A 188,322-nucleotide genomic window follows, 5' to 3' on the forward strand; every position below is an offset into this window, starting at 1 on the left:
CCCTCCACGACATGTCCGAACGCGGCATAGCCGACCGAGCCGCCGGGACGCGCATCGAGATAGCGCGCCGGACCGACGGTTATGAAAAAGTCGCCCATCGCCGTGCCCGGCGCGTTGCGCGCCATCGAAACGGTCCCGTCGACATGGCGGAGGCCCGTACGGTCGGTCGGCTCATGCTCGATCGGCACCAGCGCGCGGACGGCTCGATGGTTGATGCCGCCCTGGACGAGGCCGAGCTCGGGCGCCTCTCGCTTCCGCGCGGCGCGGTAGAAGCTTGTGCCGTCGAACCGCTTCTCGTCGACATAGCGGAGGAAGTTGGCGGCGGTGATGGGCGCGCGCTTCGTCTCCAGCGCGATCACGATCGGACCTTCGCTCGTCTGGAGCCGGACGCGCACCAGGCCGGGAGCAGCGCCGGCCGCGCCGCGCGCGCCCGGCTTTGCCGCGCCGACCGGCGGGATGGCGAGCATCGTGGCGAGCATGAGCAGGGCGGCGGAGGCAGGAAGGCGAATCATTGCCTCCGATTAGCGAAACGGCGCGGTGAACGCGAAGCGCCGATTTGGGCCGGATGCCCAGCCCTGCGACATTTTCTCAGCCCTGCGACAATGTCTCGGACAGACGCTGCCGCGCGCGGCGGATACGCGTTTCCACCGCCTTCGGGCTGATCCCGAGCACGGCGGCCGCCTCCGCCTGCGACAACCCTTCCACCGTCTGCAGGACGAGCGGTTCCTTGAGATTGGCGGGAAGCGCCGACACCGCCTTCCAGAGCGCGTCCAGCTCGGCCCGGCCCGCGGCGACCGCATCGGGCATCGGCGCCTCGTCCGCCACCGCCGTCGCCGCGGGATCGGTCAGCGGCAGCGCGAAGGCGAAGAAACGCCGCACCGCACGGCGGCGTCCCCAGTCCCGGCATTTGTTGAGCGCGATGCGCGACAGCCATGCGCGCAGCGGCCGTTCGGGATCGTAGCGGCCGAGCGCGAGGAAGGCGGCGGCGAAACAGTCCTGCGTCACGTCCAGCGCCTCGTCCGCATCGCCGACATGGCCGCGCACCAGCCGATAGACGGGATCGCGATGGCGACGCATGATCTCGGCGAAGGCGGCATCGCGCCCGGCGAGCGTCAGCGCGGCGAGCTCGCCGTCGGAGCAATCGGCAAGGTTCAGGCTCACCGCCCGTCGTCGGTCAGCGCGCGGACCACGGCCCGGTCGAAGATCGCGGCCTGATCGGGGAGCAATATCTGGCGCATCGCGAAGACATGCGCGAGCGTCTCCTTCTGGAGCTGGCCCATTGCGAGGTGCGAGCGATCGACCGCCGCGCGCACGCGCGGCCCATAGCCATGTTCCGCCTCGATCGCATCCGCCAGCGCCGCGTTGCTCGTCCTGAGCTCCAGCTCGAGCACGCGCTTGCGCACCGCGAAGCGCCGCTCGATCATGTCCAGCCGCGCATGCTGGGCGGGATTGAGATCGAGCTTCTCATGCAGCAGATCATGCAGTTCGACGCCCGGCGAAGGCCGGTCCTGCAACAGGCCGCGCCCGACCAGCACGCCCGCGAACGCGGCCAGGAAGGCAGCGGCGATCATCAGCCATGTCCGCGCCATTGCGCTCATTCGCCGCCACCCAGCAGGTCGCTCGGCGCGAGCGGCATGGCATGGCCGAAGGGCCATAGATCGGCCTGCGCCTGCGCCGGGGATTGCGGCAATATGCCCCCGGCCAGGCCGAGGCAGAGCGCCATCGCCGCGGCAATGGCGACGGACCGCGTCATGTTCGTGCCGGATGCATCGCCGCGCGATGCCGCGATCCGCGCGAGCAACGCCTCCTCGCCCGCCGCGAGGCCGGGATGGACGGGTTCGGCGGCAAGCGCGCCCAGCGCGACATCGATATCCTGCTGCATCATGGTCTCCATGCGCATCCTTACGCACCATAATCGCTTTACCCTCACGGCAAGGCGGATGCGATGGGCATGGCGAGCCTGGCCGGGTGCGGCGCCGGGCCATAGCCACAGGACATGCTTCCCAGGAAAATTAGCCTAAGAATAAATTGGGATTTACTTCTGCAGATTTCAATTTTTGTTTAACATTCCGAGTCCGGCGTCGCTTTATGCTCGGTAAATTTCAAGATCTCGGCCAATCCAGCGGAACATGGCCCCGCACGCAACGTTTTTCCCACCGCGTAAAAATAACGCACAGGGACCTGCTCCCTTACCAACCCCATAGAGAAATACGGTTAACGACACGCGAGCCGTGGCGAGAATTGCTCGTGGCTTCTCGCTACTTCTCCGGGGCCGCTAACTATAAACTGCCAAGGAGAGCGATGAGATGCCTAGGCCCAGGAAGCCCGCCAAGGATTGGTCGGCAAATTCGACGAACTCGCTGATCCCCGACGATTTCATAACAGCCACGAACGATCCGATCCTTCCCGCCCAGATTAGCACCAGCAGCTATCAGGCCGAATCGGCGATGCTGAGGGGCGACGCCAAGATCGAGGAGGAGGTCGAGGGCGCCGAGGGCGGCCGCTATGTCCGCTTCCCCGGCGTGCCGGGGCTCGAATTCATCTTCGACGAGCCCGATGGGGAGGCGTCCTCGGTGCAGTTCACGGTCGATGTTCCGGAGAAGGCCTGGTATACGCTGGACTTCCGCTATGCCAACGGCTCCAACGATGATGCCCATCGCAACATGCTGGTGGATGGTGAGGACATTCCCGGCATCCTGACCTTCCCCAATCTCTTCTCGGGCGAAAGCTGGGGCAGCTCGCTCGATCGGCTCGAGCTCACCGCCGGCAGGCATAGGATCACGCTCACCAACGATCTGGGCGACGAGGCGGCCGGCGCCACCGAAAATGATCCCGAAATCCTGCTCGATCAGCTTCAGGTGACGCGCGGCACCACCCCGTCCGACAACACGAACGCGCGCTCGCTGCTGATGAACAATAGCGACAATATGGTCGCGATCACCGAGGCCGCGCTGCTCTTCGCCATGGATATAGAGGCTTTCGGCCCCTCGCTCGCCCAGTTGCGCCATGCGTCGAACTGGAACGTGGACCAGATCGACTATGGCACCATGTGGTTCCGCGACGTTACGGAAGGCGCCGAGCCCAAAACGTTCGCGCCCTATTTCGACAGCACCCATTATTATGACGAACATGGCATAGTGCATGTCGATTATGGGGATTATCTGCCCACGGGCGAGGCGCTGCCCATCTCCATCTCCCGCGAATATGCGATGGTGCCGAACCAGCCGCTGCTGGTCGAACGATGGACGCTGCAGAACCAGAATGACGTCGGCAGCCCGCTGATCGAATGGGATGTGATGAATGCGCTCCGTCTGAACCCCCAGATGACGGAAGAGGCGGTATGGGACGAGCGGCGCGAAAGCTGGATCGCCAGGCTCGATCAGGGCGAGGGGCTCGATCCGCTCTATCTGGCCTTCGGCTCCTATCAGGAAACCACCAGGCAGGGTGCGGGCCCCGACGGTGAGGATGTGCGCGGCGACGGCCTGCTGCCCTTCGACGGCGATCCGGGCGAAGGCGGCGGCCAGGGCGTCGTCGGCGGCTTCGAGGGCAATGGCGATGTCGGCGGCGATGCGCGGCGCGGCACGGGCCAGGGGCTCACGCTCGCCATGGAGACGGAATCGGTCAATCTCGAAGCGCAGCGGCCGATCGAGCTCTTCTATTATTACACGCTGGCCGACAGCCTGGAGCAGCTCGACGCGAACATCGCCTCCGCGCTCAATCCGCAGGGCACCACTACGCCCGGATCGCCGACCTTCTGGTTCAGTCGGACCGAGGCGCTGTGGGACGCCCGGCTGAGCGCGGCGCTCGACATTCCCGGCGTCGAGCCGGAGGAAACGGTGGAAGGCCGGCAGGCGGTTGCGCTGCCCGGAGAAATGCTGCGCGAGATCGACGATCCGGCGCTGGAGACGGGCTATCTGCGCAGCCTCGTCTCGATCCTGCAATCGCAGCAGCCGGAATTCGGCTCCTTCGTCGCGGCGACGAACCCGGCCTATGAGTTCAAGGTCTGGCCGCGCGATTCGGCGGCCACCGCCATCGCGCTCGACGGTGCCGGCCTCCATGACGATGCGGAGCGCTATTGGAAGTGGATGGCGTCCGTCGAGGAGGATGGTGACGACCCGCAATTCCCCAACGGTTCGTTCGCCACCAACTACAGCTTCTGGGAACCGAACCAGCTCATTCCCTTCGTCCAGCCCGAATGGGATGCGCAGGGCCTGTTCCTGATCGGCGTCTATCGCCATCATCAGGTACTGATTGCGGCGGGCAAGACCGAGCAGGCGGAGGCCTTCGTCAACGATCCCACGATCCGCGAGGCCGTCGTCGACAGTGCCCAGTTCATCGCGACGCGGATCGAGGATAGCGGCTTCGGCCCGCATGATTTCTCGATCTGGGAAGAAATCGATCTCTACAATCCCTTCACCCAGGTCACCTATGCGCAGGGGCTCAATGCCGCCAGCCTGCTCGCCGGCGAGATCGGCCGCCCCGACCTTGCCGATAGCTGGGCCGAAGGCGCGCGGACGATCCGCGAGGCCATATTGCGCCCGATCACCGCGGAGGAGCCCGGCCTCTGGAATGAGGAAGAGGGCTATCTGATCCGGGGCATCACGCCGGACGGCCAGCTCAACCTGACGCTGGACAATTCCGCCAATCTCGCAATCGTCACCGGGCTGCTCGATGCCGACGATCCGCGCGCGCGCGCGATGATCGAGAATACGCTCGCGACGTCGCCGACGGACGATTATGGCATCCCGCGCTATATCGGCGATACTTTCTACAACGCTTCGCCCTTCAGCCCGGGCGGCGCCTATGAAAGCCGCGTGGAGAGCCCCGTCTGGCCACAGATGACGAGCTATGTCGGCCTTGCCAAGGAGTTCACCGACGAGACCGACTGGACCCAGGGCAGCCTCGGCTGGACCATCGGCATGTATGGCGATGGCTTCACCGCGCCGGGCGAAGGCGTGGACTGGTCGACGCGCGAACCGCTCCCCAGCACGATGGTCGAGCCGGTGACGGCGGGCTGGTACGTCCAGAATCTGCTCAACTATACGAACCAGTTCGACCCGCGCATGCCCTCGGACGTCTTCACGGCCGCGGAGGTGGTGGTGTGACGGGCCGGCCCGGTTAATAAAGAGCGATGGCGATCACCCCCTCCGAACGATCGCCATTCTCCCGACTGGCGGAACAGCCGCCTCTCGGCAATAAGATGCGGTCATGGCCAGAGCATATTCCGCATATCCTTCGTCGCGCCGTCCGAAACGGATCGGCGCGACGTTCCTTCTCCTCCTCGCATCCGTCGCGTCTGGTCCGGTTCCGGCCCAGTCCCCGGCGCGCCAGCCCGCCTCCGCGCCGGCCGCGACCTATGCCTCGCCGGCGGACATTTATGGCGATCTGTTCGCGGCGGTGCAGATGCGCCGGATCTTCGCGGACGGAAAGACGTTCGCCGACGCCGTGCCGCGCCGCGCGCCCGCGGCGATCCTGCGCGATTACCGCGCCGGCGATTTCGCGAACGACGCTGCGCTCAAGCGCTTCGTGCTCGACAATTTCATCGTTCCGGCCGAAGCGGCGCCCGCGCCGTCCGCAGGCGGGGAACAGGCGCGCCCGCCGCTCACCACGCATATAGCGATGCTCTGGCCGGAGCTTACGCGCCAGCCGGTCCGCCCGGAGCCGGGCTCCTCCGCGCTCGCCGTGCCCGCGCCCTATGTCGTGCCCGGCGGGCGTTTCCGCGAAATCTATTATTGGGACAGCTATTTCACCATGCTGGGGCTTACCCGGGATGGTCGCGACGATCTGGTCGAATCGATGATCGACGATTTCGTGGCGCTGGTCGAGCGCCATGGCCATATCCCCAATGGAACGCGATCCTATTATCTCAGCCGCTCGCAGCCGCCCGTCCTCTATCTGATGATCGGCCTGTCGAAGACGCGCAATCCCGCCGTCCAGCGACGTCGCCTCGCCGCGCTCCGCCGCGAACATGCCTATTGGATGCGCGGCGCCGACACGCTTCGTCCGGGCGGCAGCGCCTATCATGTCGTGGCGATGCCGGACGGGTCGCTGCTCAACCGCTATTGGGACGACAGGGATAGCCCGCGCGACGAATCCTGGCGCGAGGATGTGCTCGTCGCGCGCGAGGCGGGCCGCCCGTCCGGCGAAATCTTCCGGGATCTGCGCGCGGGCGCCGAAAGCGGATGGGATTTCACCTCGCGCTGGCTGGGCGACGGACGCTCGCTCGCGACGATCCGCACCAGCCGGATCGTGCCGGTCGATCTGAACAGCCTGCTCCATGGCCTCGAACGCGCGATCGCGGAGGATTGCGCGCGCCTGGCGGATCGCGCCTGCGCCCGGGATTTCGCCGCCCGCGCGGACAAGCGCAAGGCCGCCATCACCCGCTATTTGTGGGACGCGGCCAAGGGATATTTCGCCGATTACGATATCGATCATAAGCGGACGAAGGGCGCGGTGACCGCCGCCGCCCTCTATCCGCTCTTCACCGGCGTGGCGACGCAGGCGCAGGCATCCGCCATCGCCGGCGCGACGCACCGCTGGCTGCTCGCGCCCGGCGGCCTGCGCACCACGACCGTCACGACCGGCCAGCAATGGGACAGCCCGAACGGCTGGGCCCCGCTGCAATGGATCGGGGCGGAGGGGCTTCGCCGCACCGGCCATGCCGCGCTCGCCCGCGATATCGCCCAGCGCTGGCTGCGGACCGTAGCGCGCGAATATCGCGCGAGCGGGCGGATGCTCGAAAAATATGATGTGGAGGATATCCGGCCGGGCGGCGGCGGCGAATATCCGCTCCAGGACGGCTTCGGCTGGACCAACGGCGTGACCCGCGCCTTCATCGCCGCCTATCCCGATCTGCAATATTGATCGCGGGCCCGCTCCCCCGCGCGGAGCGTGGCGGGCCCGGACGATCGATCAGCGCAGCGCGCCGTCCCGGTTCAGCCGGGCGATCTCGGCATCGATCACGGCGAGCGCCTCGTTGCGCTGACGGGCGGCCAGATCCTTTTCCCGTGCAAGGTCCATGCGCGCATCGCGCAGCGCCTCCAGCATATCGGCGCGGATCGCCTTTGTGTCGCCACAGGCCGAAGCCATGTCGCCGATCGCCCGGGCATCGTCCCCCGTCACGACCTTCGCCCCCGGCCGGCCGGCGCATGCCGCCTCGAGGCCGGCCCGCGCCGCCGCGAGCGAACTGCGCACCATCCCGGCAATATCCATATTGGCAACTGCCGCCTCCGCCGCCTGTCGCGCCTGCTTCGCGGCCGCCTCCGCCTGCAACCTGGCGGCCCGCGCACGCTCCTCGGCCTCCATGGCCGCGCGCATCGCTTCGTCCAGGCTCGGCGGGGATGGCGGGGACGGCGGAACGGGCGCGGCAGGCGGCTCGGGAGCAGCAGGCGCGGCAGGCGGCGCAGCCATAGGCACCGGCGGCACGGGCGGGACCGGTGGCATCGGGGCGACCGCGGCGACATGCCGCTCGACCTTGCGCGCCGTCTCGGCGGCGAACCCGCCCGACGCGGTCAGCAACAGTCCGCCCGCCACGATCGCGACCCCGATCGCCGCGCCGGCCCGGCGCCGCGCGGCACTTTTATGAACCTGCGCCATCATCTTCAGTCTCCTCTTGAGTTGATCGGCGGGATGGAGCGCGCAGGCTGCGGCGGGCAGGCGCGCGCAGGCGGATTTGACCACCGCCAGCCCATAGGCATGCCGTTCCCCCGCCGGCGCTTCGGCGAGCACGGTGGCATCGCAGGCAAGCTCCTGATCGTTACGGAAAGCGCGATAGGCGAGATGCGCGATCGGGTTGAACCAGTGGAGCGACAGCAGCAGCAATGCCGCGCCATTCGCGATCAGATCGCCGCGAATATGATGCGCCACCTCATGCGCGAGCGCCAGCCGCTGCTCGCGCCGGTCGTAGCGCGTCGTGAAATCGGCGGGCAGCAATATGTAGCGGCGGACAATGCCCGCCGCGAGCGGCCCCTGCCCGCCCTTCCCGATCCTGACGGAAATGCCGCAGTCCCGGCTGAGCAGGACGGATCGCTCCAGCGCCCGGCGCAGGAAGCGGCGATAGGCGACGACATGCCACCCGAAATGGATGAGCGCGCCCAGCAGCCACAGCATGAGCAGCGCCGCCATCCAGTCGAAGCGCGCGACCGGAACGGGCGCCGCCTCCCCAGCGCGCGCCGCCGCCTGCACCCCGATCGCCGAAATGGCCGAAAGGTCGATCCGCACCGGCAGATGCGCGACGGGCTGCGCCACGGCCAGTTCCGGCAGCGGCGGAAGCACCATCCGGAGCGCGGGCAGCAGCCAGAGCAGATAGGCGATGCGCGCCCCGAACAGCGCCTGCGCCCGCCCCCGCAGCGCGAGCACGAGCAGCATCAGCAGCGTCGAGGCGAACAGCGTCTCCACCATCCATGAGACGGGCAGGCCGCTCATGACTTGAGCGCCTTCAGCAGCGCCTCGATCTCGGCGATATCCTCGTCCGACAGGTCGCCCCGCTCGGCAAGCTGCGCCACCAGCGGCGCCGCCCGCCCGCCGAACAGCCGATCGACCAGCCGGCGCGATTCCTGCCCCACATAATCCTCGCGCGCGACCGCCGGTCGATAGAGATAGCGGCGGCCATCCTCCTCATGCGTGAGCGCCCCCTTGCCCAGCAGGCGCGACAGCATCGTCTTGACCGTCCGGTCGCTCCAGCCCCGTGCCGGGTCGATCCGCTCGCTGATCTCGGCGGCGGTGAGCGGCGCCTCCGCCCACAGCACCTCCATCACCACAGCCTCGCCGTCGCTGATCCGCTCCGCCATGCCGCACCTTTCCGATTACGGATGTAGTCATACAAGATTACATCCGTAATCGTCAAGCCGGCGTACGCCTCGGCGACGGGACCTTTGCGCAGCCCATCGTCATGCCGAACTTGTTTCGGCATCCACACCGCATCCGCACCGTCGCGCGGGTTTCACGGTGGACCCTGAAACAAGTTCAGGGTGACGATGGACTTATGCAAAGATCTGCGGCGACAGGGCAGATCAGCCTGGATCGGACACCTGCGGCCCCGCATGGTTGCGCCCGTCGAACGGCACGATCCGCACGTCGAGCCCATGCCCTTCGTCCAGGCAGCGCAGGTTGACGCTGATCGAATTGGGATGGGACAAGGGCTTGTAGAAGCTCTTTATCCCGCATTGCGTGCAGAATATGTGCCGCGCCCGGCCGCTGCCGAAGCGATAGGTGGTCGTATCCCGCTTGCCTTCGAGCAGCCGGAATCGCGTCTCGGGCACGATCAGGTGCAGATAGCCCGTCATGCTGCAGATCGAGCAGTCGCAGTCGAATATCTCGACCGGCCCGTCCGGCAACGAGGCCTCGAACCGCACCAGCCCGCAATGGCATCCACCCTCGACGATCAAAACAGCCTCCCGCCGTCCGGCACCGTCCGGTCCGGCGCGAACAGCACCACCTCGCCCTCCGCATCGGGAAAGCCGAGCGTCAGCACTTCGGACATGAACTTGCCGATCTGTCGCGGCGGGAAATTCACCACCGCCGCCACCTGCCGCCCGACAAGCTCCTCGGCGTCATAATGGCGCGTGATCTGTGCGCTCGATTTCTTCCGGCCGATCGCCGGCCCGAAATCGATCAGCAGCTTCCAGGCCGGCTTGCGCGCCTCGGGAAATGGCTCCACGGAGACGATCGTGCCGATGCGGATGTCCACCGCCAAAAATTGGTCGAAGCCGATCGGCGGCGCGGCCGGCGCCGCAGGGTCGTGAAGCATGTGCATGGCAGGCTTCCTGCCTTCCGTCCGCGCCCGAAGCAAGCGGCCGGGGTGAAGCGCGGCCGGTTATGCCCTATATCGCGTGGAACCATGCCCGATCTCTTCGCCGCTCCCGAAATCGCCGCGCCCGCCGAAGCCGCGCCGCTCGCCGATCGCCTGCGCCCCACAAGGCTGGAAGATGTGATCGGCCAGGATCATCTGACCGGCCCGCAGGGCGCGATCGGCCGGATGGTCGCGGCCGGGCGCCTCTCCTCGATGATCCTGTGGGGGCCGCCGGGCACGGGCAAGACCAGCATCGCGCGGCTGCTCGCCGATGCGGTGGGGCTGCGCTTCGCCGCCATATCGGCGGTCTTCTCCGGCGTCGCGGATCTCAAGAAGGTCTTTGCCGAGGCACGCGATCATGCCCGGCTCGGCACGCGCACCCTGCTCTTCGTGGACGAGATCCACCGCTTCAACCGCGCCCAGCAGGATGGCTTCCTGCCCTATGTCGAGGACGGCACGGTGATCCTGGTCGGCGCCACGACCGAAAATCCCTCCTTCGAACTGAATGCAGCGCTCCTCTCCCGCGCGCAGGTGCTGATCCTCAGCCGGCTCGATGCCGCGGCGCTGGAGACGCTCCTCGCGCGCGCCGAGCAGGCGGAAGGCCGGCCGCTCCCGCTCACGCCCGAGGCCCGCGCCGCGCTGGTCGCCAGCGCCGATGGCGACGGCCGTTTCCTGCTCAACCAGGTCGAGACGCTTTTCTTGGTGAATCTCGCCGAGCCGCTCGATCCGGCCGGCCTCGCCAGCCTGCTCCACCGCCGCGTCCCGGTCTATGACAAGGATCGGGAGGGGCATTACAATCTCATCTCCGCGCTTCACAAATCGCTGCGCGGATCGGATCCGCAGGCCGCGCTCTATTATCTCGCGCGCATGCTGGTGGCGGGCGAAGAGCCGCTCTATGTGCTGCGCCGCCTCGTCCGCTTCGCATCGGAAGATGTCGGCCTCGCCGATCCGCAGGCGCTAGTGCAATGCCTCGCCGCCAAGGACGCCTATGATTTCCTCGGCTCTCCCGAAGGCGAGCTGGCGATCGTCCAGGCCTGCCTCTATCTCGCCACCGCGCCCAAATCGAACGCGGCCTACAAGGCGCACAAGGCCGCCTGGAGCTCGGCGAAGCAGACCGGCTCGCTCATGCCGCCCAGGACGATCCTCAACGCGCCGACGCGGCTGATGAAGGATATCGGCTACGGCAAGAACTATGCCTATGACCATGATCAGCCCGATGCCTTTTCGGGCGACGATTATTGGCCGGAGGAGATGCAGCCGCAGAATTTCTACGCCCCCTCCCCGCGCGGCTTCGAGGCCAAGATCGCCGAGCGGCTGGCCTATTGGGACAATCTGCGCAAGGAGCGGCGCGGCGGCTGATGCGCCGCTTCCGCCAATTCGCCTGCATCGACTGGTCCGGCGCCGCGGGCGAATATCAGAAGGGCATAGCGCTCGGCCTCTGCCGCGAGGGAGAGGAGGCGCCCGAGCTGCTGTCGCCGCCCGGCGGCTGGTCGCGCGCGGCGATCCTCCAATGGCTGCTCGATCGGGCCGCTGACGGCAGCGACATTCTGGTCGGCATCGATTTCTCCGCCTCGCTTCCCTTCGTCGATCGCGGCGGTTTTTTCCCCGAATGGCAGGAGAGCCCGACCGACGCGCCTGCGCTCTGGGCGCTGCTCGACAGGCTTTGCGCGACCGACGCGCATCTCGCCGCGGGCAGCATCCCTTTCCATGCGCAGATGGGGCGTCATTTCCGGCACAGGCGGGCGGCGGAGACGATCACGGGCGACCTGTTCGAGCAGCGGATGGGCCGCTTCCGCCGCACGGAACTGGCCTGCCGCGCGGGCGGCTTCGGCCATTGCGTCTCCAGCTTCAACCTGATCGGCGCCGCGCAGGTCGGCAAGTCCGCGCTTACCGGCATGCGCCTGCTCCACCGGCTGGCGGGCCGCGTCCCCATCTGGCCCTTCGATCCCCTGCCCCCGGCCGGCCCGGCGATCGTCGAAATCTACACCTCGATCGCCGCCCGGGCCGCAGGCGGGACGCGGGGACGCAGCAAGATCCGGGACGGTGGCGCACTCGATCGCGCGCTGGCCGCGCTCGACGCCCGCGCGCACAGGCCGCTCGATCGCTATGACGATCACAAGACGGACGCGCTCGTCACCGCCGCCTGGCTCCGCCGCGCCGCCGCCGATCCCATCCTCTGGTCGCCCTCTGCGCTCAGCCCGTTGATTCGACGCACGGAAGGCTGGACCTTCGGCGTCCGCTGACGCATGAGGGGGCGTGGCCGGGTTAGCTCAGCTGGTAGAGCAACCGCCTTGTAAGCGGTAGGTCGTCGGTTCGAGTCCGACACTCGGCACCAGCATTAACATACAACCGCCTTTCTGCGCGGTTCCGGTGGCCAGTGCGATGATGCTCCGCAGGCGGCCGCTCACCCGCCGGATCTGCACGGCACTTCTCGGTGCGCCTTCCTCGCCGCCCGATCCAAGGCTACGAGTCCGTCAGGGTGGAGTGATGGGGGAAGAATGCTCAATGACCAGATGCTGCCGGCGACGCCGCAGCCACTCCCCCGCTGCCTTGGCTTCTTCGGGATTCTGTTCCTGACGCTGTCGGTCGCGACGCCGGCATCCTCGCTGTTCGTGATCGTGCCCGGCATGCTCCAGGTCGCGGGCACGGGCGCGCTGTGGGCGCTGCTGCTGGCGGGGATCGTCTGCGTCGCCACCGCCTTCATCTATGCCGAGCTTTCGTCGGCCTGGCCGGTCGCGGGCGGGGAATATGTGATGGTGGCGCAGACGCTCGGGCCGCTCGCCGGCTTCGTCATGCTCGGCATCAATGTCTTCAACAATCTGCTCTTCCCGCCGGTCGCCGCGCTTGGCGTGAGCGCCATCCTGGCGACAGTGCTGCCGGGGCTGCCGCAGGTTCCGGTGGCCGTGGCCGTGATGCTGCTGTCCACCGTCATCGGCCTCCTCAACATTCGCATCAACGCGCTCATCACCGGCATCTTCCTGGGATTGGAGGTGCTGGCGCTCGCTATCGTCGCGCTGCTCGGGCTCGCCGATGCCGCGCGGCCGCTGCCCGAGCTGCTGCTTCACCCGATGATGCCGGTGGAGGCAGCGCTGGCGCCCGCATCGGCCGCATCCATCGGCCTTGCCACCACCATCGCGATCTTCGCGCTCAACGGCTATGGCGCCGCGGTCTATTTCGGCGAGGAAATGCATGAGGCACCCCGCCTGATCGCGCGCGCCATCCTCGCCGCCCTGGGCCTCACGCTCCTGTTCGAAGGGTTGCCGATATTGGCCGGGCTGATCGGCGCGCCCGACCTGCAGGGCTTTCTGACGGCGGACGACCCGTTCGGCCTGCTCGTGCGGGATCGAGGCGGCGGCGCGCTCGCCGGCTGGGTCTCGATTGGCGTGGCGGTGGCGATCGTCAATGCGATCATCGCCTGCATCCTCGCCTGCGCGCGCTTCTTCTATGGAACGGCGCGCGATTGCGCATGGGGCCGGCCGCTCGATGCATGGCTGGTGGCGGTCCATCCCCGCTTCGGCTCGCCCTGGATCGGGACATTGCTGATCGGCGCCGTCGGCACCGTCGCCTGCTTCCTGCCGCCCCAATTTCTGCTGGTGCTGAGCGGCGCGGGGCTGGTCGCGATCTATGCCGGCATCTGCCTCGCCGTCATGGTCGGCCGCCGGACCGGCGCCACGGCCCATGCGCATTATCATATGCCGCTCTATCCGCTGGCGCCGCTCGTCACATTGGCAGCGCTCGGCTATGTCGTGTGGACCAGCTGGCTCGATCCCGAGGAAGGCCGGCCGGGGCTGATCGTCACGGCGGCCCAGATAGCGCTTTCGGCCCTCTATTATGCCCTGGTGCTGCGCCGTCGCGGTCTATGGCAGGTCCATATTCCTGCGCCCGCATCAGCCCTATGAAATGACCGAGCGCGGAGCCGGACATATCGGGATCAAGTCACGCGTCCCGGTACGGCCGATTCCCGTCCTTCACGAATATAAGACGGATCGAAGGAAGCGGAACTTCCAGCAGTTGACGCAAGTCGCTTTCAGAGGCGAAACATCCCTGCTGTCATAGGGGGGATATCGGGCATCTTGATCGATCTTGTCGGCGAAGTTCCGCGCGGCGGAACGGATCGGGCCAATGATATGGCCCGCCGGTCATTTCCCCAATGACTGAAGCCGCCTCCCCGGCCGGCCGGCGGCAGCCCTGGACGGGCGGGCGCGGCTGGTTCGCCATCGCGCTCTGGAAGCGCGTGCTGGGCGCGCTGCTGTGCGGCGTCGCGGTCGGCATTTTGTGGCCGTCGGCGGCGCCCCATGTCAGCTTCCTCGGCGACATCTTCGTGCGCCTCATCCGCATGCTGGTCGCACCGATCGTGCTCGTCACGATCGCGGCGGGGGTGGTGTCGCTCGCCGATCCGAAGCGCCTCGGATCGCTCGGGCTCCGCACGCTCCTGCTGTTCGCGTCGACGACGCTGGTCGCGGTCGCGATCGGCATGATGGTCGCATTGCTCATGCGCCCGGGCATGGGCGCCGATCTCGGCGCGGCCACGCCCGAACCGCTCGGCCCCGCCCGGCCCGTCGCCGAGCAGCTGATCGCCATCGTGCCGCTCAACATCGTCGAGGCGCTGGCCAAGGGCGACATGCTCGCGCTGATCTTCGTGGCGATCCTGCTCGGCGCCGGCACGATCGCGGCCGGCGAGGCGGGCCAGCCCTTCGCGCGCCTGCTCCAGTCCGCATCGACGGTGCTGCTGCACATCGTCCGCATCGTGATGGAGGCGACGCCCTTCGGCGTGTTCGCCTTGATCGCCAATGCGGTCGCGGCGAATGGCGTCGCCATTTTCGCCACGGTCGGGTGGCTGGCGCTCTGCGTCCTGATCGGCTCGGCGATCCAGGCGGGGATCGTCCACAGCCTGCTGATCCGGATCGGCGCGCGGCTGCCGGTCGCGCCCTTTTTCCGCGGCATCGTCGATGCGCTCGCGGTCGCATTCGCCACCGCGTCGAGCTCCGCAACGCTGCCGGTGGCGATGCGCGTCGCGGCGGACAATCTCGGCATCGCCCGGCCGCTGCTCTCGACCGTGCTGCCGATCGGCGCCAGCATCGGCAAGGACGGCACGGCAATGTATGTCGGCCTGCTCAGCCTGTTCAGCCTGCAGGCGCTCGGCCATTCGCTGCACGGCGCCGACTATGCGATCATATTGCTCACCGCGACGCTGGCCGCGTTCGGCACCGCGCCGGTGCCTTCCGCATCGCTGTTCATGCTCGCCGCCGTGCTGGCGGCGGTCGGCGTGGACGCAGCACAGACCGCGCTCATCGTCGGCCTGGTGCTGCCGTTCGACCGGCTGCTCGACATGACGCGGACGGTTCCCAGCGCCACCGCCAATCTCGGCGTCGCCACGACGATCGCACGCTGGGAAGGCGCGATCGACGTCGAACGCTATCTGTCGAGGCCCGAAGCATGAGGCGTCATATCGGCCGGCATCTCCTGCCGGCACTGCTGCTGATCCCGATCGCATCGCTTCCAGCGGGTTGCGCGCCCACGCCGAGGCCGGAAACAAGCGCGCCCGCCCCCGCCCTTCCGCCGCTCGCCGATCGGGTCCGGACGCTGCTTGCCGATCCCGCGCTCGAAGGAACGCGCTGGGGCCTCGTCGTCGCCACGCCCGAGGGCGAGGAGTTGCTCGCCATCGCGCCGGACGAACGCTTCCTGCCTGCATCGAACACCAAGCTGTTCACCACCGCGGCCGCCTTCGCCACGCTTGCCGGCCTGGAAGCGGCCGATCCCGCCGGCGGCACAGCCGTCCGTCTGGAACGGCGGCCCGGGCGCCGCACGCCTGACATCGCGCTTGTCGGAAGCGGCGATGGGACATTGGCCGATCGGCCGGATTGCATCATCGACTGCCTGTCCATGCTCGCCGATGCCGTCCTGCGGAGCGGCGTGAAGGCCGTGCATGACGTGATCGGGGACGATCGCCTCTATCCCGACGAACGGTGGGGCCCCGGCTGGAGCTGGAACAATCTCCAGACGCGATCCGGCACCGCCGTCTCGGCGCTCACCATCAACGACAATGTCGTCGCCCTTCGCGTCCTGCCGGCCCGCGCGGCGGGCGAACCGCCCGAAACGCGCTGGGATCAGGGCGACGAAGATTATTTCACGCTCCGCAACGATGCGGCCACGATCGCGCAGGGCGAGATCGATCTCCGGACCGAGCGCCTGCCGGGCAGCCGGATCCTGCGCCTCTATGGCTCGATCCCGCTCGGCGCGGAGCCGGAGACGATCATGCTCGGCGTCGAGGATCCCGCCCAATTCGCCGCGATGCGCTTCCGCCGGCTGCTGGAGGCACGGGGCATCCGCGTGACGGGGGCGACAACGGCCCGCCACCGGATGCTCGCGCTGGCCGACGACCCGAAGTCCCGCATCGCCGCACCACCGCCCTTTCCGGCACCGCTTCCGGCGCCCCTCCCGGAGCCGGCCGGACCTGCGCTGGCACGACTGGAAATGCCGCCGCTTGCCGAGGATCTGCGGCTGATCAACAAAGTCAGCCAGAATCTTCATGCCGAGCTGATGCTGCGGCGGCTGGCGCGCACTCGGGGCGGCAGCGGATCGACCGAGGAGGGTCTGGCAGTCGTGCGGGCGATGCTGGCGACGGCGGATATCCCCGGCAGCGCCTTCGATTTCTCCGACGAGTCGGGCATGTCCACCTATAATCGCGTGACGCCGCGCATGGTGGCGCGCTTCCTGCGGTGGACGATGGGTCAGCCCTGGGGCGCGGCCTGGCGCGCGACCTTTCCGGTCGGCGGCGTGGACGGCACGCTGACAAGGCGCTTCGCCGGCACGCCGCTCGCGGGCCGCCTGTTCGCCAAGACGGGCACGCTCAACGGCACCAACGCGCTGTCCGGCTTCCTCACCGCGGCGAGCGGCCGCACGCTCATCTTCTCAATCTATGCGAACGACATTCCCTCGAAGGCGGAGTCCGCCACCGCCGCGATGGACGCCGCGCTGCAGCTGATCGCCGATCAGAATTAAAGCATCTCCCGATCCTGCACGATCGGGAGATGCTCCAATCCAGTCTACATGCCGTCGATGGCAGCCCTGCCCAGCGCGGGATCGTCGGTGAAGATGCCGTCTATCCCGGTCGCGAGATAGCGCTGCATCTCCGCGATCGAGCCCGCCGCGTTGCGCGCGCCCTCGCCCGCGGCATCGCGGAAGTCGGCCGCGATGAAATGGTTTTCCGGCCGGAAGGTCCAGATATGGACCTGCAGCCCGGCGGCATGCGCATCGGCAACTAGGGTGCGCGGCTGGCCCAGCCGGCCGTCGGGGCCGAGCGGGATCACGCTGCGGACGGGCGGCGCCACGACATCGGCATAGCGCGCCATCTCGCGCAGGCCCGCCGGCGTCACCATCTCGCCGAAGGTCAGCGATCCGCCCGCCGCCGCGACATCGGCCGGCCTGATCGGCCCCTCGGCCACCAGCTGCGCCAGCCGGATATTGGCGGGCCGGCCGAGCTTGCGGCGGAGATAGCGCAGGTTCGCCACCTCGAACGACTGGACCTCGACCGGATTGCGCCGCGTATAATCATGCGCCGCCAGCGTCGCGAGGAACCTGTCCTCGAGCGGCAGGCCGATCCCCGCGAAATAGGTGGAATGTTTGAGCTCGGGCACGATGCCGATCGTCCGTCCACGCGCGGCGGCTTCCGCGGCGACGAAGTCGATGACCTCCTCGAAGGACAATAGCTGGAACTGCCCGTCATAGCCGCGGCTTTCCGAACGCACCTGCCCCAGCCGCTCGACCGCGCGCAGCGTCTTGAGCTCGGCAAGCGTGAAATCCTCGACGAACCAGCCGGTCTCCACCTTGCCGTCCACCGTCTTGCTCGTCCGCCGCCCTGCAAATTCGGGACGGCGGGCCACGTCGGTCGTCTCGACGATATTATTTTCGTGCCGGACGACCAGCACTCCGTCCTTGGTCACGACAAGGTCGGGCTCGATATGGTCGGCGCCGTCCGCAATCCCCTTGGCATAGGCGGCGAGCGTATGTTCGGGCCGCAATGCAGAGGCGCCGCGATGGGCGATGACGATCGGGCGCGGACGCGGCGCGGCCGGTGCCGCCGGTCCGCGCCCTTCCACTCCGGCCGCGATCATCATCCCCGCCATCCCCTGAAGGGCGAGGCGGCGCGAGAAGGACGGCGCCATCGCCTCAGAAGCCCAGCGACAGCGTTGCGAACCACTGGCGCGGCGGGATCGGGAAAGTGTTGTAGGTGTTCGATGCCGAGCCCACGCCGACCGTCGAGGTCCCGCGCTCCTGCGTCACATTGGTCACGTTCACGCTAATCTCCGCCTTCTTGATCGGCAGGCTTTGCGCCAGCGGAATAGTATAGCCCGCGCGCAGGCTCATCAGGAAATAATGCGGCACCGACTGGTCGTTGGTATAGGTGGCATAGCGTTTGCCGACATAGTCGCCGATCGCCTGCACATCCAGGCCGCCGATCGTCAGCGTCGCCACCGTCTTGTTGAGCCATTCGGGGCTGCCGGGAACCTTCTTGCCCGCCGTCCCGACAGTCGTCGTCCCGGTCTGATAATCATCCTGATAGACGGAGCGATTGTAGGAAAGCGCGTTGTAGAGCGAGAAAGTGCGGCCGAAGCGCAGCGTGATCGCCGCATCGACACCGTCCGTCTTCACATTGCCGACATTCTGGATGATCTGGGCCCCGCCAGCGATCGAGCCGCCCGGAACGGCATTCACGCCGAGCAGCCGGTCCTTGAAGTCGACATGATAATAGTTGATCTGGCCTTCGATCGCGGTCAGCGGGCCGGCATCGACGCTGCGGCGCGTGCGCAGGCCCACCTCATAGGTCCAGGCCGTTTCCGGCTCCACGCTGCGCTTGAACAGATCGAACGTCGCCTGGCTGCCGAGGCTCCAGGGCGAGATGCCGCCCGCGCCATAGGTCATGAACTGGCGCATGTTGCGCTGGACGTTGACGAAGATCTGCTCCTCGGGCGTCACGTCCCACAGCGCGCCCAATTGCGGCAGGAACCATTTCTTGGTGTTGATGCGGCCTTCCGGAAGACCGATCGAGCCCGGCAGCGAGCCGACGATCGGCTGCACGGGAACCGTGCCGCTGCCATATTGCAGGCTCGACTTGAAGCCCGCCTGCAGCGCCAGGGTCGGGATCACGCGCCACTGGTCCTGCAGGTGGAACTGATAGACGTCGTTGCGGATCTCGCTGCCATATTGGGTAAAGAGCGGGTTTTTCGGCCGCTGATAGGGCGTGCTGGGATTGTTGACGTCGAGCGCGTACCAGCGCCGATAGGCGGACGAGCTGTTATTCTCGTACCAGCCGCCAAGCTCGATCTGATGATCGCCAAGCTCGATGTCGAGCGCGGTGATGAAGCCCGCGCGATCGATGCGATATTCGGTCGTGCGCGTGGCATAGCCCGAATTGCCCGTGCGCTCCTTCAGATTCTGGCCGGGGAAATAAAGCGCGAAGAGCTGCGGCAGGCTCGCCACGGTGATCGGCCCGGCGACGACGCCGGCGCCGTCATTATTGTGATAATAGCCCTGGTTGGACCAGCTGATATTGTCGGCGATATGCCAGTCATATTTGGCGTAGGTCAGATAATCGGTGCGCTGCGCGTCGCTATAATAGTTGCGGTAATTGACGCCCTCGGCGGCAGGCGTCGCGCCAGTGGCGGAGAGATAGGCGAGCGCGGCCTGGAAATCCGGATAGAGGAAAGGCCGGGTATAGGGCTGATAGGCCTGGGTCGGGCTGCGGACCGTGCTGTCCTCGTTCGGCTCGGTCTTGTCCGAATAGGCGAAATAGAGGGTGAGCTTGCCGCTGCTGTCGTCATGGACGAACTTGGCATTGGCCTGATAGCCGCCCTGCCGCCCACGAAAGTCCCAGGCATAGGCGCGCTGGCGCACGCCCGAGACATAGAGGGCGTTGCCGTTGCCGAAAGTGCCGCTGTCGATCCGCGCATAGGTGCGCGACGTGCTGTGGCTGCCCACCGTCTGGCTCAGGAGCAGGCCCGCATCGCTCAGCGGATCGCTCGTGAACGTCTCGATCGCGCCGCCGAGATTGCTCGTCGAAGCGGTGGCGAGATCGGCCGCGCCGGTCGACAGGAGGACGTTGCCGACATTTTCGGAGATCACCGCGCGCTGCGGCGACAGGCCGTTATAATTGCCATAATTCTGATCGCCCAGCGGAACGCCGTCCAGCGTGTAGCCGAGCTGCTGCGCATTGAAGCCATGGATGAAGAGCGAGGTGTTCTGCTCATTATTGCCCCAGGGATCGGCCGTGTTGAACGTCACGCCGGGCAAGGTCTGGATCGCCTTGAGCGGATTGATGCCGGGCAGGATCTTCTGGATTTCGGTGCCCGCGAGCTGCGTCACCGAACGGGTCGTCCGGCCGGTCACGACGATGGCGTCACCCTCGCCCGCCGACGAGCCGGATTCGGCCTCGCCCGCCGAAGACGCTTCCGCTTCGGCTGCGGGCGCCGCCGCCTGCGCGGCGGGCGCCGCGGTCAGGCCGATCGCTGCCACGCCGGCGAGCAGAAACATGAACTTTCCATCGAAACAGGAACGCATCGAAACCCCCAAAGCCGAATGTCATGCGCCACTTGGGCGCCGCTGGCCGGCGGCTAGGGTGGTTTCGAGACAGAAAGGCTACGGCTCTACGTAAGTTTCGTTACGTATCTTCAATGGCCTGCTCAGTGATGCGCAACGGTCACAGCCGACCGGCAGGTCATAGCGGATCGTGTCGCCCCGATATGTTGAGGACAATGAGATAGCGGCCGTCGGCGCCGGAGCGGGTAGCTGCCCGGCGATTCGTGCCGCCGGACATGCTGATTCAGAATATGATGCGGCCGATCCCGCTCGGCATGGGACCGTCGATCGGCCGCCTGACGGCATTCATTCTCCCGGAAACGATTGCGCCTTCCTCCCTCCCGGTCAAGTCGAAGGCATCGAAACGCTGTTGGCGTCGAGTGAAGGCGCGCTACTCGCCAGGCGCCGAACAAGCGGGAAAACTGCCCGCTCCCCTCGTCCGGTCCGCGATCGGAGCGATAGGCCGCGCCAGATGCGGGCCAGTCCGCGCCCATGCACTGACACATGTGGCGAAAAACCGCCCAATTGTCTCTATCATGACCGAAGGTGGATCTCGGGGGAGAGCCAGCCGTAAGAATCCGGACCGGTTCGGGCCGGCATCGTCGATGATATAATGACGCTAAGTTCAGGAAAGGAAACATTCCCGAGGCGCCGGATCATCTACCGGAGCTGAAACGATGGACGAGATCAACACTATCGCCCGCGCTTATATGGATGGACGGCTGGGCGCGCTGCATGCGGCAGCCGCGCTCCGATATTTCAGCGCCACCGAGGACTGGCCGGACGATCTCATCAAGGCGCTGGTGAACATCCACATGGTTGCCGGCGAGGCGGACGATCAAAGCCTTCTCGTCGAGGATGCGGAGCCGCAGCAGCCCGCCCCCGACGAGAATATACGGATCGCCCATAGCCAGACGGAGGAATGGGCACGCCCCGTAATGGCCGAGGCATGCCAGATCATTCTCGAAGGCGGCGAGACCGACTGACGACATCGGCCAAGCGGAAGGAAAGCCGGCCGCACGCGCGCCCTGCCCATCCCGTCGATCCCCGATCGCCACCCGGCGATGCAGGCGCCTCCCTCGATCGTCCTCAGAAAGTGAATGTCAGGTCGAGATAGGCGTAGCGCGTATCGTCCCCGTCCGGCGCGTTCGGCGCATCCTTCAGGAAACGCCCCTTCGCCAGATAGGCGATGCCGCCGTCGAGGCGGGCGAGCTTCGGGATCAGCCAGTAACGCGCCCGCGCTTCGATCTGGTGGCCGGCGAACTTGCCGGACGTCCCGCGCCGATCCCGCACGCCGGTGCCCGAGAAGCTGTCGGTGGCATCTTCCAGCCAGAGCGGCCGATAGGCGACGAAGCCGTCCCAGCTTTTGTCCGGCACCATTTCGAGACGCACCGCGGGCGCGCTGAAGTTCGCGCGGGCGATCGCGCCATAGAGGCTGGTCGGGCCATATTCGGAGCGCCGGGCGCCGAACAGCGTGTCGAAGCGATTATAGCTGGCGGAGTTCGGGCCATCGCCGCTCGCCCGGTCATATTGCAGCACCAGGCGCGGCGACCAGCCACCCGCGAAGCTGCGCCCTATCTCTACATGGATGAAATAGGCCGAGACGTCGAGGTCGGTCCGGTCGGCCGCGCCGGTCGTCGCGCGCGCCTGGCCGGTCTGATAGATGCCCTCGAAATCATAATCGAAGCGATCCGGCCTGGGCGCGCGCGCAAAGCGGATACCGGGCGTGAACAGCCGCCGGTTGCGGGTCGGATAGGAGGGCGCATCCCTCTCGTGCAGGCCATAGCCATAAAGTTCGACCGTGCCGCCGAACATGCCCGCCTTGGTGAAGGACGCGCCATAAAATTGGAGGTCGCTGCTCTCCCGATCCCATTCGACCTGATTGTGGCGGATTTCCTCGGCTTCGGTCGGGAGCCGGTTGTGCGGCATCGTCCAGAACAGGCGGAGCTCATCCTTCGCGGCATCCTGCCAGTCGAAGCGGATGCCGGTGAAGGCGTTGATCGTGTTGCGGAACTGGTTGCGCGCGACGAGACGGCGCGACCCGATATCCTGCGTGAAGCGTCCGACCATGATCGCACTGCTGCTGCCGTCGCCAAGGCGATCGTCGAGATCGAAGCCCAGATAGGCCTGCCCCAGCTCGAGCGCATTCACCTCCGTCGTGCCGGCGGAGGAATTCTTCTTCTGCAAATAGCCCCTGCTGTCGAAAAGCTCGGCGCCGATCCGCACCGGGCCGCCATCATATTCGGCGAACAGCGTGGTGCGGAACGAAAGCAGGAAATCGTCCCCGGCGACGGCCGGGCGAAACTGCCCGTCGATCGCCTCCAGCCGCGTGCGGAAACTGCCGCTGACCTTCCAATTTTCCGGCGCGCCGAGCGTCTGGTGCAAGGGATTGGCCGCCCTGTCGGCGGCATGCGCCGAAACGCTCATGATCAAGGCCGAAGTCGCCGCCAGCGCGCGCGCGAATGCTTTCACCGAAATGATCCCCCTTCATGCCGGATGCGCGCCGCTACTGGCAGATTTCGAGGACGTTGTATACGGGCGAATACAGCGTCAAGGCATAGTTACCCGGTGCAGGCGGGAAAGGCTCGGTCAGCTCCGCGCGCGCGCCTCGGCGATCGCCTTCTTGAGCGCGTCATGGCCCACCGCTCCGGTCAGGAGTTGGTTGCCGATCACGAAGGCGGGCGTGCCGCTTAGGCCCAGGCGGGTGGCGAGCGCGATATTCGTCTCTATCTCGCGGCCGATCGCGGGCGAGGCGCCAGCCGCCTTGAGCTTCGCCGCGTCCAGCCCCGCCGCCGCGCCCGCACGGGCGAGCTTCGCCTCATTGGGCACGCCGCCGGCGAAGATGCGGCGGTGGAAATCGAGATAGCGGCCCTGCCCCGCCGCCGCGAGCGCGGCGCGCGCCGCCTCCTCGCTCTGCGGACCCAATATCGGCAGCTCGCGCCACACGACGCGGAGCCTGGGATCCTCCGCGAGCAGCCGGTCCACATCCGCCACGCTCGCGCGGCAATAGCCGCAGCTATAGTCGGTGAACATGACGAGCGTCACGTCCGGCTTCGCGGCCCCCGCCCAGGCGCCGGGGAAGGGCGTTTCGAGCGCCTGCCGGTCCGCTTCCAGCCGCTTCGACACTTCGCGCGCCTGCAGCCGCTCCATCGCCTCGGGAAGGATCTCGGGATGGTTCAATATATAGTCGCGGACGATCGCCTCGATCGCGGCACGGTCCGGCTGGCCGGATTGCGCCATCGCCCCGTCCCCGCCGATCGCCAGCGCCGTCGCCGCACCGCCGAGCAGCAGCCCGGCCATGCCGGCGAGCCACGGCGCGCGGCGGCCGTCCCGCCCTTTTTCCCTGTTCATCTCCGCCTCTTCGAATCTTCCGCCGCCGCGCGCGATGCCATCACTATATCCTGCGCGCGCAGATAATCGGGCGTTCCCTGCGGAATGCCGCGCATCGCCGCCTCCGCGCTCGCCAAAGCGAGGCGCTGCTGGCCTATCAGGCTGTAGCGTTCCGCCGTCGCCAGCGCGGCGCGCGGCTGGTCCCCCTCCCGCGCATAGACGATGCCGAGCTGATACCAGGCGAAGGGATTGTCATTGTCGCGCGCGACCGAAACCTTCAGCACGCGCCGCGCCTCGTCGAAATTGGCGGGATCCTCGCTGGCGATCAGCGCATGGCCGAGCAGCGCTGAGATCAGCGGCGCATTGCCCGAACGCTGAACGGCCTCGCGCAGCGGCGCGAGCGCCGCCTTGGGCTTGCCCGATTCGAGCAGCACCTGCCCCTTGAGCTCGAGCAGATAGGGATCGTGCGGCGCGAGCCCGATCAGCCCGTCAATCTCCGCCTCCGCCTTGTCGGGATAGGCCGCCTTATGCCAGGCATAGGCACGGGCATAGCGCGCGGGCAGGCTCTTGTCAGTTTCGGGATAGACGCGCAGCGTCGTCTGCGGATCGCCGACGAAGCCGGCCAGCTTCGCCTTCACCCGCTGGAAACGCGCCTCCAGCGCCGGATCGGTCGGCTTATCCCAATAAGGCGATGATTTGAGGTCCTGCTCCAGCGCCGCCGCGCGATCGGCGGGCCGGGGGTGCGTCTGCATATAGGGATCGACCGGCGCATAGCTGGAGGAATAGCGATATTCCAGCGCGCGATACTTGTCCCAGAACTGCATCATGCCCTTGCCGGAAATGCCGGCGCCCCGCAGATAGCGCGCGCCCGCACTGTCGGTGCTGGCCTCGACGGTGCGGCTGAAGGCCAGGAATTTGCCCATCGCCGCCTGCTGGCCGGCCATTATCGCGCCCATGCCGGCCTCGGTGCCGCCCGCCGCCATGGCGGCCGCGCCCAACAGCAGCGAAAGGATGGTGATGCCGGTCGCGGGCTTCATCCCCTCGCCCATGCGGACGATATGGCCGCCGGTGATATGGCCCAGTTCGTGGGCGACGACGCCCTCCACCTGGTTGATATTGTCCGCCGCCGCGATCAGGCCGCTATGGATATAGACGGTCTGCCCGCCGGCGACGAAGGCGTTGACCTCCTTGTCCTGCAGCAGCACGAGCTGGACATTGTTCGGCTGGAGCCCCGCCGCGATGATGAGCGGGCGCGCCATATCGTTGAGCAGCGCCTCGGTCTCGGCATCGCGCAGCACGGACTGGGCGGTCGCCGGGCGCACCGCGACGGCAAGCGACAGGATGACGAACAGCGCCATCCGCAGGAGCCCCGAAAGGCGGTTCAGGGGAACGGCGAAAAGCGAGCGCATCGTCACCATGCTGCGGCTGTCCAACTGAACATGGGATGAAAGGGGGCGGACCCGCCCGCCCCCTTTCCGCCGGGCAGACCGAACAGCCTGCCCGCCATCCTCAAGCCCCGAAGGTCCGCTGCCACCAGCCACGGCGCGGCGCCGCTTCGCCCGTGGCCTCGGGTTCCGGCTCGGCCGGAACGGACGCGACGCCGGTCTCCGCCTCGGCGGCGACTTCGGCGGCAGCCTCGACGGGCGCCTCGACGGGCGCCGGCTCAGGCGCGGGAGCCGCCTTGGGCTTGCGCGTCCGCTTGGGCTTGGCCGGGGCCTGCTCGGCCACCGCCTCGGGCGCTTCCGCGGCGGGGGCCGCGGCCTTGGCCCTGGGCTTGCGCGTCCGCTTGGGCTTGGCGGGAGCCTCCTCGGCCGCCGCCTCGGGCGCGGCGACCGGCTCGGCAGCCACAGGCTCCGCGACCACAGGCGCTTCGGCCTCGACAGCGGCCTCCTTCACCGTCTCTGCCTTGCGGGCGCGCGGACGACGGCGGGCACGCGGCGCCTTGGCCACTTCCTCGACCAGTTCTGCAACCGGCTCGACGGGTGCCGCTACCACCTCTTCCACCTCGGTGAGCGCGGCAGGCTCGGGCTCGACCAGGACCGGCTCGGCTTCCGGAACCAGCGCCTCGACCGGAACTTCCTCCTCGCCCGCCACCGCGGCGCCTTCGCCATTGCGGCGACGCCCGCCGCGCCGACCCCGGCGACCGCGACGGCGGCGAACCTCGCCTTCCTCCTCGGCATCCGCGACAGGTTCGGCCTCGACGGCCTCCTCCGCCACGAGATCTTCGGCCGGGGCTTCTTCTTCCAGCTCGCCAGGCTCGGGCGCCTCGGCCGCCTCGACCGCGGCCTCGCCCTGCTCCTCCTCGCGGCGACCGCCACGACGGCGACGGCGGCGGCGACGACGGTTGCGACCCTCTTCCTGCTCCTCCTCGCGGCCGCCGCGCGGCGCACGCTCTTCGGGCAGATCGGCGGCCTCGGCCTCGATCAGCTCCTCCTCTTCCTCCTCCTCTTCTTCGAAGAACTCCTCGTCTTCCTCGAATTCGAGCTGGATCGGCTGCGGCAGGCGCGGCGGATGCGCCGGCGGCGGGCCGCCGCTTTCCACCGTCATCCGCGCGCCTTCGAGCGAGCCGTCGGAGACCACTTCGATCATCACGCCGTAGCGATCCTCGATCTCGGCCAGCTCGGCGCGCTTGCGGTTGAGGATATAGAGCGCCGCCTCCTGGCTGGCGCGCAGCTGCAGCCGGCTGCCCCGGCCGCGCGCGGCCTCCTCCTCCAGCATGCGCAGCGCCGACAGGCCGGCCGACGAGGCGGTGCGGACGAGGCCGGTGCCCTCGCAATGCGGGCAGCTCCGGGTCGAAGCTTCGAGCACGCCGGTGCGGATGCGCTGGCGGCTCATCTCGAACAGGCCGAAGCTGGAGATGCGGCCCACCTGGATGCGGGCGCGATCATTCTTCAGCGCCTCCTTCATCGCCTTCTCGACCTTGCGGATGTTGGAGCTGTTCTCCATGTCGATGAAGTCGATGACGATCAGCCCGGCCATGTCGCGCAGGCGGAGCTGGCGGGCGATCTCGGCGGCCGCTTCCAAATTGGTCGCGGTCGCGGTCTGCTCGATATTATGCTCGCGCGTGGAGCGGCCCGAATTGATGTCGATCGAGACGAGCGCCTCGGTCGGATTGATCACCAGATAGCCGCCGGACTTGAGCTGCACGAGCGGCTGGTACATCGCCGCGAGCTGATCCTCCACGCCGAAGCGCTGGAACAGCGGCACGGCATCGGCATAATGGGCGATCTTCCGGCCGTGGCTCGGCATCAGGAGCCGCATGAAGCTGCGCGCCGCGCGATAGCCTTCCTCGCCCTCGACGATCACCTCGTCAATGTCGCGATTATAGATGTCGCGGATCGCGCGCTTGACCAGATCGCTGTCGGCATAGATTTCGGCAGGTGCCGACAGCGAAAGCGTCTTTTCGCGGATTTCGTCCCACAGCCTCGCAAGATAGTCGAAGTCGCGCTTGATCTCGGTCTTGGTGCGCTGAAGGCCGGCGGTACGGACGATGCAGCCCATCGTCTTGGGCAGGTTCAGCTCCGCCATGATCGACTTCAGCCGCTTGCGATCGCTGGCATTGCTGATCTTGCGGCTGATCCCGCCGCCATGGCTGGTGTTCGGCATCAGCACGCAATAGCGGCCGGCGAGCGACAAATAGGTGGTGAGCGCGGCGCCCTTGTTGCCGCGCTCCTCCTTCACGACCTGGACGAGCAGCACCTGGCGGCGGCGGATGACGTCCTGGATCTTGTAGCGGCGGCGCAGCGCCATGCGCTTCTGGCGCAGGCCCTCGACGGCGTTATCCTCGCCATGGTTCGCGGCGACCGGCCGGCGGCGCGGCCGATCCTCCTCGCCTTCCTCGCCGGCTTCACGGTCGAGATCCTCCTCGACGACATCCTCGTCGTCGAGATCCTCCTCCTCATCCTCCTCGTCGGCCTCGCTCGCGCGCAGCGCCTCTTCCTCGGCGGCATGCTCGGCCTCCTCGCGGAGCAGCGCCTCGCGATCCTCCTTGGGGATCTGATAATAATCGGGATGGATTTCCGAGAAAGCGAGGAAGCCGTGGCGATTGCCGCCATAATCGACGAACGCCGCCTGCAGCGACGGTTCGACGCGTGTCACCTTCGCCAGATAGATATTGCCCTTGAGCTGCTTGCGCTCGGCGGACTCGAAATCAAATTCCTCGATGCGATTCCCTTTGACGACGGCCACGCGGGTTTCTTCCGGGTGGCGCGCGTCGATCAACATACGCGTGGTCATTTACTGGTCTCCGGGCGCGCGATCCCGCGGATAAGCGGAAGGGGCGCGCGCGATAAAGATCGGACATGGCCGCCGCGCTCCAGGCGCTGCCGGCGATCGTCCGGGTTGGGATGATGGATTCCGCGTCTGCTACATGGCCATCCCCGGCGCGATGCGCCGAAGCGAAGCCCCGTTCCCATGCGTCGCACCCTTTCAGGATGCGTCGGGAATTCGGGGAAAAATGGCTCATGCAGCTTCAACTCTAGATGCCCGGCCGCGAACAACGCGCCGGTGCTCGGAACGGACGGATAAGCGGAAGCAGGGTGCCTCCAGCCGGCCGGACAGGGTTTGCTAGCATCTGCCCCGCGGCCCGGCAACCAAAAGCTAGGCCTCCGCCCTGTTCGCAAGTAGATGGCGCCGCACGGGGACTTGCGCAAGGCTGCCTGCCTCGCGCATTTTCGGAGGACCGACGGGCTCGCCCGGCGGTGGGGGGAACGATGCTACTGCTTCTTCTGGTCGTAATTCTGCAATGGTTCGGCGGTGTTCCGGCCGAGATGGCGATGGGCAGCGAGCCTGTCCAGGCCGTGTCGCAGCCCCGGATGCTTCTCGCCGCCGCGCGCCCCGCGCGGCGCGCGGCGCTTCCGCCGATCCAGGGGCCGCGCGGCTCCGGCCGGCCGCTGGTGGTGATCGATGCGGGTCATGGCGGCCATGATCCCGGCTCGCTTTCGGCAGACGGCGCGCGGCGGGAAAAGGATGCAGCCCTCGCCATCGCCCGGGCGATACGCGACGCGCTGCTCGAATCCGGGCGCGTCCGCGTCGCGCTCACGCGCGACGACGACCGCTTCCTGATCCTGGGCGAACGGCGCGAGATTGCGCGCAGGCTCAATGCCGACCTGTTCATCTCGGTCCATGCCGACAGCGCGCCCAACGCCTCCGCGCGCGGCGCCACCATCTACACCCTGTCCGACGTCGCATCCGACCGGGTTGCCGCACAGCTCGCCGCGAAGGAGAATAAGGCCGATATCCTGAACGGCGTCGATCTGGGCCAGGAGAATAATGACGTCTCCTCGATCCTGATCGACCTCGCCCAGCGCGAGACGATGAACGTCAGCTCCATCTTCGCATCGCTGCTCCAGCGCGAAATGTCGCCGATGATCGCCTTTCGCACGACATTCCACAAATTCGCCGGGCTGATCGTGCTGAAGGCGCCCGACGTGCCGTCGGTACTTCTCGAAACCGGCTACATGTCCAACGACGACGATCTGAAGCTGCTCTTTTCGAAGGATTATCAGAAGAAGATCGCGACCGGCGTGCGGCGTGCGGTGGAGGCGCATTTCGCCCGCCGCCTCGCCAATCTCTGACGGGCCGGCTGGCAAAGCGCGCACAAGCTGCTAGAGGCTTGCCCCGATGGTGGAGTCCTCCCCGAGCCTTGACAGCCCTTCGCTCAGGCAGCGCCTGATCGCCTTGCGCGAGGCCGTCCGCAAGATTTTCGCCCGGCGCTGGGTGCGCTGGCTGGCGGCGTTCGCCGGGCTTCTCCTGTTCGGCTGGCTGATCCTCTGGCTGCTCTTCGCACGCGACCTGCCATCGACGGACAGGCTGCTCGCCTATGAACCGCCCTTGCCGACCAATTTGCGCGCGATCGACGGCACGCCCATCTACAGCTTCGCGCGCGAGCGGCGCGTCGAGCTCGCCTATGACGAATTTCCGCCGCAGCTCATCCACGCCTTCCTCTCGGCGGAGGACAAGACCTTCTTCACCCATGGCGGCATCGACTATCCCGCCTTCGCCAATGGCGTGTTCGAATATTTCACCAAGATGGGATCGGGCGAGCGCGCGCGCGGCGGATCGACCATCACCCAGCAGATCGCCAAGAATCTGCTGCTCGGCGACGAATATTCGCCCACGCGCAAGATCAAGGAGGCCTTCCTCGCCTTCCGCATCGAAAATGCGCTGACCAAGCAGCAGATATTGGAGCTCTACCTCAACCAGATCTTCCTCGGCCGCAACGCCTATGGCGTGCAATCCGCCGCCCGCGCCTATTTCGGCAAGGATGTCGGCGATCTGACGCTGCCGGAAATCGCCTATCTCGCGACGCTGCCCAAGGCGCCGTCCAATTACAGCCCGGAACGCCATGCCGATCGCGCGCTCACCCGGCGCGCCTATGTGCTGCGCGAGATGCAGAATAACGGCTATATCAGCGCCGCGCAGCGCGCCGAGGCCGAGGCCGCGCCCTTGGGCACCATCCGCCGCAGCGACACGCGCCGCGATGCCGAGCGCCGATATGACGGCTATTTCATGGAGGAGGTCCGCCGCGAGCTGATCGGCCGCTATGGCGAAACCGATGCGAGCGGACCGCACAGCGTCTATTCGGGCGGCCTGTGGGTGCGCACCTCGCTCGATCCCGCCGTCCAGAAGGCGACCGAGGATGCGCTGCGCGACGGGCTCGTCCGCTATGAGGCGGGGCGCGGCTGGAGCGGCGCTGCAGCACGAATCGACACGCGTGGCGACTGGGCCCAGCGGCTCGCCACCGTCAATCTGGGCGTCGGCTATGACGACTGGCGCGCCGCCGTGGTCCTCGCCAAGCAGGGCGAGCGCGCGGAGGTCGGCTTTGCCGACGGATCGACCGGCGCGCTGCCGAGCTGGGGCGCGGCCATGCCCCGCCGCGGCATCGGCGACACCGCCTTCCAATATCTGAAGGTGGGCGACGTGATCGCCGTGAAGAAACAGGGCGCGGACTGGGTGCTGCGCACCATCCCCAATGTTTCGGGCGGCATGGTCGTGGAAAATCCGCACACCGGCCAGATCCTCGCCATGCAGGGCGGCTTCGACGCGCGCGGCGCCTCGTTCAACCGGGCGACGCAGGCGATGCGCCAGCCGGGATCGAGCTTCAAGCCCTTCGTCTATGCCGCGGCCCTCGACAATGGCATGACGCCCGCCTCGATCATCGTCGACGGGCCCTTCTGCGTCTATCAGTCGGCGCTGCTCGGCCGGAAATGCTTCCGCAACTTCTCCGGCGGCAATGCCGGGTCGCAGACGCTGCGCTGGGGCGTCGAGCAGTCGCGCAACCTGATGACGGTGCGCGCCGCCAGCCAGACGGGCATGAAGAAGGTGGTCGCCACCGCCAAGGCGATGGGGATCGGCGATTATCCCCCGCTGCTCGCTTATTCGCTCGGCGCGGGCGAGACGACCGTGCTCAAGCTCACCAACGCCTATGCCATGCTCGCGAACAATGGCCGCGAGCTGAAGCCGACGATGATCGACTATGTCCAGGACCGGCATGGCAAGGTGATCTTCCGCGCCGACACGCGCCCCTGCGAAGGCTGCAATGCGCGCGACTGGAACGGCCGGCCCATGCCGCGCCCCCGCATGCGCGCGCGCCAGGCGATGGATCCGATGACCGCCTATCAGGTCGTCCACATTCTCGAAGGCGTCGTCCAGCGCGGCACGGCCACCATCCTGCGCGATCTCGGCCGGCCGCTGTTCGGCAAGACGGGCACGTCGACCGGGCCCACCAATGTCTGGTTCGTCGGCGGATCGGCCGATCTCGTGGCGGGCGTCTATCTGGGCTATGATCAGCCGCGCTCGCTCGGCGGCTATGCGCAGGGCGGCACCGTCGCCGCGCCGATCTTCAAGCAGTTCGCGCAGGTCGCGATGAAGGATATGGAGGTCGTGCCCTTCCGCGCGCCGCCGGGCATCCGCATGGTCCGCATCGATCGTCGCTCGGGCCGCCGCGTATTCGGCGCCTGGCCGACGAGCGACCCCAAGGCGGCCGTGATCTGGGAGGCGTTCAAGCCCGAGTCCGAGCCGCGCCGCACCATCCGCAAGGACGAGATCGTCAGACGCGCCGAAAGGGAGCCCACCGGCCCCGCCCGCTCCCGCGCCGCCAGAGACAGCGACAGCGATTTCTTGCAGTCCCAGGGCGGTATCTACTAACAGCGCGCGCATTATATCACCGTCATGCCGGCAAGGGCCGGCATCCCTTCGGAGTCGCGGGTTGCGGCGAACATGGAGGGAACCGGCCCTTTGCCGGGGAAACGGAAGAATTTTTTCTGGAGAAAGAGAAATGCGCGCCGAAGCGCAAGCCCATGTCGATCAGATCAACCAGGCGATGGCGCTCGTCCGCCGCTTCCTGGACTGGGATCGTGCCCTGCGCCGGCTCGATGAGCTCAATGCGCGGGTCGAGGACCCGAGGCTGTGGGACGATCCCAAGGCCGCGCAGGAGGTGATGCGCGAGCGTCGCCGGCTCGACGAGGCCGTCTCCGCCGTCCGCCGCATCGAGGGCGAGCGCGACGATACGGTCGAGCTCATGGAGATGGCCGAGGCGGAAGGCGACGAGGGTCTCGTCAACGACGGCGTCGCCAGCCTCGCCGTGCTCGCCGACCGTGCGGAAAATGACAAGATCCAGGCGCTGCTCGCGGGCGAGGCGGACGGCAATAACAGCTATATCGAGGTCAATGCCGGCGCGGGCGGCACCGAGAGCCAGGACTGGGCGGGCATGCTCCAGCGCATGTACACGCGCTGGGCCGAGCGGCGCGGGCTGAAGGTCGAGCTGATCGATCATCATGCCGGCGAGCAGGCGGGCATCAAGTCCGCCACGCTGCTGCTCAAAGGCGAGAATGCCTATGGCTATGCCAAGACGGAAAGCGGCGTCCACCGCCTCGTGCGCATCAGCCCCTATGATTCGGCCGCGCGCCGCCACACCAGCTTCGCCTCCGTCTGGGTCTATCCGGAAGTGGATGACGACATCGACATCGTCGTCAACGAGAGCGATCTGCGCATCGACACCTATCGCGCATCGGGTGCGGGCGGTCAGCATATCAACACGACCGATTCCGCCGTGCGCATCACGCACATCCCCACCAATATCGTCGTTCAGTGCCAGAACCAGCGTTCGCAGCACAAGAACAAGGCCGAGGCGATGAAGCAGCTCAAGGCGCGGCTGTACGAGGCGGAACTGCAGAAGCGGGAGGCGGAAGCGAACGCGACCGCCGCCACCAAGACCGATATCGGCTGGGGCCACCAGATCCGCTCCTATGTGCTCCAGCCCTATCAGCTGGTGAAGGATCTGCGCACCGGCATCACCTCGACCGCGCCCGACGACGTGCTCGACGGCGATCTCGATCGCTTCATGGCCGCCGCCCTGTCGCAGCGCGTGACCGGCGAGAAGGTGGACGTCGAGGACGTCGAGTGATCCGCACGGCAGCGGCTTTCGTGCTGCTGCTGCTGGCGGGATGCGGCACGGCCGGCTCCGAAAGCGAGGGAACACGCACCGCGAACGGCTTTCCCAGGGCCCATCGCCCCGTCGCGCCCACCGTCTCCGGCGGCTATTCGACCGAGGCGACGCGCGATCGGCTGCGCGAGGCGCAGGAGGTGATGCGCCTCGCCGAAATCGAGCCGGGCATGACGGTCGCCGATATCGGCGCGGGCGAAGGCTATTACACCATCCGCCTCGCCCAGCGCGTCGGCAAGCAGGGCCGCGTGCTCGCGCAGGACATCGTCCCCGCCTATCGCGACCGGCTGGCCGAGCGCGTCGCGCGCGAGCGGCTCGACAATGTCAGCGTGAAGCTGGGCGATCCGGCCGATCCCAAGCTGCCCGATCGCAGCTTCGACCGTATCTTCCTCGTCCATATGTATCATGAGATCGGGGAGCCCTATGAGTTCCTCTGGCGGATGCGGCCGGCGCTGCGCCCCCATGGCATCGTCGTGGTGGTCGATGCGGACCGGCCGACCGGCGATCGCGGCACCCCGCCCGCTTTGCTCGACTGCGAGATGAACGCCGTCGGCTATACGCGCATCCTCCGCGAGAAGATGCCCGAGCCCGGCACCTATCTCGCAACCTATGTCGCCTCGGGCCCTCGGCCCGCGCCGGAAGAGATAAAGGGTTGCGTCCCGGCCGCGTCCTGAATCGCCGCCGGACCTGCGGAACGTCTACTTCTTTGGTGTAAGCTTCAGCAGCCGCCCGTCCGGCCCGTCCTCGAGCAGCCAGATCGCGCCGTCCGGGCCCTGCTCCACCTCGCGGATGCGCGCGCCCATGTCGTAGCGCGCCGCCTCGCGCGCTTCGATGCCGTTGAACTCGATCCGCACCAGAGACATGGACGAAAGCCCGCCGACGAACGCATTGCCCTTCCACTCGGGGAAGAGCGAACCCGAATAGATGATCAGCCCCGCGGGCGAGATCACCGGGTTCCAGCTCACCTTCGGCGCCTCGAACTCCGGCCGGGTGGGATGATCGGGAATCACCCGCCCATCATAATGATCGCCGTTGGAGACGATCGGATAGCCATAGTTGCGGCCAGGCAGGATGAGGTTCAGCTCGTCCCCGCCCATTGGCCCCATCTCCTGCTCCCACAATCGCCCCTCCGCATCGAAGGCGATGCCCAGCAGGTTGCGATGGCCATAGGACCAGATCGCCGGATCGAAGCCTTTGGCCGCCAGCGGATTGCCCGGCGCGGGCGTGCCGTCCTCCTTCAGGCGCAGCACCTTGCCGAGCGTCGCCTTCGGATCCTGCGCAGGATTGAATTTCACCCGCTCGCCCGCGGTGAAGAAGAGGAAGCCGTCGGGCGAGAAGGCGATGCGCCCCGAATAATGGCCGTCCCCCTCCACCTTGGGCGCGGCGCGGAAGATCACCCGCATGCCCTCCAGCCGCGCCCCGCTGCCGTCCGCGACCAGCCGCCCACGCGCGAGCGCGACGCCCGCGCCGCCCGGCCCCGGCTCCGAAAAGCTGAAATAGACGAGGCCGTTGCTTGCGAAGCCGGGGTGCGGCACGACATCCAGCAATCCGCCTTGTCCCTCGCTATCGATGGCCGCCGGAATGCCCGACACGGCCCTGCGCTGCTGCCCATCGGCCGAGACCAGAAGCATCCGCCCCGCTTTCTCCGTCACCAGCATCCGCCCGTCGGGCAGGAAGCTCATCGCCCAGGGCCGGTCGAAAGTGGCGACCGGGATTTCATCGAACGGCTTGGGCGAAGGATCGCGCTCACCCGTGATCGGCGCCTGGACGGAATTCTGGACGACCGCCGGTCCTTCCGACGCGCTGCCGCAGGCGGCGAGCAGGGCCAGGACAGAAGCGGAGGTGACAATCAGGCGAGGCATCGGAACCTATCCTTTCGATCCAGACGGGTGGTGCCGCAGAAATGTCTTGGTCATCGGTGGATCATCCCTCCATCCTCGCCCGATTTCCTGCAATGTTCCAGTCTTGCCGCGCCATGCGGATTGGCCTATATAGCGGACCGTCCTCTCGACATTGGAAACATTGCCGAGGTCGGATCCCCTCCGGGTCCGACGCTGCGGGCGCTTGAATGTTTCACGAAGGATTTCATGATCGATATCGCCGCGTTGACGAAGCTGATCGAGCCGGAAGCGGAAGCGCTGGGTCTGGCGCTCGTCCGCGTCGCCTTTTTCGGCGGCAAGAGCGATCCGACCTTGCAGGTGATGGCCGAACGGCCGGACACGCGCCAGCTCGATCTGTCCGATTGCGAGGCGCTGTCGCGCCGCATCTCGGACAAGTTCGACGCGCTCGATCCGATCGAGGACGCCTATCGGCTGGAAGTGAGCTCGCCCGGCATCGACCGGCCGCTCACCCGCCGGCAGGATTATGAGGATTGGAAGGGCTTCGATGCGCGCATCAAGCTCGGCACGCCGCTCGACGGCCGCAAGCAGTTCGACGCGCATCTGCTCGGCCTGGATGGTGACAATGTGAGGATCTATGCCGAGCGCGTCGGCGAGATCGAGATCCCGCTGGATTATATCGCCAGCGCCAAGCTGCTTCTGACGGATGCGTTGATCAAGGCCACCGCGCCCCTTTCCATCGAGGGCGCGGACCGGATTTCACAGGAAGGATAAGGACAAGATGGCCACCGCCATTTCCGCCAACAAGGCCGAGCTGCTCGCCATCGCCGACGCCGTCGCGCGCGAGAAGCTGATCGATCGCGAAATCGTGATCGAGGCGATGGAAGATGCGATCCAGCGCGCCGCGCGCGCGCGCTATGGCGCCGAGAATGACATTCGCGCCAAGATCGATCCCAAGCAGGGCGACATGCGCCTGTGGCGCGTCGTCGAGGTGGTCGATCAGGTCGAGGATTATTTCAAGCAGGTCTCGGTCGTCGACGCGCAGAAGCTGCAGAAGGGCGCCGTCGTCGGCGACTTCATCGTCGATCCGCTGCCCAATATCGAATTCGGCCGCATCGCCGCCCAGGCCGCCAAGCAGGTGATCTTCCAGAAGGTCCGCGACGCGGAGCGCGAGCGGCAATATGAGGAGTTCAAGGACCGCGCGGGCGAGATCATCACGGGCGTCGTCAAGCGCGTCGAATTCGGCCATATCGTCGTCGATCTCGGCCGGGCCGAAGGCGTCATCCGCCGCGATCAGCAGATCCCGCGCGAAGTCGTCCGCGTCGGCGATCGCATCCGCTCGCTGATCCTGTCGGTGCGCCGCGAGAATCGGGGCCCGCAGATCTTCCTCAGCCGCGCGCATCCCGACTTCATGAAGAAGCTGTTCGCGCAGGAAGTGCCCGAAATCTATGACGGCGTGATCGAGATCAAGGCCGCCGCGCGCGATCCGGGCAGCCGCGCCAAGATCGGCGTCATCAGCCGCGACAGCTCGATCGATCCGGTCGGCGCCTGCGTCGGCATGAAGGGCAGCCGCGTCCAGGCGGTCGTGCAGGAGATGCAGGGCGAGAAGATCGACATCATCCCCTGGTCGCCCGATCTCGCCACCTTCGTGGTGAACGCGCTCCAGCCCGCGCAGGTCGCCCGCGTCGTGATCGACGAGGAGGATGGCCGCATCGAGGTGGTCGTCCCCGACGATCAGCTCAGCCTCGCCATCGGCCGCCGCGGCCAGAATGTCCGCCTCGCCAGCCAGCTCACCGGCTCGGCGATCGACATCCTCACCGAAGCGGATGCTTCCGAGAAGCGCCAGAAGGAGTTTGTCGAGCGCTCCGAGATGTTCCAGAACGAGCTGGACGTGGACGAGACGCTCGCCCAGCTGCTCGTCGCCGAAGGCTTCGGCGCGCTGGAAGAGGTCGCCTATGTCGATGCCGACGAGCTTTCGACGATCGAGGGCTTCGACGAGGAACTCGCCGCCGAGCTGCAGAACCGCGCGCAGGAAGCGCTCGATCGTCGCGAAGCCGCGAACCGCGAGCAGCGCCGGGCGCTGGGCGTCGAAGATGCGCTGGCCGAGCTGCCCTATCTCACCGAGGCGATGCTGGTGACGCTGGGCAAGGCGGGCATCAAGACGCTCGACGATCTGGCCGATCTCGCCACCGACGAGCTGATCCAGAAGAAGCGCGCAGAGCCGCGCCGCCGCAAGGAGGGCGCCGCCGCGCCGAAGGAGGACAAGGGCGGCGTGCTCGCCGAATACAGCCTCTCCGAAGAGCAGGGCAACGAGATCATCATGGCCGCGCGCGCGCATTGGTTCGCCGACGAAACGCAGGGGGACGCTTCTGCGGATGGCGAGCAATGAGCCCCTTGACGGCGTAACGCCCTCCCCCGTCCGCGCGGACGCGCACGACCCCGAACGCCGCTGCATCCTCGGCGGCGAGCGGGGTCCGCGCGCCGGCCTGATCCGCCTTGCGCTCGGTCCCGACGGCACCGTCGCGCCCGATGTCCGCGCAAAGGCGGGCGGGCGCGGCGCCTGGATCGGCGTGGACAGGCCCACGCTCGAAGCGGCCCTCGCCAAGGGCAGGCTGAAGGGTGCGCTCGCACGCGCCTTCAAGACGGCCGGCTTCCGCGTTCCCGACGACCTGCCGCAGCAGATCGAGGTCGCGCTGCAACGCGCGGCGCTCGACCGGCTGGGACTGGAGGCGCGCGCGGGCACGCTGCTCACCGGCGCGGACAAGATCGGCGATGCCGCACGCAAGGGAACGGTGGAACTGCTCCTCCACGCCCGCGATGCGGCGGCGGACGGCACGCGCAAGCTCGATCAGGCGCTGCGTGTCGGCCTCGGCATGGAAGGCACGGACATGCGGGGGCTCGTAATCCCCGCAAGCCGCGCCATATTGTCCATGGCGCTGGGGCGCGAGAATGTGGTACATATTGCACTGATCGCGCCGGCAGCCGCCGTGCGCGTCTCCGATGCGCTCGGCCGCTGGCGCACATATATTGGACGGGACGATGAGCCTTGAGTCCTGCGAGGTGATTTCGCAGGGCCGTTCGGCGCACCGGGAAAGAATTTGAAGGATTCGGGTAGTAGATGAGCGATAACGACAAGCCGAAACTGGGGATGCGGGCTCCGCTGGGTCTTAAGCGCACGGTCGAGACCGGCAAGGTGAAGCAGAGCTTCAGCCATGGCCGCTCGAACACCGTCGTGGTCGAGGTCAAGCGCCGCCGTATCCTCGGCAAGCCCGGCGAGACCGAAGCGCTGGTTCAGGACGAGGCGCCCGCCACCGCCCCGACGCCCGCGCCGAAGCCCGCTGCTGCTGCCCCGACGCCCGCGCCCGCAGCCCTCGCCCCCCGGCCGGCTGCCGCGGCGCCGCGCCCCGCGCCCACGCCGCCGCCGCCGGTGCGCCGCCCCCCGACCGACCTTCTCTCGCGCCAGGAGCTTCAGGCGAAGCTGCTCCGCGAGGCGGAAGAGGCACGCATGCAGGCGCTCGAGGAAGCGCGCCGCCGCGAGGAGCGCGCCAAGGCCGAGGCGAGCGAGGAAGAGCGCCGCCGCGCCGAAGAAAATCGCCGTGCCGAGGAGGAAGCGCAGCGCGCTGCCGCCGAAGCCGCCGCGCGTGAAGCCGCCGAAGCGGAAGCTGCTGCTGCGGCCGCTGCGGCCCAGCCCGCGCCGGAGCCGGAAGTCGCGGCCTCTGCCCCCGCCGAAGCCGCGGCACCCGCCGGCGAGGCCGCCCGTCCGGCCGCGCCGCCGCCGCCGCGCCGCTTCACGCCCGTGACGCCGGCCAAGCGTCCGGAGCCGGCGAAGCCGGCGCGCGACCGCAAGGGCGACGATCGTCGCCAGTCGGGCAAGCTCACCGTCACGAGGGCGCTCGACGATGGCGAGGGCGGCGCGCGTGCGCGTTCGCTTGCAGCGCTCAAGCGCGCCCGGGAGAAGGACAAGCGCGCCCATCAGGGCGGCGGCGTGCAGGCCAAGCAGGTCCGCGACGTCAACGTGCCCGAGACGATCACGGTCGGCGAGCTCGCCAACCGCATGGCCGAACGGGGCGCGGATCTCGTCAAGGCGCTGTTCAAGATGGGCATGCCCGTCACGGTCAATCAGTCGATCGACCAGGATACGGCCGAGCTGCTGGTCACGGAATTCGGCCACAATATCAAGCGCGTGTCGGATTCGGACGTCGATCTCACGACCGCCGAGGATATCGATGCGCCCGCGACGCTGAAGCAGCGTCCGCCGGTCGTCACGATCATGGGCCATGTCGATCACGGCAAGACCTCGCTGCTCGATGCCCTGCGCGGCACCGACGTGGCGTCGGGCGAGGCCGGCGGCATCACCCAGCATATCGGCGCCTATCAGGTGCAGGTGAAGTCGGGCGACCGCATCACCTTCCTCGATACGCCGGGCCATGAGGCGTTCAGCGAGATGCGCGCGCGCGGCGCCAACATCACCGATATCGTGGTGATCGTGGTCGCCGGCGACGATGGCCTGCGCCCGCAGACGATCGAGGCGATCAACCATACCAAGGCGGCCAATGTGCCGATGATCGTCGCGATCAACAAGATGGACAAGCCGGGCAGCAATGCCCAGAAGGTCCGCGAGGCGCTGCTCCAGCATGACGTCCAGGTCGAAAGCATGGGCGGCGACGTGCAGGAGGTCGAGGTCTCCGCGCTCAAGAAGACCGGCCTCGACGAGCTGATCGAGAAGATCCAGCTCCAGGCCGAGCTGCTCGAACTCGCCGCCAATCCCGATCGCGATGCCGAAGGCACCGTCGTCGAGGCCAAGCTCGACAAGGGCCGCGGCCCCGTCGCCACGATCCTCGTCGGTCGCGGCACGCTCAAGGTGGGCGACATCTTCGTCGTCGGCCAGGAGAGCGGCAAGGTGCGCGCGCTGGTCAACGACAAGGGCCAGCAGGTGAAGACGGCCGGTCCGTCCACGCCGGTGGAGGTGCTCGGCCTGTCCGGCGTGCCGGCGGCGGGCGACCAGCTCTCGGTCGTCGAGAATGACGCCCGCGCCCGCGAGGTGGCGGAATATCGCCGCTCGGTCGCGACGCGCAAGCGCACCACCGCGGCGCCCGCGAACCTCGAATCGATGTTCTCGGCGCTGCGCGAGAAGCAGGCGATCGAATATCCGCTGGTGGTGAAGGCCGATGCGCAGGGCTCGGTCGAGGCGATCGTCGGCTCGCTGAACAAGATCAGCACCGACGATATCCGCGTCCGCATCCTCCATTCGGGCGTGGGCGGCATCACCGAAAGCGACGTGACGCTGGCGGCGGCCTCCAAGGCACCGATCATCGGCTTCAATGTCCGCGCCAATGCCAAGGCCCGCGAATTCGCCCAGCGCGATGGCGTCGCCCTCAAATATTATGACGTGATCTACGATCTGCTGGACGAGATCCGCGCCGCCATGGCCGGCACGCTCGGGCCGGAATATCTGGAGCATGTCGTGGGCCGCGCCGAAATCCGCGAGGTCTTCTCGGCGGGCAAGCATGGCAAGGCCGCGGGTCTGCTGGTGCTCGAAGGCTATATCCGCCAGAAGCTCCGCGCCCGCATCATGCGCGACGACGTCATCATCTACAATGGCTCGATCGCGTCGCTGCGCCGCTTCAAGGATGATGTGCCCGAGGTCCGTGCGGGCCTCGAATGCGGCATCACGCTCGAAGCCACGACCGACATCAAGCCGGGCGACATCGTCGAGACCTTCGAGGTCGAGGAACGCGCGCGGACCCTTTAAACCCGTCATGCCAGCGAAGGCTGGCATCCATGTCTCTCTCCACCGAAGCTCAACTTTGAGGAGAGAGACATGGACCCCAGCCTTCGCTGGGGTGACGCATCCTTTATGAAAGGCTGCGTCATGCGCCGTAACGAAACCCCCGAAGGCCGCTCCGTCCGCCTGCTCCGCGTCGGCGAGCAGGTGCGCCATGCGCTGAGCGACATACTCATGCGCGGCGACGTGCATGACGAGACGCTCGCCAGCCACATGATCTCCGTCACCGAGGTCCGCATGTCGCCGGATCTGCGCCATGCCACCGCCTTCGTGAAGGCGCTCGGCGGCAAGGAGGAGGAAGCGGTGCTCAAGGCGCTGCGCACCAATACCGCCTATCTCCAGAGCGAGGTCGCCCGCCGCGTGAACGTCAAATATGCGGCGAAGCTCAAATTCCTTCCCGACGAGAGCTTCGACGAGGGCGGCAAGATCGATGCCCTGCTGCGTACGCCGGGCGTCGCGCGCGATCTCGACAATGATGGCTGAGGCCGATCTGTTCGCCCCGATGGGCGACGGCACCGTCCATCTCGAACAGGTCGACCAGTCCCATCGCGAGGCGATGCGTGTCGCCTGCGCGGCCGACGAGGCGATATGGGACATCTATCCCATGTCGCTCATCGGCGAACATTTCGATCCCGGCTTCGATGCGATCCTCGCAAATCCGCAGCGCAGGCCCTTCGCGCTGTTCGCGCATGGCGGGCTGATCGGCATGTCGGGCTATCTCAACATCGACCGGCCCAATCGCGTGCTGGAGATAGGCGGCACCTATATTGAGCCCGCCGCGCGCGGCACCGGCCTCAATGGGCGCATCAAGCGATTGCTGATCGACCGGGCGATTGCCTGCGGCTTCCAGCGGATCGAATTCCGCATCGACATCCGCAACGGCCGCTCGATGGCGGCGGTGGAGAAGCTCGGCGCGGTGCGCGAAGGCGTGATGCGCCGGCAGCGGATCACCTGGACCGGCCATGTCCGCGATACCGCCCTCTATTCGATCCTCGCCGAGGAATGGACGGGCGCAAGCCGGGGCTGATCCATTCCCTTCCGCGCCGATTATCCTTAAGGGCGCGCGATGCACGGCTGGATCATCATCGACAAACCCCTCGGCCCCGGCTCGACCCAGATCGTATCGGCGGTCAAGCGCGCGCTCCGGACGGGGGAATATCCCAAGGCCAAGGTCGGCCATGGCGGCACGCTCGATCCGCTCGCCTCGGGCGTGCTGCCGGTGGCGCTGGGCGAGGCGACCAAGCTTTCGGGCCGGATGCTCGATGCGGACAAGGGCTATGACTTCACCATCGCCTTCGGTGCGCAGACCGACACGCTCGACCGCGAAGGCCCCGTCATCGCCAGCTCGGACGTGCGGCCGACGCGCGCGGAGGTGATGGCCGTCCTGCCCCGCTTCACCGGGCCGATCGAGCAGGTGCCGCCAATCTATTCGGCGCTGAAGGTGGATGGAAAGCGCGCCTACGACCTCGCCCGCGCCGGGGCCGAGGTGGAGATGAAGCGGCGCGCCGTCACCATCCACGCGCTCGACATCCATCCTTCCGACGAGGCGGGAGACGAAGGCGCGAGGCTGGAACAGGTCACGCTCTCCGCCCGTGTCTCCAAGGGCACCTATATACGCAGCCTCGCGCGGGACATTGCGCTCGCGCTCGGCACGGTGGGACATGTCGCCATGCTGCGGCGCACCAAAGCGGGGCCGTTCACGCTCGATCCGGCGATTTCGCTGGACAAGCTGGCCGATCTCGCTATGGCCCGCACGCTTGAAGACGCTCTCTTGCCGCTGGCGGCGGGGCTGGACGACATCCCGGCCCTACCCGTCACCCCCGATCAGGCAAGGGCGCTCCGCGAGGGGCGTAAGTTGATCGGGATCGCTGCTGCACAAGGCCTTCATCTGGCGACCGACGCGTCTGTTCCGGTCGCGCTGGTGGAGGTTTCCGGGCCCGAGACGCGGGTGGTGCGCGGCTTCAACCTCTGACGTGAAAGGATAGACGATGTCGATCACTGCCGAGCGCAAGGAAGCGCTGATCAAGGACAATGCCCGGGCCGAGGGCGACACCGGCTCGCCGGAAGTGCAGATCGCGATCCTCAGCGAGCGCATCGCCAACCTCACCGAGCATTTCAAGACGCACGCCAAGGACAATCACTCGCGTCGCGGCCTCCTGATGCTCGTCAACAAGCGCCGCAGCCTTCTCGACTATCTCAAGAAGAAGGATGCGGAGCGCTACAACGCGCTTATCGCGAAGCTCGGCCTTCGCAAGTAACCGGGACGGCCCCCCTCGCGGGGCCGTTTCCATATCCGGGACAGCGCGGGTTGCGCGTCCCGGAAACCCGGCTCCCGGCATCCGGCCGCGAGTCCGATTTCGGGCGGAAAGCCCGATCATGGGCGCGGCGAAGGCTGCTCGCCACGCCCCCTCATAGGCCGCCGGCCGCATAGGGCGACCGGCAGGAAGGAACGAGAATGTTCGATATCAAGAAGCAGGAAATCCAGTGGGGCGGCAAGACGCTGACCCTCGAGACGGGCCGCGTGGCGCGTCAGGCCGATGGCGCGGTGCTCGCGACGCTCGGCGAGACGGTCGTGCTCTGCGCCGTCACCGCCGCCCGCAGCGTCAAGGACGGCCAGGACTTCTTCCCGCTCACCGTCCATTATCAGGAGAAGTATAGCGCCGCGGGTCGCATCCCGGGCGGCTTCTTCAAGCGCGAGCGCGGCGCGACCGAGAAGGAGACGCTCGTCTCCCGCCTCATCGACCGCCCGATCCGCCCCCTCTTCCCCGAGGGCTTCTACAATGAGATCAACGTCATCGCCCAGGTGCTGAGCTATGATGGCGAGAATGAGCCCGACATTCTGGCGATGGTCGCCGCGTCGGCCGCGCTCACCATCTCGGGCGTGCCCTTCATGGGCCCGGTCGGCGCCGCGCGCGTCGGCTACAAGGATGGCGAATATATCCTCAACCCGACGCTCGATCAGGTGAAGGAAGGCGAGCTCGATCTCGTCGTCGCCGGTACGCATGACGCGGTGCTGATGGTCGAATCCGAAGCCAAGGAGCTTTCGGAGGAAGTGATGCTGGGTGCGGTGATGTTTGCGCACCGCGAGAGCCAGAAGGTGATCGAGGCGATCATCCGCCTCGCCGAGGAATCCGCCAAGGAGCCGTGGGAGCTGCCCGCGCTCGATAATGAGGGCGAGCTCAAGGCGAAGGTCAAGGAACTGGTCGGCGACAAGCTCGCCGAAGCCTATAAGCTTACGAAGAAGGCCGAGCGCCAGGCGGCGATCGCCGCCGCCAAGCAGCCGATCCAGCAGCATTTCGCCGACGCCGATGCGGAAACCCGCCTGAAGGCCGGCAAGATCGCGAAGAAGCTGGAGGCGGAAGTCGTCCGCACCGCGATCCTCAAGGAAGGCCGCCGCATCGACGGCCGCGACACCAAGACGGTCCGCCCGATCGATGCGCAGGTCCATTTCCTGCCGCGCACCCATGGCTCGGCGCTGTTCACCCGCGGCGAGACGCAGTCGATCGTCTCCACCACGCTCGGCACGGCCGATGCGGAGCAGATGGTCGACGGGCTGAACGGCGTCTCCTACGAGCGCTTCATGCTCCATTATAACTTCCCGCCTTATTCGGTCGGCGAAGTGGGCCGCTTCGGCGCGCCGGGCCGTCGCGAAGTCGGCCATGGCAAGCTGGCGTGGCGCGCGCTGAACCCCGTCCTCCCCTCCAAGGAGGAATTCCCCTACACGATCCGCGTCCTCTCCGACATCACCGAGTCCAACGGCTCCTCGTCGATGGCCACGGTGTGCGGCGGCAGCCTCTCGCTGATGGATGCGGGCGTGCCGCTCAAGCGTCCGGTCTCGGGCATCGCCATGGGGCTGATCCTCGAGGGCAAGGAATTCGCGGTCATCTCCGACATCCTCGGCGACGAGGATCATCTGGGCGACATGGACTTCAAGGTGGCGGGCACGTCGGAAGGCATCACCAGCCTTCAGATGGACATCAAGATCGCCGGCATCACCGAGGAGATCATGGAGGTCGCGCTCAGCCAGGCCAAGGAAGGCCGCGCGCATATCCTGGGCGAGATGGCCAAGGCGCTCGATCACACCCGCACCGAGCTTTCCTCCCATGCCCCGCGCATCGAGACGATGACGGTGCCCAAGGACAAAATCCGCGATGTGATCGGCACGGGCGGCAAGGTGATCCGCGAGATCGTCGCCACCACCGGCGCCAAGGTCGACATCGAGGATGACGGCACGGTCAAGATCAGCTCGTCCGATCCGGAGAAGATCGCGGCCGCGCGCAAGTGGATCGAAGGCATCACGCAGGAAGCGGAAGTCGGCAAGATCTATGACGGCAAGGTCGTCAACCTCGTCGATTTCGGCGCCTTCGTGAACTTCATGGGCGGCAAGGACGGCCTCGTCCACGTCTCCGAGATCAAGAATGAGCGCGTCGCCAAGGTCTCCGACGTCCTGTCCGAAGGCCAGGCGGTGAAGGTCAAGGTGCTGGAGATCGATCCGCGCGGCAAGGTGCGCCTGTCGATGCGCGTCGTCGACCAGGAAACCGGCGCGGAGCTGGAAGATACGCGTCCGCCGCGCGAGCCGCGCGAGGGCGGCGATCGTCCGCGTGGCGAGCGCGAGGGCCGTGGCCCGCGCCGCGACGGGGATCGTGGTCCCCGCCGGGATCGCGGCGATCGCGGCCCGCGCCGCGAGCGTGGCGAAAATGGCAAGGACGAAGGTCCCGAGCCCGAGTTCGCGCCCGCCTTCCTCAAGCGCGATGATGATTGACATCGGTCCGCTTGATCCGAGACAATAGGAAAAGGGGCTTTCGGGCCCCTTTTCTTTACGTTTCTAACCGATTTATTAACTATTTGTCGGCTAGCATGGCTGCCTATCCATGATAAATCCTGCCCACTGCCGGGGGGCTCAATGAACGGGCTAGATCAGGGGTTTCTGGAACGGCTGCCATTTGCCGCGAACAGGCGCCCGCTTGCCTATGCGGTGGCCGTGGCGATCTCGATCCTGTGCCTCGCGCTGCGCTATGCGATCGATGGGCTGATCCCGCCCGGCTATCCCTATCTCACCTTCTTTCCCGCGGTCATCCTCACCGCCTTCCTCTTCGGGCGCGGCCCCGGTTTCGTCGCCGCGCTGACCTGCGGCTTCGGCGCCTGGCTCTTCTTCATACCGCCGGTCGGAACGCTCAACCTCGATCTGGGAACAGCTCTGCCGCTGATCTTCTATGTGCTTGTCGTGGCGATCGACATCCTGCTGGTTCACTGGATGCAGCGCGCCTATCTCCGCCTTCTCGACGAACGTCGGCATAGCGCGCGGCTCGCCGAGCGCACCTCGCTGCTCTTCCGCGAGCTCCAGCATCGCGTGTCGAACAATCTTCAGGTGGTGGCGGCGCTGCTCTCGCTCCAGAAGCGCGACGTGGCCGATCCGCAGGCGCGGGCCGCGCTGGAGGAGGCGGCGCGGCGCCTGGCGCTGATCGGCAAGATCCATCGCCAGCTCCATGATCCCAACGGCAGCCAGATCGGCATCGGCCCCTTCCTGCGCCAGCTCGGCGCCGATCTGATCGACGCCAGCGGCAAGCCCGGCATCATCTGTTCGGTCGAGGCGGAGGAGGCGATCGCGCTCGATCCCGATGCCGCCGTTCCGGTGGCGCTGATCGTCGCCGAATCGATGGCCAATGCGATCGAGCATGGCTTCGCCGATCGCGAGGACGGCCATATCGCGGTCCGCCTGCAACGGCACCAGTCGCAGGTCGAGCTCGTCATTTCGGATAATGGGGCGGGCCTGCCCGAGAATTTCGACATTGCCGGCAACAACAGCCTGGGCCTGCGCATCGCGACCATGCTGGCGCGGCAGCTTGGCGGCCGGTTCGAGCTGTTCGACGATCGTGGCGCGGTCGCCCGCCTCGTCCTGCCGGTCTGATCCGCGCACGGCCATATCGGCTCCCGAAACGGAGCGAGCCCAGATGAAATCGCAGGGAAAGTGGGGAGCTTCTGTTGCTCGGTGCTCCCCGTACCGCCGGAATCCGCTTCTGTTGCCCGGTGCGGCCCGAACCGCGCTAATGACTACATAACCTTGTCCGTGAGGACTCAGTTACGCGGCAAGAGCGAGCGCCTCGTTGTCGTTGGCACTTGTAGGTTCGAACGGTTTTACGGCGCATTCAGGCCGGGCGAAAACATCGTCTTTGAACACACGTCGATCCTGGTTCGGCCCCGTCAGGACCGGCCCGAAGGCCGATCATGGTGGAGCCGCCGGGTACTGCCCCCGGGTCCGCTGCATCTATTCCACGACATCATTTATCGCCATAGCCGGGCGAACCCGGCAGGAATCGATATAGGCGCTCCCGCCGGGAATGGAAGAGGCCAGGAATGGAAGAGGGACCTCAAAGCCCCTCGAGCGGCAGCTTCGACGCGGCGGGGTTGGTGCCATCATCGTTCCGCTTGCGCAGCTCGTCGCGTATCTCGCGCAGCAGCACCACGTCCGCCGGCTCGGCAGGCGCAGCCTCGGCGACCGCCACCCTCTGCCGCTCGACCAGCCGATTGATCGCCCGTACCAAGAGGAAGATGATGAAGGCGATGATCAGGAAATTGACCGCGACCGTGACGAACTGGCCATAGCCGAGCAGCGGCACGCCGGCCTTCTTGAGATCGGCATAGCTGTTCGGCGATCCCGCATAGCCCGCCGGAATGTTGCCCAGCAGCAGGAAATAGTTGGAAAAATCCAGGCCGCCCGTGATCCTGCCGACCACCGGCATGATCATGTCGTCGGTCAGCGAGGTGACGATCCGGCCGAAAGCGGCGCCCACGATCACCGCCACTGCGAGATCGAGCACATTGCCCCGCGCGATGAACGCCCTGAACTCCTTGAACATCATTTTCTCCCGTCGAGCCCCGGCCCCCTGTTTCCCGCGATTGGCCGTTCCGATCAAGCGCCGTGCCGCCTCCGCCATTGCGGCGGCTGTCATAGCGAACTAGAACACGCGCGCTTATATTTGTCGCGAAGGGACATTTTCGATGCGTATCGCCCGTCCGCTATCCCCCGCTTTGCTCGCCCCGCTCGCGGCGCTGGCGCTCGGCGCCTGCGGGCTGAACAGCGTGCCGACCGCCGAGGAGGCCGCCAAGGCGCGCTGGGCCGACGTGCAGAATGAATATCAGCGCCGCGCCGACCTCATCCCCAATCTCGTCTCCACCGTGAAGGGCTATGCCGCGCAGGAGAGCAAGGTGCTGACCGACGTCACCAATGCCCGCGCACGCGCGACCGCGGTCAACGTCTCGGCCGAGGATCTGAGCGATCCCGCCAAGCTGCGCCAGTTCGAGGAGGCGCAGGGCGCGCTCGGCCAGTCGCTCGGCCGGCTGCTCGTCGTCAGCGAAAATTATCCGGAGCTGAAGTCCAACCAGAATTTCCTGGCGCTCCAGTCGCAGCTCGAGGGGACGGAGAACCGCATCTCGATCGCGCGGCGCGACTATAATGAGGCGGTGCAGGCCTATAATACCCGCATCCGCACCTTCCCGGACGTGATCGGCGCCAAGGTCTTCTACGGCGCCAAGCCGATGGCGACCTTCCAGGCGACCACGCCCAATGCCCAGACCGCGCCGACGGTGAATTTCTGAGGACAGAAGCCGGCCGATGAACGCCCGTCCTTCTTCGCCACCGCCCCGGCGGGAGCCGGGTGCTCGGGGAATGCCGCGCAGGGTGGATATCCTCCTGCGCGGCCTCGTGGCGTCGCTTCTGCTCCTGCTCGCCCTCATCGCCTCTCCTGCCCAGGCGCAGACCTTCCCCAAATTCACGGGGCTCGTCGTCGACGCGGCCAATGTCATCCCGGCCGATCAGGAAGCCGCGCTCACCGCGAAGCTCCAGTCGTTCCAGCAGGATACGAAGCGCCAGCTCGTCGTCGCCACCATTCCCGATCTGCAGGGCTATGCGATCGAGGATTATGGCTATCGCCTCGGCCGCACTTGGGGCGTCGGGCTCAAGGATGTGAACAATGGCGCGATCCTGATCGTCGCGCCGAAGGACCGGAAGGTACGCGTCGAGGTCGGCTATGGCCTCACGCCTGTGCTCACCGATGCGCTGTCGAGCGTCATCATCCACGAGCGCATCCTGCCTGCCTTCCGCGAGGGCGATCTGCCGCGCGGCATCACCTCCGGCACGGACGCGCTGATCCAGCAGCTTCGCCTGCCGGACGATCTCGCCAAAAAGCGGGTCGATGCCGCGGCCGCCGAATTCGACAAGCGGCAGAAGGGCGGCGGCCGCTTCCCCTTCGCGCTCCTCTTCTGGGGCGTCGTGCTGTTCTTCGTGCTGGCCTCGATGATCGGCAATCGCGTAGGTGGCAGGCGCTATCGGCGCGGCGGCCATCTGCCGGTCATCATCTGGGGTCCGGGCTGGGGCGGAAGCAGCGGTTGGGGCGGCGGCGGCGGCGGCTGGGGCGGCGGCTCCGGCGGCGACAGTGGAGGTGGCTGGGGCGGCGGCGGCTTCTCCGGCGGTGGCGGCGGCTCCTTCGGGGGCGGTGGCGCCTCGGGGAGCTGGTGATGCGTCTTACCGAACGGGATCATGCCGAGGTCAATGCCGCCGTCATGGCCGCCGAGGCCAGGACGGATGGCGAGATCGTCACCATCGTCGCGCCCAGTTCCGACAGCTATCATGATGTCGTGCTCCATTGGGCGATGCTGCTGGTGTTCCTCGTCCTCGCGCTGGTGGCGCTCCGGCCGGACATATTGCTGTCGCTTCGGGCCATGCTCGACGGCGGCTGGCGGCACGAATATCCGCAGGGCGAGCTGCTGACCGCGCTCCTGTTGCTGCTCGCCGTCAAATTCCTCGCCGCGCGGCTGGCCTTCGCCTGGATGCCGCTGCGCATGCTGCTCACGCCGCGCGCCACCAAGGCCCGCCGCGTCCGCCGCCGGGCGCTGTCCTATTTCAAGGTCGGCACCGAGCATCGCACCGCATCGCGCACGGGCGTGCTCCTCTATCTCTCGCTCGCCGAACATCAGGCCGAGATCGTTGCGGATGCCGCGATCCATGCGAAGGTTGCGCCCGAAACATGGGGCGATGCGATGGCGGCGCTGATCGAGGCGGTGCGCGACGGACGTCCGGGCGACGGAATGGCGGCGGCGGTGGAGCAGATCGGCGCCGTCCTTGCCGAACATTTCCCCCGCACGGACACCGACCCGAACGAACTGCCCGACCGGCTGATCGCGCTCTGAGCCAGTCTATCGTTCGGGCAATGCGCAGGCGGGACCTCTGCATAACCCCTATCGTCATGCCGAACTTGTATCGGCATCCACGCCTCATCCCCACCGTCGCGCGGGTTTCACGGTGGACCCTGAACAAGTTCGGGTGACGGCGGACTTATGCAAAGGTCGGACGGAAGCAGGATCCATGCCTCTCGCCACATGGGCTGTCATTTGTGGATAGAGACATAAGCCCCTGCCTCCACAGGGAGCGACGATTAGCGGATTATTGTGAACTCCAGCGCTCGCCCCGACGTCGATCCCCTCGACATCGGCAGGATGCATGAATTAGCTGCGGTGGCAGGCTGAACGGGTGGGCGCATGAGCGAAGTTGCAGAAGAACAGGTCGAGATCGTCTGGCAGGGACGCTTCATCACGGTGAAGCGCGAGGGGACGTGGGAATATGTCGGCCGGGCGCGCAACATCCATGCCGCGGTGATCCTCGCCGTCGATCGCGCCGCCGATGGCGATCATGTCCTGCTCGTCGAGCAATATCGCATGCCGCTGCACGGCCGCTGCCTCGAGCTGCCGGCCGGTCTTGTCGGGGACGACACGGAAGGCGAAGCGATCGAGATCGCCGCCGCGCGCGAGCTGGAGGAGGAAACCGGCTATCGCCCCACGCAGATCGAGACGATCGCCGATTTCTCTTCATCGCCCGGCATGGTCTCGGAAACCTTCACGCTGGTCCGCGCGACCGGGCTGGTGAAGACGGGCGATGGCGGCGGCGTTCCGGGCGAGGATATCACCGTCCATCGCGTGCCCCTGAAGAATGTCGCCGGCTTCATCGAAGCGAAGCGCGCCGAGGGGCTGTTCCTCGATGTGAAGCTGCTGCTGCTGCTCGGCGCCGGGCTGCTCGCGGCCTGACCCGCCCTCTCCCCCTGGGGGAGAGGGAAAGCCCTCAGTTCAGGTCGATGCCCTTGAAATTATCGGCATAGGCCTGGAGCTTGATCGCGCGCTCGGCCGCCGGCACGACATGGACGGTCAGGCCGTGCCGCTCGGCATAAGCGCGCGCCGCATCGAGCGTCGGGAAGCCGAGCCGGATCTGCTCGCGCGTGTCGCCCGATCCGGCCCAGCCGGTCAGCGGATCCGGCCGCTTGGGCTCGGCCGGCTGATATTCGAGCATCCAGCTTCCGGCCCCGGCGCGGCCCGATTGCATGCTGCTCTTCGCCTTCTGATAGATGCGCGCGTGCGCCATCGTTCCTGCATCCCATGATATTGCCGTTTCTGGCCTGCCGCAGCGCGCCCCGCCCCGTCAAGACTTTCGGTTTTTCACCCGCCCGCCTTCTTCGTCCTGAGCGTCGGATTGGCGCCCGCCGGATCCTCCGGCCAGGGATGACGCGGATATCGGCCGCGCATCTCCTTCGCCACCGCCGCCCAGCTTCCTGCCCAGAATCCCGGCAGGTCGCGCGTCGTCTGGATCGGGCGACCGGCGGGCGAGGTCAGCCGCAACAGCAAAGGCACCTTCCCGCCCGCAATCGTCGGATGGGTGGAAAGCCCGAACAGCGCCTGCACCCGCAGCTCGACCGCCGGCCCGCCTTCCGCCGCATAGTCGATCGCATGGCTGCTCCCGGCGGGCGAGGTGAAGGATGCCGGCGCGAGCGCGTCGATCCGCCTGCGCCCATCCCATCCGAGCAGCCCGTCCAGCGCGCCCGCGAGCGCACCCGGAGCGATATCTCCCAGCCGGCGCTTGCCCGCGAGCAACGGGGGCAGCCATTCGTCCAGCGCCTCCATCAGCGCGGCATCGGAAAGATCGGGCACGTCCGCCCCATGCGCCGCCGCGAAGGCCGCACGCTGGCGGAGCGCCTCCGCGCCCCCGGACCATGGCAGCAGCGCGAGCCCCCCTGCCCGCACGCCTTCCAGCAGCGCATCGGCCAGCCGGGCGGGATCGGCCTCGCTGTCCGGGCCGGCGGCAAGCCGGATCGCGCCCAGCCGCCGCTCACGCGTCGCGGTCACGCCGCCCGTCGCCGGATCGAAGGCGAGGTTGCGCATGACGGCGATCTCGCGCGCGAAGAGCGACTCGACCCCGGCGAGGCTGAGCGGCGCCGCCGACAGGATGCGCGCGCCCGATGCCGCGCCCTGCGTCTCGGCTACCGCCAGCCATTCATTGCGTGCCAACGGCGAGGCCGGATCGAGCCGGAAACCCCGTCCTCCGGCGGAAATCCAGTCCGCCCCGTCCCCACCACGCCGCCGCGCGACCCGATCGGGGAAAGCGAGCGCGACGCAGAGGCCCACCGCCTCCTCGCCCGGCTCTTCCTCCGCAGCCGGCACGAGCCGCGCCCATCGCTCGGCGAGCTTGCGGGCGGAAGCCGCCCGCCCGCCCCTTTCGCCCTGCCAGCGCCGGCGACGCGTCTCCAGATCGGGATCATTGCCGCCAATGCCCCGTTCGGAGAGCAGCACCGCCACCTCCGCCGCGATGCGCGCCAGCCCGCGCTCGCCCGCCGCCACCAGCATATGGCCCAGCCTCGGATCCAGCGGCAGCGCCGCCACCGCCCGGCCATGCGCGGTCGGCCGCCCGTCCGTATCGATCATCCCGAACCGCGCGAGCCGTGCGCGCGCCTCCGCGATCGCGGCAGGCGGCGGCGCATCGAGCCAGCGCAGCGTCGTCGGGTCGCTCACGCCCCACAGCGCGCAGGCGAGCAGCAGGCCGGAAAGATCCGCCTCCATGATCTCGGGCGGATCGAAACGCGGCAGCCCCGCGGTCGCCGCGGCTTCCCACAGGCGATAGACGGTGCCGGGCCCCTGCCGCCCCGCGCGGCCCGCGCGCTGCGTCGCCGCCGCCTGGCTGACACGCTCGGTCACGAGCCGCGTCATCCCCGCCGCCCGATCGTAGCGCGGCCGCCGCGCCAGCCCCGAATCGACCACCACCGAAACGCCGTCGAGCGTCAGGCTGGTCTCGGCGATGGAGGTGGCCAGCACCAGCTTGCGCGCGCCATCCCGCTCCGGCGCGATCGCGGCGCGCTGCTCCGCCGGATCGAGCGTGCCATGCAGCCGATGCAAGCTGATCGATCCGGGCAGTCCCGCCAGCCGCTCCGCCGTCCGCTCTATCTCCGCGACGCCGGGCAGGAAGGCGAGGATGCCGCCCTCCGTCTCGGCGACCGCGCGGCGGATCGTCGCCGCCATATCCTCCTCGATGCGCCGCTCGGCGCTGCGCCCGACATGGCGCAGATCGATCGGAAAGCTGCGGCCCTCGCTCTCGATCACCGGCGCGCCATCCATCAGCGCCGCGAACCGGCCGCCGTCGAGCGTCGCCGACATCGCCAGCAGCCGCAGGTCCGGCCGGAGCGCGCCCTGCGCATCGAGTGCCAGCGCCAGCCCGAAATCGCCGTCCAGACTGCGCTCATGCACTTCGTCGAACAGCACGGCGGAAATGCCGGAAAGCTCGGGATCCTCCTGCACCATCGCGACGAATATGCCCTGCGTCACGACCAGCAGCCGCGTCGCCGCCGACTGTTTCGCATCGAGCCGCGTCGCATAGCCAATCCGCCCGCCGACCGGCTCACCCGCCAGCGCCGCGATTCGCTCCGCCGCCGCCCGCGCCGCCAGCCTGCGCGGGGAAAGCAGCAGCACGCGCCCGGTGCACCATGGCCGGTCGAGCAGTGCGGGGGCCACCGCCGTCGTCTTGCCCGCGCCCGGCGGGGCGACGAGCACGGCATTGGGCGCCGCATCCAGCGCGGCGAGCAGATGGGGCAGGACGGAATGGATGGGAAGCGGCACGGTCACGGCCGCTTCCATAGTCGATTCGTGTCCGCGGGTAAGCTCAGTAAGCCCGGGCGATGGCGAACTCGACCGCCTCGATCAGCGCAGCGCGCGCGGTGCCCCCGCCGATGCCGCTCAGCGAATCGATCGCGAGCTGCCCATAATGGCGCGCGCGGGCCAGCGTATCGTCGATCGCGCCCGTTTCGCGGAGCAGGCGGTTGGCGAGCGCCAGATCCTCGTCGGAAGTCCGCCGTCCCTCGATCGCATCGCGCCAGAAGCGGCGATCCTCCTCATTGCCGCGCGCATAAGCGAGGATCACCGGCAGCGTCACCTTGCCGTCTCGGAAATCGTCGCCCGCATCCTTGCCCATGGTCGCGCCATCGGACGCATAGTCGATCGCATCGTCGACCAACTGGAAGGCGATACCGAGATTGCGGCCATAGGCATCGAGCGCCTGCTCGACCGCCTCGTCCCGCTCCGCGACCACCGCCGCGATTCGGCAGGCGGCGGCGAACAGCGCCGCGGTCTTGGCGCCGATGATGTCGAGATAGCGCGCCTCGCCCGTCTCGATGCGCCGCTGCGCGCTGAGCTGGTTCACCTCGCCCTCGGCGATCACCGCCGAGGCGCCGGACAGGATGCGCAGCACGCGCAGCGATCCATCTTCCACCATCAGCTCGAACGCACGGCTGAACAGGAAATCACCGACCAGCACGCTCGCCGGATTGCCCCAGATGATATTGGCGGTCCGCCGGCCGCGGCGCAGGCCCGATCCGTCCACCACATCGTCATGAAGCAGCGTCGCGGTATGGATGAACTCCACCGAGGCGGCGAGCTTGTGGTGGCGGGTGCCCTGATAATCGAGCAGCCGCGCGCAGGCGAGCGTCAGCATCGGCCGCATGCGCTTGCCGCCGCCGGCGATCAGATGCCCGGCAAGTTCGGGAATCAGCGGCACGTCGCTTTGCATGCGCGCCAGGATCACGCCGTTCACCTGGTGCATGTCTGCCGCGACGAGCGCCATCATCGGGTCAAGCGACGGCGCCTTGGCGCGGCGGATGGGAGTGATGGTTGCGGACATTGGACGGGCTGTGACGCTCCTTGGCGCCAAAGGCAAGTCGCGGGGTTGCGTCCGCGCGCCCATATCCACAAAAGGCGCCAGCACACCCGCCCTTATCCCGGCGGGTGCCGGATATAAGAGGACAGCATGACCGACGCGATACTCGCCAGCTATCGGGAAAGCATCGACAATATCGATGCCGCGCTCGTTTTCATGCTCGCAGAGCGATTCAAGGTGACGCAGGCGGTCGGCCGCTACAAGGCGAGCACGGGCCTGCCCCCGGCCGATCCGGACCGCGAGGCGCGGCAAATCGAACGGCTCCGCTCGCTCGCCCGCTCCGCCAATCTCGATCCCGATTTCTCCGAAAAATTCCTGCGATTCGTGATCGACGAAGTGATCCGGCATCATGAAAAGGTGCGCGATACGGCTGCGGCCGGAGGGGACGCCGCCTAGCCGGGCGACATGTGCGCGACTGGCGAAGGCACCTCCGGCCGGTCTAGGATTGGCGCTCGAATCGCGCGATCGCCGCCGTCATGACAGGATCCGACCCGTTGAAAGCCGCCGTTAAGCCCGTCTCCGCCGGGCACGCTTCGCATCCGGAGCAGCAATATCTGGACCTTCTGGCCCGCGTGTGGCGCGAGGGATCGGAACGGCGCGACCGCACGGGCGTGGGCACGCGCGCGCTGTTCGGCGCGACGATGCGCTTCGATCTTTCCGACGGGACGGTGCCGCTGCTCACCACCAAGCGCGTCTTCTGGAAATCGGCGGCAAAGGAGCTGCTCTGGTTCCTCTCGGGCAACACCAATATCCGGCCGCTCGTCGAACAGGGCGTGCATATCTGGACCGATTGGCCGCTCGACCGCTACCGCCGCGAAACCGGGGACGAGATCGGCCGCGACGCTTTCGAGGCGCGCATCGTCGCCGACGATGATTTTGCGGAGCAATGGGGCGATCTCGGCCCCGTCTATGGCGCCCAGTGGGTCGGATGGCCCAGCTATGAGCCCGTCGGCGGCGACGGCCCCGACCGGCTCTACCGCGAGGGCAAGCCGATCAACCAGATCGCCGAGCTGGTGGAGGGGCTGAAGCGCAACCCCGCCTCCCGGCGCCATATCTTCACGGGCTGGAACGTGGCGAAGCTCGGGACGATGGCGCTGCCGCCCTGCCACATGACCTATCAATATTTCGTCGAGCCGATCGAAGGCGGCGGCGGCAGGCTTTCGGGCATACTCTATCAGCGGTCATGCGATCTGGGCCTGGGCTTCGGCTTCAACATCTTCGAGCATGCGCTGCTGATCCGCATGCTGGCCGATCAGTGCGGCTATGTGCCGGGCGAGGCGATCTGGATGGGCGCAGACTGCCATGTCTATCTCAACCATGAGCATCTGGTGGCCGAGCAGATCGCGCGCGCGCCGCGTGCCTTCCCGACGCTCGTGATGAAGCGCACCGCGCCGTCCATCTTCGACTATCAGCTCTCCGACTTCGATCTGATCGGCTACGATCCCCATCCCCATATCGCAGCCCCCGTCGCGGTCTGATTCAGAAGATCGCCTTCAGCCCGATATGGCCAAGCGTCCTTTGATATTCGAACATGGTCTCGCCTTCCGAACGAGCCTTATAATGCAGGTGCCGGCACCGGCCGAATAGCGAAAGCGACCCGGCCAGCCGAATGGTGAGTTCGGCGCCGACCTCGAACTCGCGGTCGCTCACCGCCGCGCCGATCTCCCTGCCGCGGCTATAGCTGGCGTCCAGCGCGAGGTACCAAAGCGTCGTTGGCGCGGCCTTGAGCTCGAGCTCGAAATTTTTCGCATCACGAACACGCGCATCATCATATCCGGGTTCCTCGAAGGCCCGCTCGACACTGCCCGTAAGTTCGAATTTGTCGGAAGGCTGATAGCTGATGCCGGCTTCCACGAAGCGCTTCTCGACCGAGGAAAAGGCTCCGGACCGGAACGTCCGATGGTTCCAGCGCCCGCCAAGCGTGAGTTCGAGCTCCTCGACGGGTTGCAGCACCACGCCCGCTATCACCACATAATCCCGCGCATTGCGGCTCGGCACATCAGGCAGCGGATCGGGGAATGTCACCTTGGCCGCACGGACATTGACGAATGGCGCGATGGCGCTGTCGGTCATCAGGTCGAGCCGGGCCTCAGCCGTTATCCTGCGATAGTTGAGCGAGGCAAGCAGTGCCGGATCGTCAATCTCCTGAATCCGATCGCCCGTCGGACTTCCCCCTATATCTTCTTCGTCTTCATCTTCATCCTCATCCTCTTCTTCTCCGTCCTCTCCGTCTTCTTCCTCCTCGCTGCCATCGCTCATGTTACGCAGCTTGTAGCGCAACTGCTCGAAACCGCCGTGCAACGCGAAGCCGATCGTCTCGGTCTCGAGTTCCAGGCCGGCCGATGCCTGATCATAGATGCTGGTGGGGTCGCCGAGCGCATCATATTCGCGCTCACCGTCCAGAACGACACTCAGCCCGTCCAGAGGCGAATAGGATGTTTCGAGCTGGACATCGTAGAGATAGCGATTGGGTTCCTTTATCTTCGTCGTATCCAGCAGGGCGCCGGTCGCCCGGCCATTTATCGAGACGCTGTCGCCATCGTGGCGCAGCAGCAGGCTGGTATCGGCACGGATTACCGACGTGCCGGTCCGATCCTCGATTTCATCCGGATTATTGTCATATCCCCCCGCCACGGAGGCTATCAGGCCGAAGGGTTCTTCCCCGATCTCCTCATCCTCCAGGCGCTCCACAAGGCTCGACAGTTGATCGCGCTGTCTTTCCTGTATCTCGTCGAGCCTGCGTTTCGGCCTGATGGCCGGACCGCTCGCCGCGCCGGACGGTGGCAGGCCCGGCAGGGTCCTCGTCTCGACCGTCGGCGCATTGGGGTCGATATTCTGATCTTCGGGCGGCGTGTCCGCCTCGGCCTGCGGCACGGTCTGGGCCCCGGCACGTGCCGGCATGATGACCAGCAATCCCAGGGCCAGAAGCATCGCGGCAAGCCGGCACGCCGCCTTCGTTCGAAAAGGAAGCCCCCCCGGCAGGATGCGCTCGTCATCCCGCCCCCGGGGCACTGATGGTCGCCCGCTCATGATCGACCGATCAGCAGATCGAGACGGTCGCCTTGCCCGCAAGAACCGGGATGATTCCAGCGGACGGGACATGATCGACGACCACACGGACGGAGGCTTCGAGCATGTCGAGCCCCTCCTCCAGCTCATCATCCGAAATGGTGAGCGGCATCAGGCATTTGAGAACCTCGTCGCGAGGCCCCGCACGCTCGATGATCAGGCCCCTTGCAAAGGCCGCCGTCGCGATCTCGGCCGCTTCCTGCGGATCGGCGCAACGCACGCCCTGCATCATGCCCCGCCCGCGCACATCGCTCAGATGCTCGGGAAAGGTGTCGACAAGCTGCCCCAGACGTTTGGCAAGATAGGCGCTCTTGCGCCGGATGGCCTGCGTGAATGCATCGTCCGCCCAGAAATGCTCGATCGCGGCGGCGGCGGTGACGAAGGCCAGATTATTGCCCCTGAACGTGCCATTATGCTCGCCGGGTTTCCACATATCCAGATCGCGACGGATAAGGACGATCGCGAGCGGCAGGCCGAATGCGGACAGCGATTTGGATAGCGTCACGATATCCGGATCGATCCCGGCTTCCTCGAAGCTGAAGAAACTGCCCGTCCGGCCGCAGCCGCACTGGATATCGTCAAGGATCAGGATGATGCCATGCGTCCGGCAGACCCGTTCGAGACGGCGGAGCCATTGGGCGCTGGCGGCGTTGAGCCCGCCTTCGCCCTGCAGCGCCTCCACGATCACGGCTGCGGGATCGTCCACCCCGCTCGACGGATCGTCGAGCACGCGCTCCAGATAATCGATCGTATCGAAATGATCGCCGAAATAGCCGTCATAGGGCAAGACGGTCGAAAGGCTGAGCGGGATCCCGGCGGCGCTGCGGATATATTTATTGCCCGTCACCGACAGAGAGCCGGTCGAAACACCATGGAAACCATTGGTGAAGCAGAAGATATTGGTCCGGCCCGTAATTTTCCGGGCCAGTTTCATGGCCGCTTCGACGGCATTCGTACCCGTCGGCCCGGTAAATTGCACGACTCGGTCCAGGCCTCGCGGTTTGAGGATGATCTGATCGAGGACATTCAGGAATTTCGCCTTGGCCACCGTGTGAAGGTCCAGGCTGTGCGTGATCGAATTGCTCTCAATATATTCGATCAGCACCTTCTTCAGAACCGGGTTGTTATGCCCATAATTCAACGCCCCCGCCCCGGCAAAGAAGTCCAGATATCTTCTGCCTTCCACGTCGAATATCTGGCTTCCCAAGGCGCGGTCGAACGTTGCGGGAAACTGGCGTGCATAGGATTGCACGCCGGACTCCAATATTTCGAATATGGATTTCATGAGGACTTACTCCACAAGGAGTCGGGTGTCTCATTTTACCACTCCGTCAACGTCTGGTCGCATCCGTACTTTTAACACAACCCTTTGATACATAGTATATTTTCTTATCCCACCCCATACATTAATGAGCGCCGGCTCAAAGTCACTCTTAGTCATGAAGATCTATTTCGTAGGATCTTCAACGCTCTTGGTATGTTTTACGCAGAGCTAGTTGAGTCATGCTCAGAAATAATGACTATGACAATGCGCCTCGCTGGAATATCGGCGAGAAATTATATGATCTGTTCGCGAGACGCGTTCGTGAACTGGAAGCCGAAGGCCATGGCGATCATGCCGCGATCGATGCCGACGGATTCGTGCTGACCTATTGCGAGTTGGAGGCTGCCGCCGCGCGGCTCGCCTCCAGCCTTGCCGAAGGCGGGACGGGCGCGGGAAGCCGCATCGGATTGTTGTTCGACAAGACGCCCGAAACCTATGTCGCGCTTCTTGCCGTCCTCAAGACGGGGGCGACCTTCATTCCGCTCGACGCAAGCTTCCCGCAGGATCGCATCCGCTACATTGCCGAGGATGCCGGCATCTCGCTCATCCTCACGATGCGCTGCTTCTCGGATCGCTTCGAGGGGCTTGCCCTGCCGATCCGCTTTCTGGACGCGGATGTGAGCGCGGGAGCAAAGCCCGATCCCCTCAAGACCCATCATCCGAGACCCGACGAAACGACCGACGGAACCGCCTATATCATCTATACGTCGGGAACCACCGGACGCCCCAAGGGGGTTTCGGTCGCCCATTCGAGCATCTGCAACTTCGTGCGCGTCGCGGCCGAGGTCTATGGCTATCGGCCCGACGATCGCGTCTATCAGGGGCTCACGATCGCCTTTGATTTTTCCTTCGAGGAGATATTCGTTCCGCTGATGGCGGGTGCGACGCTCGTGCCGGGACGGCCGGGCACGAACCTCGTCGGCAGGGATCTGCAGGAATATCTTGTCGAGCATCGGGTGACCGCGCTCTGCTGCGTGCCCACCCTGCTCGCGACGATCGAGGATGATCTGCCCGCGCTTCGCCTGCTGCTGCTTTCGGGCGAGGCCTGTCCCCAGGATCTGGTGCATCGCTGGCACAGGCCCGATCGCATCATCCTGAACGCCTATGGGCCGACCGAAACCACGGTCACGGCAAGCCTTGCGCGGCTCACCCCCGGTCACAAGGTCACGATCGGCGTTCCCCTGCCCGCCTACAGCATCCTGATCCTCGACGAGAAGGACGCGGTCGAGAAACCGGATGGCGAGGTCGGCGAGATCGCGATCGCCGGCATCTGCGTCGCCCAGGGCTATCTCAACCGGCCCGAGCTTACCGCCGAGAAATTCATCGCCGACACGCTCGGCATTCCCGACAATCCTTCGAACCGCATCTATCGCAGCGGCGATCTGGGACGGATCACGCCCGAGGGCGAGATCGAATATCTCGGGCGGATCGACACGCAGGTCAAGATCCGCGGCTATCGCATCGAACTGGGCGAAATCGAGTCCGCCCTGATGGAATGCCCGCAAATAGCTCAGGCGGTCGTCAACGGCTGGTCGCCCGAGCCGGGCGTGACCGAGCTGGTCGCCTATTTCACCCGGCGCGAGGATGCGGGGCCCGTCGATCCGTCGCTGCTGGTTTCCCGGCTTGCCGAGCGCCTGCCGCGCTACATGATGCCGAGCTATTTCGAGGAGCTGGACGCGATCCCACTGCTGCCCAGCCAGAAAGCCGATCGCAAGGCGCTGCCCGTGCCATCCGGCAAGCGCGTCGCCGGCACCGACCGGCCATTCGTTCCGCCCGCGACGGAGATGGAGCAATTGCTTGCCGACCGCCTCGAAAAGACGCTGAAGAGCGGCCCCGTCTCGGCCGACGCCCATTTCTTCGACGAACTTGGCGGACATTCGCTGCTGATGGCGCGATTCTGCGCGTTGCTGCGCCAGGATCATCCCGATCGCGCGCCCTCGATGCGCGACGTCTATCTGCATCCCACCGTCCGGGAGCTTGCCGCAGCGCTCGATCATCAGCAGGCAAGCGAGCAACCCACGGTCCGCCAGCCGCGCGTCCACATCCCGAAAGTCGCGAATTACTGGATATGTGGATCGTTGCAGCTTCTCTATTATCTCACTGCCGCATCAGTGAGCTTCATTCTCGCAATCGAGGCCCTCCTCTGGCTGGTGCAGGCCGATAACGCCCAAACTTACTATATCCGCGCGATGATCTTGAGCGTGGGCAGTTTCCTGCTGTTCATATTCGTGCCGATCGGGCTGAAATGGCTTCTGATCGGAAGGTTCCGCAGCGAGGAGATCGAGATCTGGTCGCTGCGCTACTTCCGCTTCTGGATCGTCAAGAACCTGATCCAGAGAAATCCCGCCGTGGCATTCCGGGGAACGCCAATTTTCAACCTCTATCTGGCCGCGCTCGGCGCCAAGGTCAGCTTCCGGGCAAATATCGATACCCAGTTCGTTCCCGTCGCGACCGATCTCATCAGCATAGGTGCCGATAGCGTGGTGAACTACGACGTCCTGTGCATGGGTTACAAGGCCGAGGGCAATGTCATCCGCACTGGGCCCGTCACGATCGGCCGGGACGTCCATGTCGGCGTCGCCAGTGTGCTCGATATCGATACGGCCATAGAGGATGGCGCGCAGCTCGCGCCGGCATCCAGCCTGCGCGAGGGACAACGCCTCGCAGCAGGGCGGCTCTATCATGGCACGCCCGCCATCGAGACGCAGACAAGCTATGCCTTTGCCGAAAGCATGCCCTGCTCCAACCTGCGGCGCGTGCTGTTTTCGCTGGGGCAGCTTGCCTGGCTGTTCCTCGTGATGATCCCGCTGGCGGCGTTCGTCCTACGCCTGATCATCCTGGAAGTGGAGATTCTGGCAATCTATTTCAAATTCAACTGGGCGGCGATCGAGGCCAATCCTCTTGGCTATTTCACGCCTCTGATCATCGGATCGGTCGTCGTGTTCCTGACGGCGCTCATCGGCGGGCTTATCTTCGTCATACTGCTGCCCCGGCTTTACGTGCTCTTCCTACGCACCGGACGGACATATACACTTTACGGCCTCGCCTATCTGTTCGTGCGGGCAGCACAGAGCAGCAGCAACTCGGCCTTCTATAATCTGCTGTTCGGCGACAGTTCGTTCATCGTCTATTATCTCCGCGCGATCGGTTATCGGCTGAACCGGATCGAGCAGACCGGATCCAATTTCGGCGTCGTCCATCGCCAGGATGCGCCCACGCTGTGCGACATCGGCAGCGGCACGATGGTCGCGGACGGGCTCTACATGATCAACCTCGAAATGTCGGGCAGCGCCTTTCGACTGAACAAGACCGTGATCGGAGAACGCAATTTCTTCGGCAACAATATCGTCTATCAGCCGATGGCGCGAACCGGATCCAATTGCTTCTTCGCCACCAAGGTGCTGATCCCCGTAACCGGAGAGCGACGCGAGAATATCGGCCTGCTGGGTTCGCCGAGCTTCGAGATCCCGCGCGCCGTCAGCCGCGACACCGCGATAGCGGAAGCGCTCAGCGCGGACGACAAGAAAAGGGGATTGGCGCGCAAGACCCGCAGCAACTCCGCGACCATCGTCTGGCTGCTCTTCACCCAATGGATCTATTTCACGCTCTCTCTGTGCGTCCTCTATTTCTTCTACCATCTGCACAGCCTGTCCGGCGCACTGGCGGGGATCAGCGTGATAATGGGCTTCATGCTCTTCACCTTCGCCTATTTCCTGCTGATCGAGCGGGCGAGCCTGGGCTTCGGTCGATTGCATCCCGCGCTCTGCTCCATTTACGATCCGATCTTCTGGCGGATCGAACGCTATTGGAAGCTCAGCACATCGCCGCTGATCGACGCCTTCAAGGGCACGCCCTTCCGCAACCTGATCTCGCGCGCGCGTGGCGCGAAGGTCGGGCGGATGGTCTTCGACGACGGCTGCACGATGACGGAAATGACGCTGATGAAGGTCGGCGACTATTGCACGCTGAACCAAGGCACGACGATCCAGGGCCATTCGCTCGAGGAAGGCGTGTTCAAGGCCGATCATGTCGTCATCGGCAATGGCTGCACCGTCGCGCCCGGCGCCTTCGTCCATTATGGCGTGCGGATGGCGGACAGGTCGGTGGTCGATTCCGGCGCCTTCCTGATGAAGGGCGAGACGCCCGGGGAAGCCTCCCTATGGTATGGCAATCCCGCCCGTCCGCTATGACCCCGTCGCCCCCTCCCCGCCTCACGGCCCGGATCAGGGGTACGGTAGCGTTCATATGCGGAGCCCGGCTGCTGCTGCGCCGCGTTCCGGCCTGGCCCATCGAAAGGCTGAGCGCGCTTCTCGGACGGTCTGAACGGGAGCGGATGGAGCGATATGCCCGCGAAGCCGATCGCATCCATTATGCCAATGCGCATGGCATTCTCCGCAATGTGCTCGGCAAGGCGCTGAACGAGGATGGCGCCGCGCTCGCGATCGGCGAGGAGGCGCAGGGACGGCCTCGGCTGACCGGCCGGACCGACCTCAGCTTCAGCATCGCCCATAGCCGCGACCGGCTCGCCATCGCGCTGGCGGATCGGCCTTGCGGCGTCGATGTCGAATATAGCGAAGCCGGCGAGAGCGACGAGATCGTCGCGATCCATTGCTTCCATCCGGACGAATGCGCCGCAATCGCCGCCTGCCCGAAAGCGCAACGCACCCAATGCTTCTACGCGGTATGGACGCGCAAGGAGGCGGTGCTGAAGGCGCTCGGCCTGGGCCTGACGATCGACCCGGCGGGCTTTTCGGTCGGGGCGGATGGCGAGGCCGCGCGGTTCGACGAAAACCCCCACGCCCCGCGCATCTTCAGCTGGGCGCTCGATCCGATCGACGGCTTTCAGATGGCGCTGGCGCTTGCCTCGCCCGTTCAGGATTGCGGGCGAGACTCACCGCGCGAAGGGGGAACCCATCATTAGGGCCTCTTTTTGCCCAAGCCATTCAACTCGTCGCCCCTGCGTAGGCAGGGGCCTATTTCTCTCTCCTCAAACGATGGCCTTCGTGGAGAAAGACATGGGCCCCTGCCTACGCAGGGGCGACGATTCAGGTCGACAGGATCAGGCCGCCTTCAGCCCCTCGGCCCTCACGCGTTCCGCAATGCCCGCCACGGCGCGGTGGGCGGAGAGGATCGCGCCTTCCTGCCAGCCGACGATGCGGCTGAGCCAGTCGCCCGCGAACCAGACCTGCCCGTCCGCCTTGTTGAGCTGGGTATAATAGCCCAGCATCTCCGGCAGCGTGGTCATCGCGGTCGCGCCCTGGATATAGGGCACGCGCGCCCAGGATATGTAGATCGGCTTGGTGAGGTCCTTGCCATGGCCGGGGTGCAGCTTCTCGACCGCCATGCGCGACGCCGCGATCCGGGCCTCGGTGGACGCCAGCGCGCCGAATTCGGTCGGCTGGCCGTTCGGCAGATATTCCAGATTGAAGCCCGCGATGACGATACCGCTCTTCGAGAAGAGCCGGTCGCTGGGATACCAGACGAGATCGACCGGCTGCTTCAGGAAGGAGATGCCGCCATAGATGTTGCTCTCCTTCTCCCAGAAGCGCGGCGCCTGCCAGCCGACCTTGTAGAGGCTCGTCATCGGGATCGCGGTCGCCGCGGCCTTGGTGGCCGGCGCGAAATTGGATTTCACGTCCTTCAGGATGCTCGCGGGCATGGCGCAGACGCAGAAATCCGCGTCGATCGTCCTGGTCGCGCCATTCTCGCCATAGCTTACCCGCACGCCCTTCGACGTGTTGCGGATCTCCGTCACCGGCGCGCCATATTTGACGATCTCGCCGAGCGACTTGGCGAAGGCGTAGGGAATCCGGTCCATGCCGCCGACCGGCTGGAACATGGTCGCCTGCCAGTCGATATGCTCCTCGTAAAATTCGCCCTTGGAAAGATCCGCGGCGAGCAGCTCCGAAAGGCTGAGCGGCTTGTGATACTTTTCCTGCACGGGCCCGGCGCCGCGCGCGACGGCGAAGCCGCCCCGTTCCGTGCCGGTATAGATATTGCCCTCGCTGAGATCGCCGAAGCCCTTGAGGAAGGCGCGCAGCCGCTCGCGATCCTGCGCGGTCAGCACATCGTCCAGCGTGTGCCGGTCGATCGCCTTGGACAGCAGTTCGGCGATATAGCCGCGCGTATCGTGGATCACGCGGCGCTGCTCCACGGGCTTGCCGCCGTTCAGCACATCGGCCTGCATGAAGGTCGAGCGCGAGGTGTTGATCTCCACCTCGAGCGCCACGCCCAGCTCCTCGCAATAGCCGAGCAGGTTGCGGTGGATCGACGGGATGCGCGCGGGGCCCATATTCATATAATGGCCCTCGTCCCAGCTGCAGTCCTGGACGATGCCGTCGGTGAATTCGACGCGGGTGCCGTTGCGCGCGCTCCAGTTGCGGCCGCCCGGGCGCTTGGCTGCTTCGAGGACGATCGGCGCGAAGCCCGCCTTGCGCAGCTCATAGGCGGTCACCAGCCCGGCAATGCCGCCGCCCACGACGACGACCTTGCGCCCCTTGCCGAAATCGGCGGGCAGGTCCGGCAGGGTGGATGCCTCGGCGGCGGGCGCCAGCCCAAGCGCCTGCATGGCGGAAAACATGGCCGCGGCGCCGCCGGCACGCGCGACGCGATGGAGAAACGCACGACGAGTGATACTCATGACGAAAAAGCCCCCCTTTGATCAGCGCCAGATTGCCCTGCGCAACGTCAGACAGCGTTGTCCCGGATTTTCCGGATCCATTCGCGCGCTGCGCCAAGACTGCGTTCCCCGGACGGGATGCTAGAAAATGAAATGATCGCGGGTCAAGCACCCGCTTGGCGGCATGGCTTCGTCCCGTCATAAGCGGCGAATGTCCGATGCCCGTCCCGAAATCATCTTCGTCCTCGCCCGCGCCGATAATGGCGTGATCGGGCGCGAAGGCGGCCTGCCCTGGCATCTTCCGGCCGACCTCAAGCATTTCAAGCGCCATACGCTCGGCACGCCGATGGTGATGGGACGCAAGACGTTCGAGAGCCTGCCCGGCCTGCTGCCCGGCCGCCGCCATATCGTGCTGACGCGCGATCCGGACTGGCGGGCGCCCGGCGCGGAGGTGGTGCATGATGTGGACGAAGCCATCGCCCGCGCCGATGGCGACCGGCTGAGCGTGGTCGGCGGGGCCGAGATCTTCGCGCTGTTCCTGCATCTGGCGGACCGGATCGAGCTCACCGAGATCCATGCCTTCCCTGCCGGAGACACGTCGATGCCTCCCTTCGATCCCGCCGACTGGATCGAGGCCGAACGGACCGACCATCCCGCCGCCGATGGCCTGCCCGCCTACAGCTTCGTCACCTTGCGGCGCCGGACGAGCTGAAACCATCCCGATTGGCATGATCCTCTCCCTTTCCTATAGCGCGCGCCCATGGAACGTCTGACGAGCGACCTTCCCCTGCCCGCATCGCTGCGCGGGGGCGTGATCGCGCTGGGCAATTTCGACGGATTTCACCTCGGCCATCAGGCGGTGATCGGCCGTGCCGTAGCGCGGGCGCGGGAAATGGGCCGGCCGGCGATCGTCGCGAGCTTCGATCCCCATCCCGTCCGCTTCTTCCAGCCAGACGCGCCGCCCTTCCGCCTGACCACGATCGAGCAGCGCGCGCGCCTCTTCGCCGCCGCGGGCGCCGATGCGCTGCTCCTCTTCCGTTTCGACGAAAAGCTGGCGCGCATCTCCGCCGAGCAGTTCGTGGTGGAACGGCTGATCCGCGACGCGGGCGCCGCCCATGTCGTGACGGGCGAGGATTTCACCTTCGGCCGGGGCCGTTCCGGCACGATCGGGACGCTCGCAGCGCTCGGCCAGGCGCATGGCCTGTCGACCGAGGCGATCCCGCCCGTCAGCGACGCCATCGGCCCCATTTCCTCCAGCCGCATCCGCGCGGCGCTCCTCTCGGGCGATTGCGAGACGGCCACCAGCCTCCTCACCCGCCCCTTCGCGATCGAGGGCGTCGTCCAGCATGGCGACAAGCTCGGCCGCACTATCGGCTATCCCACCGCCAATCTGCCGCTCGACGATTATCTGCGGCCGGCCTATGGCATCTATGCGGTGCGCGGGCGGTTGCCCGGCGGGCGGATGGTGGAAGGCGCCGCCAATCTCGGCATCCGGCCGAGCTTCGACCCGCCCAAGGAACTGCTCGAGCCCCATTTCTTCGATTTCGAGGGAAGCCTTTACGGCGAGACCATCGAGGTCGAACTCATCTCCTTCCTGCGCCCCGAGGCCAAGTTCGACAGTCTGGATGCGCTTATCGCGCAGATCGACGCGGATTGCGCCGAGGCGCGCCGCCGCCTAAGGCCCGGATCCTGATGTCAGACGCACAAGATACCCCCGCCAAGCAGGATTGGCGCGATACCGTCTTCCTGCCCAAGACCGACTTTCCGATGAAGGCCGGCCTTGCCGCGAAGGAACCCGCGATCCTCGCCCGCTGGGCCGAGGACGATCTTTACGGCCGCCTCCGCGCCGCCCGCACCGGCAAGCCGCGCTTCATCCTCCATGATGGCCCGCCCTACGCCAATGGCGACATCCATATGGGCCATGCGATGAACAAGGTGCTGAAGGACATCATCGTCCGTTCGCAATCCCTGCTCGGCAAGGACGCGCCCTATGTTCCGGGCTGGGACTGCCATGGCCTGCCGATCGAATGGAAGGTCGAGGAGCAATATCGCGCGAAGAAGCTGAACAAGGATGAGGTCGATCCCGTCCAGTTCCGCGCCGAATGCCGCGCCTATGCCGAAAAATGGGTCGAGGTGCAGCGCGAGCAGTTCAAGCGGCTCGGCGTGATGGGCGATTGGGACGATCCCTATCTCACCATGAAATATGAGGCCGAGGCGACGATCGCGGCCGAGCTTCTGAAATTCGCCGAGACGGGCCAGCTCTATCGCGGCGCCAAGCCGGTGATGTGGTCCCCGGTCGAAAAGACCGCGCTCGCCGAAGCCGAAGTCGAATATGAGGACATCACCTCCACCCAGATCGACGTAGCGTTCGAGATCGTCGAAAGCCCGATCGCCGAGCTGGTCGGCGCGCATGCCGTCATCTGGACGACCACCCCCTGGACGATCCCGGTCAACCAGGCGATCGCCTATGGGCCGGAGCTGGACTATGCCCTCCTCCGTTCCGCCGATGGTCGCTCCATCCTGATCGCCGAAGAACTGGCCGCGCAGGTTCTCGCCCGACATGGCCGCGGCGGCGAGGATGAGATCGTCTGGCGTGGCAAGGGTTCCGATCTTGCCGGCACGATCGCGCGCCATCCGATGCATGAAAAGGGCGGCTTCTTCGCCAAGCCCCGCCCCTTCCTGCCCGGCGATTTCGTCACGACCGATGCCGGCACCGGCCTCGTCCATATGGCGCCCGACCATGGCGAGGACGATTTCCTGCTGTGCAAGGCGAACGGCGTCGAACCGGTCTTCGCAGTCGAAGGCGACGGCAAATATCGCGCCGACTGGGCGTGGCTCGGCGGCCAGGGATCGGTCATCAACCCGAAGTTCAACGCGCCCGACGGCCCGATCTGCTCGGATCTGCGCGAGGCGGGCGCGCTGCTCGCCGCGAGCGCGGACTATAAGCACAGCTATCCGCATAGCTGGCGCTCCAAGGCGAAGCTGATCTTCCGCGCGACGCCGCAATGGTTCATCCCGATGGACCGGCCGATCGCGCCGGGCCGCGCCACCAACGGCGCCACGCTGCGCGAGACGGCGCTCGATGCCATCGCGCAAACCCGCTGGGTGCCCGAAAAGTCGCGCAACCGCATCCATGCGATGGTCGAGGGTCGCCCCGACTGGGTGATCTCGCGCCAGCGCGCCTGGGGCGTGCCGATCGCGCTCTACGTCCATCGCCAGACGGGCGACTATCTGCGCGATCCGGCGGTCAATGCGCGCATCGTCGAGGCCTTCAAGACGGGCGGCGCGGATGCCTGGTTCACCGCCGATCATCAGGCGCTGCTCGGAACAGACTATAGCGCCGCCGATTATGAGCCCGTCACCGACATTCTCGACGTCTGGTTCGACAGCGGCTCGACCCATTCCTTCGTCGTCGAGGCGCGCTATGGCGAGGGCGTCCGCGCCAGCCTCTATATCGAAGGGTCCGACCAGCATCGCGGCTGGTTCCAGTCGTCGCTGCTCGAAAGCTCGGGCACGCGCGGCCGCGCGCCCTATGATGCGGTGCTCACTCACGGCTTCGCGCTCGACGGGCAGGGCCGGAAAATGTCCAAATCGATCGGCAATGTCGTCGATCCGCTCAAGATCATCAACGAGAGCGGCGCCGACATCCTCCGCCTGTGGGTCGCCTCGACCGACTATTTCGAGGATGTCCGCATCGGCAAGGAGATACTCTCCGGCACGTCGGATGCCTATCGCAAGCTCCGCAACACCTTCCGCTATCTGCTCGGCGCGCTCGACGGCTTTACCGAGGCCGAGCGTGTGACCGATCTGTCGCAGGCGCCCGAGCTCGAACGCTATGTCCTCCATCTGCTGGCGAAGCTGGATGCCGAGCTGCGCGCGGCGACCGAGGCATTCGAATTCACCCGCTATGTGAGCGCGCTGACGAGCTTCGCGAACAACGATCTGTCCGCCTTCTTCTTCGATATCCGCAAGGACAGCCTCTATTGCGACGCGGCGGACGATCCCAAGCGCCGCGCCTATCGCACCGTGCTCGACATACTGTTCCACGCGCTCGTCCGCTATGCGGCACCGATCCTCTGCTTCACCGCCGAGGAAGTGTGGGGCACGCGCTATCCGGACGGCGGCTCGATCCATCTCGAAACCTGGCCCGCGATCGATCCTTCCTGGGCGGACGAACGGCTCGCCGCGCAATGGACCGAGCTTCGTTCGCTGCGCGAGATCGTCAATGGCGAGATCGAGCCCAAGCGCCGCGCCAAGGAGATCGGATCGAGCAACGAGGCCAAGGTGACGATCGGTCTGCCCGACGGCCGCGATCCGCCGGGCGCTACCAGCCAGGAACTGGCGGAGCTGTTCATCGTCTCCGACGTCAGCCTCGAAACGACGCCGCGCGGCCCCGTCGCGGTCGTCCACAAGACCGGGCATCATAAATGCGGCCGCTGCTGGCGCCATCTGCCCGAAGTGGCGGAGGATGGCGCGCTCTGCAGCCGTTGCGAGGATGTCGTCAATGGCTGAGGCCGCCACCCGAACCCATCGCGTCGCCGGCCTCGCCGCCGCCGCGCTGGTGTTCGTCGCCGATCAGCTCAGCAAATGGATCGTCACCCATCCGCTCGACCTCAAGGCGCGCGGCATGATCGAGCTGCTGCCGATCTTCGATCTGCGCTGGGTCGAAAATTATGGCGTGTCGATGGGCTTCCTCACCGCAGACGGCGCACTCGGCCGATGGCTGCTCGTGGCGCTCACCGGGGTGATCGCGACCATCGTCGCCGTCTGGATGTGGCGCGAACGCCGGCGGCCCGATGCGATGGCGCTGGGGCTGGTGCTCGGCGGCGCGATCGGCAATATCCTCGATCGGGTGCGGTTCGGCCATGTGGTGGACTTCGCCGATCTTCATTTCGGGGAGTGGCACCCCTTTTTGGTCTTCAATGTCGCCGATGCGGCCATTAGCATCGGCGTCCTGCTGCTTGTCCTGCGCGCGCTGTTCGTGCGCGAAGGGCGTGCCCCCTCGGAGGATGTTCATGCGTAAGCTTCTTATCGTCTCGGCGACATCGGTCGCGATGTTGGCGCTGGCGGCCTGCGGTGGCGGGCGCCAGGGGGTTATGGGCCGTGCCGGGCCGGATGAATTCGCCGTCGCCCGCCGCGCCCCGCTGGTGATTCCCCCGGATTTCGCGCTCGTCCCGCCCAAGCCCGGCGCCCCCCGCCCGCAGGAGGCCGATTCGAGCACTCAGGCGCTCAGCGCCATGTTCGGCGGCCAGGCGCAGCGCAGCGCGGGCGAGAATGCGCTGATCGACCAGGCCGGCCGCGCCACCGATCCGGGCATCCGGTCCGAAGCGGGCGATTCGACGACCGACGTGGTCAACAAGGGCGCCGTCACCCGCGACATTTTGAACGCGCCGGCCTCGACCACGCCGGAAGCCAGCGCGACCACGCCGCAATAATCCGCTGCCGGCCCCGCCCCTCGCCCCGGCCGGTGGCTGCCCGATGCCGGTAAGCTAGGCCTTGGGCCCGCTCCTCCTGCGCAGGCTGCTGACCGCGCTGCCGACCCTGGCGGCGGTCATCATCCTCTCCTTCCTGCTGATGCGGGTCGCGCCGGGCGGGCCCTTCGATGGCGAGCGCGCGCTCGATCCGGCGACGCGCGCGGCGCTGATGCACGCTTATGGGCTCGATCTTCCGCTCCCTGAGCAGATCGGCCGCTATTTGTGGCGGCTGCTGCATGGCGATTTCGGCCCGTCGCTGGTCTATCGCGACTTCACCGTCACCGATCTCGTGGCGCAGGGCCTGCCCGTCTCGCTCCGGCTCGGCGGCTTCGCCCTGTTGCTCGCGCTGATCCTCGGCATCGCCATGGGCCTGTTTGCGGCGGCCCGGGCGGGTGGGCGGACGGATCATGCCCTCATGCTCGGTGCCACGCTGCTGACCGCGCTGCCGACCTTCGTCACCGGGCCGGTGCTGGTGCTGCTCCTTGGCCTGTGGGCGGGCTGGCTGCCGGTTTCGGGCTGGGGCGATGGCGATCCGGCGCATCTCGCTCTGCCGGTGCTGGCGCTCGCCCTGCCGGTCGCGGGCGCGATCGCCAAGCTCAGCCGCGCCGGCCTCGCCACCGCGCTCGGCCAGGATCATGTCCGCACCGCCCGGGCACGCGGCCTCGGCCCGGTAACGGTGCTGCTGCGCCATGCGCTGCGGCCCGCGCTGGTGCCGGTGGCGAGCTATGTCGGGCCGGCCGCGGCCGGGCTGCTGACGGGCGCGGTGGTAATCGAAACGCTGTTCGCGCTGCCCGGGCTCGGCCGCTATTTCGTGCAGGGCGCGCTCAACCGGGATTATCCGCTCGTTCTAGGCGTGGTGATCCTCTATGCGGGCCTGATCATCCTGTTCAACCTGATCGCCGACCTGCTTTATGGCTGGCTCGATCCCCGGATGCGCGGATGAAGCTGCCGCTCGCGATAATCGGTGCCATCCTGCTCGCCGCGCTGATCGGCCCGGCGCTGCTGCCCTGGAGCCATGACGCGATCGACTGGGGCGCGATCCGCGCCGCGCCGCTCTCCCCCGGCCACCTGCTCGGCACGGACAGCGTCGGCCGCGACCTGCTGGCGAGGACATTGGTGGGCACGCGCGTGACGCTGGCGGTAGCGGTCGCCGCAGCCTTGGTGGCGCTGCTGATCGGCGTCGCCTGGGGTGCCACCGCCGGCTGGGTCGGCGGGCGCGTGGACGAGGCGATGATGCGCGTGGTGGACGCGCTTTATGCGCTGCCCTTCATGTTCGTCGTGATCCTGCTGATGGTGCTGTTCGGCCGCTCGATCCTGCTCGTCTTCATCGGCATCGGCGTCGTCGAGTGGCTGACCATGGCGCGGGTGGTGCGCGGCCAGCTGATGGCGCTGAAGGAACGGCCGTTCGTGCTGGCGGCGGAGGCGGCGGGCGCGCGGCCCTTCGCGATCGTCGCGCGCCATCTGCTGCCCAATGTGGCGGGGGTGGCGATCGCCTATCTGCTGCTGACGGTGCCGCAGGTGGTGATGATCGAAAGCTTCCTCTCCTTCCTCGGCCTCGGCGTGCAGGAGCCGCTGACCTCGCTCGGCATACTCGTCAAGGAAGGCGCGGATGACATGGACGTGGCGGCGCATGCGCTGCTGCTGCCGGGGGGTGTGCTGGTGACGATCCTCATCTGCCTGACGATCGCGGGAGAGCGGCTGCGGGACCGTTTCTCGTGACGGCGGTCTATGAAGTCGAGAAGCTCGTTATCACCATAAGGGGGGTGACGGTGGCGCGCGATGTCGGATTCCGGATCCAGCAGGGCGAATGCGTCGCGCTGGCCGGCGCCTCCGGATCGGGCAAGAGCCAATGCTGTCTTGCCCCCTTCGGCCTGTCGCCCGGCGTGGCGAGCGGATCGGCGTGGCTGCTGGGCAAGGATCTCGTGGGGCTGGAGGAAAGGCGGCTGCGCGCGATACGCGGGCGCGACGTGGGCTTCGTCTTCCAGCAGCCGCTGACCGCGCTGACCCCGCATCTGACGATCGGCCGGCAGCTTTCCGAGGCGTGGCAGCAGGCGGGCGCCCCCCGCCCCACGCGCGCGGAGCTGGCGGAGGCGCTGGCGCGCGTGGGCCTCGACCGGCCCGGGGAAAGGCTGGAGCAGTTTCCCCACCGCCTGTCGGGCGGGCAGCGCCAGCGGGTGATGATCGCCGCCGCCATCGCGCACCGACCCAAGCTGCTGATCGCCGACGAGCCGACGACCGCGCTCGATGCCGCGATCCGCGCCGACATATTGGGTCTGCTCTCGCGCCTGCGCGCCGAGGAGGGGCTGGCGATGCTGCTGGTGAGCCACGATCTTGCGGCGCTGGCGGACCATGCCGACCAGGTGGTGGTGCTGAACGACGGCCGGGTCGAGGAAAGCGGCGATGCCCGCACGGTGATGGCGACCCCCAGCCGCCCCTATAGCCGGGCACTGATCGCCGCGAGCCCGCGGCTCGATTCCCCGCGCGCGCCGCTGCCGCCGGTGGGCGCGCCGCTCATCGAAGCGCGCGGCATCCACGTCTCCTTCCCCCGCCCCGGCTGGCGGCGCGGGCGGGTGGAGGCGGTGGCCGGGGCCGACATCCATGTGGCGGAAGGCGAAGCGCTGGCGCTGGTCGGCGGATCGGGATCGGGCAAGTCGACGCTCGCACGCGCCATCGCCCGGCTGGGCCCGATCGATCGCGGCGATGTGCGCTGGCGCGGCCGTCCCCTGCCCGCGCGACAGGCCATGCCGCCCGCCGCGCGCCGGGGCATCCAGCCCGTATTTCAGGACCCGGTGGCGAGCCTCGACCCGCGCTGGCGCGTGCGCGACATCATCGCCGAGCCGCTGCGTCATCTGCGCCCCGAGCTGGACGGTGCCCGCCGGGCCGCGCGCGTAGCGGCGGCGCTGGAGGAAGTGGGGCTCGATCCGGCGCTGGCCGATCGCCGCCCGGCGACGCTTTCGGGCGGGCAGGCGCAGCGTGTCGCCATCGCCCGCGCGCTCGTGTCCGATCCGGAGATGCTGCTGCTGGACGAAGCGACATCGGCGCTCGACGTGCTGGTGGCGGGCCGGGTGCTGGATCTGCTCGAGTCGCTCCAGCGCTCGCGCCGGCTGGCGCTGCTGTTCATCACCCATGATCTGGCGGTGGCGCGCCGCCTGTGCCACCGCATCGCCGTTCTCGATCAAGGCAAGATCGTCGAGGAAGGGCCGGCCGAACGGCTGATCACGGCGCCCGCGCATGCGGCGACCCGCAAGCTGGTCGCCGCGAGCCACTGATCCGCCGATGACCGGCGGCCCCGCCCCGGGCGCCAAAACGGACCGATCTACAGGGCAAAGCCGCCGGTCGACACACTTAAGGGCTCGAACCGATAGGCCGCACGGATCCTGCTTGCTACCACAGCAATCGAATGTCGCGCCCCGATCCGGACGCGTAATGCAGAATAGCCCGGCGTGCCGAACAGTCGTCGTATCGGCATTTCGGGTCGCTTCGGGCCCATATCCGAAATGACATTGGGGGTCATTGGAGCATGGATATGGCAATTAATATAGGTCAGCCATGTTCCCCAATGGGTCCATTGCACATCGTCCGCCCTCTTTCCGGAAACTGTCGCGGCGTGGGGGCGGACATGGCCTGACCCTTGCCCCTGTCTCCTTCATAATGGCGGCATCGCTGCTGCTATCCGCCTGCGCCGCGAACAGGACAGCCGAGCCGTTGCGCGACGGCGGGATCGTCCTGCCGCCGCGGGGCTGGATGGATTATTGCCGCCGCAACGCCTCCGATCCGTCCTGCAAGGCCGTCCGGCTCGACGCGAAGCGCTGGCGACAGTTGGAGCAGGCCCAGCGCGAAACACGCCGCATCCCCCGGCGGAGCGATCGATCCGATCATTGGGAAGTCGCCAGGGGCAATGGCGCCGATTGCGAAGATATAGCGCTTGCGGCGCGCGAAAGGCTGCACGCCGAGGGCTGGCCGCTTTCATCGCTCCGCCTCGCAACCGCCTGGACCGAACGGGGCGACTATCATGTCGTGCTGACCGTCGACGTGATCGAGCATGGCCGGCTGGCCACCTATGTGCTGGACAGCCGCTTCACCGGGATAGTGTCGTCCGACCGGCTCGAGCGGCTCGGCTATCGCTTCCATATGCGACAGGCATCGCGCGGCCCCCATTGGGTGGTCGTTACGGGCTGAACCGCAACCGCGCGCCGGCATGCTCCATGCACGGAAAAGCTTGGCGATTCATGGAGTCGGGAAGAGCAGACCTGCCTTTGGATGGATTTCACCCAAGCCCTGGACCGGGCAGCCCCGTCATGTCGAACAGCGGCATCGCCCCTGGAACCTCACAGGCCAGGCACGCAGCGACGCCTCAACTCCGCCGCTTCCACCACCGGCGGCTCCGATCCCGGATCCAATTGCCCCACCCGTCCCTGATCAAGGGGGCGCGACAATAGCGGCAGCGAGCCGTTGTCGAGGTGCCGATCTCGCGCACTGTCCGCCGGGACCTTTTATGGCGACCAAATAGGCAGAGTGGGATCATGGCTTTCCCTTCCCGCTCGTCCGGTCGGAAGTCGGGCGAGACCAGTCCGGAAGAGCTGATAGCGCGACCTTCCGGAATCACAATATGACCCAATCGTCAAATTCATTCTGGACCAGTTACGAGATAACTCCCTGGCTGCGCGCCGATCGTCCGACAGGAATAGGGGGCTGGCCATATTATTAACCATAATATGCGGTTGCGCATTGCCTGGAGCGCGGTTGGCGCTAGGAATCCACCCTATGGGGGACGATCGCCTGGATAAGCTTACGGATGGGCAACGCGCCTGCTTGCGCATGGTCTTTGCGCATATGTCCTCCAAGGAAATCGCACGCGAGCTCAAAATCTCCTCGCATACGGTCGATCAGCGCCTGAGGAGCGCGATGCAGCTGCTGAGCGTGGCGAGCCGCGTCGAGGCGGCCCGGCTGCTCGCCGCGCATGAAGGCGCCGGGGCATATCAATCGTCCGTATATCAACCACCATATATTGCTCCTGCCGCCGAGGAGCCCATGATCGGCCCGTCAGTCGATCAGGGGGCGGGGCAGCAGCTTACCGGCCAAAGCGACGCGGTGAAGGAAGAGCAGCTTGCCTATGAGGCAGCGCCAGCGCCGACGCCGCCGAAGCGAGGGTACATGCTGCCAATTCCCACAAGTGGGAGAAAGCGGAATGACCTAGATTGGAAGCGACGCCTGACCTGGATCGTCGCGATCGCGATGCTCTCGGCCCTGTCCTTCGGCATGTTGCTTGCCGGACTCGATGCGCTCTCGCGGCTCGTCTAGCTAGAGCGCCCCTCTTCCCAGACCAGACATAAGCACCGCGTCGGCGATCGCCGGCGCGCATGGAGACACGCATGCTCAGCAAACGCCGTGAAGCCGCCCAGCAAGTCGTAAATCATCTCATGGCCACCGAGGCCGCGATCGACCTCGCCCTTGTGCGCGCCGCGGAGCTGTTCGGTTCCCTTCCGACCGCACGCCTCCACGCCAATATCGCGGCTGAGGTCGGGCATGGCGCGATCGAGCAGATGACGGAAACGGTCGTCGCGCTCGTCCGCGCGCGTGGCCAGATCGTCGCGACCCACCGGGAGCTGGCGGAGACGAGGGACCAGATCGGACTGCGCACCGTCTCGTTCGGCGGCCTGGCGGAAAAGGCGGCGGCGCGTCCTTCGCATCTCGAGCTGGTCGAGCGCACGGCCGCCTGACCAGCCAGCCTGATCCGCGCCATTCTTGACCGGGTCGGTTCATTATGATCCGGTCAAGCCATGCTCATCAAGATCCTGCAGATCAGCTATCTCGTCTTTCTGACGCTCTGTGCGGGCTATGCGCTTCTGCGGGGCAGGCGTCCCGAGCGCATCGGCGCGACGATCATGATCATGGGATCGGTCCTGACCTGGGCCGCCGCCGCGGAACTGGCGTATCGTTGGCATTCGGTCGATCAGGGCATCTTCGCCGTCGATCTCGGGATGCTTGTTGCATTGCTCGCTCTTGCGTTGCGTAGCGAAAGATTTTGGCCGTTATGGGCAACGGGCTTTCACACCGTTGGATTGGTCACGCACAGCGCGATGATGGTGGATCCGGCGATAGTCCCCCGGGCCTATTCGCTGGCGCAGGGCTTCTGGGCCTATCCGGCGCTTCTCGCGCTGGCGATGGGGACGAGGATGAGCCGCAAGCTGCCGGATCGCTCTGCCGGGCACTTTTAGCCGGCCTGCTGGAGCCATTATATGCCGATAGGGCGCCCGGATTGGCAGGGCGATTGATCGGTCAGTTCGGCTCGCTTCCCTTGCTTCTCGCGGCGAGCCCCGACGCGCTCCGCGCGCGCATCCCCGAGACACCGATCGTCGACTATCTCATGCTGGTCCGCGCCACGCAGCTGCACGCGCTGCGGACGGAGATGCTGAGCGGCCCGATAGTCTCGACCTCCAAGGCGCTGATCGATTATCTTCATGGCAGCATGGCGCATGCTTCCGCCGAGCAGCTGCGGGTGCTTTACCTCAATTCGCATAATCGCCTGCTGCGCGACGAGGTGATGGGCCACGGCACCGTCGGGCAGGCGCCCATCTACCCGCGCGAGATCATCAAGCGCTCGCTCGAGCTCGGCGCGACCGCCCTCATATTGGTCCACAACCATCCCTCGGGCGATCCGCAGCCGAGCAAGGACGATATTCAGGCGACCGCGCGGGTCGCCGCGGTGGCCAAGGCGCTTGACATCGTCATCCACGATCACCTGATCATCGCCAGGTCCGGCCATGCCAGCTTCAGGGCCCTGGGGCTGCTATAGACTTCAGGGATGAAGGATCCTTCGCGCGTCATCGCCCTCTCGGCTGTTTGCTGCCGTGCGCAAAAGTCTTTGTGAATGGATGCGGACCTAAATCCAGCCGGGTGCCGTCCACGGCTGAGATCGCAAGCGACAGATGCGCTCCAGCCATGTTCAAGCCCAGCGCATCAAGTTCTGCCAGACAGCGGTTCATGTCGGTCAGCACGGCTGAAAGTCGCTCCGATTGCATGGCCGTCATTCTATCGATGTCCTCTCCCGCCATGAAATTTGACGCGAACCATATCATTCAGAGAGTAAGGAGCAACAACCCGGCTCGAACAAGAACCGACGGCGATCAAACTATCGCTGCCACGCAAGACGCGCGCGTACATCGGATTGTGCAGAAATGGCGGACGAACCGCAATGACCGCCTCCCAATTTCCCCCGCATGATCCGGTCAATGGTCTGAAAATCAGCTTGCCCGAACCCATTTTTTTGGATTTCGGGGCATGAAAAAGCCCCGGAAACCTTTTGGGTCTCCGGGGCTTAATTCTGGTGGGCGTGGCAAGGATTGAACTTGCGACCCCTGCGATGTCAACACAGTGCTCTACCACTGAGCTACACGCCCATGGCGGCGTCCCTAGCGGAGCATCCCGACCCGCGCAAGCCGCCTTTTTCCTTTTTCTTCAGAGTTCGGTCGCGGCTTCCACATCGAACAGGCGATTGACCTCACAAACCAGGTCGCGCAGGTGGAAGGGCTTGGACAGCACCTTGGCCTGGGGCGGCATGGCGCCGTTCTTCAGCGTGACCGCGGCAAAGCCGGTGATGAACATCACCCGCATCATGGGATCGAGCGCCGACGCGCGCTGGGCAAGCTCGATACCGTCCATTTCCGGCATCACGATATCGGTGAGCAGCAGATCATATCGATCCTGTTCGAGCAGCGGCAGCGCCGCCGTGCCCCGATCGACCGCCGTCACGGCATAGCCGACACGCGCCAAGGCGCGCGCCAGATATTCGCGCATCGAGTCATCATCCTCGGCCAGCAGGATCCGAATCATCATGTTCCCCAAATTGCAGCCGAGGCTGCCCATCCCCCTTCCCTTATGCGTCAAGCTCTTAATATTTTCCAGCATGGGCGGGGCCGGTTGCCACCATTGCGGGGCGTTCGATCGGCGCCCCTGTGGGCGGGACATCGCATAAGCCCGTCGTCACCCTGAACTTGTTTCAGGGTCCACCGAGAAGCCCGCACGGCGGTGCGGATGAGGCGTGGATGCCGAAACAAGTTCGGCATGACGCAGGGGTTAGGCAGAGACATGGATCCCTGCCTTCGCAGGGATGACGGGCTTGCGAAAGGATGACGCAACTGTTCAACTCGGATGAAAGCCGCGCTAGCAGGGATCCATGCAGGATGATCCGATCCCGTCCCATGCGCAGCTGGGCCCCGACCATGCCGCGACACCGCTCGTCATCGCCGTGCCCCATGCAGGGCGGGACTATCCCGCCGAGCTGCTTGCCGCCAGCCGCCTGCCCCGGTCCCGGCTGGAGGCGCTGGAGGACCGCTTCGCCGACCGGCTGATCGCGGGCGCGGTCGGGCTCGGCGCCATCGCCCTGGTCGCCCGGCGCGCGCGCGCCTGGATCGACCTCAACCGCGATCCGCGCGAGATCGATCCGGGAATGGTCGCGGCCGGCCATTCGCTTCCGGCCATCGCGACAGCCAGGATGCGCGGCGGGCTGGGCCTGCTGCCCCGGCGCATCGCCGGCGCGGGCGAGATCATGAACCGCAGGCTCGCCGAGGCCGAGGTCCGCCAGCGGATCGAGCAGGATCATGCGCCCTATCATCAGGCCATTGCGAGCGCACTGGCAGAAGCCCATGCGCGCCATGGCGTCGCGCTGCTGATCGACTGCCATTCCATGCCGTCGCTCGTGCCGGCGGGCGGCACAGGCGCGGCGCGGATCGTGCTGGGCGACCTTCATGGGCGGAGCGCGCATTCCTCCTTCATGGAGCGCGCCGAGGCGGTCGTGCGCGCGAACGGGCTGCCGCTGGCGCGCAACAGCCCCTATGCGGGCGGCCATACGCTCGACCGGCATGGCGCGCCCAAGCGCAACATCCATGCGATTCAGATCGAGGTCGATCGATCGCTCTATCTGATGGAGGATCTGCGCACGCCGAGCCAGGCCGGCATCAATCGCATGGCGGAGATGGTGACGGAGATCGCCCGCGCCCTGATCGACGAGGCATCGGCCCGCCCTGCGCTGGCAGCCGAATAGCTACATAAAAAACCACCTCGTGCGCGTCGCACGAGGTGGCCAAGGTTCAGGGAGGAAACGCGCCCGAGGGCGCGCTGATGCCAGGCCGAGAAAGGGGGGACACGGCCCCGGCACCGAGCTAGAAATAAGGTAGCTTACCCCTCGATTCAAGGCCGGACCCCAACTTTGTGCACCGTCCGGCCTGCATGGCGGGCGCCCCATCGCCGGCGCCCGCCCATAAGGGAATCAGGCCTGAAGCGGCGGCTGCACCTGCGGCGGAACGAGGCCAGCCTGCATCTGCCGGCCGAAGATGTTGCGGATCAGCGCCAGCGAGAAGAGATGCGCGAAGACCAGCGGAAGCAGCCCGGACTGGAGCAGCTTGCGGGCGACGTCGCCGCGCAGATCGCGCAGCTTCTGCTCGTCGACCATCTGGAAGCCGCGATAGACATAGGGCTGCGCCGCACCTTCCGGCTGGATCGCGACCTCGCCGTCGATCAGCAGCTTATTGTCCAGCAGATCCTTCATGAAGGCGGCGGTGCGCTGGCCGGCCTGCTCGAACTGCTCGCAGAAGCCGAGCACCGCCTTGGTGTGATCCGAAGGCTGGCCCTCGGCGAACAGCGCATCGCCCTGATCGAACGCGCCCAGCGCGCCCGCGCTCGGATCGAAGCAGAGCGAAAGCTCGTCGCTGTCCGGCCGGGTGCGCGCGAGCATATAGGGATAGCGACGGATATAGGCCGGCAGATAGACGTCGCTGTTGAGCTTGCCATCCTCGTCGACGAACACGTTGACGCCCTCGTTGAGGCCCATCAGCGCGAGCGGAACCGGGTTCGGCCCAGCCGAGAAGACGATCGGATAATGGCGCTGGGCATCGACGAACTCGTCCACCGTCAGCGGAATCGCATGCGCGCCCTTGAGGAAGGCGAGCGATTCGATCGGACGCGAGCGCCAGTCGAGATGCTGCTGCGTCGAGAGCGGGGCGAGATCGTTATAGAGCAGAGGCAGGGCGTTGGCCGGTGCAGCGCTAGCCATGGTAAAATCTCCCAAGCATTGCCGAAATTTCGGCCAGGATTTCGGATATGGTCCGCTGGCCACGGGCGCGCGGGCCGATCGGAGCAGGCGGTCTATTGGCCTTGCGCGTCCGGCGCAAGCGGGACCAGCTTGCCCGGATTCATGATCCCCAACGGATCGAGCGCGGCCTTGATCGCCCGGAGCGCCGCCAGCCGGGCGGGATCGGCGGTGCGGGCGAATTCGGCAAGCTTGGTCTGGCCGATGCCATGTTCGGCCGAGATGGAGCCGCCGGACGCCGTCGCCAGATCATGCACCAGCATGCTGACGGCCGCGCCATGTTCCGCCAGCCAGGCGGCATTTTCGGCGGCAAGCGGCGGGCGCACGTTGAAATGGACATTGCCGTCGCCGAGATGGCCGAAAGCGAGCACGCGCGCGCCGGGAAATGCCTCCTCCACCTCGTCGCGCGCCGAGCGGAGGAAATCGGGCATCAGCGAGACGGGCACGGACACGTCATGCTTGGCGGCGATGCCGTCGATCCGCTCGGCCTCGGACATGCTTTCGCGCAGCTTCCACAGCGCCTCGGCCTGCCCTTCCCCGGCGGCGATGGTGGCATCCTCGATCAGGCCCGATTCGATCGCATCGCCCAGCACCCGCTCCAGCGCATCGCGCGGATCGAGGCCGCCCTCGGGCGCCGTCGCCTCGACCAGCACATGCCAGGCATGGGGCTGCCCAAGCGGCGCGCGCACGCCCGGAATATGGCGTAGCACCAGCGCCAGCCCGTCGTCGGGCACGATCTCGAAGCTTTCGATCGCATCGCCCGTCGCCCGCTCGAGCCGGCGCAGCAAAGCGAGCGCGTCATGCGGCGTGGCGAGCCCGATCCAGGCCACCGCCCGCTGCGCGGCGGCCGGATAGAGGCGGAGGCTTGCCGCGGTGACGATGCCGAGCGTGCCTTCCGCGCCGGCGAAGAGCTGGCGCAGATCATAGCCGCGATTATCCTTGCGCAGCGCGGATATGCCGTCGAACAGCGCGCCATCGGGCAGCACCGCCTCGATCCCTAGCAGCAGCGAGCGCATCGTGCCGAAACGCAGCACCTGCACGCCCCCGGCATTTGTGGAAACGAGCCCGCCGATCGTGGCGGTGCCCTTGGCGCCGAGCGAAAGCGGGAAGCGGCGGCCGATCGCGGCGGCGGCATCGTGCAGGTCGCTCAGCACCACGCCCGCTTCGGCGACCGCGACGCCGTCCTGCTCCGAAATGCTGCGGATCGCGCGCATCCGGCGGAGCGAGAGGAGCAAAGCCGTGCCGGACGCGGACGGGGTCGCGCCCGCGACCATCGAGCTGTTGCCGCCCTGGGGCACGATCGCGACGCGCGCGTCGGCCGCCATGCGGACGATATCGACCACCTGGGCGGTGCTGGCGGGCGAGAGCAGCGCCGCCGCCTTGCCATGCACCCGGCCGCGCCAATCGGTGAGCCAGGGCTCCATATCGGCGGGATCGGTGGTGAAGCCGCGCGGGCCCAGCCTTTCGGCAAGGCGGGCCAGAAGCGCATCGTCCGGGGCTAGCAACGTCATGGCTCGCGATATAGCGGGCCCGATGCCGCCAAGCCAGTTCACAGGCCAGTTCATCCGCCGTTCAACCTCGCGCCATGATCGCGGAAGATGTCCATGAAAAGCGAGTCGTGACCGTCCCTGCCGTGCACAGCCTGATCGCATCCCTGCTCGTCGCCGTGACGGGAACCGCCGGAATGGCCGAGCGCGTCGATTATGCGCAGCTCACGATCCGCCAGCGCGTCGTCGTGCGCGTGCCCGCCGCACCGATGACGATTATCCCGCCCCGGATGCAATGGAAGGACAAGAAGGGCCCGCGCTGCGTGGCGATGGGCGACATTGCCGGCGCGGCGGTGATCGCGCCCAGATCGGTGGACCTGATCCTGCGCGGCGGCACGCGCCTCCGGGCGCAATTCGCCCGCTCCTGCCCCGCACTCGATTATTATAGCGGCTTCTATGTGCTGCCGACCGCGGACGGGCAGCTCTGCGCCGACCGCGATGCGGTGCGCGCGCGATCGGGCGGCGAATGCGAAATCGAGCGTTTCCGCATGCTCATGCCGGCCAAATAAGCATTTCTCGCCCGCCCGACTTGACAAATGCATGGCCTTGCGCCCAAGCGCGCAGGGCGAAAGCGGGCCCGGGATGGGCGCCGCTCCTTATCCGGATCGCCCATGACCTTTGCCGATCTCGGCCTTTCTGACGAACTGCTGCGTGCCGTAGCCGAATCCGGCTATACCGAGCCGACTCCCATTCAGGCGCAGGCGATCCCGCCCGTGCTGATGAACCGGGACCTGATCGGCATCGCCCAGACCGGCACCGGCAAGACGGCGAGCTTCGTGCTGCCGATGATCGACATCCTCGCCCACGGCCGCAGCCGCGCGCGCATGCCGCGCTCGCTGATCCTCGAGCCGACGCGCGAGCTGGCCGCCCAGGTGGCCGAGAATTTCGAGAAATACGGCAAATATCACAAGCTTTCGATGGCGCTGCTGATCGGCGGCGTGAATATGAGCGATCAGGTGGCCGCGCTCGAAAAGGGCGTCGACGTGCTGATCGCGACGCCGGGCCGGCTGATGGACCTGTTCGCGCGCGGCAAGATATTGCTGTCCGGCTGCTCGATCCTGGTGATCGACGAGGCGGACCGCATGCTCGACATGGGTTTCATCCCCGATATCGAGGAAATCTGCACCAAGCTTCCGCCGAACCGCCAGACCTTGCTCTTCTCCGCGACGATGCCGCCGCCGATCAAGAAGCTCTCGGATCGCTTCCTGTCCAACCCCAAGCAGATCGAGGTGGCGCGCCCCGCGACCGCCAACGCCTCGATCGAGCAGAGGCTGGTCGAGACGAGCGCGCGCGGCAAGCGCGAGACGCTGCGCCGGCTGCTGCGCGCGGACGATATGCGCACCGCGATCATCTTCTCCAACCGCAAGACGACCGTACGCGAGCTGACCGACTCGCTGCGTCGCCACGGCTTCCAGGCGGGCCAGATCCATGGCGACATGGAACAGCCCGAGCGGCTGAAGGAGCTCGACCGCTTCAAGAACGGGGAAATCAACATCCTCGTCGCCTCGGACGTCGCGGCGCGCGGGCTCGACATCAAGGGCGTGAGCCACGTCTTCAACCATGACGTGCCCTGGCATCCGGACGATTATGTCCACCGCATCGGCCGCACCGGCCGGGGCGGCGCCACGGGCAAGGCCTTCACGCTGGTGACGCCCGACGATGCCGAGGCGATCGAGGCGATCGAGAAGCTGACCGGCCAGACGATCGCGCGCCTGGCCAAGCCCGAACCGGCCAAGGCCGAGCCCGTCGAGCCCGAACCTGCTCAACCGAAGCCGGCCGAGGAGCGCCCCCGCCGCGAGCGCGCGCCCCGGCGCGGGGACAGGCCGCCGGCCGGACGCGGCGAAAAGGCGAAGGGCGCGACGCCTCGCCCTGAGCCGCGCCGCGAAATCCCGGCCGAGCCAGTGGATATGAACGGCTGGAACGGCCCGATCCCGTCCTTTCTGGACTATGGCTTCGGAACGCGCGGCAATAGCTGACCACCTGCGCGGCGGCTGACGGGCGGATGGCCGTCCTGCCTCCCGCGCTTGTCGATACGCTGTCGATGATGCCCCCCGGCGCTGGCCGGGCTGAAAGGCGAATGCCGGCTGATCGGCAGCGCCGCGATGGCGCTGCATGGTGCCGCCGCCGAGGTGGCGGATGTTCGACCTGCTGGTCGGCCATGACGATGCCCGGCGCCTGCTCGCCAGCGCCTGAACCAGCTTTTTTTTACTTTCCCCCTTGCGGAAAACCTCTTTTAAGGACATTCGATTGTAACAGGACCGTCGCAAAGACTGGCTGGAGAGAGAGATGCTGGCATATCGCGCCCCCGTGGTGACTAAAGAAATTATGGCGATTCGTGGACTCATGCTTGCCGTGCCGCTTGGCCTGGCATGCTGGGTGGCGCTTGCCGGTATGGCGATCGGGGTCGGGCAACTGATCTGACGCCGCCTCCGGATCGGGTCAGGGCGCCGGCTCAGGCCGGCGCCGTCCCCTCCGGAATATCAGCCAAGGCTTTGTTATTAGCGACTTTCGCGGTGACGAAGGCCGCAACTCCCATTAGGCGCGGCGATAGCGCGCGCGGAAATCATCGGCGAAGGCGGCAAGGCGCCCCTCCGCTATGGCCGCGCGCAGATCCTCCATCAGCCGCTGGTAGAACCAGAGATTATGCTCGGTCATCAGCATGGCGCCGAGCATCTCGCCTGATCGGACGAGATGGTGGAGATAGGCGCGGCTCCAGTTCGCGGTCGGCGAATCTGGCTCCAATGGCCGCTGATCCTCCGCGAATCGGGCGTTGCGGATGTTGAGCGGGCCTTCGCGGGTGAAGGCCTGGCCGTTGCGGCCCGAGCGCGTCGGCAGCACGCAATCGAACATGTCGATGCCGCGCTCCACCGCGCCGACGATATCGTCGGGCTTGCCGACGCCCATCAGATAGCGGGGCCGGTCCGCCGGCAGCATGTCCACGGCGAAATCGAGCACGCGGAACATCTCCTCCTGCCCCTCGCCCACCGCGAGCCCGCCGACCGCATAGCCATCGAAGCCGATCGCACGCAGCGCATCGGACGACTGGCGGCGCAGATCCTCTTCCATCGATCCCTGCTGGATGCCGAACAGCGCCGAACAGGCGGCATGATCCCCGCCCGCATCGAAGCCGTCGCGCGAGCGCTTCGCCCAGCGCATCGATCTTTCCATCGACTTGGCCGCCTTGTCGCGCGTGCAGGGATAAGCGGTGCATTCGTCGAACGCCATGACGATGTCCGATCCCAGCAGCCGCTGTATCTCCATCGAGCGTTCGGGGCTGAGCATGTGGCGCGAGCCGTCGAGATGGCTTTTGAAGGCCACGCCTTCCTCGCTCGTCTTGGTGAGCGCGGACAGCGACATCACCTGATAGCCGCCGCTGTCCGTCAGGATCGGTCGCTTCCACTGCATGAAGTCATGCAAGCCCCCGAGCCGCGCCACCCGCTCCGCGCCGGGGCGGAGCATGAGATGGTAAGTATTGCCGAGGATGATGTCCGCGCCCGTCGCGCGGACCTCGGCGGGCTTCATCGCCTTGACGGTGGCGGCGGTGCCCACGGGCATGAAGGCGGGCGTGCGGATGTCGCCGCGCTTCATGGAAACCACGCCGGTGCGGGCGCGGCCGTCGGTGGCGGAAATGGCGTAGGAAAAACGAGGACGATCGGTCATGCCGCGCGCTTAGGGCAGCAGCAGGCTCGCGTCACCATAGGAATAGAAACGATAGCCTGCCTGAATCGCATGGGCATAGGCCGCCTGCATCCGCTCGCGCCCCATCAATGCGGAAACGAGCATGAACAGGGTCGATCGCGGCAAATGGAAATTGGTCATCAGCCCGTCGATCGCGCGGAAGCGATAGCCCGGCGTGATGAAGATCGCCGTATCGCCCTCGAACGGCCGGATGATGCCATCCTCGCCGGTAGCGCTTTCGAGCAGGCGCAGGCTGGTGGTGCCGACCGCGATCAGCCGGCCGCCGGCCGCGCGGGCGGCATTGAGGCGATTGGCGGTGGCAGGATCGATGCGCCCCCATTCGGCGTGCATGCGATGATCCTCGGTATCCTCCGCCTTGACCGGAAGGAAGGTACCCGCGCCGACATGGAGGGTGAGCGTCGCATGGCCGATGCCGCGCGCCTCCAGCGCCGCCATCAGCCCGGGCGTGAAATGGAGCGCGGCGGTGGGGGCTGCGACCGCCCCTTCCTCGCGCGCGAACATCGTCTGATAATCCTCGGCATCGCGGGCATCGGCCGCGCGCTTGCCCGCGATATAGGGCGGCAGCGGCATGCGGCCGGCGCGCTCGAGCAGCAGCTCGACCGGCTCCTCGCCCTCGAAATCGAGGATGATCGAGCCGTCGGCGAGCCGCGCGCTGGCGATGGCGGAGACGCCCGCGCCGAATTCGATCCGATCGCCGTCGCGCACCCGCTTGGCGTTGCGGACGAAGGCGATCCAGCGGCGCGGCCCTTCGCGCTTGTGGAGCGTCGCCCCGATCCGCGCCTCGCCGCGCCGCCCTTCGAGCTGGGCGGGGATGACGCGCGTGTCGTTGAAGACCAGAATGTCGCCCGCGCGCAGCAGATCGGGCAGGTCGCGGACCCGGGCGTCCTCGATCTGATCGCCTTCGAGCAGCAGCAGGCGCGCGGCATCGCGCGGCTCGGCCGGGCGCAGCGCGATCCGCTCGGGCGGAAGATCGAAATCGAACAGGTCTACGCGCACGCGGGATCCCTTAGAGCCACTTCCGGCGGAATTGAACCGTCGCCCCTGCGCAGGCAGGGGCCTATTTCTCTCTCCATCGACGATGCCGTTTGTGACGAGAGACATGGGCCCCTGCCTGCGCAGGGGCGACGGACGAGGAAGCCTACTGCTGCTTCGCCTCCGCCGGCTTCGCCGCCTCGGCGGCGGTGGCCCCCGCCGCCGGCGCCGCCGCGACCGGGCCGGGCGCGCCCATCGAGGCATGGACGATCTTCGACGGGTTTGCCGGCGGCTCGCCCTTCTCGATCAGATCGACATAGGCCATGCCCGAAATCACCCGGCCGACGGCGGTATAATTGCCGTCGAGGCCGAGATTGGGCGACAGCATGATGAAGAACTGGCTGTTGGCGCTGTCCTGCTCCTGCGCGCGCGCCATCGACAAGGTGCCGCGCACATGGGGGAGATCGTTGAATTCGGCCTTCAGGTCCGGCAGGTCCGACCCGCCGAGGCCCGTGCCCTGCGGATCGCCGCCCTGCGCCATGAAGCCGTCGATCACGCGATGGAAGATGGTGCCGTCATAGAAGCCGCGATTGACCAGCGTCTTGATCCGCTCGACCGAGGCAGGCGCCTTGTCCGGCCGGAGCTCGATCGAGACGCGGCCGCCGGTCGAAAGATCGAGGTTCAATATGTTCGCGGGATCGGGCGCCGGCGCCGGGGCGGGCGCCTGGGCGATGGCGACATTGGCCGCGAGCAACCCGATGAGGGAGGCGAACAGGCTCTTCACATGCATAGGATATTCTTCTCCCGGACCATATCGTCCGCCCTTGACCCGGCCCCGCTTGCGCAGGGCTGAACGTTTCAATTTCCCCTGCGGCCGAGTTCCCCGACCCGCGCGCGCACCTCCGCCGCGACGGCAGCGGGCACGAACTTGCGAATATCGCCGCCATAAAGCGCGATTTCCTTGACGAGGCGGGATGCGATCGGCTGCAAGGCGACATCGGCCATCAGGAAGACCGTCTCGATACGATTGTCGAGCTGCTGGTTCATGCCCGCCATCTGATATTCATATTCGAAATCGGCGACCGCACGCAGCCCCCGCACGATCAGCGAGGCCTCCATCCGCTCGGCGAAATCGATCAGCAGCGAATCGAAGGTGACGACCTCTATGTCGCCGCCGATCGCCTCCACCTCGCGGCGGACCATCGCCACCCGCTCGTCCACCGAGAACATCGGCGATTTGGAGGCGTTGGTGGTGACGCCCACCACCAGCCGATCGACCAGCTTCGCGCCGCGCCGGATGATATCGACATGGCCGAGCGTGACCGGATCGAAAGTGCCCGGATAGACGCCGATGCGCATCAGCGATCCCTTTCCACGACATAGCGGGCGATCGCGCGCAGCAGATCCGCCTCCGCACCGAAGACGCTGAGATGGCCGATCGCCTGATCCACCAGCATCGACGCCTGGCGCCGCGCGCGATCGACGCCGAGCAGCGAGACGAAGGTCGCCTTGCCGGCGGCGGCGTCCTTGCCCACCGCCTTGCCCGTGGCCGCAACATCGCCTTCCACGTCGAGCAGATCGTCCGCGATCTGAAAGGCGAGGCCGATATCGCGCGCATAGCCGCGCAGCCGCGCCCGCCCCTCCGGCTGGACATGCGCCATGATCGCGCCCGCCTCCAGGCAGAAGCCGATCAGCGCGCCCGTCTTGAGCTGCTGGAGCCGGGTGACGGTCGGCAGGTCGAACGTCTCGTCCTCCGCGACCAGATCCATCATCTGCCCGCCGGCCATGCCCGAAGGGCCGCTCGACCGCGCAAGCTCCGCCACCAGGTTGGCGCGGACGAAGGGATCGGCATGGGTTTCGGGATCGGCGAGAATCTCGAAGGCGAGCGCATGGAGCGCATCGCCCGTCAGCACCGCCGTCGCATCGTCGAACGCCTTGTGGACGGTCGGGCGCCCGCGGCGCAGATCATCATCGTCCATGCAGGGCAGATCGTCATGGACGAGGCTGTAGACATGGATGCATTCGATCGCGAGCGCGACGCGCAGCGCGCGGGCGCGATCGACATGGAAGAGATCGCAGGCGGCGATGACGAGCAGCGGACGCATCCGCTTGCCTCCGCCGATCGCGGCATGGCGCATCGCCTCGTACAGCCGGGCCCGGGCATCGTCGGGCACGGCGAGGATGTGATCGAAGGCGGCGTCGACATCCGCCGCGACGCGCTCCAGCGCGGTCTTGAGGACCAGCGGCATGACGGCCATGGCGGGATCAGTCCGCGTCAAACGGCTGGGTGCCCGTGGGGCGCCCCTCGCCTCCCGAAGTAATGCGCTCGATCCGCGCCTGCGCCGCCTGCAGCCGCGCCTCGCATTGCGCGCGCAGCCGATCGCCTTCCGAATAGAGGGTGATCGATTCGTCCAGCGACGCCTCGCCGCTTTCCAGCCGCTGCACGATCGCCTCGAGACGCTTCAGCGCATCCTCGAAGGAGAGCTCATCTATGTTCTGCGCGTCCTGCACCATGGCTCCGGCTTGTGGCGATGGCGGGTGCTGGGGTCAAGCGCAGCGGCAGCCCCCGCCCCAGCCTCAAACGAGCTCTCAATGCTTGAAGGGATCGACGAAGCCCGGCTGGCGGAACAGCGCCTCCGCCTCGGACTGCGGCGCCTCGCCCGCATGGGAGGCGGCCTCGCGCTCATGGCGGAGCTGCTCGATCAGCGCCTCGCGATCGCCCTCGAGGCGGCTGTCGACGGGCGCTTCGAGGCCCGCCGCCTTGGCCGCCTTGGCGACCAGCGCGTCAAGCTCGCGCTGCGAGCAGAGGCCGAGCGTCACCGGATCCTTCGGCGTGATATTCGCGATGTTCCAGTGGGTCCGGTCGCGGATCGCGGCGATGGTGGTGCGCGTCGTGCCGATCAGCTTGCTGATCTGCCCGTCCGACACTTCCGGATGGTTGCGGATGATCCAGGCGATGCCGTCGGGCTTGTCCTGCCGCTTGGAAACCGGCGTGTAGCGCGGCCCCTTGGTGCGGCGGGCCTGCTCGGGCCCCTTCTGGATGGCGAGGCGATATTTGGGGTCCTTCTGCCCCTTCTCGATCTCGGCGAGGGTGAGCTCGCCCGCGCGGACGGGATCGCGCCCGGTGAGCTTGGTGGCGGCGGTATCGTCGGCGATCGCCTGCACCTCGAGGATGTGGAGACCGCAGAAGGCGGCGATCTGCTCGAAGCTGAGGGCGGTATTATCGACCAGCCAGGAGGCGGTCGCATGGGGCATGAGCGGCTGGGCCACGGATTCCTCCGGAAAAAACAAGGGCCGCCCCTTCACGGAGCGGCCGATACGTGGGCCGGCATGTAATCAAGCGCAGGGCCAAGGGCAAGCATGGCTTTATCGCGCCATCATGCGGCCCTGCGCACCTCCCCGTCCGGCACCAGCGCATCGAGGAACTGGCGGGCGCTTTCCGCCCAGCCGAAGCCTGCGCCCCGCGCGGCGCACAGCGCGCGGTCGCACGCCAGCGCACGGGCGATCGCGGTTTCGAGATTCTCGTCCAGCGCGCCCGTTCCGGGGGTAATGATATCGGCCGGACCCGGCACCGGATAGGCTGCGACCGGCGTGCCGCAGGCCAGCGCCTCGATCATCACCAGCCCGAACGTGTCCGTCCTGCTCGGAAACACGAACACATCCGCGCCGGCATAGGCGGCAGCGAGCGCCTCGCCGGAAAGCGCGCCGAGGAAGCGCGCATCGGGATAGCGCGCGGCCAGCATCGCGCGGGCCGGCCCATCGCCCACCACGACGCGCGTGCCGGGATGCCGCGTTTCCAGAAAGGCCGGCAGATTCTTCTCGATCGCGACGCGGCCGACATAGAGCTGGATCGGCCGGGGAAGATCGGCGAAGGGATCGACGGCGGACCGATGCGGGCGGAACAGGCCAAGATCCGCGCCCCGGCCCCAGAGGCGCGTATGGGCGAGGCCATGCGCCGCGAGCATCCGCCGCAGCGTCGGCGTCGAAACCAGCACGGCCGCCGCGGGCCCATGGAACCAGCGGATATAGTGCCAGACCCAGGCCGCCGGCAGCCTGGTGCGCGCCGCGACATAGTCCGGGAAATGGGTGTGATAGGCGGTGGTGAAGGACCGGCCTTGCCGCAGGCACCAGCGCCGCGCGGCAAGACCGAGCGGGCCTTCGGTGGCGATATGCACCGCCTCCGCGCCGAACCCGGCTATGATCCGGCCGATCGCCGCCGGGCCGCCCAGCGCGAGGCGGATTTCGGGATAGGTGGGGCAAGGCAGCGAGCGGAACCGATCCGGCCCGAGGATCGCGACGTCATGGCCCCGCGCCTCCAGCTCGCGCCGCGTCACCTGCAGCGTACGGACGACGCCGTTCACCTGCGGCTCCCAGGCGTCGGTGACGATCGCGACCCGCATGGCTGGAATTCAGGCGGCGAGCTTGCGGAGCGGCGTGGGCTTGTCGCGCGCCGCCATCTCGTCCGCCCAGTGGAGTATCTCCATCCGCCCGTCGAAATGCTCGACCAGCGCGGTGCAGCCTTCCACCCAGTCGCCGTCATTATAATAAGCGACATCGCCGAAGCGGCGCATCTCGGCGGTGTGGATATGGCCGCAGACGACGCCGTCCACCCCCTGCACCACCGCCTCGTGCGCGACCGCCTCCTCATAGCGGGAGATGAACTCGACCGCGTTCTTCACCTTGTGCTTGGCGTGCTTGGCAAGCGACCAGTAAGGCAGGTCGAAGCGCCGCCGGACGGCGTTGATCACGACGTTGAGCTTGAGCAGCAGCTCATAGGCGGCGTCGCCCAGGAAGGCGAGCCAGCGGGCGCACATCACCACCGTATCGAAGCGGTCGCCATGCAGCACCAGCAGCTTGCGCCCGTCGGCGGTAGTGTGGATCACCTCGTCACGCACCTCGATCCCGCCGAAGGTGAGGCCGGCGAACTGGCGGATCATCTCGTCATGATTGCCGGGGATATAGACGATGCGCGTGCCGCGCCGGGCGCGCTTCAGCACCCGCCAGACGACGTCATTGTGCAGCGCCGGCCAGTACCAGCTCCGCCGGAGCTTCCAGCCGTCGATGATGTCGCCGACGAGATACATGGTCTCGCTGTCGGTGGAATCGAGGAAATCGATCAGCATCGCCGCATTGCAGCCGCGCGTGCCGAGATGGATGTCCGAAATCCAGATGGTGCGATAGCGCCGCCGCTGGCCCGTCCGCTCGGGCATGGTCGGCGGCCGGTCCGGAAAATCGGTCATCAGATTCGCCGCGCGATCGGCGAGAAAGGTCGGGCGGGCGAAGGCGTCCATATCGATCCTCCATCAGGGGGCTCGTCCGGCAGCCTATCGCGATCGATTGTTACAGTTCCAACCGCAGCCTCAGTCGTCCATCGTCAGTCGTCAGTCGTTCATCGTCACATGGCCCGGCACGGCGGCGACATTGGCCAGCCAGGCGGAAACCGCCGGATAGGGATCGAGATCGAACCCGCCCTCATGCGCCACATGGCTATAGGCGTAGAGCGCGATATCGGCGAGGCTGAGCGCATCGCCGACGAAGAAGCGGCGGCCCGCCAGATGCCGCTCCATCACCGCCAGCGCCGCCTCCCCCGCCGCCCGCCGGGCCGGGATCTGCGCGCGCTGCTGATCGGAAAGCGCAGCCTCGCCGACATATTCGAGCCAGAAGCGCAGCGTCGCGACATTGGGCTCATGGCTATATTGTTCGAAGAACATCCAGCGCAGCATGTCCGCCCGATCGAAGCGATCGGCCGGGATCAGGCCCGATCCATCCGCCAGCCAGCAGCAGGCGGCATTGCTTTCCGGCAGGAAGCGCCCGCCAATCTGGAGCACGGGGATGCGGCCATTGCCGTTCACGTCGCGGAGGAATTCGGGCGTCCGCGTCTCGCCCTTCAATATGTCATATTCGCGCCGTTCGAGCGGCACGCCCAGATGCGCGGCGGTGAGGCGGATCTTGTAGCAATTTCCCGACGCCGAATATTCGTGGAGGACCAGCCGCCCGGTCATGGCTGTCCCACGGTCAGCACGATCTTGCCGACATGGTCCCCGCTTTCCAGCCGGCGATGCGCGGCGGCGGCGTCCGCCAGCGGGAAGATCGTGTCGATCACCGGCTTCAGCCGCCCTTCCTCGACATGCGGCCAGACGTGGCGCATCAGCTCGTCCGCCACCAGCGACTTGAATTCCGGGCTGCGCGCACGGAGCGTCGATCCGGTGAGCGTCAGCCGCTTGCGCATGATCCGCCAGATATCGACTTCCGCCGTGCTGCCGCGCTGGGCCGCGATCGAGACATGGCGACCATTCTCCGCCAGGCAGGCGAGATTGCGCGGGAGATAGTCTCCGCCCACCATGTCGAGCACGATATCCACGCCCCGGCCGCCGGTGAGGCGCTTCACCTCCTCCACGAAATCGGTGGTGCGATAGTTGATCGCCTGCGCGGCGCCGAGTTCCAGCGCGCGCGCGCATTTCTCGTCCGATCCGGCGGTCACGAAGATGCCGAGCCCGAAGATCCGGCCGAGCTGGATCGCCATCGTGCCGATGCCGCTGGTGCCGCCATGGACGAGCACGCTGTCGCCCGCATCGGCATAAGCGCGCTCGAACACATTGGTCCACACGGTGAACAGCGTCTCGGGAACAGCCGCCGCCTCGATCATCGAAAGCGTGCTGGGCACGGGCAGGCATTGGCCGACGGGCGCCGTCACATATTCGGCATAGCCCCCACCCGCCAGCAGCGCGCAGACCGGCTGGCCGAGCAGCGGCGCATCGACGCTCTCCCCCTCGGCCACCACCTCGCCCGCCACTTCCAGCCCCAATATGCCGGGCGCGCCGGGCGGCGGCGGATATCTGCCCTCGCGCTGCATCGCATCGGGCCGGTTGACGCCGGCGGCGGCGACACGGATCAGCACCTCGCCCGGCCCGGGCAGCGGAACGGACCGTTCCACCGGCACCAGAACCTCCGGTCCCCCGGGCTCTTCCGGGTCGATCGCCATCATCCTGTCGGGCAACGCAGCCATTTCCTCTCCCCCGGGCATGCGGTTCGTCGCAAGGTTTATTGACAGCGAGGCAAGGACGGTCAACTTTCCGTCACATGGATCTCGACGAACTCTTCGCGAAGACTCCGGAAAGCCCCCTGACGCTGCTGTGCCGCCAGGATCTCGATCCGCTGTCGGTCGAGGAACTGGAGCTACGCATCGCCGCGCTGGAGGGCGAGATAGCCCGCACCAGGGCAAGAATCGAGTCTTCGACCAGCCATCGCGCAATCGCGGACGCATTATTCAAACGATGAAGCGCCGCCCGGCCTTCTCGGGCGCCGCATGCCCCCGATCCGATCGGCGGGAGATGCGCTTGATGAATGGCAGTCGGCGCACGACATATCGGGAAACGGACCGGGGCCATCGCCCGGATCCGAAGGAGTAAGATCATCATGCCGTCATTCGCCCGCGAACTCGAGCAGACGCTCCACAATGCGCTGACAGCGGCGAGCACCCGTCGCCACGAATATGCGACTCTGGAACATCTCCTCCTCGCGCTCATCGGCGACGAACATGCCTCCAAGGTGATGACCGCCTGCGGCGTCGAGCTGAACGAGCTCCGGGATGCCGTGACCGTCTATCTCGATACGGAGCTCGATGCCCTCAAGGTGGAGGGCAATAGCGATCCATCACCCACGTCGGGCTTCCAGCGCGTCGTGCAACGCGCGATCCTGCACGTCCAATCCTCGGGCCGCGAGGAAGTGACCGGCGCCAATGTGCTCGTGGCTTTGTTCAGCGAGCGCGAGAGCTATGCCGTCTTCTTCCTGCAGCAGCAGGATATGAGCCGCCTCGACGCGGTCAGCTTCATCAGCCACGGCGTCGGCAAGGCCGGCCAACCTACGGAGAGCCGCGAAGTGAAAGGGGCCGAAGAGGAGAAGGCCGCGAAGTCCGACGGCAAGAAGGGCGAAAGCGCGCTCAAGCAGTTCACCGTCAACCTCAACGAGAAGGCCAAGGAGGGCAAGGTCGATCCGCTGATCGGCCGCGACGCCGAAGTCGACCGCACGGTGCAGATCCTCTGCCGCCGTTCGAAGAACAACCCACTCTATGTGGGCGATCCCGGCGTGGGCAAGACCGCCATCGCCGAGGGGCTGGCGCGCAAGATCATCGAGCGCGACGTGCCCGAAGTGCTGCTGCCTGCGGTGATCTACTCGCTCGACATGGGCGCGCTGCTCGCCGGCACGCGCTATCGCGGCGATTTCGAGGAGCGGCTGAAGGCGGTCGTGACCGAGCTTGAGAAGCTGCCCCATGCGGTGCTCTTCATCGACGAGATCCATACGGTGATCGGCGCGGGCGCCACCTCCGGCGGCGCAATGGATGCGTCCAACCTGCTCAAGCCCGCGCTGTCGGGCGGCACGATCCGCTGCATCGGCTCCACCACCTATAAGGAGTTCCGCAACCATTTCGAGAAAGATCGCGCGCTTCTCCGCCGCTTCCAGAAGATCGACGTGAAGGAGCCGACGGTCGAGGACACGATCAAGATCCTCACCGGCCTGCGGTCCGCCTTCGAGGCGCATCATAATGTGAAATACACGCCCGATGCGATCAAGTCGGCGGTCGAGCTTTCGGCGCGCTACATCAACGACCGCAAGCTGCCCGACAAGGCGATCGACGTGATCGACGAGGTCGGCGCGTCGCAGATGCTGGTCGCGCCCAACAAGCGCAAGAAGGTGATCACGCCCAAGGAGATCGAGGCCGTGATCGCGACCATGGCGCGCATCCCGCCGAAATCGGTGTCGACCGACGACAAGAAGTCGCTGGCGACGCTGGAGACGGATCTGAAGCGCGTCGTCTTCGGGCAGGACAAGGCGATCGAGCTGCTTTCCTCCGCGATCAAGCTCAGCCGCGCAGGCCTGCGCGATCCGGACAAGCCGATCGGCAATTATCTGTTCACCGGCCCCACCGGCGTCGGCAAGACGGAGGTTGCGCGCCAGCTCGCCGCGATCATGGGCATCCCGCTCCAGCGCTTCGACATGTCCGAATATATGGAGCGCCATTCGGTCAGCCGGCTGATCGGCGCGCCTCCGGGCTATGTCGGCTATGATCAGGGCGGCCTGCTCACCGATGCGGTCGATCAGCATCCCCATTGCGTCCTCCTCCTCGACGAGATCGAGAAGGCGCATCCGGACCTGTTCAACATCCTCCTGCAGGTGATGGACAATGGCAAGCTGACCGATCACCACGGCAAGACGGTCGATTTCCGCAACGTCATCCTCATCATGACGACCAATGCCGGCGCGGCCGACATGGCGCGCGAAACGCTCGGCTTCGGCATGCTCACCCGCGAGGGCGAGGATGAGGAGGCGGTGAAGAAGATGTTCACCCCCGAATTCCGCAACCGCCTCGATGCGATCGTGCCCTTCGGCTATCTGCCGACGGAAGTGGTCGCTCGCGTGGTGGAGAAGTTCATCCTCCAGCTCGAGCTCCAGCTCGCCGAACGCGAGGTCCATATCTCGCTCGACGACGCGTCGAAGGAATGGCTCACCGCGCGCGGCTACGACAAGCTCTATGGCGCGCGCCCGATGAGCCGCCTGATCCAGGAGAAGGTCAAGCAGCCGCTCGCCGAGGAGCTATTGTTCGGCAAGCTGGTCCATGGCGGCGAGGTCAAGGTGCATCTGAAGGACGGCGCGCTCGTCTTCGAGATCACCCCGGCCGCACCGAAGCGCCCGAAAAAGGGTTCGTCCAAGGACAAGATCAAGGCCTGATCCGCCATCCCTGCCATGCCGGCCTCCCCCGGCATGGCAGCTATGATCGCCAAGCCCTTGCGGTAGCCCGGGAAATGAACAGAGTGGACGCATCTCAAAAGGGGGTGCGTCCATGTTTCGTCCGCTTCTTATCGCGTCCAGCCTGATCGCCCTGTCCGCGACGGCCCCTGCCGCCCCGCCTGCGGGCCCCTCCCGTCATTTCGAGGCGCAGGATCTTTTTTCGCTCGAGGTCGCATCCGATCCGCAGATAGCCCCCAAGGGCGATGTCGTCGCCTATGTCCGCAGGTCGAACGACATCATGACGGACCGCGCCCGTTCGACCATCTGGCTGGTCGATAGGAAGACGGGCGCCCATACGCCCCTCGTCGCCGGCCCCGGTGCGCATAGCCAGCCGCGCTGGTCGCCCGACGGCAAGCGCATCGCCTATGTCTCCAGCGCGGAGGGCGGCAGCGCGCAGCTCTTCGTCCGCTGGATCGCAAGCGGAGAGACGGCGCGCATCACCAGCCTGCCCGATACGCCCGGCGCGATAAGCTGGTCGCCCGATGGCCGCCACATCGCCTATACGCTGAACGTGCCCGACGAGGGCCTCCGTCTCGGCTCGGCGCCTTCCAAGCCGGAGGGCGCGCAATGGGCCCCGCCGCTGGAGGTGATCTCCGCCGTCACCTATCGCCAGGATGGGGGTGGCTATGTGAAGCCCGGCTTCGACCATATCTTCGTCGTGCCGGCGGATGGCGGCGCGCCGCGCCAGCTCAGCTTCGGCCCCTATCATGACAATGGCCCGCTGAGCTGGACGCCGGACGGCAAGACCATCCTGTTCAGCGCCGTCCGCACCCCCAAATGGGAGCAGGAACCGCTCAACAGCGAAATCTATGCGCTCGATATCGCCACCGCGAAGCTCAGCCAGCTCACCACGCGCAACGGTCCGGACCAGGACCCCCTCGTCTCGCCCGACGGTCGCCACATCGCCTATCTCGGCTTCGACGACAAAAGGCTCGGCTATCAGAATGTCCGCCTCTATCTAATGGATCGCGACGGCGGGAATGTCCGCGTCCTGACGGACCGGCTCGACGGCAGCGTCGAAAGCCCCGTCTGGGCGAAGGACGGCCGCTCCCTCTACGTCCAATATGATGAAAAGGGCACCACCAGGGTCGCCCGCGTGACGCTGGATGGCAGCATCCGGACCGTCGCCGAAGGGCTGGTCCAGTCCGCGCTCGATCGTCCCTATTCCGGCGGCAGCTACAGCGTCGCCGATGATGGCAGCATCGCCTTCACCAGCGGCACGGCGCTGCGCCCCGCGGACCTGTCCGTCACGCGCGGGGGCAGCACGCGCCGCCTCACCCGGCTCAACGAGGATCTGCTCGCTGCCAAAGAGCTCGGCCAGGTGCGCAAGCTACCCGTCACCGCCTTCGACAATCGCGCCATCGACGCCTGGCTCGTCACCCCGCCCGATTTCGATCCGGCGAAGAAATATCCGCTGATCCTGGAGATCCATGGCGGCCCCTTCTCCGCTTATGGCCCCTCCTTCTCCACCGATAATCAGCTCTATGCCGCCGCCGGCTATGTCGTGCTCTATGTCAATCCGCGCGGCTCGACCTCCTATGGCGAGGAATTCGCCAATCTCATCCACCATGCCTATCCCGGCCATGATTATGATGATCTGATGAGCGCGGTCGATGCCGCAATCGCGCAGGGCTATGTCGATCCGAACAATCTGTTCGTCACCGGCGGCTCGGGCGGCGGCGCGCTCACCGCCTGGATCGTCGGCAAGACGGATCGCTTCAAGGCAGCCGCCACGCAGAAGCCGGTGATCGACTGGGCGAGCTTCGTGCTCACCGCCGATGTCATTCCCTTCTTCTCGCGCTACTGGTTCCCCAAATATCCCTGGGAGGATCCGCAGAGCTATTGGGCGCGTTCGCCGCTGTCGCTGGTCGGCAACGTGAAGACGCCCACGCTCGTTGTCGTCGGCAGCGAGGATTATCGCACGCCCGTCAGCGAGTCCGAGCAATATTATTCGGCGCTGCAATTGCGCGGCGTGCCGACGGCGCTCGTGAAGGTCCCCGGCGCATCGCATGGCGGGCTGGCGGTGCGCCCGTCGCAATCGGCCGCAAAGGCGTCGGCGATCCTCGCCTGGTTCGAAAAATATCGCGCCCGCTGACCGGCGGGATGAAGAGGAGAGAGACGATGGACGAGACCGAACTGCGCGCCAGGGCGATCGCGCTTTATGATCGCTTCACCCATGTCACCCATGATCGCCGCGCCTTTATGGGCGAGATGGCGAAGCTCGCCGGAAGCGCCGCCGCGGCCAATGCGCTTGTCGCCTCGATCGCGGCGAGCCCGGCCGCGGCCGCCATGGTCGATCCCGCGGACAAGCGGCTCGTGACCGGAAATATCGCCTGGCCGGGGTCCGGCGGCCACAGGCTGAGCGGCTATTTCGCCCGTCCCAGGGCGGTGCGGGGCAAGCTCCCGACCGTGATCGTCGTCCACGAAAATCGTGGGCTCAACGGCTATATCCAGGATGTCACCCGCCGGCTCGCGCTCGCCGGCTTCCTCGCGCTCGCGCCGGACTTTCTTTCCCCCGCCGGCGGCACGCCCGCGAACGAGGATCAGGCGCGCGAGATGATCGGCAAGCTCGATCTTCCCGCGACCGTGGCGGACGGCGTCGCCACCATCGCCTGGCTGAAGACGCGTCCCCGCTCGAACGGCAAGGTCGGCGTCATCGGCTTCTGCTGGGGCGGCGCGCTGGTCGATCGCCTCGCCGTCGCGGCGGGCGCCGGGCTCGATGCCGGCGTATCCTTCTACGGCCCCCCACCCCCGCCGGCCGAAGCCGCCAAGGTCAAGGCCCCGCTCCTGCTCCATTATGCCGGCACGGACGAGCGGGTGAATGCCGGCGCCGCCGCCTGGGTGGAGGCGCTCAAGGCCGCACGCGTGCCGGTCACGCGCCATGACTATCCCGGCACGCAGCATGCCTTTCACAACGACACGTCGGCCGCGCGCTACAATGCCGAAGCCGCCAAGCTCGCCTGGGATCGCAGCATCGCCTTCCTCAAGGAGCATCTGTCATGACCGTCGAGGATAGCGAGACGATCCTCTTCTACCATAATCCCCGCTCCCGCGCGCAGATGGTGCACTGGATGCTGGAGGAGGTCGGCGCGCCCTATGAGATATTGCCGATCGAATTCGGCCAGGGCGAGCATAAGACGCCCGAATTCCTCGCGCTCAATCCCATGGGCAAGCTGCCGACGATCGTCCATCGCGGCACGGTCGTCACCGAAACCGGCGCGATCATCGCCTATCTCGCCGATGCCTTTCGCGAGGCCGGCCTCGCCCCCGCGCTCGACGATCCGCGTCGCGGCACATGGCTGCGCTGGATGTTCTTCGCCGGCACCTGCTTCGAGCCCGCGCTGCTCGACACGATGCTCAAGCGCCCGCCCGCCGAACCCAAGACGATCGTCGGCTATGGCAGCTATGAGGATGTGCTCAAGGCGCTCGAAACGATGCTCGACCCCGGCCCCTATATATTGGGCGAGGAGTTCAGCGCGGCGGATGTCTATGTCGGTGCGGAAATAAGCTGGGCGATGAGCTTCGGCGCGCCCGGCCTCAAGGGCAATCCGCTGTTCGACGCCTATGTCGCCCGGATCACCGACCGGCCCGCCTACAGGCGCTCGATCGGCGCCGACGCGGCCGCATAAAGGGGCCGGGCATGAAAAAGGGCCCGGCGGATCGCTCCACCGGGCCCTTCGTCATTCAGCCAGTGCCGACCTTATTCCCGGTTGCCGAGGAACGACAGCAGGAACTGGAACATGTTGACGAAGTCGAGATAGAGCGACAGCGCGCCCATGATCACCGTCTTGCCGATCATGTCCGTCCCGGCGACGTGGAAATAGAGGCTCTTGATGCGCTGCGTGTCATAAGCCGTCAGGCCCGCGAACAGCAGCACGCCGATGCCCGAAATCGCGAAGGTCAGCCCCGGCGACTTGAAGAAGATGTTGAGCAGCGACGCGACCAGCAGGCCGACCACGCCCATGATCAGGAAGGTGCCGAAACCCGACAGATCCTTCTTCGTGGTATAGCCGTACAGGCTGAGCGACACGAAGGCCGCGGCCGTCGCGAAGAAGGTCGTCGCGATCGAGGGGCCGGTGTAGACGAGAAAGATCGTCGACATCGACAGGCCCATCACCGTCGCGAAGGCCCAGAACAGCGCCTGCGCCGCGCCCGTCGAAAGACGATGGATGCCGAAGCTCAGCACCATCACGAAGGCGAGCGGCGAAAAGATGATGAGATATTTCAACGGTCCTGGCGACAGCATCACCGATGCCGCCGCGCCGGACGCGGCAAACAACAGCGCGACGATGCCAGTCAACAGCACGCCGGACGCCATATAATTGTAGACCGAAAGCATATAGGACCGCAGACCCGCATCGAAGGCGGCCTCGCGGGCGCCGACGCTAGTCTGACGCGACACTGCGGTCGTCCTGGGGTCGGACCAATTAGCCATCGTAGGATACTCTCCTTGCCGTCGCGAACGTCCGCGACCAGATGGGAATATCGGCGCTGGATGGATTTTTTTCAAGCGAAAGCGGTTTGAACATCATATTCCGGCTACGGAAAGATACGTATCATGACCAGGCTCTTCGTCGCGATCCGCCCTCCCCGCCTGCTTCGCGAACGGCTTCTCGCCCTGATGGGCGGCGTCATGGGCGCACGCTGGCAGAGCGACGAGCAGCTCCATGTCACGCTCCGTTTCATCGGCGAGGTGGATCGCCATTGCGCGGCGGATGTGGCGGCCGCGCTCGGCAGCGTCCATCATGCCGCCTTCGATCTGGCTCTGGACGGGATCGGCCATTTCGATCGCAAGGGGCGGATCGAATCCCTATGGGCCGGCGTCGGCCCGCATGAGCCGCTCAAGGCGCTGCACCAGAAGATCGACCAGGCGCTCGTCCGCGTCGGCCTTCCCGGCGAGCAGCGCGCCTATCTGCCGCATCTGACGCTCGCCCGCTTCGGGCGTGCCGGGGCGACGGGCCCGGTCGAGCCGTTCCTCGGCCGCACCGCCGGCCTTTCGAGCCCGCCGGTCCGCATCGTCGATTTCTGCCTCTATGAAAGCAGCCTCGGCCGCGACGGCGCCTCCTACACGATCGTCGAACGCTATCCGCTCGAGCCGGCCGCACGCTGATACCCCTTGTAACCTGTGTGGTGCCGGATCGTGTAGAATGAGCGGTGCGGATGAAGGGGTGGATGCCGAAACAAGTTCGGCATGACGATAGGGGTTGTGCAAGGGTTCCGCGCAGGCAGGGATCCATGCCTCCGTTCGAGGGGAGACAATTCAACCCCAGCCGAAAATCGCCCCGTCAAATCACCCAGGCATAAGGAAAACAGGTAAAAGAAAAGGGGCCGGTCTCGCGACCGACCCCCAATCTTTCGTCGATACCGCCACTTCAGTGGCGGTGCCGCACCTTACTGGCCCGAACCCGCGCCGAAGGTGATTTCCACGCGCCGGTTCTGCGGCTCGCGGACGCCATCGGCGGTCTCGACCAGCGGGCGGCTCTCGCCGAACGCTTCGGTCGTGATCGACGCTTCCGGAACGCCCTTGCCGGCCAGATAGGCCTTCACGGCGTCCGCACGGCGCTGCGACAGGCCGACATTGTAGCTGTCGGAACCCGACTTGTCGGCGTGGCCGGCGAGAACCACCGAAGCCTGGCCGGTCGTCGCATAAGCCTGAGCGGCGTTGTCGAGGATCGCGGCGGCCTCCGGCGTGACGTTCGACTTATCCCAGTCGAAGAACACGATGAACGGACCCGGCGTCTCGACCACCGGCGGAGGCGGCGGCGGGGGCGGCGGGGGCGGAGGAGGCGGCGGCGGCGGGGGCGGCGGCGGAGGCGGCGGGGCCGCCGGCTCGCCGAAATTGTAGATCACGCTGGCGAGCAGGCTGTGCGAGCGGAAGCGCGTCTCGTACGGCGTGCCGTCGACCTTGCCGATGAACTTCACGTCGTCGACGTTGAAGAAGCGATACTTCACGCCGACGTCGACCGCGTCCGTCACCGGATAGCGGACGCCCGCGATCGCCTGCCAGGCGAACTTGGTGTCGCTGTCATCCAGGAACGAGCCCGGGCCCGAGATCTTGTTACGCTCCGTCTTCACGCGGGCGATACCGGCACCACCGCCGATATAGCCGTTGAAGCCCGTATCGTCGCCGAAATCGAGCAGGCCGTTGGCCATGAAGCTCAGCGCGTTCGTCCAGCCCGACGCATCCTCATAGGTGCCCGCCGGCGCAGGCGCGCCGCCGGCAACCGGGGTGGGGACGGACGAGGAGAAGCTGTCAACGCGCGCGCGCTTGAAGCCGACTTCGCCTTCGAGGCGGAAGGCACCGAAATCATAGCCGACGATGCCGTCGACATCGTAACCATAATGGGAGTCGACAGTCCCGGCATTGTTGACGGCGCCAATATCGTATTTGAGATCTTCGATTAGCAGCGCACCGCCTTCGGCGCCCACATACCAAGCGCCGTCCTTCGCCAGCGCCGGCGAGGCCAACGCGGTCGAGGCGAGCACGGCCAACATGGCGAGCTTACGCATATTAATCCCCTTTTTCTTCATGTTCCTCCCGGAACATGCGTTTACCTAGTCAAAGCACGCTTTATGCGCAAGCGCACAGGAACGTGGTCTCTAGCCGAAACGAGGCGGTCCGGACAGTAGTCCGGGCGTTTCCTTCGGTGGACGCACGCCTAAACAACGCTCGTCGCATCCGGTTTCTTTCCTCCCACAAAAATTTTTACGGAGCGACGAGTCCATGTCCCCGCAGCGCGGCGAAGATCGCGGCCACGCCCTGCCGTGCCCCACTGCCGACCACCGCCCCGCCGGCCGGGTCAAGAAGGACCGCCCGTTGGGCTCCGACCAGCTGGACGCCACCGGTCCTCAGGGCTTTTACGGAGGGGATTCCAACCATCCGATCCACCCATGATGACAGGCGAACAGCGCTTCGTCGACGATCCAGCCCGTCATGCCGACGGCCAGAGCCATGAAACACCGTCCACCGTCCCTCCAGCCGGTGATCTGGCCGGCTCTGCCGCGCCACGCGCCCGTGGCGTTCATCCCAACGATCCAGCACTGGTCGGGCGCGGACGATGCCGGCGGGGCCGTGTCGCCGATCGACTGCATTGCAGCATGAAGCCGCCGGTCGATCCCAACCGGCGCTTCATTATAGGTTAATTTCTTCTGTGCCCGCGCCGCCCAAATAAGGGGCGGGTCGAAGCGCGCGGTGCCATCGGCCATCCTCTGCCTTCCTGGACCGTGAAAGTAACGATCATAGCCGGCAATGAAGGCGCCAGCACGCCCATCTGCTCCCTCATGATCGTGAAGCGCGTCGCCAAAGTCGCCCCGTCCGCGGCCTGCGCGGCCGCATCGATCTCGCGCCATTGCGATAGTCACTGAGGAAAATGCATGAAGCCACTGAAATAGCGCAACTCTTTCACTGGATAACCGGGCCGCCGTGCCGCCAACGGCGCCCACCCTATCGAGCAGATTCCTCTGTGCCGAAATCCGCGCCCCGCGCATCGGAAAGGACGCCCGGATCGCCGCTCGATCATCCAGCGGGCCACCCGCCATGCTTCAGCTTCTGCCCCTTATGCTTGAAGCGCAGGACACTATCGCATTTTCGTTCATGCGAGTGCGATATGCACCTCATTGTGGCGCAGCGGCCCCGGCATCACCGGCGAATTATAGAGAGCATGTTCCGCCCGGCCGACGGGCGTCCTGCCCGTCTTCGCCAGCCAGTCGCGCAGCTCGCGCTCCTTGGCCGCCAGCGTCTTGTCGTCGGCCCGTCCGCCGAAGCGGATCGCCGCCATGCGGCGCGGCGGCACTTCCACGATCGTCACGTCGGGCCCCGGCTCGGGCAGCGTCTCGCGCGTCCAGCCCATGGGGATGGCGAAGCGGATCCGCCAGTCCCCACTCTCTAGCGGCGCCGCGAACACCGGCACCGTCATCGCCACCTCCTCGCCGCCACGCGTCTCGGCAAAGGCATAGTCGGCGAGCAGGCCGAAGCCCGTGCCCAGCGCCCGGTCGCGCGATCCGCCCTGCACCGTCTCGGCCACCAGCATCGCCGGATAATCGCGTATCTCGAAGGCCCCGTCGGTCTCGATGGTCTCGAAATTGGGGGATTCGGTCACCTGCTCGCGCAGCCAGAGCAGCGCCGCGCCCGCCGCGACGCCGCCCGCCACTATGCCCAACATTTTCCCCAAGCTGATCTGCGCCATTTATCGAGATCCTTTCGGTGCCGGCCTATGCGCCCTTCCGCCCCGCCATCCAACCCCCCGCCGATCCGGGGATGGCGCCATCATGGCGCGAAGGGCAGCGGGGCGATGTCCGGTTCGATCCATCTCCGTCGCGCCTCGGTCGAGAACAGCCGCTCGCGCGTCCAATAAGCGAGCAGCCAGTCCTTCCGCCCCAGCGGCGAGGCGAGCAGCGCGTTGCACAGAAGATGGAGCGGCATATGCGGCCGCTCCGCCGCGAAGGCCGCCGCCGCGCGCAGCGATGCCTGGGTGATCGTCTCATGATAGCCAGCACTGTCGCTGTTCATGCCGCCCACCGCCTCATTGTAGCTGCGGATGATGTCCGGCATGTCGCGCGAGGGACTCAGATCGGGCCGCCTGAGGATGATCCACAGCGCGGCTGCGAAATGCGCGGCGTGGGTCCAGCGCTCCTTGGCCAGGCTATGGTCGATCAGTCCCCGGCCGATCGCCTCCATCTCGGCATCGGAACGGAAGGACGGGTCGGATCGATCGGAATCGGTCATGATGGGCTCCCTGAAACTGGAATGGCGGGAGCCGTTGCACGCGGGCCCCGCCGGTGACGGCGAGGCATCGTCTGCGCGATGTGTCGGAAAATGCGGGGGCTCAGCCCCTGTCCTGCGCATCCCCTTTCCCCATCGCGCGCATTGCCACCGCCGCACCGGGCATGGCTTGCTGTCGCTTGGAGGGAAGGGAATATTCCATGCGCGAAGCTAAATCATGCCGCCCCACGCCGGTCAACCGAATGTTACGGCAATGGATAGCGGTGCGCATTTTAAGCCATGATGATCCGGCCGTCGCTCAGCACGTCCATCAGCTCTATGCCATGCGCCCCCAACTCCGATCCCATCGACCCCTTCCTATCGATTCCGCCTCCTCACCGGGGCCCTGCTTGTCATCGCTGGGCGGCTGTAGGAAGCTAAGAAACCCGATGAATAAAATTAGGTGTTGGGGAGGATGATGACCTGCATTCGCGAGGTGCGCCACTCCAAGGGGCTCACCTTGCTCGACGTGGCCCTGCGCTGCGTGCCACCGACCACCGCCCAGACGATCGGCCGTCTCGAAACCGGCATGCGCACCGTTTCGCTCAAATGGCTGAACCGCATCGCCGCCGCGTTGGAGGTCGCCCCCGCCGATCTCGTCCGCCTGGCGGGGGAGGCCGACATGCCCCTGCTGGCCGTGCTCGGTCCGGGCACGGCGCGCGTGCCGGACAAGCGGAAATTCCTTCCCCTCCCCCGGCCGCGGCGCGGCTTCGTCGCGATCGCGGTGGAATCCGCCTGCGGCGATTATCGCGCGGGCGACACCTTATGGTGCGAACGCCTTCCTCCGTCGCGCTTCGCCGCCGCACTCAACCATGATGTGCTAGTCCCGCGCACGGCCGGGCGCTTCCTGTTCGGCCGGCTGGTCGGCCGCCAGCCCGGCCTGCTCAAGCTGCTCCTGCCCGGCAAGGGCGGCCGCGAGATCCTCATCCTCGATCCACCCTGGCTCGCAATGGCCGTCCGCCTGCTGCGCGATCTCTGATTCTTCGACGGAGAGGCCGGTGGTGGGCGGTGACGGGCTCGAACCGCCGACCCGCTCGGTGTAAACGAGCTGCTCTACCAACTGAGCTAACCGCCCCGGCCGCACGCCGATGCCATCATGCGCGCAAAAGGGCAAGCTCAGCCGACATGAACACCGATCTTGGCGAGCGTCCGCATATAGGCCGCCATGCCCTCGGCGGCGGCATCGGAAAGCTCGATGAACACGCGCCGCCCGTCATGCGGGTCCGCCACGCGGATGAGCAGCCCTTCGTCGGTCAGCATCTTGATCCAGCGCAGCGCGGTCGTGGGCGGCACCGCGGCGGCGATGCACAGGCTCGATACCGCCACTTTGCGCGCATCGAGTCGCGCCGCCATCAGATCGAGCAGCATGTCCCAGGCGGGATCGGCGAACAGGGCGGAATCGAAATATTGGTCGCGCAGCCGCCGGGCGCGAATCAGCGTGCGGATCGCCGCGCTGGTCAGCGGCGCCTTCTCCTCGCCCTCGGGCGCGGCGGGCCGCTCCCGGGTCCGGCGCGCGTCGGTGGCGGACAGCGCCGACAGCGTCCGCGCGATCCGCCCCACTTCCTCGCTCAACTGCTTCAACTGCACCGTCTCCCCCCTGCCCCGCTCGTGCAGGCTCATGCCGCGCCCGGCGAGCAGCGCGCCCATCGCCGCCGCGCGGTCGGCCGCGTCCGGCTGGCACAGCAGGATCATGTCGCCATGCGTCGCCCGCGCCGCCGCCGCGTCGATCAGTTGCGCGGGGATGCTGACGATGCTGCCATGCCGACCCATGCGCGCCTCCTGGTCCAGCCGGTCGAGCAGCCGGTCGAGAATCTCGCCAGGATCGTCCTGCAGCTCGACGATCACGCCATCGAGCGCGGCCTGCGCGTCCAGCCGGCCGAGCGCCTCTCCGATCGGCAGGACGGCGCCGACGCGCCCGCCAGCCGCGCGCACCGCGGCGTCGGCAGCCGCCCCACCTTCCGCGCTGTCGGCGAAGACCAGCACGGCGGGAGCCCCGTCATAGCTCGTGAAATCCTGCCCGATCACGCCGTTCAATGCACTACCCCCTTCGATGTTCGACGTTCGGCCTATGTTCCCGATATAGCCGTCATTCCGGACCAAAGTCTCGCGATGCTTCCTCCGAAACGGATCAGGTGGATCCGGGGTCGCCCTCTCTCTGTTTCCCGCCCCCGGAATGTCCCGGGCGGCGGCTTTCGCATCCGGCCGGCCTTGATCCGAAATGGAGCAACATGTCCGCCAGCTGGCTTCATATCTTCCACGGAACCGCCACGGGGACGCTCCGTTTCGCTTTGGATGCGGGACCTTCGCATAAGTCCAGCGTCATCCTGAACCTGTTTCAGGGCCCACCCTGCACCCCCATGACGGCGCGGATGAGAGGTGGATGCCGAAACAGGCTCGGCATGGCGATCGGGGATTATCGCAAAGGTCCCATGGATGCAGTCGAGGACGAAGCGCCCGGGAGGAAGGCCGAATGTCCGGAAAATATGCCCCCCGCAATCATCGCGGCCATCATCGGATCGGCCGGGACGATCCCAGGGCGATCGCGCTGCTGAAGGAGGAGCATCATAAGTTCCGCCAGCTTTTCGATCGCACAGCGGCCGCCTCCGCCGATGCGCTGGTCGAGATCGCCCGCGAGCTCTGCATGCGCCTCACCGTCCATATGACGATCGAGGAGGAGATACTCTATCCCGCGCTCAAGCCCGTGATCGGCGCGGAGGAAGTGGACGAAGGCATAGTCGAGCATCAGTCCGCCAAGCGCATCATCGCCGAGCTCGAGCAGCTCGACGGCGACGAGGAGCTGTTCAGGTCCAAGGTCCATGTGCTGGGCGAGGAGACCGTCCACCATATCGACGAGGAGGATGAGGAGCTTTTCGAGCATGGGCGCCGGGCGCATGTCGACGGCAGGCTCGATCTCGACGCGATCGGCGACCGGCTCCGCGCCCGCCAGGCCGAGCTTTATGACGAGATCGCCCGCGACGGCGAACTGGGCGAGACGCATGAGGCCATAGCCGACGAGGTAGAGAGGATCTGACGCCGGCCCGCTTGCGCCCCTCCCCGCACGGGGAGAGGGCGCGGGATCTCAATGACCTAGCGCCTTCACGATATCCTCGACCATCTTCTTCGCGTCGGCGAGCAGCATCATCGTATTGTCGCGATAGAAGACGTCATTGTCGACGCCGGCATAGCCCACGCCGCCCATGGAGCGCTTCACGAACAGCACGGTCTTGGCCTTCTCCACGTCCAGCACGGGCATGCCGTAAATGGGCGAGCTCTTGTCGGTCTTGGCCGCCGGATTGGTTACGTCATTGGCGCCGATCACGAAGGCGACGTCGGTCTGCGCGAATTCGGAGTTGATGTCCTCCAGCTCGAACACCTCGTCATAAGGCACGTTCGCCTCGGCCAGCAGCACGTTCATATGGCCCGGCATGCGCCCCGCCACCGGATGGATGGCATATTTCACGCGCACGCCCTCGGCCTTCAGCAGATCGGCCATTTCGCGCAGCGCATGCTGCGCCTGGGCGACCGCCATGCCATAGCCGGGCACGATGATCACCTGCTCGGCCTGGCTCATCAGGAAAGCGGCATCCTCGGCCGAGCCGCGCTTCCACGGCCGCTCGATCTTCTCGCCCCCGCCCGCGGGGCCCGCCTCCGCGCCGAAGCCGCCCGCGATCACGCTGATGAAGCTGCGATTCATCGCGCGGCACATGATGTAGGACAGGATCGCACCCGAAGAGCCCACCAGCGCGCCGGTGATGATCATCGCGCTATTGTGCAGCGTGAAGCCCATCGCGGCCGCCGCCCAGCCCGAATAGCTGTTCAGCATCGAGACGACGACCGGCATGTCCGCGCCGCCGATGGGGATGATCAGCAGGAAGCCGATGACGAAGCTGAGCGCGGTGACGAGAAAGAACACCCAGGGGCTCTGGTCGGTCAGGAAATAGGCGACCAGCCCCAATATCGCGGCCAGCGTGCCGAGATTGATCACATGGCGGCCGGGCAGCATGATCGGCTTGCCGCTCATATTGCCGTTGAGCTTCAGGAAGGCGATCACCGATCCGGAGAAGGTGATCGCGCCGATCGCCACGCCCAGCCCCATCTCGACCCGGCTGACCTGATGGATGATCCCGTCCGCACCGGCGATGCCGAAGGCCAGCGGATTGAGATAGGCCGCCGCCGCCACCAGCACCGCCGCGAGGCCCACCAGCGAGTGGAAGGCGGCGACGAGCTGCGGCATCGCCGTCATCGCGATCCGCCGCGCGGTCACGAAGCCGATGCCCCCGCCGATCGCGACGGCGATCGCGATTTCGGGAAGCGAGGCGATCTCATGCGTGAGGAGCGTCGTCACGATCGCGAGCCCCATGCCGATCATGCCCAGCCGGTTGCCCCGCCGCGAGCTTTCCGGGCTGGAAAGCCCGCGCAGCGCGAGGATGAAGCAGATACCGGCGATCAGATAGGCGAGCGCGACCCAGGCGGATGCGCCCGCGCCATGCTCGGCAACGGCGGCAACGGATGCTGCGGCGGCTTCGTTCATCGTCCCTATTTCCCCCTCTCGTCATGCCGACGAAAGCCGGCATCCCTCCAGACCATCCCCTCGCGAAGAGGCTGGATGGGCCCCGGCCCTCGTGCCGGGATGACGTTCATTCCCAAGGCAAGCGGCCTCAGCCCTTGCGCTCCTTCTTCTTGTACATGGCCAGCATGCGCTCGGTGACGGCGAAGCCGCCGAAAATGTTGACCGACGCCATCACCACCGCCGCCAGGCCGAGATATTTGGCGCTGGCCGATCCCGCCGCCGCGGACGCGATCAGCGCGCCGACGATGATGACGGAGGAAATGGCGTTGGTCACCGCCATCAGCGGCGTATGGAGCGCCGGCGTCACCGACCAGACGACATAATAGCCGACGAAGCAGGCCAGCACGAACAGCGACAATATCGAAATAAAATCCATGGGCACTCCCCTTTCGCCCCGCCACTCCTCGCCCCCGGAGGCGGGATGGGCTAGCCGGCCTAAGCCAGCAACCGCGTGTTGACGACCTTGCCATCCTGGGTCAGCCGGATCGCCTGGCCGATCTCGTCATCTTCGGGCAGCACGGGCCGCCCCGCTTCCTTGTCCCAGAAGGCCGAAAGGAAGTTGTAGAGGTTGCGCGCGAACAGCGCCGAGGCGTCCGCCGCGAGCCGGCTCGGCACATTGCGGTGCCCGACGATCTTCACGCCATGCCGCTCGACAATCGCGCCCGCCACCGCGCCCTCGACATTGCCGCCGCTTTCGACCGCAAGGTCGACGATCACCGATCCCGGCTTCATCGTCGCGAGCTGCGCGTCGGAGATCAGCCGCGGCGCGGGGCGCCCCGGGATCAGCGCGGTGGTGATGACGATGTCCTGCTTGGCGATGTGGCTTGAAACCAGTTCGGCCTGCTTCGCCTTATATTCCTCGGACATTTCGGTGGCATAGCCGCCGCTGCCCTCGCCCTCTATGCCCTTCACCTCCTCGACGAAGATCGGCTTGGCGCCGAGCGAGAGGATCTGCTCCTTGGTCGCGCTCCGCACGTCGGTGGCGGAAACCTGCGCGCCCAGCCGCCGCGCGGTCGCGATCGCCTGCAGCCCCGCCACGCCCACACCCATGATGAAGACGCGCGCCGCCGATACGGTACCCGCCGCGGTCATCATCATCGGAAAGGCGCGGCCATATTCGGACGCGGCATCGAGCACCGCCTTATAGCCGGCAAGGTTCGACTGGGAGGAGAGTATGTCCATCGACTGGGCGCGCGTGATGCGCGGCATGAATTCCATCGCCAGCGCCTCGAGGCCGGCCGCGGCATAGGCCTCGACCCGCGCCCGCTCGCCGAACGGATTGAGCGCCGCCACCAGCCACGCCCCGGGCTTCGCTCCGGCGAGGGTCTCCGGATCCGGCCCCTGCACGCCGAGAATGATGTCCGCCCCGGCAAGCGTCGCGGCGCGGTCGGCGACGGTCGCGCCGGCCTCGGCATAGCCCTTGTCGGAAATGGAGGCGGTCAGCCCCGCCCCCGTCTCGACGGCGAGCTGTGCGCCGAGCGCGGTCAGCTTCTTCACGGTTTCGGGGGTCGCGGCGACGCGGCGCTCGCCCGCCGCCGCCTCGCGCAGCACTGCGATCTTCACTGGCACGCCCCGGTCAGCGCGAAATCAGAAGAAGGACGATCCCGACCAGGATCGCGCAGGCAATCGTGCCGAACTTGAAGAAGCTCAGGAAGCGCGCATAGGTCGCCTCATGCTCCTTTAGCTCGATCTTCGCGCCATTTTCGGCCATGCTTGTCCCCCGGCTCGTCCTGAACTTTCGGGCAGGGTTCTAACGGTACCCGCCTTATGCCTCAAGGTCATGCGCCAGGTCTTTCAGGCAGGTTATTTTACACCCCCGGTCACTCGGATGGGCATTGAGTCCTTTCAGCCACACCACAAGGGATTGAGTCCTGCAGGCCGGCCGGACTCCAGATGCTGCGTACGGACTCCTTCCGTTCCCACCCTGGGTGCGAATCACCCCAAATCCACCGGGGCTTGACCCGCGACTCGCGAAGATTCAGGGTCTTTTCTCGACCGGCAAGGATGGGGCCCATGGGAATTCTGAAACGTATCGACACGAAGCAACAGCCTGCGACGAAGGCGCGGCCGAAGCTTTCGCTCCTCCCCCTGGACACGATCCTGATGGACGATTGCGTGGCCGCGATGGCCAAGCTGCCCGATCGCTCGATCGACCTGATCTTCGCCGATCCGCCCTATAATCTCCAGCTCGGCGGCGATCTTTTCCGTCCCGAGGGCGGCCGCGTCGATGCGGTCGACGATGATTGGGACAAGTTCGACACGTTCGAGGCCTATGACCGCTTCACCCGCGCCTGGCTGCGCGAGGCGCGCCGCGTGCTCAAGGATGACGGCACGCTGTGGGTGATCGGCAGCTATCACAATATCTTCCGCGTCGGCGCCGCGCTTCAGGACGAGGGTTTCTGGATCCTCAACGACATCATCTGGCGCAAGGCCAATCCCATGCCCAATTTCAAGGGCACGCGCTTCACCAACGCGCATGAGACGATGATCTGGTGCTCCAAGTCGGAAAAGGCGCGCTACACCTTCAACTATCGCGCGATGAAGGGCCTCAACGACGATCTCCAGATGCGGTCGGACTGGTCGCTCCCCATCTGCTCGGGCGGCGAGCGGCTCAAGGATGATGACGGGCACAAGGCGCATCCGACGCAGAAGCCGGAAGCACTGCTCTATCGCGTCCTCCTCGCCTCCACCGAGCCGGGCGACATCGTGCTCGATCCCTTTTTCGGCACGGGCACCACGGGCGCGGTCGCACGGCGCCTGCGCCGCCGCTGGATCGGCATCGAGCGCGAGCCCAAATATGTGAAGGTCGCCAGCGAGCGCATCGCCTCCACCCTGCCGCTCGACGAAAGCGCGATGGCGGGCGTGCCCGAGAAGAAATCCGCGCCGCGCGTCGCCTTCGGCATATTGATCGAGACCGGCCTGCTCCAGCCCGGCACGATCCTCACCGACGCCAAGCGCCGCTGGAAGGCGGAGGTCCGCGCGGACGGCACGCTCGTCGCCGATGGCGCCGCGGGCTCGATCCACAAGCTCGGCGCCACGCTTCAAAATGCGCCCTCCTGCAATGGCTGGACCTTCTGGCATGTCGAGCAAGCCGGCAAGCTCCTCCCCATCGACACGCTGCGCCAGCGCCACCTCGCCGCCACGGGGGAATAGCGCCACTTATCGCCGCCCCGCCTCCGCAGGCCCCTTGCATAGCCCTTATCGTCATGCCGAAGGTGTTTCGGCATCCACCCCTCATCCGCGCCGGCGCGCAGATTTCACGGTGGACCCTGAAACAAGTTCAGGATGGCGGCAGATTATGCAAAGGGTCCTGCCCGCGCGGGAATGGCGATAGGATGACGGGATCATCCAACTCGGTCCAAGATCCGCCGGGGCAGCACGAGAGACCGATACCGTGATCATTCCCCCCGCCGCCCGCCTCTATTTCCGCCCGACCGCCTTCATCGACGCGGCTTCCGGCGCGGCCGGCCGGTCGCTCCGCCTCGCCGGCGGCCCGCTCCATTTTTCCGCGCTGGAGGTCATCGCCCTCCTGGGCGGAAAGCGCGTCGCCCAACCCCTCATCCCCGTCGCACGCCTCCATGCCTTCCTCGCCACGCTGGACGAGGAGCAGCAGGCCGCCGCCCACGCCATCCTCGCCCGCCTCACCGCCCCGCGCGCGCCGCTCGCGCTCGGCCCGCGCACCATCCGTCTCGATCGGCCGCAGGCGATGGCGATCCTCAACATGACGCCGGACAGCTTCTCCGACGGCGGCGTCCATATCGGCGATCCCGCCGCCGCGGCCGCCGCGGGAATGGCGATGGTGGAGGCCGGCGCTGCGATCCTCGATATCGGCGGCGAATCCACTCGCCCCGGCGCCGCCACCGTGGCCGAGGATGAGGAGATGGCCCGCACCCTTCCCATCATCGAGCGGCTCGCCGCCGTCGGCGCCATAATCTCGATCGACACGCGCAAGGCCGCCGTCATGGAGGCCGCGCTCGCCGCGGGCGCGCATATCGTCAACGACGTCTCCGCCTTGTGCCACGACCCCCGCGCGCTGGAGCTGGTCGCGCGCGCGGGCTGCCCCGTCATCCTCATGCATCATCTCGGCACGCCCGCCACGATGCAGGATGCGCCGCGCTATGAGGATGTGCTGATCGACGTCCATGACTGGCTGGAGGCGCGCATCCTCGCGGCGGAGGCCGCCGGCATCGATCGGGCACGGATCATCGTCGATCCCGGCATCGGCTTCGGCAAGACGCTGCGCCACAATCTCGCGCTGCTGAACGGCCTGTCGCTCTTCCACGGGCTGGGCTGCCCGATCCTGCTCGGCGCGAGCCGCAAGCGGCTGATCGGCGCGCTTTCGAACGATGCCCCCGCCGATCGCCGGCTCGGCGGCTCGATCGCGCTCGCGCTATCCGGCGCGGCGCAGGGCGCGCAGCTCCTGCGCGTCCATGACGTCTTCGAAACCGTGCAGGCGCTCGACATATGGCGCGGCCTGCACGATGCGGCTTTCACTTAGAGTTGCACCAACCGCGTTCAGCCTGAGCGCGCCAGTTCAAGCCGCCAGGCCACCTACCCTCAGCCGATCTCGGCGGGCTCCGGCGGCGCAGCCAGCGACGAGAACAGATCCCCGAAGGAGCGGCGATGATGCCCCGTCGATCCCAGCCGCAGGATCGCATCGCGATGCGCCGCCGTGCCGTAGCCCGCATTGCGATCCCAGGCATAGCCCGAATGGCGCATCGCCAGCCGCGCCATCAGCCGGTCGCGCATCACCTTGGCGAGGATCGATGCGGCGGCGATCTGCGGCACCTTGCCGTCGCCGCGCACCACCGCCATCGCATCGCCCGAAAGCCCGCGCGGCACGTCCACCCCATCGATCCGGACGGGCGCATCCATCGCCAGCCGGCGGATCGCGGCGCGCATCGCATCGAGCGTCATCGTCCTGATGCCGAACAGATCGATCGCGCGCGCCGATCGCGCCGCGAAGGCGACGCGCGCACAGCCCATGATCAGGGGATAGAGCGCCTCGCGCTCCTCGCGCGTCAATTTCTTGCTGTCGTCGAGCCGCCCCAGCACGCCCTTGGGCAGGCATTGCGGCTCGAACCATACCGCCGCCACCATCACCGGCCCGCAAAGCGCGCCGCGCCCCACCTCGTCGCAACCGATCACGGCCGGGAACAGGCTCGCCTTCCTGCGGGCGAAGGGGCGCTCGGGCGCGGACTTGCGGGCGGTCGTCACGGGCCGCCTATGCCATTATCGGGCGGGTTCGCCTATAGCCCCAAAAGCCGCATCGCGGCCACGCCCAGCAGCAGCAGCGCGACCGTGAAGGAAAGCGACATCAGCCCCCAGCCGCACAGAGCGAGCATCGGCGCATGCGGGCGCTTGGCGCGCTGGTTGCGCGACATGCTGGACAGGATGAAGCTGGCAAAAAGACTATAGGCAAAGGCTGCACTGACGAGCACGCGCATCCCCCCGGATCCGTGGAAAAATCGCCGCTAGGCAGAATTTGCGCGTCCCTGCAATCCCATGCGCGCCATTTCGGCCACTTTCCGCGACGAAAGGCGGCGGATCGAGGGAACTTCCCGCTTTCCCGCCCGCACGACAGCCGATGATCGCTCCTCTCGCATTGCATTGCAACATTTTGTTGACACGGAGGCGAAACGGGAATCTGATCCGTAAGATTTCCGTCGCATCGGGGTAAGGCGTGGCCAGTCGAGTATCAGAGCCTGTCGGCACGCTGGCGACTGCGCTCCGCCATGCCGACCGGCTGCTACGCTCCGATCCCGCCCTCGCCGAGCGGCAGGCGAGCGAGATATTGGCGGTCGTGCCCGATCATCCCTCGGCCATGCTGCTGCTCGCCCGCGCCCGCCGGCTGTGCGGCAAGGCGGCGGCCGCGCGCCAGACGCTCCTTGCCCTCGCCGCCGCCCAGCCCCGTTCCGCCGCGACGCAGCAGGAGCTTGCGCTGGCCGAGGCGGCGCTGGGCGAGATGCCCGCCGCCATCGCCGCCTGGCGCCGCGCGGTGGCGCTCGATCCCGCCGATGCCGAGGCGTGGCGCGGGCTTGCCGATCTGCTCAAGCTTTCGGGCGACGATGCCGGAGCGGATGCCGCTCATGCCCGCGCGATCAAGGCGTCCGTCACCGATCCCGAGCTGGTCGAGGCCGCGCTGGCGCTGTGCGACGAGCGCCTCGCCGTCGCCGAGACGCTGCTGCGCGACCGGCTGAAGCGCCATCCCACCGATGTCGCCGCGATCCGCATGTTCGCGGAGGTCGCGGCCCGGCTCGGCCGCTATGGCGATGCCGGCACGCTGCTCGAACGCTGCCTGGAATTGAGCCCCGGCTTCGATGCCGCGCGGCGGAGCTATGCGCAGGTGCTCCAGCGGCAGAACCGGCCGGCCGACGCGCTGGCCGAGGTCGATCGCCTGCTGGCGCGCGACCCCGCCAATCCCGGCTATCGCACGCTGCGCGCCGCGATCCTCGTCCGCCTCGGCGATTATGAGGCGGCGATCGCGCTCTATTCCGCGCTTCTCGCCGAACATCCGCACCAGCCCAAGGGCTGGATGAGCTATGGCCATGCGCTGAAGACGGTCGGCCGCCGCGACGAGGCGATCGCCGCCTATGTCCGCGCGATCGAGCAGGCGCCCGCGCTCGGGGAGGCCTGGTGGAGCCTCGCCAATCTCAAAACCTATCGCTTCGACGATGCCCAGCTCGGCGCGATGGCGGCCGCGCTCGACCGGCCCGATCTGGCCGAGGAGGATCAGCTTCACCTCCATTTCGCGCTCGCCAAGGCGCGGGAGGATCGTGGCGACCATGGCCCCGCCTTCGATCATTATGCGCGCGGCAATGCCATACGCCGCGCACAGCTGCGCTATGATCCGGCGGAGACGAGCGAGCATGTCCGCCGCTCGGTCGCCCTGTTCGATCGCGCCTTCTTCGCGGCGCGGCAGGGTGGCGGCTGCGACGCGCCCGATCCGATCTTCGTCGTCGGCCTGCCGCGCGCGGGCTCGACGCTGGTCGAACAGATACTCGCCAGCCATCCGCTCGTCGAAGGGACGATGGAGCTGCCCGATCTGATGGCGATCGCGCGGCGGCTGGGCGAAGCGAAGCGCCGCTCCGAAACCAGCCTCTATCCCGAAATATTGACGAGCCTCTCCGCCGACGATCTGCGCACGCTCGGCGAGGAATATCTCGCGCGCACCCGCATCCAGCGGAAGACCGATCGCCCCTATTTCATCGACAAGATGCCCAATAACTGGGCGCATGTCGGGCTGATCCATCTGATCCTGCCCAATGCCAAGATCATCGATGCGCGCCGCCATCCGCTTGGCTGCTGCCTGTCCGGCTTCAAGCAGCATTTCGCGCGCGGCCAGGGCTTCACCTACGGGCTTGAGGATATCGGCCTCTATTATCGCGATTATGTCGCGTTCATGGCGCATTGCGATGCCGTCCTGCCCGGCCGCGTGCATCGGGTGATCTATGAATCGATGATCGCCGATACCGAAGGCGAGGTGCGCCGCCTGCTCGATCATGTCGGCCTGCCCTTCGATCCGGCCTGCCTTGCCTTCTGGCAGAATGACCGCGCCGTCCGGACCGCCAGTTCCGAGCAGGTCCGCCGGCCGATCTTCACCGACGCCGTCGATCATTGGCGCCATTTCGAACCCTGGCTCGATCCGCTGAAACAGGCGCTCGGGCCCGTGCTCGACGCCTATCCGCACGCGCCCTGAGGCGCGCGGGCCCACCGATAAGAGGAGCGGCAAAAAGCCGCCCGATACACGCAGGCAGGACGAAAGGAACAACGAAGCCAGAACATCAAAAGGGGGTCTTGATGACGATCCATTCCAACGGTCGCGCCGCGGCCGGCGCGGCGTTCCGCGCCACGCTGCTGCTCGCCTCGACCATGCTGACGCCGCTCGCGGCGGCGGACGCGCAGGAGGCCGCCGCCTCCCCCGCCCCGTCCGCCGGCCTCGACGAGATCGTGGTCACCGCGCAGAAGCGCGAGGAAAGTCTGCAGAAGGTGCCGATCAGCATCACCGCGATCAGCAGCGAGCGGCTGGAGCAGCTCCAGGTCAGCAATTTCACCGATTATGTGAAATATCTGCCCTCGGTCTCCTTCACCTCCTTCGGCCCGGGCTCGAGCCAGGCCTTCATCCGCGGCGTGGTGAGCGGCGAGGTGCCCAATCATTCGGCCTCGCTCCCCTCGGTCAGCACCTATCTGGACGAACAGCCGATCACGACCATCCAGGGCGCGCTCGACGTCCATGTCTATGACATCGCCCGGGTGGAGACGCTGTCCGGCCCGCAGGGCACGCTCTATGGCGCGAGCTCGGAGGCGGGCACGATCCGCATCATCACCAACAAGCCCGAGCTCGGCAGCCTCGAAGGGGCCGCCAATGCCGAGGTGAACAGCGTCGAGAAAGGCGGCACCGGCTATACCGGCGAGGGCTTCGTCAACCTCCCCGTCGCCGAAAATGCCGCCATCCGTCTCGTCGGCTGGTATGAGCATGATGCCGGCTATATCGACAATGTCCCCGGCAGCCTCGACTTCCCCGCCTCGGGCGTCACCGTGAACAATGATGCCCGCGTCGAGGACGATTATAACGACGTCGACACCTATGGCGGCCGCGCGGCGCTGCGCGTCGAGCTCGACGATCGCTGGACGGTCACGCCCACCATCATGGCGCAGAAGCAGCGCAGCCATGGCATATTCGCCTATGACAAGGCGGTGGGCGATCTCGAAGTCAGCCATTTCTTCCCCGAAGGGCAGAATGATCGCTGGTATCAGGCGGCGCTCACCATCGAAGGCAAGATCGGCAGCGTCGACGTCACCTATGCCGGCAGCTATCTCAACCGGAAGATCGACAGCCAGTCCGACTATTCGGATTACAGCTATTTCTACGACGTGCTCTATGGCTACACGCTGCAGAATGATGCCGGCGACAATATAAACCCGTCGCAGCATATCACCGGGCGGGACCGTTTCTCCAAGATCAGCCAGGAACTGCGCTTCGCCACCGATCCCACCGCGCCGCTCAGGCTGGTGGGCGGGCTCTTCTATCAGCGGCAGGGCCATAATATTCAGCAGAATTATCAGGTCGATGGTCTCGCCTCCGATCTGGAAGTGCCGGGCTGGACGGACACTTTGTGGCTCACCAAGCAGAAGCGCGTCGATCGCGACTATGCCGCCTTCGGCGAGATCAGCTATGACCTCACCGACAGGCTGACGGCAACTGCCGGCGGCCGCATCTTCCGCTATGACAACAGCCTGGTCGGCTTCTTCGGCTTCGGCGAAGGCTATAGCAGCTCGACGGGCGTCGGCGCCTGCTTCGGCGGCGCGGACGGGCCGGTGCTGGTGGCGGGCGGCCCCTGCACCAATCTCGGCGTCGAGAATGCGGACGGATCGATCAGCCCCAAGCGCGCGCGCAAGACCGATTTCACGCACCGGCTGAACCTCACCTACAAGTTCGATGCCGATCGGCTCGTCTATGCCACATGGTCGCGCGGCTATCGCCCGGGCGGCATCAACCGGCGCGGCACGCTGCCGCCCTATGAACCCGATTTCCTCACCAATTACGAGCTGGGCTTCAAGACGTCCTGGCTGGACAACCGGCTGCGCTTCAACGGCGCGCTCTTCTATCTGGAATGGAAGGGCATCCAATTCTCCTTCCTCGGCGCAAACGGCCTCACCGAGATCCAGAATGCGCGCAACGCCCATATCAAGGGCGCGGAGGCGGAGCTGCAATGGGTCCCCACGCCGGGCCTCACGCTCAGCGCCGCAGGCGCCTATACCGACGCCAAGCTCGCCAACAATTTCTGCAAGATCGCCAACAGTCCGGACTGTTCGGTGGACACGCCGGATGCGGATAATGAGATATTGGCCCCCGACGGCGCCCGCCTGCCGACCACGCCCAAATTCAAGGGCAATGCGTCCGCGCGCTACGAATGGAGCCTGGGCGATTTCGGCGCGCATCTCCAGGGATCGCTCGTCTATCAGTCGAGCAGTTGGAACGATCTGCGCACCAGCGACCGCGAGGTGTTCGGCAAGCGGCCCGATTATGCGCTGGTCGATCTGACGGCGGGCCTCACCACCAATCTCTGGTCGGTGGAATTGTTCGCGAAGAATGTCTTCGATTCGCGGCCGGATATCTACCGCTATTCGGAATGCTCATCCTCCATCTGCGGCGGCCGCATCTACACCTTCACCGCCCAGCCGCGCACGATCGGCCTGCGCGTCGGACGCAAGTTCCGATAGGAGCGCCATCATCGGGGCGGGACCTTCCCCGCCCCGCAATCGTTTCCCGCCCGTGACCAGCGCCGCCACGCCCGTGATCGTCAACCGCAATGGCGGGGCGGCCATCGCGGCTGGGGCGGGGCTTGAGGAGCGGATCGCCGCCGTCTTCGCCGATGCGGGGGCGACGGCGGACGTCCGGCTGGTGGAGGGGGAGGATGTGGGCGATGCGGTCCGCGCCTGTGCGGATCATGCGCTGATCGTCGTCGCGGGCGGCGACGGCACGCTCGGCGCCGCCGCCAATGCGCTGGCGCGACGCGGCTCGGCGGCGCGGCTCGGCATATTGCCGCTCGGCACGCGCAACCATCTCGCCCGCCAGCTCGGCATCCCGCTCGATCTACCCGCGGCCGCCAATGTCGCCATCCATGGCATGACAAGGCGGATCGACCTGGCGACGGTCAATGATGCCGGCTTCGTCAACAATGCCTCGGTCGGCTTCTATCCGCTGCTCGTCCGCTGGCGGGAGGAGGAGCGCCGGCGCCATCATCTGCCCAAATGGCTTGCCAATTTCCTCGCCGGCTGGGCGGCGCTGCGCCGCCTGCCGCATCATCGCATGCGCCTCAGGATCGAAGGGGCGGTGCGCACGGTGCACACGCCGCTCCTCTTCGTCGGTAATAATCTCTATCGCCTGCGCGCGGGCCATATCGGCGAGCGGGCTGCGCTCGACGATGGCAAGCTCTCGCTGTTCGTCGTGCCCATCCGCTCGCGGCCGGGCATAATCTGGTTCGCGCTGCGCATCATGTTCGGCCGGGGCGATCCGGCGCAGGATTTCGCCGCCTTCGCCGAATGCCGCCGCTTCTCCGTCAGCTCGCGCTCGCGCTCGATCGAGATTGCGCTCGATGGCGAGGTGCGGCGCATGGCGATGCCGCTCCGCTTCGCCATATTGCCCCGGGCGCTGAGCCTGATGGTCCCGCCCGCCCGCTGAAGCTCAGCCGCGCGCCGCCATCCCCCAGCCCGTGCAAAACAGCACGACCGCCAGCGGCGGCACGCGCCAGCGGATAAGCGCCATCCATCCCAGCGCCGCCGCAGCAAGGTCGCCCGGCCGCAGGATCGTCGTCGTCCATAAGGGATGATAGAGCGCCGCCCCAAGCAGGCCGACGACCGCCGCATTCGCGCCCCTGACCGCCGCCGCCCAGCCCGGCCGCGCCGCGAGACCGTGCCAGAAGGGCAAGGCGCCATAAAGGATGAGCAGGCCCGGCAGCGAGATCGCCGCCGTCGCCAGCAATGCGCCCGCCAGTCCGCCCGGCCCGATCGCGGCGATCGCGCCCAGATAGGCGGCAAAGCTGAACAAAGGCCCCGGCAGCGCCTGGGCCAGTCCATAGCCGGCAAGGAAGCGTTCGGGCGAGACCCAGCCCGGCGCCACCACCGTCGCCTGCAACAGCGGCAGCACGACATGCCCGCCGCCGAACACCAAAGCACCCGAACGATAGAAGGCGGCAAACACCGTCAGCATCGGCGATCGCAGCACCGCGCCCAGTATCGGCGTCGCCACAAGCAGCAGCGCAAAGACGATCAGCGCCATCGCCCCCGCGCGCCGCCCCGGCACGGCCCCCATCTCCCCCCGGGCCGACACGCCCGCCGCCCTGCATAGCCGCAGCCCGGCAAGCGCCCCGCCGATGATCGCCACCAGCTGCGCAAGGCCATTGCCCGTCAGCGCCAGCAGCAGCGCCCCGCAGGCGATCGCCGCCCGTGCCCGGTCCGGCGCCAGCATCGCGGCCATGCCCCACACCGCCTGCGCCACCACCGCCACCGCCGCCAGCTTCAACCCATGCAACGCCCCCGCCCACAAGCTCCCATGGAACAGCCCCAGCCCATGAGCGGCCGCCGTCATCAGCAGGAAGGAAGGCAAGGTGAAGGCGCTCCATGCGGCAAGCCCGCCCGGCAGGCCGCCCCGCCTGAGGCCGATGCCGAACGCCACCTGGCTCGATGCCGGCCCGGGCAGGAATTGGCAGAGCGCCACCAGATCGGCATAGGCCGCGTCGTCGAGCCAGCGCCGCCGCGCCACCAGCTCCGCCCGAAAATAGCCGAGATGCGCGACAGGCCCTCCGAAGGAGGTCAGGCCAAGGCGCAGGAAGAGGGCGAAGAGCGCAAGCATCGCCCCCTTATGCCTCAACGCTCGCTTATGTCCTCGCCCATCGAAGCGAGCAGCCGCCGCGCCCGCGCGAGATGCGGCGCGTCCACCATCCGCCCGTCGAGGCTCAGCACCCCCGCCCCCGGATCGGCCGCGAACAGCGCGACGATCGCGCGCGCCTCCGCCAGCTCCTCCGCGCCCGGCGTAAAGGCTTGGTTGATGACCGGCACCTGCGCCGGATGGATCGCCATCATCCCCGTAAAGCCGTCGCGCCGCCCCCGCGCCGCATAGGCCGCCAGCCCTTCGGCATCGCGAAAGGCGGGATAGATGGCCTCGATCGCCGCCACCCCCGCCGCATGCGCGCCGAACAGCGCCAGCGCGCGCACCATCTCATAGGGCGCGGTATAGCGGCCGCCCGCCTCGCGCGCGCTTATCGCCCCGATCGCGGCAGGCAGATCCTCCGCGCCCCAGCCGATCCCGCACAGCCGCTCCGCCACCTCGCCATATTCGCCGATCCGGAACAGCGCCGCCGGCGTCTCGGTCGCGATCGGCAGGATCGGCACCTGCTCCCGCCCCAGCCGCGCGCAAAGCCGCTCGATCGACCGCCGTCCCTCCGCCTTGGGGAGCATGATCCCATCCGGCCGATATTCGAGCACCGCCGCCAGATCCGCCTCCGCCAGTTCGCTGCCGATCGGATTGATCCGCACGAACAGCGCCGGCCCGCCTGGCCCCCGCGCCAGCCGCTCCGCCACTGCCGCCCGCGCATATTCCTTGCGCTCGGGCGCCACCCCATCCTCCAGATCGAGGATCAGCGCATCCGCCCCGCTTGCCGCCGCTTTGTCGAACCGCTCGGGCCTGTCCCCCGGCACGAACAGCAGCGAGCGCAGCCTCATGCCGGCCTCCTCCGCACGAGCGCGATGCGCAGGCATTGGCAGACAATCTCGTCGCGCTGATTGAACAGCTGATGGCGGAAGGTGACGATCCCCGCCTCGGGCCGCGACCGGCTGTCCCTCAACGCCGCCACCTCGCTCTCGCCGCGCAGCGTATCGCCGATGAAGACGGGCTTGGGCATGACGAGCTTGTCATAGCCCAGATTGGCCACCAGCGTGCCGAGCGTCGTATCGCCTACCGACAGGCCCACCATCAGCGCGAAGGTGAAGGTACCGTTGACGACGATCCGGCCGAACTCGCTGGCCGCCGCATGGACCGCATCGAGATGCAGCGGCTGCGGATTATGCGTAAGCGCGGAGATCAGCAGATTATCCGTCTCGGTCACCGTCCGGCGTATCTCATGGGCGATCCGGTCGCCCAGCTGCCATTGCTCATAATAAAGCCCGGCCATCAGCCCGCCCTTTCGATCCGCGCGAGCATCACGCCTTCCGCCACCTGCCCGCCCGCCGCCGCCTTCATCTCGGCGACGATGCCGTCGAAGGGGGCGACCAGCGCCTGCTCCATCTTCATCGCCTCCAGGAGGAGGATCTTCTGTCCCTTGGCGACGCGATCCCCCTCGGCCACCTCCACCGCCACGATCCGCCCCGGCATGGGCGACATGATCGCCCCGTCCGAAACTCCGCCCCCGCCGCCCGCATGCTCGGCCACCGGCGGCCCGAACGCCCAGGCCTCGCCATCGAGGAACAGCACCTTTTCGCCCCCCAACTCCACCGTCACGGGTTCGCCCCCGGGCACGACCTCGGCCAGGCGCACGCGCCCGCCCACTTCCACCGCCACGCGCCGCTCGGGCGCCGCATTGGCGCGAAATCCGGGCAGCGCCGTCCAGGGATCATTTCCCGGCGCCGGCAGCATTGCCCGCGCCGCCATTGCCACCCCCGCCTCGGACGGCTCCGCGCCCGGCACCAGCCGCCCGGCATGGCGCTCGATAAAGCCCGTATCGACCGCGCCCCGCACGAAATCCGGATCGGCCGCCGCGCGCGCGAGGAAGGCGGCATTGGTCCCGACCGGCCAGACCTGAATCGCCCGACAGGCCTCCGCCAGCCGCGCCGCCGCGGCGCCACGCGACGGCGCATGGACGATCAGCTTGGCGAGCATCGGATCGTAAAAGGGCGTCACCTCCCCGCCCTCCTCCACGCCGCTGTCGACGCGCACGCCCCCAGGGAAGCGCAGCCGGTCGAGCCGCCCGGTCGAAGGCAGGAATCCGCGCGCCGGATTCTCCGCATAGAGCCGCGCCTCCATCGCCCATCCGTCGATCGCCAGCTCCTCCTGCCGCCGGGGCAGCCGCTCGCCCGAGGCCACACGGATCTGCCATTCGACCAGATCCTGCCCCGTAATCGCCTCCGTCACCGGATGCTCGACCTGCAGCCGCGTGTTCATCTCCATGAACCAGATGCGGTCCGCCCTCAGCCCCGCCGACGCATCGGCGATGAACTCGATCGTTCCCGCGCCGACATAATCGACTGCCTTTGCCGCGCGCACCGCCGCCGCGCACAAGGCCGCGCGCGTATCGCCATCCATTCCCGGCGCGGGCGCTTCCTCGATCACTTTCTGGTGCCGCCGCTGGAGCGAACAGTCCCGCTCGAACAAATGGACGACCTCGCCATAGGCGTCACCGAATATCTGCACCTCGATATGGCGCGGGCACGCGACATAGGTCTCGATCAGCACCCGATCGTCGCCAAAGGCCGACGCCGCCTCGCGCCGGCAGGAGGCGAGCGCATCGGCAAAATCCTCCGCCCGATCGACGCGGCGCATTCCCTTGCCGCCGCCGCCCGCCACCGCCTTGATCAGCAGCGGATAGCCGATCGCCTCCGCCTCGGCCCGGAGCCGCGCCACATTCTGGTCCGCGCCCAGATAGCCGGGCGTCACCGGCACGCCCGCCGCCTGCATCAGCCGCTTGGCCGCATCCTTCAGCCCCATCGCCCGGATCGCGGCCGGCGGTGCCCCCACCCAGACGAGCCCCGCCGCCTGCACCGCTTCGGCAAACTCCGCATTTTCGGACAGGAAGCCATAGCCCGGATGGATCGCCGCCGCGCCCGTCGCGCGCGCCGCCGCCAATATCCTGTCCTGCGCCAGATAGCTTTCCCGCGCCGGCGCGGGCCCGATCGCCACCGCCTCGTCCGCCTCGCGCACGAAGGGCATGGCCGCATCCACATCCGAATGGACCGCGATCGTCCGGATGCCCAAGCGCCTGGCCGTCCGGATGATCCGCCGCGCAATCTCCCCCCGATTGGCGATGAGCAGCGACGGGATCATGCGCCCCCTCACATCCTGAACAATCCGAAGCGCGGCCGCTCCGGGATCGGCGCGTTCAACGTTGCGGACAGCGCAAGCCCCAGCACGTCGCGGGTCTGCACCGGATCGATGACCCCGTCGTCCCACAGCCGGGCGGTCGCATAATAAGGATTGCCCTCCTCCTCATATTTCTGGCGGATAGGCGCCTTGAACGCCTCGGCCTCTTCCTCCGTCCATGTCTCCGCCTCGCGATGCACCGTCGCCAGCACCGCCGCCGCCTGCTCGCCCCCCATCACGCCGATCCGGCTGTTGGGCCAGGTGAAGAGGAAGCGCGGGGAATAGGCCCGGCCGCACATGCCATAATTGCCCGCGCCGAAGCTGCCGCCGATCAGCACGGTGATCTTGGGCACCGAAGCGGTCGCCACCGCCGTCACCAGCTTCGCGCCATCCTTGGCGATGCCGCCCGCCTCATATCGGCCGCCGACCATGAAGCCGGAGACATTCTGGAGGAACAGCAGAGGCACGCGCCGCTGGCAGGCAAGCTCGATGAAATGCGCGCCCTTCAGCGCCGATTCCGAAAAGAGCACGCCATTATTGGCGAGGATCGCCACCGGCATGCCCCAGATCCGCGCAAAGCCGCAGACCAGCGTCACCCCATAAAGCGGCTTGAATTCATGCAGCTCGGATCCATCGACGATCCGCCCGATCACCTCATGCACATCATAGGGCGCGCGCACATCGGTCGGCACGATGCCATAGAGATCGTCCGGATCGAGCCTGGGCGGCCGGGGCGGCTGGATATCGATATCCACCGCCTTCACGCCGTTGAGCCGGCCCATAATCTCCCGCACGATCATGAGCGCCTGTTCGTCGCTTTCGGCGACATGATCGACGAGGCCGGACCTGCGGCCATGCGTCTCCGCACCACCCAGCTCCTCCGCCGAAATCACCTCGCCCGTCGCCGCCTTCACCAGCGGCGGCCCAGCGAGGAAGATCGTCCCCTGCCCGCGCACGATCACCGTCTCGTCGGACATGGCGGGCACATAGGCGCCGCCCGCCGTGCAGCTTCCCATCACGCAGGCGATTTGCGCGATCCCCTCGGCGGACATATGCGCCTGGTTGTAGAAGGCCCGGCCGAAATGGTCGCGATCGGGAAAGACCTCCGCCTGATGCGGCAGGTTGGCGCCGCCGCTGTCGACCAGATAGATGCAGGGCAGCCGGTTCTCCCACGCAATCTCCTGCGCGCGCAGATGCTTCTTCACCGTGATCGGGAAATAGGCGCCGCCCTTCACCGTCGGATCATTGGCGAGGATCATCGCCTCGCGTCCCGAAACCCGGCCGATGCCCGCAATCGCGCCCGCCGCCGGCGCCTCATCCTCATATAGGCCGTTCGCCGCCAGCGCGCCCACCTCCAGGAAAGGCGACCCCGGATCGAGCAGCCGGTGGATGCGGTCGCGCGGCAGCAGCTTGCCCCGCGCGACATGCCGCGCGCGCGCCGCCTCCGATCCCCCCAGCGCCGTCGCCGCCACCTTCGCGCGCAATTGCTCGACCAGAGCCAGATTATGCGCGCGGTTCCGGCGATATTCCTCGCCGTCGCGATCGACGAGTGTGGACAGCGCCCCCATCATCCCCCCCGTCGCCTCTCGCCACGAAAGCTGCCCTGGGAGAATAGCGCGACAGGCCCTCGGCCTGAGCGGGACCTTTGCATAAGTCCATCGTCACCCTGAACTTGTTTCAGGGTCCACCGTGAAACCCGCGCGACGGTGCGGATAAGGCGTGGATGCCGAAACAAGTTCGGCATGACGATTGGGATTATGGAGAGCTCCTGCCCTCGCCGGGGCGGCGGGACGCGCGACCTCATATCCCCACCAGCTCGCGCCCGATCAGATAGCGCCTGATCTCGTTGGTCCCCGCGCCGATGTCATAAAGCTTGACGTCGCGCAGGAAGCGCTCGACCGGCCATTCCTTCGTATAGCCCGCGCCCCCCAGCGCCTGGATTGCCTCCAGCGCGCATCGCACCCCATTCTCGCTCGCCAGCAGGATCGCGCCCGCGGCGTCATGACGCGTCGTCCGACCCGCATCGCAGGCGCGCGCCGCCGCATAGACATAGGCCCGCGCCGAATTGAGCGCGACATAGATGTCCGCCACCTTGGCCTGGACCAACTGGAACGATCCGATCGCCTGGCCGAACTGCCGCCGCTCGCGCACATAGGGCAGCACCACGTCGAGACAGGCCTGCATGATCCCGAGCGGCCCCGCCGCCAGCACCGCGCGCTCATGATCGAGGCCGGACATTAATATCTGCGCGCCCTGCCCTTCCTCCCCCATCCGGTTGCCGGCGGGCAGCTCGCAATCGTCGAACAGCAGCTCGGCCGTGTCGCTCCCGCGCATGCCCAGCTTGTCGAGCTTCTTCCCAACGGAAAAACCCCTGAAGCCCTTTTCGATCAGGAAAGCGCTGATGCCCTTCGCGCCTGCCGCCGGATCGGTCCGGGCATAGACGACGAGCACATCGGCATGGGGGCCGTTGGTGATCCAATATTTGGTGCCGTTGAGGATATAGCGGTCGCCCTTCCGCTCGGCCTTCAGCCGCATCGACATCACGTCCGATCCCGCCTCCGCCTCGGACATTGCGAGCGCGCCGACATGCTCGCCCGAAATCAGCCTGGGCAGATAGCGGCGCTTCTGCTCCTCCGATCCCCAGCGGCGGATCTGGTTGATGCACAAATTGCTGTGCGCGCCATAGCTGAGCCCGATCGCGGCCGAGGCGCGCGAAATCTCCTCCATCGCCACCACATGATGGAGATAGCCGAGCCCCAGCCCGCCAAACTCCTCCTCCACCGTGATTCCGTGCAGGCCGAGCGCGCCCATTTCGGGCCAGAGCCGGCGCGGGAAGCTATTGCTTGCATCGATTTCCGCCGCGATCGGCGCGATACGGTCGGCGGCGAAGCGGCGGCAGGTCTCGCGAATCGCATCGGCGGTCTCGCCCAGCGCGAAGTCGAGCGCGGCGACGTCCATGGCCATCCTCTCGGATATGTTCTGCTTTCGGAAGACGGCTTACGCCCCTTGGACCCCCAAGAAAAATTGAAAGATCGGCGTGCAGGTCATAGTTTCTGTCTATGATCGACCGCTATCTGCTGCGCTATTTCCTGGCCGTGGTGGATTATGGCAGCTTCTCGCGCGCCGCCGCCCAGATGAATGTCGCGCAGCCCACGCTGTCGGTCGGCATCGCCAAGCTCGAAAGGCTGCTCGGCACGCCGCTGTTCGTCCGCTCCAGCCAGCGCGTGCATCTCACCGAGGCCGGCAGCCGCTTCGCCGCCCATGCGCGCCGGATCGAGCGAGAATTCAATCTCGCCGAAACCGCGCTTGTCGGCATCCGGCCGCGCCCCACCATCCGCATCGGCATATTGAGCAGCATCCCGACGGACATTCTCGCCGGCTTCGTCGCCGCCGAGGCCGCAGGTGCGCGCGAGGAGCGCTATGAGATAATCGAGGGCGGTGAGCGCGACCTGCTCCAGCGGCTCGCGCGCGGCCGAGTCGATGTCGCGCTGACGATCGTCCGCCCGGAAAATGACCGTTTCGCGCGCGAGACGCTGCTCTCCGAAGGCTATGCGCTCGCGCTCCCCGCCGGTCATCCGCTCGCCGATCGGGAGAGCATCGCAGGCGAGGCGTTGGCGGACGATGTGATGATCGTGCGGCGTCATTGCGAGATATTGTCCGAGACCAGCCGCTATTTCACGGAACGCGGCGTCCGCCCCTTCTTTGCGCTTCGGACGACCAATGACGATCGCGCATTGGCCATGGTCCGCGCCGGAATGGGCGTCACGGTCATGCCCGAAAGCTATCGTGCGGAAGGCGTTGCCCGGCCCGGGCTCGCGGGCTTCGCGCTGCGCCGCGATATCGGCCTGCTGTTCGCCGCCCATGCGGAAATGCTGCAGCAAGGATCGCCGTTGGTGGATCTGCTGCGGTGCACCGTCCCGACCTTTTCTCCTCTATCCTGATCCAGTCCCAGCCCGAGCCGAGCGATCCAACGCAAACGTTTCGCCGAATGCGCCAAAGTCACAACCGAGACAGATGTGCTGCACTGCAAAGGCGTGCAGCATAACTGGATAGTCCCGCAAAAATAATAAAAGCCGTGCGGAACATAAAGGTCTGCTAACCTGCGATATATTACATGGATTCTAGTCTGATAAGGTACGCAGAATTATGGACCTTGATCATATTTGTCTTTAACCATTCAAGGGGGCAGCCATGCTCGATCATGATATGCCAATTAAACCGACTCTTACGGAAAGAGAGCGGCAAATATTAACGATGATGGCCCGGGGCAATTCCGCCAAGGAGGTCGCCCTTGCCCTGTCCGTTTCCCCGCGCACCGTGGAATCGCATGTCGATCATATTCGACTGAAGATTCAAGCGCGCAACCGCGTGCATATGATCACGATTGCTCTCAAGTTCGGACTTCTCCTCCCCGGTCGTATCTAGCCGGTCATTCGGATCGACTCCGGGGACGCCCCATCCCACCGCACTCCCCCCGCCCGATGAGCCAGGAACATCCTGGCTTGTCGGGGTGTTTTTCAAAAACCGAAAACATGTTCTACATAGTATAAAACAACAGCGTCGCCTTCCTATTTACTATTACTACATAGTTTGCTCGGACATATATTTCCCGTCATGGCAATATACATGATGGATAGACAGTGGGTATTATCCCCCGTTCCGATCACCTTGCTCCCCTTATAGTGTTTTCCTCAGATCGCGAATTGCGTCATTCGCAGAATCAGTCCGATCGGATGGGGGGAAAGATTGATGGCAGCGATCCTGTCTTTGCGCGACGCAGGGGGCCGTTAGCCATGATGATCGATGCCCGTTCCCTTCCCGTCGGAACCAAGATCAGGACGGCCGTGTGCATCGTCGGCGCCGGCCCGGCAGGCATCACCATCTCGCGAGAACTGTCCCGGCTCGGCATCGAGAATTGCCTGGTCGAAGCGGGCGGCCTCGATTTCTCGGCCGAATCCCAGTCCCATTATCTGGGCGAGGTGGAATATTCGCCCTATGATCTGGTGACGACGCGGACGCGCCATTTCGGCGGCAGCTCCAATTGCTGGGCCGGCTGGAGCCGCCCGTTTGACGAAATCGACATGGAGGCGCGGTTCTGGGTGCCCAATAGCGGCTGGCCGATCGGGCTGGACGTGCTCAAGCCCTATTATCCCCGCGCGAACGAGGCGCTCCAGCTCCCCGATGCGCCCTATGACCTGTCCTATTGGGCGGAACATGGCCAGGCGCATGATGCGCCGCTGATCCAGTTCAACGGCAGCGGGCTGACGAACGTGATCAGCCAGCTCAGCCCGCCGACGCGCTTCGGCTTCGTCTATCGGCACGAGCTGTCGCGCAGCGGCCTGAGCCGTGTCCTCCTCCATGCCACCGCGTCGGAGATAGTGACGAACGAGGATGGTACGCGCGCGACGGGCGTGCGCATCAACACCGCGGCCGACAGGACGATCGGCGTCGAGGCGGGGATCGTCGTGCTGGCGCTGGGCGGGATCGAAAATGCGCGGCTGCTCCTGCTCTCGCGCAAGGCGCGCCCGGCGGGCCTCGGCAATGATCATGACGTGGTCGGCCGCTATTTCATGGATCATCCGCGCATCCGCATGGGGCGCCTCTATCTGCAGGCGCCGCGATCCTATAGCCGCTTCTACGATGTGACCTATTATTATGGGAACCGCCGCTTCGCCCGCGCGGGCACGCAGCCGGCGGCCAGCATCGGCTTCTCGCGCGAGGTCCAGCGGGAGCGCGAGCTGCTGCAATGTCATATCGGCTTCATCGGCTCCTATCTGTTCGAAAGCAGCCCGCGGGTCGATTCCGGCAAGCGGCTCTACAAGGCGCTCACCCGCAACAATACGGAGCCGCTCGCGCTCGCCGATGTCCGCAGCGCGGTGATCGGCCTGCCGCTGAGCTCGACCGCATGGCTCGCGCGCCAGACCCGTTCGCGCCGCCTCACCCATCATTTCGAGCTGCAAAGCGTGCTCGAGGCCGCCCCCGATCCGGACAATCGCGTCACGCTGAACGGCGACAGGGACCGGTTCGGCATCAACCGGGTGAAGCTGCGCTGGAAGGTGGGCGAGATGGAGAAACGCAGCCATCAGACGGCGATCGCGCTGCTCGGCCGCGAGGTCGAGGCGCTCGGCATCGGCCGCGTCGAGATGGAACCCGAACAATGGGGCGACGATTGGGACCGGAGCGTGATGACGACCTGGCACCATATGGGCACCACGCGGATGCACCAGGATCCGCGCAAGGGCGTTGTGGACGAGCATTGCCGCGTCCATTCGGTCGCCAATCTCTACATCGCAGGCAGTTCGGTCTTCACCACGGGCGGCGGCAACATGCCGACGATCAACATCATCGCCCTCGCGCTGCGTCTCGCCGAACGGCTAAAGAACGTGCATATCGCCCGATAGAGACCGTAGGTAAATCATCGCCCCGTCAGGCCCGCATCCCGATGCGCGGCCGGACGGCGATCGTCGTTGCCGGCGCCGGCCCGGCCGCGCGCGACCCGACGAGCGGCGGTGCGCCCCTCAGCCGCTGGAGCGCGACGAAGAACAGGAAGCTCAGATTTCCGACGAGATAGCGCTTCGCCAGGCGGCGCGGCTCCTGCCATAGCCGGTAGAGCCATTCCATCCGGGCCCGCCGCACCCATGAAGGCGCGCGCGGGACGACCCCGGCCGCGAAATCCAGATAAGCGCCGATGCACATCGTAACGGCGGGCAGCCGCTCCCAATACGCCGCCGCCCATAATTCCTGCCGGGGATGGCCCATCCCCACCAGCACCAGATCGGGCTTCGCTTCGATCACCTTGGCCAACACCACCTCTTCCTCGGCGGCGTCATAATGGCCATGATGCACGCCGACGATCTGGTGATGATAGTGCTTGCGCAGCGCCGCCGCCGCCCGCTCGGCCACGCCCGGCGCGCTGCCGAGCAGGAACAGGCGCAGCGGCCGCCTCTCCGCCGCCAGCAGCGCGGGCACCAGATCGGTGCCGTTGAGATTGTCCGGAAAGGGCCGGCCGAACAGCCAGCGGCTGGCGAGATCGACGCCGATCCCGTCGTTCAGCACCAGCGCCCGCCCCATCGCCCGCGCAAAGGCCGGGTCGGTGCGCGCGCTGTTCACCGAATGGGCGTTGCAGAAGGCCACCATCAGCGGCGCGCCGCAGGCGAGATAGCCCCGGATCCGCCTCAACGCGGCATGGCGTGACAGCACATCGATCGCCACCTGTCCGATCTGGCGCCGGCCGTGGAGCGCGTCGCGATAGAGTTTCTCATATTGCCGCGCCGCGCGCCGCCAGCCGAAATCGGCAACGGTCCGTTCGGCCATGTCGCGGATTTCCGGATCGGACCGCGCCTGCCACCGCTCCAGGAAGCGGCCCGCCTCGCGTGCCGGATCGTCGAAGTCGATCAGCATGCCCATGCCGATCCGGTCGATCGTCGCCTCGAAGGCGGGCACTCTGCTCAGCACCGGGAACAGGCCCGCCGCGGCCGCCTCGATCGCGGCCAGGCCGAATCCCTCGAAATGGGATGCGCAGACATAGACGCTCGATCGGCCGATCAGCCGCTTCAGCGTCTCGTCGGGCGGGGAGATGAGGATGGTCACCGCCGTCTCTATCCCCAATTCCGCCGCCTGCGCGCGCAGCCCGGCCGCCGTCACGCCCATCGGCTTGCCGGCGATGATCAGCGTCCATTCCGGCGCGCGCGCGCGGACCGCCGCGAACCAGCGCAGCATCCGCTCCAGCCCCTTATTGGGCGCGAGCCGCCCGAAATAGATCATGGAGGGCCGGCCCACCGCCGCCACGCCGCGAAATTTGGCTGTATCGACGCCATTTTCCACGAGCCGGGTGGTGCGCGGCGCCACTTTGCGGAACATCGCCTCGTCGGGCAGGCTGCACGCCGCGATCGCGGCATAGCTGCGCGCGGATGCCCGCGTGATCGTCGCGAACCATATTTTCTTCAGCCGCGATGCGAAGCTGGTGTGGAAGAAGCCGCCATGGGTGGTCGCGATCAGCGTCTTGCCATGGATCGGCCGGGTCAGCGCCAGGAAATCATAAAAGAAATCGATGCCGTGGACATGCACCAGATCGGCCGGTTTCAGATGGCGCAGGACCGCGGGCGCGATCGGATAGCGCTCCGATCCGATGAAGGGGATGCGGACAATCTCGATCCCGCCCAGAATCTCCTGCGCTTCGACCGAAATATGCGGCGCACCGAAGATCCGGTCGAGCGTGACGACGCGGACGATATGGCCGGCGACGAGCTGTTCGCGCGCCAACGCCTCCACCACCGCCTCAAGCCCTCCTATCCCAGGATAATATTGCCGGCATATATGCACAATATGCACGATGCATATCTCCCCAGAAGCGGCTGAATAGATTGCAACCACTGACTTCGTCAGATCATATCGGCAATTTTGATAAATTAGCCGGTATTAGTACCGTTCCGTATATCTACCCATGGAGCGGCATATGACCATGACATATAAATTGCATAGCGACATGATTCAGTTTTTTACTTCTGTATTAACAGGATAGAACAATTATGTCTCGATTGCTTATTTCGCCTTTGTTTGGGGCAAAAACCGCGAACGACATCGCATCCCTACCGAGGTGATAAGAAGAAGATCGTCGAAAAAGGTCTCGCAGGCCGCTCCACAGACGCCGTCCAGAACTGGTGCGCAGGGGCGATAGACCTTGGGGGAAGCCATCGTGGCAACAGTAGGACCGACAACGACGTTCGGGTCATCGCTATCGGATGCAGCCCAAAGGGGCGCCGATCTTCACGAACCCGGAATTCAGGGAAGAACAGTTTCACCGGCCGGGCTCGCGCCCTTCGGGTTACGCAGAAGTGCCGGGCATATCGCCTGCAAGCGGCTGCTGGACATCGGCATCGCGCTGACGCTGCTGCTCCTGCTCATGCCGCTGATGCTGTTCGTGGCACTGCTGATCAAGCTGGACAGCCCCGGCAGCATATTCTTCATCCAGCGCAGGACGGGACGCGGAAACCGCACCTTTCGCATCCTCAAATTCCGCACGATGACGGTCAGGGAAGATGGCGGCACAGTGGTGCAAGCCACGTCCGGCGATGCGCGGGTAACGCGCGCGGGCGCCTTCCTCCGGCGAACGAGCATCGACGAGCTTCCCCAATTGCTGAACGTGCTCCTGGGACACATGTCGCTGGTCGGCCCGCGGCCGCATGCGCTGGCGCATGACGCCTATTATGCCTGCCACATCGCCGAATATGGGCAGCGCTTCAGCGTCCGGCCGGGGCTCACCGGGCTCGCCCAGGTTTCCGGCCTGCGCGGCGAGGTCCATACGCTGCAATGCATGCGCGAACGAATTTCGGCGGATCTCGACTATATTGAGCGATGGTCGCTCACGCTGGATATCAAGGTCATGTTCCGCACCATCGCCCTGCTCGGCCGGGACGACCAGGCCTATTGAGGGGCCGCTGGGCCGAGCTCGCCAAAGCCGCCGGCGCTCCCCCTGAGCTTGCCGAAGGTACATCCTGAGCCGCTGTCGAAGGGCGCCCGCGCCATATCCCCTACGCCCGACACCGGCTTGGACAAGCGCAGCCTGAGCGCGGGCGATGCAATTCAGGTTTCTCGATTTCGCGCGCCCGCACGGTCCCGGACCGCCCCCTCTCCGCGCCGCGCGACGATGCAGGAAAAGCACCGAAAAGCTGGCCCTGACGGAAAATGTCGGTGCGCCATTTGCCCACCGTGATTCAACTCGTCTCGTTCTCGACACGAATCGCAGCACGCAACCCCGCTTTTGCGACCAAATGCCCTTCTCCCCGTTGCACTGCACAAGATTAGTAGAAATAAGTTCGATCCAATACGGGGCAGGACAAGATAAGCAGGGAGTTGGTACAGACTAGGGCCTTATACTAGGCCTCACATCTTCTTTCTTACATTAGAGAATGGTCATAATCTTTTGGTCATGACCGTGCTGTCGCGTGCCCGTCTTTAGACTGTTCACTGTGATGCGAGGTGCGGCCTATGCTTGGTGTCAATCTTTCTGGAGCAGAATTCGGGGGTGGAGGTGGACGCCACGGGTCCGACTATATTTATCCGTCATTGCATGATCTGTCCTTTTATCATGATCGCGGCATCGATCTGATCCGTCTCCCCTTCCGCTGGGAAAGAATGCAGCCGCAGCTCGGCGGCCCGCTCGACCCGACCGAGGTCGGCCGGCTGAAGGACTTTCTCGCAAATGCTGCGCAGCTCAACATGAAGGTGATCGTCGATCTCCATAATTATGGCCGATACGAGGGCGTGACGATCGGCAGCGGCTCCGTCACCCCCGAGCGCTTTGCCGATTTCTGGCAGAAGCTGGCCACAGAGCTGAGGGGTTCGCCGGCGCTCGCCGGCTATGATCTGATGAACGAGCCACACAATATGGGCGGGGCCGATCGCTGGCCGAAGGCGGCGCAGGCGGCGGTGGACGCGATCCGCCGCGTCGATGGCACGCAGGACATCCATGTCGAGGGCGACGGCTGGTCCGGGGCGCATAGCTGGCAGAAATATAATGCCAATCTGCGTATCTCCGATCCGGCGAACAAGATCATCTATCAAGCGCATCAATATTTCGACAAGAATAGCTCCGGCACTTATTCAGGCAGTTATGACAACGAGGGCGCCACGCCCATGACGGGCGTCGATCGACTCAAGCCCTTTTTGGATTGGCTGCAGGCCACCGGGTCCAAGGGATTCATTGGCGAGTTCGCCGTGCCCAATAATGATCCGCGCTGGCTGACGGTGCTCGACAATTTCATCGATGCCTTGGCCGCCAATAATATTTCCAGCACCTATTGGGGTGCGGGGCCCTGGTGGGGCGCCTATCCCATGGCGCTGGTCGGCTCGGGCGGGCAGCCCAATCCCCAGCTCGACATATTGCTCGGCAATCTCCATGGCGGGCCCATCGTCCCGGGGGGCAATATGATGCTGCCGCCCGCGCCGAGCGCTCCGCCCCCGCCCCCTGCTCCCGCTCCGGACGGATCGGAGATCAAGGGAGCGGACAAGGGGGATATGCTGTCCGGCACCGATGCCGCCAACATCATCCATGGCCTCGGCGGCAATGACAGCCTGCGCGGCCATGGCGGCGACGACCGGCTGTTCGGCGGCGACGGCAAGGACAAGCTGAACGGCGACCGCGGCGCGGACCGGATGGAAGGCGGCGCCGGCGACGACATCTATTTCATCGACAATGGCGGCGATCTCGTCATCGAGGTCGCCAATGCGGGACGCGACCGGGTCGAAACCACCATCTCCTACACGCTGCCCGAAAATATCGAGGAATTGCGACTGCGTTCCGCCGGCTCGATTTCCGGCACCGGCAACGGACTTGCCAACCGGATCACGGGCAATGGCGCGGCCAATGCGATCGACGGCGACGCGGGCGACGACATTCTGAACGGCGGCGGCGGCGCGGACAGGCTGACCGGCGGCGCCGGCCACGACATTTTCGATTTTGACGATCCGGCCGACAGCCGCGGGCCGGGCAGCGATCATATCCGCGATTTCACTTTCGACGCCGATCGGATCGATCTGTCCGGCATCGATGCGGATGGCAAAGCCGGCGGCAATCAGCCCTTCCGCTTCATAGGCAGCTCCGCCTTCACCGGCCATGCCGGGGAGCTGAATTTCGTGACGCGCGGCCCTTCCGGCGGGGCACTCGGCCAGACCATGCTCCAGGGCGATGTGAATGGCGACAAGATCGCGGATTTCGCGATCCATCTGGACGGCATCGTCCAGCCGCTCCACGCCGCCGACATAATATTGTAGCCGCCGCCCGCTTCGGCTTGCCCGGGCGCCCCCCCCAGCAAGCCTTCGGAGAGAATAATACGTCCTGATTGCCACGACATTGCCTGCGTCCGGTGGCTCTCCCACATTCGCCCGCCAGCAGCGATACCCTTCCCGGCGAAGGATCGGATGCTGGAAAGCAGCCGCACCTAAGGGCAGTTGGATGACGCGGGATTATCGGGGAATCAGGATCGCCTTCGCATCGCTGGACGATGCGACGGATCCGCAATATTCGTCGGGCGCACCCTATGCGATACGCAAGGGCTTTCTCGATCTGGGCTGCGAACTGATCGATGCCTTTCCGCTGCGTGCTCCCCGGTCCCGGCTGCTGCGCTTCCAGTCGATCCTTCACCGGCTGAACGGCGAATATTATACTGCCGATCGCACGCCCAATGCGCTGCGCCGCATGGCTCGTGATCTGAAGCAGCGTATCGCCGGCGAGCGGGTCGATTTCGTCTTCTCGCCGCACAGCACTCCCGTGACGATGCTGGATGTGGACGCGCCGATCATCCTCAGCCACGATCAGACATTCTACGAGCGGCTCGCTTATTTCGCCTATGAGGCGCGGCCGCCGGCGAAGGAATATGTCGCCCAGGCGCTCGCGCAGGAGCAGGCCGCCTTCACCAATGCCTCGCTCTGCGTCTATCCGTCACAGCGCTCGCTCGATTGCATCGCGACGCGCCATGATATTCCGCGGTCCAAGCTGGCGATGATCCCCTGGGGCGCCAACCTCCCCGTCGAGCCCACCCGCCAGGAGACGATGTCGTCGATCCGCGCCCGTGTGGCCACGCCGCTGCGCATCAGCTTCGTCGGCGTCGATTGGGCCCGCAAGGGCGGCTCGGTGATGGTCGAGACGTGCCGGGAGCTTGCCGCGCGCGGGATCGCGCTGGAGTTGCTCGTCATCGGCTGCACGCCGCCGGTCGATCTGCCCGGCTGGGCGCGGGTGATTCCCTATCTCGACAAGCGCAAGCCCCAGGAACTGGCCGAATATCTCGGCCATCTGAAGCGGTCGCACTTTCTCTTCGTACCTTCCCGGCTCGAAGCCTATGGCCATGTCTTCTGCGAGGCGGCGGCGTTCGGCGTGCCGTCCGTCACCACCGATGTGGGCGGCATCCCCACCATCGTGACGGATGGCGTGACCGGCATCTGCCTGCCGATCAGCGCGGTTCCCGCCGACTATGCCGACGCCATGATGCGCGTCCTTCAGGATTGGGGCACTTATGTCCGCATGGCCGATGCCGCGCGAAATCGTTACGAGACGAGCCTGAACTGGCCGGCCTTCTGCCGCGGCGTGATCGACGCCGGGAGCAGGCTTTCGGCCGCCGCCGCGAGCGGCCCCTTGCGCCCCTATCCGCTGCCGACCGACCATCGCCCGCGGGCGGCGATGGCCTGATCCGCCCGGCCGGCTTATGCCGCGACAGGTCGCTGGCCGATCCCTGCCCCCGCCAGCATCCTGCCGATCACCGTATCCCAATCTGCGATGGACGCATTGTCGAGCGCGGATCGATCCAGCTCCAGCGCGCCCCTGAAAGCCCCGATCACGGATGACCGGTCGCCAGGCGTATAGCCGATCACGTTCGGCCGCCCGGCGATGGCGAAATGCGGCGCCACGGTCGGCAGGCGGCAATATTGATATTGGATCAGCTTCAGGCTGGATTGCGCCAGATAATGGACTTCCGGCCGGTCGATATAAGCGGCGATGCCCACATCGGCATGTTGCAGCCGCTTGGCGAGGTCCGCGAACGGCACCTCGCCATGATTGCGCAGATTGGGGCGATCCGCGAACTGAGCGAGCCGCATGCCGAAGGCATGGAAGGTCACGTCGGGAAAGGAATCGAGCATGAAGCCGAAGCTCTCGCTGTCGAACATCATGTCGCCCGCCACCACGGCATGCGGCCCCGGCACTTCGAAGGGGCTCTCGCCCGGATCGTAGAAGACGGATTTCTCGATCCCGTGCGGGATGAAGGCGACGCGTGCCGCGCTCGGAAAATCCGCCGCCATCGATTCGGCGGGCACGCGGACGAGGTCATAATGGCGCGCGGTGCGGTCCAGCGCGGCCCGCAGCATCGGATGCATACCCACCGTCTCCAGCCGATCGCTCGCGCAATAGACGAAGCGCGCCTCCCGCGGCGCGATCCGCTTCAGCCGGTTGAACAACAGCACGGCGGCGCAGCTTTCGATTACGACCAGATCGGCGCCCGCCACCTTGTCGCACACCGACGCCGGCAGCAGCCGGGGATAGAATCCGAACACCGGCTCACTGATCTGCTGCAACATCGGCTGGCCCACGCTCGCCGGATGGAATGGCGGCAGCCAAACATAGCCGTGCAGCCGCTCGCCGCAGTCGCGCCAGCGATTGAAAACGGATCGGTCGACCTGCTTCATCCGCGCATTGCTGCCGAGCTTGGATAGCCAGCTAAGCTGCGTCGTCACGACATAGGTGTCATAGCCGCGTCGCGCCAGCGCCTCGGCCCAGAAGACCATGCCCGTCTTGCGGGTCCCCAGCCCGACGAATTGCTGGGTGAAGAGAACGGCCCGGGGGGCTGCGTCCGTCGTCTTGGGCGTCATCTTGGCCTCCGTCCGTCCTGCCCGCCGCTTCCTGGAAGGCATCTATTCAACACTCGGTCTATTGTTCTTCCCACAATGGCCTTCCGACGGAAATTACTTAGAGCAAATCAAATGCCTCGATAGCATGGCCATTGAGCGCAGAAGAAAGGATAAGTAACGCCATGGCAGCCGACTTTTACAAGTCCGCGATCAGCGGTGCGCTTTTCACCCGCTCAGACCGGATCGCGCGATTCTCCTTCGAATCGGCGACTATACTTGTTATATCCAGAATTTTACGTCCGAAAGACTTCGGTATAATAGCGATGATATTTCCGACCTCCACCTCCGTGACCATGCTTCAACAGGGCGGGTTCGGCGCCGCTGCCGAAATTTCGCCTGTCGGGCACGTTCGCTTATGCTTCGACCTTCGCCGCGCTTTTCGCTACCCATGCCGGCCGGGACTACGCACTGCGCATCCTCCGCTTCGGCCGGATGGGTGCGACCATGGCCGGCGGGCGATTACGCCCGGCCCGCGCATGGCACGCCCGGCCTCCCTCCTCGCTGCGCTGGCGCTGCTCGCCGGCTGCGCCCCGGCGACGGCCGCCCCCTATATCGGGGTGAACCTGTCGGGCGCCGAATATAATCCCCGCCGCATACCGGCCAAGCCGCATGTCGACTATGTCTATCCCGGCCCCGCCGATCTCGATTATTTCCTGTCGCGCAAGCTCAGCAGCATCCGCCTACCCTTCCGCTGGGAAAGGCTCCAACCCCGGCTGCGCGGGCCGCTCGACAAGAAAGAGCTGGCCCGCATCGATGCGGTCGTCGATCATGTCGCCGCGCGCGGCGGCACCGTCCTGCTCGATCCCCATAATTATGCGCGCTATCGCAATATGCTGATCGGCTCGCCCGGCCTGCCCAGCGCGGCCTTCGCCGATTTTTGGCAGAGACTCGCCACCCATTATGCCGGCAATGACCGCGTCCTGTTCGGGCTGATGAACGAGCCGCACGGCATATCCTCCGCCCAATGGTTCTCTGCGGCGCAGGAGGCGATCGACGCGATCCGCACCACGGGCGCGCGCAACCTGATCCTCGTGCCCGGCATTGCCTGGACGGGCGCGCATAGCTGGTTCAGCAGGCGTGGCGGCTCGACCAACGCCATCGCCTTCCGCACGCTGTCCGATCCGGGCGACAATATTGCGGTCGAGGTCCATCAATATTTCGACCATAATTTCTCCGGCACCAGCAAGAGCTGCCGCAGCGCCACGATCGGCGTCGAGAAGATCGCGCCGGTCACGGCCTGGCTGCGGCTGCATGGCTATCGCGGTTTCCTCGGCGAATTCGGCGTCAGCACGAATCCGGTCTGCCTGCGCGCGCTGGAACGGGTGCTCGCCCATCTGACGAAGAATGACGATGTCTGGCTCGGCTGGACCTATTGGGCCGGCGGTCCCTGGCTCGGCAAATATCCCTTCAACGTCTCCGCCAGGGACGGTGCGAAGGAAGAAACGCCCCAGCTCAAGCTCCTGATGCGCTACGCCCGCCCCCGCTAGCCCCAAAACCGTCGCCCCTGCCTCCGCAGGGATGACAGCTAAGCTGACCGCGCTCGCCCTGCGCCTGTCGAAGGGTGCCGAGCCTCGTACGTCACCGACAGGCTCGACACAGGCTTCGACGAGATCAGCCTGAGCGCGATGGGGCGCTTCAGAGGAAAGTCGGGCCGGGGCAAGGAAATCGATGCCCCTCCCGCCCTATGCCGCCCCGCGCAGCATCGGCACCATCTCCACCTCCGCCGCCGGCTCATGCTGCGGCCGGCCCACGCCATGATAAGCGAGCCCCGCGCGCTCCACCTCGGCCGCCGGATAGATGTTGCGCAGATCCACAAGCAGCGGCCGGGCGAGCAGCATGGCAATCCGCTGCAGGTCGAGCGCGCGGAAGGCGTCCCATTCGGTCGCGATCACCAGCGCGTCAGCCCCTTCCGCCGCCGCATAGGGATCCGCTGCGAACTCCACATCGGGAAGCAGCGCGCGCGCCTGGTCCATTCCTTCCGGATCATAAGCGCGCACATGGGCGCCGGCATCCTGCAGCGCCTGCACGATCGCGAGGGACGGCGCGTCGCGCATGTCGTCCGTGTTCGGCTTGAAGGTCAGGCCCAGCAGCGTAATCGTGGCGCCGCGCGCGTCGCCGCCCATCGCCTTGATGACCTTGCGGCCCATCGCCCGCTTGCGCGCGTCATTGGCCTGCACGACCGCCTCGACGATCCGCACCGGCGACTGGAAATCTTCCGCCGTCTTGAGCAGCGCAAGCGTGTCCTTGGGGAAGCAGGAGCCGCCATAACCCGGCCCGGCATGGAGGAATTTGGAACCGATGCGATTGTCGAGGCCGATGCCGCGCGACACGTCCTTCACATCCGCGCCGACCATCTCGCACAGATCCGCCATCTCGTTGATGAAACCGATCTTGGTCGCGAGGAAGGCGTTGGCGGCATATTTGATGAGCTCGCTCGTCCGCCGGCCGGTGAACAGCAGCGGCGCCTGGCTGAGCGACAGCGGACGATAGACCTCGCCCATCATCGCGCGCGCGATCTCGTCATCGGTGCCGACGACGATCCGGTCGGGCCGCTTGAAATCCTCGATCGCGGCGCCCTCGCGCAGGAATTCGGGATTGGAGACGGCCCATGCCCGCGCATTGGGCGCGACTTCGCGGATGATGCGCTCCACCTCGTCGCCCGTGCCGACCGGCACGGTCGATTTGGTCACCACCACGGTCGGTCCGCTGATCGCCGCGGCGATCTCGCGCGTCGCGGCGAAGACATAGCTCAGATCGGCATGGCCATCGCCGCGCCGCGACGGCGTGCCGACCGCGATGAACACCACGTCGGCGGCGGCCACCGCGGGCGCCAGATCGGTGGTGAAGGACAGCCGCCCGGCGCGCACATTGCTCTCGACCAAAGCATCCAGCCCCGGCTCGTAGATCGGCATGATCCCCGCCTCGAGCCGCGCAATCTTGGTCGCATCCTTATCGACGCAGATCACCTCATGGCCGAAATCGGAAAAGCAGGTGCCCGAAACAAGCCCGACATAGCCGGTGCCGATCATCGTGATGCGCATGGTCAACCGCCCTTTTGCTGGTGCAACAATGGACTTCAATTGCCGGAAAGGGAATGGGCCACGGCCGGCGCTGCGCTGAGCCGGTGCCGCAGCGCGGGGGGCACCGCGGTGAGCAGGTCGGCCATGAACTCGGCCAAAAGCCGGTAGCTGTCCGGCCGGTCCGGTCCGAAAGTGGATGCGCGGATCAGGAAGCCTTCCGCCGGCTCGCCCTGCCATGCCGCGCGCAGCACGGCCAGATTCTGGGCAAGGCCGAAGCCGGTCTGGCGGCCGGCGATCGTCATCCAGAACAGGATCGGCTCCTGCCGCTCGTCGCGCACCGCGAACATGCGCTCGGCCGCGATGTCGGCAAAGGGCGCGGGCAAGCGTTCCGGCACCCGTGGCATCGCCGTAAACCCTTGAGCCGTATAGCAAGTCGCCGGCCGATGGATGGCCAGCATGCCCGTCTGCATGCCGCCATGCGCGATAACGAGCATCACTACCGCCCCATCCTCCCGCCGATACACACGCGAGAAGCTCTGGTCATAGGCCTGGGCGATCGTCCGCTGCTCATTCTCGTCGGGCAGCACCGGCTGAAGATTGCCGTCCGTCCGCCATCGCCCGAAGCTGAGCGGCGTGGCGCCTGCCAGATCGATCTTGTCGATCGGCCGCCCCTCCGGCGTCGGCATCGCCGCCGCCAACCCCGCGCTCGACAGGCACAGCGCCGATCCGATCAGCGTCCGCCGGCTGATCATGCCGCCTTCTCCCTGCCGAAGCCGATCAACCCCAGCATCCGATCGAACAGCATCAGCCCGCCAAAGGCGATCAGGAACATCACGATCCCGGCAAAGCCATGCAGGAAACCCTGCCCCGCCGCATCCCCCAGATAATAAGTGATGAGCGCGAGGATCACGACCCGCGCGACATTGGCCGCAAAGGCGATCGGCACGACCGCCAGCAGGATCAGCCCCACCCTCAGTGGCGAACGATGCCGCGCCAGCGCCAGATAGACGACCGCCGACGCCGCCAGGCTGTACATGGACTGGAGCCCGGAACAGGCATCCGCCACGAGCAGCCGGTAATTGCCGACCTCGATCAATATTCCCTGCCGCGCCACTGGCATCCCCGCCAGATGCAGCGCGAAGGCGGCGATCTTCGATACCGCCATCTTGAGCGGGAAGGTGAGCGCCACGATCAGCGATCCGGGCAGCGGCACCACGAACGGCAAGGCGAGCAGCGGATAGGCCAGATCGACCAGGCGCCGCCAGCCGCCGATCCAGCCGAGCAGCCCCGGCAGGACGAACAGCACCGAGGCCGTCTCCACCGAAATATTGCCGAGTAGCCGGCCGCAGAGATGGATGATGAGCCCGGCCAGCAGCAGGAAAAGGAAGGGCAGCCCGGCGCCGCCGATATGCAGCCCCTCCCTCCATCGCCGCCAGGCCAGCCAGCCCGCCACCGCCAGGATGAAGGGCGAATAGGCATGGTCCTCGCTCTGCCACAGCCCGGTCGCGAGCGTCCGGACGGTGGGTGCATAGAGCAGGGCCATGGACAGAGCGGGCAGCAGCAGTTCCGCCCGCAACAGCCCCGCCACCGACCCGCCGGATGCCGCCGGCGCCTTGGGAAGCGCGACCTCAGGCAAGTACGTTGCCCAATGTCGCAACCCCACGATCGGCGAAATGGCCGACGAGCCGCCGGACCTGCCGGATCGCGGTCCGGTGCCGCTTCACCACCGTCACCGCCCCATCCGATCCGCTCGCCAGCGAAGCCACGATGTCGGGCGATTCCGTGCCCGCATCGATCAAGACGAGATCGTAGCGCGACGATAAGGGGCGCAGCCGCGTGGCCAGCGGCGCGCGTTCGAACAGTTCCGCCGGATGGGGCACGGGCGGCCCCGCCGGCAACAGCGCGAGATTGGGGATCGCCGTCGTAGAAATGGCGGCTTCCTCCTCCTGCTCGCCCGCAAGCAGCGTGGTCACGCCCCGGCGATTGGCGACGCTGAAAAGCTGGTGCTGGACCGGCTGCGCCACATTGGCGTCGACGAGCAGCACGCGATAGCCGAGTTGTGCCACCACGACCGCGAAATTGGCCGCGATCAGGCTGACCGGCGTAGCCTCGTCGGCACCCGCCATGACGAGGATGGCATTCAGATCGCCCTGTGCCGTCTTCTTCCCCAGCAGCGCCGCGCGCAGCGAACGCAGTCCCTCGGCAAGCTCCGGATCCGCGCCGAAGGCCGTGACGACCTGATCGGACACGCGCTCGTCGCCGGGAGCCAATATGTGGAAATTGAGCTGACGATCGAGTGTTTCCTTCACCACATCCTGGCTGCACAGGCCGAGATCGACGCATATCTCCCCGAACAGGCGGGACGTCTGCGCCTGTGCCGTCAGCACCTTGGCGACATCCTCTTCGCTGAGCACGCCATTCTGGACGAGCAGTTCCCCGATCCGAGGGCGCCGGGAAAGCGTGGAGACGGGAGTCACCGCCTCCCCGGTCTGCGGCGCTTCCTCCTCGATATGGCTGACTGATGATCGCAATCTCATGCCGCGGCTCCTCGGGCCTGTTGGTTGCGGGACCGGCGATGTTCATCGAGGTCGACGAGCGTCGAAAGGCCGACGCTGTCGCGGAGACCCGCCGAGCTCCTGACGCGGGGCGACAGCCATTCCAGCAGCGCCGCCAAGCCGATGCCGATTCCCAGCCCGAGCAGCAGGCCAAGGATCAGCCGCAATGCGACATTGGGGCTCACCGGATAGAAAGGCACGCCGGCCCGGTCGAGAATGCTGACATTGGTCTGCGGGATCTCGGACTTCAGCCGCGCCCCGTTCAACTGTTGCGTCACATTGTCATAGGCGAGCTTCGCCGCATCCACGTCACGCTGCAGCACCGCGAGTTGATCCTGGACGCCGGACAGCTTCAGCACCTGCTGCCGCTGCGCCGCCAGCCGCTCGCGCAGTTCCGCCTCGCGGAGCTGGGCGGCGCTGCTCGCCACCTGCAGCGAACGCGTTGCCGCCGCCACCGCCTGGTTGAGCTCGCTGTTGAGCACGCCCAGCGCCGCGCGCGCGGTGATGAGCTGCGGATGGTTCGGGCCCAATGTCGTTTCGAGTTGCTGGACCTCCGCCGCCTTGGCTACGACCGCCGCGCGCACGCCCACCACGCCGGGCGCCGATTGGACCTCGGGCGACATCGCGCCTCCACCCGCCGCACGCGCACGGGCGTCCGCCGCGGCCCCCTCGGCCGCCGCAAGCTGGTTCGAAAGCTCAGCAAGATGGCTCAGCTCGACATCGAGCTTCTCGCCCCCGATCAGCCCCTTCTCCTGCTGGAAACGGGTCAGCCGCGCCTGCGTCTCCTCATAACGCGCGCGCACGTCGCGCGTGCGGTCCTGGAACCAGTCCGAATAGACCTTGGCCGGCTCGGTGCGCAGCCTGAGCTGCGTCTTGACGAAGGCATCCGCGAAGCCATTGGTGACCAGCGCCGCGAATTCGGGATCGCTCGCCTGATACTGGACGGCCATCACATTGGTGTTGCGCGTCGGAACGACCGTCAGATTCGTCAGCAGCGAATTGACCAGCCAACTGTTGATGTCGCCCCTGCCGCCCGTCGCATCCGTCCAGCGCGCGATGACGGCGGGGCTCTGCTCCAGCTCGAGATTGCGCACCACCTGCGAGGCGACAAGCGCGCTGCGGATGATATCCGCCTGCGTGCCCAGCACCGAGGCCATCGCCATCGGCGGGGCGGCACCGGCGCCGCCTTCCGCCTCGCTGGCGAGGCTGTCGAACAGCAATGTCGCCGACGAGGCGTAGATGCGGGGCGAGAAGAAGGTCCAGACGGCGATCACCAACAGCGTCGCCATCAGGCATCCCAGCACGAGCTTCCAGCGATGCCGCATGGCCGCCATGAAATCAGCGTAGTTCATTCGAATTACCCCGCTGCTTGATGCGCCGTCATCAGCGGCTCCACCCTGGGTGGAAGCGCGGCAAGGTGACAGGCGACGAGAAGGAGTTGAGGCGCAAGACTGTCCTCAAACACATAGGTGGTTCCGTCACCCGATGGGATCAGCGCCGGACGGAGCGACGCGAAGGCTCGAACGCGCGGCGGCACATCATTCTCTTCATCCCCTTCACCCGGCTCGGCCGCGATATTGGGCGGCATCAGGCTGTCGCCCGACAGGGATAGCCGCGCCAGGTCCTCGAGATAATGGCGCATCTCCGGCCCCTGCGCCGCCAGACGCGTGAACAGCGCCGCGACGGTGCCGTTGGTCGATGTCCACATGTCGAACGCGAAGCGAAGCCCGGCCTCGGTTTCCTCGCGGCCGATCGACGAGGTCTGGCCATCGATCGCCGCCATCGCCGCGCAAAAGCAGAACAGGCGCAGATGATAGGGCGATCCCGCCGCCAGCGTGGCGATCGTCGCCTGCGCATCCGGGCTGAAATGCAGGCCGGTGCGCCGCGCGCCGCGTTCGAACAGGTCGGTCACGCTGGACATGTCGAACCGGCGCAGCGGCACCGCGACCAGATGGCGGCGCAGCGAGGGATGCGCGTCGATCAACTCGCCCACATCCCGCGCTATCCCCACGAACAGCAACTGAACGCGCGCGCGCAGATCCGAAAGCAGCTTCACAAGTGCTGCGATCTCGGTCCGCGCCGCGCCATCCAGGACACGATCAAATTCGTCGACGACCAAGATCACGTCGCGCTGCGACACCCGGCCGAGAATCGCGGCGAGCGCCCGCGCGCCGAAATCCGGCGGCAGCGCGGCGATGAGCTCGCGCACCTCCTGCCGCTCCTCGGGCAGGAAGCAGCTATCCGGAAGATCGGCGAGATAGGGTGCGAAGATCGCCGCGAAACTGCTGTCTCCGCCACAGGAGAAATAAAGCACGATATGGCCGCGCTGATCGGCATGATCGCCGAAGGCGCGGACCAGCGAGGTCTTGCCTGCCCCGCGCGCGCCATAGACCAGCGCGTGCATCCGCATGTTCAGCATCGCCCCCATCAACTGGGTAAGCTCGATCGAGCGCCCGAGAAGCTGGGATCGATCCTCGACCGGCTGGGCTGGATTGAACATGGCGAGGACGAGCGACCGCAGCCTGGCCGGCGGGACGGCCGCCTGAGCTGCGTCCGCCGTCCCGCCGGCCGATGATGCGGCGGGACGCGCCGGCAATGCATAGGGCGCCGGCGCGAGGCGCGACAGGGCCGGCGCCGGCGAGATGCCTCCCGCGAAACGCGGCGTCCGGCGCCAGCCGAACAGATTGCGCAACGCCCTCAGGATGCGACCATAGTTCATCCGTCCCCCTAGATGTTGAGAAGCGTCCGACAGCCTTTTGTTTCTCCCGCTCGCCGGCTGCTCGTCGAAGCGGCTCGGGTCGGCCCGGGTCGCATCAAGAATAGGACTGATCATATCCCAAGGCATCTAATCCGTCCCGGGACTGCAGGTACCGAGGCGAATATACGTACGAGTGTTTCCGGTGATTTTAACTGACACCCTATTTAATAGGAGAGCAGACGATTGCGTTATTCTTGTGAATCCTGCACATCTCTTCTCGGCGGATCGGTTCTGGAACAGAACTTTTTTCAAATAAATAGATCTTTCCACAATCGCGTCGTTGCGGGGGAATACGGCCACGAAAGTCGCGGACAATCCGTGATTTGCGTTGTCGATTGATGCTTGAACTGATCGATGGAGGAGCGATAGCGATGAGAGCGCTCAAAGTAATAAGGAATACAGGTGTCGCGGCCGCGCTGGCCATTGCGGCGCATGGAACGGCATCTGCCGCTACTGCAGATCTCGGCACCATCGCGCCAAACAGCTCTGCCGGGACGGTTTTCGCCCACACCCCCGGATCCTTCACGGATACGGTGACTTTCAATATCACGGCAAGTGGAACCGGTGAGGCATCTTACTATAATTTCTACGTCCTCAGCGGTAAGGTGCGTTCCAATATCGTCGATGCCTTCCTGACATTGACGGGCCCGACGAGCTTCAGCACCGCGCTGACCGGCGCGGGCCTTTATCCGGTCAGCCTGCTCGCCGGCAGCTATACCGGCACGATCACGGGCAAGGCGACGGGTTCCGATGGCGGTGCGTATAATTTCGCCATCACCGCCCCCACGCCGGAACCCGCCACGATGGGCATGATGGCGGCGGGCATGGCAATGTCGGGCTTCGTGGCCCGGCGTCGCAAAAAGGCCAGTGCCTGATGAGCTTGAGAGGAATGGCCGCGCGGCCGTGCACTATCGGTTCCCCCAATAGACCGGATCAGTGTGCCAGGCGCGGTCCCCCCCGCCTCTCAGGGGAGGCCGCCATGCTCGCCATGGCGGCCTTTCTCCTTTTGCCGGCCTGTTCGGGAGAGTCACACCAATCGACCAGTCAGGTCGTCGCGATCGTTTCCGGCGAGGAGCTCACCGCGCCGATGCTGGAAACAGAGCTTACCCGCCTGCCCGAAGGAGCGGACCGCCGCGATCCCGGCGTCCAGCGGGCGACGGTAGACCGCATGATCACGCAGACGCTCTTCGCCAAACGCGCCGAAGAGCTCGGGCTGGCGCAGACGCCAGCGGTCGCGCGGGAAATAGAGAGCGCGCGAAAGACCATTCTCGCGGGCGCCTATCTCAAATCCATCGCGGGCGAGCGCAAACCGAGCGATGCGGAGATAAGTGCCTTCTTCGAAGCCCATCCGGAACTCTTCGCCCAACGGCGCCAATATGTGCTGACCGACGTGCCCCTGCGATCGACCGCGGCCGAGATCGGCAAATATGTGGCGGCGTTCAAGCAAGGCCAGCAGGACCGCGAAAGCTTTCTCGCGCTGCTGCGGAAGGATGGCGTTTCGGCGACGGCCGGCATGATGACGGTCTCGGCCGACCAGGTGCCGGAAACGCTCGCGCGGCGGCTCGCCTCGATGACGGCCGGCGATCGCATCACCTATAGGATGGGTGACGTGCAGCATTTCGCCTGGATCGAGGAGATCCGGCCGAGCCCCGTCCCGCTCGCGCTCGCGCGGAGCTCCATCGCCAGCTTCCTCTCGCAGAAACGCATGGCCGAAATCGCCGAATCCAACGGCAAGACCATGCGAGCAAAGGCCAAGGTCGAATATGGCGATGTAGGCAAGATGATCCTGGCAAAGGCAATGCCGGCCGCCACGCCGCCCGTCCGGCCCGGCGCCGCCATGGAGAACAGGAAAGATCAGATCATGCGCGGGGCGGCCGGCCTCTGAATCGGCAAGGGAGGGGAATGCCTGCCCCTCCCTCCAGCCACGACAAGCGAATGGGCGGCGCGGAAGCCGCCTCCGATCAGAAGATCCGCTCCCGCACGAACAGCACGTCGCCCTTGCGGACAGCCGCCTCGAGATCCGCTTCGGCCGGCCTCTGTCCCTGGCGATAGAGGGTGATCCGCCGTTCGGTTCCCGCCAAGGTGGGGCCGCCGCCGCGGGCCAATGCCTGGCGCAGCGTCATGCGGCTCGATATAGCATAAGCGCCGGGCGCGCCGACCTGCCCATAGATGAAGAATTGCTCGGCCTGCGGCACGAACAGCACGTCGCCCGGCTTCAACTGCACATCCGCCTTGGGATCGGAGGCAAGCGACGCAATCTCCAGCGAACGGATGTCCGCCTCGCCAGCACGGCGCAGCGTCACCCGATCGCTACCGTCGGACCGTACGCCGCCGGCCCGCGCCAACATGCTGCTCAGCGTCTGCGGACGGTCGAGCGGATAGATGCCCGGCACTGAAAGCGCGCCGAGCACTGTTACTGATCGGCTGACATAGGCAGCCACCTCCACATTGACGACAGGCTGCTTGACGACGCCGCCGCTCCTGAGCCGGGTGGCGATCCCGTCGGCCAGCCCCTGCACCGTCTGGCCGCTGGCGCGCATCGACCCGATTACGGGAAGCGTGACCGCGCCGTCCGACTTGACGCGCGTCTTCACGGTGAGTTCGGGCTGGCCATAGACAAATATATCGATCTGATCCTCGGGCCCCAATATATAGCCTGGGTCGGTCTGCGCATGGGCCGGCCCTGGGTCGGTCTGCGCATGGGCCGGCACTGCCATACAGGCCAGGAGCAAGCCTCCTCTCGCGATTATCCTTCCAATCATGCCCATTCTCCCTAGAAGCGATAGCCGAGGCGGATGCCCGCCCGCGTGCTGCGATAGTCGTAGAAATCCGTCGCGGAGGTGCGCCGGGAATGGCCGAGCTCGACCTCGCAATGGAATGCGTCCGTCAAGGCATAGTCGAGCGAGACGGCCAGTTCGGTGGTGCGATCCGAGACACGAAGCGGCAGGCCCTCGCGCTGGGTCTCGCCACGAAGACTCCGCCTGGCGAAAGCCGCGCGCGCCTCGATGGTCGTTCGCGCGCTCAATTTCCGCGAGGCGATCAGCGACGCCTTGGTATCCACGATAAAGCTCACGCCGAAGCTGCTTTCCCCCCGCACGTCGCGAGCGAAGCGCGTCGTCAGGCTGGTGGCAGGCGACGGCGACCAGATTATCTCGCTCTGCCAGCCGAGGCCGGAAAAGCTGGGCGTGGTGGGAAGTCGCGGATCGGTGAAGATGGCGCTGAGGCCGATATTGCCACGCAAGCGGGCCGCGACATCCCGCTCGAACCGCAGCCCGGCGCGATGGATCCGCGTCTCATCCTTCAGCCCGCCGAGCGAGACGGCCGCGTTCGGCCGCTCGATCGCCCCATAGGAATAGAATAGCATCAGATTGCCGAGGCTGGGCCGGGCATAAACGAGCGCGGCGCCCACTACATAGGATCGCAGGTCGAACGGCTTGCGCAGATCGCTGCTATTGTCGACCAGCGTGCGGGACGCGGTGAGCAGCGGATAGAGACCCGCGGGCTTGGGGCAGGAAAATGCGCCCTCAAAGATACGCCCGCGCGAACGGTTGCGCTCGATGACGCCCAGATCGGCGACATCGGTCTGGTGAAAATCCGCCGTCGCCGAAAGATCAGCCAGACATCGCGCGCCCAGGGCGATGCGGCCGCTCCCCGTCAGCCCGATCCGCTCCCCCTCCAATCGATCGTTGCGGCCGTAGAAATCATAACCCGCGCTGCCCTTCAGATAGACGTCGTGACGCCCGAACGAGCGCTTGATGTTGACGTTGAGCGAGGGCGTGATCCGGACATCGCCTTGATTGGGAACCGGCCGGAGGTCGTTCCCGCGCAGCAGATTGTCGTCATATAGGGTCGCGACACTCACCCAGGCGCCGGTCCTGAACGTCTGCGCCGGCGCGCAAGCGGGCATCAGCAGCAGGGACAATCCGGCCATCATGGCAACCGAACTTATGTGAGGAGAGCTCCGCCATGCCGAGGCGCGGATTTCCATCCCCCGTAAATAACGTCCGCTGTTCACACTAATGCCTCCCCCCGGTCGGCAAATGAAGATTCACCTCAACCCAAGGGATGACATAATTTCCATCAGTAATGCGTTCCACATCCTACCTACGTGCTTATACTCACAGTTAAGCGATTTGGACCATCCCTAGTCCAGATTGCACTAGTTCGCTAAAAACAAATTCGGCCTACCAGTCTCGGCCTCAATAAACATCGACATTAAACGGCAGGATGGCCATATGGTCCTACGGACACCGGAACGACATTTTCCGCCTGAAGCCGCTCCCGCCCGGAACGCACCCGCCGGGACGTCTATCGCGGGCGGCATCATCCTGATCGCCGCCACCAGCTTCAACGCGGCACTCGCCCTGATAAACGGCCATGTCACGCCCGTCAGCTATCTCGGGGTGGCGCTGGTGCAGACCATGCTCACGGTGGCGAGCCTGGCGATCGTGCTGATCGTGCGGCCGCCGGGCGTGACGCGATGGCTGGTCGGCCTGTGGGCCGCGGCCTGCGGTTTCCTGCTCCTGTCGCTCCTGCGCGGGCTCGTGGAGTTCAAATATCTTGCCGACATACTGATCATATTGATCTTCGTGATGCTCGGAATGGCCATTCGATCGAAGACATTGGCCTGGGTTCTCCTGATCCTCCAGGCAATTCTGGTCGCGGTGGCGCTATGGGAACTATTGTTCCCGCAAAATTTCGGCGACACCTTCCTGGTGAGAAGCTATTATGTGAATTCGCGCTCCTTCTTCGACGAAGGTTTCTGGTCCGCGCAGGAAAATCTCTATCTCTCCGCGGAACGCCCCAGCGGCCGAATGATCGGAGCCGCCACCGGCTTCCATCGCGCCTCCTCCCTTTTCCTCGAGCCCGTCTCGCTGGGCAATTGGACGATCGTCGTCACACTGGGCATCGCCGCGCTGCAATCGACGCTTTCGCGCACGATGATCGTGCTGCTGGCGATCGGGAATATCCTATTGCTGTTCGCCTGCGACGGGCGGCTCGCGCTCGCCATCAATCTGCTGCTGCTGGCGGCATGGCCGATCCTGCCGCGGCTGCCGCGATGGCTGCCGCCCTTGTTCCTGCCGCTCATCTTCCTGGCGCTGCTGCTTGCCTCGGCGACGGGCCTGCTCGCCGAACAGGGCGATACGTTGATCGGGCGCTTCCGTTACGGGCTGGACTATCTGCTCGGCCTCAATGCACGAGACCTGCTCGGCCTCTACGCCAGGGGTGGCGTCGTCGCGGCGGATAGCGGCTGGGCCTATTTCATCCTGACCCAGTCGATCTTCGGCTTCGCGGCGATCTGGCTTGCACTCACGCTGCACAGCGCGCCCGGCACGGCCGGCGAACGCCGTTTCATCGCGGGCATGGCCATTTTCGTCGCCCTGTCGCTGCCCGTCAGCTATTCGATCTTCTCGATCAAGACGGCCGCCCTGCTATGGGCGCTGTACGGCAATCTTCTGTCCCGGGGCATATCCGAGCGGATGGCAGGGCAACCGGCTGGCACACCCAATGTCCGGCCGATCATGCCAAGTAGACTCGGAAACACCAAAACAAATCCCGCATGATACCTTAGCATGTTGGTCCTACGTATTATCTCTACCTTACTTGCATGTAGAATGAGGCGTACCCCTTAAAACCACAATAAGGGGCAAAGATTATGATGAGTGAGCGTATTCCTGAAACCCCTCACCTGACAGAGCGAGAACTACTTGTCCTTGCCTTGGTCTCAAAGGGATATTCTGCAAAAGAAGTCGCACAAGAACTCAGAATAGCTCCTCGGACGGTCGAAAAACATATCGATCATGTACGATTGAAGATCAGGGCACGGAACCGGACGCATATGGTCGCCCAGGCGATATCGAGGGGCCTTCTGGCCGAATAAAAGGGGATGTCGCAGACTCTCTATCTCGATCCGCGCTTCGGCGATCGCGCGGTCGGAAGCGGCGCATCCCTTCCGCGCCCTTCCGGGCCATTGGCCTTTGTCCTGGTCCGCTCGCTGATGGTGGCAGCCTTGATATCCTTCGCTCCCGGACGCGCCCATGCGCAGGCCCCGATCCTGCCGCCGCCCAGCCGCGATCCGCTCGCGATCGATCCTTCGCGCGACATGATCCTCGCCCTGGGCCGCAGCAGCGGCAGCGCCCAGCAATTTCGCGATGCGATCGCCGAAGCCGTCCGTCGTCACCCCGCGATCGACGAGAGCTTCGCCGGCGCGCGCGAGGCTGCAGCCGGCAGACGCGCCGCACGTCAGACGATGTACCCGTCGATCGACACGACGCTTTCCACCTATCGCGTGCTCTCCCGCGAATTTTCCGACGATCCGAACAACATCATCGAACGTTCGCGCGCCAAGACCCGCACCGACGCGATCCTTTCCGTCCAGCAGACACTGGTCGATTTCGGCGCGGCATCGTCCCGCGTGGCGGCCGCGAGCGCGCGGATCCGCGCGGCGAATGCCGAGATCGACAATACGGCAGACGGCATCGCGCTGCGTGCGATCGGCGCATGGTACGACGTCTTCGCCTTCAATGCGCTGGTCAGGCTCGCCGAGGCATTCGTCGAAAGTCAGCGGCAATTGCGACAGGCGGTGGAACAACGCATCGCCCAGGGCGTCTCCGCGCCTGGAGATATCGCACGCGTGGACAGCTATATCGCCTCCGCCTCCACCCGCCTTGCCGGCTATCGCCGTTCACGCGCCGAGGCGGAAGCGCGCTTCCAGGAGCTTTTCGGGCTGCCTGCCCCGCCCGGGCTGATGCGCGCCTCCACCCTGCCGGCGATCGAAGGCGAGCGGATGGCACAGGGGCCGGAACCGTCCATTCCCGCGGTTCGGGTGGCGGAGGCATTGGCGGAAGCGGCACGGCGGGAAGCCCGTGCCATCCGCGCGGAAACCGCCCCCTTGCTCGCCGCCGGAATAGATGCCGGCCGCTATGGCGTGTTCGAAACCGACCGCGACTATGACATACGCGCGCGCCTGACGCTGCGGATGCGGCTGTTCGGGGGCATCGATCCCCAGGCCGACGAGGCCCGCGCCCGCGCCGAAGCGGCCGAGGCCCGGGCATTCCGCGTCCGCGAGGAAGCCGCGCGGGACGCGGCCATCGCCGCATCGGATGTAGATGCGCTGGAACGGCAGCTCGTCGCGGTCGAGGAAAATTATCTGGCGAGCCGCCGTTCGCGCGACGTGCTGCAAGAACGTTTTCGGGTCGCGCGCGGAACATTGTTCGACGTTCTGGCGACCGAGGATGACTATTTCGAAACCGCCGCCACCTATATCCGCGCGGTCGCGGATCTCGATACGGCGCGCTATGTGCTGCTGTCCAGGACGGGGCGGCTCCTGGCGGCGCTGTCGATCGCCCCGACAAGCCCCGTGAGGCCGTGATGATGAACGAGCGCCTGATCCCCGAGCGCCCGCCGCGCTTCGCCCCCTGGCTGTTCGAGCCGATGCGGCGCAATTCGGCCATTTATGCCAAGGTCGCGCTCGCCGCGATGATGATCAACCTGTTCGGCATCGCCACCTCGCTCTTCACCATGACGGTCTATGACCGCGTCGTCCCCAACAACGCCACATCCTCGCTGATCGCGCTTTCGATCGGCCTCGGCATCGTCATCATCTTCGATTTCGTACTGCGGATGCTCAGGGCCTATTTCGTCGACATTGCCGGCGCGCGGATCGATCATGAGGTGGGCGAGACGGTGTTCGCGCGGCTGCTCGCGCTGCGTCTCGATACCAAGCGGGGATCGACCGGCGCCCTGGCCGGAATGATGCGCGAGCTCGAAACGCTGCGCGACTTCTTCGCCTCGGCCACGCTCACGGCCGTCGTCGACGTTCCGTTCATCATCCTCACGCTGATCGTCATCGCGCTGATCGGGGGACCGGTGGTGCTGGTGCCGCTCGTCATGATCCCGATCGTCCTGCTCGTGGGATGGCTGAGCCATCCCGCGATGGACCGGCTGTCCGCGCGCGTGATGGGCGAAGGCCTGCTCAAGCAATCCGTGCTGGTGGAGACGATCGGCGGACTGGAAATGGTCAAGGCGGCGGGCGCGGGTCCGCTGCTCGGCCGCCGCTGGTCCCGCGCGATGATCCAGCAATCGGACAGCGCGCTGCGCCAGCGATTGATCTCGACCATCAGCATCACCGCCGCATCGACCGCGAACACGCTCGCTTATGCCGGCGTCGTGATCGTGGGCGTCGGCCTCATCGCAAATCAGGAACTCACGACCGGCGGGCTGATCGCCTGCTCGATCCTTGTCGGCCGCGCCATGGCGCCGCTGGGCCAGATCGCGCAGCTCCTTTCGCGGATCGCGGCCACCCGGACCGCCTATCGCCAGATAGACGGCATGATGAAGTCGCCATCGGAAGGTCCCGCGGGCGACGCGCTCAAGCTCGCCGGCGTCAAGGGCATGATCGAATTTCGCGACGTCGTCTTCTCTTATCCCGGCGCCACCGGAAAGGCGCTCGATCGGGTCAGCTTCACGATCGGCGCGGGGGAAAGGGTGGCGATCCTCGGCCGCGTCGGATCGGGCAAGTCCACCGTCGCGCGGCTGATCCTCGGCCTGTACCAGCCGCGCGAAGGACTGGTGATGATAGACGGCACGGATATCCGCCAGCTCGATCCGGACCGGCTGCGGCACCATATCGGCGCGGCGCTCCAGGAAAGCGTGCTGCTGACCGGCTCGGTGCGCGAAAATATCACGCTCGGCCGGCCGCATATCAGCGACGAGGAGATGATCCGCGTCGCCGACATTTCGGGCACCCATCAGTTCATGGGCGGAATCGCGAACGGCTATGACCTGAAGCTGGCGGATCGCGGCGAAGGGCTTTCGGGCGGCCAGCGCCAATCCATCGCGATCGCGCGCGCGCTCGCCGGCAGTCCGCCGCTGATCCTGTTCGACGAACCCTCCAGCGCGATGGACGCCCAGACGGAGATGGGCCTGCTGCAACGCCTCGACGAGGAGCTGGGGGAACGCACGCTGGTGCTGATAACGCATCGGCCGCCTCTGCTGCGGCTCGTCCAGCGCATCATCCTGCTCGATCATGGCAGGGTGGTCGCCGATGGGCCGCGCGACCAGATATTGCGCCAGATCGGCCGGCCACGGGCAGCATGAGCATGGAACGCCCCCATATCGAGGATTATGCCGGGGAAATTCGGCCGCGGGCCGTATCCGCCGTCCTGCTCTGGACGATCCTGGCCTTCTTCCTGATCTTCCTCATCTGGGCGGCGCTCACCCAGCTCGACCGGACGGTCCGCGGCCAGGGGCGCGTGATCCCCAGCTCGCGCCTGCAAATCCTGTCCAATCTGGAGGGAGGCATCGTCTCCGACATAGTGGTGCGGCCGGGCCAGAATGTCCGCATGGGCGATCTTCTGATACGGCTCGATCGCACTCAGGCGGGCGCCGAATATGCCTCGAGCCGCGCGACATCGCAGGCGCTTTCGGCCAAGATCGCGCGATTGCAGGGGGAGATTGCGGGCCGGGAACCCGTCTATCCCATCGGTCAGGGCAATGCCGCGGACGAGCAGGTCGCCATCGAACGCGCGCTGCATCTCGCGCGGGTCGCGGAACTTGCGAGCCAGCAGAATGCGGCACGCGCGCGACTCGATCAGGCGGAGCGCGCCGTCGCCGAAGCGATCGCGACCCGGGCCGCGCGAAACGCCGCCCGGGACGCGGCCATTGCCGAACGCGACCTGATCGCCCCACTGGTGGAACGCGGCATAGAACCCAGGCTTTCGCTGATCCAGACCAGCAATGCCGCATCCGTCGCCACCAGCGAGGCGGCCACGGCCGAGGCAGCGGTGGCACGCGCCAAGGCGGCGGTAGCCGAGGCGCGCGCCGCGCTGGCACAGACGCGGCTGGACTGGCGTGCGCGCGCGGCGGAGGAACTCGCCACCACCCAGGCCGAGGAGGCCGCGCGCCGTCGCGCGCTTCCCGCGCTGGAGAACCGCCTCGCCCGAACGGTGGTGCGCGCGCCCCTTTCCGGCCGGATCAACCGCGTTCTGGTCACCACCATCGGCGGATCGGTGAAACCCGGCGATCCGCTGGTGGAAATGGTGCCTTCGGGCGAAAATCTGCTGGTCGAGGCGCTGGTCAATCCCAAGGATATCGCCTTCGTGCGGCTGAACCAGCCCGCGAGGGTGAGCATCACCGCCTATGACCAGGCGATATATGGCTCGCTGGACGGGCGGGTCATATCCATTTCCCCCGATGCCGTCGTCAACGAACGGACGGGCGAAAGCCACTATATGCTGCGCATCCGCACCACGAAGAACAGCCTGGTCGATCGCTATGGAACGCCCCTGCCCATCGGCCCGGGGATGATCGCCGATGTTTCGCTGCTCGGCGAGAAGCGCTCGATCCTGTCCTATATCCTGACGCCGATAACGCGTCTTGCAGAGCATGCATTCCGGGAATGAGGTTAACTTGAATTAACTTATTGTTAACCATATTTGCCTGAGACTTGATTCCTGGTTTTTCTTTCTTTTACTCACAGGATCTGGCTTACCGAGTATTCCTACTTAGGGATTTGGCCTCGACCTGCATCATGTACCAGATGCCATCATACATACCATTGAGATATATGGACTTTTTCAAGATCCCAAGCTAGGAATCCTTGCCCCGTCGCTTGGGACCGAACCAGAACGGTGATTTCTTGTTTTCTCTTCGCTAGTGCAGCATGACCAATCAGGGTATGACAAAGGGGATAATAATTCTGAACCGCTAAACTGGTACGGGAGGTTGGATGTTAAATATGCTGATGGAACCGATCGCAACGCTCACGAGCCGGGAAGCACAGGTACTCAACCTGGTAGCTCAGGGATCTTCCGCCAAGGAAGTAGCCCTCATTCTCGACATGGCACCTCGCACCGTCGAGAAGCATCTCGACCATATAAGGCTGAAGATGCGGGCGAAAAATCGCGCGCACATGGTCGCCAAGGCAATAGCCAGCGGTCTTCTGCCGAATATCTGACAGCGCGGTGGCTGGTCATTCGGGCACCCTCCTTGCCTGAGGCCGCCATCGCAGCACCAGAACGCCGGATATTCCGGTCGCCGAAGCCTAATATGCGAAAGCGACCGATCCGGCGGCCCGCAATATAGCCTATATTATCCCAATATCTCCATGCTGCCGGATATGGTTCGAACATGGGTTGGGACCGATATCCATCCTTCAAGACATGATATCGTCACATCTCTGTAGAACAGTGGGCGTATTTGAAGATCATGGAATTGATCCGACTCGAATAGAGTCTCCGAAAGAATATTTGCAAGATAAGTAGAGGGCAGCGGAGCTTCCGGCGAACTTGTCCTGCCATTTTCGGCGCGGCGATATGCCGCAGGCGCCCCTTCCGTCGCACCTGTCCCCTATGCTCCCGACCATGAAGCCAGCGGAGTGGGCGATATTCCTTGCCCACTCCGGCCAAGAAGGGCCGAAGGGACGGCGCGCATGCACAGCCTTCGCATGGATGCATCCATCCGCCATGCCATGGCATTGCCCCGGACATTGCTGCCCGGGGCGTTTTCGCTTCAGTTGTGCTGGACTTCAGTTGTGCTGGACATGGCCCGAATGCGCGGCCGAACCCTGGGCATTGCCGCTGGCGGAGCCAGAAACGCTGCCCGCGGCATTGCCGGCGGTCTCGCGCGCCGTACCGGCGGCGCCCTGTGCGCGGCCGGCCGCCTGCCCTGCCGCGCCCTGTGCCGCACCCGCGGCATGGCTGGCAGCACCTCGTGCCGTGCCCGCAGCCTGACCGGCAAGACCCGCCACCTGATCGGTGCCGACCGCCTGAACGCCGACACTGGCATTTTTCTCAACGCTCTTCGATCCCGAGACATTGCCGCCGCCATTGGCCGAACCGACCGGACCCGCGACGGAGGTGGCACCGTTCAGCGCCCCGGAGACGGTGCCGGCAAGTCCGCCATCGACGCTCGCGCTGCCGCTGCGGGCATCGACCGACTTGTTCGCCTGCGCATTGCCCGAACCGGTGACGCTGCCGCTCAGGCTTTGCGTCGCCGAGCCGACCGAACCCAGCGAGCCGCCGAGGCTGCCGGCACCGCCGAGCGCGCCATTCAGCGTGCCGCCGAGGCCGCCACCCAGGCTGCCGCCGCCGAGCAACTGCGCGCTCGCCGGCGCGGCGATCACCGCCGCCACGATCGCGGCGGCGGTCGTCAGGCGAAGCTTGATTTCCTTGGACGAGGTCATGTCATTCTCCTCTGCTTGACCGGGCGTTCGCACCGGCTTCACCAAGGACAACGACAGGGATTCGACGCTTAATCCCTCGATCGAATATTTTTTGCCCGCATGCTTCAGCGCACACCCATGGCAGCCGGCGGCACGCGGCATTCCCGACAGACAATGCCCCGGCCCAGCGCCTTGCCCTTGCCCGGCACGGCGCTCGCCGCCACGCTTGCCATCGGCGCCAGCGCGAGCCGCGCCGCGACCAGCGGTGCGGCGAAGGAGGTGCCGCGCAACGCCTCATAGCCGCCGCCGGGCACCGCGCCCGCCATATCGGCGCCGGGGGCCGCGAAATCGACATGGGTGGCGCGCCCGGCCTCGATCAACTGCCGGTCGCGGGCATCGACGCCCGTCACCGCGACCACGCCCGGATAGGAAGCGGGATATTGCGGCGGCGCTGCCGGCCCGTCATTCCCCACCGGCGCGACCAGGATCGTGCCGCGACGCGCCAGCGCCTTGACCGACGCTTCGATCAGCCGATTGGGCGGGCCGACGAGGCTGATGTTCACCACCGCCACTTTGCGCATGGCGAGCCAGCCCATGGCGCGCGCGATCGCCTCCGCCGATCCGCCGGCGGGCTGGCCGCCATAGACGTCGGCGGCGAGCAGCGCGGCACCCGGCGCCACGCCGCGAAAGCGCCCCGCCTCCCCCACCAGCAGCGAGGCGACCGCCGTGCCATGGCCGGTCGCCTTGACGCCGGCAGGGGTGAAGCCGCGCTGCTCGATCCGGGCGCCGGCCAAAGCGGGATGCGCGCCCACCCCGCCATCGATCAGGCCGATCACGACACCGCCCGCCTGCCCCGGCCGCGCGGGCTGCTGAGGTGCGGCGGGCGCACCGCCGGCAGGCTCATAGACATGGTTGAGCTCATAGCTGCCCGACGGATCGGCCTGGCGCAGCGCCTCGATCGCCTTGCGCGCACGCATCCCCTTGGGCGTCGCCAGCACCGTGACCGCAATGCCGACCCCCTCGATCGAATCGCGCCTTATTTGCCGGAATCCCAGCCGCTCCGCCGCAGCGAGGCCGGCCGGCGTCATGTCCAGTCCGATCACCTCATCCTTGCGGATCGGCGCGCCCTCCGCATCCATGTCGAGCAGCTCGCGATTGTTGCGGACGAGGTCGCGCAGCCGTGCCCGGCGCAGAGAGAGCAGGCTGGAGGGCGCAAGCTCGGCCCCGAGCGGCCGGATGTCGAGCGGGGAAACCGACGATATGGGCGGGACGATCGCGCCGCCCGGCTGACCGCCGGAAAGGACGGGGTCGAGCACGCCGGAGGGCAATTGATTGACGACGCCGGGCAGGAGCTGCGGCGTGGCGGGAGCCGCCATCGCCAATGCCCCGAAGAGAAATGCCGCTTTCATTCCTGGTCGCATGATCCGCCTTCACTTTTCATCTTGGTCGATGGATTAAACGAAGACGAGCGGGCGTTTCATCCGCATGAACATGAGGAGCATCAGTGGACGAGTTCGAAGGCGGGCTGACCGCGCTGTTGCCGCGCCTCCGCCGCTTCGCGCACGGCCTCAGCCGGTCTTCGGCCGATGCGGACGATCTGACGCAGACGGCGGTCGAGCGCGCGCTGAAGGCACGCAGCCAATGGGAACCGGGCACGCGGCTCGATTCCTGGTTGTTCCGCATCGCCCGCAATGCCTGGATCGACACGGTGCGCGGACGCGGCCGGGCGGATCGGGTGCTGGCGCCGGAAGAGGCAGGCGAGGCGGTCGGAATGGACGGGCGCCCGGCGATCGAGGCCAAGGCCGAGATGCATTTCCTCATGCGCGCGCTGGACCGGCTTCCCGACGAGCAGCGCGAGGTTATTGCGCTCGTGATGATCGATGGCATGGCCTATCGCGAGGCGGCCGAGCTGCTCGACCTGCCGATGGGCACGCTGACCAGCAGGCTCGTGCGCGGGCGGCAGGCGCTGCTCAAGATAATGGGAGAGGCGTGCGATGATTGACGACCAGACCTTGCTCGCCTGGATCGACGGCGAGCTCGATGATTTCACCGCCGCGCGCGTCGCCGCCGCGGTGAAGGCCGACCCCACGCTCGCCGCCAAGGCGGAGGCGCATCGCGCGCTCGGCCGACGGCTGGCGGAAGGCTTCCGCCCGTTGCTCGACGAGCCCGTCGCTTTGCCGCCGCGCCGGCCCGCCGCCATCGTCAGCCTCGCCGCCGCCCGGGAGGCGCGTCAGCGCAAGCAGCCGCCCGCCGGCACGCGCCCCTGGATGCGCTACGCCTCGCTCGCCGCGACATTGGTGCTGGGCGTCGCGATCGGATCGCAGCTCACGACCAATGGCGAGGTCAGGACAAGGGACGGCGTGATGGTGGCGGACGGCCTGCTCGCCCGCGCGCTGGACGAAAAGCTTTCCGGGCAGGATGGCCGCATCCGCGTGGCGCTCAGCTTCCGCGACAAGGCGGGCGATTATTGCCGCAGCTTCGATGCGGAGCGTTTGTCCGGCGTCGCCTGCCGCACCGGTGGCGCATGGCAGATGCGCGCCACGACGATGCGGGCCGCCCCGGCGCAGACGGGCGAATATCGCATGGCCTCGGCGGGAGATCCGGCAATCCTCTCGACGGTCGAAAGGCTGATCGCAGGCGATCCGCTCGACGCTGCTACCGAGCGCGCCGCCCGCGACCGGAAATGGGCCCGCTGACGGATCAGCCGGCGCCGCCGATCACCCGCGCGAAGGCCGCCGGATCGACATTGCTGCCGGACGCCACGACGAGCGTGGTCGCGCCATCCGCCGCGACCTTGCCCGCGAGCAGCGCCGCCAGCGCCACCGCGCCGCCCGGCTCGACGACCAGTCCGAGCGAATAGGCATAGCGCATCGCCGCCCTGACCTCGGCCTCGCTGACCGACAGGCCCCGGGCACCCGCCTGATGGAGCGCGCCGAAGGTGATTTCGGCGACGCGGGTCGTCTGAAGCGCGTCGCAGGCCGTCGCGGGCGCAGCGGGCTCGACGGGAACGATCCGGCCCAGCTTCAGCGATCGTCCCATATCGTCCCAGCCTTCGGGCTCGACGATGATGATCTCGGCATCCGGCAGGGCGAGCGAGATGCCGGCAGCCAGCCCGCCGCCGCCGCAGGGCACCACCACGCGCGCGATCGGCGCGCCATATTGCCGCTCGGCCTCCAGCCCGACCGTCCCCTGCCCTTCGACCACATCGACATCGTCGAACGAGGGCAGCAGCACGGCGCCGCGCTCCTCCGCGAGTCGCGCCGCAATCGCCTCGCGGCTTTCGGTCGCCCGGTCATAGGGGATGATCTCCGCGCCCAGCGCGGCGGTCGCCTCCAGCTTCACGCGCGGCGCATCGGCGGGCATCACGATCGCCGCCGGCATGCCCAGCAGCCGCGCCGCCCGCGCCACGCCCTGCGCATGATTGCCCGAGGAGAAGGCGACGACTCCCCGCGCCCGATCGGCCGGCGCGACCTGCGCCAGGCGGTTATAGGCGCCGCGCAGCTTGAAGGCGCCGCCCAGCTGGAGCGATTCGGCTTTCAGTGCGATTCCCCCGCCCAGTTCGGGCAGCGACAGCAGCGGCGTTACCCGGGGAATATCTCCCAAGCGTTCCGCAGCTGCCAATATCCCGTTGCGCGAAGGCGCCCGAAAAGCCCGATTTATCGTCAATTTCATCTCCATCCGTCTTGGCTGGAGCCTCGTCGCGAAACAGGCGCTTCATTGCAACTTTACAGTCATGAAAGCCGATCCTATATCGCGCCTCCGCTGCCCCATGGGGACTTCCAACCGCAAGGCAGCTTTTGTCCCGAGAACATGACTGTTGGAGGTCCCTTGAGTTGCTCAAGCATCATAGCGCGCTGGGGCTAGCGAACGCCCTTCGTCCGGTTCAGCCGGTCACGATCATTCGCCCGCACGCGGCACGTCGCGCCGCCCGATTCTTCGTCGAGAAGTTTCAGGGTCGGTCGATCTATGCCGTGAAGGCCAATCCGTCGCCCGAGCTCATCACGCTCCTCTGGGAAAGCGGGATCACGCATTTCGACGTGGCCTCGATCGCCGAGGTGCGTCTGGTGTCCCGCCTGCTGCCGGACGCGACGCTCTGCTTCATGCATCCGGTGAAAGCCGAGGAGGCGATCGAGGAAGCCTATTTCACGCATGGCGTCCGCATCTTCTCGCTCGACACGATCGAGGAGCTGGAGAAGATCCTGCGCGCGACGAAGAATGCGAGCGATCTCACGCTGTGCGTGCGGCTGCGCGTGTCCTCCGATCATTCGAAGCTCAGCCTCGCCTCCAAGTTCGGCGCCGCGCCCCATGAGGCGAAGGAGCTGCTGTTCGCCGCCCGCCAGGCGGCCGACGCGCTCGGCATCTGCTTCCATGTCGGCAGCCAGGCGATGAGCCCGGCGGCCTATGTGCAGGCGCTCTCCCATGTCCGCGCGGCGATCGTCGACGCGGCCGTCACCGTGGACGTGATCGATGTCGGCGGTGGCTTCCCGTCAATCTATCCGGGCATGGAGCCGCCGCCGATGGAAGCCTATTTCAAGGCGATCCACGAGGCGTTCGAAAATCTGCCGGTCAGCTATTCCGCGGAGCTGTGGGCCGAGCCCGGCCGCGCGCTCTCGGCCGAATATGCGAGCCTGCTGGTGCGCGTCGAAAAACGCCGGGGCGATCAACTCTACATCAATGACGGCGCCTATGGCGCGCTGTTCGATGCGGCGCATGTCGGCTGGCGTTTCCCGGTGTCGCTCGTCCGCGGCGAGGAATCCGACGCGAAGGACATGGCCTTCAGCTTCTACGGCCCCACCTGCGACGATATGGATCATATGGCGGGCCCGTTCATGCTGCCGGCGGATACCAGGCCTGGCGACTATATCGAGATCGGCATGCTCGGCGCCTATGGCTGCGCGATGCGCACCGGCTTCAACGGCTTCACCGCCGGCGAGACCGCGATGCTCGACGACGAGCCCATGGCGAGCATCTATCTGAGCGAGGATGAGGACGCGGCGGTTTCGTCGAACGTCATCACGCTGTAAGGCACGAGCCCAATATAACCCGTTATTTCCCGCGAAAAGCGGAACCCATGGATGCGATGACCGCTGAGCAGGTCGGCATCCATGGGTCCGATTTTCGCATCCGCGCAGGAGAATAAAATGGCCGACGCGCCCATCAACGATACCCGGAAAGCAGAGCTTCTCTCGACCACCGTCGAGCATATCGACATCCGCAGCTATGATGCGCGGCCGATCATCGACGCCATGGGCAAGATGAGCTTCACCAGCCGCGATCTCGCCCGCGCCACCGGCATCTACAATCAGATGCTGGCGGACAAGGATTGCACCATCTTCCTCGTGATCGCAGGCTCCACCTCGGCCGGCGGCTGCATGGACGCCTATGCCGAGCTCGTCCGCTCGAACATGGTGGACGGCATCGTCGCGACCGGCGCCTCGATCGTCGACATGGATTTCTTCGAGGGCCTCGGCCACAAACATTATCAGGCGCTCGAGATCCCCGACGACAATACGCTGCGCTCGCTCTACATCGACCGCATCTACGACACCTATATCGACGAGGAGCAGCTCCAGGACTGCGACCACACGATCGGCAAGATCGCGGACTCGCTGGAGCCCAAGGCCTATTCGAGCCGCGCCTTCATCCGCGAGATGGGCAAATATCTCGCCGAGCATGGCAAGAAGGAGAACAGCCTCGTCAAGCTCGCTTATGAGCATGACGTGCCGATCTTCTGCCCGGCCTTCGTCGACAGCTCGGCGGGCTTCGGCCTCGTCAAGCATCAGGTCGATCGCATGAAGGAAGGCAAGCCCTATATGGTGCTCGATGCCATTGCGGACTTCCGCGAGCTGACCGACATCAAGATCAAGGCGGGCACCACCGGCCTGCTGATGATCGGCGGCGGCGTGCCGAAGAACTTCATCCAGGATACGGTCGTCTGCGCCGAGATCCTCGGCCATGACGATGTCGAGATGCACAAATATGCCGTGCAGATCACCGTGGCGGACGTGCGCGACGGCGCCTGCTCCTCCTCCACGCTCAAGGAAGCGGCGAGCTGGGGCAAGGTCGATACCGCGCTCGAACAGATGGTGTTCGCCGAAGCCGGCTCGGTCCTGCCGCTGCTGGCCTCCGACGCCTATCATCGCGGCTATTGGAAGGATCGGCCAAAGCGCGGCTGGGCCAAGCTCTTCGCCTGACCGGTTCGAAGCCCTCTCCCGATCGCGGGAGAGGGCTTTTTCATAGAGCCACTCTGCCTATTGAAGACGAGATTGGACGACCAGATTCGTGTCGCGGATAAAGGCGGAACCGGCCAGAAAGATTTCGTGCGCGAAGCGCGCGGAAGGCGGGCGGCTGCCGAAAGTCGTCATGGTTAGGGATCGATAATCCAAGTTCGAAGGTTCTTCCTGTGCGGGTCGAACGACCCATGGCGCGCCGGGATGATCATCCCATGACGGCGCATAATCGGAGGAACCTATGAAAAGCATGGCTCCCGCACTCGCATTGCTTTTGGCCAGCGGCATCGCATCCGCGCAGATGGCCGCGCCGAAATATCCGCCGGACAGAACCGCCGAGGCGGGCAGGAAGATCGAGAGAAGCAATCCCTATAGCGAGGAACAGGCCAGATCCCTCCTGATGCGGGAGGGATATGGAGACGTGTCGTCCCTGGTGAAGAATGAGAGCGGGATCTGGGAAGGAACCGCCCGGAAGGATGGAGAGACCGTCAATGTCGCGGTGGATTATCAGGGCAAGGTGCTCAGGAAGAACAAATAGAGCGCCAGGACGATCATCCTCGTCCGAAAAGCGGGCCATGGCGGGATCGACGCTGGCCATGGCCCGCCATGGCAGCCATGATGAAAGCCAGCTAAGACGATAGAGGGCCTTTTCTCAATCGATCACCTCGTTCGGATCGACCCCCCAGATATGCGCCGTCCGGATATAGCCCGCCTTGCCCCGCACGTCGAAGCGGCACCAGCCGGCGGCGCATTGATCGATACGCCCGACGACGCCGGGCTCGGCCCGCCACACGATCTTCGCCCCTTCCTCCGGCCTGGCCAGCATCGGGCGGATCTCGCCCGTCACGATCGCCGTCCGACGCGCGCTCAGCAGCGCCACCGCCATCCATCCCTGCACGCCGTCAGGCGACTCGATCCTGCGCCAGCTCTGATGCACCTGCAGCACGCGGATCGGCAGATCGGCGCGCCGATAGCGCCAGACCGCCGGAAAATTTCCGCCCGGGCCCGTACGCATCATCGCATCGCCCGCCGCGATGGACGCCCAATAAGGGACCTCGCGATCCGGCGCAGCCGATGCCTGCGCGGTCCCCGCTATCATTGCCATGACCGCCAACGTCCGAACAAGGACGCGCATTATATTCTCCTGTCAGGATTCTTCGCCAAAGCCGCTCGGCCCGCCCGTCTAGCGCCGCCGCCTTTCCCGCCACAAGCCCGCAGATGCTTGACGCCCGCAAGCCGTCGCGACTAGCCCAGAGGCCATGATCGGCATGAACCGCTCCGCCCATCCGAAAGTCATCGTCACCCGACGGCTGACGCCCGCGATCGAGGCCCGCATGGCGGAGCTGTTCGACGTCGAATTTTCGAAGGATGATCGCCCACTCGATGCCGCGGGGCTGGCCGAGGCGGCGGCGCGCGCCGACGTGCTGGTGCCGACCGTCACCGACCGGATCGATGCTGCGGTCATCGCCGCCGGCGGAGAGAGGCTGAAGCTGATCGCCAATTTCGGCAATGGCGTCGATCATATCGATCTCAAGGCGGCGCGCGCACGCGACATCATCGTCACCAACACGCCTGGCGTGCTGACCGAGGACACCGCCGACATGGCGATGGCGCTGATCCTCTCCGTGCCACGCCGCCTGGCGGAGGGAGAGCGGCTAATCCGCTCGGGCCGCTGGCAGGGCTGGAGCCCCACCGCGATGCTGGGCCGCCGGATCAACGGCAAGACGCTGGGCATCATCGGCATGGGCCGCATCGGCCAGGCCGTGGCGCGCCGCGCGCGCGGCTTCGGGCTGACGATCCGCTATCATAACCGCCGCCGCCTGCCCGCCGTGGTGGAGGAGGAATATGACGCGGTGTGGCGCCCGGATCTGGACGCGATGCTGGAGGAAGTAGATCTCGTCTCGATCCACTGCCCGCACACTGCCGAGACGCACCATCTGCTCGACGCGCATCGCCTCGCCCTACTCGGGCCACAGGCCTATCTCATCAATGTGGCGCGCGGCGACATCGTCGACGAGCGTGCGCTGATCGAGGCACTGGTAACGGGCACGATCGCCGGCGCGGGGCTGGACGTATTCGCGCATGAGCCCGAACTCGATCCGCGCCTGCGCGGCCTGAACAATGTCGTCCTGCTGCCGCACATGGCATCGGCCACGCATGAGGCGCGCGATGCCACGGGCGCCAAGGTCATCGCCAATATCAAGGTCTGGACGGATGGTCACAGGCCGCCCGATCAAGTTCTCGAAGGCTGGGCCTGATCGCCCCTTTACCGCGTCGAGGCGAATAGTGGATTAGGAACCGTTACGGCTTTCCACCGTTTTCATGCGCCTGTTGCAATCAAAGGGAATCCGTAATGAAGCATAAGGGAATCATTGCCGGCGCCATCGGCCTGTCGCTTGGCCTCGCCGGCCCGGCCTATGCGCAGAATACGGAGCAGATGCTGAAGGGTACTGCGATCGGCGCAGGCGCGGGCGCGCTCGTCGGCGCGGTCGTCCCGGGCGTCTCGACCGGCAATGGCGCCCTGATCGGTGCGGCCGGCGGCGCGGCCTATACCGCGCTGAAGAAGAACAAGCGCTATTATCGCGACAGCCGCGGCCGCCAATATTATCTGAACAAGGACGGACAGCGCGTCTATCGCCGCTGATCTTTGGCATGAGGGCGCATCTTCGGATGCGTCCTTCTTCCGTGCCTTGATGGTCGGAGAGAGGGTGACCGGGACGCGCGTGGGTTCGTGGAGACGAGCGCCCCGATCGGCATGGTGATAGCCGCCCTTCCCATCGCGCCGCATCACCAAGATGGGTGATAATGGATCAAGATAGGCGATAATGGATTAATCTACCAACGGGGGAAGCGCATGGACGAGATGCGCGATCTCGGTCTGGCGGCTCCGACCGATCTTCGCCGCCATCGTCTTCACCTGATAGCGAATCGTATTGGTGGACGTGCCCCGCCGCTCCGCCATCTCGGCAACCGAGAGGCCATCGGCGATCATCAGGGAGATATCCGCCTCCGCGGCCGTCAGGCCGTAAAGCGCACGGAGCCGGGCCGCGACCGAAGGGTCCGGGCCCGCATTCTGCACGAGCAGCAGCGCCTGCCGCCGCCCATCGGGCCCAAGCAAAGGCGCCACCGTGACGAACAGCGTTCCCCCATGCAGCAAGGGGATTGCGACGGCCTGCGCCTCGGGCTGGCGGGCCGCCGTCGCGCGCTGCACGGCGGCCCGCAGCGCCTCGCCCTGGCCATTGCGCGCGACGACCTGCCCCTCGCGAACCCCAAGCCCCGTCGCGGATGCCAAAAGCCGCTCGCCTGCCGCATTGGCATGGACCAGCCTGCCGCCGCTATCGACCGCGATCGTGGCCAGCGAAACGGCATCGAGAATATTGCCCATCTGCGCCTTGGCATGGGCGGCGGCCTCGATGCGCCCGCGCACCTTCAGGAGACGGCGCAGATGCGGCACCTGTTCTTCGAGCATCGCGGCCTCCCATCGATCGAAGCGCGGCTGATGCCGCCCCCGATGCAGCCCGACCATCCCTTCGCCAAGTCGATCCGACATGGCGATACCGAGGCAATAGAAGCTGTCGTCGTCCGCGGCGCGGATGAACTCATTATAGAATCGGCTGCCGAGCAGCACCGAATCGGGCATCAGATCGCTGCTGTTCAGCACGCGATCGCGCATCTCCGGCCTGTCCACCATTTGCGCCCAGACATCATCCTGCACGAAATCGCGAATATAGCGGTCGACCATGTCGGCCGGAATATAATCGGAAAATCCGAGCATGGCGGCGCTGCCGTCCCGATGGCGCCATTGGATCGTGGAGGAGCGCGCGCCTATCGAGCGGGCGAGCAGCTCCGGCAGCGCCGCAAAGGCTTCGTCATCCAGAAGGGCATCATAGATCTGCTCGCTCCGGAGCGGACCCGCGGCGTCATAAGGCATGTCTCCGTTCCCCAAACGGCTGCCAAGATGGTACGCGCAGCGCTCCCGGCGCCCATTTACCCGATCGTCAGGCCGCCTTGGGCGCCTTCCGCTCGATCAGATCATAGGCCTTCTTGTACCAATCGGAACCCGGATAATTGGCGCCGAGCACGGCAGCCGCCTTGCGTGCCTCATTGGGCACACCCAGCGCCAGATAGGATTCGGTGAGCCGCATCAGCGCCTCGGGCACATGGCTCGTCGTATCATAATCCTCGACCACCTTGCGGAAGCGGATCACGGAGGCGAGCCAGTCGCTGCGGCGCTGGTAGAAACGCCCAATCTCCATCTCCTTGCCGGCGAGATGATCGCGGATGAGGTCCGTCTTGACGCGGGCGTCGGCGGCATAGCGCGTGTCGGGATAGCGGCGGATCAGCTCGCCCATCGCATCGAGCGCCTGCTGCGTGATCTTCTGATCGCGCGTGACGTCCGTGATCTGCTCATAATAATCGATCGCGATCAGATAGAGGGCGTAGGGCGCATCCTTGTTGCCGGGATGGATCGCCAGGAAACGCTGCGCCGACTGGATCGATTCGGGATATTGATGCGCCAGATAATAGCTGAACGCGCTCATCAGCTGCGCCCGGCGCGCCCATTCGGAATAGGGATGCTGCCGCTCCACCTCGTCGAACAGCGCGGCGGCAAGCTTATATTGGCCGCGATCGAGCCGATCCTTCGCCGCATTGTAGAGCGTGTCCACGTCGCGCGCGACATAGCGGGTATCCGCCTTGTTCCTCGAATTCGTCGCGCAACCGGCAAGCGGCACGACGAGGGCGGCGGCGATCATCAGGGCGATCGGGCGAAAGGCGGGACGCGACATGGGGGCGTTCTTAACCGAGCCGAACGGCCCCGCCAAGCGCGATCCCATGCCGAGCCGCCGCTTCAGGCATAGGCGATCAATCGGCCGAGCGCGGCCGCGGCCAGCCAGAGCGCGACCGATCCCCCTGCCATCGCCCGGCCCAGCGCCGGCGGGCGGCTGTCCCAATCGGCCAGGCAGCCCTGCCAGAAAATGCGGAAGGCGACCGCATTGGCGAGCGCGACAGCGATCAGCATGATCTTCCAGCGAAAGGCCCCGGACAGGATAAGCGAACGCGCATCGGCCGCGAACAGGACCGAACTGCTGCCTACCAGAAGCATTATGCCGAGGATCGCGACGGGCGTCAGGATACGTGACAGGGCCTCCGCCGGCAGAGTGCGGAACAGCCCGGCCAGGCGCAGGTCGAGCAGCCCGATCCCGCCGACGAGCAGCACCAGCCCCAGCAGATGGATCAGGTTCGCGACCGGATAGGCATAGGCCGATCCGCGCGCCCAATGGCCGAAATCCGAAGCTTCGATCGCGGCGGCGGCGCCCGCCAGCGCGTCCCACATGCTCAGCGCAGTTCCACCGTCTTGCCGTCCACGGTCACGCGCTCGATCCGCATCTCGGGCGTGCCGTCGCTGCGGGGATAGCCGACGAGCGTCACCTGCTTGCCCGGCCCCAGCATCGCCGGGGTAAGCCCCCGCGCCTCCATCCGGGCAACGGGCGCCAGCACGATCGTCCAGACCTGCTTGTTATAGGCGACCTTGGCGGAACCGTGCGGATTGCTCCAGGAAAGATCGGTCAGCGGCGCGGTGATCCGGATGACCTTCGTGGCGTCGTACGAGCTCCAGCCATGGTGAGCCAAGGCGGCGCTAGGCAGCAACAATGCGGCGCAGATAGCCGTGAAGTGACGGCGATACATCGGCCTTCTCCTCTTGTCTGAAGCCTATACGCTCCAGCCGGCCGTCCTATCCGCAGATTATCCCCGGTAAGGCAGCAGCGCGCCCACGATCCAGCGCCCCTCGCCGCGCAGCATCCCCCAGGCGCGTGCGGCGGCCCGGCTGTCCATCGGCTCGACGCCGATCCCCTGTCCCTCCAGCGCGGCGACGAAGCCGGCCGAAGGGCGGCGCAGCGTCGCGCCCGTGCCGAGCAACAGAAATTCCGGCGGCGGAAGCTGCGCGAGCAGATCGGCGACATGCTCGGCGGTCAGCGCGTCGAGCGCCGGCGCCTTCCAGCCGCGCGCCCAATCGGGCGCGAGCAGCAAGCCATCCGCATGGATCCTGTCGCCGATCCTGAAGCCGCCGCCGACAAAACCCTGGACGACCGGACCGGCGGGCGCCGTATCGCGATCGAGCTTGGCCATCAGGCCCCCGGCCGCTCCCGCCGGCCGCCGCGCTCGGCGCCGCTTGTCGTCTCGGCAGGCACGAAGCTCTGCGAGCTGACGCGGAGCCAGATCAGGATCGGCGCGCCGACATAGATTGAGGAGAAGGTGCCGACGAAGATGCCGAGCAGCATCGCCGCGGTGAAGCCGAACAGCACGTCGCCGCCAAAGGCCAGCAGCGCGCCGAGCGCGATCACCATCGACAGCGAGGTGACGATCGTGCGCGACAGCGTCTCGTTGACCGAAAGATTGAGCAGCGAGGTGATGTCCATCTTGCGCCATTTGCGCAGATTTTCGCGGATGCGGTCATAGACCACGATCGTGTCGTTCAGCGAATAACCGACGATGGTGAGGATCGCGGCCACCACGTTCAGATTGAATTCGAGCTGGGTGAGCGCGAAGAAGCCCATCGTCAGCACGACGTCGTGGAACAAGGCGAAGAGCGCGCCTACGCCGAACTGCCATTCGAAGCGGATCCAGATATAGATAGCGATCGCGAGCATCGCCAAACCGATCGCCAGCGCGCCCGTCCGGATGAGCTCGCCCGAAACCTTGCCGGAAACCGTCTCGACCGCATCGAAGCGCGCATCGGGATGGGCTGCCATGATCGCGCGCTTGACCGAATCCGCCGCCCGGTTGGCGGCCTCCTCGCCGCCCTCGGGCAAGGGCAGGCGGATCGAAACGTCGCGCGGGGAACCGAACTGCTGGATCGTCGCCTCGCCCAGGCCCAGAGGCTCGATGGACGAGCGCAGCTCGTCGATCTCGACCGGCTGCTGGAAGGAGGCGCGGATCAACTGGCCGCCCTCGAAATCGATCCCGAAATTGAGCCCGCGAACCGCCACGAGCGCGACCGAGGCGATGATCAGGGCAATCGACAGGCCCATCGCCCAGAAGCGCCACTTCAGGAAATCGATGTTGGTATTGTCGGGAACGAGCTTCAGGAGACGCATGGCGCTGCCTCAATAAAAAAGGACATCAGGGCGCATCAGATCAGCAGTGCTGCCGGACGACGGCGCTTGAGCCAGCGGGCGACGACCAGGCGCGTGACCGTGACGGCGGTGAAGACCGAGGTGACGATGCCGATCATCAGCACCACCGCGAAACCGCGAATCGGCCCCGATCCGAAATAGAACATCAGCACCGCGGCGATCACATTGGTGATGTTCGCATCGAAGATCGCGCGGCTGGCTTCCTTATAGCCGAGCTCGACCGACTGGATGATGCTGCGCCCGCGCCGCAATTCCTCGCGGATGCGCTCGTTGATGAGCACGTTCGCGTCCACCGCCGCGCCGATCGTCAGCACGAAACCGGCAATGCCCGGCAGCGTCAGCGTCGCATTGAACAGCGCCATCACGCCCAGGATCAGGAGGATGTTCAGGACCAGCGCGAGCGTGGCGTAGAGGCCGAAGCGCCCATAAGTGAGCAGCATGAAGGCGATGACGGCGGTCGTCGCGATGATGCTGGCGATGGCGCCCGCGCGGATCGAATCGGCACCGAGATCGGGGCCGACGGTGCGCTCCTCGATCACCTTGAGCGCCACCGGCAGCTTGCCCGAACGCAGCGCGATGGCGAGCTGATTGGCGCTGTCCACGGTGAAGTTGCCGGAGATCTGCGCCTGTCCGCCCAGGATCGGCTCATTGATGTTGGGCGCCGAGATCACCTGATTGTCGAGGATGATGGCGAAGGGCTTGCCGACATTTTCCTGCGTCACGCGCGCGAAGCGGCGGCCGCCCTGGCTGTCGAAGGTGATGGAAACGACCGGCGTATTATTCTGGTCGTAACCCTGCCGGGCATCGATCAGCTGATCGCCCGTCAGGATCGCGCGGCGCTGCACCGCGATCACCGGAGCGCCGGCGGGATTGGTCGGATAGGCGAGCACCTGGCTACCCGCCGGCGCGCGGCCCTGCGCCACCTGCGCGGGATCGGCGGACAGGTCGACCAGCTTGAATTCCAGCTTGGCGGTCTTGCCGAGCAGCGCCTTGAGCGCCTGCGGATCCTGAAGGCCCGGCACCTGGACGACGATGCGGTCGCTGCCCTGGCGGATGATGGTAGGCTCGCGCGTGCCGAGCTCGTCGATGCGCTTGCGCACCACTTCGGTCGCGACCTGCATCGCGCTGTCGACCGAGGCGGCAAGGCCGGATTCGGTCGGCGTCATCACGATGCGGGTGGAATCGACCACCGCGACATTCCAGTCGCGCTGGCCGGTCATGCCGCTCGGCTGGGTCAGCGTGCGGATGCGCTCCACGGCGGCGTCGAGCTGGCGGATGTCCCGCACGAAGAAGGACAGGCGACCGCCCGAAGTGGAGATATCGCCTATGTCGATGCGCGGATCGCCGCGCCGCATCTCGGTGCGAACCTGCTCCTCCATCTGGGAGAGCCGCTGCTTGGAGACGTCGGCGGTATCCGCCTCGAGCAGGATATGGCTGCCGCCCGAAAGATCGAGGCCCAGATTGATGCGCGGCATCGCGCCCAGGCCGAGGCGGCTCGCCATGGCGTCGGGCATCAGGCTCGGGACCGCGAAGATGATGCCGACGACGAGCGTCAGCAGGATCGACCAGACCTTCCAGCGCGGAAAATCGAGCATCGCGGCGTCAGTCGTTCGCAGGCTTGCCGGAGCCGGCGGGCTGAACGTCGCTGAGCGTCGACTTGACGACCTTCACGCGCACGTTCGGCGCGATCTCGACCTCAACCTCATGCTCGTCGACGCGCGTGGCCTTGCCGATCAGGCCGCCGCCGGTGACGACCGTGTCATTCTTCTTCACCGCGTCCACCTTGGCGCGATGATCCTTCATCCGCTTCTGCTGCGGGCGGATGAGCAGGAAATAGAAGATGACGAAGATGAAGACGAGCGGCAGAAACTGCAGGAAAGCAGCGGCTCCGCCGGCCGGCGCGCCGCCGGCTGCCTGGGCATATGCGGGGGATGCGAACATGAGAGGTGGTGCTTCCCGATCAAAGGCGGCCGAAAATGCGGCCTGCAAAGAAGGCGCGCGCCTATCACGATCGGCCTAGCCCGCGCAACCGCAACGGAAGATCGCATGGCCGCTTGCACAATCGCGCAGACCGCCCTAAAGCGCGCCCCCTAGGTCGGGGCGTAGCGCAGCCTGGTAGCGCATCAGACTGGGGGTCTGGGGGTCGCAGGTTCGAATCCTGTCGCCCCGACCAAGGAATTTCCCCCATTTGGCGAGGAGCGGCGAAACGCCGCCTCGTCATGCTGAACTTGTTTCAGCATCCACCCCGCATCCCACCCACGGGACTCATGCTGCGGTGAACGGCTGAAACAGATTTACCACGAGATACTCAGATCCGATCGAATCCCAGGCCCATCGCCAGATCCAGCCAATCGGGATTGTCCCGTTCGATCAGGTTCAGCTTCCACTCACGGCGCCAACGCTTGAGCTTCTCCCGCTGGCGAGAATATAGACGCATGGTTGCCGGTCCATCGCATATCGCGATAGCATGGTGCTTTCGGCGCAGTAGATGCTGAAACAAGTTCAGCATGACCGACAGGTCAGAAGGCCGCTTCGTCGAGCGCCATCATCGATTCCTTCCCCGCCTTTATCGCCATGAACAAGGCCATGGTCCCGGGCAGGATGCGATCGAAGAAGAAGGCGGCCGTATCGAGCTTGGCCTTGTAGAAAGGGGATTCGGGATCGCCTCCCTCCAGCTTCTCCACGGCGATCAGCGCCGCCTTGGCGAAGACATGGCCCATCGCCACCAGGCCGATCAGCCGCAGATAGTCGGTACCGGCGGCACCCGCTTCTTCGGGATCCTTCATTCCCTTCCGCGCGATCGTCGCGGTCGCGAGCTGGAGCGCGCCGAACGCCTGGCCCAGCGCCTGCACCATCCCGCCCAGCTTCGGATGCTGCCCGTTCGCCTCGATGAAGTTCGAGACGGGATGGAAAAAGGCGCGCAGATAGCGTCCATAATGTGCGCCGAGCTTGCGGCCGACCAGATCGAGCGCCTGGATGCCGTTGGTGCCCTCATAGATCATCGCGATGCGCGCGTCGCGGACATGCTGCTCCATGCCATGCTCGCGAATATAGCCATGGCCGCCATAGACCTGCACGCCGAGATTGGCCGTCTCGAAGCCGAGATCGGTGAACAGCGCCTTCACCACGGGCGTCATCAGCGCGACGAAATCGCCGGCGCGCCTGACGGTCTCGGCATCCGCCGAATGCCGTTCGGCATCGATCGCGCGCGCGACCCAGCCGGCGATCGCACGGCAGCCCTCATTATAGGCGCGCATCGTCATCAGCATGCGCCGCACGTCGGGATGGACGATGATCGGATCGGCGGGAAGATCGGGGCGCCTGGATCCGGCAAGCGAACGGCCCTGCAGCCGATCCCGGGCATAGGCGACCGCGCCCTGATAGGCCGCCTCCCCCAGCCCCAGCCCCTGAATGCCGACCGAGACGCGCTCGCTGTTCATCATGGTGAACATGGCTTCCATGCCCTTATGGGGCCGGCCCAGCAGCCAGCCGGTCGAATCGTCGAAATCGAGCTGGCAGGTGGCGGATGCCTTGATGCCCATCTTATGCTCGATATTGGCGCAGGAGACGCCGTTGGACGGCCCGAGCGATCCATCGGCATTGGGCAGATATTTGGGCACGAGAAACATGCTGATGCCCTTCACGCCCGCCGGCGCGTCGGGCAACCTGGCGAGGACGAGATGGACGATATTCTCGGTCAGGTCATGCTCGCCCGCCGAGATGAAGATCTTGGAGCCCGTGACCCCATAGCTGCCGTCCTGCCGCGGCACCGCGCGCGTGCGCAGCAGGCCGAGATCGGTGCCGCACTGCGCCTCGGTGAGACACATTGTGCCGGACCATCTGCCTTCCACCAGCTTGGGCAGATAGGCGTTCTTCAGATCCTCCGTGCCATAGCCCTCGATCGCGATGGTCGCGCCACGGGTCAGGCCGGGATAGAGGCTGAAGGAGACGTTCGCCGCACAGATCATCTCCTCGAACAGCTTGTTGACCGCCTCGGGCAAGCCCTGCCCGCCATATCGGGGATCGGCGGCGAGCGCACACCAGCCGCCTTCCCGGAAACGATCATAGGCCTCCCTGAAGCCGGCCGGCGTCCGCACCACGCCATTTTCGATGCGGCAGCCTTCAATGTCGCCGCTGGCATTGATCGGCAGCAGCACTTCGGAGGCGAGCCTGCCCGCCTCCTCCAGCACGGCATCGAGCAGATCGGGAGTGAATTGCTCGAAGCGGGCGAGCCCGCCAAAGCCGTCGTCCCGATGGAGTTCGTGAAGCACGAAGCGCATGTCGCGCAGCGGAGCCTGATAGAGCTGCATTGTCCCTCTCCCGGGGCGGTCCTCCCCTAATTTCTGAGCGGCTTGCCGGTTTCGAGCATATGTTCGATCCGCACCTGGCTGCGGCCGTCGCGGATGCGGGCCATGAAACCCTGCCGTTCGAGCGCGAGCAGCTCCGCCTCGGAAACATCATCCAGCAGATCGGCCGATCCGCCCGACAGCAGCTCCGCCAGCGTATCCGACACGATCAGATCATAGTCGGTCGCGAGGCCCAGCCGGTGGAATCGCTCCGCCGCAAAGCGCAGCGCGACGCGGCCGCTCGCGCCCGGCAGGCGATATTGGGACGCTTCCGGCGGCACATAGCCCTCGGCCAGCGACAGCGCCTTCGCCTTGGCGTCGGCGAGCAGGCGATCGCGGTTCATCGTGATCCCGTCCCTATCGCGCAGGAATAGATAGTCCCTCGCCTCGGCCGCCGATTTGGAGACGGTCGCGGTGCCGACGATCTCGAATATCCTGGCGACAGAAGGCATCGGCCCCTTGGGCAAGCGGCCTGAATGCGTCCAGCGATCGATCATCTCGCCGCAGCCGCCCCAGGCGGGGATCAGCCCCACGCCCGTTTCAACCAGCCCGATATAGGTTTCGGCATGGGCCTGCACCGCATCCGCATGGAGCAATATCTCGCAGCCGCCGCCAAGCGCCATCCCCGCGGGCGCGGCAACCACCGGGAAAGGCGCATATTTGAGCGCCTTGTAAGCCTGCTGCCCGGCTGCCACGAGCTTCTCTATCTCGCCCCAAGCGGCGATGTTCACCGCGAACAGGGCAAAGCCGAGATTGGCGCCGGCCGAGAAATTCCGCGCGTCGCTATAGATGATGAGCGCCTTATGGTGTCGCTGGACCAGCGGGATGGCCTTGGCGATCAGCTCCATCACATCGCTATCGAGCGCATTCATCTTGCCGGTGAATTCCAGCGCCGTGACGCCGTCGCCAATGTTCCACAGCGCCGCCGAGCCATTTTTCAGCAGCGGCTGCGAACCGAGCTTGATATCCTCCAGCAGCAGCACGCCCTCGGAACGGACGATGTCATGATATTCGCCGTCGAGCCCGAAATATTGGCGCCGGCCATTTTCGACGCGGTACAGGCTGCGCTCGCCGGCAAGCTTCAGCAGCGCGGGCACCGCACTTCCCTCCTGTTCCAGCCGCCGGACGAAATTGGCCGTGCCAAGCTGGTCGATCAGCTCGAAGGGACCGAATTTCCAGTTGTAGCCGAGCTTCATCGCATCATCGATCGCGACAATGTCCTCGGCCACCTCCGGCACCAGCGCCGCCGCATAGCCGAGCGTCCGGCCGAGCAGGCCCCACGCGAATTCGCCAATTTTACCTTTGGTCGCGACAAGCGCAGCGAGATCGCCTTTGGGCGGAACGGACTTGATCTCGGGCCGATATTCGCCCGTCACCAGGTCGATCACTTCCCTGACCCCGCCTTTTTCCCGGTTGATCCGGTAAAATCCGCCCTTGCCCTTCCGGCCGATATGGCCCTCCGCGATCATCTTCTCGACCAGCTGCAGGGTGCGCAGCGAGGCGTGGAAGGGATCGTCCGGGGCGAGGCTCGATCCGAGGCTTTTCTGGAGGAGCGGCATCAGATCCAGCCCCACCAGATCGATCAGGCCGAATATCCCCGTCTTGGGCACGCCCATCGGCCGGCCGCCGATCGCGTCCGCCTCCTCCACGGTCAGGCCCAAATCCATCGCGGCATTGACCGCCACCTGAATCCAATAGGTGCCGATGCGATTGGCGATGAAGCCGGGCCTGTCCTTCGCATGGACGATCCGCTTGCCCATCGCCCGGTCCGCGAACGCCTCGACCTTCGCGGCGACTTCGGGGCGGGTCTTGGGGCCGCTGACGACCTCCAGCAGCCGCATATAGCGCGGCGGATTGAAGAAATGGGTGATGAGGAAATCGGCGACGAACGCCTCCGACCGCCCCTCGACCAATTTCGCCAGCGGGATGGTGGAGGTGTTGGACGAAATCGCGCTGCCCGGGCGGCGGACCGTTTCCAGCCTGGCATAGAGCGATTGCTTGACGTCCAGCCGCTCGACCACCGCCTCGACGATCCAGTCGCATAGAGCGACCTTGGTGAGATCGTCCTCGATATTGCCGATCTCGACCAGCCCGGCCGCCTGCTTCGACATGAAGGGCGCGGGCTCGGCCTTCACCATTCTCGCCACCGCTTCCCTGGCGATGGCGCTGCGGTCCGGCCCCTCCCCGGCTACATCCAGCAGCAGCACGGGCACACCGGCATTGGCGACCTGCGCCGCTATCCCCGCCCCCATCACGCCCGCGCCGATGACGCAGACCCTTCCGATCCGATCGCCCATCTCATGCACGCTCCAGCACGGTGGCGATGCCCTGCCCGCCGCCGATACATTGGGTGGCGAGCGCATAGCGCCCCCCTTCACGCTTGAGCAGCGCCGCCGCCTTGCCGACGATGCGCGCGCCCGTCGCCCCAAGCGGATGGCCGATCGCGATCGCACCGCCGTCGATATTGACCGTGCCCTCCTTGAGCCCGAGTTCCCGGGCGCAGGCGATGGCCTGCGAGGCGAAGGCCTCGTTCAATTCCACCACGTCGAGCGCCGAAATAGGCACCCTCGCCCGATCAAGCGCCTTTTTGGAGGCCGGGACCGGGCCGATGCCCATAATGTCCGGCGCGCAGCCCGCTATGCTGATGCCGACGATGCGGGCGAATATCTCCAGCCCATTCTCGCGCGCATAATCCTCGCTCGTCACCAGCACCGCCGAAGCGCCGTCGGTGAGCGGCGAGGAGGTGCCGGCCGTCACCGAACCTTCCTTGTCGAAGGCCGGCTTGAGCGCGGCCAGCCCCTCCGCCGTCGTGTCGGGACGGAGCGTGCCATCCTCGCTCACCACGCCCTTCTTCGTCCGGATGGCTATGATCTCGTCCGAAAATCTGCCGGCGGCGCGGGCGGCGGCGGCTTTCTTCTGGCTGGCGAGCGCGAACGCCTCCTGCGCCTCGCGCGTCACCTGATATCGGGACGCGACATTCTCGGCCGTCTCGCCCATGCTCATATAGGCGCCGCCATTCTTGCCCGCGAGCTCGGGATTGGGCAGCGGATTGAAGCCCATCATCGGCACGCGGCTCATGCTCTCCACGCCCGCGCAGATGAAGGCGTCGCCCGCGCCCATCCGGATCTGGCCGGCGGCGATATGGATCGCGCTCATCGAGGAACCGCAGAAGCGGTTCACCGTCATTCCGCCGACCGACAATGGCAGATCGCTCAACAGGCCGATCAGCCGCGCGACATTCAGCCCCTGCTCGCCTTCCGGAAAGGCGCAGCCGACGATCAGATCCTCGATATGCTGCGGCGTCACGCCCGTCCGCTCGATCAGGCCGCGCACCACCTGCGCCGCAAGATCATCGGGGCGCAGCCGGGCGAGATCGCCCTTCCCTGCAAAATGAAAGGGCGAGCGGACATAGCCGGCGACGACGACGTTCCTCATACATCCCTCCTGCGGCCGCGGCGTAATCCGCCGTCAGCGACTTTTCTCTAAGGTGCGATAATTTCCCTATACGTCAACCTGTTTTTGATGCACATTTCCTCCTGTCGAATAATGATCCGACGAACGGCCGGAATCGCCGAAGAGCGATCCGGCAGAGGATGATGGAAGGAATCGCGATGGCCGCGATACTTGCCGCCACAAAGCCGGCGCCTGCCGGCAACAGGACGGAGAAGGCTGCGCCCCCGCCGCTCATCGAACCCCGGCTATTGACCGATCTGCTCGCGCGCGCCGTCGCCGAACATCCCACGCGCATCGCCGTCGATTTTCTGGGCAAACACTGGGCCTATGGCGAAATCGGCCGGCTCGTCCGGCACGCGACGCGGGGCCTGCAGGATATCGGCGTGGGCCCCGGCACGCATTTCGGCCTGTGCCTGCCCAACACGCCCTATTTCGTGATCCTCTATTTCGCAGCTCTCAGCGCTGGCGCGACGATCGTCACCTTCAATCCCCTCCATACGGCGCCGGAACTGCGCCACCAGATCCGGGATTCGGGCAGCACGATCATGGCCGTTCCGGATCTCAAGGCGATCCACGGCAAAATCCTGTCGATCGCGCAGGATAGCGGGATCGAGAAGATCATCGTCTGCCCGATGGCGGATATTTTGCCCCTCGCCAAATCGATCGGCTTCCGCCTGCTCAAGCGCGCGGATCATGCCACGATCCCGCACGACGGCCGCCACATCCCCTTCGACGCGCTCGTCGCGTACCATGCGGCACCCGATCCGGTAAGGCTGTCGCCCGACATGGTGGCCGTGCTGCAATATACGGGCGGCACGACCGGCGTGCCCAAGGGCGCGATGCTGACCCATGCGAACCTGACCGCGAACAGCCGGCAGACGGTGATCCATCTCGGCGGCTGCCCAAAGATGCAGGATCGCGTGCTGGGCGTGCTGCCGCTATTCCACGTCTTCGCGCTCACCACCGTGCTCAACTTCTCGGTGGATACGGCGGCCGAGATGATCCTACTGCCGCGCTTCGATCTGCATCAATTGCTCAAGACGTTCGATCGGACGAAGCCCACTCAGTTCCTCGCCGTTCCCACCATATTGGCCGCGATCAACAGCGTGGCGGCGAAGCGCAGGCCCCATCTCGAATCGCTGCGCTTCGTCGTCTCGGGCGGCGCGCCACTCCCCTTCGACGTGCGCCGCCGGTTCGAGAGGCTGACGGGCTGCCCGGTGGTGGAAGGCTATGGCCTGTCCGAAGCCTCGCCGATCCTCACCTGCAATCCGCTCGCCGGTCCCGTGAAGGATAATAGCGCCGGGCCTGCCTTCCCCGGCACGATCATCGAGATACGCGATCTGGACGACCCCCACCGGTTGCTGCCCCGGGGCGAACGCGGCGAGGTATGCGCGCGCGGGCCGCAGGTCATGAAGGGCTATTGGGGCAAGCCCGAGGAAAGCGAGAAGGCGTTCGTGGATGGGGCGCTGCGCACCGGCGACATCGGCTATCTCGACGAGGAGGGCTATCTATTCCTGGTCGACAGGATCAAGGATGTCATTCTGTGCGGCGGCTATAATGTCTATCCCCGCACCATCGAGGAAGCGCTGTACGAGCATCCGGCGGTTGCGGAGGCGGTGGCGATCGGCATTGACGACAGCTATCGTGGCCAAGTCCCCAAGGCGTTCGTGACACTGCGCGCGGGGCATGATGTGACATCCGGGGCGCTGCACGACTTCCTGGAAAGCCGGCTGTCGAGGATCGAGATGCCCCGCGCGATCGAGATCCGCACGGCACTGCCGAAGACGCTGATCGGCAAGCTATCCAAGAAGGAGCTGGTTGCCGAGGAAAAGGCGAAAAGCGACCGTTGATCGGGCGCAGATCGCGTATATCGGTGCATAGATGGGGCCTTAGTGCGCACCCCGGATCCACGCTGGTTGAAGAGACGGAATGAATGACGGCATCGGCCCTGATCGCTGAACAGCAGATGATGCCCCCGGCGGATTTGCGCGGCATCAATCAGGTCGCGTCCGAACTGGGCGTGACCACGCGTACTATCCGCTTCTATGAGGATAAGGGGCTGGTCGAGCCGCAGCGCGTGGGGATGACGCGCATCTATACGCGGCGCGAATATGCCCGGCTGCAATTGATCCTGCGCGGCAAGCGGCTGGGATTTTCCCTGCGCGAGATCAAGGAGTTTCTCGACCTTTACGACGCCGATTCATTCCATCTCGAACAGACGCGGAAACTCGCCGAGCGCGTGCATGAGCGGTTGACGACGCTCCGGAAGCAGCGCGCCGCGCTGGAACAGACGATCGACGAGCTTGAGGAGATAGAACAGCAGGCGCTCGCCCGCATCAAAAGCCTGCGCTGAACATCGGCAGCTTTAAGGTCCGCAATGGGCGCTCGCTCATGCATAGGCGCCCGCGGAATAGGTCAGCTCATAGCTGTGGCAGCGCCTTTCCCAGCGGATTCCGAGCAGGGCGAGATCAGCCTGATCAGCCCGGGCAGCATCGGCCTCGCGCTCTATCCCCGGCTGCTCGATCTGCAGAAGGCGCATCCGGGCCTGTCCACCCGCCATCGCTTCGCGCCGACCGACAAGGTGGTGGATGCCGTGCTGACCAACCGCTTCGAGCTGGGCCTCGTGACGGTTCGGCCGGACGACCCACGCCTGGCCGTGCGCCAGTTCGCCCGCGAGCCGCTGGAGCTGGTCGTGCCCGCCGGCGAGCAGGCGGCACGCTGGTCCGATCTCGAATGGCTCGGCTTCATCGACCATCCGGACGGCCAGGCCATGGCCAGCCGGCTGCTCCGCGAGCGTTACCCGGGCTGCCCCGGCGTGCGCAGCCTGCCGTGCCGCGGCTTCACCAATCAGATCGGATTGATCCTTGAACCGGTCGCGCGCGGCTTGGGCTTCACCGTGATCCCGCGCTACGCGCGCGAGACCTTTCCTAACCCGACGGCCATTCGGGTCGTCGAGGGCATGCCGGCGATATGGGACACGCTATGGCTGCTGACACGCGCCGAATGGCCGCTCAGCAGCCGGGCGCGGCGGGCCCTGGAGTGGCTGGAAGCCGCCGTTCGCTGAGACGTTGGGCGGTAGCTTCCAAGCCAAGCCTGCCGCCATCGACATACGCCAGCGACGAAGATGCCCGCTTTCAATGGTAAAGCGGATTATAGAAATCGATCAAGCAAGCGGCAAGAATCACCCATTTCGGCCATAGATCCTGCCTTGTCTTAGCCTCATTGCCAGCAGATGCTCGACGGAACCGGTCAGTGCTTGGAGCAAGGCATGTCATGCGCCCTTATGCTGGTTCTTCAGGCGGTGACACCGATATTGGCTGCTCCGAGCACGATAGATTTCGATTTGAAGAAGATCGATCCGACGAAGAGTTGCGGTGGTGGCAGTTCCCGGGAAATCGTCGTTTGCGGTTCCCGTGGAGACGATGAGCGCTACCGGCTTCAACCGCTGCCATCTGGAGATTTCGAGGCCAAACCGATCATCGCCAGAACCGGCGTGATCGATGGCGTGACCGGCGACATGCATGTGGAGAGCAAGACGCTCGGGCCTGGCGTTGTAAGCAACCGCATGATGATAAGGCTTACCAAATCATTTTAGCTTTCACCTGCCCGGCCCATCCGCAGCGATCGGCAACCAGATGCCGATATGAAAAGGGGCGGCCGAAGCCGCCCCTTCTGGATCAAGCCGCCTTGGAAGCGCGCGACGCCTTCTTCCGCTCGTGCGGATCGAGATGGCGCTTGCGCAGGCGGATCGACTTCGGCGTCACCTCGACCAGCTCGTCCTCGTCGATATAGGCGATCGCCTGTTCGAGCGTCAGCCGCCGCGGCGGGGTCAGGCGCAGCGCATCATCCTTGCCCGAGGCGCGGAAGTTGGTGAGCGCCTTGGACTTCAGCGGATTGACCTCGAGATCGTCATTCTTGGCATTTTCGCCGACGATCATGCCCTCATAGACCGGCTCGCCGGGCGAGACCATCAGCACGCCGCGCTCCTCCAGATAGCCGAGCGCATAGCCCACCGCCTCGCCGGTGGAATTGGAGATCAGCACGCCGTTGGGGCGGCCGGAAATGGCGCCCTTATAGGGGCCATATTTCTCGAACAGCCGGTTCATGATGCCCGTGCCGCGCGTATCGGACAGGAATTCGCCGTGATAGCCGATCAGGCCGCGCGACGGCGCGGAGAAGGTGATGCGGGTCTTGCCGCCGCCCGACGGGCGCATGTCGGTCAGCTCCGCCTTCCGGATCGCCATCTTCTCGACGACGGTGCCCGAATGCTCGTCGTCGACGTCGATCACGACCGTCTCATAGGGCTCTTCCCTGCCATTCTCGCCGTCGCGCAGCAGCACGCGCGGACGCGAGATGCTGAGCTCGAAGCCCTCGCGGCGCATCGTCTCGATCAGCACGCCGAGCTGAAGCTCGCCGCGCCCCGCCACTTCGAAACTGTCCTTGTCGGCGGCTTCGGTGATGCGGATGGCGACGTTGGATTCGGCCTCGCGGAACAGGCGGTCGCGGATCATGCGCGACGTGACCTTCGATCCTTCCTTGCCGGCGAACGGGCTGTCGTTCACCGCAAAGCGCATCGAGAGCGTCGGCGGATCGATCGGCTGGGCGGCGATCGGCTCGCTGACGGAGGTGTCGGCGATGGTATTGGCGACGGTCGCCTCGGTCATGCCGGCGAGGCTGATGATGTCGCCCGCCTTGGCTTCCTCCACGGGCACGCGCTCCAGCCCGCGGAAGGCGAGGATCTTGGTCGCGCGGCCCTGCTCGATCACATTGCCCTGGGCATCGAGCGCATGGACCGGCATGTTCATCTTGAGCGTGCCGCTGTCGATCCGGCCGGTCAGGATGCGGCCGAGGAAATTGTCGCGGTCGAGCAAGGTCACGAGAAATTTGAACGGCGCGTCCACGTCCACCGCCGGTGCCGGCACATGATCGACGATCTTCTGGAACAGCGGCTTCAGGTCGCCCTCGCGCGCGTCCGGATCCTCGCTGGCATAGCCGTTGCGGCCCGAGGCGAAGAGCACCGGGAAATCGAGCTGCTCGTCATTCGCCTCGAGATTCACGAACAGGTCGAACACCTCGTCCAGCACTTCCTGGATACGCGCGTCCGAACGGTCGACCTTGTTGACGACGACGATCGGCTTGAGGCCGAGCGCCAGCGCCTTGCCGGTGACGAACTTGGTCTGCGGCATCGCGCCCTCGGCGGAATCGACGAGCAGGATCACGCCGTCGACCATCGAGAGGATACGCTCCACCTCGCCGCCGAAATCGGCGTGGCCGGGCGTGTCGACGATGTTGATGCGCGTGCCCTGCCATTCGACCGAGGTGCACTTGGCCAGAATCGTGATCCCGCGCTCCTTTTCGAGATCGTTCGAATCCATCGCCCGCTCTTCGATCCGCTGATTGTCGCGGTAGGTGCCGGACTGGCGGAAAAGCTGGTCGACCAGCGTGGTCTTGCCATGATCGACGTGCGCGATGATGGCCACGTTGCGGAGGCTCATGAGTCTCTATTGTCCTTGGGAGCGGGAATTGGCCGCGCCCTTAGCCGAAATGTCGCATTGCAACAAGGGCAGCCAGAACTTTCGCCCTCTCCGGCCGTTTCAGGGACGGAAAGGAGACGATCCATGCCCCAGGGCGACAAGAGCAAATATACCGACAAGCAGAAGCGCAAGGCCGAGCATATCGAGCAGAGCTATGAGGAGCGCGGCACGCCCAAGGAGGAAGCCGAGCGCCGCGCCTGGGCGACGGTGAACAAGGAATCGGGCGGCGGCAACAAATCCGGCTCCGGACGCGGCAAGCCCGACACCCATGTCTCCTCGCGCAAGGGCGGGCGGATAGGCGGCCAGGCCTCGGCCAGCCGCAGCGCGGCAGACAGATCGGCGGCGGCGAAGAAGGGTTGGGAAACGCGGCGCAAGAAGGCAGGCGGCTAGGGGCAATCGACATTCATCGTAACCAGATCATGACGGCGGCGAGGTGGGCGAAGCCTGTGAAGTGGACGGTGCGCC

168 protein-coding genes, 4 tRNA genes, 1 other RNA gene and 1 pseudogene (1 of these 174 only partly in view) are annotated in these 188,322 nt (G+C 66.2%); 88 read left to right on the plus strand and 86 right to left on the minus strand.

The features are described from left to right. The 4 genes from CLG96_RS06770 to CLG96_RS06785 all read right to left on the minus strand — a co-directional run. Positions 1–512: the 5' portion of a peptidylprolyl isomerase gene (locus CLG96_RS06770; RefSeq protein WP_107967100.1), read on the minus strand. 121 nt of this gene lie to the left of the window's left edge; 512 of the gene's 633 nt are visible here — the first part of the coding sequence; its start codon is at positions 510–512; the stop codon falls past the left edge of the window. A gap of 76 nt (positions 513–588) precedes the next feature. Then, positions 589–1,161 carry an RNA polymerase sigma factor gene (locus CLG96_RS06775; protein ID WP_107967101.1) on the minus strand — a complete coding sequence of 191 codons (573 nt, stop codon included), beginning with the start codon at positions 1,159–1,161 and terminating at the stop codon, positions 589–591. After that, positions 1,158–1,598, minus strand: a complete 441-nt coding sequence (locus CLG96_RS06780) for a periplasmic heavy metal sensor (protein WP_107967102.1) — start codon at positions 1,596–1,598, stop codon at positions 1,158–1,160. Before CLG96_RS06780 ends, CLG96_RS06775 begins: the two co-directional genes overlap by 4 nt. Further along, positions 1,595–1,894 carry a hypothetical protein gene (locus tag CLG96_RS06785; protein WP_133175371.1) on the minus strand — a complete coding sequence of 100 codons (300 nt, stop codon included), beginning with the start codon at positions 1,892–1,894 and terminating at the stop codon, positions 1,595–1,597. The genes CLG96_RS06780 and CLG96_RS06785 overlap by 4 nt, the downstream gene beginning before the upstream one ends. 412 nt (positions 1,895–2,306) lie before the next feature. On the opposite strand from CLG96_RS06785, the gene CLG96_RS06790 reads away from it, so the two are divergent. Both CLG96_RS06790 and treF read left to right on the plus strand, forming a co-directional pair. Beyond that, a complete protein-coding gene (locus CLG96_RS06790) occupies positions 2,307–5,105 on the plus strand; it encodes a glycoside hydrolase family 15 protein (protein WP_107967104.1) in 2,799 nt (932 codons plus the stop codon). A gap of 103 nt (positions 5,106–5,208) precedes the next feature. Further along, entirely contained in the window at positions 5,209–6,864 is a 1,656-nt protein-coding gene (gene treF / locus CLG96_RS06795) for an alpha,alpha-trehalase TreF (RefSeq protein WP_107967105.1), read from the plus strand. Positions 6,865–6,912: 48 nt separating this feature from the next. Here the strand turns inward: treF and CLG96_RS06800 are convergent, their stop codons facing one another. From CLG96_RS06800 to CLG96_RS06815, 4 genes are all read right to left on the minus strand, one after another. After that, positions 6,913–8,424 (minus strand): M56 family metallopeptidase, encoded by a 1,512-nt coding sequence (locus tag CLG96_RS06800; RefSeq protein ID WP_107967106.1) that lies wholly within the window; start codon positions 8,422–8,424, stop codon positions 6,913–6,915. Then, on the minus strand, positions 8,421–8,789 hold the full coding sequence (locus CLG96_RS06805; RefSeq protein WP_107967107.1) for a BlaI/MecI/CopY family transcriptional regulator: 369 nt from the start codon (positions 8,787–8,789) through the stop codon (positions 8,421–8,423). Before CLG96_RS06805 ends, CLG96_RS06800 begins: the two co-directional genes overlap by 4 nt. A 222-nt stretch (positions 8,790–9,011) precedes the next feature. Beyond that, on the minus strand, positions 9,012–9,386 hold the full coding sequence (locus CLG96_RS06810; RefSeq protein ID WP_107967108.1) for a GFA family protein: 375 nt from the start codon (positions 9,384–9,386) through the stop codon (positions 9,012–9,014). Continuing rightward, positions 9,383–9,754, minus strand: a complete 372-nt coding sequence (locus CLG96_RS06815) for a tRNA-binding protein (protein ID WP_107967109.1) — start codon at positions 9,752–9,754, stop codon at positions 9,383–9,385. The genes CLG96_RS06810 and CLG96_RS06815 overlap by 4 nt, the downstream gene beginning before the upstream one ends. 84 nt (positions 9,755–9,838) lie before the next feature. Between CLG96_RS06815 and CLG96_RS06820 the strand changes: the two genes are divergently transcribed. The 6 genes from CLG96_RS06820 (at position 9,839) to dacB (ending at position 16,792) form a co-directional block, all read left to right on the plus strand. Beyond that, positions 9,839–11,149: a replication-associated recombination protein A gene (locus CLG96_RS06820; RefSeq protein WP_107967110.1), complete on the plus strand. Its 1,311-nt coding sequence runs from the start codon at positions 9,839–9,841 to the stop codon at positions 11,147–11,149. After that, complete coding sequence (locus tag CLG96_RS06825) at positions 11,149–12,033, plus strand: hypothetical protein (RefSeq protein WP_107967111.1); 885 nt, start codon at positions 11,149–11,151, stop codon at positions 12,031–12,033. The genes CLG96_RS06820 and CLG96_RS06825 overlap by 1 nt, the downstream gene beginning before the upstream one ends. 16 nt (positions 12,034–12,049) lie before the next feature. Then, positions 12,050–12,125 (plus strand) — tRNA-Thr (locus tag CLG96_RS06830). Between the two features lie 163 nt (positions 12,126–12,288). Further along, complete coding sequence (locus CLG96_RS06835; protein WP_243395663.1) at positions 12,289–13,689, plus strand: APC family permease; 1,401 nt, start codon at positions 12,289–12,291, stop codon at positions 13,687–13,689. Positions 13,690–13,940: 251 nt separating this feature from the next. After that, on the plus strand, positions 13,941–15,230 hold the full coding sequence (locus tag CLG96_RS06840) for a dicarboxylate/amino acid:cation symporter (RefSeq protein WP_107967112.1): 1,290 nt from the start codon (positions 13,941–13,943) through the stop codon (positions 15,228–15,230). Beyond that, positions 15,227–16,792, plus strand: coding sequence for a D-alanyl-D-alanine carboxypeptidase/D-alanyl-D-alanine endopeptidase (gene dacB, locus CLG96_RS06845; protein WP_107967113.1), 1,566 nt, complete (start codon positions 15,227–15,229; stop codon positions 16,790–16,792). The genes CLG96_RS06840 and dacB overlap by 4 nt, the downstream gene beginning before the upstream one ends. Before the next feature lie 44 nt (positions 16,793–16,836). Here the strand turns inward: dacB and CLG96_RS06850 are convergent, their stop codons facing one another. Together CLG96_RS06850 and CLG96_RS06855 are read right to left on the minus strand one after the other, a co-directional pair. Beyond that, a complete protein-coding gene (locus tag CLG96_RS06850) occupies positions 16,837–17,907 on the minus strand; it encodes a glycerophosphodiester phosphodiesterase (protein WP_341476940.1) in 1,071 nt (356 codons plus the stop codon). Positions 17,908–17,959: 52 nt separating this feature from the next. Then, the gene (locus CLG96_RS06855; protein ID WP_207796617.1) at positions 17,960–20,320 is read right to left on the minus strand and encodes a TonB-dependent receptor; all 2,361 of its coding nucleotides are present in this window, start codon (positions 20,318–20,320) and stop codon (positions 17,960–17,962) included. 722 nt (positions 20,321–21,042) lie between these two features. Here CLG96_RS06855 and CLG96_RS06860 point away from each other — a divergent pair. Beyond that, positions 21,043–21,351 (plus strand): hypothetical protein, encoded by a 309-nt coding sequence (locus CLG96_RS06860; RefSeq protein ID WP_107967115.1) that lies wholly within the window; start codon positions 21,043–21,045, stop codon positions 21,349–21,351. Between the two features lie 103 nt (positions 21,352–21,454). Here CLG96_RS06860 and CLG96_RS06865 read toward each other — a convergent pair whose 3' ends face one another. The 4 genes from CLG96_RS06865 to CLG96_RS06880 all read right to left on the minus strand — a co-directional run bounded on the left by CLG96_RS06865 (position 21,455) and on the right by CLG96_RS06880 (position 27,931). Then, on the minus strand, positions 21,455–22,837 hold the full coding sequence (locus CLG96_RS06865) for an alginate export family protein (protein WP_243395664.1): 1,383 nt from the start codon (positions 22,835–22,837) through the stop codon (positions 21,455–21,457). Positions 22,838–22,954: 117 nt separating this feature from the next. Then, the gene (locus CLG96_RS06870) at positions 22,955–23,716 is read right to left on the minus strand and encodes a DsbA family protein (RefSeq protein ID WP_107967116.1); all 762 of its coding nucleotides are present in this window, start codon (positions 23,714–23,716) and stop codon (positions 22,955–22,957) included. Further along, positions 23,713–25,104 carry a M48 family metalloprotease gene (locus CLG96_RS06875; RefSeq protein WP_423828190.1) on the minus strand — a complete coding sequence of 464 codons (1,392 nt, stop codon included), beginning with the start codon at positions 25,102–25,104 and terminating at the stop codon, positions 23,713–23,715. Before CLG96_RS06875 ends, CLG96_RS06870 begins: the two co-directional genes overlap by 4 nt. 100 nt (positions 25,105–25,204) lie before the next feature. Next, on the minus strand, positions 25,205–27,931 hold the full coding sequence (locus tag CLG96_RS06880; protein WP_207796618.1) for an Rne/Rng family ribonuclease: 2,727 nt from the start codon (positions 27,929–27,931) through the stop codon (positions 25,205–25,207). A gap of 602 nt (positions 27,932–28,533) precedes the next feature. On the opposite strand from CLG96_RS06880, the pseudogene CLG96_RS06890 reads away from it, so the two are divergent. The 4 genes and pseudogenes from CLG96_RS06890 to CLG96_RS06905 all read left to right on the plus strand — a co-directional run. Then, positions 28,534–29,271, plus strand: a pseudogene (locus tag CLG96_RS06890) (N-acetylmuramoyl-L-alanine amidase family protein); the annotation flags it as partial. Between the two features lie 46 nt (positions 29,272–29,317). Beyond that, entirely contained in the window at positions 29,318–31,843 is a 2,526-nt protein-coding gene (locus CLG96_RS06895; RefSeq protein ID WP_107967118.1) for a penicillin-binding protein 1A, read from the plus strand. 130 nt (positions 31,844–31,973) lie between these two features. Continuing rightward, the gene (prfB, locus tag CLG96_RS06900; protein ID WP_107967119.1) at positions 31,974–33,101 is read left to right on the plus strand and encodes a peptide chain release factor 2; all 1,128 of its coding nucleotides are present in this window, start codon (positions 31,974–31,976) and stop codon (positions 33,099–33,101) included. After that, on the plus strand, positions 33,098–33,814 hold the full coding sequence (locus tag CLG96_RS06905; protein WP_107967120.1) for a class I SAM-dependent methyltransferase: 717 nt from the start codon (positions 33,098–33,100) through the stop codon (positions 33,812–33,814). The genes prfB and CLG96_RS06905 overlap by 4 nt, the downstream gene beginning before the upstream one ends. A 24-nt stretch (positions 33,815–33,838) precedes the next feature. Here the strand turns inward: CLG96_RS06905 and CLG96_RS06910 are convergent, their stop codons facing one another. Then, positions 33,839–35,002 (minus strand): PQQ-dependent sugar dehydrogenase, encoded by a 1,164-nt coding sequence (locus CLG96_RS06910; RefSeq protein WP_107967121.1) that lies wholly within the window; start codon positions 35,000–35,002, stop codon positions 33,839–33,841. A gap of 225 nt (positions 35,003–35,227) precedes the next feature. Between CLG96_RS06910 and rimP the strand changes: the two genes are divergently transcribed. From rimP to CLG96_RS06960, 10 genes are all read left to right on the plus strand, one after another. Then, positions 35,228–35,752 (plus strand): ribosome maturation protein RimP, encoded by a 525-nt coding sequence (gene rimP / locus CLG96_RS06915; protein WP_107967285.1) that lies wholly within the window; start codon positions 35,228–35,230, stop codon positions 35,750–35,752. A gap of 7 nt (positions 35,753–35,759) precedes the next feature. Next, the gene (gene nusA, locus CLG96_RS06920) at positions 35,760–37,367 is read left to right on the plus strand and encodes a transcription termination factor NusA (protein ID WP_107967122.1); all 1,608 of its coding nucleotides are present in this window, start codon (positions 35,760–35,762) and stop codon (positions 37,365–37,367) included. Continuing rightward, a complete protein-coding gene (locus CLG96_RS06925; protein ID WP_107967123.1) occupies positions 37,354–38,028 on the plus strand; it encodes a DUF448 domain-containing protein in 675 nt (224 codons plus the stop codon). The genes nusA and CLG96_RS06925 overlap by 14 nt, the downstream gene beginning before the upstream one ends. A 68-nt stretch (positions 38,029–38,096) precedes the next feature. Beyond that, positions 38,097–40,730, plus strand: a complete 2,634-nt coding sequence (gene infB / locus CLG96_RS06930) for a translation initiation factor IF-2 (protein WP_107967124.1) — start codon at positions 38,097–38,099, stop codon at positions 40,728–40,730. 120 nt (positions 40,731–40,850) lie between these two features. Further along, a complete protein-coding gene (gene rbfA, locus CLG96_RS06935) occupies positions 40,851–41,246 on the plus strand; it encodes a 30S ribosome-binding factor RbfA (protein ID WP_107967286.1) in 396 nt (131 codons plus the stop codon). Further along, positions 41,236–41,790, plus strand: coding sequence for a GNAT family N-acetyltransferase (locus tag CLG96_RS06940; protein ID WP_341476941.1), 555 nt, complete (start codon positions 41,236–41,238; stop codon positions 41,788–41,790). Before rbfA ends, CLG96_RS06940 begins: the two co-directional genes overlap by 11 nt. Positions 41,791–41,829: 39 nt before the next feature. After that, positions 41,830–42,735 (plus strand): tRNA pseudouridine(55) synthase TruB, encoded by a 906-nt coding sequence (gene truB / locus CLG96_RS06945; RefSeq protein ID WP_107967126.1) that lies wholly within the window; start codon positions 41,830–41,832, stop codon positions 42,733–42,735. A gap of 16 nt (positions 42,736–42,751) precedes the next feature. After that, complete coding sequence (gene rpsO / locus CLG96_RS06950) at positions 42,752–43,021, plus strand: 30S ribosomal protein S15 (protein WP_107967127.1); 270 nt, start codon at positions 42,752–42,754, stop codon at positions 43,019–43,021. Positions 43,022–43,218: 197 nt separating this feature from the next. Continuing rightward, entirely contained in the window at positions 43,219–45,525 is a 2,307-nt protein-coding gene (gene pnp / locus CLG96_RS06955) for a polyribonucleotide nucleotidyltransferase (RefSeq protein ID WP_107967128.1), read from the plus strand. A 141-nt stretch (positions 45,526–45,666) separates the two neighbouring features. Then, on the plus strand, positions 45,667–46,671 hold the full coding sequence (locus CLG96_RS06960) for a sensor histidine kinase (protein ID WP_107967129.1): 1,005 nt from the start codon (positions 45,667–45,669) through the stop codon (positions 46,669–46,671). A gap of 98 nt (positions 46,672–46,769) precedes the next feature. Here the strand turns inward: CLG96_RS06960 and ssrA are convergent. Both ssrA and mscL read right to left on the minus strand, forming a co-directional pair. Further along, positions 46,770–47,111: a transfer-messenger RNA gene (ssrA, locus tag CLG96_RS06965) on the minus strand. Positions 47,112–47,131: 20 nt separating this feature from the next. Further along, positions 47,132–47,620 (minus strand): large conductance mechanosensitive channel protein MscL, encoded by a 489-nt coding sequence (gene mscL, locus CLG96_RS06970; RefSeq protein WP_107967130.1) that lies wholly within the window; start codon positions 47,618–47,620, stop codon positions 47,132–47,134. 142 nt (positions 47,621–47,762) lie between these two features. Here mscL and CLG96_RS06975 point away from each other — a divergent pair, with 142 nt between their 5' ends. The 4 genes from CLG96_RS06975 (at position 47,763) to CLG96_RS06990 (ending at position 50,840) form a co-directional block, all read left to right on the plus strand. Continuing rightward, positions 47,763–48,359 carry a LemA family protein gene (locus tag CLG96_RS06975; RefSeq protein ID WP_107967131.1) on the plus strand — a complete coding sequence of 199 codons (597 nt, stop codon included), beginning with the start codon at positions 47,763–47,765 and terminating at the stop codon, positions 48,357–48,359. A gap of 70 nt (positions 48,360–48,429) precedes the next feature. After that, positions 48,430–49,278: a TPM domain-containing protein gene (locus CLG96_RS06980; protein WP_107967132.1), complete on the plus strand. Its 849-nt coding sequence runs from the start codon at positions 48,430–48,432 to the stop codon at positions 49,276–49,278. Next, on the plus strand, positions 49,278–49,949 hold the full coding sequence (locus CLG96_RS06985; RefSeq protein ID WP_107967133.1) for a TPM domain-containing protein: 672 nt from the start codon (positions 49,278–49,280) through the stop codon (positions 49,947–49,949). Before CLG96_RS06980 ends, CLG96_RS06985 begins: the two co-directional genes overlap by 1 nt. A gap of 348 nt (positions 49,950–50,297) precedes the next feature. Further along, a complete protein-coding gene (locus CLG96_RS06990) occupies positions 50,298–50,840 on the plus strand; it encodes an NUDIX hydrolase (RefSeq protein ID WP_107967134.1) in 543 nt (180 codons plus the stop codon). 34 nt (positions 50,841–50,874) lie between these two features. Here the strand turns inward: CLG96_RS06990 and CLG96_RS06995 are convergent, their stop codons facing one another. The 3 genes from CLG96_RS06995 to CLG96_RS07005 all read right to left on the minus strand — a co-directional run bounded on the left by CLG96_RS06995 (position 50,875) and on the right by CLG96_RS07005 (position 54,747). After that, a complete protein-coding gene (locus CLG96_RS06995) occupies positions 50,875–51,171 on the minus strand; it encodes an ETC complex I subunit (protein ID WP_107967135.1) in 297 nt (98 codons plus the stop codon). Between the two features lie 74 nt (positions 51,172–51,245). Further along, the gene (gene hrpB, locus CLG96_RS07000; protein ID WP_207796619.1) at positions 51,246–53,708 is read right to left on the minus strand and encodes an ATP-dependent helicase HrpB; all 2,463 of its coding nucleotides are present in this window, start codon (positions 53,706–53,708) and stop codon (positions 51,246–51,248) included. A 25-nt stretch (positions 53,709–53,733) separates the two neighbouring features. After that, positions 53,734–54,747, minus strand: coding sequence for a polyprenyl synthetase family protein (locus tag CLG96_RS07005; RefSeq protein WP_107967136.1), 1,014 nt, complete (start codon positions 54,745–54,747; stop codon positions 53,734–53,736). Between the two features lie 126 nt (positions 54,748–54,873). Here CLG96_RS07005 and CLG96_RS07010 point away from each other — a divergent pair, with 126 nt between their 5' ends. Next, the gene (locus tag CLG96_RS07010) at positions 54,874–55,179 is read left to right on the plus strand and encodes a chorismate mutase (RefSeq protein WP_107967137.1); all 306 of its coding nucleotides are present in this window, start codon (positions 54,874–54,876) and stop codon (positions 55,177–55,179) included. An 80-nt stretch (positions 55,180–55,259) separates the two neighbouring features. Further along, positions 55,260–56,261, plus strand: a complete 1,002-nt coding sequence (gene thyA / locus CLG96_RS07015) for a thymidylate synthase (RefSeq protein WP_107967138.1) — start codon at positions 55,260–55,262, stop codon at positions 56,259–56,261. A gap of 1 nt (position 56,262) precedes the next feature. Here the strand turns inward: thyA and CLG96_RS07020 are convergent, their stop codons facing one another. Together CLG96_RS07020 and ectB are read right to left on the minus strand one after the other, a co-directional pair. After that, a complete protein-coding gene (locus tag CLG96_RS07020; RefSeq protein WP_107967139.1) occupies positions 56,263–57,714 on the minus strand; it encodes an outer membrane beta-barrel protein in 1,452 nt (483 codons plus the stop codon). A gap of 109 nt (positions 57,715–57,823) precedes the next feature. After that, the gene (gene ectB, locus CLG96_RS07025) at positions 57,824–59,137 is read right to left on the minus strand and encodes a diaminobutyrate--2-oxoglutarate transaminase (RefSeq protein ID WP_107967140.1); all 1,314 of its coding nucleotides are present in this window, start codon (positions 59,135–59,137) and stop codon (positions 57,824–57,826) included. Positions 59,138–59,355: 218 nt separating this feature from the next. Here ectB and CLG96_RS07030 point away from each other — a divergent pair, with 218 nt between their 5' ends. Both CLG96_RS07030 and CLG96_RS07035 read left to right on the plus strand, forming a co-directional pair. Beyond that, positions 59,356–63,366 carry a Pls/PosA family non-ribosomal peptide synthetase gene (locus CLG96_RS07030; protein ID WP_107967141.1) on the plus strand — a complete coding sequence of 1,337 codons (4,011 nt, stop codon included), beginning with the start codon at positions 59,356–59,358 and terminating at the stop codon, positions 63,364–63,366. A 143-nt stretch (positions 63,367–63,509) separates the two neighbouring features. Next, positions 63,510–64,097, plus strand: coding sequence for a 4'-phosphopantetheinyl transferase family protein (locus tag CLG96_RS07035; RefSeq protein ID WP_165799570.1), 588 nt, complete (start codon positions 63,510–63,512; stop codon positions 64,095–64,097). A gap of 138 nt (positions 64,098–64,235) precedes the next feature. Here the strand turns inward: CLG96_RS07035 and CLG96_RS07040 are convergent, their stop codons facing one another. Then, complete coding sequence (locus CLG96_RS07040) at positions 64,236–65,816, minus strand: flavin monoamine oxidase family protein (RefSeq protein WP_107967143.1); 1,581 nt, start codon at positions 65,814–65,816, stop codon at positions 64,236–64,238. 190 nt (positions 65,817–66,006) lie between these two features. Between CLG96_RS07040 and CLG96_RS07045 the strand changes: the two genes are divergently transcribed. The 13 genes from CLG96_RS07045 to CLG96_RS07100 all read left to right on the plus strand — a co-directional run bounded on the left by CLG96_RS07045 (position 66,007) and on the right by CLG96_RS07100 (position 78,065). Next, the gene (locus CLG96_RS07045) at positions 66,007–66,507 is read left to right on the plus strand and encodes a dihydrofolate reductase (RefSeq protein WP_107967144.1); all 501 of its coding nucleotides are present in this window, start codon (positions 66,007–66,009) and stop codon (positions 66,505–66,507) included. Positions 66,508–66,555: 48 nt separating this feature from the next. Then, a complete protein-coding gene (locus CLG96_RS07050; protein WP_107967145.1) occupies positions 66,556–67,488 on the plus strand; it encodes a bifunctional riboflavin kinase/FAD synthetase in 933 nt (310 codons plus the stop codon). Continuing rightward, positions 67,488–70,307 carry an isoleucine--tRNA ligase gene (gene ileS, locus CLG96_RS07055; RefSeq protein WP_107967146.1) on the plus strand — a complete coding sequence of 940 codons (2,820 nt, stop codon included), beginning with the start codon at positions 67,488–67,490 and terminating at the stop codon, positions 70,305–70,307. The genes CLG96_RS07050 and ileS overlap by 1 nt, the downstream gene beginning before the upstream one ends. Beyond that, complete coding sequence (lspA, locus tag CLG96_RS07060) at positions 70,300–70,818, plus strand: signal peptidase II (RefSeq protein WP_107967147.1); 519 nt, start codon at positions 70,300–70,302, stop codon at positions 70,816–70,818. Before ileS ends, lspA begins: the two co-directional genes overlap by 8 nt. Then, complete coding sequence (locus tag CLG96_RS07065; protein ID WP_107967288.1) at positions 70,811–71,230, plus strand: DUF3035 domain-containing protein; 420 nt, start codon at positions 70,811–70,813, stop codon at positions 71,228–71,230. Before lspA ends, CLG96_RS07065 begins: the two co-directional genes overlap by 8 nt. Positions 71,231–71,291: 61 nt before the next feature. Then, positions 71,292–72,212: an ABC transporter permease gene (locus CLG96_RS07070; protein ID WP_107967148.1), complete on the plus strand. Its 921-nt coding sequence runs from the start codon at positions 71,292–71,294 to the stop codon at positions 72,210–72,212. After that, positions 72,209–72,988, plus strand: coding sequence for an ABC transporter permease (locus CLG96_RS07075; RefSeq protein ID WP_107967149.1), 780 nt, complete (start codon positions 72,209–72,211; stop codon positions 72,986–72,988). The genes CLG96_RS07070 and CLG96_RS07075 overlap by 4 nt, the downstream gene beginning before the upstream one ends. Then, complete coding sequence (nikE, locus tag CLG96_RS07080; RefSeq protein WP_107967150.1) at positions 72,985–74,538, plus strand: nickel ABC transporter ATP-binding protein NikE; 1,554 nt, start codon at positions 72,985–72,987, stop codon at positions 74,536–74,538. Before CLG96_RS07075 ends, nikE begins: the two co-directional genes overlap by 4 nt. Positions 74,539–74,920: 382 nt before the next feature. Next, positions 74,921–75,448, plus strand: coding sequence for a transglutaminase-like cysteine peptidase (locus CLG96_RS07085; RefSeq protein WP_165799571.1), 528 nt, complete (start codon positions 74,921–74,923; stop codon positions 75,446–75,448). Between the two features lie 585 nt (positions 75,449–76,033). Further along, entirely contained in the window at positions 76,034–76,570 is a 537-nt protein-coding gene (locus tag CLG96_RS07090; protein WP_107967152.1) for a helix-turn-helix domain-containing protein, read from the plus strand. Between the two features lie 71 nt (positions 76,571–76,641). Beyond that, entirely contained in the window at positions 76,642–76,989 is a 348-nt protein-coding gene (locus CLG96_RS07095) for a hypothetical protein (protein WP_243395666.1), read from the plus strand. A gap of 60 nt (positions 76,990–77,049) precedes the next feature. After that, positions 77,050–77,487, plus strand: a complete 438-nt coding sequence (locus tag CLG96_RS18690) for a hypothetical protein (protein WP_165799573.1) — start codon at positions 77,050–77,052, stop codon at positions 77,485–77,487. 41 nt (positions 77,488–77,528) lie between these two features. Continuing rightward, a complete protein-coding gene (locus tag CLG96_RS07100; protein WP_165799574.1) occupies positions 77,529–78,065 on the plus strand; it encodes a JAB domain-containing protein in 537 nt (178 codons plus the stop codon). A gap of 28 nt (positions 78,066–78,093) precedes the next feature. Here the strand turns inward: CLG96_RS07100 and CLG96_RS07105 are convergent, their stop codons facing one another. The 3 genes from CLG96_RS07105 to cpdR all read right to left on the minus strand — a co-directional run bounded on the left by CLG96_RS07105 (position 78,094) and on the right by cpdR (position 79,102). After that, positions 78,094–78,300: a hypothetical protein gene (locus tag CLG96_RS07105; RefSeq protein ID WP_133175372.1), complete on the minus strand. Its 207-nt coding sequence runs from the start codon at positions 78,298–78,300 to the stop codon at positions 78,094–78,096. A gap of 294 nt (positions 78,301–78,594) precedes the next feature. Continuing rightward, a tRNA-Val gene (locus CLG96_RS07110) sits at positions 78,595–78,669 on the minus strand. 58 nt (positions 78,670–78,727) lie between these two features. Beyond that, positions 78,728–79,102: a cell cycle two-component system response regulator CpdR gene (gene cpdR / locus CLG96_RS07115; RefSeq protein ID WP_107967289.1), complete on the minus strand. Its 375-nt coding sequence runs from the start codon at positions 79,100–79,102 to the stop codon at positions 78,728–78,730. Positions 79,103–79,445: 343 nt separating this feature from the next. Between cpdR and CLG96_RS07120 the strand changes: the two genes are divergently transcribed. Next, the gene (locus tag CLG96_RS07120) at positions 79,446–80,312 is read left to right on the plus strand and encodes an N-formylglutamate amidohydrolase (protein WP_107967156.1); all 867 of its coding nucleotides are present in this window, start codon (positions 79,446–79,448) and stop codon (positions 80,310–80,312) included. A 225-nt stretch (positions 80,313–80,537) separates the two neighbouring features. Here the strand turns inward: CLG96_RS07120 and CLG96_RS07125 are convergent, their stop codons facing one another. Together CLG96_RS07125 and CLG96_RS07130 are read right to left on the minus strand one after the other, a co-directional pair. Continuing rightward, positions 80,538–81,320 (minus strand): SapC family protein, encoded by a 783-nt coding sequence (locus tag CLG96_RS07125; RefSeq protein ID WP_107967157.1) that lies wholly within the window; start codon positions 81,318–81,320, stop codon positions 80,538–80,540. A gap of 92 nt (positions 81,321–81,412) precedes the next feature. After that, complete coding sequence (locus CLG96_RS07130) at positions 81,413–82,867, minus strand: FAD-binding oxidoreductase (protein ID WP_107967290.1); 1,455 nt, start codon at positions 82,865–82,867, stop codon at positions 81,413–81,415. A 107-nt stretch (positions 82,868–82,974) separates the two neighbouring features. Here CLG96_RS07130 and CLG96_RS07135 point away from each other — a divergent pair, with 107 nt between their 5' ends. The 3 genes from CLG96_RS07135 (at position 82,975) to CLG96_RS19315 (ending at position 85,324) form a co-directional block, all read left to right on the plus strand. Beyond that, positions 82,975–83,412: a hypothetical protein gene (locus CLG96_RS07135; RefSeq protein WP_243395667.1), complete on the plus strand. Its 438-nt coding sequence runs from the start codon at positions 82,975–82,977 to the stop codon at positions 83,410–83,412. Between the two features lie 102 nt (positions 83,413–83,514). Beyond that, positions 83,515–84,879, plus strand: a complete 1,365-nt coding sequence (locus CLG96_RS07140; protein ID WP_107967158.1) for a DEAD/DEAH box helicase — start codon at positions 83,515–83,517, stop codon at positions 84,877–84,879. A gap of 310 nt (positions 84,880–85,189) precedes the next feature. After that, positions 85,190–85,324, plus strand: coding sequence for a hypothetical protein (locus CLG96_RS19315; protein WP_279330566.1), 135 nt, complete (start codon positions 85,190–85,192; stop codon positions 85,322–85,324). 114 nt (positions 85,325–85,438) lie between these two features. Here CLG96_RS19315 and tgt read toward each other — a convergent pair whose 3' ends face one another. The 11 genes from tgt to CLG96_RS07195 all read right to left on the minus strand — a co-directional run bounded on the left by tgt (position 85,439) and on the right by CLG96_RS07195 (position 94,580). Next, complete coding sequence (gene tgt / locus CLG96_RS07145) at positions 85,439–86,563, minus strand: tRNA guanosine(34) transglycosylase Tgt (RefSeq protein ID WP_107967159.1); 1,125 nt, start codon at positions 86,561–86,563, stop codon at positions 85,439–85,441. A 9-nt stretch (positions 86,564–86,572) separates the two neighbouring features. Next, positions 86,573–87,598, minus strand: a complete 1,026-nt coding sequence (queA, locus tag CLG96_RS07150) for a tRNA preQ1(34) S-adenosylmethionine ribosyltransferase-isomerase QueA (protein WP_107967160.1) — start codon at positions 87,596–87,598, stop codon at positions 86,573–86,575. Positions 87,599–87,740: 142 nt separating this feature from the next. Next, entirely contained in the window at positions 87,741–88,364 is a 624-nt protein-coding gene (locus tag CLG96_RS07155; protein WP_107967161.1) for a peptidylprolyl isomerase, read from the minus strand. A 68-nt stretch (positions 88,365–88,432) separates the two neighbouring features. Next, positions 88,433–88,933, minus strand: a complete 501-nt coding sequence (gene coaD, locus CLG96_RS07160; protein WP_107967162.1) for a pantetheine-phosphate adenylyltransferase — start codon at positions 88,931–88,933, stop codon at positions 88,433–88,435. Beyond that, the gene (locus tag CLG96_RS07165; protein WP_107967163.1) at positions 88,933–89,832 is read right to left on the minus strand and encodes a polyprenyl synthetase family protein; all 900 of its coding nucleotides are present in this window, start codon (positions 89,830–89,832) and stop codon (positions 88,933–88,935) included. Before CLG96_RS07165 ends, coaD begins: the two co-directional genes overlap by 1 nt. Positions 89,833–89,839: 7 nt before the next feature. Continuing rightward, positions 89,840–90,088, minus strand: a complete 249-nt coding sequence (locus CLG96_RS07170) for an exodeoxyribonuclease VII small subunit (RefSeq protein WP_107967164.1) — start codon at positions 90,086–90,088, stop codon at positions 89,840–89,842. Between the two features lie 75 nt (positions 90,089–90,163). Continuing rightward, the gene (locus CLG96_RS07175) at positions 90,164–90,829 is read right to left on the minus strand and encodes a DUF1013 domain-containing protein (protein ID WP_165799585.1); all 666 of its coding nucleotides are present in this window, start codon (positions 90,827–90,829) and stop codon (positions 90,164–90,166) included. A gap of 122 nt (positions 90,830–90,951) precedes the next feature. Continuing rightward, on the minus strand, positions 90,952–91,974 hold the full coding sequence (locus CLG96_RS07180) for a glycosyltransferase family 4 protein (protein WP_107967165.1): 1,023 nt from the start codon (positions 91,972–91,974) through the stop codon (positions 90,952–90,954). Positions 91,975–91,983: 9 nt separating this feature from the next. Further along, on the minus strand, positions 91,984–92,865 hold the full coding sequence (locus CLG96_RS07185) for a UDP-2,3-diacylglucosamine diphosphatase (protein WP_107967166.1): 882 nt from the start codon (positions 92,863–92,865) through the stop codon (positions 91,984–91,986). Positions 92,866–92,955: 90 nt separating this feature from the next. Then, positions 92,956–93,576: a glutathione S-transferase family protein gene (locus CLG96_RS07190; protein ID WP_107967167.1), complete on the minus strand. Its 621-nt coding sequence runs from the start codon at positions 93,574–93,576 to the stop codon at positions 92,956–92,958. Beyond that, positions 93,573–94,580 carry an NAD(P)H-quinone oxidoreductase gene (locus CLG96_RS07195; protein WP_107967168.1) on the minus strand — a complete coding sequence of 336 codons (1,008 nt, stop codon included), beginning with the start codon at positions 94,578–94,580 and terminating at the stop codon, positions 93,573–93,575. The genes CLG96_RS07190 and CLG96_RS07195 overlap by 4 nt, the downstream gene beginning before the upstream one ends. A gap of 74 nt (positions 94,581–94,654) precedes the next feature. On the opposite strand from CLG96_RS07195, the gene CLG96_RS07200 reads away from it, so the two are divergent. The 5 genes from CLG96_RS07200 to CLG96_RS07220 all read left to right on the plus strand — a co-directional run bounded on the left by CLG96_RS07200 (position 94,655) and on the right by CLG96_RS07220 (position 100,989). Further along, a complete protein-coding gene (locus tag CLG96_RS07200; protein ID WP_107967169.1) occupies positions 94,655–94,852 on the plus strand; it encodes a DUF1192 domain-containing protein in 198 nt (65 codons plus the stop codon). A gap of 138 nt (positions 94,853–94,990) precedes the next feature. Beyond that, positions 94,991–97,300 (plus strand): ATP-dependent Clp protease ATP-binding subunit ClpA, encoded by a 2,310-nt coding sequence (gene clpA, locus CLG96_RS07205; protein ID WP_107967170.1) that lies wholly within the window; start codon positions 94,991–94,993, stop codon positions 97,298–97,300. A 112-nt stretch (positions 97,301–97,412) separates the two neighbouring features. Then, on the plus strand, positions 97,413–99,455 hold the full coding sequence (locus CLG96_RS07210) for an alpha/beta hydrolase family protein (RefSeq protein WP_107967171.1): 2,043 nt from the start codon (positions 97,413–97,415) through the stop codon (positions 99,453–99,455). 26 nt (positions 99,456–99,481) lie between these two features. Continuing rightward, on the plus strand, positions 99,482–100,363 hold the full coding sequence (locus CLG96_RS07215; protein WP_107967172.1) for a dienelactone hydrolase family protein: 882 nt from the start codon (positions 99,482–99,484) through the stop codon (positions 100,361–100,363). Then, positions 100,360–100,989, plus strand: coding sequence for a glutathione S-transferase family protein (locus CLG96_RS07220; protein ID WP_107967173.1), 630 nt, complete (start codon positions 100,360–100,362; stop codon positions 100,987–100,989). Before CLG96_RS07215 ends, CLG96_RS07220 begins: the two co-directional genes overlap by 4 nt. Positions 100,990–101,060: 71 nt before the next feature. On the opposite strand, the gene CLG96_RS07225 is transcribed toward CLG96_RS07220, so the two are convergent. Next, positions 101,061–101,795 (minus strand): Bax inhibitor-1/YccA family protein, encoded by a 735-nt coding sequence (locus CLG96_RS07225; protein WP_107967174.1) that lies wholly within the window; start codon positions 101,793–101,795, stop codon positions 101,061–101,063. 123 nt (positions 101,796–101,918) lie between these two features. On the opposite strand from CLG96_RS07225, the gene thpR reads away from it, so the two are divergent. Next, positions 101,919–102,470, plus strand: a complete 552-nt coding sequence (gene thpR, locus CLG96_RS07230; RefSeq protein WP_107967175.1) for an RNA 2',3'-cyclic phosphodiesterase — start codon at positions 101,919–101,921, stop codon at positions 102,468–102,470. Between the two features lie 281 nt (positions 102,471–102,751). Here thpR and CLG96_RS07235 read toward each other — a convergent pair whose 3' ends face one another. From CLG96_RS07235 to CLG96_RS07250, 4 genes are all read right to left on the minus strand, one after another. After that, positions 102,752–103,870: an OmpA family protein gene (locus tag CLG96_RS07235; RefSeq protein WP_107967176.1), complete on the minus strand. Its 1,119-nt coding sequence runs from the start codon at positions 103,868–103,870 to the stop codon at positions 102,752–102,754. Between the two features lie 348 nt (positions 103,871–104,218). Further along, positions 104,219–104,566 (minus strand): DUF2793 domain-containing protein, encoded by a 348-nt coding sequence (locus tag CLG96_RS18695; protein ID WP_165799575.1) that lies wholly within the window; start codon positions 104,564–104,566, stop codon positions 104,219–104,221. 386 nt (positions 104,567–104,952) lie between these two features. Continuing rightward, on the minus strand, positions 104,953–105,546 hold the full coding sequence (locus CLG96_RS07245; RefSeq protein ID WP_107967178.1) for an SOUL family heme-binding protein: 594 nt from the start codon (positions 105,544–105,546) through the stop codon (positions 104,953–104,955). An 80-nt stretch (positions 105,547–105,626) separates the two neighbouring features. Then, on the minus strand, positions 105,627–106,085 hold the full coding sequence (locus CLG96_RS07250) for a hypothetical protein (protein WP_423828191.1): 459 nt from the start codon (positions 106,083–106,085) through the stop codon (positions 105,627–105,629). Between the two features lie 451 nt (positions 106,086–106,536). Here CLG96_RS07250 and CLG96_RS07255 point away from each other — a divergent pair, with 451 nt between their 5' ends. Continuing rightward, on the plus strand, positions 106,537–107,100 hold the full coding sequence (locus CLG96_RS07255) for a helix-turn-helix domain-containing protein (RefSeq protein ID WP_107967179.1): 564 nt from the start codon (positions 106,537–106,539) through the stop codon (positions 107,098–107,100). 20 nt (positions 107,101–107,120) lie between these two features. On the opposite strand, the gene CLG96_RS07260 is transcribed toward CLG96_RS07255, so the two are convergent. Both CLG96_RS07260 and CLG96_RS07265 read right to left on the minus strand, forming a co-directional pair. After that, a tRNA-Val gene (locus CLG96_RS07260) sits at positions 107,121–107,196 on the minus strand. Positions 107,197–107,237: 41 nt separating this feature from the next. Further along, complete coding sequence (locus tag CLG96_RS07265; protein WP_423828193.1) at positions 107,238–108,146, minus strand: MarR family transcriptional regulator; 909 nt, start codon at positions 108,144–108,146, stop codon at positions 107,238–107,240. Positions 108,147–108,591: 445 nt separating this feature from the next. Here CLG96_RS07265 and CLG96_RS07270 point away from each other — a divergent pair, with 445 nt between their 5' ends. Beyond that, positions 108,592–109,152, plus strand: coding sequence for a hemerythrin domain-containing protein (locus CLG96_RS07270; RefSeq protein WP_107967181.1), 561 nt, complete (start codon positions 108,592–108,594; stop codon positions 109,150–109,152). Positions 109,153–109,200: 48 nt separating this feature from the next. Here CLG96_RS07270 and CLG96_RS07275 read toward each other — a convergent pair whose 3' ends face one another. The 4 genes from CLG96_RS07275 to CLG96_RS07290 form a co-directional block, all read right to left on the minus strand. Further along, entirely contained in the window at positions 109,201–110,652 is a 1,452-nt protein-coding gene (locus tag CLG96_RS07275; protein WP_107967182.1) for an NAD(P)(+) transhydrogenase (Re/Si-specific) subunit beta, read from the minus strand. Between the two features lie 127 nt (positions 110,653–110,779). Beyond that, a complete protein-coding gene (locus CLG96_RS07280) occupies positions 110,780–111,067 on the minus strand; it encodes an NAD(P) transhydrogenase subunit alpha part 2 (protein ID WP_107967183.1) in 288 nt (95 codons plus the stop codon). Positions 111,068–111,126: 59 nt separating this feature from the next. Beyond that, the gene (locus tag CLG96_RS07285) at positions 111,127–112,254 is read right to left on the minus strand and encodes a Re/Si-specific NAD(P)(+) transhydrogenase subunit alpha (RefSeq protein WP_107967184.1); all 1,128 of its coding nucleotides are present in this window, start codon (positions 112,252–112,254) and stop codon (positions 111,127–111,129) included. Between the two features lie 13 nt (positions 112,255–112,267). Then, positions 112,268–112,402: an aa3-type cytochrome c oxidase subunit IV gene (locus CLG96_RS07290; RefSeq protein ID WP_107967185.1), complete on the minus strand. Its 135-nt coding sequence runs from the start codon at positions 112,400–112,402 to the stop codon at positions 112,268–112,270. Positions 112,403–112,704: 302 nt separating this feature from the next. On the opposite strand from CLG96_RS07290, the gene CLG96_RS07295 reads away from it, so the two are divergent. Continuing rightward, a complete protein-coding gene (locus tag CLG96_RS07295) occupies positions 112,705–113,844 on the plus strand; it encodes a site-specific DNA-methyltransferase (protein WP_107967186.1) in 1,140 nt (379 codons plus the stop codon). Between the two features lie 241 nt (positions 113,845–114,085). Continuing rightward, complete coding sequence (gene folP, locus CLG96_RS07300; RefSeq protein WP_107967187.1) at positions 114,086–115,189, plus strand: dihydropteroate synthase; 1,104 nt, start codon at positions 114,086–114,088, stop codon at positions 115,187–115,189. Between the two features lie 59 nt (positions 115,190–115,248). Here folP and CLG96_RS07305 read toward each other — a convergent pair whose 3' ends face one another. Next, positions 115,249–115,908, minus strand: coding sequence for a ribonuclease HII (locus tag CLG96_RS07305; RefSeq protein ID WP_107967188.1), 660 nt, complete (start codon positions 115,906–115,908; stop codon positions 115,249–115,251). Positions 115,909–115,940: 32 nt separating this feature from the next. Next, positions 115,941–116,138: a hypothetical protein gene (locus tag CLG96_RS07310; RefSeq protein WP_107967189.1), complete on the minus strand. Its 198-nt coding sequence runs from the start codon at positions 116,136–116,138 to the stop codon at positions 115,941–115,943. Between the two features lie 236 nt (positions 116,139–116,374). On the opposite strand from CLG96_RS07310, the gene CLG96_RS07315 reads away from it, so the two are divergent. From CLG96_RS07315 to CLG96_RS07325, 3 genes are all read left to right on the plus strand, one after another. Continuing rightward, positions 116,375–118,390, plus strand: coding sequence for a tetratricopeptide repeat-containing sulfotransferase family protein (locus tag CLG96_RS07315; protein WP_107967190.1), 2,016 nt, complete (start codon positions 116,375–116,377; stop codon positions 118,388–118,390). A gap of 101 nt (positions 118,391–118,491) precedes the next feature. Then, complete coding sequence (locus tag CLG96_RS07320; protein WP_107967191.1) at positions 118,492–120,915, plus strand: TonB-dependent receptor; 2,424 nt, start codon at positions 118,492–118,494, stop codon at positions 120,913–120,915. 52 nt (positions 120,916–120,967) lie between these two features. Then, complete coding sequence (locus CLG96_RS07325) at positions 120,968–121,876, plus strand: diacylglycerol/lipid kinase family protein (RefSeq protein ID WP_165799576.1); 909 nt, start codon at positions 120,968–120,970, stop codon at positions 121,874–121,876. Between the two features lie 3 nt (positions 121,877–121,879). Here the strand turns inward: CLG96_RS07325 and chrA are convergent, their stop codons facing one another. The 6 genes from chrA to CLG96_RS07355 form a co-directional block, all read right to left on the minus strand. Then, a complete protein-coding gene (gene chrA, locus CLG96_RS07330) occupies positions 121,880–123,046 on the minus strand; it encodes a chromate efflux transporter (RefSeq protein WP_107967193.1) in 1,167 nt (388 codons plus the stop codon). Between the two features lie 14 nt (positions 123,047–123,060). Continuing rightward, positions 123,061–123,915, minus strand: coding sequence for an HpcH/HpaI aldolase/citrate lyase family protein (locus CLG96_RS07335; protein WP_107967294.1), 855 nt, complete (start codon positions 123,913–123,915; stop codon positions 123,061–123,063). Further along, positions 123,912–124,364, minus strand: a complete 453-nt coding sequence (locus CLG96_RS07340; RefSeq protein ID WP_107967194.1) for a MaoC family dehydratase — start codon at positions 124,362–124,364, stop codon at positions 123,912–123,914. Before CLG96_RS07340 ends, CLG96_RS07335 begins: the two co-directional genes overlap by 4 nt. Beyond that, positions 124,364–126,229 carry an ATP-binding protein gene (locus CLG96_RS07345; protein WP_107967195.1) on the minus strand — a complete coding sequence of 622 codons (1,866 nt, stop codon included), beginning with the start codon at positions 126,227–126,229 and terminating at the stop codon, positions 124,364–124,366. The genes CLG96_RS07340 and CLG96_RS07345 overlap by 1 nt, the downstream gene beginning before the upstream one ends. 8 nt (positions 126,230–126,237) lie before the next feature. Beyond that, complete coding sequence (locus CLG96_RS07350; RefSeq protein ID WP_107967295.1) at positions 126,238–127,833, minus strand: carboxyl transferase domain-containing protein; 1,596 nt, start codon at positions 127,831–127,833, stop codon at positions 126,238–126,240. Positions 127,834–128,065: 232 nt separating this feature from the next. Beyond that, positions 128,066–129,223: an acyl-CoA dehydrogenase family protein gene (locus CLG96_RS07355; RefSeq protein WP_207796620.1), complete on the minus strand. Its 1,158-nt coding sequence runs from the start codon at positions 129,221–129,223 to the stop codon at positions 128,066–128,068. A 101-nt stretch (positions 129,224–129,324) separates the two neighbouring features. Here CLG96_RS07355 and CLG96_RS07360 point away from each other — a divergent pair, with 101 nt between their 5' ends. From CLG96_RS07360 to CLG96_RS07370, 3 genes are all read left to right on the plus strand, one after another. Then, a complete protein-coding gene (locus tag CLG96_RS07360; protein ID WP_107967197.1) occupies positions 129,325–130,206 on the plus strand; it encodes a LysR family transcriptional regulator in 882 nt (293 codons plus the stop codon). Positions 130,207–130,456: 250 nt separating this feature from the next. Continuing rightward, on the plus strand, positions 130,457–130,690 hold the full coding sequence (locus CLG96_RS07365; RefSeq protein WP_107967198.1) for a response regulator transcription factor: 234 nt from the start codon (positions 130,457–130,459) through the stop codon (positions 130,688–130,690). A 368-nt stretch (positions 130,691–131,058) separates the two neighbouring features. Beyond that, positions 131,059–132,666: a GMC oxidoreductase gene (locus tag CLG96_RS07370; protein WP_165799577.1), complete on the plus strand. Its 1,608-nt coding sequence runs from the start codon at positions 131,059–131,061 to the stop codon at positions 132,664–132,666. A gap of 25 nt (positions 132,667–132,691) precedes the next feature. Here CLG96_RS07370 and CLG96_RS07375 read toward each other — a convergent pair whose 3' ends face one another. After that, complete coding sequence (locus CLG96_RS07375) at positions 132,692–134,638, minus strand: WecB/TagA/CpsF family glycosyltransferase (RefSeq protein ID WP_107967200.1); 1,947 nt, start codon at positions 134,636–134,638, stop codon at positions 132,692–132,694. A gap of 322 nt (positions 134,639–134,960) precedes the next feature. On the opposite strand from CLG96_RS07375, the gene CLG96_RS07380 reads away from it, so the two are divergent. The 3 genes from CLG96_RS07380 (at position 134,961) to CLG96_RS07390 (ending at position 139,448) form a co-directional block, all read left to right on the plus strand. Further along, the gene (locus tag CLG96_RS07380; RefSeq protein ID WP_279330571.1) at positions 134,961–135,695 is read left to right on the plus strand and encodes a sugar transferase; all 735 of its coding nucleotides are present in this window, start codon (positions 134,961–134,963) and stop codon (positions 135,693–135,695) included. Between the two features lie 557 nt (positions 135,696–136,252). After that, positions 136,253–138,037 carry a cellulase family glycosylhydrolase gene (locus tag CLG96_RS07385; RefSeq protein ID WP_107967202.1) on the plus strand — a complete coding sequence of 595 codons (1,785 nt, stop codon included), beginning with the start codon at positions 136,253–136,255 and terminating at the stop codon, positions 138,035–138,037. Between the two features lie 181 nt (positions 138,038–138,218). Next, positions 138,219–139,448 carry a glycosyltransferase family 4 protein gene (locus CLG96_RS07390; protein ID WP_107967203.1) on the plus strand — a complete coding sequence of 410 codons (1,230 nt, stop codon included), beginning with the start codon at positions 138,219–138,221 and terminating at the stop codon, positions 139,446–139,448. 14 nt (positions 139,449–139,462) lie between these two features. Here CLG96_RS07390 and CLG96_RS07395 read toward each other — a convergent pair whose 3' ends face one another. Beyond that, positions 139,463–140,623: a GumK N-terminal domain-containing glycosyltransferase gene (locus CLG96_RS07395; protein WP_107967204.1), complete on the minus strand. Its 1,161-nt coding sequence runs from the start codon at positions 140,621–140,623 to the stop codon at positions 139,463–139,465. A gap of 515 nt (positions 140,624–141,138) precedes the next feature. Here CLG96_RS07395 and CLG96_RS07400 point away from each other — a divergent pair. Further along, positions 141,139–142,149 (plus strand): glycoside hydrolase family 5 protein, encoded by a 1,011-nt coding sequence (locus CLG96_RS07400; RefSeq protein WP_107967205.1) that lies wholly within the window; start codon positions 141,139–141,141, stop codon positions 142,147–142,149. Between the two features lie 195 nt (positions 142,150–142,344). Here the strand turns inward: CLG96_RS07400 and CLG96_RS07405 are convergent, their stop codons facing one another. Genes CLG96_RS07405 through CLG96_RS07430 form a run of 6 tightly spaced genes read right to left on the minus strand, consistent with a single transcriptional unit; the run spans position 142,345 to position 148,956 of the window. Further along, positions 142,345–143,703 carry a UDP-glucose dehydrogenase family protein gene (locus tag CLG96_RS07405; RefSeq protein ID WP_107967206.1) on the minus strand — a complete coding sequence of 453 codons (1,359 nt, stop codon included), beginning with the start codon at positions 143,701–143,703 and terminating at the stop codon, positions 142,345–142,347. 35 nt (positions 143,704–143,738) lie between these two features. Next, positions 143,739–144,434 (minus strand): exosortase C-terminal domain/associated protein EpsI, encoded by a 696-nt coding sequence (locus CLG96_RS07410; protein WP_107967207.1) that lies wholly within the window; start codon positions 144,432–144,434, stop codon positions 143,739–143,741. Continuing rightward, positions 144,431–145,318, minus strand: a complete 888-nt coding sequence (gene xrt, locus CLG96_RS07415; RefSeq protein WP_107967208.1) for an exosortase — start codon at positions 145,316–145,318, stop codon at positions 144,431–144,433. The genes CLG96_RS07410 and xrt overlap by 4 nt, the downstream gene beginning before the upstream one ends. Then, positions 145,311–146,219, minus strand: coding sequence for a CpsD/CapB family tyrosine-protein kinase (locus CLG96_RS07420; RefSeq protein WP_107967209.1), 909 nt, complete (start codon positions 146,217–146,219; stop codon positions 145,311–145,313). The genes xrt and CLG96_RS07420 overlap by 8 nt, the downstream gene beginning before the upstream one ends. Then, positions 146,216–147,589 (minus strand): GNVR domain-containing protein, encoded by a 1,374-nt coding sequence (locus tag CLG96_RS07425; protein ID WP_107967210.1) that lies wholly within the window; start codon positions 147,587–147,589, stop codon positions 146,216–146,218. Before CLG96_RS07425 ends, CLG96_RS07420 begins: the two co-directional genes overlap by 4 nt. A gap of 5 nt (positions 147,590–147,594) precedes the next feature. Next, positions 147,595–148,956: an ATP-binding protein gene (locus CLG96_RS07430; RefSeq protein ID WP_165799579.1), complete on the minus strand. Its 1,362-nt coding sequence runs from the start codon at positions 148,954–148,956 to the stop codon at positions 147,595–147,597. A 377-nt stretch (positions 148,957–149,333) separates the two neighbouring features. On the opposite strand from CLG96_RS07430, the gene CLG96_RS07435 reads away from it, so the two are divergent. Both CLG96_RS07435 and CLG96_RS07440 read left to right on the plus strand, forming a co-directional pair. After that, positions 149,334–149,870, plus strand: coding sequence for an FxDxF family PEP-CTERM protein (locus tag CLG96_RS07435; RefSeq protein ID WP_107967212.1), 537 nt, complete (start codon positions 149,334–149,336; stop codon positions 149,868–149,870). Between the two features lie 104 nt (positions 149,871–149,974). After that, on the plus strand, positions 149,975–150,880 hold the full coding sequence (locus tag CLG96_RS07440; RefSeq protein ID WP_165799580.1) for an EpsD family peptidyl-prolyl cis-trans isomerase: 906 nt from the start codon (positions 149,975–149,977) through the stop codon (positions 150,878–150,880). Between the two features lie 76 nt (positions 150,881–150,956). Here the strand turns inward: CLG96_RS07440 and CLG96_RS07445 are convergent, their stop codons facing one another. Together CLG96_RS07445 and CLG96_RS07450 are read right to left on the minus strand one after the other, a co-directional pair. Then, complete coding sequence (locus CLG96_RS07445; protein ID WP_243395669.1) at positions 150,957–151,727, minus strand: polysaccharide biosynthesis/export family protein; 771 nt, start codon at positions 151,725–151,727, stop codon at positions 150,957–150,959. A gap of 41 nt (positions 151,728–151,768) precedes the next feature. Next, entirely contained in the window at positions 151,769–152,917 is a 1,149-nt protein-coding gene (locus CLG96_RS07450) for an outer membrane beta-barrel protein (RefSeq protein ID WP_165799581.1), read from the minus strand. 313 nt (positions 152,918–153,230) lie between these two features. Between CLG96_RS07450 and CLG96_RS07455 the strand changes: the two genes are divergently transcribed. The 6 genes from CLG96_RS07455 (at position 153,231) to CLG96_RS07480 (ending at position 159,952) form a co-directional block, all read left to right on the plus strand. Further along, positions 153,231–154,559: a polysaccharide biosynthesis protein GumE gene (locus CLG96_RS07455; RefSeq protein WP_107967215.1), complete on the plus strand. Its 1,329-nt coding sequence runs from the start codon at positions 153,231–153,233 to the stop codon at positions 154,557–154,559. A gap of 95 nt (positions 154,560–154,654) precedes the next feature. Continuing rightward, positions 154,655–154,876 (plus strand): response regulator transcription factor, encoded by a 222-nt coding sequence (locus tag CLG96_RS07460; RefSeq protein WP_243395682.1) that lies wholly within the window; start codon positions 154,655–154,657, stop codon positions 154,874–154,876. Positions 154,877–154,882: 6 nt separating this feature from the next. Further along, positions 154,883–156,367 carry a TolC family protein gene (locus CLG96_RS07465; RefSeq protein WP_107967217.1) on the plus strand — a complete coding sequence of 495 codons (1,485 nt, stop codon included), beginning with the start codon at positions 154,883–154,885 and terminating at the stop codon, positions 156,365–156,367. Between the two features lie 2 nt (positions 156,368–156,369). Next, entirely contained in the window at positions 156,370–158,094 is a 1,725-nt protein-coding gene (locus CLG96_RS07470) for a type I secretion system permease/ATPase (protein WP_107967297.1), read from the plus strand. A gap of 2 nt (positions 158,095–158,096) precedes the next feature. Continuing rightward, positions 158,097–159,398 (plus strand): HlyD family type I secretion periplasmic adaptor subunit, encoded by a 1,302-nt coding sequence (locus CLG96_RS07475; protein ID WP_107967218.1) that lies wholly within the window; start codon positions 158,097–158,099, stop codon positions 159,396–159,398. Positions 159,399–159,733: 335 nt separating this feature from the next. Continuing rightward, positions 159,734–159,952 carry a response regulator transcription factor gene (locus tag CLG96_RS07480; RefSeq protein WP_243395670.1) on the plus strand — a complete coding sequence of 73 codons (219 nt, stop codon included), beginning with the start codon at positions 159,734–159,736 and terminating at the stop codon, positions 159,950–159,952. A 570-nt stretch (positions 159,953–160,522) separates the two neighbouring features. Here the strand turns inward: CLG96_RS07480 and CLG96_RS18975 are convergent. Both CLG96_RS18975 and CLG96_RS07490 read right to left on the minus strand, forming a co-directional pair. After that, positions 160,523–161,179, minus strand: coding sequence for a hypothetical protein (locus tag CLG96_RS18975; protein ID WP_207796621.1), 657 nt, complete (start codon positions 161,177–161,179; stop codon positions 160,523–160,525). A 104-nt stretch (positions 161,180–161,283) separates the two neighbouring features. Next, entirely contained in the window at positions 161,284–162,567 is a 1,284-nt protein-coding gene (locus CLG96_RS07490; protein WP_107967220.1) for a S8 family serine peptidase, read from the minus strand. 95 nt (positions 162,568–162,662) lie between these two features. Between CLG96_RS07490 and CLG96_RS07495 the strand changes: the two genes are divergently transcribed. Next, positions 162,663–163,160, plus strand: a complete 498-nt coding sequence (locus CLG96_RS07495; RefSeq protein WP_107967221.1) for an RNA polymerase sigma factor — start codon at positions 162,663–162,665, stop codon at positions 163,158–163,160. Continuing rightward, the gene (locus CLG96_RS07500; RefSeq protein WP_107967222.1) at positions 163,153–163,854 is read left to right on the plus strand and encodes an anti-sigma factor; all 702 of its coding nucleotides are present in this window, start codon (positions 163,153–163,155) and stop codon (positions 163,852–163,854) included. Before CLG96_RS07495 ends, CLG96_RS07500 begins: the two co-directional genes overlap by 8 nt. 4 nt (positions 163,855–163,858) lie before the next feature. Here the strand turns inward: CLG96_RS07500 and CLG96_RS07505 are convergent, their stop codons facing one another. Beyond that, positions 163,859–164,836, minus strand: a complete 978-nt coding sequence (locus tag CLG96_RS07505) for a threonine ammonia-lyase (RefSeq protein ID WP_423828192.1) — start codon at positions 164,834–164,836, stop codon at positions 163,859–163,861. A gap of 155 nt (positions 164,837–164,991) precedes the next feature. On the opposite strand from CLG96_RS07505, the gene CLG96_RS07510 reads away from it, so the two are divergent. Further along, the gene (locus CLG96_RS07510) at positions 164,992–166,182 is read left to right on the plus strand and encodes a type III PLP-dependent enzyme (protein ID WP_107967223.1); all 1,191 of its coding nucleotides are present in this window, start codon (positions 164,992–164,994) and stop codon (positions 166,180–166,182) included. Positions 166,183–166,299: 117 nt separating this feature from the next. Then, entirely contained in the window at positions 166,300–167,352 is a 1,053-nt protein-coding gene (locus tag CLG96_RS07515) for a 1,9-bis(guanidino)-5-aza-nonane synthase (RefSeq protein WP_107967299.1), read from the plus strand. 57 nt (positions 167,353–167,409) lie between these two features. Here the strand turns inward: CLG96_RS07515 and CLG96_RS18495 are convergent, their stop codons facing one another. Continuing rightward, positions 167,410–167,754, minus strand: coding sequence for a hypothetical protein (locus CLG96_RS18495; protein ID WP_133175375.1), 345 nt, complete (start codon positions 167,752–167,754; stop codon positions 167,410–167,412). A gap of 286 nt (positions 167,755–168,040) precedes the next feature. Further along, positions 168,041–168,523: an SH3 domain-containing protein gene (locus CLG96_RS07525; protein WP_107967225.1), complete on the minus strand. Its 483-nt coding sequence runs from the start codon at positions 168,521–168,523 to the stop codon at positions 168,041–168,043. Positions 168,524–168,647: 124 nt separating this feature from the next. Here CLG96_RS07525 and CLG96_RS07530 point away from each other — a divergent pair, with 124 nt between their 5' ends. Both CLG96_RS07530 and CLG96_RS07535 read left to right on the plus strand, forming a co-directional pair. Next, positions 168,648–169,646: a 2-hydroxyacid dehydrogenase gene (locus CLG96_RS07530; protein ID WP_107967226.1), complete on the plus strand. Its 999-nt coding sequence runs from the start codon at positions 168,648–168,650 to the stop codon at positions 169,644–169,646. A 95-nt stretch (positions 169,647–169,741) separates the two neighbouring features. Continuing rightward, entirely contained in the window at positions 169,742–170,032 is a 291-nt protein-coding gene (locus CLG96_RS07535; RefSeq protein WP_107967227.1) for a YMGG-like glycine zipper-containing protein, read from the plus strand. 186 nt (positions 170,033–170,218) lie between these two features. On the opposite strand, the gene CLG96_RS07540 is transcribed toward CLG96_RS07535, so the two are convergent. The 8 genes from CLG96_RS07540 to yajC form a co-directional block, all read right to left on the minus strand. Further along, entirely contained in the window at positions 170,219–171,319 is a 1,101-nt protein-coding gene (locus CLG96_RS07540) for a helix-turn-helix transcriptional regulator (protein WP_107967228.1), read from the minus strand. 67 nt (positions 171,320–171,386) lie between these two features. Next, a complete protein-coding gene (locus CLG96_RS07545; protein WP_107967229.1) occupies positions 171,387–172,175 on the minus strand; it encodes an outer membrane protein assembly factor BamD in 789 nt (262 codons plus the stop codon). A gap of 62 nt (positions 172,176–172,237) precedes the next feature. Then, entirely contained in the window at positions 172,238–172,723 is a 486-nt protein-coding gene (locus tag CLG96_RS07550; protein ID WP_107967230.1) for a hypothetical protein, read from the minus strand. A gap of 2 nt (positions 172,724–172,725) precedes the next feature. Beyond that, a complete protein-coding gene (locus CLG96_RS07555; RefSeq protein ID WP_107967231.1) occupies positions 172,726–173,076 on the minus strand; it encodes a DUF6152 family protein in 351 nt (116 codons plus the stop codon). A 57-nt stretch (positions 173,077–173,133) separates the two neighbouring features. Further along, a complete protein-coding gene (locus CLG96_RS07560) occupies positions 173,134–173,517 on the minus strand; it encodes an Mth938-like domain-containing protein (protein WP_107967232.1) in 384 nt (127 codons plus the stop codon). Beyond that, positions 173,517–174,485: a protein translocase subunit SecF gene (gene secF, locus CLG96_RS07565; protein ID WP_107967233.1), complete on the minus strand. Its 969-nt coding sequence runs from the start codon at positions 174,483–174,485 to the stop codon at positions 173,517–173,519. Before secF ends, CLG96_RS07560 begins: the two co-directional genes overlap by 1 nt. A gap of 35 nt (positions 174,486–174,520) precedes the next feature. Next, on the minus strand, positions 174,521–176,119 hold the full coding sequence (secD, locus tag CLG96_RS07570) for a protein translocase subunit SecD (protein ID WP_107967234.1): 1,599 nt from the start codon (positions 176,117–176,119) through the stop codon (positions 174,521–174,523). A gap of 7 nt (positions 176,120–176,126) precedes the next feature. Then, a complete protein-coding gene (yajC, locus tag CLG96_RS07575; protein WP_107967235.1) occupies positions 176,127–176,465 on the minus strand; it encodes a preprotein translocase subunit YajC in 339 nt (112 codons plus the stop codon). A 155-nt stretch (positions 176,466–176,620) separates the two neighbouring features. Here yajC and CLG96_RS07580 point away from each other — a divergent pair. Further along, a tRNA-Pro gene (locus CLG96_RS07580) sits at positions 176,621–176,697 on the plus strand. Between the two features lie 135 nt (positions 176,698–176,832). On the opposite strand, the gene CLG96_RS07585 is transcribed toward CLG96_RS07580, so the two are convergent. The 4 genes from CLG96_RS07585 to CLG96_RS07600 form a co-directional block, all read right to left on the minus strand. Next, complete coding sequence (locus tag CLG96_RS07585; protein WP_341476942.1) at positions 176,833–176,961, minus strand: GIY-YIG nuclease family protein; 129 nt, start codon at positions 176,959–176,961, stop codon at positions 176,833–176,835. 82 nt (positions 176,962–177,043) lie between these two features. Continuing rightward, positions 177,044–178,834 (minus strand): acyl-CoA dehydrogenase C-terminal domain-containing protein, encoded by a 1,791-nt coding sequence (locus CLG96_RS07590; RefSeq protein WP_107967236.1) that lies wholly within the window; start codon positions 178,832–178,834, stop codon positions 177,044–177,046. A gap of 26 nt (positions 178,835–178,860) precedes the next feature. Continuing rightward, positions 178,861–181,167, minus strand: a complete 2,307-nt coding sequence (locus CLG96_RS07595) for a 3-hydroxyacyl-CoA dehydrogenase/enoyl-CoA hydratase family protein (RefSeq protein WP_107967237.1) — start codon at positions 181,165–181,167, stop codon at positions 178,861–178,863. Between the two features lies 1 nt (position 181,168). Beyond that, a complete protein-coding gene (locus CLG96_RS07600) occupies positions 181,169–182,305 on the minus strand; it encodes a thiolase family protein (protein ID WP_107967238.1) in 1,137 nt (378 codons plus the stop codon). A 176-nt stretch (positions 182,306–182,481) separates the two neighbouring features. Between CLG96_RS07600 and CLG96_RS07605 the strand changes: the two genes are divergently transcribed. The 4 genes from CLG96_RS07605 (at position 182,482) to CLG96_RS07620 (ending at position 185,918) form a co-directional block, all read left to right on the plus strand. Next, positions 182,482–184,173 (plus strand): long-chain-fatty-acid--CoA ligase, encoded by a 1,692-nt coding sequence (locus tag CLG96_RS07605; protein WP_207796622.1) that lies wholly within the window; start codon positions 182,482–182,484, stop codon positions 184,171–184,173. Positions 184,174–184,256: 83 nt separating this feature from the next. Next, positions 184,257–184,676, plus strand: a complete 420-nt coding sequence (locus CLG96_RS07610; RefSeq protein WP_107967240.1) for a MerR family transcriptional regulator — start codon at positions 184,257–184,259, stop codon at positions 184,674–184,676. A gap of 75 nt (positions 184,677–184,751) precedes the next feature. Then, the gene (locus tag CLG96_RS07615) at positions 184,752–185,387 is read left to right on the plus strand and encodes a substrate-binding domain-containing protein (RefSeq protein ID WP_207796623.1); all 636 of its coding nucleotides are present in this window, start codon (positions 184,752–184,754) and stop codon (positions 185,385–185,387) included. A gap of 279 nt (positions 185,388–185,666) precedes the next feature. Beyond that, positions 185,667–185,918, plus strand: coding sequence for a hypothetical protein (locus CLG96_RS07620; RefSeq protein ID WP_165799582.1), 252 nt, complete (start codon positions 185,667–185,669; stop codon positions 185,916–185,918). 82 nt (positions 185,919–186,000) lie between these two features. Here CLG96_RS07620 and typA read toward each other — a convergent pair whose 3' ends face one another. Next, on the minus strand, positions 186,001–187,818 hold the full coding sequence (gene typA, locus CLG96_RS07625; protein ID WP_107967243.1) for a translational GTPase TypA: 1,818 nt from the start codon (positions 187,816–187,818) through the stop codon (positions 186,001–186,003). Between the two features lie 123 nt (positions 187,819–187,941). On the opposite strand from typA, the gene CLG96_RS07630 reads away from it, so the two are divergent. Next, the gene (locus tag CLG96_RS07630) at positions 187,942–188,247 is read left to right on the plus strand and encodes a plasmid stabilization protein (protein WP_107967244.1); all 306 of its coding nucleotides are present in this window, start codon (positions 187,942–187,944) and stop codon (positions 188,245–188,247) included. Positions 188,248–188,322 lie beyond the last annotated feature (75 nt).

Source organism: Sphingomonas oleivorans (assembly GCF_003050615.1).
Classification (GTDB): domain Bacteria; phylum Pseudomonadota; class Alphaproteobacteria; order Sphingomonadales; family Sphingomonadaceae; genus Sphingomonas_H; species Sphingomonas_H oleivorans.

Bases quoted from the DNA above. Each gene is read 5' to 3' on its own strand.
- clpA (WP_107967170.1), top strand. From the start codon at position 94,991: ATGCCGTCATTCGCCCGCGAACTCGAGCAGACGCTCCACAATGCGCTG.
- CLG96_RS18695 (WP_165799575.1), bottom strand. From the start codon at position 104,566: ATGGCCGATGGCACCGCGCGCTTCGACCCGCCCCTTATTTGGGCGGCG.
- CLG96_RS07425 (WP_107967210.1), bottom strand. From the start codon at position 147,589: ATGAACTACGCTGATTTCATGGCGGCCATGCGGCATCGCTGGAAGCTC.
- CLG96_RS06880 (WP_207796618.1), bottom strand. From the start codon at position 27,931: ATGACCACGCGTATGTTGATCGACGCGCGCCACCCGGAAGAAACCCGC.
- CLG96_RS18690 (WP_165799573.1), top strand. From the start codon at position 77,050: ATGCTCATCAAGATCCTGCAGATCAGCTATCTCGTCTTTCTGACGCTC.
- nusA (WP_107967122.1), top strand. From the start codon at position 35,760: ATGGCCACCGCCATTTCCGCCAACAAGGCCGAGCTGCTCGCCATCGCC.
- CLG96_RS07010 (WP_107967137.1), top strand. From the start codon at position 54,874: ATGACCGACGCGATACTCGCCAGCTATCGGGAAAGCATCGACAATATC.
- CLG96_RS07020 (WP_107967139.1), bottom strand. From the start codon at position 57,714: ATGCTTCTGGCCCTGGGATTGCTGGTCATCATGCCGGCACGTGCCGGG.
- CLG96_RS07585 (WP_341476942.1), bottom strand. From the start codon at position 176,961: ATGCGTCTATATTCTCGCCAGCGGGAGAAGCTCAAGCGTTGGCGCCGT.
- CLG96_RS06925 (WP_107967123.1), top strand. From the start codon at position 37,354: ATGGCGAGCAATGAGCCCCTTGACGGCGTAACGCCCTCCCCCGTCCGC.
- CLG96_RS06805 (WP_107967107.1), bottom strand. From the start codon at position 8,789: ATGGCGGAGCGGATCAGCGACGGCGAGGCTGTGGTGATGGAGGTGCTG.
- CLG96_RS07515 (WP_107967299.1), top strand. From the start codon at position 166,300: ATGGCCGACGCGCCCATCAACGATACCCGGAAAGCAGAGCTTCTCTCG.
- CLG96_RS06980 (WP_107967132.1), top strand. From the start codon at position 48,430: ATGCCGCGCAGGGTGGATATCCTCCTGCGCGGCCTCGTGGCGTCGCTT.
- CLG96_RS07185 (WP_107967166.1), bottom strand. From the start codon at position 92,865: ATGGACGCCTTCGCCCGCCCGACCTTTCTCGCCGATCGCGCGGCGAAT.
- CLG96_RS07320 (WP_107967191.1), top strand. From the start codon at position 118,492: ATGACGATCCATTCCAACGGTCGCGCCGCGGCCGGCGCGGCGTTCCGC.
- CLG96_RS19315 (WP_279330566.1), top strand. From the start codon at position 85,190: ATGCTGGCATATCGCGCCCCCGTGGTGACTAAAGAAATTATGGCGATT.
- CLG96_RS07005 (WP_107967136.1), bottom strand. From the start codon at position 54,747: ATGTCCGCAACCATCACTCCCATCCGCCGCGCCAAGGCGCCGTCGCTT.
- CLG96_RS07505 (WP_423828192.1), bottom strand. From the start codon at position 164,836: ATGGAGATGAAATTGACGATAAATCGGGCTTTTCGGGCGCCTTCGCGC.
- CLG96_RS07225 (WP_107967174.1), bottom strand. From the start codon at position 101,795: ATGGCTAATTGGTCCGACCCCAGGACGACCGCAGTGTCGCGTCAGACT.
- CLG96_RS06815 (WP_107967109.1), bottom strand. From the start codon at position 9,754: ATGCACATGCTTCACGACCCTGCGGCGCCGGCCGCGCCGCCGATCGGC.
- treF (WP_107967105.1), top strand. From the start codon at position 5,209: ATGGCCAGAGCATATTCCGCATATCCTTCGTCGCGCCGTCCGAAACGG.
- CLG96_RS07545 (WP_107967229.1), bottom strand. From the start codon at position 172,175: ATGTCGCGTCCCGCCTTTCGCCCGATCGCCCTGATGATCGCCGCCGCC.
- CLG96_RS06800 (WP_107967106.1), bottom strand. From the start codon at position 8,424: ATGAGCGGCCTGCCCGTCTCATGGATGGTGGAGACGCTGTTCGCCTCG.
- secD (WP_107967234.1), bottom strand. From the start codon at position 176,119: ATGCTCGATTTTCCGCGCTGGAAGGTCTGGTCGATCCTGCTGACGCTC.
- CLG96_RS07540 (WP_107967228.1), bottom strand. From the start codon at position 171,319: ATGCCTTATGACGCCGCGGGTCCGCTCCGGAGCGAGCAGATCTATGAT.
- CLG96_RS06960 (WP_107967129.1), top strand. From the start codon at position 45,667: ATGAACGGGCTAGATCAGGGGTTTCTGGAACGGCTGCCATTTGCCGCG.
- truB (WP_107967126.1), top strand. From the start codon at position 41,830: ATGCACGGCTGGATCATCATCGACAAACCCCTCGGCCCCGGCTCGACC.
- CLG96_RS07180 (WP_107967165.1), bottom strand. From the start codon at position 91,974: ATGCGGGTCGCGATCGTCACCGACGCCTGGGAGCCGCAGGTGAACGGC.
- CLG96_RS07480 (WP_243395670.1), top strand. From the start codon at position 159,734: ATGCTGATGGAACCGATCGCAACGCTCACGAGCCGGGAAGCACAGGTA.
- CLG96_RS07035 (WP_165799570.1), top strand. From the start codon at position 63,510: ATGGAGCGATATGCCCGCGAAGCCGATCGCATCCATTATGCCAATGCG.
- CLG96_RS07220 (WP_107967173.1), top strand. From the start codon at position 100,360: ATGACCGTCGAGGATAGCGAGACGATCCTCTTCTACCATAATCCCCGC.
- hrpB (WP_207796619.1), bottom strand. From the start codon at position 53,708: ATGGAAGCGGCCGTGACCGTGCCGCTTCCCATCCATTCCGTCCTGCCC.
- CLG96_RS07400 (WP_107967205.1), top strand. From the start codon at position 141,139: ATGGCACGCCCGGCCTCCCTCCTCGCTGCGCTGGCGCTGCTCGCCGGC.
- CLG96_RS07040 (WP_107967143.1), bottom strand. From the start codon at position 65,816: ATGAGTATCACTCGTCGTGCGTTTCTCCATCGCGTCGCGCGTGCCGGC.
- CLG96_RS07475 (WP_107967218.1), top strand. From the start codon at position 158,097: ATGGAACGCCCCCATATCGAGGATTATGCCGGGGAAATTCGGCCGCGG.
- CLG96_RS06940 (WP_341476941.1), top strand. From the start codon at position 41,236: ATGATGGCTGAGGCCGATCTGTTCGCCCCGATGGGCGACGGCACCGTC.
- cpdR (WP_107967289.1), bottom strand. From the start codon at position 79,102: ATGATTCGGATCCTGCTGGCCGAGGATGATGACTCGATGCGCGAATAT.
- yajC (WP_107967235.1), bottom strand. From the start codon at position 176,465: ATGTTCGCATCCCCCGCATATGCCCAGGCAGCCGGCGGCGCGCCGGCC.
- CLG96_RS06835 (WP_243395663.1), top strand. From the start codon at position 12,289: ATGCTCAATGACCAGATGCTGCCGGCGACGCCGCAGCCACTCCCCCGC.
- chrA (WP_107967193.1), bottom strand. From the start codon at position 123,046: ATGCTTGCGCTCTTCGCCCTCTTCCTGCGCCTTGGCCTGACCTCCTTC.
- lspA (WP_107967147.1), top strand. From the start codon at position 70,300: ATGGCTGAGGCCGCCACCCGAACCCATCGCGTCGCCGGCCTCGCCGCC.
- CLG96_RS07470 (WP_107967297.1), top strand. From the start codon at position 156,370: ATGAACGAGCGCCTGATCCCCGAGCGCCCGCCGCGCTTCGCCCCCTGG.
- CLG96_RS07465 (WP_107967217.1), top strand. From the start codon at position 154,883: ATGTCGCAGACTCTCTATCTCGATCCGCGCTTCGGCGATCGCGCGGTC.
- CLG96_RS07610 (WP_107967240.1), top strand. From the start codon at position 184,257: ATGACGGCATCGGCCCTGATCGCTGAACAGCAGATGATGCCCCCGGCG.
- CLG96_RS07595 (WP_107967237.1), bottom strand. From the start codon at position 181,167: ATGGGCGATCGGATCGGAAGGGTCTGCGTCATCGGCGCGGGCGTGATG.
- CLG96_RS07310 (WP_107967189.1), bottom strand. From the start codon at position 116,138: ATGCGCGTGCTCGTCAGTGCAGCCTTTGCCTATAGTCTTTTTGCCAGC.
- CLG96_RS07420 (WP_107967209.1), bottom strand. From the start codon at position 146,219: ATGAGATTGCGATCATCAGTCAGCCATATCGAGGAGGAAGCGCCGCAG.
- CLG96_RS06895 (WP_107967118.1), top strand. From the start codon at position 29,318: ATGGTGGAGTCCTCCCCGAGCCTTGACAGCCCTTCGCTCAGGCAGCGC.
- prfB (WP_107967119.1), top strand. From the start codon at position 31,974: ATGCGCGCCGAAGCGCAAGCCCATGTCGATCAGATCAACCAGGCGATG.
- infB (WP_107967124.1), top strand. From the start codon at position 38,097: ATGAGCGATAACGACAAGCCGAAACTGGGGATGCGGGCTCCGCTGGGT.
- rimP (WP_107967285.1), top strand. From the start codon at position 35,228: ATGATCGATATCGCCGCGTTGACGAAGCTGATCGAGCCGGAAGCGGAA.
- CLG96_RS07360 (WP_107967197.1), top strand. From the start codon at position 129,325: ATGATCGACCGCTATCTGCTGCGCTATTTCCTGGCCGTGGTGGATTAT.
- CLG96_RS06975 (WP_107967131.1), top strand. From the start codon at position 47,763: ATGCGTATCGCCCGTCCGCTATCCCCCGCTTTGCTCGCCCCGCTCGCG.
- CLG96_RS07355 (WP_207796620.1), bottom strand. From the start codon at position 129,223: ATGGACGTCGCCGCGCTCGACTTCGCGCTGGGCGAGACCGCCGATGCG.
- secF (WP_107967233.1), bottom strand. From the start codon at position 174,485: ATGCGTCTCCTGAAGCTCGTTCCCGACAATACCAACATCGATTTCCTG.
- CLG96_RS07170 (WP_107967164.1), bottom strand. From the start codon at position 90,088: ATGGTGCAGGACGCGCAGAACATAGATGAGCTCTCCTTCGAGGATGCG.
- CLG96_RS07590 (WP_107967236.1), bottom strand. From the start codon at position 178,834: ATGCAGCTCTATCAGGCTCCGCTGCGCGACATGCGCTTCGTGCTTCAC.
- CLG96_RS07535 (WP_107967227.1), top strand. From the start codon at position 169,742: ATGAAGCATAAGGGAATCATTGCCGGCGCCATCGGCCTGTCGCTTGGC.
- CLG96_RS06860 (WP_107967115.1), top strand. From the start codon at position 21,043: ATGGACGAGATCAACACTATCGCCCGCGCTTATATGGATGGACGGCTG.
- CLG96_RS07175 (WP_165799585.1), bottom strand. From the start codon at position 90,829: ATGCCCCATGCGACCGCCTCCTGGCTGGTCGATAATACCGCCCTCAGC.
- rpsO (WP_107967127.1), top strand. From the start codon at position 42,752: ATGTCGATCACTGCCGAGCGCAAGGAAGCGCTGATCAAGGACAATGCC.
- CLG96_RS07555 (WP_107967231.1), bottom strand. From the start codon at position 173,076: ATGTATCGCCGTCACTTCACGGCTATCTGCGCCGCATTGTTGCTGCCT.
- CLG96_RS07165 (WP_107967163.1), bottom strand. From the start codon at position 89,832: ATGGCCGTCATGCCGCTGGTCCTCAAGACCGCGCTGGAGCGCGTCGCG.
- CLG96_RS07120 (WP_107967156.1), top strand. From the start codon at position 79,446: ATGCAGGATGATCCGATCCCGTCCCATGCGCAGCTGGGCCCCGACCAT.
- CLG96_RS07105 (WP_133175372.1), bottom strand. From the start codon at position 78,300: ATGACGGCCATGCAATCGGAGCGACTTTCAGCCGTGCTGACCGACATG.
- CLG96_RS07405 (WP_107967206.1), bottom strand. From the start codon at position 143,703: ATGCGCATCACGATGATCGGCACCGGCTATGTCGGGCTTGTTTCGGGC.
- ileS (WP_107967146.1), top strand. From the start codon at position 67,488: ATGTCAGACGCACAAGATACCCCCGCCAAGCAGGATTGGCGCGATACC.
- CLG96_RS07195 (WP_107967168.1), bottom strand. From the start codon at position 94,580: ATGGCTGCGTTGCCCGACAGGATGATGGCGATCGACCCGGAAGAGCCC.
- CLG96_RS07365 (WP_107967198.1), top strand. From the start codon at position 130,457: ATGCTCGATCATGATATGCCAATTAAACCGACTCTTACGGAAAGAGAG.
- CLG96_RS07140 (WP_107967158.1), top strand. From the start codon at position 83,515: ATGACCTTTGCCGATCTCGGCCTTTCTGACGAACTGCTGCGTGCCGTA.
- CLG96_RS07045 (WP_107967144.1), top strand. From the start codon at position 66,007: ATGTCCGATGCCCGTCCCGAAATCATCTTCGTCCTCGCCCGCGCCGAT.
- CLG96_RS06990 (WP_107967134.1), top strand. From the start codon at position 50,298: ATGAGCGAAGTTGCAGAAGAACAGGTCGAGATCGTCTGGCAGGGACGC.
- mscL (WP_107967130.1), bottom strand. From the start codon at position 47,620: ATGTTCAAGGAGTTCAGGGCGTTCATCGCGCGGGGCAATGTGCTCGAT.
- CLG96_RS07390 (WP_107967203.1), top strand. From the start codon at position 138,219: ATGACGCGGGATTATCGGGGAATCAGGATCGCCTTCGCATCGCTGGAC.
- rbfA (WP_107967286.1), top strand. From the start codon at position 40,851: ATGCGCCGTAACGAAACCCCCGAAGGCCGCTCCGTCCGCCTGCTCCGC.
- typA (WP_107967243.1), bottom strand. From the start codon at position 187,818: ATGAGCCTCCGCAACGTGGCCATCATCGCGCACGTCGATCATGGCAAG.
- CLG96_RS07155 (WP_107967161.1), bottom strand. From the start codon at position 88,364: ATGCATGTGAAGAGCCTGTTCGCCTCCCTCATCGGGTTGCTCGCGGCC.
- CLG96_RS07430 (WP_165799579.1), bottom strand. From the start codon at position 148,956: ATGAACTATGGTCGCATCCTGAGGGCGTTGCGCAATCTGTTCGGCTGG.
- pnp (WP_107967128.1), top strand. From the start codon at position 43,219: ATGTTCGATATCAAGAAGCAGGAAATCCAGTGGGGCGGCAAGACGCTG.
- CLG96_RS07335 (WP_107967294.1), bottom strand. From the start codon at position 123,915: ATGAGGCTGCGCTCGCTGCTGTTCGTGCCGGGGGACAGGCCCGAGCGG.
- CLG96_RS07600 (WP_107967238.1), bottom strand. From the start codon at position 182,305: ATGAGGAACGTCGTCGTCGCCGGCTATGTCCGCTCGCCCTTTCATTTT.
- CLG96_RS07125 (WP_107967157.1), bottom strand. From the start codon at position 81,320: ATGGCTAGCGCTGCACCGGCCAACGCCCTGCCTCTGCTCTATAACGAT.
- CLG96_RS06785 (WP_133175371.1), bottom strand. From the start codon at position 1,894: ATGGAGACCATGATGCAGCAGGATATCGATGTCGCGCTGGGCGCGCTT.
- CLG96_RS07050 (WP_107967145.1), top strand. From the start codon at position 66,556: ATGGAACGTCTGACGAGCGACCTTCCCCTGCCCGCATCGCTGCGCGGG.
- CLG96_RS07200 (WP_107967169.1), top strand. From the start codon at position 94,655: ATGGATCTCGACGAACTCTTCGCGAAGACTCCGGAAAGCCCCCTGACG.
- coaD (WP_107967162.1), bottom strand. From the start codon at position 88,933: ATGCGCATCGGCGTCTATCCGGGCACTTTCGATCCGGTCACGCTCGGC.
- CLG96_RS07385 (WP_107967202.1), top strand. From the start codon at position 136,253: ATGCTTGGTGTCAATCTTTCTGGAGCAGAATTCGGGGGTGGAGGTGGA.
- CLG96_RS07215 (WP_107967172.1), top strand. From the start codon at position 99,482: ATGGACGAGACCGAACTGCGCGCCAGGGCGATCGCGCTTTATGATCGC.
- CLG96_RS07350 (WP_107967295.1), bottom strand. From the start codon at position 127,833: ATGGGGGCGCTGTCCACACTCGTCGATCGCGACGGCGAGGAATATCGC.
- CLG96_RS06840 (WP_107967112.1), top strand. From the start codon at position 13,941: ATGACTGAAGCCGCCTCCCCGGCCGGCCGGCGGCAGCCCTGGACGGGC.
- CLG96_RS07410 (WP_107967207.1), bottom strand. From the start codon at position 144,434: ATGATCAGCCGGCGGACGCTGATCGGATCGGCGCTGTGCCTGTCGAGC.
- CLG96_RS07500 (WP_107967222.1), top strand. From the start codon at position 163,153: ATGATTGACGACCAGACCTTGCTCGCCTGGATCGACGGCGAGCTCGAT.
- CLG96_RS07280 (WP_107967183.1), bottom strand. From the start codon at position 111,067: ATGGATTTTATTTCGATATTGTCGCTGTTCGTGCTGGCCTGCTTCGTC.
- CLG96_RS07290 (WP_107967185.1), bottom strand. From the start codon at position 112,402: ATGGCCGAAAATGGCGCGAAGATCGAGCTAAAGGAGCATGAGGCGACC.
- CLG96_RS06995 (WP_107967135.1), bottom strand. From the start codon at position 51,171: ATGGCGCACGCGCGCATCTATCAGAAGGCGAAGAGCAGCATGCAATCG.
- CLG96_RS07340 (WP_107967194.1), bottom strand. From the start codon at position 124,364: ATGGCCGGGCTTTATTATGAGCAATGGCAGCTGGGCGACCGGATCGCC.
- CLG96_RS07530 (WP_107967226.1), top strand. From the start codon at position 168,648: ATGATCGGCATGAACCGCTCCGCCCATCCGAAAGTCATCGTCACCCGA.
- CLG96_RS07210 (WP_107967171.1), top strand. From the start codon at position 97,413: ATGTTTCGTCCGCTTCTTATCGCGTCCAGCCTGATCGCCCTGTCCGCG.
- CLG96_RS07130 (WP_107967290.1), bottom strand. From the start codon at position 82,867: ATGACGTTGCTAGCCCCGGACGATGCGCTTCTGGCCCGCCTTGCCGAA.
- CLG96_RS07270 (WP_107967181.1), top strand. From the start codon at position 108,592: ATGTCCGGAAAATATGCCCCCCGCAATCATCGCGGCCATCATCGGATC.
- CLG96_RS07235 (WP_107967176.1), bottom strand. From the start codon at position 103,870: ATGCGTAAGCTCGCCATGTTGGCCGTGCTCGCCTCGACCGCGTTGGCC.
- CLG96_RS07460 (WP_243395682.1), top strand. From the start codon at position 154,655: ATGAGTGAGCGTATTCCTGAAACCCCTCACCTGACAGAGCGAGAACTA.
- CLG96_RS07085 (WP_165799571.1), top strand. From the start codon at position 74,921: ATGGCGGCATCGCTGCTGCTATCCGCCTGCGCCGCGAACAGGACAGCC.
- CLG96_RS07030 (WP_107967141.1), top strand. From the start codon at position 59,356: ATGCTCAGAAATAATGACTATGACAATGCGCCTCGCTGGAATATCGGC.
- CLG96_RS07090 (WP_107967152.1), top strand. From the start codon at position 76,034: ATGGGGGACGATCGCCTGGATAAGCTTACGGATGGGCAACGCGCCTGC.
- CLG96_RS07250 (WP_423828191.1), bottom strand. From the start codon at position 106,085: ATGACCGATTCCGATCGATCCGACCCGTCCTTCCGTTCCGATGCCGAG.
- CLG96_RS07560 (WP_107967232.1), bottom strand. From the start codon at position 173,517: ATGGCCAAGCTCGATCGCGATACGGCGCCCGCCGGTCCGGTCGTCCAG.
- CLG96_RS06870 (WP_107967116.1), bottom strand. From the start codon at position 23,716: ATGAACAGGGAAAAAGGGCGGGACGGCCGCCGCGCGCCGTGGCTCGCC.
- CLG96_RS06875 (WP_423828190.1), bottom strand. From the start codon at position 25,104: ATGCGCTCGCTTTTCGCCGTTCCCCTGAACCGCCTTTCGGGGCTCCTG.
- CLG96_RS07095 (WP_243395666.1), top strand. From the start codon at position 76,642: ATGCTCAGCAAACGCCGTGAAGCCGCCCAGCAAGTCGTAAATCATCTC.
- CLG96_RS07075 (WP_107967149.1), top strand. From the start codon at position 72,209: ATGAAGCTGCCGCTCGCGATAATCGGTGCCATCCTGCTCGCCGCGCTG.
- CLG96_RS06850 (WP_341476940.1), bottom strand. From the start codon at position 17,907: ATGATGATCGCGGCCGGAGTGGAAGGGCGCGGACCGGCGGCACCGGCC.
- CLG96_RS06910 (WP_107967121.1), bottom strand. From the start codon at position 35,002: ATGCCTCGCCTGATTGTCACCTCCGCTTCTGTCCTGGCCCTGCTCGCC.
- CLG96_RS06790 (WP_107967104.1), top strand. From the start codon at position 2,307: ATGCCTAGGCCCAGGAAGCCCGCCAAGGATTGGTCGGCAAATTCGACG.
- CLG96_RS07295 (WP_107967186.1), top strand. From the start codon at position 112,705: ATGGGAATTCTGAAACGTATCGACACGAAGCAACAGCCTGCGACGAAG.
- CLG96_RS07065 (WP_107967288.1), top strand. From the start codon at position 70,811: ATGCGTAAGCTTCTTATCGTCTCGGCGACATCGGTCGCGATGTTGGCG.
- CLG96_RS07525 (WP_107967225.1), bottom strand. From the start codon at position 168,523: ATGCGCGTCCTTGTTCGGACGTTGGCGGTCATGGCAATGATAGCGGGG.
- CLG96_RS07605 (WP_207796622.1), top strand. From the start codon at position 182,482: ATGGCCGCGATACTTGCCGCCACAAAGCCGGCGCCTGCCGGCAACAGG.
- CLG96_RS07440 (WP_165799580.1), top strand. From the start codon at position 149,975: ATGCTCGCCATGGCGGCCTTTCTCCTTTTGCCGGCCTGTTCGGGAGAG.
- CLG96_RS07370 (WP_165799577.1), top strand. From the start codon at position 131,059: ATGATGATCGATGCCCGTTCCCTTCCCGTCGGAACCAAGATCAGGACG.
- tgt (WP_107967159.1), bottom strand. From the start codon at position 86,563: ATGACCGATCGTCCTCGTTTTTCCTACGCCATTTCCGCCACCGACGGC.
- CLG96_RS06985 (WP_107967133.1), top strand. From the start codon at position 49,278: ATGCGTCTTACCGAACGGGATCATGCCGAGGTCAATGCCGCCGTCATG.
- CLG96_RS07255 (WP_107967179.1), top strand. From the start codon at position 106,537: ATGATGACCTGCATTCGCGAGGTGCGCCACTCCAAGGGGCTCACCTTG.
- CLG96_RS18975 (WP_207796621.1), bottom strand. From the start codon at position 161,179: ATGACCTCGTCCAAGGAAATCAAGCTTCGCCTGACGACCGCCGCCGCG.
- thpR (WP_107967175.1), top strand. From the start codon at position 101,919: ATGACCAGGCTCTTCGTCGCGATCCGCCCTCCCCGCCTGCTTCGCGAA.
- CLG96_RS07435 (WP_107967212.1), top strand. From the start codon at position 149,334: ATGCTTGAACTGATCGATGGAGGAGCGATAGCGATGAGAGCGCTCAAA.
- CLG96_RS07455 (WP_107967215.1), top strand. From the start codon at position 153,231: ATGGTCCTACGGACACCGGAACGACATTTTCCGCCTGAAGCCGCTCCC.
- CLG96_RS07275 (WP_107967182.1), bottom strand. From the start codon at position 110,652: ATGAACGAAGCCGCCGCAGCATCCGTTGCCGCCGTTGCCGAGCATGGC.
- CLG96_RS07630 (WP_107967244.1), top strand. From the start codon at position 187,942: ATGCCCCAGGGCGACAAGAGCAAATATACCGACAAGCAGAAGCGCAAG.
- CLG96_RS07550 (WP_107967230.1), bottom strand. From the start codon at position 172,723: ATGTGGGACGCGCTGGCGGGCGCCGCCGCCGCGATCGAAGCTTCGGAT.
- dacB (WP_107967113.1), top strand. From the start codon at position 15,227: ATGAGGCGTCATATCGGCCGGCATCTCCTGCCGGCACTGCTGCTGATC.
- CLG96_RS06855 (WP_207796617.1), bottom strand. From the start codon at position 20,320: ATGTTTCTGCTCGCCGGCGTGGCAGCGATCGGCCTGACCGCGGCGCCC.
- CLG96_RS06780 (WP_107967102.1), bottom strand. From the start codon at position 1,598: ATGAGCGCAATGGCGCGGACATGGCTGATGATCGCCGCTGCCTTCCTG.
- CLG96_RS07190 (WP_107967167.1), bottom strand. From the start codon at position 93,576: ATGACCGGGCGGCTGGTCCTCCACGAATATTCGGCGTCGGGAAATTGC.
- CLG96_RS06820 (WP_107967110.1), top strand. From the start codon at position 9,839: ATGCCCGATCTCTTCGCCGCTCCCGAAATCGCCGCGCCCGCCGAAGCC.
- CLG96_RS07245 (WP_107967178.1), bottom strand. From the start codon at position 105,546: ATGGCGCAGATCAGCTTGGGGAAAATGTTGGGCATAGTGGCGGGCGGC.
- thyA (WP_107967138.1), top strand. From the start codon at position 55,260: ATGACAGGATCCGACCCGTTGAAAGCCGCCGTTAAGCCCGTCTCCGCC.
- CLG96_RS06825 (WP_107967111.1), top strand. From the start codon at position 11,149: ATGCGCCGCTTCCGCCAATTCGCCTGCATCGACTGGTCCGGCGCCGCG.
- CLG96_RS07395 (WP_107967204.1), bottom strand. From the start codon at position 140,623: ATGACGCCCAAGACGACGGACGCAGCCCCCCGGGCCGTTCTCTTCACC.
- CLG96_RS07345 (WP_107967195.1), bottom strand. From the start codon at position 126,229: ATGATCCCGTCGCTGCTCATCGCCAATCGGGGGGAGATTGCGCGGCGG.
- CLG96_RS07490 (WP_107967220.1), bottom strand. From the start codon at position 162,567: ATGAAAGCGGCATTTCTCTTCGGGGCATTGGCGATGGCGGCTCCCGCC.
- ectB (WP_107967140.1), bottom strand. From the start codon at position 59,137: ATGAAATCCATATTCGAAATATTGGAGTCCGGCGTGCAATCCTATGCA.